The sequence below is a fragment of the Streptomyces inhibens genome (assembly GCF_022221585.1).
In the GTDB taxonomy this organism is placed as follows: Bacteria; Actinomycetota; Actinomycetes; order Streptomycetales; family Streptomycetaceae; genus Streptomyces; species Streptomyces inhibens.
Genome location: NZ_CP084681.1, coordinates 6,941,534 through 7,172,219, shown reverse-complemented (window position 1 = coordinate 7,172,219; position 230,686 = coordinate 6,941,534). Strand labels below are relative to the sequence as shown.

The 230,686-nt window shown below is 70.4% G+C and carries 187 protein-coding genes, 1 tRNA gene, 3 rRNA genes and 2 pseudogenes (1 of these 193 only partly in view); 61 read left to right on the top strand and 132 right to left on the bottom strand.

Translation table 11 applies throughout. The features are described 5' to 3' along the window. The 8 genes from KI385_RS32440 to KI385_RS32405 all read right to left on the bottom strand — a co-directional run. Nucleotides 1-208, bottom strand: partial view of a glycerol-3-phosphate dehydrogenase/oxidase gene (locus KI385_RS32440; RefSeq protein WP_238575619.1) — the 5' portion only. Its footprint begins 1,466 nt before the window's first position; the window shows 208 of its 1,674 coding nt (coding positions 1-208); it begins with the start codon at nucleotides 206-208; its stop codon lies off the left edge, out of view. 73 nt (nucleotides 209-281) lie between these two features. Next, nucleotides 282-1,844: an FGGY family carbohydrate kinase gene (locus tag KI385_RS32435; protein ID WP_238575618.1), complete on the bottom strand. Its 1,563-nt coding sequence runs from the start codon at nucleotides 1,842-1,844 to the stop codon at nucleotides 282-284. 46 nt (nucleotides 1,845-1,890) lie between these two features. Continuing rightward, on the bottom strand, nucleotides 1,891-3,339 hold the full coding sequence (locus KI385_RS32430; RefSeq protein ID WP_238577951.1) for an MFS transporter: 1,449 nt from the start codon (nucleotides 3,337-3,339) through the stop codon (nucleotides 1,891-1,893). 186 nt (nucleotides 3,340-3,525) lie between these two features. Then, a complete protein-coding gene (locus KI385_RS32425) occupies nucleotides 3,526-3,903 on the bottom strand; it encodes an XdhC family protein (RefSeq protein WP_238575617.1) in 378 nt (125 codons plus the stop codon). Between the two features lie 145 nt (nucleotides 3,904-4,048). Continuing rightward, on the bottom strand, nucleotides 4,049-5,056 hold the full coding sequence (locus tag KI385_RS32420; protein WP_238575616.1) for an amidohydrolase family protein: 1,008 nt from the start codon (nucleotides 5,054-5,056) through the stop codon (nucleotides 4,049-4,051). Between the two features lie 72 nt (nucleotides 5,057-5,128). After that, nucleotides 5,129-5,611 carry a (2Fe-2S)-binding protein gene (locus KI385_RS32415; RefSeq protein ID WP_238575615.1) on the bottom strand — a complete coding sequence of 161 codons (483 nt, stop codon included), beginning with the start codon at nucleotides 5,609-5,611 and terminating at the stop codon, nucleotides 5,129-5,131. Then, nucleotides 5,608-6,540: an FAD binding domain-containing protein gene (locus KI385_RS32410; RefSeq protein ID WP_238575614.1), complete on the bottom strand. Its 933-nt coding sequence runs from the start codon at nucleotides 6,538-6,540 to the stop codon at nucleotides 5,608-5,610. The genes KI385_RS32415 and KI385_RS32410 overlap by 4 nt, the downstream gene beginning before the upstream one ends. Further along, entirely contained in the window at nucleotides 6,537-8,822 is a 2,286-nt protein-coding gene (locus tag KI385_RS32405; RefSeq protein WP_425356998.1) for a xanthine dehydrogenase family protein molybdopterin-binding subunit, read from the bottom strand. The genes KI385_RS32410 and KI385_RS32405 overlap by 4 nt, the downstream gene beginning before the upstream one ends. A 446-nt stretch (nucleotides 8,823-9,268) precedes the next feature. On the opposite strand from KI385_RS32405, the gene KI385_RS32400 reads away from it, so the two are divergent. From KI385_RS32400 to KI385_RS32370, 7 genes and pseudogenes are all read left to right on the top strand, one after another. Beyond that, nucleotides 9,269-10,513, top strand: a complete 1,245-nt coding sequence (locus tag KI385_RS32400) for an MFS transporter (protein ID WP_238575613.1) — start codon at nucleotides 9,269-9,271, stop codon at nucleotides 10,511-10,513. A gap of 30 nt (nucleotides 10,514-10,543) precedes the next feature. After that, nucleotides 10,544-13,459, top strand: coding sequence for an AfsR/SARP family transcriptional regulator (locus KI385_RS32395; protein WP_238575612.1), 2,916 nt, complete (start codon nucleotides 10,544-10,546; stop codon nucleotides 13,457-13,459). A gap of 285 nt (nucleotides 13,460-13,744) precedes the next feature. Next, the gene (locus tag KI385_RS32390) at nucleotides 13,745-15,865 is read left to right on the top strand and encodes an AfsR/SARP family transcriptional regulator (RefSeq protein WP_238575611.1); all 2,121 of its coding nucleotides are present in this window, start codon (nucleotides 13,745-13,747) and stop codon (nucleotides 15,863-15,865) included. A gap of 289 nt (nucleotides 15,866-16,154) precedes the next feature. Continuing rightward, complete coding sequence (locus tag KI385_RS32385) at nucleotides 16,155-16,967, top strand: helix-turn-helix domain-containing protein (protein ID WP_238575610.1); 813 nt, start codon at nucleotides 16,155-16,157, stop codon at nucleotides 16,965-16,967. Nucleotides 16,968-17,057: 90 nt separating this feature from the next. Beyond that, a pseudogene (locus tag KI385_RS32380) lies at nucleotides 17,058-17,365 on the top strand (esterase); the annotation flags it as partial. A 65-nt stretch (nucleotides 17,366-17,430) separates the two neighbouring features. Beyond that, nucleotides 17,431-18,153, top strand: coding sequence for an alpha/beta fold hydrolase (locus KI385_RS32375; RefSeq protein WP_238575609.1), 723 nt, complete (start codon nucleotides 17,431-17,433; stop codon nucleotides 18,151-18,153). Between the two features lie 232 nt (nucleotides 18,154-18,385). Further along, on the top strand, nucleotides 18,386-19,255 hold the full coding sequence (locus tag KI385_RS32370) for a LysR family transcriptional regulator (RefSeq protein ID WP_238575608.1): 870 nt from the start codon (nucleotides 18,386-18,388) through the stop codon (nucleotides 19,253-19,255). Here KI385_RS32370 and KI385_RS44690 read toward each other — a convergent pair. Beyond that, entirely contained in the window at nucleotides 19,248-19,496 is a 249-nt protein-coding gene (locus tag KI385_RS44690) for a helix-turn-helix domain-containing protein (RefSeq protein ID WP_425356997.1), read from the bottom strand. The two genes, KI385_RS32370 and KI385_RS44690, sit on opposite strands and share 8 nt — an antisense overlap. Nucleotides 19,497-20,004: 508 nt before the next feature. On the opposite strand from KI385_RS44690, the gene KI385_RS32365 reads away from it, so the two are divergent. Next, a complete protein-coding gene (locus tag KI385_RS32365) occupies nucleotides 20,005-20,928 on the top strand; it encodes a hypothetical protein (RefSeq protein WP_238575607.1) in 924 nt (307 codons plus the stop codon). A 73-nt stretch (nucleotides 20,929-21,001) separates the two neighbouring features. Here KI385_RS32365 and KI385_RS32360 read toward each other — a convergent pair whose 3' ends face one another. The 3 genes from KI385_RS32360 to KI385_RS32350 all read right to left on the bottom strand — a co-directional run bounded on the left by KI385_RS32360 (nucleotide 21,002) and on the right by KI385_RS32350 (nucleotide 23,087). Next, a complete protein-coding gene (locus KI385_RS32360) occupies nucleotides 21,002-21,310 on the bottom strand; it encodes an AzlD domain-containing protein (RefSeq protein ID WP_128505511.1) in 309 nt (102 codons plus the stop codon). Then, on the bottom strand, nucleotides 21,307-22,107 hold the full coding sequence (locus KI385_RS32355) for an AzlC family ABC transporter permease (RefSeq protein ID WP_425356996.1): 801 nt from the start codon (nucleotides 22,105-22,107) through the stop codon (nucleotides 21,307-21,309). Before KI385_RS32355 ends, KI385_RS32360 begins: the two co-directional genes overlap by 4 nt. A gap of 95 nt (nucleotides 22,108-22,202) precedes the next feature. Then, on the bottom strand, nucleotides 22,203-23,087 hold the full coding sequence (locus KI385_RS32350) for an AraC family transcriptional regulator (RefSeq protein ID WP_238575606.1): 885 nt from the start codon (nucleotides 23,085-23,087) through the stop codon (nucleotides 22,203-22,205). 136 nt (nucleotides 23,088-23,223) lie between these two features. On the opposite strand from KI385_RS32350, the gene KI385_RS32345 reads away from it, so the two are divergent. Further along, on the top strand, nucleotides 23,224-28,029 hold the full coding sequence (locus tag KI385_RS32345) for an Lhr family helicase (protein WP_238575605.1): 4,806 nt from the start codon (nucleotides 23,224-23,226) through the stop codon (nucleotides 28,027-28,029). Between the two features lie 5 nt (nucleotides 28,030-28,034). Here the strand turns inward: KI385_RS32345 and KI385_RS32340 are convergent, their stop codons facing one another. After that, nucleotides 28,035-28,937: a hypothetical protein gene (locus tag KI385_RS32340; protein WP_238575604.1), complete on the bottom strand. Its 903-nt coding sequence runs from the start codon at nucleotides 28,935-28,937 to the stop codon at nucleotides 28,035-28,037. A 65-nt stretch (nucleotides 28,938-29,002) separates the two neighbouring features. Between KI385_RS32340 and KI385_RS32335 the strand changes: the two genes are divergently transcribed. Together KI385_RS32335 and KI385_RS32330 are read left to right on the top strand one after the other, a co-directional pair. Next, a complete protein-coding gene (locus KI385_RS32335) occupies nucleotides 29,003-29,848 on the top strand; it encodes an Fpg/Nei family DNA glycosylase (RefSeq protein WP_238575603.1) in 846 nt (281 codons plus the stop codon). A 58-nt stretch (nucleotides 29,849-29,906) separates the two neighbouring features. Further along, on the top strand, nucleotides 29,907-30,683 hold the full coding sequence (locus KI385_RS32330) for an SDR family NAD(P)-dependent oxidoreductase (protein WP_238575602.1): 777 nt from the start codon (nucleotides 29,907-29,909) through the stop codon (nucleotides 30,681-30,683). On the opposite strand, the gene KI385_RS32325 is transcribed toward KI385_RS32330, so the two are convergent. The 10 genes from KI385_RS32325 to KI385_RS32280 form a co-directional block, all read right to left on the bottom strand. After that, the gene (locus KI385_RS32325) at nucleotides 30,631-30,993 is read right to left on the bottom strand and encodes a hypothetical protein (RefSeq protein ID WP_342593482.1); all 363 of its coding nucleotides are present in this window, start codon (nucleotides 30,991-30,993) and stop codon (nucleotides 30,631-30,633) included. The two genes, KI385_RS32330 and KI385_RS32325, sit on opposite strands and share 53 nt — an antisense overlap. Nucleotides 30,994-31,132: 139 nt before the next feature. Continuing rightward, nucleotides 31,133-31,603, bottom strand: a complete 471-nt coding sequence (locus KI385_RS32320; RefSeq protein WP_238575601.1) for a Dps family protein — start codon at nucleotides 31,601-31,603, stop codon at nucleotides 31,133-31,135. A 169-nt stretch (nucleotides 31,604-31,772) separates the two neighbouring features. Next, entirely contained in the window at nucleotides 31,773-32,156 is a 384-nt protein-coding gene (locus tag KI385_RS32315; protein WP_046925688.1) for a helix-turn-helix domain-containing protein, read from the bottom strand. Between the two features lie 94 nt (nucleotides 32,157-32,250). After that, entirely contained in the window at nucleotides 32,251-32,787 is a 537-nt protein-coding gene (locus tag KI385_RS32310) for a CinA family protein (RefSeq protein WP_238575600.1), read from the bottom strand. Then, a complete protein-coding gene (pgsA, locus tag KI385_RS32305) occupies nucleotides 32,784-33,443 on the bottom strand; it encodes a CDP-diacylglycerol--glycerol-3-phosphate 3-phosphatidyltransferase (protein WP_238575599.1) in 660 nt (219 codons plus the stop codon). The genes KI385_RS32310 and pgsA overlap by 4 nt, the downstream gene beginning before the upstream one ends. Continuing rightward, a complete protein-coding gene (gene rimO / locus KI385_RS32300; protein ID WP_238575598.1) occupies nucleotides 33,440-34,924 on the bottom strand; it encodes a 30S ribosomal protein S12 methylthiotransferase RimO in 1,485 nt (494 codons plus the stop codon). Before rimO ends, pgsA begins: the two co-directional genes overlap by 4 nt. A gap of 104 nt (nucleotides 34,925-35,028) precedes the next feature. Further along, the gene (locus tag KI385_RS32295) at nucleotides 35,029-35,838 is read right to left on the bottom strand and encodes a helix-turn-helix domain-containing protein (RefSeq protein ID WP_238575597.1); all 810 of its coding nucleotides are present in this window, start codon (nucleotides 35,836-35,838) and stop codon (nucleotides 35,029-35,031) included. A 222-nt stretch (nucleotides 35,839-36,060) separates the two neighbouring features. Beyond that, nucleotides 36,061-38,844 carry a DNA translocase FtsK gene (locus KI385_RS32290; RefSeq protein ID WP_238575596.1) on the bottom strand — a complete coding sequence of 928 codons (2,784 nt, stop codon included), beginning with the start codon at nucleotides 38,842-38,844 and terminating at the stop codon, nucleotides 36,061-36,063. A 137-nt stretch (nucleotides 38,845-38,981) separates the two neighbouring features. Further along, entirely contained in the window at nucleotides 38,982-39,641 is a 660-nt protein-coding gene (locus tag KI385_RS32285; RefSeq protein WP_006602731.1) for a response regulator, read from the bottom strand. 255 nt (nucleotides 39,642-39,896) lie between these two features. Beyond that, entirely contained in the window at nucleotides 39,897-45,410 is a 5,514-nt protein-coding gene (locus KI385_RS32280; RefSeq protein WP_238575595.1) for a HAMP domain-containing protein, read from the bottom strand. A 301-nt stretch (nucleotides 45,411-45,711) separates the two neighbouring features. On the opposite strand from KI385_RS32280, the gene KI385_RS32275 reads away from it, so the two are divergent. Together KI385_RS32275 and KI385_RS32270 are read left to right on the top strand one after the other, a co-directional pair. Continuing rightward, a complete protein-coding gene (locus KI385_RS32275) occupies nucleotides 45,712-48,342 on the top strand; it encodes a SpoIIE family protein phosphatase (protein ID WP_238575594.1) in 2,631 nt (876 codons plus the stop codon). 146 nt (nucleotides 48,343-48,488) lie between these two features. Further along, a complete protein-coding gene (locus KI385_RS32270) occupies nucleotides 48,489-49,535 on the top strand; it encodes a YncE family protein (RefSeq protein ID WP_238575593.1) in 1,047 nt (348 codons plus the stop codon). 67 nt (nucleotides 49,536-49,602) lie between these two features. On the opposite strand, the gene KI385_RS32265 is transcribed toward KI385_RS32270, so the two are convergent. The 8 genes from KI385_RS32265 to thyX form a co-directional block, all read right to left on the bottom strand. Further along, nucleotides 49,603-49,678, bottom strand: a tRNA-Thr gene (locus KI385_RS32265). A gap of 63 nt (nucleotides 49,679-49,741) precedes the next feature. Then, nucleotides 49,742-50,419 carry a DegT/DnrJ/EryC1/StrS family aminotransferase gene (locus KI385_RS32260; RefSeq protein ID WP_238575592.1) on the bottom strand — a complete coding sequence of 226 codons (678 nt, stop codon included), beginning with the start codon at nucleotides 50,417-50,419 and terminating at the stop codon, nucleotides 49,742-49,744. A gap of 116 nt (nucleotides 50,420-50,535) precedes the next feature. Further along, nucleotides 50,536-50,652 (bottom strand): 5S ribosomal RNA (gene rrf / locus KI385_RS32255). 74 nt (nucleotides 50,653-50,726) lie between these two features. After that, a 23S ribosomal RNA gene (locus tag KI385_RS32250) occupies nucleotides 50,727-53,848 on the bottom strand. Between the two features lie 303 nt (nucleotides 53,849-54,151). Further along, nucleotides 54,152-55,678 (bottom strand): 16S ribosomal RNA (locus KI385_RS32245). Together the 16S, 23S and 5S rRNA genes form the textbook arrangement of a ribosomal RNA operon. A 638-nt stretch (nucleotides 55,679-56,316) precedes the next feature. After that, nucleotides 56,317-58,002 carry a ribonuclease J gene (locus KI385_RS32240; RefSeq protein WP_238575591.1) on the bottom strand — a complete coding sequence of 562 codons (1,686 nt, stop codon included), beginning with the start codon at nucleotides 58,000-58,002 and terminating at the stop codon, nucleotides 56,317-56,319. 113 nt (nucleotides 58,003-58,115) lie between these two features. Next, nucleotides 58,116-59,015 carry a 4-hydroxy-tetrahydrodipicolinate synthase gene (gene dapA / locus KI385_RS32235; RefSeq protein WP_238575590.1) on the bottom strand — a complete coding sequence of 300 codons (900 nt, stop codon included), beginning with the start codon at nucleotides 59,013-59,015 and terminating at the stop codon, nucleotides 58,116-58,118. A gap of 196 nt (nucleotides 59,016-59,211) precedes the next feature. Then, nucleotides 59,212-59,970 carry an FAD-dependent thymidylate synthase gene (thyX, locus tag KI385_RS32230; protein ID WP_238575589.1) on the bottom strand — a complete coding sequence of 253 codons (759 nt, stop codon included), beginning with the start codon at nucleotides 59,968-59,970 and terminating at the stop codon, nucleotides 59,212-59,214. Between the two features lie 232 nt (nucleotides 59,971-60,202). Between thyX and KI385_RS32225 the strand changes: the two genes are divergently transcribed. Continuing rightward, nucleotides 60,203-60,442: a hypothetical protein gene (locus KI385_RS32225; RefSeq protein ID WP_128511724.1), complete on the top strand. Its 240-nt coding sequence runs from the start codon at nucleotides 60,203-60,205 to the stop codon at nucleotides 60,440-60,442. Nucleotides 60,443-60,539: 97 nt separating this feature from the next. Continuing rightward, entirely contained in the window at nucleotides 60,540-61,091 is a 552-nt protein-coding gene (locus KI385_RS32220) for a PH domain-containing protein (protein ID WP_238575588.1), read from the top strand. A gap of 68 nt (nucleotides 61,092-61,159) precedes the next feature. Here KI385_RS32220 and KI385_RS32215 read toward each other — a convergent pair whose 3' ends face one another. From KI385_RS32215 to eccD, 6 genes are all read right to left on the bottom strand, one after another. Further along, entirely contained in the window at nucleotides 61,160-61,615 is a 456-nt protein-coding gene (locus tag KI385_RS32215) for a tetratricopeptide repeat protein (RefSeq protein ID WP_238575587.1), read from the bottom strand. A 4-nt stretch (nucleotides 61,616-61,619) separates the two neighbouring features. Next, nucleotides 61,620-62,372: a 4-hydroxy-tetrahydrodipicolinate reductase gene (dapB, locus tag KI385_RS32210; protein WP_128511721.1), complete on the bottom strand. Its 753-nt coding sequence runs from the start codon at nucleotides 62,370-62,372 to the stop codon at nucleotides 61,620-61,622. A gap of 46 nt (nucleotides 62,373-62,418) precedes the next feature. Next, nucleotides 62,419-63,798 carry a M16 family metallopeptidase gene (locus tag KI385_RS32205; RefSeq protein ID WP_238575586.1) on the bottom strand — a complete coding sequence of 460 codons (1,380 nt, stop codon included), beginning with the start codon at nucleotides 63,796-63,798 and terminating at the stop codon, nucleotides 62,419-62,421. Next, nucleotides 63,795-66,017, bottom strand: a complete 2,223-nt coding sequence (locus KI385_RS32200; RefSeq protein ID WP_238575585.1) for a polyribonucleotide nucleotidyltransferase — start codon at nucleotides 66,015-66,017, stop codon at nucleotides 63,795-63,797. The genes KI385_RS32205 and KI385_RS32200 overlap by 4 nt, the downstream gene beginning before the upstream one ends. 302 nt (nucleotides 66,018-66,319) lie before the next feature. After that, nucleotides 66,320-66,607, bottom strand: coding sequence for a 30S ribosomal protein S15 (rpsO, locus tag KI385_RS32195; protein ID WP_128511718.1), 288 nt, complete (start codon nucleotides 66,605-66,607; stop codon nucleotides 66,320-66,322). Nucleotides 66,608-66,761: 154 nt separating this feature from the next. Then, nucleotides 66,762-68,225: a type VII secretion integral membrane protein EccD gene (gene eccD / locus KI385_RS32190; RefSeq protein ID WP_238575584.1), complete on the bottom strand. Its 1,464-nt coding sequence runs from the start codon at nucleotides 68,223-68,225 to the stop codon at nucleotides 66,762-66,764. Between the two features lie 253 nt (nucleotides 68,226-68,478). Between eccD and eccCa the strand changes: the two genes are divergently transcribed. Further along, entirely contained in the window at nucleotides 68,479-72,435 is a 3,957-nt protein-coding gene (gene eccCa, locus KI385_RS32185; RefSeq protein WP_238575583.1) for a type VII secretion protein EccCa, read from the top strand. Nucleotides 72,436-72,543: 108 nt separating this feature from the next. On the opposite strand, the gene KI385_RS32180 is transcribed toward eccCa, so the two are convergent. Together KI385_RS32180 and KI385_RS32175 are read right to left on the bottom strand one after the other, a co-directional pair. After that, nucleotides 72,544-73,281, bottom strand: a complete 738-nt coding sequence (locus KI385_RS32180; protein ID WP_238575582.1) for a WXG100 family type VII secretion target — start codon at nucleotides 73,279-73,281, stop codon at nucleotides 72,544-72,546. Next, nucleotides 73,278-73,586 carry a hypothetical protein gene (locus KI385_RS32175; protein WP_128511211.1) on the bottom strand — a complete coding sequence of 103 codons (309 nt, stop codon included), beginning with the start codon at nucleotides 73,584-73,586 and terminating at the stop codon, nucleotides 73,278-73,280. The genes KI385_RS32180 and KI385_RS32175 overlap by 4 nt, the downstream gene beginning before the upstream one ends. Before the next feature lie 238 nt (nucleotides 73,587-73,824). On the opposite strand from KI385_RS32175, the gene KI385_RS32170 reads away from it, so the two are divergent. From KI385_RS32170 to KI385_RS32160, 3 genes are all read left to right on the top strand, one after another. After that, nucleotides 73,825-74,226, top strand: a complete 402-nt coding sequence (locus KI385_RS32170; protein WP_238575581.1) for a TEL2 family protein — start codon at nucleotides 73,825-73,827, stop codon at nucleotides 74,224-74,226. Nucleotides 74,227-74,683: 457 nt separating this feature from the next. After that, complete coding sequence (locus tag KI385_RS32165; protein WP_238575580.1) at nucleotides 74,684-76,834, top strand: ATP-binding protein; 2,151 nt, start codon at nucleotides 74,684-74,686, stop codon at nucleotides 76,832-76,834. Next, on the top strand, nucleotides 76,831-78,162 hold the full coding sequence (locus KI385_RS32160) for an SUKH-4 family immunity protein (RefSeq protein ID WP_238575579.1): 1,332 nt from the start codon (nucleotides 76,831-76,833) through the stop codon (nucleotides 78,160-78,162). Before KI385_RS32165 ends, KI385_RS32160 begins: the two co-directional genes overlap by 4 nt. Before the next feature lie 396 nt (nucleotides 78,163-78,558). On the opposite strand, the gene KI385_RS32155 is transcribed toward KI385_RS32160, so the two are convergent. After that, the gene (locus KI385_RS32155) at nucleotides 78,559-78,861 is read right to left on the bottom strand and encodes a hypothetical protein (RefSeq protein WP_238575578.1); all 303 of its coding nucleotides are present in this window, start codon (nucleotides 78,859-78,861) and stop codon (nucleotides 78,559-78,561) included. 751 nt (nucleotides 78,862-79,612) lie between these two features. Between KI385_RS32155 and KI385_RS32150 the strand changes: the two genes are divergently transcribed. Then, a complete protein-coding gene (locus tag KI385_RS32150) occupies nucleotides 79,613-79,945 on the top strand; it encodes a WXG100 family type VII secretion target (protein ID WP_128511216.1) in 333 nt (110 codons plus the stop codon). 160 nt (nucleotides 79,946-80,105) lie between these two features. Next, entirely contained in the window at nucleotides 80,106-81,098 is a 993-nt protein-coding gene (locus tag KI385_RS32145; RefSeq protein WP_238575577.1) for a WXG100-like domain-containing protein, read from the top strand. A 215-nt stretch (nucleotides 81,099-81,313) separates the two neighbouring features. On the opposite strand, the gene KI385_RS32140 is transcribed toward KI385_RS32145, so the two are convergent. The 7 genes from KI385_RS32140 to KI385_RS32110 all read right to left on the bottom strand — a co-directional run bounded on the left by KI385_RS32140 (nucleotide 81,314) and on the right by KI385_RS32110 (nucleotide 88,796). Next, nucleotides 81,314-82,645 carry a S8 family serine peptidase gene (locus KI385_RS32140; RefSeq protein ID WP_238575576.1) on the bottom strand — a complete coding sequence of 444 codons (1,332 nt, stop codon included), beginning with the start codon at nucleotides 82,643-82,645 and terminating at the stop codon, nucleotides 81,314-81,316. 90 nt (nucleotides 82,646-82,735) lie between these two features. Continuing rightward, nucleotides 82,736-84,241 carry a hypothetical protein gene (locus tag KI385_RS32135; protein ID WP_238575575.1) on the bottom strand — a complete coding sequence of 502 codons (1,506 nt, stop codon included), beginning with the start codon at nucleotides 84,239-84,241 and terminating at the stop codon, nucleotides 82,736-82,738. Nucleotides 84,242-84,281: 40 nt separating this feature from the next. Next, nucleotides 84,282-84,629 carry a hypothetical protein gene (locus tag KI385_RS32130; RefSeq protein WP_238575574.1) on the bottom strand — a complete coding sequence of 116 codons (348 nt, stop codon included), beginning with the start codon at nucleotides 84,627-84,629 and terminating at the stop codon, nucleotides 84,282-84,284. 20 nt (nucleotides 84,630-84,649) lie between these two features. Continuing rightward, nucleotides 84,650-85,774 carry a type VII secretion-associated serine protease mycosin gene (gene mycP / locus KI385_RS32125; RefSeq protein ID WP_238575573.1) on the bottom strand — a complete coding sequence of 375 codons (1,125 nt, stop codon included), beginning with the start codon at nucleotides 85,772-85,774 and terminating at the stop codon, nucleotides 84,650-84,652. 319 nt (nucleotides 85,775-86,093) lie between these two features. Further along, on the bottom strand, nucleotides 86,094-86,387 hold the full coding sequence (locus tag KI385_RS32120; RefSeq protein ID WP_128509348.1) for a WXG100 family type VII secretion target: 294 nt from the start codon (nucleotides 86,385-86,387) through the stop codon (nucleotides 86,094-86,096). Between the two features lie 119 nt (nucleotides 86,388-86,506). Continuing rightward, the gene (locus KI385_RS32115; RefSeq protein ID WP_128509347.1) at nucleotides 86,507-86,830 is read right to left on the bottom strand and encodes a WXG100 family type VII secretion target; all 324 of its coding nucleotides are present in this window, start codon (nucleotides 86,828-86,830) and stop codon (nucleotides 86,507-86,509) included. A gap of 334 nt (nucleotides 86,831-87,164) precedes the next feature. After that, nucleotides 87,165-88,796, bottom strand: coding sequence for a type VII secretion protein EccB (locus KI385_RS32110; protein ID WP_238575572.1), 1,632 nt, complete (start codon nucleotides 88,794-88,796; stop codon nucleotides 87,165-87,167). A 383-nt stretch (nucleotides 88,797-89,179) separates the two neighbouring features. Between KI385_RS32110 and eccE the strand changes: the two genes are divergently transcribed. The 3 genes from eccE to KI385_RS32095 all read left to right on the top strand — a co-directional run bounded on the left by eccE (nucleotide 89,180) and on the right by KI385_RS32095 (nucleotide 94,227). Then, the gene (eccE, locus tag KI385_RS32105; protein WP_425356995.1) at nucleotides 89,180-90,367 is read left to right on the top strand and encodes a type VII secretion protein EccE; all 1,188 of its coding nucleotides are present in this window, start codon (nucleotides 89,180-89,182) and stop codon (nucleotides 90,365-90,367) included. Then, complete coding sequence (locus KI385_RS32100) at nucleotides 90,367-91,212, top strand: hypothetical protein (protein ID WP_238575570.1); 846 nt, start codon at nucleotides 90,367-90,369, stop codon at nucleotides 91,210-91,212. Before eccE ends, KI385_RS32100 begins: the two co-directional genes overlap by 1 nt. Nucleotides 91,213-91,545: 333 nt before the next feature. Then, nucleotides 91,546-94,227 carry an SCO5717 family growth-regulating ATPase gene (locus KI385_RS32095; protein WP_238575569.1) on the top strand — a complete coding sequence of 894 codons (2,682 nt, stop codon included), beginning with the start codon at nucleotides 91,546-91,548 and terminating at the stop codon, nucleotides 94,225-94,227. A gap of 174 nt (nucleotides 94,228-94,401) precedes the next feature. Here KI385_RS32095 and KI385_RS32090 read toward each other — a convergent pair whose 3' ends face one another. The 9 genes from KI385_RS32090 to rimP all read right to left on the bottom strand — a co-directional run bounded on the left by KI385_RS32090 (nucleotide 94,402) and on the right by rimP (nucleotide 107,017). Next, on the bottom strand, nucleotides 94,402-95,349 hold the full coding sequence (locus KI385_RS32090; protein WP_238575568.1) for a bifunctional riboflavin kinase/FAD synthetase: 948 nt from the start codon (nucleotides 95,347-95,349) through the stop codon (nucleotides 94,402-94,404). 206 nt (nucleotides 95,350-95,555) lie between these two features. Beyond that, nucleotides 95,556-99,521: a serine protease gene (locus tag KI385_RS32085; protein WP_238575567.1), complete on the bottom strand. Its 3,966-nt coding sequence runs from the start codon at nucleotides 99,519-99,521 to the stop codon at nucleotides 95,556-95,558. Between the two features lie 387 nt (nucleotides 99,522-99,908). Further along, a complete protein-coding gene (gene truB / locus KI385_RS32080; RefSeq protein WP_238575566.1) occupies nucleotides 99,909-100,838 on the bottom strand; it encodes a tRNA pseudouridine(55) synthase TruB in 930 nt (309 codons plus the stop codon). Beyond that, the gene (rbfA, locus tag KI385_RS32075; protein WP_006602773.1) at nucleotides 100,835-101,290 is read right to left on the bottom strand and encodes a 30S ribosome-binding factor RbfA; all 456 of its coding nucleotides are present in this window, start codon (nucleotides 101,288-101,290) and stop codon (nucleotides 100,835-100,837) included. The genes truB and rbfA overlap by 4 nt, the downstream gene beginning before the upstream one ends. Before the next feature lie 66 nt (nucleotides 101,291-101,356). After that, nucleotides 101,357-101,650, bottom strand: a complete 294-nt coding sequence (locus KI385_RS32070) for a DUF503 domain-containing protein (protein ID WP_238575565.1) — start codon at nucleotides 101,648-101,650, stop codon at nucleotides 101,357-101,359. 149 nt (nucleotides 101,651-101,799) lie between these two features. Continuing rightward, nucleotides 101,800-104,895, bottom strand: a complete 3,096-nt coding sequence (gene infB, locus KI385_RS32065; RefSeq protein WP_238575564.1) for a translation initiation factor IF-2 — start codon at nucleotides 104,893-104,895, stop codon at nucleotides 101,800-101,802. A gap of 175 nt (nucleotides 104,896-105,070) precedes the next feature. Next, complete coding sequence (locus KI385_RS32060; RefSeq protein ID WP_128511620.1) at nucleotides 105,071-105,349, bottom strand: YlxR family protein; 279 nt, start codon at nucleotides 105,347-105,349, stop codon at nucleotides 105,071-105,073. A 139-nt stretch (nucleotides 105,350-105,488) separates the two neighbouring features. Further along, nucleotides 105,489-106,481 (bottom strand): transcription termination factor NusA, encoded by a 993-nt coding sequence (gene nusA / locus KI385_RS32055; protein WP_128511619.1) that lies wholly within the window; start codon nucleotides 106,479-106,481, stop codon nucleotides 105,489-105,491. Between the two features lie 2 nt (nucleotides 106,482-106,483). Beyond that, a complete protein-coding gene (rimP, locus tag KI385_RS32050; RefSeq protein ID WP_238575563.1) occupies nucleotides 106,484-107,017 on the bottom strand; it encodes a ribosome maturation factor RimP in 534 nt (177 codons plus the stop codon). 160 nt (nucleotides 107,018-107,177) lie between these two features. On the opposite strand from rimP, the gene KI385_RS32045 reads away from it, so the two are divergent. Genes KI385_RS32045 through KI385_RS32035 form a run of 3 tightly spaced genes read left to right on the top strand, consistent with a single transcriptional unit; the run spans nucleotide 107,178 to nucleotide 109,148 of the window. After that, nucleotides 107,178-107,690 (top strand): hypothetical protein, encoded by a 513-nt coding sequence (locus KI385_RS32045; protein ID WP_238575562.1) that lies wholly within the window; start codon nucleotides 107,178-107,180, stop codon nucleotides 107,688-107,690. Then, nucleotides 107,687-108,193 (top strand): ferritin-like domain-containing protein, encoded by a 507-nt coding sequence (locus tag KI385_RS32040; RefSeq protein WP_425356994.1) that lies wholly within the window; start codon nucleotides 107,687-107,689, stop codon nucleotides 108,191-108,193. The genes KI385_RS32045 and KI385_RS32040 overlap by 4 nt, the downstream gene beginning before the upstream one ends. Before the next feature lie 49 nt (nucleotides 108,194-108,242). Continuing rightward, entirely contained in the window at nucleotides 108,243-109,148 is a 906-nt protein-coding gene (locus KI385_RS32035) for an aminoglycoside phosphotransferase family protein (RefSeq protein ID WP_238575561.1), read from the top strand. Nucleotides 109,149-109,475: 327 nt separating this feature from the next. Here KI385_RS32035 and KI385_RS32030 read toward each other — a convergent pair whose 3' ends face one another. From KI385_RS32030 to KI385_RS31985, 10 genes are all read right to left on the bottom strand, one after another. Continuing rightward, nucleotides 109,476-111,185 (bottom strand): proline--tRNA ligase, encoded by a 1,710-nt coding sequence (locus tag KI385_RS32030; protein ID WP_238575560.1) that lies wholly within the window; start codon nucleotides 111,183-111,185, stop codon nucleotides 109,476-109,478. Between the two features lie 113 nt (nucleotides 111,186-111,298). Next, a complete protein-coding gene (locus KI385_RS32025) occupies nucleotides 111,299-111,835 on the bottom strand; it encodes a GNAT family N-acetyltransferase (protein ID WP_238575559.1) in 537 nt (178 codons plus the stop codon). Between the two features lie 40 nt (nucleotides 111,836-111,875). Beyond that, nucleotides 111,876-112,721 (bottom strand): GNAT family N-acetyltransferase, encoded by an 846-nt coding sequence (locus tag KI385_RS32020; RefSeq protein ID WP_238575558.1) that lies wholly within the window; start codon nucleotides 112,719-112,721, stop codon nucleotides 111,876-111,878. Nucleotides 112,722-112,896: 175 nt separating this feature from the next. Further along, on the bottom strand, nucleotides 112,897-114,054 hold the full coding sequence (gene ispG / locus KI385_RS32015; RefSeq protein WP_128511612.1) for a flavodoxin-dependent (E)-4-hydroxy-3-methylbut-2-enyl-diphosphate synthase: 1,158 nt from the start codon (nucleotides 114,052-114,054) through the stop codon (nucleotides 112,897-112,899). A gap of 172 nt (nucleotides 114,055-114,226) precedes the next feature. Beyond that, the gene (locus KI385_RS32010; protein WP_238575557.1) at nucleotides 114,227-115,528 is read right to left on the bottom strand and encodes a M50 family metallopeptidase; all 1,302 of its coding nucleotides are present in this window, start codon (nucleotides 115,526-115,528) and stop codon (nucleotides 114,227-114,229) included. Further along, a complete protein-coding gene (dxr, locus tag KI385_RS32005; RefSeq protein WP_238575556.1) occupies nucleotides 115,525-116,835 on the bottom strand; it encodes a 1-deoxy-D-xylulose-5-phosphate reductoisomerase in 1,311 nt (436 codons plus the stop codon). The genes KI385_RS32010 and dxr overlap by 4 nt, the downstream gene beginning before the upstream one ends. Before the next feature lie 158 nt (nucleotides 116,836-116,993). After that, on the bottom strand, nucleotides 116,994-118,913 hold the full coding sequence (locus tag KI385_RS32000; protein ID WP_238575555.1) for an acyl-CoA dehydrogenase family protein: 1,920 nt from the start codon (nucleotides 118,911-118,913) through the stop codon (nucleotides 116,994-116,996). A 611-nt stretch (nucleotides 118,914-119,524) separates the two neighbouring features. Then, nucleotides 119,525-120,985: an aldehyde dehydrogenase family protein gene (locus KI385_RS31995; RefSeq protein WP_238575554.1), complete on the bottom strand. Its 1,461-nt coding sequence runs from the start codon at nucleotides 120,983-120,985 to the stop codon at nucleotides 119,525-119,527. A 281-nt stretch (nucleotides 120,986-121,266) separates the two neighbouring features. After that, nucleotides 121,267-122,916, bottom strand: coding sequence for a PucR family transcriptional regulator (locus KI385_RS31990; protein ID WP_238575553.1), 1,650 nt, complete (start codon nucleotides 122,914-122,916; stop codon nucleotides 121,267-121,269). A gap of 323 nt (nucleotides 122,917-123,239) precedes the next feature. Next, on the bottom strand, nucleotides 123,240-125,720 hold the full coding sequence (locus tag KI385_RS31985) for a type IV secretory system conjugative DNA transfer family protein (protein ID WP_238575552.1): 2,481 nt from the start codon (nucleotides 125,718-125,720) through the stop codon (nucleotides 123,240-123,242). A gap of 277 nt (nucleotides 125,721-125,997) precedes the next feature. On the opposite strand from KI385_RS31985, the gene gabT reads away from it, so the two are divergent. Beyond that, nucleotides 125,998-127,347, top strand: coding sequence for a 4-aminobutyrate--2-oxoglutarate transaminase (gene gabT, locus KI385_RS31980; RefSeq protein ID WP_238575551.1), 1,350 nt, complete (start codon nucleotides 125,998-126,000; stop codon nucleotides 127,345-127,347). A 745-nt stretch (nucleotides 127,348-128,092) separates the two neighbouring features. Then, nucleotides 128,093-128,785: a phosphatase PAP2 family protein gene (locus KI385_RS31975; RefSeq protein ID WP_342593481.1), complete on the top strand. Its 693-nt coding sequence runs from the start codon at nucleotides 128,093-128,095 to the stop codon at nucleotides 128,783-128,785. A 198-nt stretch (nucleotides 128,786-128,983) separates the two neighbouring features. Here KI385_RS31975 and KI385_RS31970 read toward each other — a convergent pair whose 3' ends face one another. The 6 genes from KI385_RS31970 to KI385_RS31945 all read right to left on the bottom strand — a co-directional run bounded on the left by KI385_RS31970 (nucleotide 128,984) and on the right by KI385_RS31945 (nucleotide 136,349). Then, nucleotides 128,984-130,402 carry an NAD(P)/FAD-dependent oxidoreductase gene (locus KI385_RS31970; RefSeq protein WP_425356993.1) on the bottom strand — a complete coding sequence of 473 codons (1,419 nt, stop codon included), beginning with the start codon at nucleotides 130,400-130,402 and terminating at the stop codon, nucleotides 128,984-128,986. Between the two features lie 5 nt (nucleotides 130,403-130,407). Further along, nucleotides 130,408-131,265: an ABC transporter permease gene (locus KI385_RS31965; RefSeq protein WP_238575549.1), complete on the bottom strand. Its 858-nt coding sequence runs from the start codon at nucleotides 131,263-131,265 to the stop codon at nucleotides 130,408-130,410. Then, entirely contained in the window at nucleotides 131,265-132,197 is a 933-nt protein-coding gene (locus tag KI385_RS31960) for an ABC transporter permease (protein ID WP_425357110.1), read from the bottom strand. Before KI385_RS31960 ends, KI385_RS31965 begins: the two co-directional genes overlap by 1 nt. A 2-nt stretch (nucleotides 132,198-132,199) precedes the next feature. Further along, nucleotides 132,200-133,363 (bottom strand): ABC transporter ATP-binding protein, encoded by a 1,164-nt coding sequence (locus KI385_RS31955; protein ID WP_238575547.1) that lies wholly within the window; start codon nucleotides 133,361-133,363, stop codon nucleotides 132,200-132,202. A 68-nt stretch (nucleotides 133,364-133,431) separates the two neighbouring features. Beyond that, a complete protein-coding gene (locus tag KI385_RS31950; protein WP_238575546.1) occupies nucleotides 133,432-134,679 on the bottom strand; it encodes an ABC transporter substrate-binding protein in 1,248 nt (415 codons plus the stop codon). A 152-nt stretch (nucleotides 134,680-134,831) separates the two neighbouring features. Beyond that, nucleotides 134,832-136,349, bottom strand: a complete 1,518-nt coding sequence (locus KI385_RS31945; protein WP_238575545.1) for a gamma-aminobutyraldehyde dehydrogenase — start codon at nucleotides 136,347-136,349, stop codon at nucleotides 134,832-134,834. A 201-nt stretch (nucleotides 136,350-136,550) separates the two neighbouring features. Between KI385_RS31945 and KI385_RS31940 the strand changes: the two genes are divergently transcribed. From KI385_RS31940 to KI385_RS31930, 3 genes are all read left to right on the top strand, one after another. Beyond that, nucleotides 136,551-137,174, top strand: coding sequence for a riboflavin biosynthesis intermediates N-glycosidase (locus KI385_RS31940; protein ID WP_238575544.1), 624 nt, complete (start codon nucleotides 136,551-136,553; stop codon nucleotides 137,172-137,174). 97 nt (nucleotides 137,175-137,271) lie between these two features. Beyond that, a complete protein-coding gene (locus KI385_RS31935; RefSeq protein ID WP_238575543.1) occupies nucleotides 137,272-138,294 on the top strand; it encodes an adenosine deaminase in 1,023 nt (340 codons plus the stop codon). Further along, nucleotides 138,282-139,115, top strand: coding sequence for a glycerophosphodiester phosphodiesterase (locus tag KI385_RS31930; protein ID WP_425356992.1), 834 nt, complete (start codon nucleotides 138,282-138,284; stop codon nucleotides 139,113-139,115). The genes KI385_RS31935 and KI385_RS31930 overlap by 13 nt, the downstream gene beginning before the upstream one ends. Here KI385_RS31930 and KI385_RS31925 read toward each other — a convergent pair. Next, on the bottom strand, nucleotides 139,070-139,486 hold the full coding sequence (locus KI385_RS31925) for a tautomerase family protein (protein WP_238575542.1): 417 nt from the start codon (nucleotides 139,484-139,486) through the stop codon (nucleotides 139,070-139,072). The genes KI385_RS31930 and KI385_RS31925 overlap by 46 nt on opposite strands. A 119-nt stretch (nucleotides 139,487-139,605) precedes the next feature. Here KI385_RS31925 and KI385_RS31920 point away from each other — a divergent pair, with 119 nt between their 5' ends. Next, nucleotides 139,606-140,562 carry a LysR family transcriptional regulator gene (locus KI385_RS31920; protein WP_238575541.1) on the top strand — a complete coding sequence of 319 codons (957 nt, stop codon included), beginning with the start codon at nucleotides 139,606-139,608 and terminating at the stop codon, nucleotides 140,560-140,562. Between the two features lie 344 nt (nucleotides 140,563-140,906). Here the strand turns inward: KI385_RS31920 and KI385_RS31915 are convergent, their stop codons facing one another. Continuing rightward, nucleotides 140,907-142,088, bottom strand: coding sequence for a polyamine ABC transporter substrate-binding protein (locus tag KI385_RS31915; RefSeq protein WP_238575540.1), 1,182 nt, complete (start codon nucleotides 142,086-142,088; stop codon nucleotides 140,907-140,909). A 133-nt stretch (nucleotides 142,089-142,221) separates the two neighbouring features. Beyond that, a complete protein-coding gene (locus tag KI385_RS31910; protein WP_238575539.1) occupies nucleotides 142,222-143,676 on the bottom strand; it encodes a gamma-aminobutyraldehyde dehydrogenase in 1,455 nt (484 codons plus the stop codon). A gap of 178 nt (nucleotides 143,677-143,854) precedes the next feature. On the opposite strand from KI385_RS31910, the gene KI385_RS31905 reads away from it, so the two are divergent. The 4 genes from KI385_RS31905 (at nucleotide 143,855) to KI385_RS31890 (ending at nucleotide 147,798) form a co-directional block, all read left to right on the top strand. Beyond that, nucleotides 143,855-144,328, top strand: a complete 474-nt coding sequence (locus tag KI385_RS31905; RefSeq protein WP_069571649.1) for an Lrp/AsnC family transcriptional regulator — start codon at nucleotides 143,855-143,857, stop codon at nucleotides 144,326-144,328. Between the two features lie 2 nt (nucleotides 144,329-144,330). Next, complete coding sequence (locus KI385_RS31900; RefSeq protein ID WP_238575538.1) at nucleotides 144,331-145,692, top strand: aspartate aminotransferase family protein; 1,362 nt, start codon at nucleotides 144,331-144,333, stop codon at nucleotides 145,690-145,692. A 220-nt stretch (nucleotides 145,693-145,912) separates the two neighbouring features. Next, nucleotides 145,913-146,653 (top strand): ABC transporter ATP-binding protein, encoded by a 741-nt coding sequence (locus KI385_RS31895; RefSeq protein ID WP_238575537.1) that lies wholly within the window; start codon nucleotides 145,913-145,915, stop codon nucleotides 146,651-146,653. Then, nucleotides 146,635-147,798: a hypothetical protein gene (locus KI385_RS31890; protein ID WP_238575536.1), complete on the top strand. Its 1,164-nt coding sequence runs from the start codon at nucleotides 146,635-146,637 to the stop codon at nucleotides 147,796-147,798. The genes KI385_RS31895 and KI385_RS31890 overlap by 19 nt, the downstream gene beginning before the upstream one ends. 132 nt (nucleotides 147,799-147,930) lie before the next feature. Here KI385_RS31890 and KI385_RS31885 read toward each other — a convergent pair whose 3' ends face one another. Then, complete coding sequence (locus tag KI385_RS31885; RefSeq protein WP_238577945.1) at nucleotides 147,931-148,359, bottom strand: RidA family protein; 429 nt, start codon at nucleotides 148,357-148,359, stop codon at nucleotides 147,931-147,933. 122 nt (nucleotides 148,360-148,481) lie between these two features. On the opposite strand from KI385_RS31885, the gene KI385_RS31880 reads away from it, so the two are divergent. From KI385_RS31880 to KI385_RS31870, 3 genes are all read left to right on the top strand, one after another. Beyond that, nucleotides 148,482-148,889, top strand: a complete 408-nt coding sequence (locus tag KI385_RS31880) for a MarR family winged helix-turn-helix transcriptional regulator (RefSeq protein ID WP_238577944.1) — start codon at nucleotides 148,482-148,484, stop codon at nucleotides 148,887-148,889. 1 nt (nucleotide 148,890) lies between these two features. Further along, the gene (locus tag KI385_RS31875; RefSeq protein ID WP_425356991.1) at nucleotides 148,891-150,045 is read left to right on the top strand and encodes an LOG family protein; all 1,155 of its coding nucleotides are present in this window, start codon (nucleotides 148,891-148,893) and stop codon (nucleotides 150,043-150,045) included. Nucleotides 150,046-150,211: 166 nt separating this feature from the next. Then, on the top strand, nucleotides 150,212-151,237 hold the full coding sequence (locus tag KI385_RS31870; protein WP_238575534.1) for a DMT family protein: 1,026 nt from the start codon (nucleotides 150,212-150,214) through the stop codon (nucleotides 151,235-151,237). Between the two features lie 127 nt (nucleotides 151,238-151,364). Here the strand turns inward: KI385_RS31870 and KI385_RS31865 are convergent, their stop codons facing one another. The 9 genes from KI385_RS31865 to rpsB all read right to left on the bottom strand — a co-directional run bounded on the left by KI385_RS31865 (nucleotide 151,365) and on the right by rpsB (nucleotide 161,339). Next, nucleotides 151,365-152,429 (bottom strand): ABC transporter ATP-binding protein, encoded by a 1,065-nt coding sequence (locus tag KI385_RS31865; protein ID WP_238575533.1) that lies wholly within the window; start codon nucleotides 152,427-152,429, stop codon nucleotides 151,365-151,367. Further along, nucleotides 152,430-154,097 carry an ABC transporter permease gene (locus tag KI385_RS31860; protein ID WP_238575532.1) on the bottom strand — a complete coding sequence of 556 codons (1,668 nt, stop codon included), beginning with the start codon at nucleotides 154,095-154,097 and terminating at the stop codon, nucleotides 152,430-152,432. Nucleotides 154,098-154,135: 38 nt separating this feature from the next. Further along, entirely contained in the window at nucleotides 154,136-155,212 is a 1,077-nt protein-coding gene (locus tag KI385_RS31855) for a thiamine ABC transporter substrate-binding protein (RefSeq protein ID WP_238575531.1), read from the bottom strand. Nucleotides 155,213-155,469: 257 nt separating this feature from the next. Beyond that, on the bottom strand, nucleotides 155,470-156,576 hold the full coding sequence (gene rlmN, locus KI385_RS31850; protein ID WP_238575530.1) for a dual-specificity RNA methyltransferase RlmN: 1,107 nt from the start codon (nucleotides 156,574-156,576) through the stop codon (nucleotides 155,470-155,472). An 83-nt stretch (nucleotides 156,577-156,659) separates the two neighbouring features. Then, complete coding sequence (locus KI385_RS31845) at nucleotides 156,660-157,835, bottom strand: phosphatidate cytidylyltransferase (protein WP_238575529.1); 1,176 nt, start codon at nucleotides 157,833-157,835, stop codon at nucleotides 156,660-156,662. Further along, nucleotides 157,835-158,392, bottom strand: a complete 558-nt coding sequence (gene frr, locus KI385_RS31840; RefSeq protein ID WP_128508870.1) for a ribosome recycling factor — start codon at nucleotides 158,390-158,392, stop codon at nucleotides 157,835-157,837. Before frr ends, KI385_RS31845 begins: the two co-directional genes overlap by 1 nt. Before the next feature lie 175 nt (nucleotides 158,393-158,567). Continuing rightward, complete coding sequence (gene pyrH, locus KI385_RS31835) at nucleotides 158,568-159,338, bottom strand: UMP kinase (RefSeq protein ID WP_128508871.1); 771 nt, start codon at nucleotides 159,336-159,338, stop codon at nucleotides 158,568-158,570. Nucleotides 159,339-159,500: 162 nt separating this feature from the next. Further along, complete coding sequence (gene tsf / locus KI385_RS31830) at nucleotides 159,501-160,337, bottom strand: translation elongation factor Ts (RefSeq protein ID WP_128508872.1); 837 nt, start codon at nucleotides 160,335-160,337, stop codon at nucleotides 159,501-159,503. A gap of 108 nt (nucleotides 160,338-160,445) precedes the next feature. Next, complete coding sequence (gene rpsB / locus KI385_RS31825) at nucleotides 160,446-161,339, bottom strand: 30S ribosomal protein S2 (RefSeq protein WP_238575528.1); 894 nt, start codon at nucleotides 161,337-161,339, stop codon at nucleotides 160,446-160,448. Between the two features lie 340 nt (nucleotides 161,340-161,679). On the opposite strand from rpsB, the gene KI385_RS44265 reads away from it, so the two are divergent. Beyond that, entirely contained in the window at nucleotides 161,680-163,011 is a 1,332-nt protein-coding gene (locus KI385_RS44265; RefSeq protein ID WP_342593480.1) for a peptidoglycan DD-metalloendopeptidase family protein, read from the top strand. A gap of 389 nt (nucleotides 163,012-163,400) precedes the next feature. Here KI385_RS44265 and KI385_RS31815 read toward each other — a convergent pair whose 3' ends face one another. From KI385_RS31815 to KI385_RS31735, 17 genes and pseudogenes are all read right to left on the bottom strand, one after another. Beyond that, complete coding sequence (locus KI385_RS31815) at nucleotides 163,401-163,940, bottom strand: TetR/AcrR family transcriptional regulator (protein WP_238577943.1); 540 nt, start codon at nucleotides 163,938-163,940, stop codon at nucleotides 163,401-163,403. Between the two features lie 251 nt (nucleotides 163,941-164,191). Next, complete coding sequence (gene whiG / locus KI385_RS31810) at nucleotides 164,192-165,028, bottom strand: RNA polymerase sigma factor WhiG (protein ID WP_238575527.1); 837 nt, start codon at nucleotides 165,026-165,028, stop codon at nucleotides 164,192-164,194. A gap of 361 nt (nucleotides 165,029-165,389) precedes the next feature. After that, complete coding sequence (dprA, locus tag KI385_RS31805; RefSeq protein WP_238575526.1) at nucleotides 165,390-166,667, bottom strand: DNA-processing protein DprA; 1,278 nt, start codon at nucleotides 166,665-166,667, stop codon at nucleotides 165,390-165,392. Further along, on the bottom strand, nucleotides 166,664-168,346 hold the full coding sequence (locus KI385_RS31800; protein WP_238575525.1) for a YifB family Mg chelatase-like AAA ATPase: 1,683 nt from the start codon (nucleotides 168,344-168,346) through the stop codon (nucleotides 166,664-166,666). Before KI385_RS31800 ends, dprA begins: the two co-directional genes overlap by 4 nt. Further along, nucleotides 168,346-168,696 (bottom strand): annotated as a pseudogene (locus KI385_RS31795) (YraN family protein); the annotation flags it as partial. The pseudogene KI385_RS31795 and the gene KI385_RS31800, both read right to left, overlap by 1 nt. Nucleotides 168,697-169,203: 507 nt before the next feature. Then, a complete protein-coding gene (locus KI385_RS31790) occupies nucleotides 169,204-169,512 on the bottom strand; it encodes a DUF2469 domain-containing protein (RefSeq protein ID WP_003980220.1) in 309 nt (102 codons plus the stop codon). 38 nt (nucleotides 169,513-169,550) lie between these two features. Continuing rightward, entirely contained in the window at nucleotides 169,551-170,006 is a 456-nt protein-coding gene (locus KI385_RS31785; RefSeq protein ID WP_238577942.1) for an NUDIX hydrolase, read from the bottom strand. Nucleotides 170,007-170,142: 136 nt separating this feature from the next. Then, nucleotides 170,143-170,871 carry a signal peptidase I gene (gene lepB, locus KI385_RS31780; RefSeq protein WP_238575524.1) on the bottom strand — a complete coding sequence of 243 codons (729 nt, stop codon included), beginning with the start codon at nucleotides 170,869-170,871 and terminating at the stop codon, nucleotides 170,143-170,145. A 54-nt stretch (nucleotides 170,872-170,925) separates the two neighbouring features. Then, nucleotides 170,926-171,699 carry a signal peptidase I gene (gene lepB / locus KI385_RS31775; protein WP_425356990.1) on the bottom strand — a complete coding sequence of 258 codons (774 nt, stop codon included), beginning with the start codon at nucleotides 171,697-171,699 and terminating at the stop codon, nucleotides 170,926-170,928. A 151-nt stretch (nucleotides 171,700-171,850) separates the two neighbouring features. Continuing rightward, nucleotides 171,851-172,939, bottom strand: a complete 1,089-nt coding sequence (lepB, locus tag KI385_RS31770; protein ID WP_238575523.1) for a signal peptidase I — start codon at nucleotides 172,937-172,939, stop codon at nucleotides 171,851-171,853. Then, nucleotides 172,932-173,696 carry a signal peptidase I gene (gene lepB, locus KI385_RS31765; RefSeq protein WP_238575522.1) on the bottom strand — a complete coding sequence of 255 codons (765 nt, stop codon included), beginning with the start codon at nucleotides 173,694-173,696 and terminating at the stop codon, nucleotides 172,932-172,934. The genes lepB (KI385_RS31770) and lepB (KI385_RS31765) overlap by 8 nt, the downstream gene beginning before the upstream one ends. A gap of 96 nt (nucleotides 173,697-173,792) precedes the next feature. Continuing rightward, nucleotides 173,793-174,140, bottom strand: coding sequence for a 50S ribosomal protein L19 (gene rplS, locus KI385_RS31760; RefSeq protein WP_128509792.1), 348 nt, complete (start codon nucleotides 174,138-174,140; stop codon nucleotides 173,793-173,795). Nucleotides 174,141-174,273: 133 nt separating this feature from the next. Continuing rightward, the gene (gene trmD / locus KI385_RS31755; RefSeq protein ID WP_238575521.1) at nucleotides 174,274-175,083 is read right to left on the bottom strand and encodes a tRNA (guanosine(37)-N1)-methyltransferase TrmD; all 810 of its coding nucleotides are present in this window, start codon (nucleotides 175,081-175,083) and stop codon (nucleotides 174,274-174,276) included. Further along, nucleotides 175,083-175,628 (bottom strand): ribosome maturation factor RimM, encoded by a 546-nt coding sequence (gene rimM, locus KI385_RS31750; RefSeq protein WP_238575520.1) that lies wholly within the window; start codon nucleotides 175,626-175,628, stop codon nucleotides 175,083-175,085. The genes trmD and rimM overlap by 1 nt, the downstream gene beginning before the upstream one ends. 159 nt (nucleotides 175,629-175,787) lie before the next feature. Then, nucleotides 175,788-176,027: an RNA-binding protein gene (locus tag KI385_RS31745; RefSeq protein WP_003980229.1), complete on the bottom strand. Its 240-nt coding sequence runs from the start codon at nucleotides 176,025-176,027 to the stop codon at nucleotides 175,788-175,790. A gap of 2 nt (nucleotides 176,028-176,029) precedes the next feature. Next, nucleotides 176,030-176,470, bottom strand: a complete 441-nt coding sequence (rpsP, locus tag KI385_RS31740) for a 30S ribosomal protein S16 (protein ID WP_128509789.1) — start codon at nucleotides 176,468-176,470, stop codon at nucleotides 176,030-176,032. A 155-nt stretch (nucleotides 176,471-176,625) separates the two neighbouring features. Next, complete coding sequence (locus KI385_RS31735) at nucleotides 176,626-177,216, bottom strand: hypothetical protein (RefSeq protein ID WP_238575519.1); 591 nt, start codon at nucleotides 177,214-177,216, stop codon at nucleotides 176,626-176,628. 546 nt (nucleotides 177,217-177,762) lie between these two features. Between KI385_RS31735 and KI385_RS31730 the strand changes: the two genes are divergently transcribed. The 8 genes from KI385_RS31730 to KI385_RS31695 all read left to right on the top strand — a co-directional run bounded on the left by KI385_RS31730 (nucleotide 177,763) and on the right by KI385_RS31695 (nucleotide 185,641). Then, entirely contained in the window at nucleotides 177,763-178,629 is an 867-nt protein-coding gene (locus KI385_RS31730; protein ID WP_238575518.1) for a methyltransferase domain-containing protein, read from the top strand. A gap of 144 nt (nucleotides 178,630-178,773) precedes the next feature. Further along, on the top strand, nucleotides 178,774-179,757 hold the full coding sequence (yhfZ, locus tag KI385_RS31725) for a GntR family transcriptional regulator YhfZ (RefSeq protein WP_238575517.1): 984 nt from the start codon (nucleotides 178,774-178,776) through the stop codon (nucleotides 179,755-179,757). A 111-nt stretch (nucleotides 179,758-179,868) separates the two neighbouring features. Beyond that, complete coding sequence (locus KI385_RS31720; RefSeq protein WP_425356989.1) at nucleotides 179,869-180,327, top strand: PRD domain-containing protein; 459 nt, start codon at nucleotides 179,869-179,871, stop codon at nucleotides 180,325-180,327. A gap of 32 nt (nucleotides 180,328-180,359) precedes the next feature. Then, a complete protein-coding gene (locus tag KI385_RS31715; protein WP_238577940.1) occupies nucleotides 180,360-180,719 on the top strand; it encodes a DUF2620 domain-containing protein in 360 nt (119 codons plus the stop codon). Between the two features lie 3 nt (nucleotides 180,720-180,722). Further along, a complete protein-coding gene (locus KI385_RS31710; protein WP_238575516.1) occupies nucleotides 180,723-182,168 on the top strand; it encodes a YhfT family protein in 1,446 nt (481 codons plus the stop codon). A gap of 52 nt (nucleotides 182,169-182,220) precedes the next feature. Continuing rightward, a complete protein-coding gene (locus KI385_RS31705; protein WP_238575515.1) occupies nucleotides 182,221-183,207 on the top strand; it encodes a phosphotriesterase family protein in 987 nt (328 codons plus the stop codon). Then, nucleotides 183,204-184,469, top strand: a complete 1,266-nt coding sequence (locus KI385_RS31700) for an aminotransferase class V-fold PLP-dependent enzyme (protein ID WP_238575514.1) — start codon at nucleotides 183,204-183,206, stop codon at nucleotides 184,467-184,469. The genes KI385_RS31705 and KI385_RS31700 overlap by 4 nt, the downstream gene beginning before the upstream one ends. A 2-nt stretch (nucleotides 184,470-184,471) precedes the next feature. After that, nucleotides 184,472-185,641: an alanine racemase gene (locus KI385_RS31695; protein ID WP_238575513.1), complete on the top strand. Its 1,170-nt coding sequence runs from the start codon at nucleotides 184,472-184,474 to the stop codon at nucleotides 185,639-185,641. A 176-nt stretch (nucleotides 185,642-185,817) separates the two neighbouring features. On the opposite strand, the gene ffh is transcribed toward KI385_RS31695, so the two are convergent. The 4 genes from ffh to KI385_RS31675 form a co-directional block, all read right to left on the bottom strand. Then, complete coding sequence (gene ffh / locus KI385_RS31690) at nucleotides 185,818-187,368, bottom strand: signal recognition particle protein (protein WP_238575512.1); 1,551 nt, start codon at nucleotides 187,366-187,368, stop codon at nucleotides 185,818-185,820. A 96-nt stretch (nucleotides 187,369-187,464) separates the two neighbouring features. Continuing rightward, nucleotides 187,465-189,963, bottom strand: a complete 2,499-nt coding sequence (locus KI385_RS31685; protein ID WP_238575511.1) for a [protein-PII] uridylyltransferase — start codon at nucleotides 189,961-189,963, stop codon at nucleotides 187,465-187,467. A gap of 187 nt (nucleotides 189,964-190,150) precedes the next feature. Further along, nucleotides 190,151-190,489 carry a P-II family nitrogen regulator gene (locus tag KI385_RS31680; RefSeq protein ID WP_238575510.1) on the bottom strand — a complete coding sequence of 113 codons (339 nt, stop codon included), beginning with the start codon at nucleotides 190,487-190,489 and terminating at the stop codon, nucleotides 190,151-190,153. Further along, nucleotides 190,486-191,826 carry an ammonium transporter gene (locus tag KI385_RS31675; RefSeq protein ID WP_238575509.1) on the bottom strand — a complete coding sequence of 447 codons (1,341 nt, stop codon included), beginning with the start codon at nucleotides 191,824-191,826 and terminating at the stop codon, nucleotides 190,486-190,488. The genes KI385_RS31680 and KI385_RS31675 overlap by 4 nt, the downstream gene beginning before the upstream one ends. Between KI385_RS31675 and KI385_RS31670 the strand changes: the two genes are divergently transcribed. Beyond that, nucleotides 191,729-191,974, top strand: a complete 246-nt coding sequence (locus KI385_RS31670) for a hypothetical protein (RefSeq protein ID WP_238578108.1) — start codon at nucleotides 191,729-191,731, stop codon at nucleotides 191,972-191,974. The two genes, KI385_RS31675 and KI385_RS31670, sit on opposite strands and share 98 nt — an antisense overlap. A gap of 242 nt (nucleotides 191,975-192,216) precedes the next feature. Here the strand turns inward: KI385_RS31670 and nsdA are convergent, their stop codons facing one another. Next, nucleotides 192,217-193,689: a transcriptional repressor NsdA gene (gene nsdA, locus KI385_RS31665; RefSeq protein WP_238575508.1), complete on the bottom strand. Its 1,473-nt coding sequence runs from the start codon at nucleotides 193,687-193,689 to the stop codon at nucleotides 192,217-192,219. A gap of 487 nt (nucleotides 193,690-194,176) precedes the next feature. Between nsdA and KI385_RS31660 the strand changes: the two genes are divergently transcribed. Further along, nucleotides 194,177-194,872 carry a bifunctional DNA primase/polymerase gene (locus tag KI385_RS31660; protein ID WP_238575507.1) on the top strand — a complete coding sequence of 232 codons (696 nt, stop codon included), beginning with the start codon at nucleotides 194,177-194,179 and terminating at the stop codon, nucleotides 194,870-194,872. A 112-nt stretch (nucleotides 194,873-194,984) separates the two neighbouring features. On the opposite strand, the gene ftsY is transcribed toward KI385_RS31660, so the two are convergent. Further along, nucleotides 194,985-196,217 (bottom strand): signal recognition particle-docking protein FtsY, encoded by a 1,233-nt coding sequence (gene ftsY, locus KI385_RS31655; protein ID WP_128508994.1) that lies wholly within the window; start codon nucleotides 196,215-196,217, stop codon nucleotides 194,985-194,987. Nucleotides 196,218-196,361: 144 nt separating this feature from the next. On the opposite strand from ftsY, the gene KI385_RS31650 reads away from it, so the two are divergent. From KI385_RS31650 to KI385_RS31640, 3 genes are all read left to right on the top strand, one after another. Continuing rightward, complete coding sequence (locus KI385_RS31650; protein ID WP_238575506.1) at nucleotides 196,362-197,594, top strand: NAD(P)/FAD-dependent oxidoreductase; 1,233 nt, start codon at nucleotides 196,362-196,364, stop codon at nucleotides 197,592-197,594. Nucleotides 197,595-197,818: 224 nt separating this feature from the next. Next, nucleotides 197,819-199,300 carry a purine-cytosine permease family protein gene (locus KI385_RS31645; RefSeq protein WP_238575505.1) on the top strand — a complete coding sequence of 494 codons (1,482 nt, stop codon included), beginning with the start codon at nucleotides 197,819-197,821 and terminating at the stop codon, nucleotides 199,298-199,300. A gap of 100 nt (nucleotides 199,301-199,400) precedes the next feature. Further along, nucleotides 199,401-200,405, top strand: coding sequence for an LLM class flavin-dependent oxidoreductase (locus tag KI385_RS31640; protein WP_238575504.1), 1,005 nt, complete (start codon nucleotides 199,401-199,403; stop codon nucleotides 200,403-200,405). Between the two features lie 17 nt (nucleotides 200,406-200,422). Here the strand turns inward: KI385_RS31640 and KI385_RS31635 are convergent, their stop codons facing one another. Beyond that, nucleotides 200,423-200,746, bottom strand: a complete 324-nt coding sequence (locus KI385_RS31635; protein WP_238577939.1) for a cupin domain-containing protein — start codon at nucleotides 200,744-200,746, stop codon at nucleotides 200,423-200,425. A 193-nt stretch (nucleotides 200,747-200,939) separates the two neighbouring features. On the opposite strand from KI385_RS31635, the gene KI385_RS31630 reads away from it, so the two are divergent. After that, complete coding sequence (locus KI385_RS31630; RefSeq protein ID WP_238575503.1) at nucleotides 200,940-201,956, top strand: GlxA family transcriptional regulator; 1,017 nt, start codon at nucleotides 200,940-200,942, stop codon at nucleotides 201,954-201,956. A gap of 139 nt (nucleotides 201,957-202,095) precedes the next feature. Here the strand turns inward: KI385_RS31630 and KI385_RS31625 are convergent, their stop codons facing one another. The 4 genes from KI385_RS31625 to KI385_RS31610 all read right to left on the bottom strand — a co-directional run bounded on the left by KI385_RS31625 (nucleotide 202,096) and on the right by KI385_RS31610 (nucleotide 208,663). Then, a complete protein-coding gene (locus KI385_RS31625; protein WP_238575502.1) occupies nucleotides 202,096-203,514 on the bottom strand; it encodes a sugar porter family MFS transporter in 1,419 nt (472 codons plus the stop codon). Nucleotides 203,515-203,787: 273 nt separating this feature from the next. Next, complete coding sequence (locus KI385_RS31620) at nucleotides 203,788-207,495, bottom strand: chromosome segregation SMC family protein (protein WP_238575501.1); 3,708 nt, start codon at nucleotides 207,493-207,495, stop codon at nucleotides 203,788-203,790. A 300-nt stretch (nucleotides 207,496-207,795) separates the two neighbouring features. Next, the gene (locus KI385_RS31615; RefSeq protein WP_006602857.1) at nucleotides 207,796-207,999 is read right to left on the bottom strand and encodes a hypothetical protein; all 204 of its coding nucleotides are present in this window, start codon (nucleotides 207,997-207,999) and stop codon (nucleotides 207,796-207,798) included. A 382-nt stretch (nucleotides 208,000-208,381) separates the two neighbouring features. Further along, nucleotides 208,382-208,663, bottom strand: coding sequence for an acylphosphatase (locus KI385_RS31610; RefSeq protein ID WP_238575500.1), 282 nt, complete (start codon nucleotides 208,661-208,663; stop codon nucleotides 208,382-208,384). 132 nt (nucleotides 208,664-208,795) lie between these two features. Between KI385_RS31610 and KI385_RS31605 the strand changes: the two genes are divergently transcribed. Continuing rightward, nucleotides 208,796-209,719: a CAP domain-containing protein gene (locus tag KI385_RS31605; RefSeq protein WP_425356988.1), complete on the top strand. Its 924-nt coding sequence runs from the start codon at nucleotides 208,796-208,798 to the stop codon at nucleotides 209,717-209,719. A 131-nt stretch (nucleotides 209,720-209,850) separates the two neighbouring features. Here KI385_RS31605 and KI385_RS31600 read toward each other — a convergent pair whose 3' ends face one another. Then, complete coding sequence (locus KI385_RS31600) at nucleotides 209,851-210,441, bottom strand: flavodoxin family protein (RefSeq protein ID WP_238577938.1); 591 nt, start codon at nucleotides 210,439-210,441, stop codon at nucleotides 209,851-209,853. Between the two features lie 155 nt (nucleotides 210,442-210,596). Between KI385_RS31600 and KI385_RS31595 the strand changes: the two genes are divergently transcribed. Further along, nucleotides 210,597-211,022 carry a winged helix-turn-helix transcriptional regulator gene (locus KI385_RS31595; protein ID WP_238575498.1) on the top strand — a complete coding sequence of 142 codons (426 nt, stop codon included), beginning with the start codon at nucleotides 210,597-210,599 and terminating at the stop codon, nucleotides 211,020-211,022. A gap of 28 nt (nucleotides 211,023-211,050) precedes the next feature. On the opposite strand, the gene mutM is transcribed toward KI385_RS31595, so the two are convergent. The 9 genes from mutM to KI385_RS31550 form a co-directional block, all read right to left on the bottom strand. Beyond that, complete coding sequence (gene mutM, locus KI385_RS31590; RefSeq protein ID WP_238575497.1) at nucleotides 211,051-211,977, bottom strand: bifunctional DNA-formamidopyrimidine glycosylase/DNA-(apurinic or apyrimidinic site) lyase; 927 nt, start codon at nucleotides 211,975-211,977, stop codon at nucleotides 211,051-211,053. Between the two features lie 78 nt (nucleotides 211,978-212,055). Continuing rightward, nucleotides 212,056-212,910 carry a ribonuclease III gene (rnc, locus tag KI385_RS31585; protein ID WP_238575496.1) on the bottom strand — a complete coding sequence of 285 codons (855 nt, stop codon included), beginning with the start codon at nucleotides 212,908-212,910 and terminating at the stop codon, nucleotides 212,056-212,058. A gap of 19 nt (nucleotides 212,911-212,929) precedes the next feature. Then, nucleotides 212,930-213,103, bottom strand: coding sequence for a 50S ribosomal protein L32 (gene rpmF, locus KI385_RS31580; protein WP_030087884.1), 174 nt, complete (start codon nucleotides 213,101-213,103; stop codon nucleotides 212,930-212,932). A gap of 2 nt (nucleotides 213,104-213,105) precedes the next feature. Further along, nucleotides 213,106-213,738 (bottom strand): YceD family protein, encoded by a 633-nt coding sequence (locus KI385_RS31575; RefSeq protein ID WP_238577937.1) that lies wholly within the window; start codon nucleotides 213,736-213,738, stop codon nucleotides 213,106-213,108. Nucleotides 213,739-213,901: 163 nt separating this feature from the next. Then, nucleotides 213,902-215,029 carry a F0F1 ATP synthase subunit B gene (locus KI385_RS31570; protein WP_238575495.1) on the bottom strand — a complete coding sequence of 376 codons (1,128 nt, stop codon included), beginning with the start codon at nucleotides 215,027-215,029 and terminating at the stop codon, nucleotides 213,902-213,904. 128 nt (nucleotides 215,030-215,157) lie between these two features. Next, nucleotides 215,158-215,640 (bottom strand): pantetheine-phosphate adenylyltransferase, encoded by a 483-nt coding sequence (coaD, locus tag KI385_RS31565; RefSeq protein ID WP_280524995.1) that lies wholly within the window; start codon nucleotides 215,638-215,640, stop codon nucleotides 215,158-215,160. 26 nt (nucleotides 215,641-215,666) lie between these two features. Beyond that, the gene (gene rsmD / locus KI385_RS31560; protein WP_238575494.1) at nucleotides 215,667-216,266 is read right to left on the bottom strand and encodes a 16S rRNA (guanine(966)-N(2))-methyltransferase RsmD; all 600 of its coding nucleotides are present in this window, start codon (nucleotides 216,264-216,266) and stop codon (nucleotides 215,667-215,669) included. Nucleotides 216,267-216,442: 176 nt separating this feature from the next. Then, complete coding sequence (locus tag KI385_RS31555) at nucleotides 216,443-219,529, bottom strand: helicase-related protein (RefSeq protein ID WP_238575493.1); 3,087 nt, start codon at nucleotides 219,527-219,529, stop codon at nucleotides 216,443-216,445. A gap of 134 nt (nucleotides 219,530-219,663) precedes the next feature. Continuing rightward, nucleotides 219,664-221,337: a DAK2 domain-containing protein gene (locus tag KI385_RS31550; RefSeq protein ID WP_238575492.1), complete on the bottom strand. Its 1,674-nt coding sequence runs from the start codon at nucleotides 221,335-221,337 to the stop codon at nucleotides 219,664-219,666. A gap of 231 nt (nucleotides 221,338-221,568) precedes the next feature. Between KI385_RS31550 and rpmB the strand changes: the two genes are divergently transcribed. Continuing rightward, complete coding sequence (gene rpmB / locus KI385_RS31545; protein ID WP_006602870.1) at nucleotides 221,569-221,754, top strand: 50S ribosomal protein L28; 186 nt, start codon at nucleotides 221,569-221,571, stop codon at nucleotides 221,752-221,754. 182 nt (nucleotides 221,755-221,936) lie between these two features. On the opposite strand, the gene thiD is transcribed toward rpmB, so the two are convergent. Both thiD and KI385_RS31535 read right to left on the bottom strand, forming a co-directional pair. Continuing rightward, on the bottom strand, nucleotides 221,937-222,752 hold the full coding sequence (gene thiD, locus KI385_RS31540) for a bifunctional hydroxymethylpyrimidine kinase/phosphomethylpyrimidine kinase (RefSeq protein WP_238575491.1): 816 nt from the start codon (nucleotides 222,750-222,752) through the stop codon (nucleotides 221,937-221,939). A 10-nt stretch (nucleotides 222,753-222,762) separates the two neighbouring features. Continuing rightward, the gene (locus KI385_RS31535) at nucleotides 222,763-223,731 is read right to left on the bottom strand and encodes a thiamine-phosphate kinase (protein ID WP_238575490.1); all 969 of its coding nucleotides are present in this window, start codon (nucleotides 223,729-223,731) and stop codon (nucleotides 222,763-222,765) included. 158 nt (nucleotides 223,732-223,889) lie between these two features. Here KI385_RS31535 and KI385_RS31530 point away from each other — a divergent pair, with 158 nt between their 5' ends. Further along, complete coding sequence (locus tag KI385_RS31530; protein WP_238575489.1) at nucleotides 223,890-224,123, top strand: Lrp/AsnC ligand binding domain-containing protein; 234 nt, start codon at nucleotides 223,890-223,892, stop codon at nucleotides 224,121-224,123. A gap of 8 nt (nucleotides 224,124-224,131) precedes the next feature. Then, the gene (locus tag KI385_RS31525; RefSeq protein WP_128504553.1) at nucleotides 224,132-224,623 is read left to right on the top strand and encodes a DUF3515 domain-containing protein; all 492 of its coding nucleotides are present in this window, start codon (nucleotides 224,132-224,134) and stop codon (nucleotides 224,621-224,623) included. 15 nt (nucleotides 224,624-224,638) lie between these two features. Here KI385_RS31525 and KI385_RS31520 read toward each other — a convergent pair whose 3' ends face one another. From KI385_RS31520 to KI385_RS31510, 3 genes are all read right to left on the bottom strand, one after another. Then, nucleotides 224,639-225,775: a D-alanine--D-alanine ligase family protein gene (locus tag KI385_RS31520; RefSeq protein WP_238575488.1), complete on the bottom strand. Its 1,137-nt coding sequence runs from the start codon at nucleotides 225,773-225,775 to the stop codon at nucleotides 224,639-224,641. Nucleotides 225,776-225,900: 125 nt separating this feature from the next. Continuing rightward, nucleotides 225,901-226,902, bottom strand: a complete 1,002-nt coding sequence (locus tag KI385_RS31515; protein WP_281066926.1) for an NAD(P)H-dependent glycerol-3-phosphate dehydrogenase — start codon at nucleotides 226,900-226,902, stop codon at nucleotides 225,901-225,903. Then, nucleotides 226,899-227,765 carry a lysophospholipid acyltransferase family protein gene (locus tag KI385_RS31510; protein WP_238575487.1) on the bottom strand — a complete coding sequence of 289 codons (867 nt, stop codon included), beginning with the start codon at nucleotides 227,763-227,765 and terminating at the stop codon, nucleotides 226,899-226,901. Before KI385_RS31510 ends, KI385_RS31515 begins: the two co-directional genes overlap by 4 nt. Nucleotides 227,766-227,906: 141 nt before the next feature. On the opposite strand from KI385_RS31510, the gene cofC reads away from it, so the two are divergent. Continuing rightward, entirely contained in the window at nucleotides 227,907-228,632 is a 726-nt protein-coding gene (gene cofC, locus KI385_RS31505) for a 2-phospho-L-lactate guanylyltransferase (protein WP_238575486.1), read from the top strand. Here the strand turns inward: cofC and KI385_RS31500 are convergent. The 4 genes from KI385_RS31500 to leuD form a co-directional block, all read right to left on the bottom strand. Then, nucleotides 228,613-228,816 (bottom strand): hypothetical protein, encoded by a 204-nt coding sequence (locus KI385_RS31500; protein WP_238575485.1) that lies wholly within the window; start codon nucleotides 228,814-228,816, stop codon nucleotides 228,613-228,615. The genes cofC and KI385_RS31500 overlap by 20 nt on opposite strands. Nucleotides 228,817-228,913: 97 nt before the next feature. Next, nucleotides 228,914-229,570: an HU family DNA-binding protein gene (locus KI385_RS31495; RefSeq protein WP_238575484.1), complete on the bottom strand. Its 657-nt coding sequence runs from the start codon at nucleotides 229,568-229,570 to the stop codon at nucleotides 228,914-228,916. Nucleotides 229,571-229,695: 125 nt separating this feature from the next. Continuing rightward, complete coding sequence (locus KI385_RS31490; RefSeq protein ID WP_128504539.1) at nucleotides 229,696-229,941, bottom strand: SCO5555 family protein; 246 nt, start codon at nucleotides 229,939-229,941, stop codon at nucleotides 229,696-229,698. A 134-nt stretch (nucleotides 229,942-230,075) separates the two neighbouring features. Beyond that, nucleotides 230,076-230,684 carry a 3-isopropylmalate dehydratase small subunit gene (gene leuD, locus KI385_RS31485; RefSeq protein ID WP_238575483.1) on the bottom strand — a complete coding sequence of 203 codons (609 nt, stop codon included), beginning with the start codon at nucleotides 230,682-230,684 and terminating at the stop codon, nucleotides 230,076-230,078. Nucleotides 230,685-230,686 lie beyond the last annotated feature (2 nt).

Sequence of the window (230,686 nt, the reverse complement as noted above, 5' to 3'; positions counted from 1 at the left end):
AGTCGTCCTTCTCGACGAGCGCCGCGCGCAGCCCGCGCGAGGCCGCGTCGAGCACGGCGTACGCCCCGGTGATGCCACCGCCGATCACGACCACGTCGTAGGTTTCGTCGGCCAGCCGGCGCTTGGCCGCCGCGCGGTCGAGCAGCAGGGGCGTTCGGCGGGTCGCCGCGGCGCTGCGCCGCGGTTTCCGGGCGGGCATGGTGATCACAACATCAACTCCTGGTGTTCCGGCGCGACGGCCGGTGGTCGGCTCCGGGCCGTCAGCGCGACGGTGCGGGCCGTCAGTGGGGGGTGTGCGGTGTGCGGGGCGGCAGTTCGGGATCCTTGAGGTGGCTGCTCAACAGGTCGTGCCAGTCCGCCCGTTGACAGTCCCGTGCCTCCGTGCTGATCGACGGCTCGAAGATCCGGCCGTGCGGTTGCGCCTCGACGGCCTCTTCGAGCGAGGACCACAACCCCTCGGTGACCCCGGCCAGATAGGCGGTGCCGCGCAGGCTCGCGGTGGCGGAGTCGGCGATCCGCTCCAGCGGCAGGCCGGTCAGGTCGGCCTGGATCTGCACCAGCGGGTCGCTGCCGGAGACTCCACCGCCGACCCTGAGCCGGGTGAACGGCGCGCCCATGGTGTCGGAGACGCCGTCGATCAGATCGCACACCGAGTGGGCGATGCCGTCGAGGACGGCGCGTGCGAGGTCGGCGCGGGTGGTGGCGAGGGTGAGCCCGGTGAAGGCGGCGGTGGCCTCCGGGCGCCAGACCGGCGTACGGATCCCGGCGAGCGCCGGGACGAAACGCGGGGTGCGGCCGGGCCGGGTGGGCACCCGGCCCGCCTCCTCACCGAGTGCCTTCGGCGAGGGGAACAGTCCCAGGTCGTCGCAGAGCCAGCGCAGCGCCGAACCGGCCGTGGAGGTGTACGCCTCCAGGCTGTAGTGGGTGGTGCCGCCCTGCCGTCGGCCGGGCTGGGCGACGACCCCGGAGATGTCCGGCCGGGGCAGGGCGGGCGTGGTGCCGGTCGCGGCGGCGACGAAGGCGCCGGTTCCGTACATGCACATGCCCTGCCCGGCGGCGAGACCACCGAGGGCAATCAGGGCGGCATGCTGATCGCCCATGGAGGCGGCCAGCGGGACGGAGGTACCCAGGACCGCCGGGTCTGTCGTACCGAATCCGGCGTCGTCGGAGCGGAGTTCGGGCAGCAGGTCGAGGGGGAAGCCGAGCCGGCTGATCCATTCCTCGTCCCAAGCGTGCTGCTTGAGCAGATAACCGCCGCTCGATGCGGCGTTGGTGGGTGTGGTGACGTGCACGGCGCCTCCGGTGAGGCGCCAGATCAGCCAGGTGTCGACGGTGCCGAAGAGCAGCCGGCCCTCGCGGTGGGCGGCCGCCACCTCCGGGTGCGCGGCGATCTGCCGCGCGGCCCAGAGGAACGGGGAGCGGGCGCCGACCGGCCTGCCCTGCCGGGCCAGCAGGAGGGTTTCCCACTTCGCCTCGTAGGCGGCGAGTTCCTGCGCGTAGCGCCGGTCCTGCCACACCACGGCGGGCAGCAACGGCAGCCCGGTGACCCGGTCCCAGAGCATCGCGGTGGCCCGCTGGGTGGAGAGCGCGATCGCGGTGATCTCGATGCCGTCCGCGCGGGCGCGGCCGACAGCGCGACGCGACACCTCAAGGGTGGCGGTCCAGATCTCCATCGGGTCCTGCTCGACGGAGAGGTCGTCCGGATGGCTGACCTTGATCGAACGGTAGAACACCTCGTGGGCGGCACCGGAGTCGAGGACGACGCCGGCCCTGGTGCCTGTGGTGCCCTCATCGATGGCCAGCACACCGCGCCGTGGGGCGGCGCCAAGGAACGTATGTGTCATTGCAGCCCTTTCCTTGCGAGCTTGCGGCGGTACGGGGCCGGACGGTTCAGCTCGCGGTGGTGGTCGCCGCGGGGCCGGCGTGCGTGCCGCCTGCCGGTCCGTGCGCCGCGGCCGCCTCGTCGGGTGACACCTCGGCCTTCATCGGATCCCACTTGATCGCAAGGCAGGTGATCAGGCCCAGCAACGGCACGACCGAGAGCACCAGGAAGGTGTGGCCGAGCCCCAGCGAGTCCTTGATCTGCGGGAACGCATAGAGGCCGACGACACTGCCGAAGCTGCCGATCATGCCGGTGACGCCGGTCCCCAGCGCGCGCACATCACTGCTGTACGAGAGCGCGGCGATGGACTTGCCGTTGGCACCGGGGCCCGCGGAGTGGCAGAGGATGAACACGACCGGCAGCAGGAACGCCACGGCAGTGGGGATCTTCCCGAAGGTCAGGCCCATCACCAACAGGGCGACAAACACCCCGGCGAAGCCGGTGGCGGAGCTCAGCCGCAGCCCGAGCCGGCGGCCGAAGTAGGCCGACGCAAGGCCGCCCACGATGCCGAAGGCGTTGAACACCATCGAGCCGACCGTGGCCTTCTCGAAGCTGTCGCCGAAGATCGTGAGGCTGATCACCGGGAGGTACCAGCCGACCGCGAAGTACTGCATCGACTGCCCGAGCGAGATCGCCGAGGAGAGGACGGTACGCGGCAGGTAATCGCCCTTGAACAGCAGCCCTGCCTGGCGGAATCCGATGGCGGGCGCGGTGGTGGCGGCGCGGGTGACGCCATCGGGTGTACCGGCGACGGCGTTGATCCGGTAGATCCTCGCCAGATTGCGGACCGCGTCGTCGAGGCGGCCCCTGCTCGCCAGCCAGGCGGGGCTCTCCACCAGCACGACCCACTGCAGGGCGAGGAGAACCACGGCGACGACACCGGCGGAGCCAACCGACCAGCGCCAGATGTCCTCGCCGACGTCCAGGTTGAAGAACACCAGCGCGAGGACGAGGTTGCTGGTGCTGGCCATGTACCAGACGGCCTGCCACAGATTGAGCCGCCCGCCGAGCTTCGCGGGCGTGTACTCGGCGAGCAGAGCCATCGCGACGGCGAAATCGATGCCGTACGCGATACCGACGAGCACCCGGCCCAGCCAGACGGTGGTGAAGTCCCCGGCGCACGCGGCGAGTAGCGCCCCCGCGGCGGCGAACACCTTGGCGATCAGCAGCGGGGGAACGCGGCCGATCCGGGTCGCGAGCCAGCCGCCGACCGGATTGAAGACGATGGCCAGTGCCGGAGCGGTGGCCGTGAGGACCGAGATCTGGGTGCTGCTGAGATCCATCTGTGCCGTCATCGGGCCCAGGCCCGCGCTCAGAGCCGCATTCGAATAGGCGTCGAGGAACAGCCCGCCGAACACCAGAAACCACATGATGCGCGCCCGGCCGCTGATCTTTCCCAGCCTGTCGATGAGCGCAACGACATCGGCGACGCCTTTGACGCTCGGACGTTGTGCCATGAATCCGCCTTCGGGGAAGACCTGTCGGCGGTACGGCAACGAAAAAAGGCACGACGAAACCACCGACAGGTGGTCTATGTCTGTGCCTGTCACAACACCGCGGAAAGCGCCGCGGCACGAACTACGGTGCGAGATTAAGAAGGGGGCCGAGCGGCGTCAAGGGTTTGGGGAAGGTTTTCCGTGGCGTCATGCCTGGTGGACGGTGTGCGCAAGAGTCGTCGGGAGGTTGCCGAGAGTGCCCGCCCGCTGCGGCCGTCGCAGGGCGATGAGTTCCGCCGCGATCGACACGGCGGTCTCCTGTGGTTCGGTGAGGTCGCCCGGGTCGTACGCCCGCACGGTGGCGTCGTCCGTGCCGAGCATCGTGCGGGCGTGGGCCAGGACAGCGGCGTCCAGATCCACCCGGCCGGTACTTCCCAGGTGCCGGTCTTCCAGCAATGCGATCGTGCGTCCTGCCCGGCCGTCCGGACCGGACGTCACCCTCGCCACGACGACCGGTCGCTCGGCTGTCACCGCCCGGTGCGCGGCAGCGAGGACCCGAGCCGTCTCCCCCTCCACGGCCTGCACGAAGACGTCGATCGCACCTCCGCAGGTCAGCCCGACGGCGCGCTGCCTCGCACGGCCACGACGCTGGCGACGGCGAAGGGGGAACCGGAGGCCTGCCACTCGAGCAGACGTGGCGCCAGGTGTCGCACGGAAGCTCTCCGATCTGTCAGGTCCGGGCAGGCGGCTCGGCGGTGGGCGTCATGCCCAGGAACACGCGGCCGTTGGTTTCGAGCGTCGCGGCGTCGATTCCGTTGTCCAGGAGGAAGCCGGCGGGGTCCGGCTGGGCCATGTCGAAGGGGTAGTCGCTTCCGCACAGGATCCGGTCCGGCGAGGCATGGGAACGGAGCAGCCTCAGCACCTCGGGGTCATGCGTGACCGTGTCGAAGTAGAGCCGGGCGAACGATTCGGCCGGCGGACGGCTGCTTCCCTGACGTACATCGCCGCGTGAGCGCCATCCGTGTCCCCACCGCCCCACCAGGGACGGCGCGCAGCCTCCACCGTGGACGAAGCAGATCCGCAGGTTCGGCAGTTCCTCCATGACACCGCCCAGGAGCACCGAGGCCACGGCGGTCGTGGTCTCCACCGGGTTGCCGATCAGGTTGACCAGGTAGTGGTGCTCCCACTCAGGCCGCGGCGACTGCATGGGGTGGACCAGCACAGCGAGACCGAGTTCCGCGGCGACACCGAGCACCTCACGCATGACGCCCTCGCCGTAGGAGCGGCCCTGTGCGAGAGGGGGGACGGCGACGCCTGCGACACCGTCGGCCTCCGCGAGCCGCGTCAGCTCCCGTCGGGCGGCCACCACGTCGTCCAGCCGCACCAGCCCGAGTCCGACGAGCATTCCGCCGGTGGTGGACACGGCCCGGGCGAGCTGTTCGTTGTAGGACGCGACGTAGTCGTCGGCCTCGGACGGCGCGTGGACGGGGAAGGCGAAGGGAGGTGCCGAGATGACGCGGGTGCCGAGACCGGCCCGCACCGTGTCGGCGACGACGGTGTCGATGTCGGTCATCGCCGCGGTCGGAAACGACAACGGGATGTCGCCGAGGAACAGTTCGCCGTCCCGGTCGTTCATGCCTCCGAGCGGGTTCCCGGGCGGGAGGGCGAGCAGTTCGCGCGGCAGCCAGTGCGCGTGGATGTCGATGATCCCCGCGCGGATCTCACCGGTTACAGCCATGTTCTTCTCCTCGATCGTCCCCAGGGGACGGCTGATCACGCGTGCCGCGGTCCCGCGTCGCACGCGCAGCTGTCATGTGGTGGTTTCCTGCTGCTCCTTGGCGGCGCGTGTGATGGCGCGCCGGATGGGTTCGTAGCCGGTGCACCGGCAGAGGTTGGAGCCGACCAGGCCGGCGACGCGCTCGGGATCGTCACCGAGGCCCGGATCGGACTCCAGCGCCCCGGCGGCCACCATGAGAAAGCCCGGAGTGCAAAATCCGCACTGCAGAGCATGCTCGGCCGAGAAGGCCCGCTGGAGGGGGTGGGGCTCGCCGCCGGGTCCCGAGAGCCCTTCCACGGTGCGCACCGAGCTGCCCTCGCACTGCACGGCGAACATGAGGCACGAACGGACGGCCGCGCCGTCCACCAGGACGGTGCAAGCCCCGCAGATCCCGTGCTCGCACCCGAGGTGCGTACCGGTGAGGCCGCAGTCCTCCCGCAGTACGTCGGCGAGAATCCGCCGTGGTTCCACGTCGAGTGCGTAGTCCACGCCGTTCACGTTGAGGGTGATCTTCATCGGTGGTCTCCCTTGAGTGCGGCGACCCGCGACCGCTGGTCCGCCGCCGCTTCACACAGCGTCCTGCCGACCAGGACCGCGATGGCTTGGCGCTTGTACTCGACGTCGGCGTACGGCTCGGCCACGGGCGCGGCATCCTCGTCCGCGGCGATCCGGCCCGCGCGGGCGAACGGGTGGTCCTCGGGCAGCCGGTACCCGGCCCGGGGGAAGCGGGCCTCGGCGCCGATCAGCGCCTGCTCGGCGGCGTGTGCCCGTACGGGCTTGTCGGCGGAGTTGACCAGCCCGATCCGTGCCTCGCTGATCAGACCGTCCCGCACGGTCAGCGTCGCCGCGACGGCCACCTGGGCGAAGCAGAAGTGTGTGCGCCGGTGCTCGATGAAGCCCACCCCGGTGTCCTCGCCGAGCAGCGGAAGGCACACCGAAGTGATCAACTCCTGCGGGCGGCGCGCGGTGCGGTACGGACCGTGGAAGTAGTCACCGGCCGCGACCCGGCGCACCCCGTCGGGGCCTTGCAGTTCGACACCGGCATCGAGGGCGACCCCGATGGCGCACCACTCCGAGGCGGGATGCGCCCAGGCGAAGCTGCCCGCCATGGTCCCGCGGGAACGGATGGGGGGATGGGCGATGTTGACGACAGCGCGTGAGAGCAGCGTGCCGAGCGGGCCCGGCACTGCCTGCGCCGATTCGAAGACGCTGTGACGGACCAGGGCGCCGACGCGCAGCGTGTTGTCGTCGATGCTCATGTGATCGAGTTCCGCGATGCGGTTGATGTCGACCACGAGCTCCGGGCGGATGCGTTGCAGGTGCATCTCCAGGATGAGGCTCTGTCCACCGGCGAGCACCTGAGCCTTCCGCCCGGTGTCGCCGAGCGCATCGACGGCCTCGCGCACCGTGCGCGGCACGATGTAGTCGAAGGCAGCGGGCTTCACCGGCCCTCCTCCTCAAGTTCGTCGATTTTCGGAGCGCGCGCCGCTCGCCAGACGACGTCCGGGGTGAGCGGCATCTGCAGCAGGTCGGGGTCGGCGATCCGCAACGCATCGGCCACGGCGTTGACGAGGGCGGCCGGCGTGCCGATGCAGCCGGACTCGCCCGCTCCCTTCGCGCCGAGCGGCGTGCTGGGGCTGGGTGTGCAGGTGTCCTTGATCTCGATGGGCGGGATCTCGGTGGACGTCGGCAGCAGATAGTCCAGCAGGCCCTTGGCCAGCACGGGCACCCCCTGCTCGTCGAACGTCATGCCCTCGTACAGCGCTTGGCCGATGCCCTGCACGGCCGACCCGAAGGCCTGCCCGTGCACCACGGTGGGGTTGAGCACCACCCCGCAGTCGTCCACCGCCACCACTTGCAGTACATGCACGGTGCCCAGTTCCGGATCGACCTCGGTCACGGCGGCGTGGGCGCCGAACGGGAACGCCATGCCCGCCTCGAACCGGTCGTCCACGCGCAACGGCCCGGTGGTCTTCACCAGTTCGCCAAGGCTCACGGTCGCCGAGCCGTCGTGAGCGGCATGCACCGTTCCGTCCGACCACTCCACGTCGTCGACCGGCAGACCCCACAACCGCGCCGCCCGCTCCCGGGCCGCTTCCATGAGGAGGGAGGAGGCGTGCTGCAGCATCGCGCCGGCCACCTGCGCCGAACGGCTGGCGAAGGAGCCCAGGCCCTCCGGCTGTTCGTCGGTGTCCCCCTCGACGAGCCGGACCCGCGTCTCCTCCACGCCCAGGGTCTTGGCGACCAGCGCGGGAAAGACCGTCTCGTGGCCCTGGCCGCTGGGGGCCGCCCCACACCGGGCGGTGACCGTACCGTCTTCGTGAGCCTCGACACCGCCGAACTCGTGGAGTCCACCTGATTCGCCACCGGTGCGCTCCACGTAACAGGAGAGTCCGATCCCCAGCGGCAGGGCGTCCGGGTCGCTGCGGCGCCTGGCCTGTTCGGCACGCCACTTGTCGTAGTCGAGCGTCTCAAGGGCCAGATCGAGGGCGGCGGCGTAGTTCCCACTGTCGTAGCGCCGACCGGTCGGCGTCTCGTACGGGAAGTCTTCGGGTGGGATGAAGTTGCGCCGCCTCAGTTCGACCGGGTCCATCCCCAGCCGACGGGCCAGCACGTCCATCGACCGCTCGAGCGCGATCGCCGCTTCGGGCCGCCCGGCGCCCCGATAGGGGTAGGTCAGCATCGTGTTGGTCAGCACCGAACGGAGGGTGGCGTGGACCCGGGGCGTGGTGTACGGGCCCGTCGCCATCCAGGCGGTCTGCATCGGCAGGCCGACGCCGAGGTGCGGATAGGCGCCGACGTCGGCGTCGATCTTCAACTCGTAGGCGAGGAGCCGTCCTTCGGCGTCGGCTGCGAGCCGGACCTTCTGGTCCTGCCCCCTGCCCCGAGTGGCGACCATCATCGACTCCAGACGGTCCTCGATCCATCGAACGGGCCTCCCCAGCTTCACTGCCAGGAAGGCGACCACGACGAACTCCGGGAACGCCGCGCTCTTCGACCCGAACGCGCCGCCGGTGTCCGGTACCACCACCCGCACCCGGTCGGTGGACCAGCCCAACAGCGCGGCCAGTTCGCGGCGCAGCCGATGAGGCATCTGGTGCCCCGAGAAGACCGTCAGCCGGTCCCCCTCGGGCACGGCGAGGATCGTCCGGCACTCCATGGGACTGGGCATCAGCAGTTGCTGGCGGTATCGGCCCTCCACCACGGCCGCCGCTTCCCGCCAGACGGACTCCTCGATCGGCTGCCCGGTCTCGCCTCGCAGAGCGATGTTGCTCAGGCCGTCGAAGAGACGTACGGAGTCGTTCGCCGCGGCGGACGTCGTCACCGCGGCGGGCAGCGGATCGATCGCGAAAGCGACCTCGGCAGCTCCGTCCTCGGCTCGGTAGCGGTCCTCCCCCACGACGACCGCCACCGCTTCACCTGGGTACCGCACACGGTCCTTCACGAGCGCCGGCCACTCCCGGCCGGCCACGGCCTCGTTCGTGGACAGCCTGGCCAGCAGGGTGTGGGGGACCGGAGGCAGGTCCGGCAGATCCGCTGCGGACCAGGCCCCTATGACGCCGGGCACCTCACGAGCGGAGGCGCAATTCACCTCACGCAGTGCGCCATGAGCGACGTTGGATCTCACAAACGCGGCGTCCAGGGATCCCGGCACTTTCATATCGGCGACATAGCGCCCTCGGCCGGTGAGCAGCCGTTCATCCTCACGCCTTGTCCATTGCTCCACAACTACACACCTCTGCGCTCGTGTTATTGCGGGAATCGCCCGTGTGATCGCCACACGTGTGCAGAATGCGTGCCGGCGAATTCGACCCTCCCGGGCGAACCTATTGGCGAGAAAATGCGCCCGGATGCATTCAGCGGATTCGACGCTAACCGCCGTTTCAAGCGGGTACGTAGCGGCAGGTGGATACTGTGCGCTCTGAGGTCAGGTCTCATGCGCTACCGCTGTAGCCGGTACAGCTGGTCCGGCCGTTCCAGGCCGCGCTCGCGCGGGCGAGACCCATCTCCCATCGAGATGACTGATATCCCGAACCATCGCCTCAGTTGAGGAAGTACGAGGAGCAGGCGGGTGCTTCTGCCTGTGTGAAGGCAGCGAAGAGGCTGCTCGATCACCGCAAAGTGTTTCCGCCCGAGTCGGACCATCCGGCTCTCCACCTCAAGAAGGTGCCCGTGTCCACATCGCCTTCCCTCCAGACCCCGGGCCGGTCCGCCACCGCCAAGGCCGCGTCCGGCGTTCCGGGGTGGCTGGTCGCGCTCCTGGCCGTCGCCTCCGGCATGACCGTCGCCAATCTGTACTACGCGCAGCCACTGCTGTCCTCGCTGCGCGGCGTGTTCCACATCAGCACGGCCACGGCCGGCGGGCTGATCACCCTCACCCAGGTCGGCTACGTCCTGGGCATGCTCTTCCTGGTCCCGCTGGGCGACCGCCTGGAGAAGCGCCGACTGGTCACCGTCCTGCTGACGGTCACCACACTCGCCCTGGTCGCCGCCGGCCTCGCCACGAGCTTCCCCATGCTGCTGATCGCCTCCCTGCTCAGCGGCGGGACCTCGGTCGTCGCCCAGATCCTGGTTCCCTTCGCAGCGAACCTCGCCCCGGACCACGCCCGCGGCCGCATCGTCGGCCGGGTGATGAGCGGCCTGCTCGCCGGCATCCTGCTCTCCCGCACCGTCAGCAGCCTGGTCTCCGACGTCGCCGGCTGGCGCGTGGTCTACCTCGGCTCCGCGGTACTGATGGCCCTGCTGGCCCTGGCCCTGCACGCGGCCCTGCCGCAGCACGCGCCCACCACAACCCTCCCGTACGCGCACATGCTGCGCTCCACCCTCCAACTCGTGCGCACACACCCGGTGCTGCTCCGCCGAGGCCTCTACCAGGCGGCCATGTTCGGCGCGTTCAGTGCCTTCTGGACCACCGTCTCGTACGTGCTCACCGGCCCCCGCTTCCACTACTCCCCCGTCGGGGTCGGCATCTTCGCCCTCGTCGGCGCGGCCGGCGCGGCCATCGCCCCGCTCGCCGGGCGCTGGGCCGACCGCAAACTCGTACGCCCCATGACCGCAACCGCCTTCGCCGTCGCTGCCCTGGCCTTCGCCCTCGCGGGAGTCGGACAGCGCCACATCGTCCCGATCGCCCTGGCCGCCGTACTCATCGACATGGCCGTGCAGACCACCCTCATCCTCGGTCAGCACACCATCTACCAACTCGACCCGACCGCCCGCGCCCGCCTCAACAGCGCCTTCATCGCCACCTTCTTCATCGGCGGCGCCCTCGGTTCACAGCTCGGCTCCCTCGCCTTCCGTGCGGGCGGCTGGACCGGGGTCACCGTCCTCGGGTCGGCCCTGCCGCTGCTCGCCCTCCTCTACTGGGCCACTGAACGCCGGCAGCCGCAGACAGCGAGGCGGGACGCAGACGGTCTGTAACGCGGGTAATGCAAGGGGTGACATAGAGTCATGGCGAGGAATGCCAGTTCCAAGGAGGACAAGTTGCCGCTGGAGCCGCTGCAGTTCGCGGTCCTGGGTCCGGTCCGGGTCTGGCGGGCGGGGACCGAGCTGACACTCGGACGTCCCCAGGAAAGAGCGCTGCTGGCCCTGCTGTTGGTACGGGCAGGTCAACCGGTTGCTGTGAGCGAGATCGTCGACGTGCTGTGGGGCCGACGCCCACCGCACAGCGCGGTAAATGTGATCCGCCGCCATGTCGGGTCGCTGCGCCGCCTGCTGGAACCCGGACTCCCCACCCGCGCTGCGGGCCACTGGCTCATACGGGACGCCGGCGGATACCGGCTGGCGACCGACAGTGCCTCCCTGGACCTCCTGCACTTCCGCGGACTCCGTGAGGAGGCCCGGCAGGCCACCGCGGACCGGTCGCTCGCGCGAGCCGTGGAACTCCTCACCGAGGCTCTGTCCGTGTGGCGCGGGCCGGTCGCTTCCGGAATCCCCACGGAGGTTCGCGAACACGCGGCTTTCGGCTCGCTGGACCGCGAGCGCCTCGCGACCGTGCAGGAGGCGGCCGACGCGGCGCTGCGCGCCGGCATCCCGGCGGCCGCCCTGCCCGAGCTCCAGCAAGCCGCTGCCGACAACCCCTTGGACGAGCCTTTGCTGGCCAGGCTGATCCTCGCTCTGGCGGCCACCGGACGGCTGCCCGAGGCACTGAGCACCTACCGGACCGCATGCGCCCGGCTCGCCGACGAGTTGGGCATCGACCCGGGACCTGAACTGCGCCACGCCCACTGGGCCGTGCTGCACGACGCGCCCTCGACGGCCGAGTGGTCCACCGGGACTCACCCTGATCCCGATGTGCCGGCCTCGTATCTCCCCGGTCCGCAGCCGGCCTCCGTACCCACACCCGCGCAACTGCCTCACGACCTGCCGACGTTCACCGGGCGCCGTGCCGAGCTGGACGAGGTGCTCGCGCTGCTGCCGAGCGACGGGAAGCCCGCCGACACGGTGGTGATCAGCGCCATCGGCGGAATGGCGGGGATCGGCAAGACCACGCTGGCCGTGCACTGGGCCCATCAGGTCGCCGACCGGTTCCCCGACGGACAGCTCTACGTCAACCTGCGAGGCTTCGACCCGTCAGGGACGGTCATGAGCCCGGGTGAGGCGGTCCGCGGTTTCCTGGACGCACTGGGAGTGCCGCCCGAGCGCATCCCGCACGGTGTGGACGCACAAGCCGCGCTCTACCGCAGCCTGCTGGCCGGACGGCGGTTCCTCGTCCTGCTGGACAATGCGCGGGACACCGATCAGGTACGGCCGCTGCTTGCCGGCACGCCAGGCTGCCTCACCCTCGTCACCAGCCGCAACCAGCTGTCCGGGCTGGTGGCCGCCCACGGCGCCCACTCACTGGCCCTGCGTCCGCTCGACGCCGAGCAGGCACGGGCATTCCTCGGCCGCCGTCTGGGCGCAGGGCGGCTCGTGGCCGAGCCCGAGGCGGTGGCCGAGATCACGGCACTGTGCGCCGGGCTGCCTCTTGCCCTGGCCTGCGCCGCGGCCCGCGCGGCCGCCCACCCCCACTTCCCGCTGTCGGCCATCGCGGCCCAACTGCGGGAAGCCCACGGCAGCCTCGACGCCTTCACCCGGATCGACACGTCCGCGAACGTCAGCGCGGTCTTCTCCTGGTCCTCCAAGTCCGTCTCGTCCGGGGCGGCCCGCCTCTTCCGGCTGCTCGCCCTGCATCCCGGCCCGGACTTCTCCGTACCGGCCACGGCCGCCCTGGCCCAACTCCCGGTAAGGGACGCACGTCTGCTCCTGGCCGAACTTTCCGGCGTCCACCTCATCAACGAGCACGCTCCCGGCCGCTACACCTTCCACGACCTGCTGCGCGCCCACGCCGCCGAACTCGTACACACCCATCACACAGAGGCCGAGCGCCGGGCGGCCGTGGACCGACTGTTCGAGCACTATCTGCGTACCGCCCGTGCCGCAGGCCTGCTGCTCGCGCCGCACGCGGATCCCATGCCGTTGGGGCCGGCCCCAACGGGGGCCGACGCCGAACCACTCATCGACGACCGGCAGGCTCTGGCCTGGCTCACAGCCGACTACCCCGTGCTGCTCGCCGTCATCGACGCGGCGGCGAACTCCGGCCGCAACGAGCTTGCCTGCCTGCTCGCCTGGTGCCTGGAGCCGTTCTTCGACCGGCGGGGGCACTGGCACGACTGGGCGGCCACCCAGCGAACCACGCTCGACGCCGCCCTGCGGCTGGCCGATCCCGCCATGGAGGCCCACGGCCTTCGGGGGCTGGCCCGGGCAGAGGGCCGCCTGGGCCTGTTCGACCGATGCCGCGCCCGCCTCGACCGTGCCCTGGAACTCTTCACCGAGCTGGGAGACGGCATCGGGCGGGCCGGCACCCACCGGAGCCTGGGCTGGGTATGCGATCAGCAGGACGACCTCGCCGGCGCCCTCCGGCACAACCAGCTGGCCCTGGACTTGTTCCGGGCCGGCGGCCACCAGGCTGCGCAGGCCAGCGTCCTCAACTCCGTCGGCTGGTACCACGCCCTTCTCGGCCAGTACCGGCGGGCCCTGAATCGCTGCTTCCAGGCCCTGGCCATGCTGCGGGATCTGGGCGACCGTTACGGCCAGGCATCCACCTGGGACAGCATCGCCTACGCCTACCACCACCTCGGCTGCCACCCGCACGCCCTCTTCGGCTACCGCAACGCGCTCGCCCTCTACCAGGACCTGGGCGCGCCGTACCTGGAGGCCGGCACCCTCACCCGCATAGGCGACACCCATCTTGCGATGGGCAACGACGATGACGCCCGCGCCGCCTGGCAGCCGGCGCTGACCATCCTCACCGCACTCGGCCACCCCGACGTCGATCAGGTCCGCGCACGACTCCGGGGAGGGGACGAGCAGCGCCGTCTCGCATGACGACCGCACGGTTTCTCGCGACGCCCGGGTTGTTGCCGGCAGTGGTCGGACAGGGTCGGGTCGATGACCGTTTCGCGTGTGCCGTGCGGGTGGCGCCGACCGCCACGGTGGGAACCGCTGACCTGGGGCTTTGTCTGAGAGTGCCCCGGCTGTAGTCCCGTAGCGCCCCGGCCCAGGACATTCCCCGGCCCGCCCTTCTAGGCTGCCGCAAGGGGTTGGGCGGCCGGCGGCTCCGTATCACCGGGCGCCGCCCCCCGCGGAAGCAAGACGGAGTGCGATGCATTGATGCGGTTCGAGGTGCTGGGCCCCCTGCGGGTATGGCATACGGAGAGAGAACTCGATCTCGGGTTTCCCCAGCAGCGCGCCCTGCTTGGCCTGCTCCTGGTTCAGGCGGGCCGACCGGTGCAGATGAACGAGGTCGTCGACGTGCTCTGGGCCGAGCAACCGCCGGTCAGCGCGATGAATGTGGTGCACCGTTACATCGGTTCGCTGCGGCGGCTGCTCGAACCGGGGCTACCGCCCCGGGCGCCCGGACATCGGCTGCTCCGCCACGCCGGAGGTTACCTTCTGCAGGCGGATGAGCACGAGGTCGACCTGCTGCGGTTCCGCAGCCTCACCAAGCAGGGCAAGCGGGCCGTGGCCACCGGGAGACCCGAGGTGGCGGTGCGGCACTTCACCGAAGCACTGCACGAGTGGCACGGTCCGGTGGCGATGGGCCTCCCCGCGTCCGCGCGGGCACACCCCCTGTTCACCGCCCTGGAGCGCGAGCTCGTGTGCACGACGCAGATGGCAGCCGACGCCGCACTGCTGTGCGCCAGGACGGAGCTCGTCCTGCCCAGACTCCGCCAGGCCGTCGAACTCGATCCCCTGAACGAGCCGTTGCACGCCAGGCTCGTCATGGCACTGGCGGCCTCCGGGCTGCAGGCAGAGGCATTGGCGGCGTACGAGAACGTACGACAGCTGCTGGCCGAGGAGTTGGGGGTCTCTCCCGGCGCCGAGTTGTCCGCCGCCCACACCCGGGTGCTCCGTCAGGAACTGCCGCCGACCGGGCCCACACCTGGCCACGGGAAGCAGACGGTGCCGCGAGAATCGCCGGGGCCCTTTACCCGGCCCGCCCAGTTACCGCCCGATCTGACGGTCTTCTCCGGCAGGCGGGCGGAGCTCAGCAGCCTGCTGGACATCGCCGATTCGACGGCGGCCTCCGCCGGAGCACCCACGACGGTCGTGATCAGCGGGATGGCGGGCATGGGGAAGACCACACTCGCAGTCCACTGGGCCCATGAAGTCGCCGATCGGTTTCCGGATGGTCAGCTCCATGTCGAGCTACGGGGTTTCGACCCCGTCAGGAGGGCTCTCGACCCCAAGGAGGCACTGCGCGGGATGCTCGCAGCGCTCGGCATGCCTCCCCGGGGCCTCCCGAGCAGCCTGGACGCACTCGCCGGTCTGTACCGCAGTCTGCTGGCCGATCGTCGGGTCCTCGTGCTGCTCGACGACGCCACCGACGCCGGACAGGTCCGGCCGCTCCTGCCCGCCTCGCCCGGCTGCCTGGCACTGGTCACCAGCCGCAACGGACTGCCCGGCCTGATCGCCTCGGGGGCTCATCCGCTGCGCCTCGATCTGCCGTCCGCCACGGACGCCCGCGCCGCGCTGGCCCTGCGTATCGGCTACGAGCGCCTGGCCTCCGATCCCGATGCGGCCGACGAGATCATCACGCTGTGCCGGCGCCTGCCGCTGACTCTGGCCATCGTGGCCGCCCGCGTCATCAGCCGTCCGGACTTCCCGCTGGCGGCAATCGCCGCCGAACTGCGTAACTCCCACGGCAGTCTCGACGCCTTCTCCGGCTCGGGAGGGGCGGCCGACGCTCGCGCCGCCTTCACCTGTTCCTACCGGCGCCTGCAGCCTGAGAGCGCACGGCTGTTCCGGCTCCTGTCACTGCACCCTGGCCCGGACCTCACAGTGGATGCGGCCGCCACCCTCGCCGCCCTCCCTGCCAGGACGGCCCGGCTGATCCTCGGCGAACTGGCCGACGCCCACCTGGTCACCGAACACGCACCGGGTCGCTACACCGCACACGACCTTCTGCGCGTGTTCGCCGCCGAGCTCACCGAAGCGCATGATTCGCCGGCTGAACGTCATGCCGCGCGGCAGCGCCTGCTCGATCACTCCTCGGGTACCGACCACTTTGTCGGCGAGCCGTTGGGAGCCGAAGGGAATCTCCTGAAGGCGGCATCGCCACCGGACGCGGACCACTGGTGTGCCAACCACTCATCGGCACAGGTCAGGGCGCAGGTCAGGGAACAGGCCGAGTCCCAGGATCGACCGCTGTCGACGACCCCGCGCGCCACGCATGCCGACGGGGGCCCCTGTCACTCCGCGGTCACTCTTTTTGCACTTTCTCCTTCCTAGGCTCCGAGCGAAGTGGACGACGGTTTTGTTCGGCTGACCTCGGAGGCGACGGCAGATGACGTGCGACACCAGCACCATCGAGGCTGGAGGCGGTGAGAGTGGCTCGCCAACGCAGGTGTCCCGCAGGCAGAAGAGGGTCTGCCGGATGCCCATGGGCCTCGACATCGTCAGCACGGATGCGGCTCCCGCACGGTTGCCCTTGCCGGGGCAATCCCAGCCGGCCGACGTTCCTGGGCCGGCTCGCCATGCTCACCGGCTGATCGCGCGGTACAGCGGCGAGTATCTCTTCGTGGGCGTTCGAGGCGGCCACGGCGCTGCTGCCGTGCGGCACGCCCGGGACATCTTCCTCGAGCCGGGAGACATCTGCTTCTACGACGCACGCCATCCGCCGACACTGAACTCTCCCGAGCGTTTCCGTATGAAGGTCTTCCTCGTACGGCGCGAGTCGCTCGGGCTCGAGGAGTGCGACGTGCAGCAGCTCATGAAGGCCCCTGTCACCCGGACCTCCCGGCTCGCAACGCTGCTGTCGCCGTTCCTCTCCGAACTCGCGGACACAGCTTCGTCGTCCCCGCCCCCGGTCAGCGACATGCTCGCCTGGAACGCCGTGAACCTCCTGGCCACCCTCGCCGCGGAGCACCTGGGCAGGCACGTGACGGGCACGCTTGACGGCCAGTCACCGCTGATGTCCCGGATCCTGCAGTTCATCGACCTGCATCTGACCGACGCGGACCTGTCCCCCAAGGTGATCGCCAGGGCCCAGCACATCTCGGTGCGGTACCTGCACAGGCTCTTCCAGGACGAGGGCACGACGGTCGGCCGGTGGATACAGCGCCGCCGCCTCGAGGAGTGCCGACGCAACCTGCTGCTCCGGGTCCGGGGCCACCAGACCATCGCGGCGGTGGCCAACCGGTGGGGGTTCATGAGTGCCACGCACTTCAGCCGGGTGTTCCGGGCCACGTACGGCATGTCTCCCAGCGAGTGGCGGGACACGGCCGGCCGGGGTGCCGACCTCGCGGCCGCTGAGAACTGCTCCGTGCACTGTGAGGTCAACTTCGGTGCGCACATGGACGAAACGGCCGGGCTTGCGCGTTTAACGTGGTGATCGACGACATCACAGCTCTCTGTATCTGCCCGGAGTCGCCTCACCTCGCCGGAGAGACCGGCATACCGCACGACACTCCAGGAGAATCACATGTCCGATACCGCCGACCCTGTTCCACCGGTCCTGGAGCCTGCGGCAGCCGCCTTCGCGGAAGCCACCATCCGCCGTATCTGTTTGACCTGCCGCCGGCCGAGGGCCGCAAGGCGGTCGACGAGGTGCGGTCCGGTGAGATCGAGAAGGCGGAGATCGCCGAGGGGTGGATCACTGTCCCGGGCGGTCCGACGGGCGGTGTCCGCGCCCGGATGGTGAGGCCCGCCGGTGCCGAGGGGACGCTGCCGGTGATCCTCGGCGCGGACGCCGCCGTGGTCTTCCCGGCGTACGACCTCTCCCCGCTGGCCACCGGCACCCTCCGTACCGCGCTCCACGCTCACTGACCACCTCATCGACAACAAGGAACCCCACCTTGACCACAAGCGCCACACCCACGGCCGTTCTCGTCCACGGAGCCTTTGCGGACGCCGCCAGCTGGTCGGGAGTCATCGCCGAACTGCACAGCCACGGCATCCCGGTCGTCGCACCGCCGAACCCGCTGCGCGGCCTGGCGGCCGATGCCGCGTACATAGCCTCCGTGGCCTCGCAGATCGACGGCCCCGTCGTGCTGGTCGGCCACTCCTACGGCGGTGCGCTCATCACCGTGGCCGGCGCCGCGGAGAACGTCGTCGGACTGGTCTACGTGGCGGCCTATGTCCTCGACGAGGGCGAGAGCCTCGGCGAGCTGCAAGGGCGCTTCCCCGACTCACCGCTCACCAGCAACCTGAAGCAGGCGACGTATCCCGTAGCGGGTGCGGAGCCCGCGGTCGAGGTCACGATCGACCCGGATGCCTTCCCGGCCGTCTTCGCCGCCGATGTCCCCGCCGCCGTCACCAAGGTCCTGGCGGTGACACAGCGTCCGCTGGCCGCCGCGGCGTTCACGGAGACAGCCTCCGCGGCCGCGTGGAAGACCACGCCTTCCTGGGCGCTCGTGGCCGGTGCGGACCAGGCGATCAACCCCGAGGTCGAGCGTTTCGGCGCGAAGCGGGCCGGGGCGATCGTCGTCGAGATCGAGGGTGCCTCGCACGCGGTGGCGGTGTCCCGGCCCAAGGAGGTCGCCGACCTGATCCGCGACGCGGTACGGGCGACGAGCTGACGGGGCGTCACAGACAGCCGCGCGGACGGACTCCCCCGTATCGCGTCCGCGCGGCCCATCCATCGTGCACCGTGCGGCATCCGGCGGCACGTCGCGGAGATCACGTCGATTCCGCGCCTGAGAGGGCGTGAGCTTCCGGTGCTCGCACCGGAAGCCCGGCACGTACCACCCTGCGCCCGTACCCCTCGCCACCGCCGGACGCGACGGAGCGCTGCTTCACCGGGAGCGGATTATGGATCTGCGGCAGATGGAGGTCGTCGTCTCGGTGGCGGAGGCAGGCGGTTTCACGGCAGCGGCAAGACGGCTGCACGTGGTGCAGTCCGCCGTGTCGAGCACGGTCCGGGCCCTCGAACGCGAATTGGGCACCCCCTTGTTCGACCGCACCACGCACCGGGTTGCCCTGACACCGGCCGGCGAGGCATTCGTCCCCGCCGCGCGCGCGACGCTACGGGCGGCCGAACTCGCACGGGAGGCGGTCGATGCGGTACAGGGGCAGCTGCGTGGACAGGTGACGGTCGGCACGATGCAGGGAGTCTGGGCCGGGCTTCACCACGCCCTGGCCGCGCTGCGGGCGGAACATCCCGGCGTGGTGGTCCAGCTACGGCAGGCCGCGGTGGCCGACATTCGGCAGGCACTGCGCGAAGGCACCGTGGACCTGGCCGTGGTGGCACTCGACCGCCAGCAGCAGCGAGGCCTGACCACTCGGCTGCTGTCCCGCGAGGAGATGGTGCTGGTGGCCTCGCCCCGGCGGGTTCTCACCGTGACGACGCCGAACGGCGAAGTCGGGCTCGCCGACGTCGCCCGGTTGCCCCTGGTGGACTTCACGCCCGGCTGGGCGATCCGCTACGCGGTCGATCGGGCATTCCGTGCCGCCGGCGTCGACCGCAGCACGACCTTTGAGGTGAACGACATCGTCGCGGCAGCCGAACTGGTCCGCAATGACCTGGGAGTCTGCATCATGCCCAGGTCGATCGCGGACCGCTTCCCCGATCTGCCCCAGTACCGGTTCGACCGACACGCACCGAACTGGAAGATCATGGTGGTACGGCCTCCCGGCGAGGCGCCCCCGGCGGTCGCCGCGCTCCTGCGGCACATCACGTGACGGCGGCCGAGGCGCTCGACGTCGGCTTCGAGATGATGCTCGACGCCGCGCAGCGCCTGCGGCTCGGCCGGGACCTCCCGCCTGAATGGCAGGCGTCCGGGGTCCCCCGGCTGTGGCCCCGCTCCATGTCACCGATCGCGCGGGCACTGACCCCGGAGGCCTCCGCGAGTTCCTCAAGAGTCATGCCCGCGGTATGCCGGAACCCGCGCACCAGCGACCCCAGCGCTTCCGCAGAGCCCACACGTTCCTATCCCCGCATGCACAGCCCAGGGGTTGGGAGGTTGAACGCGCATGGAATGGATCATGCTGTGCGTGTACCACCCCGAACCGAGCAACTCGCCACGACAGAAGGCGGATTGATAAGTGATTCGACTCCCCGCCCGACTGGTGACCCGGACCGCCGGCAGGGGGGAACTGACCGCCGGCCGTTCGCGCAACGACAGGGCGCTGTCATCCCCGGGCGCGGCGGGTGGCCTCACCCCAGGGGGTTTCCAGGGGGTTTCCAGGGAGTTCGAGCACGGAGCGAGGGAGTTTTCCGGGAGTCTCAGCGTGGGACGGACCGGGATGCGAAGGGCTTTCACTTCCGCACAACAGTGCAGTTCATGGCACTGACTGACGAAGGTCTCCGCAGGTCGACAGCTCTTCCGCTGCCAGAAGACCGTCAACCGCATGCCTTCAGTATCCCGCCCTGGGAGGGCAGCGGTGCGCGAGCCGGTGCCGCCGGGGGAGTTCGGCCCTACGGTCGGGCCATGGCCGAAAACGCAAGCCCACCTCCGCCCCCGCTGGCGCGTGCCGAGCGATTCATCTGGCTGACCGCCCGGGTGCTTGAGCAGCGGCTCTTCGAGTACCACTTCCTCGGCGGCGGGGCGGACCCGGTCGACACCGCGCTCGCCGCGTACCGCAATGACGACGACGGCTACGGTCACGCGCTGGAGCCCGATCTGCGCGGCCCGGTCAGTCAACCGCTGCACACCGCGCACGCCCTGAAGGTCCTCGATCTGATCGGGCGCTGCGACGGCCGCCAGGTGGAGCGGATCTGCCGCTATCTGACGAAGATCTCGACCCCTGAAGGGGCGCTGCCCGCGCTGCACCCCTCGCTGCGCGGCTATCCGGCCGCGCCCTGGATCCCGGTGGTCGACGATCCGCCGAGCGCGCTGCTGGCCACCGGCCCCGTGGTGGGGGTGCTGCACCGCAACGAGGTGTGGCACGCCTGGCTGTTCCGGGCCACGGACTACTGCTGGGCGGCCGTGGAGTCACTGGAGGAGACGCATCCGTACGAGGCCGAGGCGGCGGTGGCGTTCCTGGACGGTGCGCCGGACCGGCCACGGGCCGCCGCGGCGGCGCAGCGGCTCGGCCGGATCGTACGGGAGCAGGGTCTGGTGCTGCTGGATCCGAAGGACGCCGCGGACGTCCCGGTGGCGCAGGGGTACGCCCCCGGGGAGCATCACCTGGCGTACGACTACGCGCCCGCGCCCGGCTCGCTGGCCCGCGGCTGGTTCACCGACGAGGAGATGGCCCGGGCGCTGGACCACCTCTCCGCGCTCCAGGGGGAGGACGGCGGCTGGCCGATCAACTGGCGGGCGTGGGCTCCGGGGACGGCGCTGGAGAGCCGCCCGATGGTGACGCTCAAGGCGCTGCTGACCCTCCGGGCATACGGGCGTCCGCTGTCCTGAGCGCCGGGCCGCCCTGCCGGGACCGGGCCGCCGGGCCGGCCCCGGTGGGCTCGGGCCCCTCCCCCCGGCCCGGTCACCCGCCCAGGGCCCGCACCCCGGCGGTGACGGCCACCGCACCCCCGACGACCACCAGGAACGGCGCCCGCAGGGCGAGCGCGACGGCCGCGGCGGCCACCCCCGCGGCCTTGGCGTCCAGCACCAGGTGCCGGCCGTCGCTGAAGGTCTGCTGCGCGGTGAGCGCGGCCAGCAGGGCCACCGGGAGCAACGCGGCCAGCCGCTTGACGAGCGGGCGCTCCAGTACGCCGGCGGGCGCCGACAGACCGAGGTACTTGACCAGGTAGCAGCCGACGGCGGTGACGGCGATCGCGATCCAGACGTTCATACCCGGTCCTCCTCTGCGGTGTGGCGGATCTCCGCGGTCCCGGCGGGCGCCGCCGCCGGCTCCTTCGCCCGCTCCCGTCGCCCCTGTACGAACAGGACGGCGGGTGCGGCGAGCGCCGAGAGCAGCACCGGGACACCGGTGGGCAGCACCGGCAGGGTCACCATGACCAGCACCACTCCGAGGCCGGCCGCGACCCGCTCGACGGTGGTCCTGAGCATCGGCGCGAGCAGCGCCAGGAAGACCGCGGGGCTGGCCGCGTCCAGGCCCCACGCGTCGGTGTCGCCGAGCGCCTCGGCGCCCAGGGCACCGCCGAGGGTGGTGAGGTTCCACAGGGCGTAGAGGGTCAGCCCGGTGACGGTGAAGCCGAGCCGGGCGCTGCGCCGGTCGGGCTGGGCCAGGGCGACGGCGGAGGTTTCGTCGATGACCCAGTGGGCGGCGAGGGGTTTGACCGTGGCCCGGTAGCCGAGGACGGCGGACAGCCGCAGTCCGTAGAAGGCGTTGCGGGCGCCCAGGAAGAACGCGCCGGCCGCGGCGGTGAGCGGGTTGCCGCCCGCGGCGAGCGCGCCGACCAGGGCGAACTGCGAGGCGCCGGTGAACACCAGCAGGCTCAGCGCGCAGGTCTGCAGGAGGCTGAGGCCGGCGCCGGCCGAGGTCACGCCGAAGGCGAATCCGGAGAGGCCGACGGCGACGCCGACGCCGAGCGCGTCCCGGATGACGGCCGAGTCGGGCTTCGCCGGCCGCGCCTCTCCCGGGGGCGCGGCCCGCTCCGTGGTGCGTATGTCTGTCTGTTCTGCCACGCCCCGACGTTAGGAGCCGGCGCGCCCGGTGGTCTTGTACGTTCTTGCGCCTCGCGTACCGCACGCCGCCCGTACCCCCGCACCGCGGGCCGCGCCTACGCCGACCGCTCCCTGCGGTACGCACCGGGCGGCACACCGACGATCCGGGTGAAGTGCCGGTTCAGATGCGGCTGATCGGTGAAGCCGACCGCGACGGCCGTCTCGGCGGGCGCGCTGCCCGCCTCCAGGAGCCTGCGGGCGGCGCGCACCCGGGCATCGGTGAGCCAGGTGTGCGGCGGCATGCCGTACGCGCCCTTGAAGGCCCGCAGCAGCGCGAACGGGCTGGTCCCGAGCTCCTGCGCCAGCTTCTCCAGGGAAGGCGGGTCGGTCATCCGCTCCTCCAGTACGGCGCGGGCGCGGGCGGCGGTCCGGGCGCCCGCGCTGCGCGGCGTACGCGCCGGGAGCGGGCCTCCGTAGCGGCGCAGCAGCCGGGCGACGGCGATCCGCAGCAGGCTGTCGGCGGCGAGGGCGTTGCCGGCCTCGGCGGCCTGGTGGACCTCGGTGATCAGGCGACCGAGGTGCGGGTCCTCGGCGACGGTCTGGGCGAATCCCGCGGTGCCGCGCAGCGCGGTGGTCTCCCCGGCTATCTCGGCGACGACATCGGACGAGGGGTAGAGGGTGGCGTAGGCCCAGCCTTCGGGTGCGCCGGCCCGCGCGGTGTGCGCGACCTCCGGGTTGATCATGATGATGCCGCCGTGGCCGGCCCGGACGGTGCCCTTCTGGAGCCCGACCTCCTCGATGCCGGAGGTGACCGCGCAGACGACATAGCCGTCGTGGGCGTGGCGGGGGAAGGAGTGCCGGACGTAGCGGGCGCGCAGCAGGTCGAGACCGGGCAGCCCGGCGTACCTCCAGTGGCGCGCCCACTCGCCGCGCGCCCGCGGCGTGGCGCCCGTGCCGGGCCCGCCGTCGGTGGCCGCGCCGTCCCCGCTGACCGTGACCATGCCACCATTCTGCGTCCGCCGGACGGCCGCCGACCTGCGCGTCCGAAGCGTGGACGGCCCGGGCACACCCCCGCGGCAGCGGCCGGTGCACCGCGCGGACGCCGCATTGTCAGTGGTCCGGTGCACGATGGGGGACATGGCTCAGGCAGCGCTCGAATCCTTCTCCCCCGCGACCCGCGGCTGGTTCGCCGGGGCGTTCAGCGCGCCCACCGCCGCCCAGGAAGGTGCCTGGCGGGCGATCGGCGCGGGCTCCGACGTCCTGGTGGTGGCGCCGACGGGCTCCGGCAAGACCCTCGCCGCCTTCCTCGCGTCGCTGGACGCGCTGGCGAGCACTCCCCCGCCCGCCGAGCCGAAGAAGCGCTGCCGGGTGCTGTATGTCTCGCCGCTGAAGGCGCTGGCCGTCGATGTCGAGCGCAATCTGCGCAGTCCGCTGACGGGCATCCGCCAGGAGTCGGTCCGCCTCGGGCTGCCGGAGCCGGACATCACGGTCGCCATCCGCTCCGGGGACACTCCGCCCGCCGAGCGCCGGTCGATCGCCAACCGCCCGCCGGACATCCTCATCACGACCCCCGAGTCGCTGTTCCTGATGCTGACGTCCTCGGCCCGCGAGGCGCTGGCGGGCGTCGAGACGGTGATCCTGGACGAGGTCCATGCGGTCGCCGGCACGAAGCGCGGTGCGCATCTGGCGCTGTCCCTGGAGCGGCTGGACGAGCTCCTGGACCGGCCCGCGCGCCGGATCGGGCTGTCGGCGACGGTCCGCCCGGTGGAGGAGGTGGCCCGCTATCTGTCGCCCCAGCGCCGGGTGGAGATCGTCCAGCCGCCGTCCGGGAAGCAGTTCGACCTCTCGGTGGTCGTCCCGGTGGAGGACATGGGCGAGCTGGGCGGCTCACCGGTCCAGGAGGGCGAGACCGGCGAGAAGCCGTCCATCTGGCCGCAGGTCGAGGAGAAGATCGCCGATCTCGTCCAGGCCCATCGCTCCACGATCGTCTTCGCCAACTCCCGCCGCCTGGCGGAGCGGCTGTGCAACCGGCTCAACGAGATCGCCTACGAGCGCTCCACGGGCGCTGTGCTCGATGCGCACGGCTCCGCCACGGCGCTGCCCGAGCACCACTCCCCGGCGGAGCTGATGGGCGGGTCCGGCGCCGCCAAGGGGGCGCCGCCGTTGCTGGCCCGCGCCCACCACGGCTCGGTCTCCAAGGAGCAACGCGCCCAGGTGGAGGAGGACTTGAAGGCGGGCCGGCTGCCGGCCGTGGTCGCCACCTCCAGTCTGGAGCTGGGCATCGACATGGGCGCGGTCGATCTGGTCGTCCAGGTGGAGTCGCCGCCGTCGGTCGCCTCCGGGCTGCAGCGGGTCGGCCGGGCCGGCCATCAGGTCGGCGCGGTCTCGACGGGCATCGTCTTCCCCAAGTACCGGGGCGATCTGGTGCAGGCGGCCGTGGTCACCGAACGGATGCGCTCGGGTGCCATCGAAGCGCTGCGGGTGCCCGCCAATCCGCTGGACGTCCTCGCCCAGCAGCTCGTCGCCATGACCGCGATGGAGACCTGGGACGTCGAGGAGCTGCTGGCCGTCGTCCGGCGGGCCGCCCCGTTCGCCGCGCTCCCCGAGTCGGCGTTCACGGCGGTGCTGGACATGCTCGCCGGCCGCTACCCCTCCGACGCCTTCGCCGAGCTGCGGCCGCGCCTGGTGTGGGACCGCGTCGCACAGACCGTCACCGGCCGCCCCGGCGCCCAGCGGCTGGCCGTCACCTCCGGCGGCACGATCCCCGACCGCGGTCTGTTCGGTGTGTTCCTGGCGGGCGACTCCGGCAAGGGTGGCGGGGGCCGCCGGGTGGGCGAGCTCGACGAGGAGATGGTCTACGAGTCCCGCGTCGGCGATGTCTTCACGCTCGGCACGACGTCCTGGCGCATCGAGGACATCACCCGCGACCGGGTGCTGGTCACCCCCGCCCCCGGGGTTCCCGGCCGGCTGCCGTTCTGGAAGGGCGACCAGCTGGGCCGCCCCCTCGAACTGGGCCGTGCGCTGGGCGCGTTCCTCCGGGAGATCGGCTCGCTCGCCCCGGAGGACGCCGGGGCCCGGCTGGCCGCCGCCGGGCTGGACGACTGGGCGACGTCCAATGTGCTGGGCTATCTCGCCGAACAGAAGCAGGCCTGCGGCCATGTGCCGGACGACCGCACGATCGTCGTCGAGCGGTTCCGCGACGAGCTCGGCGACTGGCGGGTGGTCATCCACTCCCCCTTCGGCGCGCAGGTCCACGCCCCCTGGGCGCTGGCCCTCGGCGCCCGCCTGGCCGAGCGCTACGGCATGGACGCCCAGGTGATGCACGCCGACGACGGCATCGTGCTGCGGCTGCCCGACGCCGACCTGATGGGCCTCGACCTCCTCGACGGGGACGGTTTCGATCCGGCCTCCGACCCGGGCCCACTCGCCCGCGGCGCGGAGTACGACCCCGAGCAGTCCCCCGTGGGGGCGTCCGATGTCGCCTTCGACCAGGGCGAGGTCGACCAACTCGTCACGGACCAGGTCGGCGGGTCCGCGCTCTTCGCCTCCCGTTTCCGCGAATGCGCCGCCCGGGCCCTGCTGCTGCCGCGGCGCAGCCCCGGCAAGCGCACCCCGCTGTGGCAGCAGCGCCAGCGCGCCGCCCAACTCCTCCAGGTGGCCAGCGAGTTCGGGTCCTTCCCGATCGTGCTGGAGGCCGTCCGCGAGTGCCTCCAGGACGTCTTCGACGTACCGGGCCTGACGGAGCTGATGGGCGATATCGAGGCCCGCCGGGTCCGCCTGGTGGAGGTCACCACCCCCGAGCCGTCCCCGTTCGCCCGCTCGCTGCTGTTCGGCTATGTCGCCCAGTTCCTGTACGAGGGCGACTCCCCGCTCGCCGAGCGCCGCGCCGCCGCCCTCTCCCTGGATTCCCGGCTGCTCGCCGAGCTGCTGGGCCAGGCCGAGCTGCGCGAGCTGCTGGACGCCGAGGTGCTGGCCGAGCTGGAGCATGAGCTCCAGTGGCGTACGGAGGACCGGCGCGTCAAGGACGCCGAGGGCGTCGCCGATGTGCTGCGGCTGCTGGGGCCGCTGACCGACGCCGAGCTGGTCGAGCGCGGCGCGGATCCGGCGTGGCCGCGGGAGCTGGCCGCCGCCCGCCGCGCCATCACGGTGCGGATCGCCGGCGCCGACCACTGGGCCGCCGTCGAGGACGCCGGCCGGCTGCGCGACGCCCTCGGCACGGCGCTGCCCGTCGGCGTCCCGGAGTCGTTCACCGAACCGGTCAAGGACCCGCTCGGCGACCTGCTGTCCCGTTACGCCCGCACGCACGGCCCGTTCACCTCCGAGCAGGCGGCCGCCCGCTTCGGCCTCGGCACGGCCGTCACCGACGGCGCCCTGCACCGCCTCGCCGCCGCCGGCCGGGTCGTCCAGGGCGAGTTCCACCCCGCGGGCATCGGCCAGGAGTGGTGCGACGCCCAGGTGCTGCGCAGGCTGCGCCGCCGCTCGCTCGCCGCGCTGCGCGAGGAGCTCGAACCGGTGCCGCCCGCCGCCCTCGCCGCCTTCCTCCCCCAGTGGCAGCACGTCGGCGCCCCGCGCCCGGCGTCGGCGAGCGGGGTGCAGGCGCCAGGTTCGTCGCACGGCCTGCGCGGCATCGACGGCCTGGTGCGCGCCATCGAGCAGCTGCAGGGCGCGCCGGTGCCGGCCTCCGCCCTGGAGAAGCTGGTACTGCCGTCCCGCGTCGGCGGCTACACCCCCGCCCTGCTGGACGAACTCACCTCCACCGGCGAGGTGTTGTGGGCCGGCGCCGGCGCGCTCCCCGGCAAGGACGGCTGGCTCTCCCTCCATCTCGCCGACACCGCCCCGCTGCTGCTCCAGCCGCCGCTCCCGCTGGAACTGACCGCGCTGCACGAGTCGTTGCTGGCCGCCCTCGCTCCCGGATACGGCCTGTTCTTCCGCCAGCTCGCCGACCAGGTGCGGGCCACCACCCACCCCGATGCCACCGACCCGCAACTGGCCGACGCCCTGTGGGATCTGGCCTGGTCGGGCCGGCTGACCAATGACACCCTCGCCCCGCTGCGCGCCCTTCTGGGCTCGGGCCGTACGGCCGGCTCGACCGCCCACCGCGCCCGGCGAGCCGTCCCCCGAGGCCGATGGGGGCACGGGGGAGGCCCACTGACCGCGGCGACGGGCCGCAGCGGCCGCCCCACCGCCTCCCGCTCCGGTCCGCCGACCGTGGGCGGCCGCTGGTCCCTGCTGCCCGCCCCGGAAACGGACGCCACCCACCGCGCCCATGCCCTGGCCCGCGCGCTCCTGGACCGGCACGGCATCGTCACCCGCGGTGCGGTCGCCGCCGAGGGGGTCGAGGGCGGGTTCTCCGCCGCGTATCGCGTACTGGCCGCCTTCGAGGAATCCGGACAGGCCCGCCGCGGCTATGTCGTCGAGGGGCTGGGCGCCGCCCAGTTCGCGATGGACGGCGCGGTGGACCGGCTGCGCGCGATCAGCACTCAGCGGGAGCGCACCGCCGACGACGCCCTCCCGGACACGGCCCCTGCGCAGTCCCGGCGCGGCGGCCCGCAGCGCGCCGTCGTGCTGGCCGCCGCCGACCCGGCCAACGCCTACGGTGCCGCCCTGCCCTGGCCCGACCCGCCCGAGGGCTCGACGCACAAGCCCGGCCGCAAGGCGGGCTCCCTGGTCGTCCTGGTCGACGGCGAGCTGACGCTCTACATGGAGCGCGGCGGCAAGACCCTGCTCCTGTGGCCGCTCGGCCACGACCCCGCGGAGGCCGCCACCGACTCCCGTCTCCAGCTCGCCGTCGAGGCGCTCACCGACGCCGCCCGCGCCGGCGCCGTGGGCACCATCACCACCGAACGCATCAACGGCTCCGCCGCCCTGACCTCCCCCTTCGCCGCCCTCCTGGAATCCGCCGGATTCCACCCGACCCCGCGGGGGCTGCGGCTGCGGGGGTGACGGGATCAGCCGACCGGTTCGCCCGTCGCCGACGGGTCGCGCAGCGCCGCCAGCCCCGCGCACAGTGCCTCGGGAAAGGCCGGCTCGGCGCGCCGGACGGCCGCGCAGCCGGCGGTCTGCGTCGTGGTGATCGCGCGCCAGGCGTCCGCCGTCGCGCGGTAGAACCACCGGGTGGTACGGACGCCGGAGACGCAGTCCGGGCCCGGGTCGCCGCACGCCGCCCCGGTCCGCGAGGAGATGTCCAGCACCAGCCATCGCCCGTCGCAGCCGCGCCGGTCCCACTGGGAGTGCTGCGGGACATCCGCGTCGGCGAGCGCCTGCTGGTACGACGCGCCCGTGCAGCCGACCGGCGCCGGATCACAGCCCTGGTCACCGCAGCGGCGCAGCGCCGGCGCCTTGGCGCCATGGGCGGTGAAGACGTCCTGGCTGTTGATGAAGACCTGCTGGTCGCCCACGGCCTTCGGCAGCCGCACCCGGGTCGTCTCCGGTCGCGACACGGTGCATCCCGACCACCGGTCCGCGGAGCGGGACTCGTAGGTGACCGTGACGTACACCGTGCCGTGCTCCACGGTGTCGACCACGCCGCGCAGCCCGCGGGCACAGCGCTCCTCCCCGTGCCCGCCGGCGGCCGCGGCCACCTGCACCGTCACGGCGAGCGTCCGCCCACCGCCCTCGGTACGTACCGCATCGATGGACGACGGCGCTCCGCGCCGCCAGGGGATCGCCGCGGCGGCCGTCGCCCGGGGCGTACCGCCGTCGTCCGGCCTCCCCGCGGCCCTCGCCTCCTCGTGCCCGCCCCTGGTGAACAGCACCGCACCGCACACCACGAGCACCACCGCCAGCAGTGCCCCCACGATCGTCAGCACCCGCGCGCCCCGCGCCGCCCCCGGCTCCCCGCTCTTCTCCATCGCTCCCCCGCGTCCCCCGAACCGCGGGCGACACCCGCGATCACCACTCCCGGCATGATGGTGGCATGCCCGAAGGTGACACCGTCTGGCGTTTGGCCCAGCGGCTGCACAATGCGCTGGCCGGCAGCCCGCTGACCCGCTGCGATCTGCGCGTCCCCCGGCTCGCGACGGTGGATCTGACCGGCCGCGGCGTGCTGGAGGTGGTCCCCCGCGGCAAGCATCTCCTCACCCGCTTCGAGGGCGGCCTCACCCTGCACTCCCATCTGCGGATGGACGGTGCCTGGAAGATCTACGCGCCGGCCGAGCGCTGGCGCGGCGGCCCCGCCCACCAGATCAGGGCGATCCTCGGCACCGCGGAACACACCGCCGTCGGCTATCGCCTGCCCGTGCTCGATCTGCTGCGCACCGCCGACGAGGCCCGGGTCGTCGGCCACCTGGGACCCGACCTCCTCGGCCCGGACTGGGACCCGGCGGAGGCACTGCGCCGGCTGCTCTCCGCCCCGGACCGGCCGCTCGGCGAGGCCCTGCTCGACCAGCGCAATCTCGCCGGCATCGGCAATGTCTACAAGTCCGAACTGTGCTTCTTGCTGCGCGCCTCGCCCTGGCTCCCCCTGGGGCAGCTGCCCACCCCGGAACGCGTGCCCGCCCTCGCCAGGAAGCTCCTCGAAGCCAACAGGCAACGCCCCGCCCGCACCACCACCCCCTGGGGGTACCGCCCACGTCCGTCTGAGGGCAGTGGGGGAGCCCGCCCCGATCGCCGGCTGTGGGTCTACGGCCGGGCCGGTCGCCCCTGCCTGCGCTGCGGTACGAAGGTCCGCACCGCCGACCAGGACCCCACCGCCGAGGAGCGCGTCACCTACTGGTGCCCCACCTGCCAGCCCGCCCCGCCGCCCGACCGGCCCGTCGGCTGACCTCTGCGCACCGTCCCACCAATTGACGACCCGTCAGATCTCTCCCTACTCTCACACCATGCCTCTCACGGCGTACGACCTCACGGGCCGCACCGCGATCGTCACCGGCGCGGCGAGAGGGATCGGCCGCGCCACCGCCGCCCTCCTCGCCGAGGCCGGCGCCACCGTGTACTGCGCGGACCTCGATGACCGGGGCATCGAGGCAACCGCCGCCGCCATCACCGCGGCGGGCGGCTCGGCACACCCCCGCCCCCTCGATGTCACCCGGCGCGACCAGGTCGCCGCCGTCGTCGATGCCGCCCTCGACGCCACCGGCCGCCTCGATGTGATGGCGAACATCGCCGGGATCATGCACTCCTCCGCCGTCCTGGAGACCGAGGACGCGGATCTGGACCGGGTCTGGAACACCAACTTCAAGGGCGTGCTGTACGGCTGCCAGGAGGCCGCCCGCGCCATGATCGCCACCGCCACCCGGGGCTCCATCGTGACCATGGCCTCCGGCGCCATCGACACCGGAGCGCCCGGCCTGCTCTGTTACGGCGCCGCCAAGGCCGCCGTCGTACAGCTCACCAAGACCCTCGCCACGGAGGTCGGCCGGCACGGCATCCGCGTCAATGCCGTCGCCCCGGGCTGGATCCGTACGGCGATGACCGACCGGCACACCGCCGAGGCACAGCAGCAGGCGGAGAAGCCGATGATCCGGATGTCACCTCTGGGGAGGGTGGGAGAGCCCGAGGACATCGCGCACGCCGTGCTCCACCTGGCGTCCGATGCCTCGTCCTTCACGACCGGCCAGATCCTCCGCCCGAACGGCGGCGTCGCCATGCCCTGGTGAGCGCCGCCCGGCAGGCCTGTCGCACCTCTCGGGCCGTGATCCGCCGGCGGGTGCCCTCGCGGCGCCCCGTCCACGGCACGCAGTGCACCGGCAGCAGACTGAGCCCCCAACCGCCCAGCACCACGGCGCCCTCGACCACGCCCGCCGTACGCGGCCACACCGCCAGCCGGACCGCGGCCCACCACCACAGTCCGCCGACGAGAGCCGCGGATATCCAGCGCCCCGGCACGGACCGCGGACGCCGGCCGGACGGCTCACCGGCCGAGCGCCGTCCGGCCGGCCCACGAGCCGCGAAGTCACGCCACGCCATGGCTGCCTCCTGCGGCCGACGCTAGACGGGGCCCGCCGCCCGGCGGGAGGGCGCACCGGGGCATTTCCGGCGCACAGGGGGCACCGCGAGCCCCGGAAGGCGCCGAGGGCCCGAGCCGCTCAGCGAGCGGCGTCGTGCGTCACTCGGACTCGGCCTGGAACATCCAGTGGTGCTTCTCCAGGTCGGCGGTGAGACCGATGAGGATGTCCTGGCTGACCGGGTCCGGTTCCGCGGTGGCGGTGATCCGCTCGCGCATCCGGCCGATGACCGCGCTCAGCCCCTTCACCATGACCTTCACCACTTCGCCGTCCTTGATCCAGCCGTCCTGCACCTCGCCGATGCCGCTGGTCTTGGCGACGGTGACGGCCCGCCCGTCGGGGGACACACCGATCGCGGACGCCCGCTCGGCCACCGTGTCGGCGTGCGTGCGCGCGCTGGCAACCACGTCGTCGAGCTGGAGGTGTACGGAGCGGAAGCGCGGACCGATGACGTTCCAGTGCACCTGCTTCGCCACGAGAGAGAGGTCCACCAGGTCCACGAGCGCTCCCTGCAGGGCGTTCCCGACGGTGGTGCGGTCTTCGTCGGACAGCGTGCTCTTGACGACAGACATCCAGATACTCCTGTTCGGGCGATCCATCCGATATATCCGATTTCGCCATCGTACAAATGAATCGCCCGTTCCGAGCTGCCCGGACGGGCCGGCCGGGCGCGCACCCGGACAGCACAAAGCCCCGGTGGGCTGCTGCCCACCGGGGCTTCGGTGCGTACGGACAGGGGTGTCAGGCCGCGACGACATCCACGACGTCTGCCGGGGACTTGATGGTCACGCGGTCCTCCGGCACACCGGCCAGGGACGTGACCGACACCGAATTGAGCTTCGGCCGCACCGGTGCGGGCACCGGGTCGCTCGCGGCCGCGGACGCTGCCAGCTCGGCGAGCGCCAGCTCGTCGCTGACCTCCCGCATGAGCTCGGACATGCGCACATCCAGCGCGTCACAGATCGCCGAGAGCAGCTCGGAGGAGGCCTCCTTCTGCCCCCTCTCGACCTCGGACAAATAGCCGAGCGATACCCGAGCGGAGGAAGAGACCTCGCGCAGGGTTCGGCCCTGGCGCTGACGCTGTCGGCGCAGCACGTCACCCAGCAGGCGACGAAGCAGAATCATCGCTGGCTCCCTCCTCGGACCTCGGATCCGGATCCTTCTCGCCCCACCGTACCGCCTCGGGCGGTACCAGTGCCGGGCGCAAGTACGTGTTCACTCAGGGCTGCAAACATCCATTCCCCCCGTGTTGTTCCGTATCCTGTGCCCGCATATTTTCTGTCAGTTCGCTCAACAACAGTGCGAGCACGGCGTCGATGGTGTCCTGGCGGATCCGGTCACGATCCCCCGCGAGCGCCAGCCGGCGCACCGCTCCGGCACCGTCCGGGCCCTGGACCGCCACGAAAACGGTGCCCACCGGCTGCCCGTCCTGCGGCCCGGGCCCGGCCACTCCCGTCGTGGCGATGCCCCAGTCGGCGCCCAGCACCCGCCGCACACCGGCCGCCATCTGCCGCGCGACCTCGCCGTCCACGGCTCCGCGCGCGGCCAGCAGGGCGCCGTCGACGCCCAGCAGCTCCTGCTTGAGCTCGGTGGCGTACGCCGTGATCGAGCCACGGAAGACCCGCGAGGCCCCGGGGACGGCGGTCAGTGCGCCCGACACCAGGCCGCCGGTCAGGGATTCGGCCACCGCCAGGCTCTGCCCACGCCCGGCGAGCAGCTCCAGCGCCCCGGCCGCGACAGAACCCGGCCCGGTCACCGGGCCGTGTCCCTCTCGGCCTGCTCGGCCCGCAGGGCCCGCTCCCGGGCCAGTCCCGCCCGGCGCAGCACCACGGCCTGCCGGACGTAGTCGAGACCGGTGGCGACCGTCAGCACGACGGCCACCGCCATCACCCACCAGCGGAAGGTGGCGAGTGGACCGGTCAGCACCAGGACGTACATGCCCACCGCGGTGCCCTGCGCCAATGTCTTGATTTTGCCGCCACGACTGGCCGGAATGACCCCATGCTTGATCACCCAGAACCGCATCAGGGTGATGCCGAGCTCACGGAAGAGGATCACGCCCGTCACCCACCAGGGCAGATCGCCCAGCACCGACAGACAGATCAGCGCGGCTCCCATGATCGCCTTGTCCGCGATCGGGTCGGCGATCTTGCCGAAGTCGGTGACCAGGTTGTAGGCGCGCGCCAGATGCCCGTCGAAGACATCGGTGATCATGGCGACGGCGAACGCGGCCCAGGCGAAGGCGCGCCAGGCCCGGTCGGTTCCGTCGTCGTGCATCAGCAGCAGGACGAAGGCCGGGACCAGCACCAGCCTCAGCATCGTCAGGACGTTGGCGATGTTCCACAGCCCGGCCTGCCGGACGACCGGCGCCGTGCGCGGCCCACCGGCTGCGGAAGCCGGGACTCCGGTCATCTGCCCGCCTCCTCGGTACACCCCGTGCCGTCCACCGACAGCACCTCCGCCACGAGGTCCACGCCCTCGCTCGCCACCACCTTTGCTTCGACCATACGACCGGGCGAAAGCTCCTGGTCGGTCGAGAGCAGGGTGACGCCGTCGGTCTCCGGCGCCTGGTGCGCGGCCCGCCCCACGACGCCGTCCTCGTCGTCGATCCGGTCCACCAGCACCCGCACCGTCTCGCCGACCCGCTCCTCGGCGCGCTGCGCGGTCAGCTCCTCGGCCAGCCGCGACACCCGCGCCAGCCGGTCGGCGACCTCGTCCGGGTCGACCTTGTTCTCGTACGAGGCGGCCTCCGTGCCGTCCTCGTCGGAGTAGCCGAAGACGCCGATGGCATCGAGCCGGGCCTCGGTGATGAAGCGCTCCAGCTCCGCCAGATCGGCCTCGCTCTCGCCGGGGAAACCGACGATGAAGTTGGAGCGGGCACCGGCCTGCGGCGCCTTCGTACGGATCTGCTCCAGCAGCTCCAGGAAGCGGTCGGTGTCGCCGAACCGCCGCATCGCCCGCAGCACACCGGGCGCCGAGTGCTGGAAGGACAGATCGAAGTACGGCGCCACCTTGTCGGTGCCGGTCAGCACCTCGACCAGGCCCGGACGCATCTCGGCGGGCTGCAGATAGCTGACCCGGATCCGCTCGATGCCGTCGACGGCCGCCAGCTCCGGCAGCAGCGTCTCCAGCAGCCGGATGTCGCCGAGGTCCTTGCCGTAGGAGGTGTTGTTCTCGGAGACCAGCATGATCTCCTTGACGCCCTGCTCGGCCAGCCAGCGCGTCTCACCGAGCACATCGGAGGGCCGGCGGGAGATGAACGAGCCGCGGAAGGACGGGATGGCGCAGAACGAGCAGCGCCGGTCGCAGCCGGACGCCAGCTTCACCGAGGCCACCGGGCTGCTGCCGAGCCGGCGGCGCAGCGGCGCCCGCGGCCCGGAGGCCGGTGCGACGCCCTCCGGCAGATCCTCGGGCGCAGTGTCCTGGGCGTGACCGGGCAGTGCGACATCGGCGGCGTCCTGGCGCTCGGCCGGGCTGATCGGCAGCAGCTTGCGGCGGTCGCGGGGGGTGTGCGAGGCGTGGATGCCGCCGTTCAGGATGGTCTGCAGACGGTCGGAGATATCGCTGTAGTCGTCGAAGCCGAGCACACCGTCGGCCTCGGGCAGCGCCTCGGCGAGCTCCTTGCCGTAGCGCTCGGCCATGCAGCCGACGGCGACCACGGCCTGGGTCCGGCCATGATCCTTCAGATCGTTGGCTTCCAGCAGGGCATCGACGGAGTCCTTCTTGGCGGCCTCGACGAAACCACAGGTGTTGACAACGGCGACATCGGCATCGGCGGCTTCCTCGACCAGCTCCCAGCCGTCCGCTGCCAGGCGGCCTGCGAGCTCCTCCGAGTCCACCTCGTTACGGGCGCAGCCAAGAGTGACAAGGGCGACGGTACGGCGTTCGGGCATAGGCCTCAGCCTACTTCGTCCCGGCCACCTCCTTGGCGCGCAGGTCTCCGCCGCCGGTCCCGGGCGCTCCGGGCCGGGCGGCGGACGCCCCCTGGCGTGCGGTCTCAGCCCGCCTGGGGGTCCCCGGGGGTGTAGCTGAGCCGCTCGACGGTGCCCTTGTCGCCGATCTCCTTGACCTCCTTGCCGTTGACGTACAGCTGTACGGCTCCGGCGTTGCCGAGGACCAGGTCGATCCGTTCCTTGTCGGTGATGGTCTTGGACTCGCCCTGCTTGAGCAGGCCGTCCTCCAGGAGCTTGCCGTTGGCGTCCTTGGCGGAGATCCAGCTCTGGCCGTCGCGGGCGGTCACCTTGATCGTGACCTTGTCCTTCGGCAGGCCGGCGACGGCGCTGTCGGAGGGCTCGGGGTTGATGGGCGGCTTGATGGTCGAGGGATGGCGGGTGGGCGCGGGCGCCGGCTTCGCATGGGTGTCGCCGCCGGCGATCGGGCCGCCGCCGCTCTTGTCACCGCCGGTGAAGAGCGTGAAGCCCACGAACCCGATCACCGCGACGATCGCCGCGACCATCGCGGCCGTCCAATTGGGGCGGCGCGGCTCGGAGCGGATCCGTTCGGCTTCGTAGATCGGCGCGGCGAGGGTGGTAGGCGCGGGCCGGCCGCCGTGCTCGGCATCGAAATGGTCGATCAGCGGCTGGGGGTCGAGGGCGACGGCGCGGGCCAGCGCTCTGATGTGTCCCCGGGCGTAGACGTCGCCGCCGCAGCGCGAGAAGTCGTCCTGCTCGATCGCGTGCACGATGGGAATGCGCACCCGTGTCGTCGTACTGACCTCTTCGACGGTCAGTCCCGCTCCGATACGGGCCTGCTGGAGGGCATGACCGACGGAAGGCCGGTCTGCTTCGGGGGAGTTGCCGATGGACACGGGGGCGCCTTTCGAGCGTGTAGCCACCTGCTGGAAGTTCAGTCTAGGGGTGGAGCGAAAGGGTCGGGCAAGCGGGAGAGCGCACTTTGTACGCCATCAGAACGCCCGCGGCGGTGCCAGGGAGCTTGATGATGAAGCATCGTTCCCTCACCTCCCTCAACTTGACGTATCGGCAGGAGAAACGGTTGCTTTCTTCTCTCGCACAGGTGACCCATGAGTGTGCTACTCGGTAGCCTCCCCCCGGATCACCGCCAGCACTCCGTCCAATTCATCCGGCTTCACCAGGACATCGCGCGCCTTGGACCCCTCGCTGGGCCCGACGATGTTGCGTGACTCCATCAGGTCCATCAGCCGCCCGGCCTTGGCGAACCCCACCCGCAGCTTGCGCTGGAGCATCGACGTCGACCCGAACTGGGTGGAAACGACCAGCTCAGCGGCCTGACACAGCAGATCGAGGTCATCGCCGATGTCCTCGTCGATCTCCTTCTTCTTCGCCGTGCCGACGGTGACGTCCTCGCGGAAGACGGGCGCCATCTGATCCTTGCAGTGCTGGACGATGGCCGCGACCTCGGCCTCGGTCACGAACGCACCCTGCATACGGACCGGCTTGTTGGCGCCCATCGGCAGGAACAGCCCGTCGCCCTTGCCGATCAGCTTCTCGGCGCCCGGCTGATCCAGGATGACCCGGCTGTCGGCGAGCGAGGAGGTGGCGAACGCGAGCCGGGAGGGCACATTGGCCTTGATCAGACCGGTGACCACATCGACGGACGGGCGCTGGGTGGCGAGCACCAGATGGATTCCGGCCGCGCGGGCGAGCTGGGTGATGCGGACGATGGAGTCCTCCACATCCCGCGGCGCGACCATCATCAGGTCCGCCAGCTCGTCGACGATGACCAGCAGATACGGGTACGGCGAGAGCTCGCGCTCGCTGCCCCCGGGCGAGCTGACCTTGCCGGCTCGCACCGCTTCGTTGAAGTCGTCGATGTGCCGGAAGCCGTAGGCCGCGAGATCGTCGTAGCGCAGATCCATCTCGCGGACCACCCACTGCAGCGCCTCAGCGGCGCGCTTGGGGTTGGTGATGATCGGCGTGATCAGATGCGGGATGCCTTCGTACGCGGTCAGCTCGACGCGCTTGGGGTCGACCAGCACCATCCGGACGTCCTCCGGGGTGGCCCGCACCATGACCGAGGTGATCAGGCAGTTGATGCAGGAGGACTTGCCGGAACCCGTGGCACCGGCGACCAGGACGTGCGGCATCTTCGTCATGTTGGCCATGACATAGCCGCCCTCGACGTCCTTGCCGAGCGCCACCAGCATCGGATGCTCGTCGCCCGCGGCGTCGGCCAGCCGCAGCACATCGCCGAGATTGACCATCTCGCGGTCGGTGTTGGGGATCTCGATGCCGACCGCGGACTTGCCGGGGATCGGGCTGATGATGCGGACGTCGGGGCTGGCCACGGCGTAGGCGATGTTCTTGGCCAGCGCGGTGATCTTCTCGACCTTGACGGCCGGGCCGAGCTCGACCTCGTAGCGGGTGACCGTCGGGCCGCGGGTGAAGCCGGTGACCGCGGCGTCGACCTTGAACTCCTGGAAGACCGTGGTCAGCGCGGTCACTATGGCGTCGTTCGCCGCACTGCGGGTCTTGCCCGGACCACCGCGCGAGAGCAGGTCCAGCGAGGGCAGCGCGTAGGTGATGTCGCCGGACAGCTGGAGCTGCTCGGCGCGCGCCGGCAGATCGCCGGACGGCTCGGGCGGGGCCTTGGTGAAGTCCGGGACGGACGGGGTGTGCGAGACCGCCGTCGGCTGCGGGTCCGCGCCGCGGGCCGGCGGCACCGTGCCGCTCTCCCCCGTGGTGTCCTCGGCGTCGCTCTCCCGGCGCTCCCCCGAGATGCTGCTGCTGAGTCCGGCGACGAGCGGTGAGGGCTGGACGCCGTGCAGCACCGCGCCGTCCAGCGCGGCGGCGGCCGCGGCGGCGACATCCACCGCGTCCATCGGCCGGTCCATGGCGGGCTGTACGGAGGCCCGGCGCGGGCGGCGCCGCTTGGCCAGGGCCGCTTCCTCTATCGCGTCCGGGTCGGTCGCGGCGGGTCCGGCGGCGGCGCCGCGGCGCGGCCTGCGGGCTGGCTGCTCACGCCACTCCTCGGCGTACTCCTCGTACTCGTCGGCCTCGTAGGCATCCGGCTCGGGCTCCGCGGGGTGCACCACGCCCAGCCGGACGCCCAGCGCCCGCAGCCGCTGCGGAATGGCGTTCACCGGCGTCGCGGTGACCACCAGCAGCCCGAAGAGGGTCAGCAGCGCCAGCAGCGCCACGGCCAGGGTCTGTCCGACGGTGAAGATCAGCGGCTTGGAGGCGACCCATCCGAGATAGCCGCCGGCGTCCTGTATGGCGGCGAGACCTTCGCCCCGGCCCGGCGATCCGCAGGCCATCGCGACCTGTCCGAGGACGCCGACGACGAGCGCGGACAGCCCGATGATGATCCGGCCGTTGGCCTCCGGCCGCTCGGGATGGCGGATGAGCCGTAGCGCGATGCCGCCCAGCAGTATCGGTACGACCAGATCGAGGCGGCCGAACGCGCCGGTCACCAGCAGCTCGACGAGCTCGCCGACCGGGCCGCTCAGGTTGGACCAGGTGCCGGCCGCGATGACCAGCGACAGGCCGAGCAGCAGCAGCGCCAGCCCGTCCTTGCGGTGCGCCGGGTCGAGGTTCTTCGCACCGCGGCCCATACCGCGGAACATCGCCCCGATGGCGTGCGCGAGCCCCAGCCAGCAGGCGCGGGCGAGGCGGTAGACACCGCCGGTGGGTGACGGCGCCGGTTTGGGCGCGGCCTTCTTGGCGGGTGACTTCTTGGCCGGGGCCTTCTTCGCGGCCGCGGCTTTCTTGGCCGGCGGCTTCGCGGGCGCCTTCTTCGCGACGACCTTCTTGGCGGCGCCCCCGGACCGTCCGGCGCGCTGCTTCGAGGGGCCCGCCGTGCTCTGGGTTCCCTTGCCGGACGTACGTGAGGCCATGGCGACGAGATTACAGGCGAACGCGGGCATGACACGAGCGCACGGCGCTTCACCCATCCGTGTCGCGCGCCCGCCTCATGAAAGGGCGTCAGTGCGTGTCCCGCGTCCCGGCCCGAGCCGATCCGTGGACACGCCCTCTACCCCGCGACGCTCCCCGCCCCCGGCTCCAGGGCGTCCAGGGCCCTGCGCAGGCCGGTCAGTTTGCGCTCCAGATGCGCCGCGGTGGCCACCGCGGCGGCGTCCGCCGTCTCGTCCAGCTGCTTGGACAGCGCCTCGGCCTGCTCCTCGACCGCGGCCAGCCGCGCGGAGAGCTCCGCGAGCAGCCCCGCGGACTCCTTCGCCTCGTCGGCGCTGGGCCGGCCGCCCTCGAGCTGCAGCCGCAGCAGGGAGGCCTGCTCCCGCAGTTGGCAGTTCTTCATGTACAGCTCGACGAAGACCGAAACCTTGGCGCGCAGCACCCACGGGTCGAACGGCTTGGAGATGTAGTCCACCGCGCCGGCCGCATACCCGCGGAAGGTGTGGTGCGGGCCGTGGTTGATGGCCGTCAGGAAGATGATCGGGATGTCACGGGTACGCTCGCGCCGCTTGATGTGCGCGGCGGTCTCGAAACCGTCCATTCCCGGCATCTGCACATCGAGCAGAATCACCGCGAAATCGTCCGTGAGCAGTGCTTTGAGCGCTTCCTCCCCGGACGATGCCCGCACCAGTGTCTGATCGAGCGCAGAGAGGATCGCCTCCAGCGCCAGCAGATTCTCCGGCCGGTCATCGACCAGGAGGATCTTGGCCTTCTGCACCATGGCCCGTCCTCCTCGCCCCGGCATGGAACCGGACGCCGCCCCAGGGGACGACTCCGTCATGCCGCCCGTCCTTGTGCCGGTCATGGTAGCTGCACCCCGCCTGTCGCCACACCCTGTCACCGCGATGTCACTGTGCACGTAGCAGAAACGCAGACAGAGACCAGAAGGTTCCCCGAATCCCGCGCTTCCACACGTGCGCGGCAACACTGAGTCAGCACGCGGTGATCCCCTTTCGGATCCATACTGGACGCCCCGTCACTCCGCGCGCATCCATTGCTCCATGACCGACAACAGATGATCGGTATCCACCGGCTTGGTCACATAGTCGGAGGCCCCGGCGTCGATGCTCTTCTCCCGGTCGCCCTTCATCGCCTTCGCGGTCAGCGCGATGATGGGCAGTCCGGCGAACTGCGGCATCCGACGGATCGCGGCCGTGGTCGCATAACCATCCATCTCCGGCATCATGATGTCCATCAGGACCAGGACGATGTCGTCGTGCTGTTCGAGCACCTCGATGCCCTCGCGGCCGTTCTCCGCGTACAACACCGACAGGCCGTGCTGCTCCAGGACGCTGGTGAGCGCGAAGACATTGCGGATGTCGTCGTCGACGATCAGCACCTTCTCACCGTGGAAGCCGCCGTCGAAGCCCGGGTCCACCAGATCCTGGCCGTTGCCGATCCAGGGCTCCTCGGCGGGCTGCTGGGGGGCCGGCTGTGACGGCGGCGGCTGCGGGGCCTGCTGGGGCGCGGCGGGCGGCTGATGGCTGGGCAGCGCGAACCGGCGCTGGGATCCCGAAATCGCCCGGCGACGGCGCCGGTTGAGGCTGCCGCCCAGCCCCTGCTCGAAGCCCTGCTGCTCCTCGGCCTCCTGCCGTCCGACCTCCGTCTCACGCGCCTCGGCGTCCATCGCGATCCCGCCGGCCACCAGCTGCGGGTAGCCCTGCGGCGGCAGCCCGCCGGGGTTGTGCGGCAGATAGAGCGTGAAGGTGGAGCCGCGGTTGGGCTCGCTCGCGGCGTGGATCTCGCCGCCCAGCAGCCGGGCGATCTCCCGGCTGATGGACAGGCCCAGGCCCGTACCGCCGTACTTGCGGCTGGTCGTGCCGTCCGCCTGCTTGAACGCCTCGAAGATGACCCGCATCTTGCTGGACGCGATCCCGATGCCGGTGTCGGTCACCGAGAAGGCGATCATGTCGGCGTCCGGGTCGCGCAGCGATCCGTGCTCCAGCAGCTGCTCGCGGATGGCCACCGGGACGTCCGCGCCGGCCGGCCGGATGACCAGCTCGACGGCGCCGCTGTCGGTGAACTTCACCGCGTTGGACAGCAGGTTGCGCAGCACCTGGAGCAGCCGCTGCTCGTCGGTGTGCAGCGTCGCGGGCAGCTCCGGGGAGACCCGTACGGAGAAGTCGAGTCCCTTCTCCGCGGTCAGCGGCCGGAACGTGGCCTCGACATAGTCGACGAGCTGGACCAGCGCGATCCGCGTCGGGCTGACGTCCATCTTGCCGGCCTCGACCTTCGACAGATCGAGGATGTCGTTGATCAGCTGGAGCAGGTCGGAACCCGCACCATGGATCGTCTCGGCGAACTCGACCTGCTTCGGGGAGAGGTTCCCCTCGGCATTGTCGGCCAGCAACTTGGCCAGAATCAGCAGCGAGTTCAGCGGTGTGCGCAGCTCGTGCGACATGTTCGCCAGGAACTCCGACTTGTAGCGCATCGAGACCGCGAGCTGCTCGGCGCGCTCCTCCAGGACCTGCCGCGCCTCCTCGATCTCGGTGTTCTTCACCTCGATGTCGCGGTTCTGCGCGCGCAGCTGCTCGGCCTTCTCCTCCAGCTCGGAGTTGGACAGCTCCAGCGCCTTCTGCCGGCTCTCCAACTCGGCCGAGCGCTCCCGCAGTTGCTCGGTCAGCTCCTGCGACTGCTTGAGCAGCACCTCGGTCTTGGTGTTGACCGAGATGGTGTTGACGCTGGTCGCGATCATCTCGGCGATCTGGCTGAGGAAGTCCTTCTGGATCTGGGTGAACGGTTGGAAGGACGCCAGCTCGATCACGCCGAGCACCTTGTCCTCGAAGAGCACCGGCAGCACGATCACATTCGCCGGCGGCGCCTCGCCCAGCCCGGAGGCGATCTTGAGATAGCCGGAGGGGACGTTCTCCACCAGGATGGTGCGCCCCTCCTCCGCGGCCGTGCCGATCAGCGTCTCGCCCGGCCGGAAGGTCGTCGGCATCCCGCCCATGGAGTAGCCGTAGGAGCCCATCAGCCGCAGCTCGTACGCGCCCGGCTCGCCGCCGTCCGCGCCGATCTCCTGGCTGTCGGGCTGCGCCGCGAGGAAGAACGCGCCGTGCTGTGCGGAGACCGCGGGCGACAGCTCGCTCATGATGAGCGTGGCGACGTCCTTGAGGTCGCGCCGGCCCTGCATCAGACCGGAGATCCGGGCCAGGTTGCCCTTGAGCCAGTCCTGTTCCTCGTTGGCGAGGGTGGTCTCACGGAGCGTGGAGATCATGGTGTTGACGTTGTCCTGGAGCTCCAGGATCTCGCCGGCCGCGTCCACATCGATGCGGACGTTGTGATCGCCGAGGGTGACCGCCGCGGCGACCGCGGCGATGGCGCGCACCTGACGGGTCAGGTTGCCGGCCATCTCGTTCACCGACTCGGTCAGGTCCCGCCAGGTGCCGGCCACGCCCCGCACCTGCGCCTGACCGCCCAGCTGGCCTTCCGTACCCACCTCGCGGGCCACCCTGGTGACCTGCTCGGCGAAGGACGACAGCTGGTCGACCATGGTGTTGATGGTGGTCTTCAGCGCGAGGATCTCGCCGCGCGCATCGATGTCGATCTTCTTGGTCAGGTCGCCCTTGGCGATGGCGGTGGTGACCATGGCGATGTTACGGACCTGGCCGGTCAGGTTGTTGGCCATGGAGTTCACGGACTCGGTGAGGTCCTTCCACGTACCGGCGACGCCGGGGACGCGGGCCTGACCGCCCAGGATGCCGTCGGTGCCCACCTCACGGGCCACTCGCGTGACCTCGTCGGCGAACGACGACAGCGTCGTGACCATCGTGTTGACCGTGTCGGCGAGTTGCGCAACCTCGCCGCGCGCCTCGACCGTGACCTTCTTCGTCAGGTCTCCGTTGGCGACCGCCGCCGAGACCTGCGAGATGTTACGCACCTGGATGGTCAGGTTGTTGGCCATCAGGTTGACGTTGTCGCTGAGGTCCTTCCAGATGCCGGTGACGCCCGGAACCCTTGCCTGGCCGCCCAGTTGGCCTTCGGTGCCCACCTCGCGGGCGACCCGGGTCACCTGCTCGGCGAACAGCGACAGCTGGTCGACCATCGTGTTCACGGTCGTGACGAGTTCGAGGATCTCGCCCTTGGCGTCGACGGTGATCTTCTTGGACAGATCACCGCGGGCGACCGCCGTCGTCACCTCGCCGATGTTGCGCACCTGCGACGTCAGGTTGTTCGCCATGAAGTTGACGGACTGGGTGAGGTCCTTCCACGTACCGCTGACGCCCTGCACCTCGGCCTGGCCGCCCAGGATGCCCTCGGTGCCCACCTCGCGGGCGACTCTGGTGACCTGCTCCGCGAAGGAGGAGAGCTGGTCGACCATCGTGTTCAGGGTGTTCTTCAGCTCGAGGATCTCGCCCCGGGCGTCCACATCGATCTTCTGCGACAGATCACCGCGCGCGACCGCCGTGGCGACCTGCGCGATATTGCGGACCTGGGCCGTCAGGTTGCCGGCCATGCCGTTCACGGAGTCGGTCAGATCGCGCCAGACACCGGCGACGCCCGGCACCTGCGCCTGGCCGCCCAGCCGGCCGTCGGTGCCGACCTCCCTGGCGACCCGGGTGACCTGCTCGGCGAACGCGGAGAGCTGGTCGACCATCGTGTTGATGGTGTTCTTCAGTTCCAGGATCTCGCCGCGGGCGTCGACGTCGATCTTCTGCGACAGATCACCGCGCGCGACCGCCGTCGTCACCTGCGCGATCTGCCGCACCTGTGAGGTCAGATTGCCCGCCATGAAGTTGACGGAGTCGGTCAGTTCCTTCCAGGTGCCGCTGACGCCGTCCACCCGGGCCTGACCGCCCAGCCGGCCCTCCGTGCCCACGTCCCTGGCCATCCGCGTGACCTGGTCCGCGAACGACGACAGCTGATCCACCATGGTGTTCACGGTGTTCTTCAGCTGCAGCATCTCGCCGGAGACATCGACGGTGACCTTCTGCGACAGATCGCCGTTGGCGACCGCCGTCGTCACCTGCGCGATGTTGCGCACCTGCCCGGTCAGGTTGCGGAACGCGGTGTTCACGGAGTCCGTGAGGTCCTTCCACGTCCCCGCGGCCCCGGGCACCGCTGCCTGGCCGCCCAGTTCACCCTCGACGCCGATCTCCCGCGCCACCCGCGTCACTTCGGCACCGAACGACGAGAGCTGACCCACCATCGTGTTGACGGTGTTCTTCAACTCCAGCATTTCACCGGCGACATCGACCGTGACCGTCTGCGACAGATCGCCGTTGGCGACCGCCGTCGTCACCTGCGCGATGTCCCGCACCTGCGCCGTGAGGTTGCGGAACGCGGTGTTGACCGAGTCGGTGAGGTCCTTCCACGTACCGGCCGCGCCCGGCACCTGCGCCTGACCGCCGAGCTGGCCCTCGGCGCCGACCTCGTTCGCCACCCGCGTCACTTCGTCCGCGAAGGTACGCAGTGTCTCGGTCATGGTGTTGATGGTGTCGGCGAGCTGCGCGACCTCGCCGCGTGCGCTGACCGTGACCTTCTGCGACAGATCACCGCTGGCCACGGCCGTGGTGACCTGGGCGATCCCGCGCACCTGCGCGGTGAGATTTCCGGCCATGAGATTGACCGAATCCGTCAGGTCCTTCCACACGCCAGCGACGCCGGGGACCTGCGCCTGACCGCCCAGCTCGCCCTCCGTACCGACCTCACGGGCGACCCTGGTCACCTCGGAGGCGAAGGAGGAGAGCTGGTCGACCATCGTGTTGACGGTGTTCTTCAGCTCCAGCATCTCGCCGGCGACATGGACCGTCACCTTCCGCGACAGATCCCCCTTGGCCACCGCGGTGGTGACGAGAGCGATGTCACGCACCTGCGCCGTCAGCCGGGACGCCATGGTGTTGACGGATTCCGTGAGGTCCTTCCACGAACCCGACATTCCGCGCACCCGCGCCTGACCGCCGAGCTTGCCCTCCGTACCGACCTCGCTGGCCACCCTGGTGACCTCGTCGGTGAACGCGGAGAGCTGGTCGACCAGCCCGTTGACCGTACGGCCGACCTTGAGGAACTCACCGCGCAGCGGATGCTCCGAGGAGCTGTCCGAACTGCGCGAACGCAGATCCATCCGCTGTTCCAGGTCGCCCTCGGACACCGCCGACAGCACCCGTCCCACCTCGGAGACGGGCCGTACGAGGTCGTCGACCAGGGCATTCGAGGCATCGATGGCCGCGGCCCAGGAGCCTTCGGCAGCACCGACCTCGAGCCGTTCCGTGAGCTTTCCCTCACGTCCGACGACCCGGCGCACCCGCGCCAGCTCGCCGGTCAGATGCAGATTGCGGTCCGCGACCTCGTTGAAGACCGCCGCGATCTCCGACATGACGCCATCGCCGGAAACCGTGAGCCGCTTGCGGAAGTTCCCGTCCCGCATGGCGACGAGAGCGACCAACAGCCGATTCAGCGCAGCCGTATCCACCTCGGTCGTCCCGTTGTTCCGGGATCGTCCGCCTTTCGCGCGCGTGCTTGCGCCCCGCGCAGCTGCGCCAGACTCCACCGTGTCCCTCCCGCAGGGTCGACCGTTCTACCCGGGCTTTCTCTTGATACTTGCCCAGTGTTTCACCATGGCTCAACCAGGCCATAACAGTTCGGCAGCATCGCACACCGTCCCGGGGCACGATTGGGGCGGAAACACACGTGACCGGCATCCTCGGGCGCGGCGAAGGTAAGTAACCTGGCATACGGCTGTCCACCTGCCCCGGCCATCGAGCGCGGGCGGTGGTGCGAGCACAACAGGTATTCGGAGGGGCGCCGCGACCATGGGGGAGCAGATCACCGACACACGCTTGAGGAGAACCGTGATCACCGCGCGGGCCGCCGCAACATTCGAGCCGGTGGGGCGCTCGGTCGCCACTGCCCGTGCGTTCGTCCGCGACACCCTCCAGGGCTGGGGCTGTGCCGACATCGTCGACGACGCGGTCGTCCTGACCAGCGAGCTGGTCACCAATGCCGTGGTGCACGCCGGCACCGCCGCCGACGTGCTGTGTCTGCGCGATGACGGCGGGGTACGGATCTCCGTCGCCGACCGCTACCCCGAACGTGAGATCCCGCTCCAGAACGCCGGCCAGGTCCTCGTCCACCCGGACCGCGAGGGCGGCCGCGGTCTGCTGCTGTGCGGCGCGCTGGCCTCCCGCTGGGGCGTCGAGTACACCGCCGCCCAAAAGCACGTCTGGTTCCAGCTCGAGCTCCCCGAGCGCCCCGCCGGCACCCGCTCCGCGGGCCCCGCCCTCCCCGTGGACGCCCTCCCGGTCACCGACGCCCGGGTACGCGTCGCGGTGATCCAGATCGACCGCGGCGGCTGCATCAGCTTCTGGAACGAGGACGCCCAGGACCTCTTCGCGTACGACCCCGAACAGGTCATCGGCAAACCGCTCACCGACTTCGCCGCCTGGCCGCACACCCCCGGCACCGGCACCGGCATCGCCGAGGCGCTCCAGCTCTCCCGCTGGGAGGGCTCCTACGGCATAAGGGGCGCCGACGGCCGGGTCATCCCCGTCTACGCCTCCCATCTGCGCGTCCGCGACGCCGACGGCGAGGCCTCCACGGTCTGCCTCCTGGTGCGCGACCACGAACGGGCGATTCTGCAGAGCCCCCAGCGCACCCCCGCGCCGGACGCCGCCTCGCAGACCGCCCCGTCCGAGGGACGCCCCTCCGACCCGTTCGAGGTCTTCATCGGCTCGCCGGCCCCCGACGACCTCGACGGACTGCTCCAGCGCACCGTCGAGCGCGCCCGCGACATGCTCGACGGCGACGCCGCCTACCTCCTGCTGGCCACCGACGACGAGACCGAGCTGGAGGTCCGCGCCTCCACGGGCCTGCCCTCCGCGCGCCAGCGGTTCGCCCGCGTCCCCGTCGAGGCCGGATCCGGACGCTACGGCTCCGCCCGAATGCCCGCCGTCCACGAAGACCTCACCGCCGTCCCTGGCGCCGTCCCGCTGCTCAGCGGGACGGGCATGCGCTCGGTCGTCACGGTCCCGCTGAAGGTCGAGGGCCGGCTGACCGGCTCCCTCGGCGTCGCCGCGGAGGGCCCCGCCCGCTACACGAACGAAGAGGCGCTGCGCCTCCAGTTCGCCGCCGACCGCATCGCCCTCGCCGTCGAGCGCGCCCGCCTCACCGAGCTCGAAAAGCTGCGCCGCGGCTCGCTGTCCTTCCTCGTCGAGGCCTCCGACCTCCTGGCCGGCACCCTCGACCGCGACCAGACCCTGGCCCTGATGGCCCAGATGACCGTCCCCACGCTCGCCACCTGGTGCGCCGTCTACACCGTCGCCGACCAGACCTCCGAGCCCGAGCTGTCCTACGTCCTGCACGAGGACGAGGACCGCATCGACGGCCTCAAGACGCTCCTGATGAAGGTCGACCCGCCCGAGCCGGTCCCCACCCCCGGCGCCCGCGTCTGGACCGCCCCCAGCGACGCCGCACAGGACGCCGCCCTGCGCACCTCCATGCGCAGCCTGGGCCTCGGCAACTCCGCCCGCCCGTCCAGCGGCCCCGGCGCCACCCTGGCCACCGCCGCGGCGGTCGGCGGCGAGACCGTCGTCCTCCCCCTCGTCGCCCGCAACCGCGTCATCGGCATGCTCACCCTCGGCAAGCCCACCGAGGAACACTTCCGCCAGGAGATCCTCGAACTCGCCGAGGACCTCTCCCGCCGGGCGGCCCTCGCCCTGGACAACGCCCGCCTCTACTCCGAGCGCACGGCCATCAGCCAGTCCCTCCAGCGCAGCCTGCTGCCCCCGGAGAAGCCCGAGATCCAAGGTGTCGAGGTCGAGGTCATCTACCGCGCGGCCGGCGAGGGCAACGAGGTCGGCGGCGACTTCTACGACCTCTTCCCCATCCGCGACGGCGTCTACGGCTTCGCCATCGGCGACGTCTGCGGTACGGGTCCCGAAGCCGCCGCCGTCACCGGCCTGGCCCGGCACGCCCTGCGCCTGCTCGCCCGCGAGGGCTTCGGCGGCCCCGCCGTCCTGGAGCGGCTGAACGCCGCCATCCTCGACGAAGGCGCCCGCAGCCGCTTCCTGACGCTCCTTTACGGCGAGCTGTGGCCCCAGCCCGACGGAGGCGCCCTCCTCAAGGTCGTCTGCGCGGGCCACCCCCTGCCGCTCCGCCTGCGCCAGGACGGCACGGTCGAACCGGCCGCCGAACCCCAGCCCCTCCTCGGCGTCATGGACGACCTCGAGCTCTACGAACAGACCGTCACCCTCGACCCCGGCGACGTCCTGCTGTGCGTCACCGACGGCGTCACCGAACGCCGCGAGGGCACCCGCATGCTCGGCGACGACGGTCTCACCGACGTTCTGACGACCTGTACGGGCCTGACAGCCGGCGCCGTCGCGGCCCGCGTACTGCGCGCCGTGGAACGCTTCGCCGCCGAACCGGCCTCGGACGACATGGCCATCCTCGCCATGCGCGTACCCGAGTTCCAGGCCGGCTGACCACCCCGGGGACAGCGGCCCGTGTGGGCCGGCTCACAGCCCACCGGCCGCTCCCCCGCCGCCATCAGCACCCTTGCACGGGACGCACGGCACCCCTGCCCGCCCTGCACTGGAGTCACCCCCAACGGGCGCCCAGGATACGGGCCATGACTCCCACCACCGCGGGTTCGCCCGGCGATCTGCTCGCCGTCGTCAGCCAGACCGGACCGACCGTCACCTTCTTCGACGCCGCGACCCACGAGCGTCTCGACGTCCTGGAGGTCCCCCCGCAACCGCACGAACTGTGCTTCGCCCCGGACAGCCGGCTGCTGTACTGCACCAACACCTACCGCTCCGGCTTCTACCAGGCCAACGAAGGCCGGGCCCACGAGCTCACCGTCATCGACGTCGACACCCGCACCGTCGTCGACATTCTCGACACCTCCCCCGATCACGCCCCGCACGGCCTGGCCCTGGACCGTGAGCGCGCCCGCCTGTACGTGAGCGTCGAGGCCACCGACACCGAGCCCGGCGGCGTCCTGATCCTCGACACCCGCACCCACGCCCGTCTCGGCCGCATCCCCACCATGGCTCCCGGCCCGCACTGGTTCGCCCTCACCCCCGACGGACGGCACGGCTACGCCACCAACAAGGAAGCCCCGTTCGTCTCCGTCGTCGACCTCGACCGCGGCCTGTGCACCGGCCGTATCCCCGTTCCCGGCAGCGAAGGCCTGGCCCTCTCCCCCGACGGGCAGCACCTCTACGTCGCGGCCCCCAAGGCCGACTTCGCCGCCCCGCCCTCGGCACCACCGGGCATCCGCGTCATCGACACCGCCACCAACGAGATCGTCCGCACCCTCCCCACCCGCGGAACGGTCATGCCCGTCCATGTCACCGCCACCGGGACGCTGCTCGCCGGCGAACTGCGCCCGGACACCGCCCCCGGCGGCCCGCTCGGCTCCCAGCTCCCGGGCGTCCTGAGCGTCTTCGCCGCCGGCACCCTCGACCTGATCGGAGAAGTCAGGGTCGGCCGCTTCCCGCTCACCATCACCTCCTCCCCCGACGGCCGCCTCGGCTATGTCTCCGGCAACCTCTCCAGCACCGTGACGGTCGTCGACCTCACCGCGCTGCGCCCCATAGCCACCCTGGAAGTCGACCGCGCCGACATTTCCGGCGCGCACGGCCTGGCATATATCGAATCCCCGCAAAACTGACGCACGCCGTACCACCACACCCGAATACGACAAAGGCCCCCGCCATGTGGCGGGGGCCTTTGCCTTCTGGAGCCCCAATACGGAATCGAACCGTAGACCTTCTCCTTACCATGGAGACGCTCTGCCGACTGAGCTATTGGGGCGCGGCAACGGAATAGATATTACCCCAACTCCACGGCAGTTCCGAACCGTCCACCGCCACTCGCCTAAAAAGCCGGCTGCAGCAATCCCCCCAGCGCATTGCACGCGCTGACCATCTTCTGCAGGTCCCGCCGCGACATCCCCTCGTGCACGGGCAGCGCCAGCGTCTCGTCCACCGCCCGCTCGGTCTGCGGCAGAAAGACATCCCGCCGCAGCCCCGGCATCCGGTACACCGGCGCCTGTACGGGCACCTTGCACGGCACGCCCTTGGCCCGCAACGTCCGCGCGAACGCGTCCCGGTCGGGCCGCCCGTTGCCCGGCACCCGCACCACATACTGCTCGTACGTGTGCCCCACGGCCGGCGTCGGCGTCCGGACCCCGCTGAGCCTGGCGTCCAGGTACGACGCATGCGCCCGGCGCAGCTCCGCCCCCGCCGGGTCCGCCCCGGGCTCCTCCTGCGTCAGCACCAACAGCCCGTGCCGCTGTCCCACTTCACGGATCCATCCGACGTCCGCCCGCCGCCCGAACCGGTGGATCGCCACCACCGCGGCGGTCTGACTGGTCACCACGTCCGATACCGCGGCCGGGTCGAGGCAGTAGCTGTCGCCCTCCAGATCGGCGAACACCGGCACCGCGCCCAACTCCACCACGGCCCGTGCCACTTCGGCGTTGCCGTACGCCGGCACCACGACCTCGTCACCTGCACGCACACCGGCCGACTTGAGCGTCTCCACTGTCCCCATGACGCGGATCCTGGTCAGATGAGGTGAACGTCGCGTTACACCCACCACCCGAAAATCAGAACAAAAAAGCTCCGGTCCCTGAACCACGAGGGTTCAGAGACCGGAGCTGAAGAATTGTTCGGCGGCGTCCTACTCTCCCACAGGGTCCCCCCTGCAGTACCATCGGCGCTGAAAGGCTTAGCTTCCGGGTTCGAAATGTAACCGGGCGTTTCCCTAACGCTATGACCACCGAAACACTATGAAGTTAACCAACCCGGCAAAGACACAGGTCATTACTTCAGAACCTACACAGTGGACGCGAGCAACTGAGGACAAGCCCTCGGCCTATTAGTACCAGTCAACTCCACACCTTACGGCGCTTCCATATCTGGCCTATCAACCCAGTCGTCTACTGGGAGCCTTAACCCCTCAAGGGGGTGGGAGCCCTCATCTCGAAGCAGGCTTCCCGCTTAGATGCTTTCAGCGGTTATCCTTTCCGAACGTAGCCAACCAGCCATGCCCTTGGCAGGACAACTGGCACACCAGAGGTTCGTCCGTCCCGGTCCTCTCGTACTAGGGACAGCCCTTCTCAAGACTCCTACGCGCACAGCGGATAGGGACCGAACTGTCTCACGACGTTCTAAACCCAGCTCGCGTACCGCTTTAATGGGCGAACAGCCCAACCCTTGGGACCGACTCCAGCCCCAGGATGCGACGAGCCGACATCGAGGTGCCAAACCATCCCGTCGATATGGACTCTTGGGGAAGATCAGCCTGTTATCCCCGGGGTACCTTTTATCCGTTGAGCGACGGCGCTTCCACAAGCCACCGCCGGATCACTAGTCCCTACTTTCGTACCTGCTCGACCCGTCAGTCTCACAGTCAAGCTCCCTTGTGCACTTACACTCAACACCTGATTGCCAACCAGGCTGAGGGAACCTTTGGGCGCCTCCGTTACTCTTTAGGAGGCAACCGCCCCAGTTAAACTACCCACCAGACACTGTCCCTGATCCGGATCACGGACCCAGGTTAGACATCCAGCACGACCAGAGTGGTATTTCAACAATGACTCCCCCTGAACTGGCGTCCAGAGTTCACAGTCTCCCACCTATCCTACACAAGCCGAACCGAACACCAATATCAAGCTATAGTAAAGGTCCCGGGGTCTTTCCGTCCTGCTGCGCGAAACGAGCATCTTTACTCGTAATGCAATTTCACCGGGCCTATGGTTGAGACAGTCGAGAAGTCGTTACGCCATTCGTGCAGGTCGGAACTTACCCGACAAGGAATTTCGCTACCTTAGGATGGTTATAGTTACCACCGCCGTTTACTGGCGCTTAAGTTCTCAGCTTCGCCAACCCGAAGATTGACTAACCGGTCCCCTTAACGTTCCAGCACCGGGCAGGCGTCAGTCCGTATACATCGCCTTACGGCTTCGCACGGACCTGTGTTTTTAGTAAACAGTCGCTTCTCGCTGGTCTCTGCGGCCACCCCCAGCTCAGAGAGCAAGTCTCATCACCGGAAATGGCCCCCCTTCTCCCGAAGTTACGGGGGCATTTTGCCGAGTTCCTTAACCATAGTTCACCCGAACGCCTCGGTATTCTCTACCTGACCACCTGAGTCGGTTTAGGGTACGGGCCGCCATGAAACTCGCTAGAGGCTTTTCTCGACAGCATAGGATCATCCACTTCACCACAATCGGCTCGGCATCAGGTCTCACCCTTAACGAGAGACGGATTTGCCTATCTCTCGGGCTACACCCTTACCCCGGGACAACCACCGCCCGGGCTGGACTACCTTCCTGCGTCACCCCATCGCTTACCTACTACAGATCCGGGTCACCGGCTCCACCACGTCCCTTTGTCCGAAGACTCCAGGCCGGCTTCACGGGCTTAGCATCGTCTGATTCGATATTGGGCGTTTCAAAGCGGGTACCGGAATATCAACCGGTTGTCCATCGACTACGCCTGTCGGCCTCGCCTTAGGTCCCGACTTACCCTGGGCAGATCAGCTTGACCCAGGAACCCTTAGTCAATCGGCGCACACGTTTCCCACGTGTGTATCGCTACTCATGCCTGCATTCTCACTCGTGAACCGTCCACAACTCGTTTCCACGGCTGCTTCACCCGGCACACGACGCTCCCCTACCCATCACAGCCTCCGTTAGGAGTATTGCTGCAATGACACGACTTCGGCGGTGTGCTTGAGCCCCGCTACATTGTCGGCGCGGAATCACTTGACCAGTGAGCTATTACGCACTCTTTCAAGGGTGGCTGCTTCTAAGCCAACCTCCTGGTTGTCTCTGCGACTCCACATCCTTTCCCACTTAGCACACGCTTAGGGGCCTTAGTCGATGCTCTGGGCTGTTTCCCTCTCGACCATGGAGCTTATCCCCCACAGTCTCACTGCCGCGCTCTCACTTACCGGCATTCGGAGTTTGGCTAAGGTCAGTAACCCGGTAGGGCCCATCGCCTATCCAGTGCTCTACCTCCGGCAAGAAACACACGACGCTGCACCTAAATGCATTTCGGGGAGAACCAGCTATCACGGAGTTTGATTGGCCTTTCACCCCTAACCACAGGTCATCCCCCAGGTTTTCAACCCTGGTGGGTTCGGTCCTCCACGAAGTCTTACCTCCGCTTCAACCTGCCCATGGCTAGATCACTCCGCTTCGGGTCTTGGGCACGCTACTCAACGCCCTATTCGGACTCGCTTTCGCTACGGCTTCCCCACACGGGTTAACCTCGCAACATACCGCAAACTCGCAGGCTCATTCTTCAAAAGGCACGCAGTCACGACGCACCGAGTAAACTCGATGCGCGACGCTCCCACGGCTTGTAGGCACACGGTTTCAGGTACTATTTCACTCCGCTCCCGCGGTACTTTTCACCATTCCCTCACGGTACTATCCGCTATCGGTCACCAGGGAATATTTAGGCTTAACGGGTGGTCCCGCCAGATTCACACGGGATTTCTCGGGCCCCGTGCTACTTGGGTGATTCTCAAACGAGCCGTCAATGTTTCAGCTACGGGGGTCTTACCCTCTACGCCGGACCTTTCGCATGTCCTTCGCCTACATCAACGGTTTCTGACTCGTCTCATCGCCGGCAGACGATGAAAGAGAACTCCCACGACCCCGCACTGGCAACCCCTGCCGGGTATCACACCAATACGGTTTAGCCTCATCCGGTTTCGCTCGCCACTACTCCCGGAATCACGGTTGTTTTCTCTTCCTGCGGGTACTGAGATGTTTCACTTCCCCGCGTTCCCTCCACACTGCCTATGTGTTCAGCAGCGGGTGACAGCCCATGACGACTGCCGGGTTTCCCCATTCGGACACCCCCGGATCAAAGCTTGGTTGACAGCTCCCCGGGGCCTATCGTGGCCTCCCACGTCCTTCATCGGTTCCTGGTGCCAAGGCATCCACCGTGCGCCCTTAAAAACTTGGCCACAGATGCTCGCGTCCACTGTGCAGTTCTCAAGCAACGACCAGCCACCCGTCACAACCCACCGAAGCAGATTTTCACCGGGGCCGGCATCGCGAAGGTTCAGACTCGAAAGCCCGCACCCTCAGATACCCAACAGCGTGCCCGACCCACTCCATCAATCCCCACGTTCCACGCCGAAGCAGTACTAGTGACAACCAACCAAGTGCGCCGAATAGTCAACGTTCCACCCATGAGCAACCAGCATCAGACATTCGCTGATGTACTGGCCTCTGACCAACCGAAGTCGGTAAGAAGTGCTCCTTAGAAAGGAGGTGATCCAGCCGCACCTTCCGGTACGGCTACCTTGTTACGACTTCGTCCCAATCGCCAGTCCCACCTTCGACGATTCCCTCCCACAAGGGGTTGGGCCACCGGCTTCGGGTGTTACCGACTTTCGTGACGTGACGGGCGGTGTGTACAAGGCCCGGGAACGTATTCACCGCAGCAATGCTGATCTGCGATTACTAGCAACTCCGACTTCATGGGGTCGAGTTGCAGACCCCAATCCGAACTGAGACCGGCTTTTTGAGATTCGCTCCACCTCGCGGTATCGCAGCTCATTGTACCGGCCATTGTAGCACGTGTGCAGCCCAAGACATAAGGGGCATGATGACTTGACGTCGTCCCCACCTTCCTCCGAGTTGACCCCGGCAGTCTCCTGTGAGTCCCCATCACCCCGAAGGGCATGCTGGCAACACAGAACAAGGGTTGCGCTCGTTGCGGGACTTAACCCAACATCTCACGACACGAGCTGACGACAGCCATGCACCACCTGTACACCGACCACAAGGGGGACCCTGTCTCCAGGGTTTTCCGGTGTATGTCAAGCCTTGGTAAGGTTCTTCGCGTTGCGTCGAATTAAGCCACATGCTCCGCTGCTTGTGCGGGCCCCCGTCAATTCCTTTGAGTTTTAGCCTTGCGGCCGTACTCCCCAGGCGGGGAACTTAATGCGTTAGCTGCGGCACGGACGACGTGGAATGTCGCCCACACCTAGTTCCCAACGTTTACGGCGTGGACTACCAGGGTATCTAATCCTGTTCGCTCCCCACGCTTTCGCTCCTCAGCGTCAGTATCGGCCCAGAGATCCGCCTTCGCCACCGGTGTTCCTCCTGATATCTGCGCATTTCACCGCTACACCAGGAATTCCGATCTCCCCTACCGAACTCTAGCCTGCCCGTATCGAATGCAGACCCGGGGTTAAGCCCCGGGCTTTCACATCCGACGTGACAAGCCGCCTACGAGCTCTTTACGCCCAATAATTCCGGACAACGCTTGCGCCCTACGTATTACCGCGGCTGCTGGCACGTAGTTAGCCGGCGCTTCTTCTGCAGGTACCGTCACTCTCGCTTCTTCCCTGCTGAAAGAGGTTTACAACCCGAAGGCCGTCATCCCTCACGCGGCGTCGCTGCATCAGGCTTTCGCCCATTGTGCAATATTCCCCACTGCTGCCTCCCGTAGGAGTCTGGGCCGTGTCTCAGTCCCAGTGTGGCCGGTCGCCCTCTCAGGCCGGCTACCCGTCGTCGCCTTGGTAGGCCATCACCCCACCAACAAGCTGATAGGCCGCGGGCTCATCCTTCACCGCCGGAGCTTTCCACACACAGACCATGCGGTCGTGTGTCATATCCGGTATTAGACCCCGTTTCCAGGGCTTGTCCCAGAGTGAAGGGCAGATTGCCCACGTGTTACTCACCCGTTCGCCACTAATCCACCCCGAAAGGCTTCATCGTTCGACTTGCATGTGTTAAGCACGCCGCCAGCGTTCGTCCTGAGCCAGGATCAAACTCTCCGTGAATGTTTTCCCGGCTGCGTTTAATTAAAAACTGCGGGTGACACTCGCGTTGAGCGGAACGAGTGGGCGGAATAAGCCCTCTCGTTCACAGCGTCCTCGCTGTGTGTTGCCTACCGGCACATAGTGTCGATAGGACTTTCAAAGGAACCTCATCCGCCGGATGCTTCCGGCTGGACGGGGTATCAACATATCTGGCGTTGACTTTTGGCACGCTGTTGAGTTCTCAAGGAACGGACGCTTCCTTTGTGCCTGTCTCACCAGGCTCTCCGGGCGCTTCCCTTCGGTCTTGCGTTTCCGACTCTATCAGATCCTTGCGGCTCCGATTTTCGCCGGTGCGATTCGGCCTTTCGGCTTCTTCGCGATTCCGACTCTATCAGACCCTTTTCGTTCCCTGCTTCTCGAAAGTCGCAGTCGGTTCGAATTCGGTCCGATTTCCCGTCGGAGGGGGTTTGCCTTTCGGCTGATCCGACTTTATCAGATTGCTCTGGGTCGGAATTCCGCCGGTTTCGGGAGGCGCTCCGTACGCACAAGCGTGTGGGGCTTCCCGTTCTGGCGGAGACGTAAACGTACTGGAGCGGGGCGCCCGGATGCAAATCCGGGCGCCCCGCTCCGACTTGAGTGCCTTCGTACGGCTCTGTGCGTCAGACCTCGACGACCACAGGGAGGATCATCGGGCGGCGGCGGTAGTTGTCCGACACCCACTTGCCGACCGAGCGGCGGACCAGCTGCTGGAGCTGGTGCGGCTCCGTGATGCCGTCCTGCGCCGACTTGGCCAGCGCCTCGTCGATCTTGGGGATCACGCCGGAGAAGGCCGCGTCATCGATACCCGAGCCACGAGCGTGGATGTTCGGGCCGCTGACGATCTTGCCGGTGCTGCTGTCCACGACCACATAGACCGAGATGATGCCCTCGTCGCCCAGGATGCGGCGGTCCTTGAGGTGGGCCTCGGTGACATCGCCGACCGAGAGGCCGTCGACGTAGACGTAGCCGGCCTGGACCTTGCCGACGATCCTTGCGACGCCGTTGACGAGGTCGACCACGACGCCGTCCTCGGCGATGACGATCCGGTCCTTCGGTACGCCGGTCAGTGCGCCCAGTTCGGCGTTGGCGCGCAGATGGCGCCATTCGCCATGTACCGGCATCAGGTTCTTCGGCTTGCAGATGTTGTAGAAGTACAGCAGCTCGCCGGCCGAGGCGTGGCCCGAGACATGGACCTTGGCGTTGCCCTTGTGGACGACGTCCGCGCCCCACCTGGTGAGGCCGTTGATCACGCGGTAGACCGCGTTCTCGTTGCCCGGGATGAGGGACGACGCCAGGATCACCGTGTCGCCCTGGACGATCCGGATCTGGTGGTCGCGGTTGGCCATCCGGGAGAGGGCCGCCATCGGCTCGCCCTGGGAGCCGGTGCAGACCAGCACGACCTCGTCGTCGGGGAGATCGTCGAGGGTCTTGACGTCGACGACCAGGCCGGCCGGGACCTTCAGATAGCCCAGCTCGCGGGCGATGCCCATGTTGCGGACCATCGAGCGGCCGACGAAGGCGACCCGGCGGCCGTACTCATGGGCCGCATCGAGGATCTGCTGGATGCGGTGCACATGGCTGGCGAAGCTGGCGACGATGATGCGCTTCTGGGCGTTCGCGAACACCGTGCGCAGGACGTTGGAGATGTCCCGCTCGGGCGGGACGAATCCCGGGACCTCGGCGTTCGTGGAGTCGGAGAGGAGAAGGTCGATGCCTTCCTCGCCGAGCCGCGCGAAGGCGGGGAGGTCGGTGAGGCGCCGGTCCAGCGGGAGCTGGTCCATCTTGAAGTCGCCGGTGTGCACCACCATGCCCGCGGGGGTGCGGATGGCGACGGCCAGCGCGTCGGGGATGGAGTGGTTGACCGCGACGAACTCGCAGTCGAAGACACCGATCTTCTCGGTGTGCCCCTCCTTCACCTCAAGGGTGTAGGGGCGGATGCGGTGCTCCTGGAGCTTGGCCTCGATCAGGGCGAGGGTCAGCTTGGAGCCGATGAGCGGGATGTCCGGCTTCTCGCGCAGGAGGTAGGGGACACCGCCGATGTGGTCCTCGTGGCCGTGCGTGAGCACGATGCCGTCGATGTCGTCGAGGCGATCCCTGATGGACGAGAAGTCCGGCAGGATCAGGTCGATTCCGGGCTGCTCCTCCTCGGGGAAAAGCACTCCGCAGTCGACGATCAGCAGCCGGCCGCCGTATTCGAAGACCGTCATGTTGCGGCCGATTTCGCCCAGGCCGCCGAGGGGGGTGACGCGCAGGCCGCCCTTGGGAAGCTTCGGCGGAGCGCCGAGCTCGGGATGCGGATGACTCAAAAGACTCTCCTCACCACACGCGCCACGCTGCCTTCGAGGCACGTGGCGCGCATGACATTCGTGCACTTGCTATGTGGCGGTTGTTGGTCCGTATTCAGTTATGAAGTCTGTGTTCAGAGCTGTACCCCGCCGGCGGCGAGATCGCGCGTGAGCTGTTCGGTCTCCTCGGGGGAGAGCTCGACGAGCGGCAGGCGCAGCGGACCCGCGGGCAGGCCCTGGAGGCCGAGCGCGGCCTTGGTGGTGATCACGCCCTGGGTGCGGAACATGCCGGTGAAGACGGGCAGCAGCTTCTGGTGGATCTCGGTGGCCTTGGTGACATCGCCGTTGAGGTGGGCGTCCAGGAGGGCGCGCAGCTCGGGGGTGACGACATGGCCGACCACGGAGACGAAACCGACGGCGCCGACCGAGAGCAGCGGGAGGTTGAGCATGTCGTCGCCGCTGTACCAGGCGAGGCCGGAGCGGGCGATGGCCCAGCTGGCGCGGCCGAGGTCGCCCTTGGCGTCCTTGTTGGCGACGATCCGGGGGTGCTCGGCCAGCCGGACGATGGTCTCGGTGTTGATCGGGACACCGCTGCGGCCGGGGATGTCATAGAGCATGACCGGCAGGTCGGTGGCGTCCGCGATGGCCGTGAAGTGCCGCAGCAGGCCCTCCTGGGGCGGCTTGCTGTAGTACGGCGTCACGGCGAGCAGGCCATGGGCGCCGGCGTCCTGGGCGGCGCGGGCGAGCTCAAGGCTGTGGTGGGTGTCGTTGGTGCCGGCTCCGGCTACGACAAAGGCGCGGTCGCCGACCGCATCGACCACCGCGCGGACCAGCTGGGCTTTCTCCGCATCGCTGGTGGTCGGAGACTCTCCGGTGGTGCCGTTGACGACGAGGCCGTCATTGCCGGCGTCCACCAGATGGGCGGCGAGCCGCTGCGCGCCGTCGAGGTCGAGAGCGCCATCCGCCGTGAACGGCGTGACCATGGCGGTCAGCACCCGCCCGAAGGGGGTCTGCGGTGTGGAAGTCGGAGCCATGGGTCCCACGCTACTCGTAGCTCACCGCGGGATGCGCCCCTGGGGAGCAGGGATGTGGACTCCGGCACTGCCTGCTCGGGGGTTCAAGCAGTGCCGGGTCCGTCTGTTCAGCGTAGATGAACTTCTCAAAATGCCGCAATCCGGACACTTCGCACTTCTGTCCTGCGCGCTCCGGGATCCGGCCTGCCGCCTGGCCTTACGGAGCGATCCGGCCGTTCGCATTGAATGCGCCGTACGTGAGCGGCATGAGCTTGGCCCAATGGGCCTCCATCTGCTCGCCGACCATCTCGATCTCGCGCTGCGGGAAGGAGGGGACCGCGGCGAGCTCGTGCTGCGTACGCAGACCGAGGAAGTGCATCAGGGAGCGTGCGTTGCACGTCGCGTACATGGAGGAGAACAGGCCGACGGGGAGCACCGCGCGGGCGACCTCGCGGGCGACGCCGGCGGCGAGCATCTCCTGGTAGGCCTCGTACGCCCGGTGGTAGGAGTCCTCCATGACACGGCCGGTGAGCTCGTGCTGCGCCTGGGTGCCCTCGACGAATTCGTACTTCCCGGGGCGGCCCTGCTGGACGAGCTTGCGGGACTCACCGGGGACGTAGAAGACCGGGTCCAGCTGGCGGTAGCGGCCGGACTCCTCGTTGTAGGACCAGCCGACGCGGTGCCGCATGAACTCGCGGAAGACGAAGATCGGTGCGCTGATGAAGAACGTCATGGAGTTGTGCTCGAAGGGGCTGCCGTGACGGTCCCGCATGAGGTAGTTGATCAAGCCCTTGGAGCGCTCCGGGTCCTTCTGGAGCTCCTCGAGGGACTGCTCGCCGGCCGTGGAGACACGGGCCGCCCAGAGCACGTCGCTGTCCGCGGCGCTGTGCTTGACCAGCTCGACCGTCACCTCGCTCCGGAAGCTGACGGCTGCACTGTCAGGGCTCTCAGTGCTCTCGGCGGGGGTGTGGGACACCGGCGGTTCCTTCCAATCGATCCTCGTGCGCGACCAGCCTACGGCCCGCCACCGACAGTCCGGGAAATGCGTCGTGATGCCGCGTTAGCCGCAAAAGGGACGCTCTATAGCAGGGCGCGGAACGGCGGTTGATATTTTTCACAGAAGTGCCGGAAAACGGGCACCAATCGGGCGCCGCAGACGTCTACCCCTGTGACAGTGCCCACTTCGAGGTTCCTAGGAGAGCCCGCTCATGTTCCGCCGGCGAGAGCCCGTCCCGTTCGCCTTCGTTGCCGAGGCAGACCGGTTCCGCAGCAATGTCACTCCCCCGCCGCGCCAGCGCGCGTCCCGCGCGCAGCTCGTAGGCCAGTCACTGATCACGCTGACAGTCGTGGGCGGCCTGGCCGGCGCCCTGCTGTTCGGCGTTCCCGCACTGCAGCAGGACAGTTCCACCTCGAGTCGGGTGCATCAGTCAGAGGCCGCCCACCGCTGAACGGGCGGGCGGGGCGTGCCGCAAAGTGGTTCCGTCCCGCCGGTCCCGATAACCTCACCGGTCACAGCTCCAGTGTGCCCATGAGTGAGGATCAGCCGTGCCCCTGCCCTTTCTGACGGCCGACCGCGACCTCGAGACCCATGACGCGGAATCGGCCGCGCTCCCGCACGACGAGCCCGACCACTGGCGCCGTCCCTACCGCCCCGGACCGTGGCGCGTAGGGGCGGCGGCGGTGCTTTTGCTGCTCGCCTCGTTCGTGCTGCTCTCCGCGATGATCACCGCGATGGCCGGCTCGCTGCCCGGCGCCGCGGCCTGTTCCGTGGTGGCGGCGCTGATGATCGCCCTCGCGGTACGGCTGCTGAGGGTGGGCGTATGGGTCAGCGCGCAAGGACTACGGCAGGTGAATCTGCTGCGTACGGCGACGGAGCCGTGGAGCGCCATCGCCTCCGTCCGTACGGTGCAGCAGCCGGTGCGCTGGCTGGGGCTGCCTCGGACGGTGCAGGGGCAGGCGCTGATCATCGAGCGCAGGCAGGGCGAGCCGCTGCGGGCGCTGCTCACGGACCACAACGGCGATTTTCTGTCCCGCCCGGAGGCGTTCGAGCGGGCCGCGGATGTGCTGGAGGCGTGGGAGGCGGAGTACCGCCACTGAGCCCCGGTGCCCGGCGCTCGCCTCTCGCGTGCACCGGGCGTCGTACCGAGCCCGTACGGACAGGCCTGCTAGGCGGTCCGTACGGGCTTCTTGTCGTGCAGGGCGATGGCGCGCTGCATGGCCTTGCGGGCGCGCGGGGTGTCCCGGGCGTCGTGGTAGGCGACGGCGAGCCGGAACCATGTGCGCCAGTCGCCGGGCGCGTCCTCCGTCTCGGCCTGCCGCTTGGCGAACACCGCGTCGGCCGCGTCCCGGTCGATCCGGCCGCCGGGGGTCCGCGCCGGCTCGTCGGCCGGCAGCCCGCCCTCGACCTCCAGCGCATGCGCCAGCCGGTGGGCGTCGCGCGCGAAGCGGGTGTTGTGCCAGAGGAACCAGGCGCCGATGCACGGCAGCAGGAACGCCACCGCCCCCATGCCCATGGCCGCCGGCTCACCGGTCAGCAGAAGCAGCACGCCCTCCAGTCCCACCACGCCGAAGACGATCACCAGCACGGTGGCGAGGAAGAAGTACGTGATCTTTCCGCCCATGCCGTCAGCCCAGGTCGAGGAAGTTTTCCAGGCCCACGGTCAGGCCCGGAGTGGTCACCACGCGGCGCACACCGAGCAGGATGCCCGGCATGAAGCTGCTGTGGTGGAGGGAGTCATGGCGGATGGTGAGGGTCTCGCCCTCCCCGCCGAACAGCACCTCCTGGTGCGCCAGCAGACCGCGCAGCCGTACCGAGTGCACGGGAACGCCGTCCACGTCCGCGCCGCGGGCACCCTCCAGGGCGGTGCTGGTGGCGTCCGGCTGCGGGGCGCAGCCGGCCTCCTCGCGGGCCTTGGCGATCAGCTGGGCGGTGCGGGCCGCGGTGCCGGACGGGGCGTCCGCCTTCTTCGGGTGGTGCAGCTCGACGACCTCGACCGACTCGAAGAAACGGGCCGCCTGCTGCGCGAACTGCATGGTCAGCACCGCGCCGATGGAGAAGTTCGGGGCGATGAGCACGCCCGCCCCGGGCGAGGCGGCGAGCGAGGTGCGCAGCTGCGCGAGGCGCTCATCGGTCCAGCCGGTGGTGCCGACCACCGCATGGATGCCGTGACGCACACAGAAGTCGAGGTTGCCCATCACCGCGCCGGGGTTGGTCAGCTCGACGACGACCTGGGCGCCGGCCTCGACCAGCGTCTCCAGCTTGTCCCCCCGGCCGAGTCCGGCGACCAGCTCCATGTCCTCGGCGGCCTCGACGGCCCGTACGGCCTCGGAGCCGATGCGCCCCTGGGCTCCGAGTACGGCCACACGCAGCTTGCTCATCGTTTCCAGTCTCTCTCTCGGTGGTACGGCGGCAGGCCCTGCGGCCCTACGCGACGACCTCGTCCAGCCGGGCCGCCTGCCGGTCCTTCAGGGGGCCGATGACGGCCAGCGAGGGGCGCTGGCCCAGTACATCGCGGGCCACCTCGCGCACCTCGTCCGGGGTGACGGCCGCTATCCGGGCGAGCATCTCGTCGACCGACATCTGCTCGCCCCAGCACAGCTCGCTCTTGCCGATGCGGTGCATCAGCGCGCCGGTGTCCTCCAGACCGAGGACGGTCGATCCGCGCAATTGGCCGATCGCCCGGTGGATCTCGTCGTCGCTGAGGCCATGGGTCGCGACCTGGTCGAGTTCGTCGCGGCAGATCTTGAGTACGTCGTGCACCTGGTTCGGGCGGCAGCCGGCGTAGACGCCGAACAGGCCGCAGTCGGCGAAGCCCGAGGTGTACGAGTACACGCTGTAGGCCAGGCCGCGCTTCTCGCGGACCTCCTGGAAGAGACGGGAGCTCATCCCGCCGCCCAGGGCGGTGTTCAGCACGCCCATCGCCCAGCGCCGGTCGTCGGTACGCGCCATACCGGGCATTCCGAGGATCACATGGGCCTGCTCGGTCTTGCGGTTGAGCTGCTCGACGCGGCCGGCGGTGCGGATGGCGCGCGTGCCGGAGCGCGGCGCGATCGGGGTGGCGTCGACGCGGTCCAGGGCCCCGGCCTGCTCGAAGGCGCGGCGGACCATGCGGACGACCTTGGCGTGGTCGATGTTGCCGGCGGCCGTGACGACGAGGTGGGTGGGGTCGTAGTGCTTCTTGTAGAAGCGGCGGATGCGCTCGGGGGTGAGGGCGTTGACCGTGTCGACGGTGCCCAGGACGGGGCGGCCGAGCGGGGTGTCACCGAGCATGGTGTGCGCGAACAGGTCGTGCACACAGTCGCCCGGGTCGTCCTCGGTCATCGCGATCTCTTCGAGGATGACGCCGCGCTCGGCGTCCACGTCCTCGGCCTCGATCAGCGAGCCGGTGAGCATGTCGCACACCACGTCTATGGCGAGCGGCAGATCGGTGTCCAGCACCCGCGCGTAGTAGCAGGTGTACTCCTTCGCGGTGAAGGCGTTCATCTCGCCGCCGACCGCGTCGATCGCGGCGGAGATGTCCAGGGCGCTGCGCCGCTCGGTGCCCTTGAAGAGCAGGTGCTCAAGGTAGTGCGTGGCGCCGTTGAGGGACGGGGTCTCGTCGCGGGAGCCGACGTGCGCCCAGATCCCGAAGGTGACCGAGCGGACCGTCGGCAGCGTCTCGGTGACGATACGCAGGCCGCCGGGGAGGGTGGTCCGGCGGACCGTGCCGGCGCCCGCGGTGCCCTTGAGAAGCGTTTGGGTACGGGCGACGGCCCGCCCCTCCGAAGAGGTGCGGGCCGTCGTCCTGTGCGTACGGGACGTCACTTGTCGGTGTCGTCCTTCGTGTCGGCCTTGGCGGCCTCCTCGTCCTCGATCACGGGGATCAGGGAGAGCTTGCCGCGCTGGTCGATCTCGGCGATCTCGACCTGGACCTTGGCGCCCACCGCGAGCACGTCCTCGACGTTCTCCACGCGCTTGCCACCGGCGAGCTTGCGGATCTGCGAGATGTGCAGCAGGCCGTCCTTGCCCGGGAGCAGGGAGACGAACGCACCGAAGGTGGTGGTCTTGACGACCGTGCCCAGGTAGCGCTCGCCGACCTCCGGCATGGTCGGGTTGGCGATGCCGTTGATCGTGGCGCGGGCGGCCTCGGCGGCCGGGCCGTCGGCGGCACCGATGTAGATGGTGCCGTCGTCCTCGATCGTGATGTCGGCGCCGGTGTCCTCCTGGATCTGGTTGATCATCTTGCCCTTGGGGCCGATGACCTCACCGATCTTGTCCACCGGGATCTTGACGGTGATGATCCGCGGGGCGTTCGGGGACATCTCGTCCGGGACGTCGATGGCCTCGTTCATCACATCGAGGATGTGGAGGCGGGCGTCGCGGGCCTGCTTCAGCGCGGCGGCCAGGACCGAGGCGGGGATGCCGTCGAGCTTGGTGTCGAGCTGCAGCGCGGTGACGAACTCCTTGGTACCGGCGACCTTGAAGTCCATGTCACCGAAGGCGTCCTCCGCACCGAGGATGTCGGTGAGGGCGACGTAGTGCGTCTGGCCGTCGATCTCCTGGGAGATCAGACCCATGGCGATACCGGCGACAGCGGCCTTGAGGGGCACACCGGCGTTCAGCAGCGACATGGTCGAGGCGCAGACCGAGCCCATGGACGTCGAGCCGTTGGAGCCCAGCGCCTCGGAGACCTGACGGATCGCGTACGGGAACTCCTCGCGGGTCGGCAGCACCGGCACGATGGCGCGCTCGGCCAGCGCGCCGTGGCCGATCTCGCGGCGCTTGGGCGAGCCCACGCGGCCGGTCTCACCGACGGAGTACGGCGGGAAGTTGTAGTTGTGCATGTAGCGCTTGCGGGTCACCGGGGAGAGGGTGTCCAGCTGCTGCTCCATGCGGAGCATGTTGAGGGTGGTGACGCCCAGGATCTGGGTCTCGCCACGCTCGAACAGGGCCGAGCCGTGCACCCGCGGGATCGCCTCGACCTCGGCGGCGAGCGTACGGATGTCCGTGACGCCACGGCCGTCGATGCGGACCTTGTCCTTGATGACGCGCTCGCGCACCAGGGACTTGGTCAGCGACCGGTAGGCGGCGGAGATCTCCCGCTCGCGGCCCTCGAACTGCGGCAGCAGCTTCTCGGCGGCCAGACCCTTGACGCGGTCCAGCTCGGCCTCGCGGTCCTGCTTGCCCGCGATGGTCAGCGCCTGGGCCAGCTCGTCCTTGACGGCGGCGGTCAGCGCCTCCAGGACGTCGTCCTGGTAGTCGAGGAAGACCGGGAACTCGCCGGTCGGCTTGGCGGCCTTGGCGGCGAGGTCCGACTGGGCCTTGCACAGCACCTTGATGAAGGGCTTGGCGGCCTCGAGACCGGCGGCGACGACCTCCTCGGTCGGCGCCTCGGCACCGTCCTTGACCAGCTGGATGGTCTTCTCGGTGGCCTCGGCCTCGACCATCATGATCGCGACGTCGCCGTCCGGCAGGACACGGCCGGCCACGACCATGTCGAAGACGGCGTTCTCCAGCTCGGTGTGGGTCGGGAACGCGACCCACTGGCCGTTGATCAGCGCGACACGGGTGCCGCCGATCGGGCCGGAGAAGGGCAGACCGGCCAGCTGCGTGGAGCAGGAGGCGGCGTTGATGGCGACCACGTCGTAGAGGTGGTCGGGGTTGAGCGCCATGATCGTCTCAACGATCTGGATCTCGTTGCGCAGGCCCTTCTTGAAGGAGGGGCGCAGCGGCCGGTCGATCAGCCGGCAGGTGAGGACGGCGTCCTCGGAGGGACGGCCCTCACGGCGGAAGAAGGAACCGGGGATCTTCCCGGCTGCGTACATCCGCTCCTCGACGTCGACGGTCAGCGGGAAGAAGTCCAGCTGGTCCTTCGGCGTCTTGGAAGCGGAGGTGGCCGACAGCACCATGGTGTCGTCGTCCAGGTACGCCACGGCGGAACCGGCGGCCTGCTTGGCCAGGCGGCCCGTCTCGAAGCGGATGGTGCGGGTGCCGAAGGAACCGTTGTCGATAACGGCCTCGGCGTAGTGGGTCTCGTTCTCCACCAGGAATATCTCCTCGTCTGCGTCTGCTGCCCGTGTGGCGGCAGACCGTCTTCGGTGGAGCGCCGGTGCGGGCCGGTCTTCGATCGAAGCACCCGGAGTGGTGACGCATGGTGTCCATGGATCATCCGGGGGCCACTACCGAGGACCGGCGGCCAGGAGGCGCTCCTACCGCGTTCGCTTTTGCGATATGGCACCAGACTACAAAGCTTCCGTCCACTATGAGGTGGCGTAGGCATCCGGTGCGTACGGCAAAGGGAGCGGCCCCCGGTGGGAACCGCTCCCTCTGCGGCGCTTTTTTTGGACTACTTGGCGCCCGCCGCGCCGCGGCGGATGCCCAGGCGCTCGACCAGCGCGCGGAAGCGCGTGATGTCCTTCTTCGCCAGGTACTGCAGCAGGCGACGGCGCTGGCCGACGAGCAGCAGCAGACCACGGCGGGAGTGGTGGTCGTGCTTGTGGGTCTTGAGGTGCTCGGTCAGGTCCGAGATGCGGCGGGTGAGCATCGCAACCTGAACCTCGGGGGAGCCGGTGTCACCCTCCTTGGTGGCGAACTCGGCCATGATCTGCTTCTTCGTAGCGGCGTCGAGCGACACGCGGTACTCCTCAGTGGTTTCGGCCCGTGAGCGCCCCTGGTTTGCTTCACAGGGAATCTTGGATGACTCGACCGGACCGTCACACAGCGTACCAGTTGGAAAACGGCCCCCCGACCGGGTGGTCGGGGGGCCGTATCCGGGGACGGTGGGCGTACTAGCTGCTGGTGAGGCCGCGCACCTTGCCGTAGACGTCCAGGACCGCCAGGCACAGCGGCACCAGGGACAGCAGGACCAGACCGTCGAAGATGTCGAAGATCCGTCCCCAGAAGGGGGTGACACCCTTGCGGGGGACGACCAGACCGACGCCCACCAGGAGGGCGGCGCCCGCCGCGATGCTGCTGGAGAACCAGACGGTGCGGATGTTCAGCGGACCGGAGTCCTGGTACTGCAGGAGGTCGACGAAGATGTTCTGCGGCGGGTGCAGCGTGATACCCAGGATCAGCAGGACGATCGTCAGGATGCCGGCGATGGTCAGACAGGCGACCTGCGCCGTGTAGTCGAAGAGCCGGGCCCGAAGCATGATCGTGATGCCCGCGGCCAGCGCGAGCAGCTGGGCCCACATGTTGTCGGAGAAGCCGAGGACGATACCGGCCGAGCCGACGACCAGGGCGGCGCAGCCGGCGACGAGGCCGAGCAGCAGCTCGTGGCCGCGCTTGGCCTGGTTGCCGATCTTGACGAAGTCGACGGACTCGGTCTCGCCGCCGTTGTCGAAGGAGCCCTTGGCGATCTGGTCGGGCGACTTGTAGCCGATGGGCAGACGGGCGAAGCGGGCGGAGAGTCCGGGCAGCCAGGCGACCAGCGCGATGGAGACGACGGCGGTGACGGCGGCGACCTCGCGGGGCGCGGCGTCGGTGAGGATCGCGGCGAAGACGGCGAGGGTGCCGATGGCGGCCAGGAAGGCGGCCGCGACGAAGGGGGCGTCACCGCGCGGCAGCAGGACCACCAGAAGCACGGAGGCGATGAGTACGGTCACACAGCCGACGAGGAGGTGCAGCCGACCGGGGCCGCCACCGCCCTCGACGGGGAAGATGCCGGAGCCGGCGAGCAGCAGATGCGGCAGGGCGGAAAGGCCCAGCGCGATGGAGGAGCCGTGGTCGTCGTAGACCCGGGCGCGGACGCCGGCCAGTGCGACCAGGACGATGCCGACGACGCCGGCGATGATGCCGGGCAGGCGGTGCATGTCGCGGTCGACGGGGTTCGAGAACCACAGGGCGAACGCCATCATGACGAGCAGCAGCACACCGGCGGTGAGGCCGACGACATGCATGAGGTCGTCGCTCCAGCGGCTGCGGTTGCGCTTGACCGCGGAGGCGACGGCGTCGGAGACATCGTCGAAGACCGGGAGCGGCAGCGACTCGGCGAACGGCTTCAGGAGAAGCAGGTCGCCGTCGAGGATCTGCTGCTGCGCGAGCGACTGTCCGGCGTCGAGAACCGTGCCGTCGCGGCGTACGAGGTGATAGCCGGTGGGTGCACCCTCGGCCTGGGACTGCCCGGAGAGCCGCAGGATCTCCGGATAAATGTCGACGAGTGCGACGTCCTCCGGCAGAGCCACATCGATCCGTGCATCCGGCGCGGCGACTGTGACCCGGCAAAAGCCGGTGCCAGTGCTCGTGCTCACCTGGCGGTTCCCCCTATCCGTTGGGCGTTTTGTCGCTTCGCGCGCCGTATATATAGAGCCGTCTCTGCGGGGCCGTGGCGCGCTCGCGGTGCGTCAGCGTACCGTCCGATTCGGCGACCGCCCCACCCACCCCGAGACTTGACGCTTAACAGTAGGATCAACGCCTGCGTCGGGCCAAGGACTTGGCTCGGGGGACCGTCGAACCAACGGGGGCGGTCCGAGTCTGCGACATGCATGAAGGACTGATGCCTCGGTGAGCGTTGTCATCGTCAAGCGCCCGCCCCGCGCGCTGCCACCCGAAGTCCCCTCGGAGGAGGTGACACTCGAGGCGCCTCCGGAGCTTCCGCGTGAGGGCGAATCAGAGAACATGCTGATGACCCTGATGCCCATGATGGGTATGGCGTCCTCGGCGGGTTTCTTGTTCATGGGGAACCAGCCGTTCATGAAAATCATGGGCGGCTTTATGGTGGCGTCCACCCTGGCAATGGCGATCGTACAGATCGTCAAGGCTCGGCAAGGGCCTTCCGGGCAAATGGTTCAGGAGCGCCAGGATTACCTCAAGTACCTTACGCAGAAGCGGAAAGAGGTACGGCGCACCGCGCGCAAGCAGCGGGACGCGCAGCTGTTCACCCATCCCGACCCGAGCCAGCTGTGGTCCATCGTGGCCGAGGGCAAACGGGTATGGGAACGCCGGGCGACCGATCCGGACTTCGGACAGGTACGTCTGGGGCTCGGGCCGCAGCAGCTGTCCACTCCGCTCAGGGCTCCGGAGACCGCTCCGGTCGACGAGCTGGAGCCGCTCACCGCGCATGCGATGAAGGAATTCCTCGACAAGCACGGCCATTTGGACAACCTGCCGCTGGCGGTTTCGCTGCGCGCCTTCTACCACCTGACCGTCTCCGGTGACCCGGACACGGTCTACGGCGCCTCCCGCGCCATCATCGCCCAGCTCTGCACCCTGCATTCGCCCGAGGACCTGGTGGTGGCGGTCGTCGCCGCGCCCGGTGCGCAGGCGGAGTGGGAGTGGACGAAGTGGCTGCCGCAGGTGCAGGACAAGACCACCGACGGTGCGGGTTCGCGCCGGCTGGTGGTCGGCGACCTCGGTGAGATCGAGGAACTGCTGGCGGACGACCTGGAGGGCCGTGGGCGGTTCAACCCGCAGGGCACTCCGGTGACCGACACCCCGCATGTGGTGCTCGTGCTGGACGGCGGCGAGGTGCCGATGGACTCGGTGATCGCCGGGGCCGAGGGCCTGCAGGGCGTCACCATCCTGGAGGTCGTACCGGGCGATCTGGACGAGATCCGCGGCGGTCTGGCCGTACAAGTGTGGCCGGGCAAGCTGGTGCTGGAGTCGGCCAGCGGCGCGGTCTACCACGGTGTCTGCGACACCCTGTCGATCCCCGAGGCGGAGGCGCTGGCGCGTCAGCTGGCCCCGCTGCGGGCGGGTTCCGGTGCGGACGGCGAGGAGCCGCTGCTGTCGAACCTGGACTTCACCGACCTGATGAACATCGGTGACGCCGGTTCCGTCGATGTGTCGCGTACGTGGCGGCCGCGGACGCTGCACGAGCGGCTGCGGGTGCCGATCGGTGTCGACAAGGACGGCCAGCCCGTCATGCTCGACATCAAGGAGGCCTCGCAGGAGGGCATGGGCCCGCACGGACTGTGTGTCGGTGCGACCGGTTCCGGTAAGTCCGAGGTGCTGCGCACCCTGGTGCTCGCGCTCGCGGTCACGCACTCCTCGGAGACCCTCAACTTCATCCTCGCGGACTTCAAGGGTGGCGCCACCTTCACCGGTATGTCGGAGATGCCGCACGTCGCGGCGGTCATCACCAACCTCGGTGAGGACGTCACACTGATCGACCGCATGCGCGACTCGATCACCGGTGAACTCCAGCGCCGTCAGGAGCTGCTGCGCTCGGCGGGCAACTACGCCAACATCACCGACTACGAGAAGGCGCGTGCCGCGGGTGCCCCGCTGGACCCGCTGCCGTCGCTGGTGATGGTGCTCGACGAGTTCTCCGAGCTGCTGACCGCCAAGCCCGACTTCATCGACATGTTCATCCAGATCGGCCGTATCGGCCGTTCGATGGGTGTGCACATGCTGCTCGCCTCGCAGCGTCTGGAAGAGGGCAAGCTGCGCGGTCTGGACACCTTCCTGTCCTACCGGCTGGGTCTGCGGACGTTCTCCGCGGCCGAGTCGCGGACCGCGATCGGTGTGCCGGACGCCTACCACCTGCCGAACGTTCCCGGTTCCGGCATCCTGAAGTACGACACCGAGACGATGGTCCAGTTCAAGGCCGCGTATGTCTCCGGTCCGTACCGCGGCCCGGGTGCCGGCGGTGGCCCCGGCGGCCGCCGTACGACGCGGATGCCGGTGCCGTTCACGGCAGCCCCGGTCATCGAGCAGATCATCGAGGACCCCACCCCCATCGAGCCGGTCGAGCCGGAGCAGGACGACGCGCTCGCCGACACCGTGCTGGACGTCATCGTCCAGCGCATGCAGGGCCAGGGCCCGCCGGCGCACCAGGTGTGGCTGCCGCCGCTGGACGAGCCGCCGACGGTCAACCAGCTGCTGCCGGCGCTCGCGGTCACGCCCGAACGGGGTGTGCACGCGCCGGAGTACACCGCGCTCGGCAAGCTCGTGGTGCCGGTCGCGCTGGTGGACAAGCCGTTCGAGCAGCGTCGTGACGTGATGTACCTGGACTTCTCCGCCGGTGCCGGTCACGGTCTGGTCGTGGGTGGTCCGCAGTCCGGCAAGTCCACGCTGATCCGGTCCGCGATCGCCTCGTTCGCGCTCACCCACACCCCGTCCGAAGTGCAGTTCTACTGCCTCGACTTCGGCGGCGGCGGCATGCTGACCATGGAGGGGCTGCCGCACGTCGGCGGTGTCGCCTCGCGTCTGGACGCGGAGAAGGTGCGCCGTACGGTCTCCGAGGTCGTCGGGATCCTCAACGAGCGCGAGGAGTTCTTCCGGGCCAACAGCATCGACTCGATCGGGACCTACCGCCAGCGGCGGGCCTCGGGCGCCTTCCCCGACCAGAAGTGGGGCGACGTCTTCCTGGTCATCGACGGCTGGGCGACGTTCAAGACCGACTACGAGCAGATGGACCCGGTGATCCTGGACATCGCCGCCCGGGGTCTCGGTTTCGGTGTCCACCTGATCATCGCCGGCGCGCGCTACACCGAGGTGCGGCCCGCGCTGCGCGACCAGCTCCTCAACCGCGTCGAGCTGCGCCTGGGTGACCCGATGGAGTCGGAGTTCGACCGCAAGCGCGCGGAGAACGTCCCGATGGGCAAGCCGGGTCGCGGTATGTCCCCCGAGAAGCTCGACTTCCTGGCGGCGCTGCCGCGTCTGGACGGGATGAGCGACCCGGAGACGCTCAGCGACGGCATTGCGAACCTGGTGTCGACGGTCAGCGAGCACTGGCAGCACGAGCCCGCCCCCAAGGTGCGGATGCTGCCGACGATGCTGCACGTCAACGAGCTGCCCAAGGGCAGCGACTACCCGGAGCACGGCATCGCGATCGGTGTCGACGAGACCACGCTGTCGCCGGCGTTCATCGACTTCGAGACCGACCCGCTGCTGGTCATCTACGGCGAGAGCGAGTCGGGCAAGTCGTCGCTGCTGCGTCTGCTGACCAAGCAGATCGCCGAGCGGTACCCCTCCGACAAGGCGCTGATGGTGGTCTCCGACTACCGCCGTGCGCTGCTCGGCGAGGTCCCCGAGAGCCATCTGTACAAGTACTGCGCCGCGGGACCGCAGCTGCAGGAGGTCATCAGCGGTCTGGCCGGTTCGCTGGGCCGACGGATGCCCGGGCCGGACGTCACGCCGGAGCAGCTGCGCAACCGCAGCTGGTACGACCTGCCGGACGCGTTCGTGATCGTGGACGACTACGACCTGGTGGCGACCAGCAGCGGCAACCCGCTGCAGCCGCTGCTGGAGTACCTGCCGTTCGCCCGTGACCTGGGTCTGCGCCTGATCATCGCGCGCAGCTCCTCGGGTGCCGGACGGTCCTCGTTCGAGCCCGTGATGCAGCGCACCAAGGAGCTCGGTGCGCAGGGTCTGATCCTCTCGGCCGACCCGGCCGAGGGCCCGCTGATGGGCAACATCAAGGGCCAGAGCCTGACGCCCGGACGGGCGACGTTCATCACGCGTAAGCGCGGTGCGCAGCTGGTCCAGACGGGCTGGCTGCCGGCGAACGGCCGCTGACCGGCCACACGCACAACGGCGGTGGGGCGTCCCTCCTGGGAGGGGCGCCCCACCGCCGTTTCGTCTGTGCGCCCGGTACGTCCGCGTCGGCGTGCCGGCCTGTGTGCGTCAGCCGAAGGCGCCGTGCTGGGTGGTGTCGGGCCCGGCCTCGCCCCCGGACGCCGGGGCGCCCTTGGGCTCGGCCGCGGCGGCAGGGGCGGCAAGGACGGCGGGATTGGAGTCCGCGCCCTTCTTCTCCGGTTTGGCCTTCGGGTCCCGCTCGTCGCCCGGGGCCGGCTCCGCGCCGGCCGGCTGGGTCCGTACGCCCTTGGCGAGGCCCTCGCCGCCGCGGGTCTTGGCCTCGCCGGCCTGCGCCGGTCCGAACGGGTCGGGCCCGTGCGCCGCCGTGGAGGTCTCCCACTGGTGCCGTACGACCGGTCCCTGGCGCTGGCCGCCGCCTCCGCCGCGCTTGCCGAACGCGCCGCCGAGGCCGTTGGCGAGCTGGCCGAGCGCCATGAAGCCGTAGGCGAGCTCGGGGCCGGAGGACGACTGCGAGCCTCTGGAGGAGCTGTTGGCGGACGACGCCTCGTGCTGCTCGCCGTGCGCGTCGTTGTCGTCCGGCTGCGCCGCGGCGGTCTCCAGGTCCGCCGCGGCCAGTTCGAAGGCCGGCAGCGAGTCGTCGACGGACCGCTTGAGGCGGTGCCACTCCCCCGCGAACGCCTCGCCCGCCGGGCCGTGCCAGTTGGCCGCGGCGGCGGTGCCGACGTGCCGGTCCAGGTCGCGTACGAGGCCGTCGAGGTGCTTGCCCATCTCCCGCCAGCCGGCCGCCGCTTCGTGCAGTGCCTCGGGGTTGCGTCGCTCGCTCACTTGACGCTCCGCATCATCTCGACCATCTCGTCCTCGGCCGCCTGCGTGTTCGCGACGGTCTCCTTGATGCCGCTGCCGACCTCGGCGAGCCGCTGTTGCAGCTGCACGAGGGCGTGTTCGGCCTGCTCGTACAGCTCACGGTACGGACGGGCCGCCTCGTGGCTGCCGAATCCGTCCCGCAGGGCCTCGGCATCCGCCCGCCGTCTGAATGCGGCCAGCTGCCGGCTCAGTTCTTCCGCGCGAATCTCGAAGGTCGCACCTAGCTTGTGCAACTCCTCCGTACTGAGCCGGACTTCGTCGGACATCATTTCTCCCCGAATTGAATGACAGCTGCCTGCCAACATCGCCTCAGGTCTAGCACACCCGCAATAGGCCCGAAGCCCTCAGTGGAGCGGCCGGCCGGCGGACCATGGAATGCATACGGAGCAATATGCGGCAATACCGACAACCCCCGCCTTGACGACCTGTTCACATCCGTCATTAGACTCAGGACGCCGGTGCAGCACATGCGGTTGCTGTGCCACCACGTTCAAGGGGGCAGACATGAGCAATGAGCGGCAGATCCAGGACGAGGACCTGATGGACGTCGCCCAGGATCCGGAGCAGGCGCACCGGCTGCGGAAGGCACTGAAGGTCCTGGCGGAGAACCCCAATGTCGGCGGCAAGCTCCAGGAGATGGCCCAGGAGGTGCTCTCCGGCCGCATCGGCATGAAGGACGCCATCGAGACGCCGGGGTACATGGACGCGCTGGGCGACCGGATGAACCAGATCCGGCGGGCCGCGGAGGACCAGACGATGGCCGAGCGCGAGGAGTCGCGCGAGAAGTTCGCCGCCTGGCAGAAGGAGCAGGAAGAGAAGGAAGACCAGGAGCGCGCCGAGCGCGACGGTCCGTCGGGCAACATCGTGACCGCCCCGCGGCGCGGTGGCCGCAGCCACCGGGGCTGACCGGATCACGGGCGGGCGGTCCGGGGTGATCGCCCCGGCCACCCGGCGCCCAGTGGACCGACGGCTCGGCGGCTGGACGTAATTCCTCTCCTCTTACGCCGGCTTACGGTCGCCGAAATCAGTTCAAAGAGTTCATAGCGTTCAGAGAGTTCAAAGAGCCGATACGGAAGAAAGCAGATCCGCCGCCGGAGTAAATCGGGCAGAGGGTAGATCTGCTTCCTTTCCGCACAAGGCGATCTCGTTTTCTCCACAACGGGCCACGGGGACAACCGTCATCACGCTCGCCCCACGAGTCACCGACGCGACAGCCCGCACACCCGCCCCGGCCTGCGTGTTCCAGTTCCGGAACAGCCGGCCCCGCGCCGTCCCGTGCGCGCGGCCCGGATCATAAGATCGAGCCGGTACACGCACGAATCCACGAAGGTGGAGAGCGGGATTGATGGGGGACGAGGAAGCCATGAGCGCCTCAGACGAAAGAACCGCCGCAACGGCCGGATATGCACCGCATCCGTACATCGGCGGCCGCACCGCCGCGCTCCGCGCGCTCGCGGCCTGGCGTATGCGGTGGCCCGGTGCGCCGCGCGTCATCGTGCTCACCGGAAACCCGGGCAGCGGGTGTTCGCGCCTGGTCACCGGCTTCCTGATGATGTGCGACCCCGACTACCGCAAGCGGCTGCCGCTGGACGACCTGGACCCGGCGACGGTGCCTCCGGAGCTTCCGGCGCCCGCCGTGCCGAGCCCCACGGGACTCACCGCGGCCCAGGTGCTGTGGCTGCTCGCCGATCACTTCGACCTGAGCGCCGACCGCAGCGAGGACATCTTCACCGAACTCGCCGCTCGTGAAGAGCCGGTGACGATCGTGGTGCCGGACGTCGACCAGGCCGGTCCGGTACGCGCCGCGCACGAGCCGGCGCGCCTCGTACGGGACGTGCTCAAGCCGCTCGCCGCCACCGAAACGGTTCAGCTGCTCGCCGATGTGCCGCGCGAACTGGCGGCGGAGCTGGCCGAGGCGCTGCCGCACGGGCAGGTCCGGATCATCGACCTCGACGCGCCCGAGTGGGCCGACCCCAAGGGCCTGGTACGGCACGCCGACACCGCGCTCAACCCCGAGTTCGGGGCGCCCCAACTCCCGTACACCACCGACCCGTCCGGGCGCCGGGCGCTCGCCGAGGCGATGGCACAGCGCGCGGACGGCAGTCGGCTGACCCTCCAGCTCGCCGTGCAGTCGGTGCTCATGCAGCCCGACGGCTTCGACCCGGCGGACGCTTCCCTGCTGCCCGGCAGCGTCGGCGAGGCACTCGATCTGCACGCCCGCCGGCTGGGCGCCGATCCGCAGACCCTGCGGCTGATGCTGGCTCCGCTCGCGTTCGCCGAGGGCGAGGGCCTGCCCGTCCAGCTGTGGGGCGCGCTGGCGAACGCGGTCGCCGGACGGGACCTGAGCCAGGACATCGCCGACGGCATGCTGCTGGCCGCGCCGTTCATCGAGCCGGTCGGGGCTTCCCAGGACGAGGACGGCGACGGCGACGGCGACAGCGGTGACGCCGACGAGGACGGGGCCGACGGCCCCGGCGACGGCCGTACGCTGCTGCGCCTGATGCACCCCGGTATCGCCGAGGAGATCCGCTCCGGCCTGCCCGACGTCCGCGACGCGCAGACCAAGCTCGCCATGGCGCTGCTCGAAGCCGTGCCCCAGCAGGACTGGTCCCAGGCCGATCCGTACATCCGCGACCATCTCGCGGCACACACCCTCGAAGCCGGTCTGCTCCCCCAACTCCTCACCGACCCGGGCCTGTTCGCACACGCCGACCCGGTGACGCTGCGGACCGCCATCGAAGCCGTACCGCTCGAACAGCTCGGCGCACCGGCCCGTACGTACCTGCGCATCGCCCCGCTGCTCACCCGCTCCCAGGCGCCGGCCGACCTGCGGGCGGCGCTCCTGGAGAGCGCCTTCGTCGAGGACGGGCTGGCGCCGTACGCGGAGGCGCTGCACACGCTCGGCTTCGCCCTGCCGTGGCGCACGCTCTGGAGCGTGCCACTGACCGGTGTCCGCGCCGTGACGACCGGCTCGCTGCCTCTGGAGGGCGCGGACGGCGCCGCAGCGGATGCGACCGAGGGCGGCGAGAGCCCGGCCCCGGCACCCGGTGGCACCGCCGCCACACGCCCCGTCGCCGCCCTCGTCGTCCCCGTGGGCACCCCCGGATCGCGTCCGGTGCCCGGCCCGGACGGCGAGGCGCCCGAGAACGGCGGACCGGCCCTCCTCCTCCACGATCTGCTGGCCCCCGGCTATCTCGACGCCGACCCGTCGCAGGTGCTGCGCCCCTCGGAGGAGGCAGTGGCGGCGGCGCCCTTCGGGCTCAGCCACGGCGCCGACTATCTGCGGATCTGGGCCCGCACGAGCCAGAAGGTGGTGGCCGCGCTGCTCTCCGACTCCCCGATCACCGGCGCCGATCTCTCGCCGGACGGTGTGCTCGTCGTCGCCACCGAGCGCGGCGTGACCGCCCGGCAGATCATCGCGGCCGTCCCCGCCACCACCCCCACCGTGCCGGCCCAGCGCGCCGGCACCGCTGATGCCGACGCTTCCCACGGCCTCGAAGGAGACCACTCGTGATCACCCAGGCGCAGGCACAGGCCACCGCCGCCCGCTGGCTCAACCCCGAAGGTCATCAGGGCCCGCCGCGTGAGGTGGCCATGGAGGAGTTCGACCTCGGCTGGGTGGTGTGGGCCGTACCGCCGCCCCCGGAGGTCGACCCGGAGACCGGGCAGCGCCGCCCGCCCGCCGAGGTCGGCGCCGCATGCGGTGTCGTCGACCGGGCATCCGGCGATCTGACGGTATGGCCGTCCGTACCCGTCGACGAGGTCGTACGGATGTACCAGCAAAAGCACGGCGCCGGGACGGACGCGGCCCCCGCTGAACCCGCCGGGCCGCCGGTCACCGGACCCGGCAACACCGCCGTCGCCACCTACAACGACCCCTCGACCGGCGAGGAGACCAGCCTCGCCCGCGTCTCGGCGCCCGGACAGCCGCCCGTCGAGTACCAGCTGTACGACGAGCTGCGGCGGCTGGGCGTGAACGCCGCGGACGTCCGCGCGGTCCACACCGACCTGCGGCCGGCCCTGCTGCCCGGCGGCTACCCGGGCGACTTCATCCTCCGCACCTTCCCGAACGCCACCTTCTCCTGCACCGAGGGCTACGGCATGCGGCCCGAGGAGCGCGCCGAGGGCATCGCCGGGCTGCTGCGGCACGTCGCGATGATGCACCAAGTGGCGGGCCAGCAGCCGCCGCCGCAGCCGCACCGGCTGCCGGTTCCGCAGGGCGTCGAGGCCGCGCCGCAGATGCGGGATGTGGCGCTCGGCAAGCACCTCGTGGAGGTCTTCGGCCCCGAGGGCGTACGCCGCCCGGACGCCGACGACCTCGCCCCGACGCAGCTGCCCGAGGCCACCAAGAGCACGCTGATCTGGTCCGGGCTGCCGGCCCAGGTGCCGTACTTCTTCACCGCGGACCAGCCCGGCACCCCGCCGGCCGGTGGGATGTTCACCGACGTGGCGACATATCTGCGCGGGATCGGCACCGAGGCCCAGGAGCAGACCCTGGCAACCCTCGCCGGCTACGTCCGGATCGGCACGGACGGCCTCTACACCGTCGCCGTCCAGTGCACCGCTCCGGAGCAGAACCAGAGCCTGATCGGCACCGTCTGGGCGGTCCAGCCGTCCTCCGGCGGCGGCCGGTTCGTCAACCGCACCCTCTCCGCGTACCTGCGCTCACTCGCGCTGCTCACCACCACGCGCCGTCAGATGCAGGGCATGGACCCCCACGCGGCGGGCACCGCGGTCGCCACCTTCCAGGAACAGATCGCGGCGATCGACTCGTGGGCCCTGGATGACGCCGGCAACTGGTGGTCGCTGGTCATCGAGCAGATGTGGCACGGGTTGTTCTGAGGTCGGGCGGTTGGGGTTGTTCTGAGGTCGGGCGGTTGTTCGGTCCGGGCCGAGGGGGTCGCCTTGGTCCGGGCTGACAGTCGTCGCTCCGGTCCGGGCTGGGGTGGGGGCCCGGCGCCGCCACGGTCCGGACTGAGGTGGGGGCCCGGCGCCGCCACGGTCCGGACTGAGAATGGCGGACTACTTCGGGCGGCTGGGCTTCGGGGCGTGCGCGCGGGGCGTCTCCGGGCCGGGGCCGGATTCGGGGCTGAGGCCGGATTCGGGGCTGAGGCCAAGGCCTCAAAGCTGTGACGGGTCGGGCCCCGTTCAGGGGCCTGGCCTCTGTCCGTCATGAACGAGGCACGATGCCTGCACCAAGCCAGGCCGTCCGTCGCCCTCCTGGACCACCGGCCGACGTCAGGGCAACAGCAACCAGTCGGCGGCCAGCGCGGCCGCCAGACCTATACCCAGCAGCCAGGTGCCGAGCCGGGTACGCCCGTTCCGGCTGAGTTCGATCACTACGCCGCAGAGCACCAGCGCGGCTCCGTACACCCCGACCACCAGCACCGACGTACGTGACGCCAGACGCACCACGAGCACCACCGCCATCGCGGCCATCAGCACCGAGGCCAGGACGATGCGTATCTTCCGTGCCTGTCGTGGCGTCAGCCCCTCACCACTCTCGGGGTCGGGCTGCTCTTCGTTGCCGGGTGCGTCCATGAGCGGGAATGCTACGGGACGGATGATCGTCCGCGCGCGCCGCTCCCCTGCGCAGCGCCTCCAACTAGCCCCGCCCCTGGGCCGGTTCTTTCACCCGCCCCGCCACATCGAGCCCGCCACCCACCGCTCGACGAAATCCAAAACGATCACCACGCCGCTCGAGATCGGCACCAGCTCGATGAACAACCGAGCACATACTGCGCGCAATTACGCCGCCCGCCGGCCTGCGCACCCGATCAAATTCCCGGCCGCCGCCATACACGCCCGTCAACGTGCCACGCCCACCCCCACGGATCATTTCTCCACCCACGCGGTTGACGGCAAAGCCGCACGTCATTGACCGTGCATCCACCCCTCGGCAATGAACCGAGGCCGATCAACAACAAACCCGAGGTCCCGCCCGAACTCCCCCTCTCGAACTCCCTGTCGACCGGTCCGCCACCCCCTACGCCCCACACCCCCCGCACTCCAAACGATTGACCAACGCCCTACCAATACTTAACCTGCCCTTTCAGTACGCCGCCGGGGCGCCCACACCTTCCCCGCCCCGCCTCTCCCCTCCCCGCATCCACAAGATTCGCCAACGCCTCAGCTGGGTCAATTCCCCAGATTCTCACCAGAGTTACGGCATCAAGATGCCCACGTTCCCTCCACACCCGTCGCCTTGACATGCCTGTGTTCAGATCGCCTAATGTGGGATCGTTAGGATCGCGCCAAGAAACAGCGCGGGACACACCGGAAATCGGGGGCAATGGTGGCAGGTAAGGCGTTTGACGTCGATCCGGATGTTCTGCGCACACAGGGCAATGCGTTCGTCCACATCGGCGATGATTTCTCCAAGGCATCGAAGAAGCTGCAGGACGACCTCGAGGGCCTCGGTAGCCCCTGGGAAAACTGCGACTTCGGCGACGCCTTCGAAATGATCTACACGCCCATCAGGGACGGCATGTTTAAGTCGATGGACTCCCTCGGCGAGCGCCTCGAAGGTATCGGCGACAAGCTCGAGAACATGGCGCGCTCGTACACCGAATCCGACGAGCAGGGCATCCACACCATCAGCGCCGTCGGCCGCCCGGCCATCTGACGCACACCCTGCCCCGCATGAGTCCGGGCCGACTTCCTGAGCCCCACTCCACGCTCTTCATTCCTGTTCCTGCCTTCTCCATTGCACTCCGCAATCGGCTACAACTGCACGGGGGACGATCGCTGTGTCATTGATGCTGCCAAGCGAGGTAGCTTGGATCTTGGATCTGCTCGGCTACAACTGGCCGGATGCCGACGAGGACAAGCTCCACGAATGCGCTCAGGCCTGGCGCAACTTCGCCGAGTCCGTCAACCAAGCGTCCTCCCAGGGCTCTTCGGCAGCCAATGAAGTCGTCTCCGCCAACTCCGGCGAAGCGATCGAGGGCTTTTCCAACGAATGGGGCTCCTTCGCCGGCAGCGGGGACAGCGGGGACAACTACCTCCGCGATGCCGCAGCCGCGGCTGAAGTAATCGCCGTCGCCTTCGACGCGGCCGCCATCGCCGTTCTCGCCGGCAAGGTCGCGGTCATCGTCCAACTCGTGATGCTGGCTGCCGAGATCATCGCCGCACAGGCCGCCGCACCCTTCACCCTCGGCCTGTCCGAAATCGGCGCGGCCGGCGCCACCCAGGCGACCCGCGTGATGGTCCGCCAGATCCTCGACAAGATCAAACGCGAGGTCATGGAAGCGGCCACCAAAGCCATGGAGCACGCCACCATGGACGCCATCAAGAAGATGGCGAAGAAGGCCGTTTCCAAGGAAGCCCGCAAGATGGCGGCGGACTACGTCAAGACGACCGTCAAGGAAACCGTCAAGGAAAAGGTCGTCCAGGGCGCCAAGGACTTCGCCCGGGAAACGGTCGTCGAAGGCGCCAAGGAAAAGGCCAAAGAAGCCGGCACGGAGATGGCCCAGAACGTCGCCGAGCAGAGCATCGAGAGCCACTTCGGCGAGCGCGACGGAATCGACTGGGGCGAAACCGCCGACATCGGCAAGGAGAAGGCCGGCGAATACGTCAGCGACGTCAAGGACGGCGCCAAGGAGTACGTCGACGGCGTCACCAGCCTGGCCGACCCCAGCACCTACGTCGACCACGCCAAGGAAGACCTCACCAACCGAGGCCTGGACGCCGGCCAGCGCCACGTCGACCGCCGCACAGGTGGCGCGGCCACCCGCCACCAGGACGTAACGGACGAGGTCCGCTCGGTCTTCGGCTGATCCGGCATCCCACGGTCACACCAAAAATGGGCCCACAGCCTCCTCGGCTGTGGGCCCCTTCCGATTGCCCCGACCGGGGCTGCACCACGCTCTGACAACGAGGCGCGGGGCCGCAGTCGTCGACTGCGGCCCCGCGCCTGATACAACCCTTGTCTCACACAGAGACCGTTGACCGCGGCCCTGACACGAGCGACCGGGAAGATCTCAGTGCCACCTCAGTGCCCCGGAGGCTGAGTGGGCGGTGCCGGCGGGTAAGCACCGGGGCCTCCCGACTGCGGGTAAGCACCAGGGCCTCCCGACTGCGGGTAGGCACCGAACTGCTGCTGAGGAGGAACTCCAGCACCGCCACCCGGACCGCCAAAGCCCGTGCCACCAGGAGGCGGACCATTGCGGCGCTTCTTATTGGCGACGATCACACCGATGACAATTCCCAGAACGACGATCACGCCGACACCGATGCCGATGACCATGATGGGGCTCAGGCCGCTCTTCTCTTCGCTCGCGCTCCCCTGAGCTTCGTTCCCTGGAGCATCCGCACCCGCACCGGCAGAAGGCTCAGAATCCTTCGGCATGGTGAGCGGCCCGTTCTTCGACCCGGCAGGAATGTTCTCCGAGAGGGCCCGGTACGGGCGAATCACGCCGTAGCCGTACTTGGGGTCGGGAGACTTGATGCCCGTCTTGCCGTCCGGGGTGATCGCGGTCTTCGTGAGGCGATTGGCCACCTGGCCCGCGGTGAGGTCCGGGAACTTCGAGCGGACGAGGGCTGCGGCGGCCGATACATAGGCTGTTGCGTCGGACGTACCCGAGGCCTGCCGATACTTCAGGGAAGTGCCAGCGGAATAAATCTTCTCGCCAGGAGCAATCAAACGGATGTGGGGGCCATAGTTTGACAGACCAAGGACCTTGCCGTCCTTCGCCACCGCCCCTACTGCCAGCACGCCGGGCGCCGCAGCAGGGTAAAGAGGCTTGTTGGTGCCATTGTTACCGGAACCAGCAACCAGCAGCACGTCCTTCTTGAGAGCGTAGCTGACAGCACTCTTTTCCAGGTCGTTCAGAGAGGAACCGGCAAAGGACATGTTGATGACCTTTGCGCCGTGATCAACCGCGTACCGAATGGGGCCATCGATGCCATTATCGCCGCCGATTTCCCTGGTCTTGATAGGGAGAATTTTCGCATCCGGCGCCAGCCCCATGATTCCATCGGCGCGATTAGGCCCGTGTCCATGGCCCGCGATCAAAGCAGCCATGGCAGTACCGTGATCATCACCGGTTTCATGATCTGCCGTACCGCCATCGCCAGCAAAGCTCTTCCCGGGAAGCACATTGCCCTTGAGATCAACGTGATCCCCGTTGACACCCGAGTCAATGACCGCCACGGTGACGTTTTTACCGGTCGACTCTTTCCACACCTTTTGCGGATTGAACGCGTCAAGCGCCCACTGTCCGTCCCGGATGTAGTCCGCCGAAGCAGTCGGCGCGGCGGTGAAGAGCAGCGCTCCTGCCGCTGCCACGCCACCCACCGCACGCAGCGTCCGCGTGAAGCTCATGCTGTAACACCTCTCCTCAACAGGTTGCGGCCCGCAGCCCGAAGACTGCGGGCCCAACTCGTTTCCGCCGCTGTCACACCCGAAGGCTAACTACTCAATCACCTTCGGAGCCACATTGCGCTCGGTTGTCCAGGTCTCCTCGTCCTCAACCAGGTAGTCCGGCCGCTCGCCGTTCTGCCCCTTGTCATCCTTGCCCTTGGCGCCATGGGCACCATGCGCCCCCGGCATCCCGGCCGGACGCCGGCTACCGGAAGCCCCGGCACCCGACTGGGCGCCTCCACGGCTGCGGTGCAGACCCGAGCCGCCTTGTGAGCCACCAGCTCCCTTACCTCCGGCAGCGCCGCCGATGAGGCCACCCTTCTGGCGGGCGAGGGCGCCACCGCGACCCGCTGCCCCAGCGCCCTTGGCACCGCCCTTTGCACCTGCAGCACCGGCACCACCCATACCGGGCATGCCTGGACGTCCGGTACCACGGCCGGCTGCTCCGGCGCCGGCACCAGCAGCGCCGGCACGGCCACCGGGAACCCCACCGGTACGGCCACCCTTAGCACCACCGGCCATACCGCCGGCACCGATGCCGCCCGGCACGCCCACGCCGCCGCCGCCACCACCGCTCAAGCCGCCGGTACCAGCGCCTCCACCGATGCCACCAGGGACACCGACACCGCCACCGGTACCACCACCGGTACCTCCACCGACACCCTGCGGCGGAGTGAAGCTGTCAAGCCCCGTACCCACACTCGGCGTGAAGGAGCCCTTGCCCGGCATCGGCGTCGTGTTGCCGATGCCGCCATTGATCCCCGGCGTCTTCAGGCCGTCGCTGGAGAACCCCGGACCCTGCCCCATGGGCTTCATCGAACCCTTGGGCATTCCCTTGGGCTTGGTGACGCTCCCCGGCAGAGGGTAATGAACCGGCGGAATACCCGGGTTGTCCGGCGGCGGAATGCTGGACGGGTCCTCGTCAACCCTCCCGCGCGGCTTTCCCATAGCTACCGCATTGGTCTTGTAGGCGGCGCCCAGGTACTCCATGGTCGCCGCAGCCTTCAGCTGGGTTTCCTTCTGCGCTGACAGGTCGTCTTCGTTGTCCTCGACAACCTGAGTCGCGCTCTTGCCGCCGGCCAGCTGGGCGTCAGCGTTCTTGTCCTGGCGGTCGACGTGGTCGGTCGCCCAGTCCCAGGCCCGGTCGCCCCAGTCAGGCATCTCCATGCCGTCGAGGTGCTGCTTGTACGCGCTCAGAGCCTCATGCGCACGGCCCATGCCTTCGCTCACGCGCTTGGCGTACAGAGCACCGTTCCCGATGCTCTCGCTGAGCTTCTTGGCGCGCTCACGAAACGCCTTCGCTGCGTCGCCCTCCCAGTGCTCCAAGACCTCGTCGATGGCTTTGTCGAAGTACGCGCGGATGCCACCGCCGTTGTCGACCACCATCGTGTTGTGCACCTGTTCCCAGGCGTGGGCAACGCCGGCGACCGTCTCCGGCTTCGCATCGGCCACCATGGCCTTCAGCGACGTGAAGTCGATCTTGTAGAACTTCGTGGTGTTCTCGATGGCGTAGCACTGGTCCTGTGGTGCGTACTTGTTGTCCGCGTAACTACCCACGCCCCTGCCCCCTCTTCCTCTGCGAGCTCATCACTGTCGCTCAGGAGTACTTGTTGTGCGACGAAGACTGGCCGCTCTTCATCGCGTTGCTCGTGTCCTGCTCCTGGTCCTGGTAGGCGCCATGAGTCTTCGTAGTCTTCTTCTGGAGATCATCAATCAGACGCTCAAGTTTATGAAGAACGTCATTCTCAATGAAGGTCTTCATCTCGGAATGCGTCTGCCGAAGCTCGCCCTCTTCCGCGAAGCCCTTGCCCAGCGCGCCTTCCGGCAGATGGGTCCCGCTCTTCGCCTTGCCCGAGGCGCTCTGCATGTCCTTGAGCACGTTGTTGAGCTTCTTGACGACCTCATCGAGTCTGTCGAGATCAACGCGATAGGATTCGTTAGCCATACCTGGCCTCCCCGTGTTTGCTATGCGTTCTTCCGTCGCCAGTCGCGAAGCGCGATGGCGCACCCTACAACCGTACCGACGGCGAGAAGCCCGCCACCGACAATGTAGATGGAAATGCGGGCACGTTGGTCTTCCGGGCTCTCGCCGAGGGTGACCGCGACCGGATGGATGTTGGAGCCGTCGGCCACGCTGGAGGGCTGGTCCGGCTTCGGCTCGCCGGTGGGCTTGGTGTCGTCGTTGAGGGCCGCGACCGGATCGATGACACCCCAGCCGATGAAGTCGTCCCGGCCCCTCTTGACGCGCTCAGCGGTCTGTTCGAGGTGCCAGATCAGTTCCTGCGGCTTCCAGTCCGGGTGCTTGGCCTTGAGGAGGGCCGCGGCTCCGGCGGCGTAGGGAGCGGCGAAGCTCGTGCCCTGGTCCACGCAGTTGCCGCCGTCAGGGACCGTGGAGACCATCTCCACGCCGGGTGCGGCGATATTGACGAACTTCCCGGACTGCGAGAAGGGCGCGCGCTCGTTGTTACGGTCCGAGGCGGCCACGGCCAGGACGTTGGAGTACCGGTCCGAGTAGGCAGCGGGGTAGGTGTTCTTCTCCCCGCCGTCGGCTCCGCCGTTGCCCGCGGAAGCGACGATGAGGACACCGTTCCGCTCGGCGTTGCTGACCGCGTCCTCGAGGGGGCGCAGAAGGGCCGGGCTGGCGTCGGTTCCCTGGGAGATGTTGATGATCTTTATGTGCTGAGCAACGGCCAGGTTGATGGCCTGGGCGAGGCTCTTCGAGTCGCCGGCCTTCTCCTGCGTAGTCTGCTGGAAGGGGATGACCGTCGCCTTGGGCGCGATTCCGTAGAAACCTGAGCCGGACATGGGCCGGGCGGCGATGATGCCGGCCACCTTGGTGCCGTGGCCCACCGTGTCCTGGGTCTTGCTGGCGCCCTTGACCTTGACCAGGCTCGCTCCGCCGCTGCCGATCGCGCCCGCGAGCTGCTTGTTGCCCGCGTCGATACCGGTGTCGATGACGGCGACCTTGATGCCCTGCCCCATCATCCGACCGTTCGCCCACAGCTGGTTGGTCAGCAGACGCTGCAACGACCAGGGGGTCTCTTTGATGTAGTCGGCGCCGAATTTGCACTCACCGCTGTTGAGCGGCACATTCTCGTCCGCGACCGCCGGTGCGGCGATGACGCCCGAAAGGCCGACAATGCACGCCGCCGTAACCAGTGCGCCCGCCGCTCGGCGACGGTGCCCGGCTCGATGACCAATGGCGCGAGATCCCACGGGTTGTCTGCTCTCCATGTGTGGCGAAAGGGGCGGGAACGAGGGGTGAGGAAAACCGGAGGTACAGGGGCTAGGCCGGTATGGACGGCAGAAGGGCGAGCGCACTGTTGCAGCGCGCTCGCCCTCATTGACCACTGTGCGAGCCGTCGGGGCTGCTCAGCCGATCGCCGTCCGTACCTGTGCTGACGCGAGGTCAGCCTGCCCAGATACCGGAGTTCTTGTGCTCGGTGGCCTGGTAGTTCTGGGCGGCGGTGTCCAGCGCCTTGGCGATGGCCTCGAGCGTCGAGTGCAGGGATGCCGCGCGCTGGTCCCACTCGCGCTGGCGGGCCTGGTAGCCCTCCTGCGCCGCACCTTCCCAGCTGGCGGCGATCTTCTTGACGCCCGCCTCGAGGTCGTCGAGCTGCTGGCGGATGTTGTTGGCCGTACCGCGCACGTCGGAACTGGCCTGCGAGATCGTCGCGAAATTAACGAGGATCTGGCCTGACATGGTGTCTCCTCAGGAGTTGATGATGCCTGGTCGATTCATGCCGCAGCGGGCCGGCGGACTGGCCGGCTGGCCCGGGCTGCGGCGGTGGGCCATGCGCCGCGGTCAGCGACGCGGCCCCATCATCCGAACGGCGAAGCCGAGGAGGCGACGTGCGAAATCGACTGGGCCTGCTCCTCTTCGGAGGCGGAGTAGTTCTTCGTGGTCTCGTCGATCGCTTCCTTGATCTCACCCAGGAGCTGGTTGAGACGGTTGGCGTCTTCGTTCACCTGCGACTGGAGCTGGTTGTACGAGGTGGCCGCAGCACCCTTCCACCCAGACGTGATGGTGTCGACGACCGTGTTCAGGCGCGAGATCTCGCCCTGGATCGACTGGTTGACCGAGGAGATCTTGCCGCTGAACGCGACCATCTCCTCCTCGGTGGTTGTGTACTGCTGACCAGCCATAGTCAACGTCCCCCATGAGACTCGTACGTTGTTCCGCGCCGTACCGGCTAGCCGGCTTGCGTGGTCGGCGTCTCCTGCTGACGCCTCCGACCACTTTAACCACTCCGCACGCCTGCCCCCAACAGGGGGCGGGGACTTGTGACGGGATCACAACATTGTCAACTACCCGTCTGGAAAGCGCTGTTCATGGAATTCGGGCAGATGCGTCGCTATCGGTCAGAATTCGAAAGTCACAGCGGCAGGAAAAGACCACCGGGCACCGGGAGATCAGTGGTCGCGATGCGGCAGGGGGCCGCACCGGCAAGCGCAGGGGCTGTCGGCGCGGCCTTTGTCCTCAAGAAGCCTGTGGCTTCTTGGCGCTGTTGGCATCCAGCGACGGACCCGCGGAGAGCAGTTCGGACCACGCCTTCAGGACCAGCGGCGGATGCGCTCCCTTGTAGCCGAGGCGCAGCTGCGACTGACCCTGCTCCTGGTCCGCCTTGCCGGCCTTGTTGCCGCCGTCGTTGTTCTCGGGAATCGAGTAGCGCAGACCGGTGTCGGTGACCAGGAACAGGCTGCCGGAGGTCGAGGCGGGTGTGGACACCTGGCGGTAGAGCAGGCCGCTGCCGGGAGTGACGTACGCGGTCGCACCAGGCGCGATCTTGGCCGGGTAGTCCTTGCCGACCCAGGTCGTCATGTCCGGCACGCCGTTGGGGTAGCCCAGCTTGTCGGTGCCGGGGTATTTGGTGCTGGTGCCCTTGTAGACGCTGCAGGACACGCCGTTGCCCGTGGGCGTGGTCAGGCCGCCGGCCTGGGAGCGTTGTCCGTTCGCCACGCTGACGTCCTCGGTCGGCCACGGCGAGGGGAAGCCCATGATCTTCCCGTACCAGACCTCCGGGTGCTCAGCCTCGTCCTTCTTGGCCTGGATACCGGTGGAGACCGACACGGGAGTCAGCGCCTCGTGGTCCGAGGACAGGCGGCTCGCGTTCTCGCCCTGTTCCAGGAGGTTGGCGACGAAGTTCGACACCTGCTCGACGCCGTCCTTGAGGACGACGTACTTCTGGCCGTCGCTGTCCACAAGAAGCGAGCCGACCTTCTTGGCCTTCTCCGGGACCTGGCTGTCCGTGGTCATGGTGCCCACACCAGGGACGATGGGCATGGTGATCGGGACTTTGTCGACCTTGATGAGGGTGCCCATGAACTGGTCGGTGACCTTCTGCGGCTCGGCCTTCGCCCCGAAGACGATCTGGCGCAGGACCTCGTCGCCCGCCTCTTTCCCTCCCTGCGGAGTCCATCCTCCGCGCGTGGAGTCGAACGGGAAGGCCATCCCGTTGTGGTCGACCAGCCACTTCTTGCCCTGCTCGTCCTCGACGTACAGGGCTTGGTGGAAGTCGAGCTTGCCCTTGTTGTTGTCGTCGACGATCTGCTTGTCCTTGCCGTCCAGGACGAACACGGACTGCTGGGGCTTGCTGTTGGCGCCGCTGCCGGGACGGTTGCACACCGCCCAGACCTTGGGCTTGTCCGCGATCTTGGCGTTGGGCAGCCGGTCGGGCGCATACGGGATGCCGACGGCCGGGCCGTGCGACAGCTTGCCGTCCAGCTCGGATTCCTTGACCTTGACGACCTGGAACTTGTCGGGGTCGAGAAGGAGCCTTGCCGAGGCGAGATTCAGGACGGGGTGCAGAAGCTTCTGCTTGTGGCCGTTTGCATCCGTATTGGGCAGAACGACATAGCGCGTGGTCGATTCGTCACCGACGAGGACATTTGCCCCCACGGTGTCCCACCCCTGCGGCGCAACCGGCTTGATAATGCCGCAGGCGCCGAATCCCACGAGAATCAGGACGCCCACCACGATGCCTGGCACCACCGCCTTGAGTGGCTTGGGGGCGCTCTCGATCGAACCGTTCGGCAGCGGCTTCAGAAATGCCGCATTCGTGCGCTTTCGAGCGAACGAATACGCATTCAGCTCGTCCCGACGTGATGCCATTGTTGCTTTCTCTCCCCGCCTGTTGGATCCACATCGACCGCCCCCGGCACTCACGCCGTAGCGCCCTCTACTATGCCGTGTATCGATCGACCCGTACGGTACGGGTGCCACCTTCCAACGCACCAGTCTCGGCGGCGGTCGATACGCCTAGAGGCCACACCACCAGTAGAGGAGCAGGCCGGGGGATGTCCAGCGCCACCAGGGCTCGACGCCGCAATGGGCGGCAACAGCAGCAACAGCCTTCCGCTGCACCGCAATACGCGGGAAATGCTGGCCAAAACGGTACAGCGCCGGGCAACAGAGGAAATGGCGGCCGGGCTGCGGCCCGCCCGGCCGGTCCGGTGTCGCCGCGGCTGCGCCAACAGGCCGGAACCATCGGCGGGGTGCGCGTACAGCAGCTGGCCATCATCGAACTCGCCGCGGCGCTGGTGCTGGTGGGCCTGTCGATCCATCACCCCGTCGCGCTGATCGCGGCCATCGTGGTGGCGGCCGTTCTGGTCGTCTTCGCGCTCGGCCGGCGGCGCCGGATCCCGCTGCCGGAGTGGATCACGACCGTGCGCGCGATGAAGCGCCGCGGGAAGGACAGCGCCTCCGCGGTCGCGGCCACGCAGGGCGTCGACCCCGCGTTCGCCCCCGTCGTGGAGTGCGAACCGGCACTGCGGACCTACGAGTTCACGACCGAGTCGGACCAGCGCGCCATCGGGTTCGTCGGTGACGGTACGTTCCTGACGGCCATCGTCCAGGTGGACGCCCGGGACGAGCCGCTGCGGCCGCAGCGCGGCAGCCACATGCTGCCGCTCGAGGTGCTGCACACCGCGCTCGACATCGAGGACATCCACCTGGAGTCCGTGCAGTTCGTGCAGTACACCCAGCCCGCGCCTGCACCGCATCTGCCCGAACAGGCCGTCGCGGCCCGTTCGTACGCGCCCCTGCAGGCCCAGGCGCAGACGCCGGCCCTGCAGCTGACCTGGATCGCGCTCAAGCTCGACCCGGAGCTGTGCTCGGAGGCGATCGAGGCCCGCGGCGGCGGGATGGAGGGCACCAAGCGTTCGCTGCTGCGCGCCGCCGACCAGCTCGTCAGCCGGCTGACCGCGCACGGCGTACGTGCCAGGGTGCTCTCCGAGCGCGAGGTCGTGGCCGCGATCGGTACCGCGGTGTGTGTCAGCCCCCGGGCCGCGAACGGTGCGATGGGGCGTGACGGCCGGGCGGCCCGGCGCACCCAGGAGACGACCCGAGCCATGCGCTGTGACGACCGCTGGCACTCCACGTACTGGATCGGCCGGTGGCCCCAACTGGGCCAGGGCGGCGCGCCGTTGGCGGCCGTCACGCAGCTGCTGACCAGCACCAGGGCGATGGCCAGCACCTTCGCGCTGACCGCCACGCACGGCGGCGGCCGCGCCCCGGCCATCTCGGGTTACGTCCGTCTTTCCACCCGCAGTGAGAACGAACTCTCCGCCGCCCAGAGCGAGTTGGAGCTTCGTTCCGGTTCCGTGAAGGTCGGGCTCGTACGACTCGACCGTGAACAGCTGCCCGGCCTGCTGGCCACGCTTCCCCTCGGAGGTACCCGCTGATGGCCTCTCCCACCTATCAGCCCCGCGTCAACACCACCGGCAACGGCTGGCGCAATCCCCCGATCGGTGGCACCGGCGGTGGCGGCCGCCGGCTCTCGCACCAGCCGCGCCCGGACGAGGAGCAGTCGGGTCCGACCGGTCCGAAGCCGCGGCCCGGTTTCGGCCTGCGCGGCCCGCGGCGCAGCCCGCACGTCCTGACGGCGGAGTCGCTCGCCGCGCTGACCCTGCCGGTCGGCGACGACGGCGTGATCATCGGCATCGACCCGCAGAACCAGCCCGCCGTGCTGAGCCTGTTGCGGCCGGCGCCGCTGGAGATCGCGCTGGTCGGCAGCATGTGGATGGCGCAGGTGCTGGCGCTGCGTACGGTCGCCACCGGCGCCCGGGTCGCGGTCGAGACGGCGCGGCCGCCGGCCTGGGCCCAGATGGCGCAGTCAGCGGGCGGCGGCCAGCAGTGTGTCTCGATCCACGACGTACGCCAGATCGCGCCCCAGGGACCGTCGGTTTCCAGCCCCGTGCTGGTCGTACGGGACATGGGCGCGCGACCGCCGCGCAATCAGCTCGCCCCGAGCCCCTGGCAGTCGGTGCTGACCGTGCTGCCGTTCCTCGGGCCGCGGTCGCCGCAGATGCTCGGCCGCGCCGATCTGGTCGGTCTGCAGCGGCTTTCGCCCGAGGAGGCGGAGGTTGTGACGCGAATCATGCGGCTGCCGGAGCAGGTCGGTGCGGTGCTGCCGACGCTCAGCGACAACGCCATGCTGTGGTGCTCGCGTGAGGGCCATCAGTTCGTCATGACCCAGCCCACGGAGGCGGAGACCAACCTGCTCGGCGGGCCGCGCCGTATGGACTGACCGTAGTTGCGGGCCGGTTGGCCGCGAGGCGCTGAGCGCAGCGAGCAGACAACCGGCCGCGGGCACGACTTACGGGCGCATCCTCGGATGCGCCCGTAAGTGTGCCGAAGGGGCTTGAAGACGACATGACATCGACTGCCGTTATGGGCCGACTCTTGATTAGGCTGTGTGGGAGAGCCGCAGGAGCACAGCACGACGGCAGTAGATACGGGGATGGAGACAGTTAGTGTTGGCGCAACCCCGGGTGGTGTGTTCCGACTTCCGCTACATCCGATCGATCCGCCTGTATCCGGTCCTGCCGTTCAGGTGCGTTGCAGTACACCAGGAGGCACAGTGAACGAGCAGGAGGCTTTCCGTCCGGACGGAAACGATCCTGACGACGACCAGTCCGAGTTCGACCTGACCGGCGAGTTCAAGATCGACTTTGCCGCGCCGGCCTGGTACGCGAGCAACGACACCAGTGGTGGCGGCACAAGTGCCGCACCCGGTCCCTCGGCTCCTCCTGCGTCTTCGCCCACCACTCCGCCTCCCGGACCTCCCACAGGCCAGCCGCTGCCGGGGCCCGCTCAGGGCGCGCCGGTGCCCGGAGTTCCGCAGCAGGGTGTGCCGACGGCCCCGCCGCCCGTGGAGGCCGCACCGCCCGGGTTCCCGACGCTGCGCCCGCAGGACGCGGGCCATGCCGCGCCGGCCGCCGTCGCTCCCCCGGCGGCGGAGGCTCCCGCCGAGGCCGCGCCGGCCGCGAACGACGGTGCCGGCAATCAGCGCTCGGGCACGGGTGTCGACCCCTCGGCCTCGCTCTGGGACGACGACGATGACGCGGAGCCGGAGACGGCGAGCGCGTCCGAGCCGGAGGCCGCACCCACTGCCCCGGCGCCCCAGCCGGAGGCCGCACCCGCGGCCGACTCCCCCGCCGAGGGCGGTGCGCCGGCCCCTGAGGCCGCTGTACCCGCCCAGCCTGCCCCCGAAGCCGCCACGCAGGGCGGGCCGCCCGCTCAGCCCGTTCAGAGCCAGCCCCAGCCGCAGCAGGTGCCCCAGCAGGGCGTTCCGCAGCAGCAGGCGGCCCCGCAGGGTGTTCCCCAGCAGCAGGCTCCGCAGCAGGGGGCTCCGCAGCAGGGGATGCCTCAGCAGGGCGCTCCTTGGGGTGCCGCGGCGGACGGTCAGCAGCAGGGTGTCCCGGGACAGGGCGCGCTGCCACCGCTGCCGCCGGAGTTCCAGCCCGCGGACCCGCGGGTGGCGCAGGCACAGGCCGGTCAGCAGCCGCAGCAGGGCCAGCAGCAGGCACCGGTCCAGCAGCAGCAGCCGCAGGCACAGCAGCAGCCGCAGGCCGGTTACTCGCAGAGCCAGCCCCAGCAGCAGGCCGGCTACCCGCAACAGCAGCAGGGTGCGCCCGCGCAGCCGCAGCCTGCGTACGGCTATCCGCAGCCCGCTTACGGCTACCCCCAGCAGGGCCAACAGCAGGCGCAGCACCACCCCAACGTGCCCGCGCAGCAGCCCGCTTACGGCTATCCGCAGACCGGAGCGCAGGGCTACCCGCAGCAGGGTCAGCAGGCGCAGCCCGGCTACGACCAGCAGCAGGCGGCTCAGCAGGCCCAACAGGCAGCGCAGGCCCAACAGGCAGCCCAGGCACAGCAGGCCCAACAGGCAGCCCAGGCCCAACAGGCTCAGCAAGCGCAGCAGGCACAGCAGGCACAGCAGACCCCGTACCAGCCGCTCCCCGGGCAGCAGGTCGGTGACCCGAACGCGGCGGCGAACTACGCCTCGTACTCGCAGCCGGGTCAGCAGCAGCCACAGCAGCGGGCCGCTCCGGGCGCGCCGCTGGGCTACAGCGCCGCGGTCGAGCTGACCTCCGACCGGCTGCTGCGCAACCAGCCCAAGAAGCGCAAGCCGGGCGCCAATGCCCAGCCGTCCAAGTTCAAGCTGGGCGCGAAGAAGGAAGAGGCGGAGCGGCAGCGCAAGCTGGAGCTGATCCGTACGCCGGTGATGTCCTGCTACCGGATCGCGGTGATCAGCCTCAAGGGCGGTGTCGGCAAGACCACCACGACCACCGCGCTGGGCTCCACGCTCGCCTCCGAGCGGCAGGACAAGATCCTGGCGATCGACGCCAACCCGGACGCCGGCACACTCGGCCGACGGGTGCGCCGGGAGACCGGTGCGACCATCCGTGACCTGGTGCACGCGATTCCGCATCTGCACAGCTACATGGACATCCGCCGGTTCACCTCACAGGCCCCCTCGGGCCTGGAGATCCTCGCCAACGACGTGGACCCCGCGGTCTCCACGACGTTCAACGACGAGGACTATCGGCGGGCGATCGACATCCTCGGCAAGCAGTACCCGATCATCCTCACCGACTCGGGTACCGGTCTGCTCTACAGCGCGATGCGTGGAGTCCTCGACCTCGCCGACCAGTTGATCATCATCTCCACCCCGTCCGTGGACGGTGCGAGCAGTGCGAGCACCACCCTGGACTGGCTGTCCGCGCACGGCTACGCCGACCTGGTGCAGCGCGGTATCACGGTGATCTCCGGTGTCCGTGAGACCGGCAAGATGATCAAGATCGATGACATCGTGTCGCACTTCGAGACCCGTTGCCGCGGTGTGGTGGTCGTCCCCTTCGACGAGCATCTCGCCGCCGGTGCCGAGGTCGACCTCGACATGATGCGGCCCAAGACCCGCGAGGCGTACTTCAACCTCTCCGCCCTGGTGGCCGAGGACTTCTCGCGGGCGCAGCAGGCGCAGGGGATGTACCCGCAGCAGCAGATGGGCGGGGACCCGTACGCCCAGCAGCAGTACGCCCAGCAGGGCCAGCCCCAGCAACAGGGTCAGCCCCAGCAGGCGCAGCAGCCCCAGCAGGGCCAGCCGCCGGCTGGCTACCCGCCGCAGCAGGGCGGCTGGACCCAGCAGCCCGCCCAGCCGCCGGCGCACTGGCAGCAGCAACAGCCCGCTCCGGACGCGCCGCAGCCGGAACAGCCGGGTCTGGCGCCGGGCTGGCAGCAGCAGCCGCCCCCGCAGTGAGGCGGGGCGGAAGGCCGTAGGGCAATACGGGGCGGGGCCCGGCACCAGTAAGGTGCCGGGCCCCGCCCCGTATCACGTCGTCCTCCGGACGAGTGAACCGATTCCGGTCGAACTCCGCCTGGTTCCGGCCGAGTTGGCGTCGGCCGGTCCCCTCGCGCAGACGCGCGCCGCGGGTCAGCGCGCCGCGGCGATCAGCCCCCGTGCCAGCTTCACATCGACCGCCATCCGCTCCAACAGGGCGTCGAGGGTGTCGAACTTCTCCTGGCCGCGGATGTAGGCGAGGAAGTCCACCCCGACGTGCAGGCCGTACAGATCCAGGCCGACGCGGTCGATGGCGTACGCCTCGACCGTGCGCGTCTTGCCGTCGAACTGCGGGTTGGTGCCGACCGAGATGGCCGCCGGCATCGCCTCGCCCTCGACCTGCAGCAGGCCCGCGTAGACGCCGTCGGCCGGGATCGCGGTGTGCGGCAGGGTCTCCACATTGGCCGTCGGGAAGCCCAGTTCGCGGCCGCGCTGGGCACCGCGTACGACGACGCCCTCGACGCGGTGCGGCCGCCCCAGGACCTCCATCCCGCCGGCCACATCGCCCTCGGCGACCAGGCGCCGGACGAGCGTGGAGGAGAACGGCTCGCCGTCGCCCGCCGTGCCGCGCTCGAAGAGGTCGATGACCTCCACGGTGTAGTCGTAGGTGGCGCCGAGCTCGCCGAGGGTGGCGACATTGCCGGTCGCCTTGTGCCCGAAGCGGAAGTTGGGGCCTTCGACGACCACCTGCGCATGCAGCTTGTCGACCAGCACCTTGACCACGAAGTCGGCCGGCGCCAGCTTCGAGAACTCCTTGGTGAACGGGAGCACCAGCACCGCGTCCACCCCCAGCTCGGCCATCAGCTCCGCACGCCGGTGGTGCGGCGCCAGCAGCGGCGGGTGGGTGCCGGGGCGTACGACCTCGCTCGGGTGCGGGTCGAAGGTGACGACCACGGCGGGGATCCCCAGCTCGCGGGCGCGCTCGACGGCCTTCCCGATGATCAATTGGTGGCCGCGGTGCACTCCGTCGTACGAGCCGATGGTGACGACGCTGCGTCCCCAGCCCTCGGGGATGTCCTCCAAGCCACGCCAGCGCTGCACTGTGCCCGCTCCTCGCCCGAACCCTTGTCCGTTCCTTGCGCCAATTCGGCATGACGCAGGTCTAAGACTGCCATGCCGCGAGGGGTGCTTCGCGCGAAGGGTGCCCTAGGGGCCGTCCGACCCTGATCCGCCGGACAGGTCCGGGGCCCCGGCAGTGGATCTTCGTGGGCGGGAACGCGGTGGCGGGTGCCCTGGTCGGGTCGCGGTCAGCCACGGCAGCCGGCGAGTGTGGCGCGGGCGCTGGGGCCCACCACCGCCGCCCATTCCCCCGGCTCGGCCGCCACCCAGTCCTGCACCCGCCGCGCGAAGCCGGGCACCCGCCGCCCCAGTTCCACCAGCCGCCGGTCGAAGCAGGCCGCGCCCTCCGGCGTACGGACCAGCAGCATGCCGGTGCGGTGCACCAGCTCCCGGGTACGGTCCGCAGGACGCCGCTCCGCGCCCTCGGCGGCCGCCCGCAGCAGCGCCTCCAGAACGCGGGTGTCACGGCCGGCTCCCCCGTACGCGCCGTGCGGCGCCGGGTACGACGCCTCCTGTGCCAGCAGCACATCGAGCAGTTCGCGGCGCAACGGGGCCGAGTCGCCGGAGCCCGGCTCGGCCAGTACTGCGGCGAGCGCGCAGCGGACCGGCGCGGGGTAGCGCGTCAACAGCTCCTCGGCGAGCGGGCGGAGCGCGGCGCGGGCGGCCGGACCGCGCTCCAGGCGATGGGCGAGGAACTCGGCGACCGGCCGTGCCGCGCGGTCCGGGCAGTCCCGCGCATAGCCGCGGACGAGATCGGCGGCGCGCGCGGCGAGGTCCGGCAGGTCGATACCGGCGAGCATCCGCAGCAGCGCGGCCGCCACCGGCGGGCCCCCACCGCCGACCAGCCGGGCCCGGAAGGCGTCCAGCACCGGCCCGGGGTGGTCGGTCAGGGCGTCCGCGAACACGGTGGGCGGCAGCTGCGGATCCCCGGCGACGAAGCGGGCCAGCGCGCGGTCCAGAAAGTGGGAGCGGGTGGCCGGGTCGCCCATCAGCAGGGCGAGCGCGGAGCCGTGCTGGGCGCCGTCGGCGGTCCGGGAGAGCAGGCGGTGCGCGGCCTGGCTCAGTACGGCGCGGTCGGCCTCGGCGGTGGCGTACGGGGCGACCCGCAGCCCGTAGGACGCCGCGGCGAGCCGGCGCTCGGCACGCGGGTCGTGCGCCCAGCGGTCCACGGCCCGGCACAGCGCCTCCGGCTCGTCCTCGGCGAGCGCGTCCAGCAGCTCGTCGCCCTTGGGGTGCGCGGCCGCCACCAGCGCCTCCGTGAGCGCGTCGGGCGCCCGTCGGCGATGGGTGTGCAGCAGGGCCTGCGCGGCGGCGGCGACGGTGATCTCACGCGGCACGGCGCCTGCGCGGCGAGCCGGGCCCTCGGTGTCCGCGCCGGGGCGTTGCAGGGGGCGGGTGTCGTCGAACCAGGCGCACAGCAGCGGCTGCATCCGCTCGGGGTCGGCGCGCAGCAGCTCGGCCGCCGCGTCGAGGAACCGCGCCGGGCGTGCCGCGGCAGGCGCGGACATGGCTGGTGCGGCGGCCGCTTCGGGCGTCTCGCCGTCGGCGACGGCGTCGGCCCCTGGGGACGTGGGCGCGGGGCGCGGGCCGGTGGTGGCATCCGTCCGGCCGTCGCCCTCGCGCGCGGACGCGGGGGCGTCGGCGGGGTGCACCCGCACCTGTGGTGGCCGGGCGAAGGGGTGGTCGGGGCGCGCGCCGGCGGAGTCCGGGCCGCGGGTGTCGGCGGCGTCTGCGGTGCCGGAAGTGTGAGAGGTATCAGAGGTGGCAGAGGTGCCGGCAGTGGCAGAGGTGCCGGAAGCGCCGGCCGTGGCGCCCCGCCCGCCACCGCGCCGCACGCCGTCCCGCACGCCGCTCCGCCCCCTGTCCCGCACCCCGCTCCGCCGCCCTCCCCCCACGGCCGGTGGCCCGTCCGCCGGCAGCAGGCGGCGCAGCAGATCCATCCGGTCCTCGTCCGCCAGCGCCAGCCGCTCCCAGAACCAGGGCCCGAACGTCTCCAGGCCCGTATGCGCGAAGCCGCCCGCCCGGAGGGACCGTTCGGTGATCCGGTCGGCGAGCAGCCGCAGCACACCGGCGTACGGCGTGGCGTCGGGGACCCGCAGCAGCACACCGGCCAGGAGACGACCGGCCCACCGGCGGCCGTCCGGCGACTGCGCGGTCGCCGGGGTGCCGGCGGGAGCCGTCGCCATCGGCACCAACTCCGCCAGCCGGAAGGTCAGTTGCACCGTTCCCTCCCGCCGGGCGAGCCGCAGCAGCGCCTGCACGACCGGCCCGACGCGGGGTCCGGGAACGGGCAGGAAGTCGAGGTCGGCATGGGCGCCCTCCAGCCACTCCGCGAACTCCTCGTGTACGAAGCGGTATCCGGGGCCGGCCGGGGCCAGCAGCCCCTCGGCGAGCACCGCGGCGGCCCAGCCCGCCTCCGGCGGAAAGACCTCCTCGAAGGACGTACGGTCCAGCGCGCCCTGCCCGGCGGCCAGGCAGCGGCGAGCCGCCTCGTGCACCTGGCCGGCGACCTGGGCGGCCAGCCGGCGCACGGCGGTGCCACGCAGCGGGGGCCGGTGCGCGGCCGCGATGCGTACGGCGGTCCGCAGGCACACCAGGTCCAGGTAGGCGTCGAAGATCTGGTGCCGGTCGGGCGTGCCGATGCCCACCGGCCCGTCGGCGCACCGCCCGGCCTCGTCCCCCTTGGGGAGCGCCGCCCGGACCTCCGCGAGCAGTCGCAGGGCCAGCGGATGGCGGGCGTCCGGTGCGGCCGGTGCGCCGGGCGGCAGCCCGTAGTGGACGCGGGCCCGCTCCGCCGCCCCGTAGGGGAGATCGCCGATCCCCACGCAGGAGGGCAGTGCGGGCACCGGCCGGCGCGGGCGGTACAGCAGGCCGGGCGGGAAGAGCGCACCGGCCCGCTCCCAGTATTCGGGGCGGCAGGCGATGACCAGCCGCACACCGGCCGTACGCAGCCAGGCGGCCGTCGCCTCGGCCCATGCGGCCAGCCGCTGCCGCCCCAGCGCCGGCGGCATCTCCTCCGGCCCGTCGAGCAGCACCAGCAGCGGGCGCCCGGCCGCGGCCGCGAGCCGGGCCACGGCCTCGGGGGTGGCGTCCGCCGGGTCACCGGCCGTACGCCCCTCCGCGGCGACGGTCCGGCCCGCAGCGCACAGCGCGCGCCCGACGGCGGTGCGTACGCCGTCGTCGTCGGCCCGCAGCTCGGCGCCGCGCAGCCAGACGGTCGGAGCGGGGGCCGCGCCCCCCGACCGTCGTGCGGCAAGCCCGGCCAGCTCCGTGCTCCGCCCGGTCCCCGGCTCCCCCACCAGCCCCAGAACCCGCGCCCCCACCGCCCCCTCGCCCGCCGTGAAGCGCGCGAACTCCCCCGCCACATCCGGCCGTTCGACCGGCTCCCGCCACAGCCGTGGCCGCTCGGCCGAGCTCACGGACGCCGCGGCCAGCCGTAGTGCGCCGGCCGGATTGAGCTCGCTGCCGTAGGCGGGGACGGTTGCCGCATTGCGCTTCAGGAGCGCGGCCAACGGGCCCCGTGGCGCGGCCTCGGCGACCGCGCGCAGCGGAACGGCGAAGCCGCCCGCCCGGCGCCCGGAGTGCAGCGCGGTGCCCAGGACGCCGAGCACCGCGCCGGTCCGCGCGTCCAGCACCGGCCCGCCGACCGCCGGCCCGCCCAGCCGCAGCGCCTCGCGGCCGCCCGCGCACAGTCCCAACTCCAGAGTCTCGTCGAGGGGATGGACCCGGTCCGTCGCCGTGTAGGCCACGCCGGAGCCCGGTCCGACGACCGTGCCGTCCAGCCAGCCGGCGGCCCAGAGCCGTGCGCCGGTGCCGGGCGCCGGCCGACCCGCGGCGATCGGCAGCGGCGAGAGCCGGTGCGGGCCGAGGCCCCCGGCCCGTACGAGGGCGAGCCCGGCCTCCGGGAGGGGCGTGATGGCGTCCGGCTCCACCCGGCAGGTCCATCCGACGGCGCCCCCGGACGCGCCTCCGCCCGCGTCCGCCACGGGCTGCAGCATGGTCTGCAGTACCAGCCGTTCCGCCCCGTCCACCGCTTCATGGCTGGTGACCACGGTGCCGTCGTGGTCCGCGAGGAACCCCGTGCCGCGCGTCCGACCTGCCAGATCGCGGATACGCACCAGTGCCATGTCCGCATCGGCATCCAGCAACGCCATTGCCGATCCTCCCCGCCCGGTCCCGAAACCCCGACGGTAGGCAGGCGGTGATCGTCTCGACAGGACACTCGTCGAAAGCGCCCCCGTCCACTCCTTGATTCACTCCGAGCGCCTCACCGAATGAGTGAATGGCCGACGCCGGCTGGATAGAGACACAGAGGAGGGGGATGGTGGAGCGCGGGCCGACGCTCCGGCCGGTCCGGGCGGCCCGCGTTCCACCACCGTCCCCCGGCAGCCGCCGGCGCCCCCGTACACACAGCGCAATGGCCGGGGCCGGAGCGTATGTGCACGCTCCGGCCCCGGCCATCAGCTCTCAGCGGTCGGGACCAGCCCCACCGGCCCGTCCGCAGACGCCCCCTGGACGCCCGTAGGCACCCCGAGACGCCCCTAGATCGCGAACACCGCCAGGCTCTTCGCCTTCCCGCCCTGGTTCTCCACCAGCGCCAGGAACGTGCCGTCCGGCCCGAACGTCGCGACCGGTCCGTCGCCCTCGAAGCGCGGCATCGCGATCCGCGCGCCGTTGAGCAGCAGCCGCGCCTGTGCCTCGGTGACGTCCCAGCGGGTGAACGCCGCGGCGGCCGCGTCACCGACCGGCATGATCGGCAGCCCCTCCCCCTCGGGATCGTCGACCGCGGCCTGGAGCTGTTCGAGGGTGCGCGCCCGGTCCAGCTTGTACGGGCCGACGCGAGTACGCCGCAGGGCGGTCAGATGGCCGCCGACACCGAGCCCGGCGCCCAGATCGCGGGCCAGGGCGCGGATGTACGTCCCCGACGAGCACTCGACGGAGACCAGCAGATCGGTCACCGGGGTGCCGTCCTCGGCCTCGGCCTCGTGCGCGGAGTGCACCACGAACGAGGAGACGGTGACCGGACGGGCCGGGATCTCCACCTCCTCGCCGTCGCGGACCCGCGAGTACGACCGCTTGCCGTTGATCTTGATGGCGCTGACCTTCGACGGCACCTGCATGATCGCGCCGGACAGCCGGGCGACACCGGCGTCGATGTCCTCACGGGCGATGCCGTGCGCCGCCTTGGACGCGGTGATCTCGCCCTCGGCGTCATCGGTGACCGTGGTCTGCCCCAGCCGGATCGTGCCGACGTACTCCTTCTCCGTCAGCGCGAGATGGCCGAGCAGCTTGGTCGCCCGTTCGAGGCCCAGGACGAGCACGCCCGTCGCCATCGGGTCCAGGGTGCCGGCGTGCCCGACCCGGCGGGTGCGGGCCATGCCGCGCATCTTCGCCACGACGTCGTGCGAAGTGAAGCCGGCCGGCTTGTCGACGATGACAAGACCGCCCGGCTTGTTGCTCTCACGCTTCATTCTGCCGCGGTGCCCTCGTCGTCCTCGTCCTCGCCCGGCTTGCGGTACGGGTCGGCCTCACCGGCGTACTGGGCGCCCGAGGACACCTCGCGCACCTTGGCGTCCTCGGCCCGTGCCTTGGCGAGCAGGTCATCGATCGTCTTGGCGTTCTCCGGCAGGGCGTCCGCCACGAATGCCAGGGTCGGCGTGAACTTCGTGCCGGCCGCGGCCCCGACCGCCGAGCGCAGGATGCCCTTGGCGCTCTCCAGCCCGGCAGCGGCGCTGGCGCGGTCCTCGTCGTCTCCGTAGACCGTGTAGAAGACCGTAGCCTCCCGCAGGTCGCCGGTGACCCGGGTGTCCGTGATGGTCACATGCGAGCCGAGCCGCGGGTCCTTGATACCGCGCTGCAGCTTCTGGGCGACCACCTCCCGGATGAGGTCCGCCAGCTTCTTCGCCCGCGCATTGTCGGCCACTGGTCCGTCTCCTTCTTGTCTTCCACAATTGTGCTTCCACCGGCAGCGACGTGTCCGGTCATGAGGTCAGTCGTCGTCGCCGTGCAGCCGCCGGTGTACCGACAGCAGCTCCACTTCGGGCCGTGCGGCGACCAGGCGCTCGCAGCGGTCCATGACATCGGTGAGATGCCCGGCGTCCCCGGAAACCACCGCCAGGCCGATCGTGGCCCTACGGTGCAGATCCTGGTCCCCGACCTCCGCGACGCTCACCGCGTACTTGCGGTGCAGCTCGGCGACGATCGGGCGGACGACGGAGCGCTTCTCCTTCAGCGACCGTATGTCGCCGAGAAGCAGGTCAAAGGACAGCGTCCCTACGTACATGCAAAACGGGTAAAGCCACCCGTGGGGCCTTCGGGGCACCGCCCAGCGTCAGCCGGGGGCGTACGTGTCTTTTCGAACCGTACACGCAACGGCCGGGGCCGATCGACGGAGTTTTCGCTCCGCCGACCGGCCCCAGTACAGCTACGCGATCAGCCGCGCGGCTTCTCCCGCATCTCGTACGTCGCGATGACGTCGTCGACCTTGATGTCGTTGAAGTTTCCGAGGTTGATACCGCCCTCGAAGCCTTCGCGGATCTCGGTGACGTCGTCCTTGAAGCGACGCAGACCCTGGATGTTGAGGTCCTCCGCGACCACCTTGCCGTCGCGGATGAGGCGCGCCTTGGTGTTGCGCTTGACCTCGCCGGAGCGGATGAGCACACCCGCGATGTTGCCGAGCTTGGACGAGCGGAAGATCTCGCGGATCTCCGCGGTACCGAGCTCGACCTCCTCGTACTCCGGCTTGAGCATGCCCTTGAGGGCCGCCTCGATCTCCTCGATCGCCTGGTAGATGACCGAGTAGTACCGGACGTCGACGCCCTCGCGCTCGGCCATCTGCGTCGCACGGCCTTCGGCGCGGACGTTGAAGCCGATCACGATCGCGTCGGAGCCGGTCGCCAGGTTGATGTCCGACTCGGTGACCGCACCCACACCGCGGTGCAGGATGCGGATCTCGACCTCTTCGCCGACGTCGAGCTGGAGCAGCGAGGACTCGAGAGCCTCCACCGAACCGGACGCGTCGCCCTTGATGATGATGTTGAGGTCCTGCACCAGGCCGGCCTTGAGCACCTTGTCGAGGTCCTCGAGGGACACCCGGCGGGTGCGCTTGGCGAAGGCGGCGTTGCGCTCGCGCGCCGCGCGCTTCTCGGCGATCTGACGGGCCGTACGGTCCTCGTCGACCACCAGGAAGTTGTCGCCGGCACCCGGGACGTTGGTCAGACCCAGGACCAGGACGGGGGTCGACGGACCCGCTTCCTCGACATTGTTGCCGTTGTCGTCGAGCATCGCGCGGACTCGGCCGTAGGCGTCACCGGCGACCATCGTGTCGCCGACGCGGAGGGTACCGCGCTGGACGAGGACGGTGGCGACGGCGCCGCGACCGCGGTCGAGGTGGGCCTCGATCGCGATACCCTGCGCGTCCATCTCCGCGTTGGCGCGCAGATCGAGCGAGGCGTCCGCGGTCAGGACGACGGCCTCGAGCAGCTGGTCGATGTTCAGACCCTGGCGGGCGGAGATGTCGACGAACATGGTGTCGCCGCCGTACTCCTCGGCCACCAGACCGAACTCGGTGAGCTGGCCGCGCACCTTGGTCGGGTCGGCGCCCTCGACGTCGATCTTGTTGACCGCGACCACGATCGGCACATCGGCCGCCTTGGCGTGGTTCAGGGCCTCGATCGTCTGCGGCATGACACCGTCGTTGGCCGCCACCACGAGGATCGCGATGTCGGTCGACTTGGCACCACGGGCACGCATGGCGGTGAACGCCTCGTGACCCGGGGTGTCGATGAAGGTGATCCGACGCTCTTCGTCGTTGACCTCGGTCGCGACCTGGTAGGCACCGATGTGCTGGGTGATGCCGCCGGCCTCGCCCGCGATGACGTTCGTCTTGCGGATCGCGTCGAGCAGTCGGGTCTTACCGTGGTCGACGTGACCCATGACGGTCACCACCGGCGGACGGGAGACGAGCATCTCCTCGCCGCCCTCGTTCTCGCCGAACTCGATGTCGAAGGACTCGAGCAGCTCGCGGTCCTCCTCCTCCGGGCTGACGATCTCGACGACGTAGTTCATCTCGTCGGCGAGCAGCTGCAGCGTCTCGTCGGAGACCGACTGCGTCGCGGTGACCATCTCGCCCAGGTTCAGCATGACCTGGACCAGCGACGCCGGGTTGGCGTTGATCTTCTCGGCGAAGTCCGTCAGCGAGGCACCGCGCGACAGGCGAACCGTCGCACCGTTGCCGCGCGGCAGCATGATGCCGCCGACCGACGGGGCCTGCATGGCCTCGTACTCCTGACGCCTCTGCCGCTTCGACTTACGGCCACGACGCGCCGGACCGCCGGGACGGCCGAACGCACCCTGCGTGCCACCACGGCCACCGGGACCACCCGGACGACCGGCGAAGCCGGGACGACCGCCGAAGCCGCCGCCACCACCGGGGGCGCCGCCACCGGGACGACCGGCGAAACCGCCGCCGCCACCCGGACGACCGCCGCCACCGCCACCGGGACGACCGGCGAAGCCGCCGCCACCACCGGGACGACCGCCGCCGCCACCGGGACGACCGGCACCCGCGGGACCGCGACCGCCGCCGCCACCGGGGCCCGGACGCGGGCCGGCAGCGGGACGCTGCGGCATCATGCCCGGGTTCGGACGGTTACCGCCGCCGCCGGGACGCGGAGCGCCACCGGGAGCGGCACCCTGCGGACGAGGCATGCCACCGGGAGTCGGACGGGCGCCGCCCTGACCCTGCGGACGGGGGCCACCCTGGCCGCCCTGCGGACGCGGGGCGCCGGGGCCACCCTGGCCGCCGGGACGCGGGGCGCCACCGGGACGGGGGGCCTGCGGACGGGCCATGCCCGTGGAGCCACCAGAGGTGAAGGGATTGTTGCCCGGACGGGGACCGGACGGACGCGCACCACCGGGACGGCCGCCCTGGCGGTCGCCACCGGGACGCGGCGCGCCGCCGCGGCCCTGACCACCCTGCGCGGGCGCCGGACGGGCCGGACGCGGGCCGGGGGTGGCACCGGGACGGGGAGCCGACGAGCCGGCGGCGGGAGCGGCCGGCGCGGACGGCGGAGCCTGGAACTCGGGCTGCGCGGGCGCAGCCGGAGCGGGCTTGGGTGCCGCGGCCTTCGGGGCCGGCGCGGGGCGCGGGCCCGGCGTCGGGCCGGCGGCGGGGGTCGTGCTCTTGGGCGCCACGGGGGTCACCGGCGCCTCGGGGGCGGCCGGAGCCGGAGCCGCGGGGCCCGGCTTGGGGGCGCCCGGCTTCGGGGCAGCAGGACGTGCCGCCTGCGCCGGGGACGGCGCGGACGGCTTCGCGGGGGCCGACTTGCGCGGCGCCGCGGGCTTACCGGCGGCGCGGCCATTGCCGCTGCCTGCCTGGAAAGCGTCGGTCAACTTGCGAACAACCGGCGCCTCGATCGTCGAGGACGCCGAACGGACGAATTCACCAAGTTCTTGGAGCTTGGCCATGACGACCTTGCTCTCAACGCCGAACTCCTTGGCGAGTTCGTATACCCGGACCTTAGCCACTTCGCTCCTTCTAGGTCCGGGTTGTCCACCGGACCGTCGCTACTTCATGGGCGTACTCATCGCGTACTCATCGAGTGCTCATCGCAATCTCGACCTACTTCCGACTCGCGAGGTACCTGACCGCACGGTTTTCCGTGCGCTGTTCGTCTTGCTGTGCGTTATTGCAATGGCGGCTTCAACCGGCGCCCCGCTCGAGGGACCGACGCAACGCCGCCGTGTCGAACGGTCCCCGGCCCCGAAAGGCCCGGGGGAACGCCCGGCGGCGAACCGCCAGGTCGAGGCAGACCAATGTCGGGTGCACGTAAGCACCCCGGCCGGGCAGCGTACCGCGAGGATCGGGGACACACTCACCCTCGATCTCCACGATGCGCAGCAAATCGCCCTTGGCCGCTCGCTCCCGGCATCCCAGACACGTGCGCTCAGGGCATGCGCGGGCATGCGTCCGGCCAGACACTGCTTAAGTCTACCTCCCCGCGCCAGCCCTACCCCGATGGGGTAAAGGCCGGAGCGCTGCTCAGAATTCCCGGCGGACGGCCGCGGCACCACCGAATTTCCCGGAGGGCCGCGGCGCGCGCCGGCTACCGCAGGTGATTTCAGCCCTGCGGTGCGTGCTGCTCGGTGTCCGGCCGGATGTCGATCCGCCAGCCCGTGAGGCGGGCGGCGAGCCGGGCATTCTGCCCTTCCTTGCCGATGGCCAGCGACAGCTGGTAGTCGGGGACGGTGACCCGGGCGGAGCGCGCCGCCAGGTCCACGACCTCGACCTTGCTGACCCGGGCCGGCGACAGCGCGTTCGCCACCAGCTCGGCCGGGTCGTCCGACCAGTCCACGATGTCGATCTTCTCGCCGTGCAGCTCGGCCATCACGGCGCGCACCCGGCCGCCCATCGGGCCGATGCAGGCACCCTTGGGGTTCAGCCCCGAGCGCGTGGACCGCACCGCGATCTTCGTACGGTGCCCGGCCTCCCGCGCGATGGCGGCGATCTCCACCGACCCGTCGGCGATCTCCGGCACCTCCATGGCGAACAGTTTCTTCACCAGATTGGGATGGGTGCGCGACAGCGTCACCGAGGGACCGCGTACGCCCTTGACCACCCGTACGACGTACGAGCGCAGTCGCGTGCCGTGCGTGTAGTCCTCACCGGGGACCTGCTCCTGCACCGGCAGCATGGCCTCCATCCGGCCGATGTCGACCAGGACGTTCTTGGGGTCCTTGCCCTGCTGGACGACGCCGGTGATGACATCGCCCTCACGTCCGGCGAACTCGCCGAAGGTGATCTCCTCCTCGGCGTCCCGCAGCCGCTGCAGGATGACCTGCTTGGCGGTGGTCGCCGCGATGCGCCCGAAGCCGGACGGGGTGTCGTCGAACTCGCGCGGTTCGGCACCCTCCTCCAGATCCTCCGGGTCTTCCTTCGCCCACACCGTCACATGGCCGGTGCTGCGGTCCAGCTCCACCCGCGCCCGCCGGCGGCTGCCTTCGGTGCGGTGGTAGGCGATGAGGAGGGCCGACTCGATCGCCTCGACCAGCAGGTCGAACGAGATCTCCTTCTCCCGCACCAGACCCCGCAGGGCACTCATGTCGATATCCACGGCTACGCCTCCTCCTTGTTCTCGTCGATCTTCTCGTCGTGCTGCGCGTCGCGCTTGTCGGACTTGCGGTTGAACTCCAGCTCGACACGCGCCTTGGCGATCTCGTCGAACAAGACCCGGCGTGCGCTCGGCTTGCGCCCCTTGACACCCGGCACCTCAAGATCAAGTCCGGCGTCGTCGACGGCGATGATCCGGGCCACCAGCTCCCCACCCTCGTGGAGTTGGGCCTTGATGAGCCGGCCGACGGCGCGGCGGTAGTGCCGCAGCTCGGTCAGCGGCCGGTCGGCGCCCGGCGACGTCACCTCGAGGGTGTACGGCGCGCCGCCCATCACCTCGGAGTCGTCCAGGACCTGGGAGGCCTCGCGGCTCAGCTCGGCACACTCGTCCAGCTGGACGCCCTCGTCGGAGTCGACCACGATCCTCAGTACCCGCCGCTTGCCTGCCGGTGTCACCTCGATCTCTTCCAGATCCAGGTCTCGCGCGGCGACGAGCGGTTCAAGCAATCCGCGCAGCCTCTCGCTCTGGGTGGTGCTCATCCGGGTGACTCCTCGGCCGCGTGTGCTGTTGTGGGTAGGTCGCGTGTCGGGTCAAAGCCTATCGGTTCCGGCGGGGTACTGACGATTCGGTGGGTGGTCACGGATACTCTCGCCTGCGGTGATCACTACGAAAGACCCCGGGAAGTGCAACGTGCCGAAAGTGGCGCTCACGCGCAGAAGGACCCTGCTGGCCGGTGCCGCCCTCGGGGGCGCCGCCCTGCTCACGGGCTGCTCCGAGGACTCCGGCCCCGACCGGGCCGAGCACTCCTCCGCCGCCGACCGACTGCGCGAGCGCTCGGCCCGCGACAGTACGACCCTGCTGACCCACTATGACGCGACGCTCGCCGCACACCCGGCGCTGGAGTCGCGGCTGCGCCCGCTGCGCACCGAAGTCGCCCGGCACGCCGAGGCGTTCACCGACGACCGCACCCCCGCGCACGACGCCGGCGCCTCCGCATCCGGCCGGCCGTCGCACGCCGCGCGGCCGTCCGGCCCCCCGGTTTCCCAGGACGAACGGGCCGCCCGCACGGCGCTCGCCGACGCGGAGCGCAAGCTCGCCGACGCCCGTACCCAGGCACTGACCACCGCACCCCCCGAGCTGGCCCGGCTGCTCGCCTCGGTCGCCGCGTCCGGCGCGGTCCACGCCTACCTGCTGACGGAGCCGACCGCATGAGCGAGACGAGGGGCGTGCACACGATGGCGAACAGGCACGAGGACGAGCTGACGGCGGTGCAGGCAGCGCTGGCCGCCGAGCACGCAGCCGTGTACGGCTACGGCGTGGTCGGCGGCCGCATCGCCCGCAACCGGCGCACCGAGGCCCAGACGGCGTACGACGGACATCGCGCCCGCCGGGACGCACTGCACCGCGAGGTACGCGATCTGGGCGGCACCCCGCAGGCCGCGGCCGCCGCCTACGAACTGCCCTTCCCGGTCCCCGACGCGGCCGCCGCGGCCCGGCTGGCGGCGGAGCTGGAGGACCGCCTGGCCGCCGTCTACGCGGATCTCGTACGGGCCGGCGGCAAGGCCAGGCGCCGGGAGGCGGCGGCCGCGCTGCGCGAGGCGGCAGTGCGGGCGGTGCGCTGGCGCGGCAGCGGCGTAGCCTTCCCTGGGCTCGTGGAGCGGGCCACGGCCGCCGCTCCGTCCGGCTCCGCGAGCGCCTCCGCCGACGCGCTCTGAACGACCGGCCGCCCCGCGGTCTCCGCCCCAGGAAAAGGACAGCTCAAGCATGGCAACGGCACCCATCGAACCACCGCAGCGGTTGGTGAGTTCGCTGAGCGGCGATCAGGACGGGCGGGAGTGGCTCACAGCGCTGCCGACACTGGTTCAGCACCAGCTGGACGCCTGGGACCTGACGCTGGAACGGGTGCACGCCCCCGGTGGCCGCAGCAGCCTGCTCGCACTCGTACACCAGCAGGACGGGACCCCCGCGGCGCTCAAATTCCCGGTACCCGGCCGGGCGTCCGCACACGAGGCGGCAGCACTGGAGATATGGGACGGCTGGGGCGCCGTACGACTCCTGCGCTCCGACGACACGACCGGCGCACTGCTGCTGGAGCGCCTCCAGGCCGGGGTGTCGCTCCGCTCGCTCCCCGAGGCCAAGGCCCTCCTGGAGGCAGCCGGCACGGTACGCCGCCTCTGGGTAGCGCCAAGCGCACCCCACCCCTTCGAGACCCTGTCCGGCCGTACCGCACAAGCCACCGAAGCACTACGCACGGCCGAAGAACTGCCCCCCACAGCAGCCCCCTTGGTGGACGAGGCACTGGAACTACGCCGCACCCTCCCCACCACATCCGACGAAGAGTTCCTCCTGCACGGCGCATTCCGCCAGGGCAAGGTCCTGGCCGGCGACCGCTCGCCCTGGCTGGCGATCGGCCCGTCCCCCGTGGTCGGCGAGCGCGCATACGACCTCGCCGCACTGGTACTGGACCGCTTCGAAGACCTGATGGCCGGCTCCGGCGCGTCCGCCGCGGCCCGCCGCCGAGTGACCAAGCTGGCCGACTCCCTGGACGTGGACCGGGACCGCCTCCGCGACTGGACCCTCTACCGCGCGGTGGACACGGCCGTACGAGAGCTCGCAACGGGCGACCGCCAACGCGGCGAACTACTACTGGAGTTCGCCGCCTGGCTTTAGCCCCACGAGGCGCCCCACCGACCGGTCGGCCGCGTACGGACCGGAGGGGCCGTACCGGGGTGTCCACGCAGCGGGACCTGCGCCAACAGCGGGCTCATTCTGCGCACGCACCCGAGGGCGCATGCCCCGTGGGGGTGCCCCCGGCCGGAGGCTGGGGGAGAGATACCCCGGTGCGGCACCGACCTCACCCACGTACAACAGGCGCACCCCACGGACACCAGCTCGGCAACGGCGAAATGGCGACACCCAGCGCCGAAATCGGTTCGGCACCAAAAGCACGACGCTGCCGGCCACAGACCGACAGCGCCGCATCACACATCACTCACATCACGCGCTGAGACGAGCAACAGCCTCCTCGACCGTCATCTCCTCACGCTCACCCGTCCGCCGGTCCTTGACCTCGACGACCCCCTCCGCGGCCCGCCGCCCGGCGACCACGATGGTCGGCACACCCAGCAGCTCCGCGTCGGTGAACTTCACACCCGGCGAGACACCCGCCCGGTCGTCGACCAGCACCCGCAGCCCCGCCGCGCCGAGCCGCTCCCCGACCTCCAGCGCGAGCTCGGTCTGCTTGGCCTTGCCGGCCGCGACGACATGCACATCGGCCGGCGCGACCTCACGCGGCCAGCACAGCCCCGACTCGTCGTGGGTCTGCTCGGCGAGCGCGGCCACCGCACGGGACACACCGATGCCGTACGAGCCCATGGTGACCCGGGCCGGCTTGCCGTTCTGCCCGAGCACATCGAGCTCGAAGGCGTCCGCGTACTTGCGCCCGAGCTGGAAGATGTGGCCGATCTCGATGGCACGGTCGATCTTCAGGCCGGTGCCGCACTTGGGGCAGGGGTCGCCGGGCTCGACGACCACCACGTCGAGGTAGTCGTCGACCTCGAAGTCACGGCCGACGACGACGTTCTTGGCGTGCCTGCCCTCCTTGTTGGCGCCGGTGATCCAGGCGGTGCCGGGGGCGATGCGCGGGTCGGCGATGTAGCGGAACGCCTTGCCGGCCAGGCCCTGCGGGCCGACGTAGCCGCGGACCAGGTCGGGGCGGTCGACGAAGTCCTCGGCGGTGACCAGCTCGACGGTGGCCGGCGCAAGGTGCTCGCCGAGCTTGCCGAGGTCGACCTCGCGGTTGCCGGGGACACCGACCGCGACGATCTCGCCGTCGACCTTGACCAGGAGGTTCTTCAGGGTCGCGGACGCCGGCACACCGAGGTGCTCGGCGAGCGCCTCGATGGTCGGGGTGTCGGGGGTGTCCAGCTCCTCGACGGGGCCGTGCGCGCCGCCGTCGACCGGCGCGACCTTGACCGTCACGGCCTCGGTGTTGGCGGCGTAGTCGCAGGACGGGCAGTCCACGAAGGTGTCCTCACCGGCCGAAGCGGGCGCCAGGAACTCCTCGGAGGCGGAGCCGCCCATCGCGCCGGAGACGGCGGAGACGATGCGGTAGTCCAGACCCAGACGCTGGAAGATCTTCTGGTACGCCTCGCGGTGCAGCGCGTAGGACTGCGCCAGCCCCTCGTCGGTGGTGTCGAAGCTGTACGAGTCCTTCATCTGGAACTCGCGGCCACGCAGCACACCGGAGCGGGGGCGGGCCTCGTCGCGGTACTTGGTCTGGATCTGGTAGAGGATCACCGGCAGGTCCTTGTAGGACGTGCACTGATCCTTGACCGTGAGGGTGAAGATCTCTTCGTGGGTGGGGCCGAGGAGGTAGTCGGTGCCCTTGCGGTCCTTGAGGCGGAAGAGCAGGTCGCCGTACTCCTCCCAGCGGCCGCTGGCCTGGTAGGGCTCCTTGGGCAGCAGCGCCGGCAGCAGGACTTCCTGGCCGCCGATGGCGTCCATCTCTTCGCGCACGATGCGGGAGACGTTCTCCAGGACCTTCTTGCCCAGCGGCAGCCACGTCCAGATGCCGGCGGAGGAGCGGCGGACGTACCCGGCGCGGACGAGCAGCTTGTGGCTGGCGGTCTCGGCGTCGGCCGGGTCGTCGCGCAGTGTCTTGATCATCAAGCGGGACATGCGCTGGACCTGTGCGGCGTTGGCCATGGGAGTTTCTCCTGCGTAAGAAAGGTGACTCCCAGGAGGTTAGCCGCAGGGGTGTGGCGCAAGGAAATGCGTTCCACCACAGGCGGCCGGCCGGGCCGGGCGGAACGGCGCCTTCAGGGCCGCAGCAGCGGCAATGTCGCCCCCATCACGGCATACGGCGTGGGCGCGCTGGGGAACAGCACCCGCCGCGCGATATCGCGGTAGCCGAGCGAGCGGTACAGCCCCCGGGCCGGACTTTCGATGTCGATCGCGGACAGGATGGAGCGCGGTTCGCTCGCCTCGTCCGTGATGCGGGTGATCAGCGCCCGGCCGATGCCGCGGTGCTGGTAGGCGGGGTGGACATGCAGCTCGGTGATGGTGAAGGAGTCGTCGAGCCAGTGGTCCAGGCCCTCACTGCGCAGATAGGGCTCGACGACGGTGGACCACCAGTGGGCGCGGTCGTTGGGCATGCCGTAGACGAAGCCGACGAGCCGGCCGGCGGAGGTGGTGGCGCCGAGGGCGCGGGCGCCGGTGCAGCCGAGATGGCGCAGCACGATGTGCCGGCGGACGGCGATCTCCTCGTTGCTCAGGCCGAAGGCGAGCGCTTGGACGGCGAGCGCGTCGTCCACCCGGGCAGCGAGATCGAGGGGGCCGACCGCGACGTCATCCATGGTCGGAGCGTACAAGGCGGCGGCTCGGAACGGCGCCGGGTCAGAACAGTACGCTCATGAACGCGCCGACTTCCTCGAAGCCCACCCGGCGGTAGGAGGCGCGGGCGGCGGTGTTGAAGTCGTTGACGTACAGACTGACCACGGGCGCGACATCGCTGAGCGCATAGCGCAGCACGGCCGCCATGCCCGTCTCGGACAGTCCCTTGCCGCGGTAGGCGGGGTCGACCCAGACGCCCTGGATCTGGCAGGCTCGGTGGGTGGCGGCGCCGATCTCGGCCTTGAAGATGACCTTGCCGTCCTCGATGCGGGCGAAGGAGCGGCCGGAGCCGACGAGTTCGGCGACCCGGGCCTGGTAGAGCAGCCCGCCGTCGCCCGCCATCGGGGAGATGCCGACCTCCTCGGTGAACATGGCCACGCACGCGGGCATGATCAGGTCCATCTCGTCCTTGCGGATCCGCCGGACGTACGGGTCGGGGGCGATCTCGGCGGACGGCGAGGTGGTGACCATCAGGGGCTGGTGGGCGCGGATCTCGCGGGCCGGGCCCCAGTACGGTTCCAGGAGCGACCACAGCTCGGCGGTGGGGCCTGCGGGCCCGACGATGGAGGAGCAGCGGCGGCCCTGGCGGCGGGCGCGTTCGGCGAAGCCGCGGATGGCTTCGGAGGTGGCGCAGACGGGGACGAGGTTGGCGCCGGCGTAGCACAGCGATTCCAGCCGGCCGTCGACGTACCAGCCCCACATCTCGCCGCCCAGCCGCCAGGGGTCGAGGCCGGCGATCTGTACGCGGGCGGCGACAAAGGCATTGGCGACCGGATCGCGGTCCAGGACCGCGAGAGCGTCGTCGAGCTCTCCGGGCTCGAGGACCTTGATGGTGGTGGTCGTCAGCACGTGTCGGAATGCCTCACCGTTACGGGCCTGGGAGGCCAGGCGGGAGCAGGTCTTGGCACTTTACCTCCACCTGCACGGGAGCACCCGGCCGCTGCGGTGGCAAGTGCCCCGGGCAGCCGTGAGCCCCGCGGCCCGGGGCGGGCGGCGGGGCTCGGCGGCTGTACGGCGGGGTGGGTCAGCCCGCGGCGGAGACGACCGGGCTGCCGGAGGCGACGCCGTCCTTCTCCATCTGCTCGGCGATCTTCATGGCCTCTTCGATCAGGGTCTCGACGATCTTCGACTCGGGGACGGTCTTGATGACCTCGCCCTTGACGAAGATCTGGCCCTTGCCGTTGCCGGAGGCGACACCGAGGTCGGCCTCGCGAGCCTCGCCGGGGCCGTTGACGACGCAGCCCATGACGGCGACGCGCAGCGGCACCTCCATGCCCTCCAGGCCCGCGGTGACCTCGTCGGCGAGCTTGTAGACATCGACCTGGGCGCGGCCGCAGGACGGGCAGGAGACGATCTCCAGACGGCGCTGGCGGAGGTTGAGCGACTCCAGGATGGAGATGCCGACCTTGACCTCTTCGGCGGGCGGCGCGGACAGCGAGACCCGGATGGTGTCGCCGATGCCCTCGCTGAGCAGCGCGCCGAAGGCGACGGCGGACTTGATGGTGCCCTGGAAGGCGGGACCGGCCTCCGTGACGCCGAGGTGGAGCGGGTAGTCGCACTGGGCGGCGAGCTGGCGGTAGGCGTTGACCATCACGACCGGGTCGTTGTGCTTGACCGAGATCTTGATGTCGCGGAAGCCGTGCTCCTCGAAGAGGGACGCCTCCCACAGCGCGGACTCGACCAGCGCCTCGGGGGTGGCCTTGCCGTACTTCTGCAGCAGGCGGCGGTCCAGGGAGCCGGCGTTCACGCCGATACGGATGGGGGTCCCGGCATCGGAGGCCGCCTTGGCGATCTCCTTGACCTTGTCGTCGAACTGCTTGATGTTGCCGGGGTTCACCCGGACCGCGGCGCAGCCGGCGTCGATGGCGGCGAAGACGTACTTCGGCTGGAAGTGGATGTCCGCGATGACCGGAATCTGCGACTTCCTGGCAATGATGGGCAGCGCGTCGGCATCGTCCTGCGTCGGGCAGGCGACCCGGACGATCTGGCATCCGGAGGCCGTCAGCTCGGCGATCTGCTGCAGCGTCGCGCCGATGTCGGACGTCCGCGTCGTCGTCATCGACTGCACCGAGACCGGTGCGTCTCCGCCCACGGCGACCGTACCGACCTGGATCTTGCGGCTGACCCGGCGGTCGGCGAGCTTGGTCGGTACGTCCGGCATTCCCAGTGAAATGGCAGTCATCTGGCGAGCAACCCCAAGGTATGGATCAAGGTCCCGAATCGGCGGGCTCCGGTCTTCGAGATTACGGCACAGGGGTTGCCGTAAGCACATCGCTCCCCTGTGCCCCCTCGAAAGGGGGCGGCCGGACACCCCCAAACGCCTCGGGTGTGCCCGGCCGCCGCCAAACGTGCTTTCAGGTCAGTTTCACCGGGTTCACCACATCGGCGACCAGCACCAGCAGCGTGAAGCAGATGAAGATCCCGGCGACGACGTACGCGACCGGCATCAACTTGGCGACGTCGAAGGGGCCGGGGTCGGGCCGCCGGACGATCTTGGCGAAGGCCCGCCGGACGGACTCCCACACGGCGCCGGCGATGTGCCCGCCGTCCAGCGGGAGCAGCGGCAGCATGTTGAACAGGAACAGCGACAGGTTGAAGCCGGCGACCAGGAAGAGCATCGTCGCCACCCGCTGCTCCGGCGGGATGTTCAGGGAGAAGACCTCGCCGCCGACCCGGGCCGCGCCGACCACGCCCATCGGGGAGTCCTGCTTGCGTTCGCCGCCGTTGAAGGCCGCGTCCCACAGGTCCGGGACCTTGGCGGGCAGATGGACCAGCGAGGAGACGCCCTGCTCGACCATGTTGCCCATGCGGTCCACGGACTGGCCGAAGGACTGCTGGACGACGCCACTGGCCGGGGTGAAGCCGAGGAATCCGGCGGTGACGAACTCGCCGGGGACATAGCCGCCGTGTCCGTCGGTCTTGGCGACCTTGTTCTCGATGAGGTCGGCGTGCAGCGTCTTGCGGGCGCCGTGCCGCTCGACGACGAGCGTGGCGGGCCCGGTGGTGTCGCGGATCTGCCGCTGGAGGGCGCCCCAGTCCGGGACGGCGTGGCCGTTGAACGAGACGATCTTGTCGCCGGCCCGCAGACCCGCAGCCTTGGCCGGGGAGTCCTTGGCGCCGGAGGGGCACTTGTCGGTCTTGGCGGCGGCCGAGATCACACAGTCCGAGACGGAGCCGACCTGGGTGGTCTGGGTGTTGATACCGAAGCCCATCAGCACGCTCATGAAGATCACGACCGCCAGGATCAGATTCATGAACGGCCCGGCGAACATCACGATGATGCGCTTCCAGGGCTTGCGCGTGTAGAACAGCCGCTTCTCGTCGCCGGGCTGCAGCTCCTCGAAGGCCGCCGAGCGGGCGTCCTCGATCATGCCGCGGAACGGCGAGGTGGAGCGGGCCTGCAGCTTTCCGTCGTCCCCGGGCGGGAACATCCCGATCATGCGGATATAGCCGCCGAGCGGGATGGCCTTGATGCCGTACTCGGTGTCGCCCTTCTTACGGGAGAAGATCGTCGGTCCGAAGCCCACCATGTACTGCGGCACGCGGATACCGAACATCTTGGCCGTGGAGAGATGGCCGAGCTCGTGCCAGGCGATGGAGAACAGCAGGCCGACGACGAAGACGACTATGCCGAGGATGGTCATCCAGGTCGTCATGCGCGAGCCTCCGAAGGTGTCCGTGCCGCACGGGCGGCCAGTTCGCGGGCGCGGGCGCGCGCCCAGGTCTCCGCCTCCAGGACGTCCGCGACGGTCAGGGAGGTTCCCTGCGCGGGCGTGCCGCTCCGCTGCGCTCCGCCTTGGCTCATTACTATCCCGGAAGCCAAGCCCTCGGCGACCACTTCGGCGACCGTATCCACAATCCCGGTGAACGGCAGCCCGCCCTTGAGGAACGCCTCCACGCATTCCTCGTTCGCCGCGTTGAACACGGCCGGGGCCGTGCCGCCCAGATCACCGACGTGGCGGGCCAGCGGGACGGACGGGAAGGCGTTCTCGTCGAGCGGGAAGAACTCCCAGGTCTGCGCCTTCGTCCAGTCCACGCCCGGTGCGGCGTCCGGAACCCGCTCCGGCCAGCCCAGGCCCAGCGCGATCGGCATCCGCATGTCGGGCGGGCTGGCCTGGGCGAGCGTCGAGCCGTCGGTGAACTCCACCATCGAGTGGATGTAGGACTGCGGATGGACGACGACCTCGATGCGGTCGAACGGGACGTCGAAGAGCAGATGCGCCTCGATGACCTCCAGGCCCTTGTTGACGAGCGTCGCGGAGTTGATGGTGACGACCGGCCCCATGGACCAGGTGGGGTGGGCCAGCGCCTGCTCGGGCGTGACATCGGCCAGCTCGCTCTTCGTACGGCCGCGGAACGGGCCACCGGAGGCGGTGACGACGAGCTTGCGCACCTCGGCGCGGTCGCCGCCGGTGAGCGCCTGGAACAGCGCGGAGTGCTCGGAGTCGACGGGGACGATCTGGCCGGGCTTGGCGATGGCCTTGACCAGCGGGCCGCCGACGATCAGCGACTCCTTGTTGGCCAGGGCGAGCACCCGGCCGGCCCGGAGGGCGGCCAGGGTCGGGGCGAGGCCGATGGAGCCGGTGATGCCGTTGAGGACGGTGTGGCAGTCGGAGGCGGCCAGGTCCGTGGCCGCGTCGGGGCCGGCCAGCACCTCGGGCAGCGGCTCACCCGCGCCGTACCGGTCGGCCAGCGCTGCGCGCAGCGCGGGCACCGCGTCCTCGCGCGCCACCGCGACGGCGGCCACCCGCAGCTGGTGCGCCTGCTCGGCGAGCAGCTCGACCCGGCCGCCGGCCGCGGAGAGCGCGGTCACCCGGAAGCGGTCGGGGTTGCGGAGCACGATGTCGATCGCCTGGGTGCCGATCGAGCCGGTCGAGCCGAGGATCACGATGCGGCGCGGGCCGTCGGGGTCGCCGGAGGCCGGCTCGAAACGCAGGTGCGGATGGGCGAGGGAGTCCGTCATGTGGTCCATTGTGGCCGGTCGGCGAGGCGGCGTGGACACCTAGGGCGTCTTTCGGATCATGCCGGGCCCACGGGGCCGCCCCGATCCGAAAGACACGCGCCGGGGCCGGTCCGGCGGATCTTCGCCGGACCGGCCCCAGGTGTCGAGGCGGTGGCCGCTCAGCGGATGGGGCGGCGCACGGTGTCCTTCAGGCTCTGGCCCGGGGTGGCGTCGGCGATCCAGGGGCCTTCGCCGCTGGGGTCGATGACACCCTCCTCCAGCCAGGTGTAGTCGCCGTCGAGGACGCCGGAGACGACCTTGCGGTCGAGCTCGTCGGTGTTGGTCCACAGCCGGCCGAACAGCTCCTCGACGCGGATCCGCGCCTGCCTGCAGAACACATCCGCCAGCTGCTGTGCCTCACGGCCGTGGTCGTCCGTCTCCCGCAGATACTCGGCCCGTACACAGGCCGCGCTCATCGCGAAGAGTTCGGCGCCGATGTCGACGATCCGGCCGAGGAAGCCCTGTTTGGTCTCCATCCGGCCCTGCCAGCGGGACATCGCGTAGAAGGTGGAGCGGGCGAGCTTGCGGGCGGCCCGCTCGACAAACCGCAGATGGCCCGCGAGCTGACCGAACTCCTGGTACGTACGCGGGAGTTGGCCCGGTCCGGCGACGAGCTTGGGCAGCCAGCGGGCGTAGAACCCGCCGGCCTTGGCCGCCGCCCGGCCCTTGTCGGCGAGCGATTTGTCGGGGTCGATGAGGTCGCCGGCGACGGACAGATGCGCGTCCACCGCCTCCCGGGCGATCAGCAGATGCATGATCTCCGTGGAGCCCTCGAAGATCCGGTTGATGCGCATATCGCGCAGCATCTGCTCGGCCGGGACGGCGCGTTCGCCGCGGGCGGCGAGCGAGTCGGCGGTCTCGAAGCCGCGGCCGCCGCGGATCTGGACCAGCTCGTCCGCCATCAGCCAGCCCATCTCGGAGCCGTAGAGCTTGGCGAGGGCGGCCTCGATGCGGATGTCGTTGCGGTTCTCGTCGGCCATCTGGGAGGAGAGGTCGACGACCGCTTCGAGGGCGAAGGTGGTCGCGGCGATGAAGGAGATCTTGGCGCCGACGGCCTCGTGCTTGGCGATCGGCCGGCCCCACTGCTCACGGGCCGCGGACCATTCACGGGCGACCTTCAGGCACCACTTGCCGGAGCCCACGCACATCGCGGGCAGCGAGAGCCGGCCGGTGTTGAGGGTGGTCAGCGCGATCTTCAGGCCGGCGCCCTCGGGGCCGATGCGGTGGGCGGCGGGGACCCGTACCCGGTGGAAGCGGGTCACCCCGTTCTCCAGGCCGCGCAGGCCCATGAAGGCGTTGCGGTTCTCGACGGTGATGCCGGGCGAGTCCGCCTCGACGACGAAGGCGGTGATGCCGCCCTTGTGTCCCTCGGACGCGGGCACCCGCGCCATCACCACCAGCAGATCGGCGACCACACCGTTGGTGGTCCACAGCTTGACGCCGTCGAGCACATAGTCGTCGCCGTCCGGGACAGCCAGCGTCGCCAGCCGGGCCGGGTCCGAGCCGACATCCGGCTCGGTCAGCAGGAACGCCGAAATGTCCGTACGGGCACAGCGCGGCAGGAAGGTCTCCTTCTGCTCCTTGGTGCCGAACAGCTTCAGCGGCTGCGGTACGCCGATCGACTGATGCGCGGAGAGCAGTGCGCCGATCGCGGGGCTGGCGGTGCCGACCAGGGACAGGGCCCGGTTGTAGTAGACCTGGGTGAGTCCGAGGCCGCCGTACTTCGGGTCGATCTTCATGCCGAGCGCGCCGAGCTCCTTGAGCCCATTGACCGTCTCGTCCGGGATCTTCGCCTCGCGCTCGATGCGGGCGGCGTCGATCTGCGTCTCGCAGAACTCCCGCAGTGTGGCGAGAAACTTCTCGCCACGGCGTACGTCGTCGACCGCGGGGGTCGGGTGCGGATGGATGAGGTCGAGCCGGAAGCGCCCCAGGAACAGTTCCTTGGCGAAGCTGGGCTTGCGCCAGTCCTGCTCGCGGGCCGCCTCGGCGACCTGGCGTGCTTCGCGCTCGGAAACGTTGCGGATGGATGGAGCGGTCATCAGGAGCTCACCTCGCCGCGGAATCGGGAGTTCTGCGCCGGCGGGCCGGTCGGCCGCTGGAACAGCGCTACTTGTGAGAGTTACCCGATCCACGCGGGTTGCACCACTGGAGCTACGGGGAGGGGAGGGCCCGGACGGCGCCTCTTGGCCAACGGCGGCATACGCCTGGGCATGAGCCCGAGTGGGCTCCGCCGTATCGGCCCTTCGGGGGGTACGGCGTACCGCGCTGGTTGTACGTACGGCCGCGGCTCCTCCTTGCGGCACGGCCGCCGCTCCACCTCAGACAGGAGGAATCGGGGGGTGCGCGCGCCGTACCGTCAAGATCCGGCATGACGGGGGATCCGATGCCGGGGGGAGAAACGGGGGACGCGGCGCGCTCCGGAAACAGGGTGCCGGAGCGCGCCGCGTCAGGGGCCGGCGCCGGGGGGTGCGCCGGCCGGGGCCCGGACGGTGATACGGCCCAAGGCATGGCCGTCGCTGTCCACCGGTCCAGGCCGGGTCGGGTGTGACGTCGGGTGTTACATAACGCCAGGTGTTGCATGACGTCGGGTGTTGCGTGACGCCGGGTATTGCATGGCGCCGGGTATTGCGTGACGTCGGGTGTTACAGCGTTACAGCGCCAGTCCGGTGAGGACCAGCACCCGCTCGTAGGTGTAGTCGTCCATCGCGAAGCGCACACCCTCGCGGCCCACACCGGACTGCTTGACGCCGCCGTAGGGCATCTGGTCGGCGCGGTAGGACGGCACATCGCCGACGATCACGCCACCGACCTCCAGCGCGCGGTGGGCACGGAAGGCGGTCTGCACATCGTGCGTGAACACGCCCGCCTGCAGACCGAACTTGGAGTCGTTGACGGCTGCGAACGCCTCGTCGACACCGTCGACCTTCTTGATGGTGAGCACCGGGCCGAAGACCTCTTCGCAGGCGAGCGTCGCGTCGGCGGGCACGTCCGCCAGCACGGTCGGCGCGTAGGAGGCACCGTCGCGCTTACCGCCCGCGAGCAGCTTCGCGCCACGCTCGACGGCCTCGTCCACCCAGGACTCGACACGCTTGGCCGCGTCCTCGTTCACCAGCGGGCCGACCTCGGTCGCGTCGTCGGAGGGGTCACCGGTGACCTGCGCCCCGACGGCCGCGACGATCTTGGGCACCAGGCGGTCGTAGACGGACGCGTCCGCGATCACCCGCTGCACCGAGATGCAGGACTGGCCGCCCTGGTAGTTGGAGAAGGTGGCGATGCGCTGCGCCGCCCAGTCCAGGTCCGCCTCGGAGGACCAGTCGGGCAGGACGACGGCCGCGCCGTTGCCGCCGAGCTCCAGGGTGCAGTGCTTGCGCGGCACCGAGTCCAGGATGGCGTAGCCGACCTTCTCGGAGCCGGTGAAGGAGACGACCGGCAGCCGCTCGTCCTGGACCAGCGCCTCCATCCGCTCGTTGGGCACCGGGAGGATCGACCAGGAACCGGCCGGCAGCTCGGTCTCGGCCAGCAGCTCGCCGATGATCAGGCCGGAGAGCGGGGTGGCGGGGGCCGGCTTGAGGATGATCGGGGCGCCGGCGGCGATGGCCGGGGCGACCTTGTGGGCGCAGAGGTTCAGCGGGAAGTTGAACGGGGCGATGCCCAGGACCGTGCCGCGCGGGAAGCGGCGGGTCAGCGCGAGCCGGCCGGCGCCGCCCGCGTCGGTGTCCAGGCGCTGCGCCTCGCCACCGTTGAAGCGGCGGGCCTCCTCGGCCGCGAAGCGGAACACGGACACGGCCCGGCCGACCTCGCCGCGCGCCCACTTCATGGGCTTGCCGTTCTCCGCGGAGATCAGCTGGGCGATCTCCTCCGTACGCTCCACCAGCCGGCGCTGCACATGGTCCAGGGCCGCGGCCCGTACATGCGCGGGGGTGGCGGCGAGCTCGTCCTGGACGGCGACGGAGGCGGCGATGGCCTCCTCGACCTGGGCCTCGGTGGGAACGCTCACCGTGCCGACGAGACGTCCGTCCCAGGGGGAGGTGACATCGAAGGTGGCCTCGCCGGTGGCCTTGCGGCCGGCGAGCCAAAAGGCGGTGGGGGCTGCATCAGTGGGGATCGGCACAGTGGAACCCGGCCCTTCAGAAGTGGTGGGTGGTGCGCATGGCTCAGGGAGCGGCTCTGCGGTTTCGACTCTGACCCACCGTAGGGGCGCGGCGCCGTCATGGCGTTTGTCCGAAGCGGCGTAATCAGCGGGCGGGTCTCTCCGTGGTGGAGGGGGCGGGTGGGGGGATCCGGGGGGGGAAGCGCGCCCTGCTTGCGCTACTCGCCCTACTCGCCCTGGGACCTCGCGCCCCTCCCCTCACACCCCGCCCCTCACATTCCCTGCTCCTCCCCCGCTTCTCCCTACTCCCCCTGCGACGCCGACGTCGCCTTGAGGGCCAGCCACAGCTCCATCCGGACATCCGCATCGTCCAGCGAGCGTCCCAGGATCTCCTCCACCCTCCGCATCCGATAGCGCAGAGTGTGGCGGTGTACGCCCAGGTCGGCGGCGGCCGCGTCCCACTGGCCGTGCCGGGCGAGCCAGGCGCGCAGCGACGCCACCAGATCGCCGCGGCCGGTCGCATCGTGCTCCCGCAGCGCCCGCAGCAGCCCGTCGGCGAAGGCCCGGACCGCGTCGTCGGCGAGCAGCGGCAGCACCGACCCGGCCGCCACGTCCTCGTGCTCGACCAGCGTCCGGCCGCGCCGGCGGGCCACCGACAGCGCCTGCTCGGCCTGGCGATAGGCGTTCGCGGCGGCCATCGGCCCGGTCGGCGCGGACAGCCCGACCGCCACGCCCGGGCCGCCGTGGCCCGTCTCGCTCCGGGCCGCCCGGCCGCGCGGGCGGGCCTGTGCACCGGCCCGGGCCTCGACCTCGGCGGCGTACGCGGCACAGGCGTCCGCGGCCGCCCCGCCGTCCGCGACCAGCACGATCAGCCGGCCACCGTCCGGCACGACGAGCACCGCCTCACCGGTCCTGGCGGCCGCCGCGTCCATCGCGTCGGCAAGCGCGTCCAGTACCCCCTGCGCCCCGGCGTCCGCGGCCCCTCCGGCCGACGGGTCGTCGGCGGCCACCGGCTCGGCCACCACCATCCGGAACGGCGCGTCCAGCAGCCCTCCGTAAAGCCGCCCGGCCACCGCCCGGGCGTGGTCCGGCTCCCCCGCGAGCAGCATCTTCAGCACCGCGGCGCCCAGCCGCTGCTCGGCGTCCTGCAGCGCCCGGGACCGCTCGGTGGTCAGTGTGAGCAGCGCGACGGCGGAGTGCACGGCGTAGCGTTCGGCGGTGCCGAGCGGCGCGCCGGTCCCGACCGCGAGCACCCCGCGCGCCCGGCGGCCCGTACCCAGCGACTGCAGCTCGACCCGGTCGTCGCCGTCCGTGTCACTGACCACCGAGCTGGCAGGGGCGGGTCGCTCGCGCAGCCGCCCCACGTCGTCCGCGAGCCGGGCCGCCCGCCGGGCCGCCCAGTCGGGGGCCGCGGCCACCACCGCACCCGACGCGTCGTAGAGCGCGGCCCAGCCGTCCAGATGCGCGGCGAGCCTGGCCAGCAGCTCGGCCGGCCCCTCCGCGCTGAGCGCCGCCCGGGTCAGCTCCCGCTGCGCCTCGAAGCCGGCGGTCACCGCGCGGTACTGGTCCGCGGCGACGGCGGCCGAGACCGCCTTGCTGATCGCGATGAACGGCGTCCTGCGGGGCACCCCGAGCAGCGGCAGCCCCTGCTCCCTGGCCGCCGCGACCAGCGCATCCGGAATGTCCTCGTAGTTGACCCCGACCGCGAAGCCCAGCCCGACGACCCCGGCCTCGGCGACCCGCCGCACATACCTGCGGGTCGCCTCCGGATCCTCCGCGTCCAGCTTCAGCGCGGTGATCAGCAGCAGCTCGCCGCCCTCCATGTACGGCACCGGGTCGATCAGCTCACTGGCGTGTGCCCAGCGCACCGGGACGTCCAGCCGCTCCTCGCCCGCAAGCACGGTCAGCTTGAGCGCGGTGTGGTTGACCAGGGAAGCGAGGGTGTGCGGCATGGGACCTTCGATGACTTCGACGACGTTGGCGTGGGTGACCAGGGTGACCAGGGTGGCCAGGGCATGGAGCCGACGGCCCTACCGGCACGGGGCATCACGGCCGGTGGGCCATCGAGCGCCGGCGCCCGATCGAACACCACCGCCCAGCTGTTTGCGCCGCCCCGTATGAACGACCCGTGTCGATTCTGCCTCAGCGGAGGAATCCGGGGGACCTCCACGACGGACAAATCCGCCGGGCACTCGCCAACCTCACCTCCAGCTCGCGGCGGCCGGCGCCTCTCTGGGGGACGTGATGGCCAGGTGCGACGACTTCCGGCCGCCGGTCAGGAGCGCAGGTCGACGAGTACCGGCGGTGCCGACTCCCCGGTCACGGACGTCACGGAGAGCACCGCGTGCCCGGGCGGCACCGAATTGGCGAGATCGGAAGCCGACCAGCGCTCCCGCTCCACCGTCCGCACCGTCACCGCCTTGGCGGTCACGTTCTTCCCCGTGACCAGCCGCCGGATGGAGTGCATGACCTTGGTGAACGGCTCGTCGGAGACGATCTGCCGGTCGGTGACGTCCCGCGTCTCCACCCACGCTTTGCCCCACACCTCCGCGAACCGCGCCCCGTCCCAGGTCGTCACGCCGGCGAACGCCATCCGGCAGCCGACCGAACCCAGCAGCGCACCGCGCAGTGACTCCGGGACGTCGTCCAGCGCCCGCAGGGTCAACACCGCCCCCGCGTTCGCCGACCGCAGCCGCTGCAGCCCACGCAGCGCCTCCTGCGTGATCACGTGTGACGCGTCGTCAAGTACCAGGCACGCGAAGACCGAACGGTCCGACCGCGCCACCGCACACTCCGTGAATTGCGCGAGCACCAGCCGCGCCAGAATCCGCGAGGCATCCGCGTGCCCGCGCTCGGGCAGGTCGATCCTCACCCGCAACGGATGGTCCAGGGAGCGCAGCGACACCTGCCGCGAACGCCCGGTCGGATCGAAGAACTTGGCAAAGGCCGGCCGGTCCAGCAGCGCGATCCGGTCGGCGAGCAGAGCCCCGGCATCCCCGGGCCGCTCCGCCTGCCGCTCCCGCGCGTCCAGCTCCCTCAGCGCGCTGTTCTCCCCGGCTGTCTCCAGCGCGGCCCGCAGCCCTGCCATCGCCTCCCGCGAACCGTCCAGCAACTCCCGTAGCTCCGGCACCCCGGGGAACCGCCCGTGTGCCACCCGGAACGGCCCCAACAACTGCCCCAGCACGGTCGTCGCCCGTCGCCCGTCTCCCCCGGGCAAGTCCCCCACCAGCGCCTCAGCAAGAATCCCGGCCGCCTCATCGGCGTCGGTCGTTCCGCCGTACAGGTCCAGGTCGCACTCCGAATCGCGATGACCGACCCTGATCACGGCGTCAAAGGCGTCATCGGCCGCGGGCGCCGTCGTGGCCGTCCCGATGGACACGACAGCGGCGCGCCCGGAGAGGGCCAGAAGGCACAAGGACTCGACCAACGGGCGCACCAGGCGAGTTGTCTTTCCTGAGCCGGGCGGGCCGACCGCGAGCAGCGAGGTGCCGAGCACGTCCGGCTCGAGCGCGAACCCCGTGCCGCGGCGGTCATAGGGATTGCGTACGTCTTCGGACGCCGTGCCGATGCGTACCTGTGAGGTGAGAAGGTCATGCCGTGCGGTCCGCGTCGTCAGATCGCGTGCCCCGGACGGATGCAGACACGCGGCGGCGCCATGTTTCTGGACGCTGTCGATGAATGCCGCAAGACGGCTCGGCTGCGCACGGACGGATTGCCACGCCCTGGTGATCCGCGCGTGATCGACGTCGTTCATGAGTCCGGACCGGGCTTCGTACGCCAAGCGGTCGGCGGCCGCCGGAGCACCGGCACCACGCAGATCGGTCCACTCGGCCTGGTCGACCTGAAGAACCCGGGCGGTACTCTCGCCCGACTTCCCAGCATCGGACCTGTCCCGTCGCTCCGAGGAGACATAGCGGCGCCGCAGTTCGGACAGGCATGCAAACCTGCTGAAGACAGCCAGCAGCACACCGAGGTCTATCAGCGAATAGCTGGTGGCGTAGTAGAAATAGGATTCTTGCTGTCCCGATACCGGCGTCAGATTCTCCAACTGCAGCATCAGGACGGACGAATCGGTTGTCTTGTCGGTGCACCACTGCCAGAGAAACCAGACGAGCACCAAGGTCAGGACCGCACGCGCGATCAGCTGCCCGCCCGGGAGCGAACCCGTGTCCTTGGGGGCCAGCCATGACGGGAGCCTGCCCCATACGCGATTCGCCAAGGGGGCGAGCAACCGGCGGAAGAGCGCAGGCCATCGGCCCACCCGGCCGAAGACGATGACGATCGCGCCGAGAACGAGCGCCATGTACACGAACGACGAGACGATGTTGGCATTTCCCGTCTTCCATGAATCGGGCAACATCACCTCGCGCGGCCATTTCCAGTAGGGCCCGAGGTAATCGTTCATCAGCAGCGACCAGATCAGCCATGCGCAGAGAAACGAAATCACCGCCCCGGCGATGAGCTGCGGCACCGCAATCTCTTGCGGCTCGTCCTTCGGTTTGGGTTTGTGCTCGAAGGCCCAGACACCCGGCCCTGCCAGGACACGCGGAGCGCTCAGCCAGGCCATGAACGGGGACTGCGGAGCCTCGCCCGCTCGTGCGGATACGCCGGGCGCCGCGGCTCCACCGCCTGCCACGGGGGCGTCGGTGAACCGCGGAGGCGCACTGGGCCGCGGTGGCACGTCCGGGGGTGCCGCCGGCCGCGGGACATGATCGGAGCGGGTGTTGCGTGCGTCGTGCGTGCCCTCGGTGTCCATCCGGTGCCCCTTGTCCCCCTTGAGCCGTGGCCTGTTGCATGGTGGGCCGGCCGCCGTGTCGGTCGGCGGCCCTGCCTATTGTCATGCCCGCGCTCGTGCCCTCCGCTGCCGGGCACGCCGTCGCTCAATCTACTGGCCGCGGGCCGTCGCTATGTCCGGTGCGGACAACGCAACACGCGCACTTCTCCCGAACGGAACATGCCAGACCCGCCCGCGCGCCCCTAGCCTGCGAGAACAACACTTCTGTACGTCCCCGTTCCACCCCCAGGAGACTGCCATGACCGAACTGTCCGGAGGCCCCGCCCTCGCCCAGGAGCGTCGCGTCGTCACCGCGATCCCCGGCCCGAAGTCGCAGGAGCTGTGGGCCCGTAAGCAGGCCACGGTGGCCAGTGGTGTCGGCGCCGTGCTGCCTGTCTTCGTGAAGCGCGCGGGCGGCGGTGTCCTGGAGGACGTGGACGGCAACTCTCTGATCGACTTCGGCTCCGGCATCGCGGTGACCTCGGTCGGCAACAGCGCGGAGGCGGTCGTCCGCCGGGCCACCGCGCAGCTCGCCGACTTCACCCACACCTGTGTGATGGTGACGCCGTACGAGCCGTACATCGAGGTCTGTGAGCAGCTGGCCGAGCTGACGCCGGGCGACCACGCCAAGAAGTCGGCGCTGTTCAACTCCGGCGCGGAGGCCGTCGAGAACGCCGTCAAGATCGCCCGTGCGTACACCAAGCGCCAGGCGGTCGTCGTCTTCGACCACGGTTACCACGGCCGGACGAACCTGACGATGGCGCTCACCGCCAAGAACATGCCGTACAAGCACGGCTTCGGCCCGTTCGCGCCCGAGGTCTACCGCGTCCCGCTGGCCTACCCCTACCGCTGGCTGACCGGCCCGGAGAACTGCGCGCAGGAGGCCGCCGACCAGGCCATCTCGCAGATCACCAAGCAGGTCGGCGCGGAGAACGTCGCGGCGATCATCATCGAGCCGGTGCTCGGTGAGGGCGGCTTCATCGAGCCGGCCAAGGGCTTCCTGCCCGCCATCGCGAACTTCGCGAAGGAGAACGGCATCGTCTTCGTCGCCGACGAGATCCAGTCCGGCTTCTGCCGTACGGGCCAGTGGTTCGCGTGCGAGGACGAGGGCATCGTGCCGGACCTGATCACCACGGCCAAGGGCATTGCCGGTGGTCTGCCCCTGGCTGCCGTCACCGGCCGTGCGGAGATCATGGACGCCGCGCACGCGGGTGGCCTCGGCGGCACCTACGGCGGTAACCCGGTGGCCTGCGCCGCGGCGCTCGGCTCGATCGAGACCATGCGCGAGCAGGACCTGAACGCCAAGGCGCTGCGCATCGGCGAGATCATGAAGGCGCGCCTGAGCGCGATGGCGGAGAAGTACGACATCATCGGCGAGGTCCGCGGCCGCGGCGCGATGATCGCGATCGAGCTGGTGAAGTCCGGCTCCAAGGACCCGAACCCGGAGGCCACCGGCGCGCTCGCCAAGGGCTGCCACCAGGAGGGCCTGCTGGTGCTGACGACCGGTACGTACGGCAATGTGCTGCGCTTCCTGCCGCCGCTGGTGATCGGCGAGGACCTGCTCAACGAGGGTCTGGACATCCTTGAGGCGGTGTTCGCCAAGCTCTGATCCGGTCCGGTCCGGTCCGGTCTGAGCTGGTCCGATCCGGCCTGACCTGGTCCGATCCGGTCTGAGCTGGTCCGGTCCGGCCCGGGGCACGGCTTCATGTCGTGCCCCGGGCCGGACCCGTTTGTGTGCGGGGGCGGCGCCGGGGTCGCTCTGCCGGGCGGCGCGGCTTCGTGTGCCGGGGCGGCGCCTGTTCGTGTGCCGGGGCCGTACCGGTGTGTGTGCCGGCTCGCCGCGCCCTTGGGTGCGCCACCCCGCGTCCCTTTCTGTGCCCCTTCCGTGTCCCTTTCTGTATGCATTTCTGTGTGCATTTCTGTGTGCATTTCTGGGCGGACGCGCGTAGCTGGAGGCATGGAGTGAAGAAGATGTGCGGGGCCAATGGCGGCCAGGTGATGCGCCTGTCAGGTGCGCTCCCCGTGCCGTACGGTTTCTGCAGATGAGAGAAACACCCCGCTCGCAGGGGACTGCGAGCGACGCCCGGTCGGCGCTTCCCCGGCTCCGATCAGGCCGTGCCCTCGCGCACAACACCGGAGCTTCTGGTTCCGGGAATCCTCACCGATCGGATGTCCGCCCGCCCCACACCCCCCGGGGCGCGCGGGACACCGGTCAGCGCGGCCGCCTCGGAACCACCCCCCCTGTTCCGAGGCGGCCGACCCTTTTCCCGGGTTCTGTCCCCGGCCCCCGCCGTTTCTCGCCCCTGTCGGTCGGCCTGCTCTGCGCGCTGTTCTTCGCCGCGATCACCTGGCAGGTGGCGGACCACGGCCCGCTGCGCACCCTCGACGAACGGCTCGGCCGCACGGTCGCCGCCGGCGGCATCGGCATCCCCTCCGGGCTCGCCGAGTTCTTCGCCGATCTCGGCAATACGGTCGTCGCGCTGCCGGTGCTGGCGGTCGTCCTGGTGTGGGCCGGGTGGCGGGGATGGCGGGGGCGGCAGGGATGGCACGGACGGCAGGGACAGCGCGGCGAGAAGGGGGATCGGGGGGCCGACGACGGTGGCACCTCCGTGCGGTGGTGGGTGCCGTCGCTCGCCGCCGGGCTCGCGCTCGCCGTGGTGCCCGCGTTGGTCGTCCCGCTGAAGCTGTGGCTCGCCCGGCCGGGCCCGCCGCAGATGGCCGGCGGGGCGCACGACGGCTTCTATCCGTCGGGGCATGGCGCCACGGCGGCCGTCGCGTACGGCGTGGCCGCGCTGTTGCTGACCCGCGGCCGGCGGGGCACGCGGGCGGACCGCCCGGCCACCGGCGCGCTCACGCTCACGGTCGCTGCCGGGGTCGTCCTGCTCAACGTCGGCGTCGGCATCGGGCTGGTACGCAGGGGCTATCACTGGCCGCTGGATGTGCTCGGCAGCTGGTGCCTGGCCGGGGTGCTGCTCGCGGTGTGGTGCGCGGTGTGCGACGGGTGGTCGGGCGCCCGCGGCAGCAGGGGCGGGAATCGCAGGCAGTAGGAGCGGGAATCACAGCAGGGACGGGAATCGCGGCAGGGACGGGAATCGCGGCAGGGACGGGAATCGCGGCAGGAATGATGCGGGACGGGTCGCGTCCAGCGGGGTGAGTAGATTCCCGGATGGCTGGGCGGGCGGACGACGGCTTATTGCTGCATGTGGGGGCGTGCGGCGCCAGGCCGCCCGCCCCCTCATGGTGCGTCAGCTGTCGAAGCCCAGCCCCACCTTGTCCATGGCCTTCAGCCACAGATTGCGGCGGCCGCCGTGGTTGTCGGCGCGGGTCATCGACCACTGGGTGATGCCGATGCCGGCCCAGCGCAGCGGCTCGGGCGGGAACGGCAGCGGCTTGCTGCGGACCATCTCCAGCTCCGTACGCTCGGTGCGCTCACCGGAGAGCAGGTCGAGCATCACCTCGGCGCCGAAGCGGGTGGACCCCACGCCGAGCCCGGTGTAGCCGGCGGCGTAGGCGACCCGGCCGGCGTGTGCGGTGCCGAAGAAGGCGGAGAAGCGGGAACAGGTGTCGATGGCGCCGCCCCAGGTGTGGCTGAAGCGCAGCCCCTCCAGCTGCGGGAAGCAGCGGAAGAAGTGCCGGGCGAGCTTCTCGTAGGTGGCCGGGTGGTGGTCGTATTCGGCGCGTACGCCGCCGCGGTAGCGGTAGACGATGTCGTAGCCGCCCCACAGGATGCGGTTGTCGGCGGTGATGCGGAAGTAGTGGAAGTGGTTGTTGCTGTCGGCGAGACCCTGGCGGTTCTTCCAGCCGATGGCGGCGAGCTGCTCGTCGGTCAGCGGCTCGGTCATCAGGGCGTGGTCGTAGACCGGGACGATGTACGGGCGTACCCGGCGGACCAGCGACGGGAACGCGTTGGTGCCGAGCGCGACATGGCGGGCGAAGACCCGGCCGTAGGGGGTGCGGACGGCCATGCCCGTGCCTTCGGAGGCGAGGGCGGTGGCGCGGGTGCGCTCGTAGATGCGGACGCCGAGGCCGAGGCACGCCTTCTTCAGGCCCCAGGCGAGGCGGGCCGGGTTGAGCATGGCGACGCCGTCGCGGTCCCACAGGCCGGCGCGGAAGGTCGGTGAGTCGACCTGGGCGCGCAGTTCGTCCTCGTCGAGGAAGGTGTGCCGGTCGAGGCCGAGCTTGGCGGCGTCCTCAGCGGCTTCCTTGAGTTCGGCGATCTGGTGGGGCTCGGTGGCGATGTCGATCTCGCCGGTGCGCTCGAAGGCGCAGTCGATGTCGTAGCGGGCGACGGCTTCCCCGATGGCGTCGAGGTTGCGGATGCCGAGCTCTTCGAGCTTGGTGAGTTCGCCGGGCCAGCGGGCCATTCCGTTGCCGAGGCCGTGGGTGAGGGAGGCGGCGCAGAAGCCGCCGTTGCGCCCGGAGGCGGCCCAGCCGATCTCGGCGCCCTCGATGAGGACGACATCGCGCTCCGGGTCGCGTTCCTTGGCGATCAGCGCGGTCCACAGCCCCGAGTAGCCGCCGCCGACGACCAGCAGATCGCAGGTCTCGTCGCCGACGAGGGCGGGCCGGGCGTCGGGGCGGTCGGGGTCGTCGAGCCAGAAGGGGGTGGGGGCGGCGTCCGCGAGCGCGTGGACGGGGGACGGGTTCATGGCAGCTCGTGCCATGGTTCTCAGCTCCTCTTGCGGCGTTTGCCGGCCAACTGGCCGACGACTACGCACAACACGGCGACCAGGAACATCGCCGTACCGATGACATTGATCTGAACGGGTGTGCCCCGCTGTGCCGATCCCCAGACGAACATGGGGAAGGTCACGGTGGAGCCGGCGTTGAAGTTGGTGATGATGAAGTCGTCGAAGGAGAGGGCGAAGGACAGCAGCGCGCCGGAGGCGATACCGGGGGCCGCGATCGGCAGCGTCACCCGCAGGAACGTCTGAACGGGTGAGGCGTAGAGGTCCTGGGCGGCCTGTTCCAGACGCGGGTCCATGCTCATCACGCGCGCCTTGACGGCGGTGACGACAAAGCTCAGGCAGAACATGATGTGCGCGATGAGGATCGTCCAGAAGCCGAACTGGATGCCCATGTTGAGGAAGAGGGTCGCCAGCGAGGCGGCCATCACGACCTCGGGCATCGCCATCGGCAGGAAGATCAGGGTGTTGACGCCGGAGCGGGCGCGGAAGCGGTAGCGGGCCAGCGCGAACGCGATCATGGTGCCGAGTACGGTCGCGCCGATGGTGGCCCACAGGGCGATCTGCAGGCTCAGCCCGAGCGAACCGCACAGGTCGGCGACGCCGCACGGATCGCTCCAGGCGTCCGTGGAGAAGCGCTGCCACTGGTAGTTGAAGCGGCCGTTGGGCTTGTTGAAGGAGAAGACCATCACGACGATGTTGGGCAGGATCAGATAGCCCAGCGTGCACAGGCCCGCGATCGTGATGATGTGGCGGCGCAGCCAGCGCAGGCCCCGGTTGGGGGTGCGGGCCGCGGTGGCCGCGGTGGTCTTGGTGTTCTCGGTGGTCTCGTGGACGGCCATCAGACCAGATCCTCCGTCCCGGACTTGCGGATGTAGATCGTGACCATGGCGAGGATGGCCGCCATGAGGATGAAGGAGAGCGCGGCGGCGGTCGGGTAGTCCAGGACCCTCAGGAACTGCGACTGGATGACGTTGCCGATCATCTTCTGGTCGGTGGAGCCCAGCAGTTCGGCGTTGATGTAGTCACCGGCGGCCGGGATGAAGGTGAGCAGGGTGCCCGCGACGACTCCGGGCATGGACAGCGGGAAGGTCACCCGGCGGAAGGTGGTGGACGGGCGGGCGTAGAGGTCGCCGGCGGCCTCGTGCAGGCGCGGGTCGATGCGCTCCAGCGAGGTGTAGAGCGGCAGGACCATGAACGGCAGGAAGTTGTACGTCAGTCCGCAGACCACCGCGAGCGGGGTGGCCAGCACGCGCTGTCCTTCGGTGATGCCCAGCCAGCTGGTGACATCGAGGATGTGCAGCGAGTTCAGGACGCCGACGACCGGTCCGCCGTCGGCCAGGATCGTCTTCCAGGCAAGCGTACGAATCAGGAAGCTGGTGAAGAACGGGGCGATGACCAGGATCATCACGATGTTGCGCCAGCGGCCGGCCTTGAAAGCGATGAGATACGCCAGCGGGTAGCCCAGGAGCAGGCAGAGCAGGGTGGCGGTGGCGGCGAAGAGCACCGAGCGGAGGAACTGCGGCCAGTATTCGCCGATCGCGTCCCAGTAGGTGGCGAAGTGCCAGGTGACCTTGAAGCCCTCTTCGAGGGAGCCGGTCTGGATCGAGGTCGACGCCTGGTAGACGAGCGGGGCGGCGAAGAAGACGATCAGCCACAGGATGCCGGGCAGCAGCAGCCAGTAGGGGACGAGGCGTTTGCGGGCGGGGGTCTTGCGTACTTCGAGGGGCGCGGGCTCGGCCTGCTCGTCCGGTGGCGCGGGTGTCTCGGTGATGCTCACGCGGCCTCCTCGTCGAGGTCCGCGCCGGCCTGGATGTCCTGGGCGGCGTCCAGGCCGAAGGTGTGCGCCGGGTTCCAGTGCAGCACGATCTCGGCGCCGGGGACGAGACGGCCGTCGCGCTCGATGTTCTGCTCGTAGACGGCGAGTTCACCCAGGCCCGGCACCTCGATGACGTACTGCGTGGAGACGCCGATGAAGCTGGCGTCCTTGATGCGGCCGGGCAGCCGGTTGTGGCCTTCGGTGATGGTGCCGGCGTCGTCGGTGTGCTTCAGCGCGACCTTCTCGGGCCGTACGCCGGCCAGCACCTTCTCGCCCGTACGGGCCGAGGCGCTACATCGGCCGGCGGGCAGCCGCAGCTTGGCGTCGCCGGCCTTGAGGAGCAGCTCCTCGCCGCCGGCCTCGACGACCTCGGCCTCGATGAGGTTGGAGGTGCCCAGGAAGTTGGCGACGAAGGTGGTGGCGGGGTTCTCGTAGAGGTCGGCGGGGGCGCCGAGCTGTTCGACCCGGCCGCCGTTCATCACGGCCACGGTGTCGGCCATCGTCATGGCCTCCTCCTGGTCGTGGGTGACATGGACGAAGGTGATGCCGACCTCGGTCTGGATGCGCTTGAGCTCCAGCTGCATCTGGCGGCGCAGCTTGAGGTCGAGGGCGCCGAGCGGTTCGTCGAGCAGCAGCACCTGGGGGTGGTTGATCAGCGCGCGGGCGACCGCGACGCGCTGCTGCTGGCCGCCGGACAGCTGCTGCGGCTTGCGGCGCGCCATCGGCCCGAGCTGGACGAGGTCGAGCATCTCCTCGACCTGCTTCTTGACGGACTTGATGCCGCGCCGGCGCAGCCCGAAGGCGACGTTCTCGTAGATGTCCAGGTGCGGGAAGAGCGCGTAGTTCTGGAAGACGGTGTTGACCTGGCGCTTGTAGGGCGGCAGGACGGTGACGTCCTGGCCCGACAGTTCGACGGTCCCGGTGGTGGGCTCCTCCAGCCCGGCGATCATCCGCAGGGTGGTGGTCTTGCCGCAGCCCGAGGCGCCGAGCAGCGCGAAGAACGAGCCCGCGGGGACGGTGAGGTCGAGCGGATGGACGGCGGTGAAGGAGCCGTAGGTTTTGCTTATCCCGTGGAGGCGGACATCGCCGCCGCTGCTCTGGGGGGTCGCGGTCTTGGTCATGTCGGTCGTCCCGTGGGTCGGAGGGCGAAACGGCTCGGGCGGGCCTGGGCGTGGGCGTGGGGGGGGGATCAGGCGCCGGTGAGGTCGGAGAACTTCTGGCTGAACGCCTTGTTCTCCTTGGCGGTCAGGGCGCGGAAGGAGTGGGACCGGGCGGCCATCTCCTTGTCCGGGATGATCAGCGGGTTGTCCGCCGCCTCCTTGTCGATCTTGGCAAGTTCCTCACGTACGCCGTCGACGGGGCAGACGTAGTTGATGTACGCGGCGAGCCGGGCCGCCACCTTCGGCTCGTAGAAGTAGTCGATGAGCCGTTCGGCGTTCTGCTTGTGGCGTGCCTTGTTCGGCACCATGAGGTTGTCGGTGGACGTCATGTAGCCGGACTTGGGGATGGCGTAGGCGATGTCCGGGTTGTCGTTCTGCAGCTGAACGATGTCGCCCGCCCAGGCCACACAGGCGGCGAGGTCGCCCTTGTCGAGATCGGTGGTGTAGTCGTTGCCGGTGAAGCGGCGGATCTGCTTGGAGTCGACGCCCTTCTGGAGCCGGGCTATCGCCGCGTCGTAGTCGTCAGCGGTGACGTCCTCGGGGCGCTTGCCCATGTCCAGCAGGGTCAGACCGACGCTGTCGCGCATCTCGGAGAGGAAGCCGACCCGGCCCTTGAGCTTCGGGTCCTCCAGCAGCTGGCTGACCGAGTCGACCTTTCTGCCGCCGGTGGCCTTCTTGTTGTACGCGATGATCGCGGGGATGCCCTGCCAGACGTAGGAGTGCGCCCGGCCCGGGTCCCAGGCGGGGGTGCGGAACTGCGCCGAGAGGTTGGCGTAGGCGTGCGGCAGATTGGCCGGGTCCAGCTCCTGGATCCAGCCGAGCGAGATCATCCGGGCGCACATCCAGTCGGTGAGCACGATCAGATCGCGGCCGGTGTCCTGGCCGGCGGCGAGCTGCGCCTGGATCTTGCCGAAGAACTCGTCGTTGTCGTTGATGTCCTCGGTGTATTTGACGGCGATGCCGGTGCGCCGGGTGAAGTGGTCCAGCGTCGGCCGGTGTTTGCCGTCCTCGCTGACGTCCATGTACTCGGTCCAGTTGGAGAAGTTGATCCGCTTCTCCGCCTTGGAGTGGTCCTCGGAACGGGCGGCGTCGTTGCGGCCCGCGGGCGGGATGCCACAGGCCGCCAGGGCGCCCAGGCCGCCGGTCGCGGCCGCCATGGAGGCGCTCGCCCGCAGCAGCGAGCGGCGGGTCATGGCCAGCCGCCCGTGGGTGGCGCTACGGCGCATGGCGGCGAGTTCCACCGGGGACAAGGGTTCGGGCTGCTCGTGGTGCTCCATGCGCAATGCCCTTTCAGGGGATGAGCCCGGCGCTCGGCCGGTGGTGACAGTGCCGCGCGGCGCTGGCCGCAGGGGTGCGACGGGGGCGGGTCCCGCCGCGTCGGGTGGGGCATCCCTTACGGGGGAGCCCCACCGTGAACGGGGGCAGGCCCTTACGGGCGGTCCCCGAAGATCGTGCGGTGCCAGTCCTTCCTGGCGACCGCGGTGTTGTCGTACATGACGTGCTTGACCTGGGTGTACTCCTCGAAGGAGTAGGCCGACATGTCCTTGCCGAAGCCGGAGGCCTTGGCGCCGCCGTGCGGCATCTCGCTGATGATCGGGATGTGGTCGTTGACCCAGACGCAGCCCGCGTTGATCTCACGGGTGGCGCGGCCGGTGCGGTAGACGTCCCGGCTCCAGGCGGAGGCGGCCAGCCCGTAGGGGGTGTCATTGGCGAGCGCGATGCCCTCGTCGTCGCTGTCGAAGGGCAGCACGACCAGCACCGGACCGAAGATCTCGGACTGCACGATCTCGCTGTCCTGCGCGGCCCCGGCGACCAGGGTGGGCCGGTAGTACGCGCCCTTGGCCAGCTCTCCCTGGGGCGCCTCACCGCCGGTGACGACGGTGGCGTACCCGCGCGCCCGGTCGACGAAGGCGGCCACCCGGTCGCGCTGGGCGTGCGAGATCAGCGGGCCCAGGTCGGTGGACGGGTCGAAGGGGTCGCCGAGCCGTACGGTCGCCATCAGGTCGGCGACGCCGCTGACGAACGCGTCGTAGAGCGGGCGCTGGACGTAGGCACGGGTGGCGGCGGTGCAGTCCTGGCCGGTGTTGATCAACGCTCCGGCGACCGCTCCGTGGACGGCGGCCTCCAGGTCCGCGTCGTCGAAGACGACGAAGGGGGCCTTGCCGCCGAGTTCGAGGTGCAGCCGCTTGACGGTACCGGTGGCGATCTCGGCGACGCGCTTGCCCACTGCGGTCGAGCCGGTGAAGGAGGTCATCGCGACGGAGCGGTGGCCGACGAGGCGCTCACCGGCGTCCCGGCCCGCCCCGGAGACGATGTTGAGCACGCCGTCCGGCAGCCCCGCGCGCTGTGCGGCCTGCGCGAACAGCAGCGAGGTGAGCGGGGTGATCTCGGCGGGCTTGAGGACGATGGTGTTGCCCGCCGCGATGGCCGGCAGCACCTTCCAGGCGGCCATCTGCAGCGGATAGTTCCACGGTGCGATGGAGCCGACGACGCCAATGGGTTCGCGGCGGATGACCGAGGTGTGGTCGGCGCTGTATTCGCCGGCCGCCTTGCCCTCCAGATGGCGGGCTGCGCCGGCGAAGAACGCGGCGTTGTCGATCGTGCCCGGTACGTCGAACTCCTTGCTGAGCTTGATCGGCTTTCCGCAGTTCAGCGATTCGGCGTAGGCGAGATCGGCGGCGTCCTCGGCGAGCGCCGCGGCGAAGCGGTGCAGGGTGTCGGAGCGCTCGCCGGGCGTGGCGCCGCCCCATTCCACGAACGCCCGCTCCGCGGCCTCCACGGCCGCGTCCACATCCGCCGCACCTGCGAGTTCGTAGGTGTGGACCGTCTCGCCGGTCGCCGGGTCCACGACGGCCTGGGTACGTCCGGAACTGCCGCTGCGGAGGCTGCCCGCGATGAATTGCGCGCCCTCGGCGAATCGCTCGTTGACATCGAACCGGTGATCCATGGTGCTCTCCTCCGCCGGGCGCCGGGGCCGCTCAGCGGCACTGCCTGGCGTAGCTGCTTCCGGAATTGATGGCCGATCTTGACAGAGGAAGGCATCCTCAACAAGGGATTCCGTTGTTGCCTTTTGGTTACGCGACGAATTCTGTGATTTTCGCGGTTCGGGCCCCGACACGTTGTCAGTGCCCGCTGACAGAATCCCGGCATGATGCACGACACGGGGATCAACACGGGGATCATGGCCGGCCGGGCCGCGGACGGGCCGCGCTCGGTCGAGGAACTTCTCTCGGCGACGGCCGCCGGCGAGCGCGTCAGATACGTCCACTTCTGGGGTCACAGCCCGCGGCGCGACGGCAGCCTCGGCGCGAGCTGCTTCAGCCAGTGGTGGCCCTCCCCCTTCACGGTCGACGGGGCCGAGTACGCCACCGCGGAGCACTGGATGATGGCCGGCAAGGCCCGGCTGTTCGACGACGCGGAGGCCGAGCGCCGGGCCATGGCCGCGGTCCACCCCAAACAGGCCAAGGACGCCGGGCGTACGGTCCGCGGCTTCGACGAGGAGATCTGGCGGCAGCGCCGCTTCGACCTGGTCATCGAGGGCAGCATCCACAAATTCGGACAGCATCCCGCGCTCCGGGAGTTTCTGCTGGGCACGAACTCCCGGGTGCTGGTCGAGGCCAGCCCGCTGGACCGTATATGGGGCATCGGCCTCGCCGCCGACGACGAGCGCGCCCTGAACCCGGCCCGCTGGCGGGGGCTCAATCTCCTGGGCTTCGCACTGATGGAGGCCCGCCAGCGACTGCGGGAGGGGGCCGCGGCGGAGCAGGGGTGACCGATTGCGGACCTTGGTCCGTGGCCGCTCCACCGCCCCGCATAGCATGGCCAGGCCGTTCCGTGCGCCCTGCACACACCTTGACCAGGAGGAACCGTTGTCCGATCTCGATGCCTTCATCGCGGGCCTGCCCAAGGCGGAGCTGCACGTCCACCACGTCGGATCGGCCTCGCCGCGTATCGTCGCCGAGCTCGCCGCCCGGCACCCCGACTCCGCCGTCCCCACCGACCCCGAAGCGCTGGTCGACTACTTCACCTTCCGCGACTTCGCGCACTTCATCGAGGTCTACCTCTCCGTCGTGGACCTGATCCGTGACGCCGAGGACGTCCGGCTGCTGACGTACGAGGTCGCCTGGGACATGGCGCGGCAGAACATCCGCTACGCCGAGCTGACCATCACCCCCTTCAGCTCGACCAGGCGCGGCATCCCCGACGCCGCGTTCGTCGAGGCCATCGAGGACGCCCGCAAGGCGGCGGAGTCCGAGCTGGGCGTGGTGCTGCGCTGGTGCTTCGACATCCCCGGCGAGGCGGGCCTGGAGGCCGCGGAGGAGACCACGAGGATCGCCTGTGACCTGCAGCCCGAGGGCTTGGTCTCGTTCGGTCTCGGCGGCCCGGAGATCGGCGTGCCGCGCCCGCAGTTCAAGCCATACTTCGACCGCGCCCTCGCGGCCGGTCTGCATTCGGTACCGCATGCCGGAGAGACCACCGGCCCCGGCACGATCTGGGACGCGCTCACCGAGCTCCGTGCCGAGCGCATCGGCCACGGCACCAGCGCCACCCAGGACCCCAAGCTGCTGGCCCATCTCGCCGAGCACCGCATCCCGCTGGAGGTCTGCCCCACCTCCAACATCGCCACCCGCGCGGTGCGCACCCTGGACGAGCACCCCCTCAAGGAGATGGTCGACGCGGGCGTGCTGGTCACCATCAACAGCGACGACCCGCCGATGTTCGGCACGGATCTCAACACCGAATACGGCGTCGCCGCCCGGCTGTTGGGCCTGGACACCGCCGGGCTGGCCGGCCTCGCCAAGAACGCCGTCGCGGCCTCCTTCATGGACGCGCCGGCCAAGGCGCGGCTGGCGGCCGAGATCGACACCTACACGGCGACGTGGCGCGGGTAGCGAGGGCGACGCCCGCCCGGGAGGCGGCGCCCGCATCGGAGGCTGCGGGCGCCCGGCGCCCGGCGCTCATCGGCCACCGCGGCGACCCGTACGCCTACCGCGAGAACACCCTCGCCTCGCTGCGCAGCGCGCTGGCGGCGGGGGCGGACGCCGTCGAGATCGATGTCCGCCGCACCGCCGACGGCACCCCGGTCCTGCTGCACGACGCCACGCTCAAGCGGCTGTGGGGCCACGACCGCCCGCTGTCGTCCCTGACCTTCACCGAGGTCGGCGATGTGACGGCGGGCGGTGTGCCCACGCTGCGGGACGCCCTCGCGCTGACCGCCGGCTACCCCGCGGCCCGCGCGCTGATCGATCTCCCCGACCCCTCGGCCGCGTACGCCGCGGTCGCCGAGGTCCATGAATCGGGCGCCGCGGACCGCGTGTACTACTGCGGCGGCGGGCTCGCCATGCTCGCCGTACGCGCCGAGGACCCGGACGCCGAGCTCGCCCTGTCCTGGTCCCGTGCGGCTCCGCCCCGCCCGGCGCTGCTGGACCGGATCCGGCCGCGCTGGCTGAACTACCACTTCGGCCTGGTGACGGCGGATCTGGTCCGCCGTGCACACGACGACGGGTACGCCTGCGCGGCCTGGACCGTCGACACTCCGCGCGCGGTCCGCCGCCTGCTGCGCGCCGGGGTCGATGCGGTCACCACCAACCGTGTCGCCGCCCTGCGGCCTCTGGTGCAGGGCACGGCCGGTGCCCGGTCGGCGCAGCTCGGCCGACGACAGGCAGCTCAGCGAGCAGCGGCGGCAGCCGGCACGTCCCCCGCCCGGCGGTAGTAGTCGAATTGGGTCACCCCGTTGTAGCCGTAGCTCTCGGGGTGCAGTTCGTGCAGCGCGACGCCGCACCGTGGGAGCGGGCCGAGGGTGTCCGACAGCAGCGCACCGGCCTTGGCGATGAAGGAGGCCTTCTCCGCGGCGCTGTTCGTGCCCACGGTGATGCTGGCCTCGATGTGCGCATCGCGGCCGCCGGTCAGGGGCTTGCCATCGACGTAGTAGCTGCCGGCCGGAACGAGGTTGATGTGGACGATGGTTCGCGCGCTGGACTTGTGCAGGACCGAGACCGCCAGCCGGGTCAGCCCCTCGGCAAGGGTGCGCTGGACGTCGGTGGGGAGGTCGGGATCGGTGACGGTGACCCGGAGGTACGGCATGCCTCTCCTCGGTACGTAGTGGGTGTGTTTCCGCCGGAGTTGGCGGCACGGAGCAAGCGTCACCGAACCTGGCACCATAGATCCAACGCATACGTGTCATAGGTATATGAGGCCGCTGCATGACCGTGAACCTTCCCCAGCTGAGGGCCTTCCTCGCCGTCGTCGATGCGGGCGGCTTCAGCGCCGCCGCCGCCGAGCTGGGCATGAGTCAATCGGCGGTGTCGCACGCCGTCGCCTCCCTGGAACGCGAGTTGACCGCCCCGCTGCTGGTCCGCGCCACCCCGGTGCGGACCACGGCGCTCGGGGACCGGGTCCTGCCGCACGCCCGTATCGCGCTGTCGGCGGCCCGGTCGGTGGAGCAGATCGCGGCCGATGCCACCGAGACCATGACCGGCACCGTGCGGCTGGCCTCCACACCAACGGTCTGCCAGGGGCTGATCCCCGGCCTGCTCCGGCACTGGCGCGAGGACCAGCCACGGATCACCGTGCGGGTCTTCGAGGGCGACAGCGCCGAGGTCTCGGCCTGGCTGGAGGACGGAACGGCCGATGTCGCCGTACTGATCGACCCTCCCCCGGCTACCGCTGGGAGGTGCCCCCAGCCCGGCCCCGGCATCCAGCTCGCCACGGACTACTACCGGGCCGTGCTGCCCCGCGACCACCCCTTGGCGGACGAGCCGTTCATCGACATCCGCGATCTGGAGGACGACCAGTTCCTGATCTCGCCCAACGGCTGCGAAGCCCGCATCCGCGCGATCCACAGCCTGGCCGGGCTGCGCTTCACACCCGCTCACCGGGTCCGGGACCTGGCCACCCTGATCAGCATGGTGCAGGCTGGCATCGGCGTGACCGTCCTGTCCGAGGTCTCCCGCTCGCTGATCCCTCCTGACCTGATCCTGCTGCCGCTGAGGCCCCAGACCTCGCGCCGCCTCGTACTGACCGGCCCGCACGCCCGCCCCTGGCACCCGGCCATCCGCACCTTGGCAGAGTCGGCCGCTGGCCATCTGGCCCGCGCCGCTTCCCGGTCGCCCCTGCCGGCGGAAGGACCGGCACCACCTTCGCCCCGGCGCACGCCATGAACCGCAGCCCGCCCACCGGTCGTCGCCTCCGACGATCGGGCCGGTTCCTCGAACCACACCACCGCCGGCCGGTCACCGTGCCGGCCGTGGGCCCGTTCGATCGGCGCCAGTTCCACCCCGCGGTCCCCGCCCACCGTCACGGCGACCGGTTCGTCCACCCGCTCCAGCGCCGCACGGGCCGCGCTCGGATTCGCCTCCGATCCCTGCCACTGCGGGACCTCCACCACGGCCGGACCTGACATCGCGATCGCCCCTCGCGCATCACATCGCACATCGCACATCGGGAACCATCAGCGCGGACTGCAGCGAGCACGGTCACCGAGCTCCGCCCGGGGCGTCCGCCCCTATAGCCCCACGATCCCGTTCCACTCCTTGGCGAATGCGGTCCGCTCCTTGGCGGTGATGTCACGGGCGATGGCCAGCCGCTTGCGCATCGCGTCATCGGGGAAGATCAGCGGGTCCTCGGCGAGCGCGGCGCGTTCCTTGTCCTTGGAGGAGGCGAGGACCTCACGCGCGGCCGGCACGGGGCACACGTAGTTGACCCAGGCCGCCAGATCCGCGGCGACCTCCGGCCGGTAGTAGTAGTCGATCAGCCGCTCGGCGTCGCGCTTGTGGTCCGCGAGGTTGGGGATCATCAGGCTCTCCGCCCACAGCTCGGCGCCCTCCTGCGGCACCACGAACTCGATGTCCGGGTTGTCCGCCTGGAGTTGGATCACATCGCCGGAGTAGGCCTGCGCGGCGAGCACGTCCCCGGAGTCCAGGTCCTTGATGTAGTCGTTGCCGGTGAACCGCCTGATGTGGCCCTTGCTCACCAGGCCGCGTACCTGGTCGGTCATCCGGTGGAAGTCGTCGGCCGTCCAGCGGGTGATGTCGACGCCATTGCCCTGCATGAGCATCGCGAACGATTCATCGAGCCCGGAGAGCAGGGTGACCCGGCCGCGCAGATCGTCCTTCCACAGGTCGGAGGTGTGCTTGATCTCCCGGCCGAGCTTCTTGCGGTTGTAGGCGATCCCGGTGATCCCGGACTGCCAGGGCACGGAGTGCGTACGGCCCTCGTCGAAGTGCGGGGTGCGCAGCAGCGGATCGAGGTACTTGGCGACATGCGGCTGGGCGGCCCGGTCCATCTTCTGGACCCATCCCAGGCGGACGAACCGGGCGCACATCCAGTCGCTGATGACGATCAGGTCGCGGCCGGTGCTCTGGTGGTTCATCAGGGCGGGGCTGATCTTGCCGAAGAACTCGTCGTTGTCGTTGATCTCCTCGGTGTAGGTCACGGAGATCCCGCTGCGCCGCTCGAACGCGTCAAGGGTGGGCCGGCGCTGCTTGTCGTGGTCGTCGACGTCGATGTAGAGCGGCCAGTTGGCGAAGACGATCTTGCGGTCCCGCGCCGAGCGGTCCGTGCTCCCCCGGTCCGCCGCCTCGACGTACGCGGGCGGCACCCCGCATCCGGTCATGGCGGCCAGCGCCCCCGTCACACCCATTGCGCCCGCACCTCGGAGCAGCGCACGCCGCGAAAGATCAGCCATGGCGAGCACTCTCACGTGCCACGGGCGGAGGCGGCAAGAGACAGAGCGTCAGTTGCCGGGCCTCCGCCCGCGACGGTGTGTCGAGCGTTCCGTGCCGCTCGACGGTGTGGATCCCGCGGATCCGCCGGCCGGCTCAGCCGTCCAGCGAGGTCATCACGTGCTTGATGCGGGTGTAGTCCTCGAAGCCGTAGGACGAAAGGTCCTTGCCGTAACCGGACTTCTTGAATCCGCCGTGCGGCATCTCGGCGACCAGCGGGATGTGGGTGTTGATCCACACACAGCCGAAGTCGAGGCTCTTGGACATCCGCATGGCGCGGCCGTGGTCCTTGGTCCACACCGAGGACGCCAGCGCGTACTCGACGCCGTTGGCCCACTCCACCGCCTGCTTCTCGTCGGAGAAGGACTGGACGGTGATGACCGGGCCGAAGACCTCCTGCTGGACGATCTCGTCGCCCTGCTTGAGGCCCGAGACGACGGTCGGGGCGAAGAAGTAGCCCTTCTCGCCGACCTGCTCGCCGCCGGCCTCGATCTTGGCGTGCGCGGGCAGCCGCTCGATGAAGCCCTTGACCTGCTTGAGCTGGTTGGCGTTGTTCAGCGGGCCGTAGAGCACGTCCTCGTCGTCGACCGCACCGGTCTTGGTCTCGGAGGCGGCCTTGGCCAGCGCGGCGACGAACTCGTCGTGGATGGAGTCCTGGACGAGCACGCGGGTGGCGGCCGTACAGTCCTGGCCGGCGTTGAAGTAGCCGGCGACCGTGATGTCCTCGACGGCCTTGGCGATGTCGGTGTCCTCGAAGACGACGACCGGCGCCTTGCCGCCCAGCTCCAGGTGGACCCGCTTGAGGTCCTTCGACGCGGACTCGGCGACCTGCATACCGGCGCGCACCGAGCCGGTGATCGAGGCCATCGCCGGGACCTTGTGCTCGACCATCAGGCGGCCGGTCTCACGGTCACCGCAGATGACGTTGAACACGCCGCGGGAGTGGCCCAGTTCGTCCAGCACGCTGCCGATGATGTCGGCGATCAGCACCGTCGAGGCGGGGGTGGTGTCGGACGGCTTGATGACGACGGTGTTGCCCGCGGCCAGCGCCGGGGCGAACTTCCACACGGCCATCATCATCGGGTAGTTCCACGGCGCGACCTGGGCGCAGACGCCGACCGGCTCGCGGCGGATGATGGAGGTGAAGCCCTCCATGTACTCGCCGGCCGAGCGGCCCTCGAGCATCCGGGCGGCACCCGCGAAGAAGCGGATCTGGTCCACCATCGGGGGGATTTCCTCGGAGCGTACGAGCGCGATCGGCTTGCCGCAGTTCTCGGACTCGGCGGCGATCAGCTCCTCCGCCCGCTCCTCGAAGCGGTCGGCGATCTTGAGCAGGACCTTCTGGCGCTCGGCCGGGACGAGGTCACGCCAGGCGGGGAAAGCAGCCTCGGCGGCAGCCATCGCCGCGTCCACGTCAGCGGCGCCCGAGAGAGGGGCGGTGGCGTACGCCTCACCCGTCGCGGGATTGACCACCTCCGTGGTCCGCCCGTCGGCGGCGTCCCGGAACTCCCCGTCGATGTAGTTGCGCAGACGACGCAGTGCGGTGGTCACTGTGCGCCCCCTTCAGTCAGATGTCCGGTGGTTGGACACCCACCCTAGCCTCGGAACCCACGCTTTCAACACACCCGCCACCCGGAAACAACGGAATCAGTGAAATTCTGATCGCGACACGACTAATTTCATCGATTTAGGGTTGCAAGACCGACGAGGCTCGTGCACAGTGAGGGACGTGGCCACTCGTGACAGAAACGGCACCCCGTCGATCGACTCCGTCTCCCTGGCGATCATCGAGCAGCTCCAGGAGGACGGGCGCCGTCCGTACGCCGCGATCGGCAAGGCCGTCGGCCTGTCCGAGGCGGCGGTACGTCAACGCGTACAGAAACTGCTCGACCAAGGCGTGATGCAGATCGTCGCGGTCACCGACCCCCTCACGGTCGGTTTCCGTCGGCAGGCAATGGTCGGCATCAACGTCGAGGGTGACCTCGACCCCGTGGCCGACGCCCTGACGACCATGGAGGAGGTCGAGTACGTCGTCATGACGGCAGGCTCCTTCGATCTCATCATCGAGATCGTCTGTGAGGACGACGACCACCTTCTGGAAATGATCAACAAGCGGATCCGCACGCTTCCCGGCGTCCGGACCACCGAGAGCTTCGTGTACCTCAAGCTCCGGAAGCAGACCTACACCTGGGGAACGAGATAGCAATGAGCGGCGACCTCTCCAAGACGGCATACGACCACCTGTGGATGCACTTCACCCGCATGTCGTCGTACGAGAATGCCCCCGTGCCCACGATCGTGCGCGGTGAAGGCACCAACATCTACGACGACAAGGGCAAGCGCTACATCGACGGCCTCGCCGGCCTCTTTGTGGTCAACGCCGGCCACGGCCGGGTCGAGCTCGCCGAGACCGCCTACAAGCAGGCCCAGGAGCTGGCCTTCTTCCCCGTGTGGTCCTACGCCCACCCCAAGGCGGTGGAGCTCGCCGAGCGTCTGGCCCACCACGCCCCCGGCGACCTCAACAAGGTCTTCTTCACCACCGGTGGCGGCGAGGCCGTCGAGACCGCCTGGAAGCTGGCCAAGCAGTACTTCAAGCTCGTCGGCAAGCCGATGAAGCACAAGGTGATATCCCGCGCGGTGGCCTACCACGGCACGCCGCAGGGCGCCCTGTCCATCACCGGTCTGCCCGGTCTGAAGGCCCCCTTCGAGCCGCTGGTCCCCGGCGCGCACAAGGTCCCGAACACCAACATCTACCGCGCCCCGCTCCACGGCGACGACCCCGAGGCCTTCGGCCGCTGGGCCGCCGACCAGATCGAGCAGCAGATCCTCTTCGAGGGCCCCGAGACCGTTGCCGCGGTCTTCCTCGAGCCCGTGCAGAACGCCGGTGGCTGCTTCCCGCCGCCGCCCGGCTACTTCCAGCGGGTCCGCGAGATCTGCGACCAGTACGACGTGCTGCTCGTCTCCGACGAGGTCATCTGCGCCTTCGGCCGTCTGGGCACGATGTTCGGCTGCGACAAGTTCGGCTACATCCCGGACATGATCACCTGTGCCAAGGGCATGACCTCGGGCTACTCCCCGATCGGCGCCTGCATCATCTCCGACCGCCTGGCCGAGCCGTTCTACCAGGGCGATAACACCTTCCTGCACGGCTACACCTTCGGTGGCCACCCGGTCTCCGCGGCCGTCGGTATCGCCAACCTCGACATCTTCGAGCGTGAGGGTCTCAACCAGCACGTCCTCGACAACGAGGGCAACTTCCTGAGCACCCTGCAGAAGCTGCACGACCTGCCGATCGTCGGCGACGTCCGCGGCAACGGCTTCTTCTACGGCATCGAGCTCGTCAAGGACAAGGTCACCAAGGAGTCCTTCTCCGACGAGGAGACCGAGCGCGTCCTGTACGGCTTCCTGTCCAAGGCGCTGTACGACAACGGTCTCTACTGCCGCGCCGACGACCGTGGCGACCCGGTCATCCAGCTCGCCCCGCCGCTGATCGCCGACCAGCCGGTCTTCGACGAGATCGAGCAGATTCTGCGCTCGGTCCTCACCGAGGCCTGGACCAAGCTCTGAGCATCACGTCACCTCCTGGCGCGCTGAGCTGATACACAACTGAACATCCACCGGCTCAGATTCACTCACTTCAAGCCATACGAGTGAATCTGGGCCGTTGTGCTGCCAAGCGACGAATACCGGGGGTCACCAGTACTTACCGTGCTAGTGACCGATACCCTCCATGGTCGTTCACCCGGTCGGGGGAACGAATCGACGCGAACAAGCAAGAGGTGCGCAGATGGTGGCCCCGCCTGACAACGACGTTCTCTGGGCCCGCGGCCTGCACCACACGCTCGGCGGCACCACCGCCCTCGCCGGAGTCTCCGTCGGCGTCCGCGAGGGCGAGATCCTCGCCGTCACCGGCCCGCGCGGCAGCGGCAAGACCACCCTCCTGAAGTGCCTCTCCGGTCAATTCGTCCCGACCGAGGGCGAAGTCTGGTTCAACAGCGCCCCCGTGCACACCCTCTCCTCCCCCAGCCGCGAACGGCTGCGCCTGGACCGGTTCGGCTGGATCGACACCGAACCGCACCTCGTCCCCGAACTCACCACCTGGGAGAACGCCGCCCTCCCGCTGCTGCTGCGCGGCACCGGCACCCGCTCCGCCAAGCACACCGCCCTCGAATGGCTGGACCGCCTCGACGTCGGCATGTGCGCCCGCCGCCGCCCCGCGCAACTCGACCAGCCGCAGCGCCAGCGTGTCGCCATCGCCCGCGCGCTCGCCACCACCCCCCAGGTGCTGTTCGCCGACGAGCCGACCGCCCCGCTGCACAGCGCCGACGGCACCCAGGTGCTGCGCACCCTCACCACCGCGGCCCGCTCGCACCAGATCACCGTGGTCCTGGCGACCCATGCCCCCGACGTCGCCACGCTCGCCGACCGGTCCATCGCGCTCCTCGACGGCCGGCAGTCGAACGGTGCGTCCGCCACCACCGGCTCCTCCGATGAGGAAAGCAGGGCAGCGTGCTCGCTCTCCGTCTAGCCCGCGGCTCTCACCCCCTCGTTCTGCTGCGCCGTCTCTTCGTCGCCATCGCAGCGGCCGGCACCGGCTTCCTCCTGCTGTCCGCCGTCGGCCACGCCGCCGGCCACCCGGCAACGGCCGACGATTCCTTGGTACGCCTGCTGTGGTGCGCCGCCCCGCTCGCCGCCACCGCCCAGTTCGCGGTGTCCACGGCCCGCACGGACCCCGCCGCCCGCCTCCAGCGCGGTATGACCGCCGCCGGCCTGGGCCCGCTCCGTCTCACCCTGCTCGCCGCCACCTCCACCGCGCTGACCTGCATCCTCGGTGTCCTCCTCGCGCTGCTCGTCTTCCTGCACCTCCGTGGCGATCTCGGCGGTTCGTCGTCCGCCGGCGTCGACTCCGACCTGCTCGGCGCCGGCCACCCCGTACCGCTCGTCGGTGCGTTGATGCTGCTGGCGACCGTGCCGGTGACCGCCGCCGCCGCGACCGCCGTCTCGCTGCGCCCCCGCGACGAGACCGGCTCGACCGAGCCCGAGGTCCGCCTCCGGACCACCCCGCCCTCCGGCCTCCCCTGGGGCATCGCCCTGGCCGCGGCGGGCTTGGCGATCGAGGCGTACACCAGCCCCGGCACCGACGCCCCCGGCGGACTGCTGCCACTCCCCGGCCGGATGATCGGCAGCCCCCCGGGCGTGCTGGCCGGTTGGGCACTGTCCGCCTTCGGCCTCGTCCTGGCCGGCCCCGGCCTGGTGCATCTGTGCGGCCGTCTCCTGTGCGCCGGCCGTCCCGGCGCGCTGCGCCTGCTGTCCGGGCGCGTACTCCAGGAGGAGTCGCACCGCCTCGGCCGCCCGCTCGGCGTTCTGTGCGCGGTCGCCTCCGCCGCGTACGCCGCCGTGAAGGTGTACGAAGCCTCTCCCTCCCGTCCGTTCGGACCGCTCACCGCCCTCGGCGCCGCGGTCGTCCTCGCCTGTGTCACCGCCAGCGCGCTCACCGCCGCACTCGAATCCCGCTCGGCACGCGCCCACACCACCGCCGCCCTGCGCCGCCTGGGCGCCTCCGCCTCCGTCCTCCACCGCGCCGCGGCCCTGCGCACCCTGACGCTGCTCCTCGTGCTGGCTCCCCTGACTTGGACCGTGGCCGAGATGGCGACACTTCCGCTGGTGCATTGAGGGGTGAACAGGCCGGGGCCGAGGCCGAGATGAGGGATGGGGATCAGGAGGTGGCGCGGGTGGCACCCCTCGCTCGGCCTGGAGAGAGTGCCCCGGACGGAGGCGACCCCCGCCGCCCGGGAGCCGATGCGCTCAGCGGGCCAGCGCCGTGACCTCCACCTCTATCTGCCAGTCCGGCTGGGCCAGTGACGACACTTCCAGCAGCGTGTCCGCGGGGTAGGGCTCGGACAGGAACTCCCCGCGCAGCGCGATGACATGGTCGAGGTGGGCGGCCATGTCCGTGACGAAGATGCCCACCTTCACCACATCGGCGAGCGAGGCGCCCGCCGCGGCGAGGACCCGCTCGACATTGGCGAACGCTTGCCGCCCTTGGGTCAGGAAGTCGTCCGAGACCGTCCGTCCCTGCTCGTCGATTCCCGCCTGCCCCGAGACATGGATCCATCCGCCCGCCTTGACGGCCTGCGAGATCTTGTACGGCTCGTACCAGTCCGGTGTGGTGGCGATCCGCTCGATCTCCCGGACGCCCTGATTCTCCGCAACTCCGTCCACCGACGTCGTCATCGTCACGCTCTCCCCCTCAGCTCCATGCACATACATTCCTTGCATGCACATACATAAGTTTCCGCTGCATGTACGCTGCTGTCAAGAGCCCGGCGGAACACGGCAGAAGAAGGCAGATGGCGATGGACGCGGAGCACTGGGACCGGCTCGGAGCACTGCACACGCGCGTCGAACAGGAGCTGGCAAAAGCCCTCCAGCAGCACCACAGCATCGGACTCTCCGAGTACCGCGCGCTGGCCCGACTTGCCGAGGCGGACGACGGTGAGCTGCGCATGCAGGAGCTCGCCGACCTCATCGGCCTCAACCAGAGCTCGGTGAGCCGGCTGGCCTCCCGCCTGGAGTCGTCCGGTCTGACCCGCCGCGACCTGTGCCACGACGACCGGCGCGGCGTATACAGCGTGATCACCGACGACGGCCGGGACCTGCAGAAGAAGGCGCGCCCCACCTACGACGGCGCGCTGCGCGCCGCACTCGACGCGGCGGCCGCGGACGGGCACCTCAGGCCCCTGGTCGAGTCGCTGCGGACCTAACATGGCGGGCGTGCAGCCGAATTCAGAGCCCCCAGCGTCCCACCACCATCGCGACCACGACCGTGAGATCGAATCCCTCCAGGAGTTCGACCGCGTCATCGCCTCGGGCAGTCTCGCCGGACACCGCGTCCAGTCGGTCGATCTGACGGACCGTACATTCGCGCTGCTCAGTACGGACACCACGGAATCGGTGTTCCTCGGCTGCCCCATGGAACCGGACGCCGCCGCCAAGGTGCGTGCCGGTGGCGCCCTGGTCTTCCCGCCCATACCGGACCTGCCGTTCGATCCGTACCGGGGCAGCCTGTACGGACCGGACGAGCTCTTCGAGGGGCTGGTCGACGCCGGCTACGACGCCACCCCGGACGCCCGCACGTACCACTGGTACCAGGAGACCAAGTCGGACGGCGACATCTTCGCCTCGATGCTCCGCAGCATCCACGACGACGCCGTCTCCGATGCCCTGGACGAACACCTCGCCGGTGCGCAGGTGGTGGGCATCATGGGCGGCCACGCCCTGGAGCGCGGTTCGGCTGCCTATGCGGGCGCGGCACGGCTCGGCCGCCGGCTCACCCGTGACGGCCTGACCGTCGCGACCGGCGGCGGCCCCGGCGCGATGGAGGCGGCCAACCTCGGTGCGTACGCCGCGCCCTTCGAGGACGACATGCTCGACTCGGCCCTGGAACTCCTCTCCAAGGCGCCGCGCTTCACGCCCTCGATCACGGACTGGGCGCGGGCCGCCTTCGACGTACGCCGCAGCCGGCCGGCCGGCGGCGCCTCGGTCGGCATCCCCACCTGGTTCTACGGACATGAGCCGCCCAACGCCTTCGCTTCCCACATCGCGAAGTACTTCGTCAATGCGCTGCGCGAGGACGGCTTGCTGGCGCGCTGCAACGCCGGCGTCGTCTTCCTTCCGGGCGCGGCCGGGACCGTGCAGGAGATATTCGACAACGCGACCCCGAACTACTACGAGTCGCGGGGCGGGCCGACCCCGATGGTGCTGGTGAACCGCGAGCACTGGACCGAGAAGCTGCCCACCTGGCCGCTGCTCCAGGCGCTCGCGGCGGACCGCCCCATGGCGGCCCGGATCGCCCTGGTCGATTCGGTGGACGAAGCCCCGGAGGCGCTGGCCCGCCTCAAGGCCGAGGTGCCATCCTGAGCCGGCCCCGGCCCTCTCAGCTCTCCCGCCGAAGGCTTCGTCGCCGCCCTCCCCGGCCGGCCGCACGATCTGTTTGCCCGTCCGAGGCAACTCACGTCCCGAATTGCACGTCTGCCAAGCCAGGTAATGAACAGGTAATGCAGGCAGCACGCGAACGGAGCTCTTGGTGATCATCGGCCTTCTGACGGCCGTGGCGGCGTCGGCCTGCTACGGCACGGGTTCGGTCCTACAGGCGGTGGGTTCGCGCAAATCCGCCCGCCAGGAGGCGGCCAAGGCTTCCACCGCCGGTGTCACCCAGCACGGCGGCCCCAGCCTCTCCTCCACCGCGAAGGCCGCTGTGACCTGGGAGTTCATGGTCGGCACGGTGCTGGACTTCATTGGTTTCGGGCTCGGCGCGCTGGCCGCCCGGCTGCTGCCGCTGTTCCTGTCCCAGACCGTGATCAGCGCCAACCTCGTGATCACCGCCGTATTGAGCGTCAAGCTCCTCGGCATCCGGCTCACCCGCGCCGAGTGGGCCTCCATCGCGGTGGTCTGTTCTGCATTGGTGCTGCTGGCGACGGCCGCCGGGCCGGAGGGCACCGGCCACACACCGATCGCCACGCACTGGTGGCTGCTTGTCGCATCGATCGTGCTCATCGGCGGCGGCACCGTGATCGTGCGGATGCTCGGCGGACGGGCCGCGATCCTCGCCGGCCTGCTCTCCGGCCTGGGCTTCGGCGCACTCGGCGTCGGCGTCCGGGTCCTGAACGGCGCGGCCCCCTTCCACCTGCCGTCGCTGCTCAGCGACCCCGCCTTGTACGCGATTCTGGTCGCGGGCATCGGCGGGATGTATCTGCACACCGTCGCCCTGCAGATCGGTTCGGTGAACGGCGCCACGGCGGCTCTGGTGGTGGGCGAGACCGTGGTCCCCGGCCTCCTCGGCGTGCTGTGGCTGGGCGACGCCTCCCGTCCTGGCTTCGCCTGGGTGGCCATCCTCGGTTTTGTGTTGGCCGTGGCCGGAGCCGTGGCGGTGGCCTGGTTCGGCGAGCCGGAGTCGGGGTCGGAGACGGAACCCGGCTCACCGGCAGCGCGCTCCACGGATGCGGAGGCCGAGGCCGCGCCTACGGGCGACTCGGCGCCGGATGGCGGCCAACAGGCCGATGGCAGGCCCGCGCCCGACGAGCAGCCCGCCACCCCCGCCGGCCGGCCATAGCGCCGGCTCCTCCCAGGACGGTTCCCTCCGCCTGGGAACGGCCCCTCCGCACGCAACATCGAGAGCGTCACCCGAAGCCCCTACGAGAACCAGCGGACCCAGGGTTGTCGCCGCTCCAACGACGAAGTCAGGCCGAAGCCTCCAGCACCACCACATCCCGCGCGGCGAAAGCGATGCCCACCCGCTGACCGACCTCGGGCGCGTCCCGCAGTGCGCAGGCCGCCTCCACCTGCGGCCCGCCGGTGGGCTGGAGCAGCAGGGCGACATGGGTGCCACGGAACGTCCGGGCCGCGACCGTACAGGGCAGGCCCTCCGGGACGGGCGTCAGCCGTACGCCTGCCGGGCGGACCAGCAGGCGGCACGGCCCGTCCAAAGTCCCGTCCGGGACCGGCACCTTGCCCCATGGGGTGACGGCGGCGTCGCCCTGCACCGTCGCCTCGACGACATTGTCGAAGCCGAGGAAGCGGGCGACGAATTCGGTGGCCGGCCGCTGCCAGACCTCCAACGGGGTGCCCATCTGCGCGATCTTGCCGTCCTGCATCACCACGACCCGGTCGGCGAGCGCGAAGGCCTCGCCCTGGTCGTGGGTGACGGCGAGCACGGTGGTGCCCAGCTCGTGGAAGAGGCGGCGGAGTTCGACGACCAGTCGTTCGCGCAGACCACGGTCGAGCTGGCCGAGCGGCTCGTCCAGCATCAGCAGGCGGGGGCGCGGGGCCAGCGCGCGGGCCAGCGCGACCCGCTGCTGTTCGCCGCCGGACAGGGAGGCCACCGCGCGCCGCTGGGCGCCCGGCAGTCCTACGAGGTCCAGCAGTTCGGCGACCGTACGCTCCTGGTCGGCACGCGAGGAACGCCGCATCCGCAGCCCGAAGGCGACATTTCCGGCGACATCGCGCTGGGGGAAGAGCTGGTGGTCCTGGAACATCAGCCCGACCCCGCGCCGGTGCGTGGGCACTCCCGACTGGTCCCGTCCCTCCAGCAACACCTGCCCCGCGTCCGCCTGTTGGAGACCGGCGACCACGCGCAGCAGTGTGGACTTGCCGCTGCCGCTCGGCCCCAGTACGCAGACGATCTCGTGTGCGGTGACGTCCAGATCCACCGCATCGAGGGCGGGACGCCCGGAGGTGCCGAAGCGGACGGTCACCCCGCCCAGCCGCAGCAGCTCCCGCGCGGTGGTGTCGGCCCGTGCGGTCATCTAGAACTCCCCGGACTGGTCGATGGGACGGATGCGCTCCAGGACCAGCAGGGCGCCGGCGCACACCACCATCAAGATGGTCGACAGGGCCATCGCCTGCCCGTAGTTGAGCTCGCCCGCCCGGCCCAGCAGTCGTGCCACGGCCACCGGCAGCGTCGGACGGTCCGGCCGTGCGATGAAGACGGTCGCGCCGAACTCACCGAGCGACACGGCGAAGGCGAAGCCCACGGCGATCAGCAGCGCCCGCCGCACCATCGGCAGGTCCACCTCGCGCCACACCCGCCACGGTGAGGCGCCGAGCACGGCGGCCGCCTCCCGTAGCCGTCCGTCGACCGCCCGCAGGACGGGCAGCATCGTCCGGACCACGAACGGGACGCCCACCAGTGCCTGGGCGAGCGGGACCAGCCACCAGGAGGACCGCAGGTCGAGGGGTGGTTTGTCGAGGGTGATCAGAAAGCCGAAGCCGACGGTCACCGCGGAGACCCCGAGGGGCAGCATCAGCAGCACGTCGAAGCCGCGGACGAAGCGGCTGATCACGGGAGTCCGCCCGGACGGCCCCCTGCGCAGCTGAGGGAGGGTCAGGGCGGCGGCCGCCAGCCCGCCCACCACCAACGCGATCACCGTGGCCGCGGCCCCGTAGGCGAGGGAGTTCCACAGCGCGTCCAGGGGTGCGACGGCGAAAGTGCTGTCGGCGGCCGCGGCGGACCGCAGCGTGTCGTAGAAGACGGGTCCATAGCCGTCCGGCCCGGCGAAGGACCGTTCCACGAGCACGACCAGGGGCACGATGAGCAGGACGGTGATGACGGCGAGCGTCCCCCACAGCAGCGCCCACTGGCCACCACCGCGCGGTCTGCGGGCGGTCTGCGCGGCGTCCACCAGCCGCAGCGCGGATTCCCTGCGGCGCACGGTCCAGGCGTGCAGCGCCAGCACTCCCAGCACCGCCACGAATTGGATCATGGTGAGGACCGCGGCCGTCGGCAGGTCCAGGAAGTCCGCGGTCTGCCGGTAGATCTCCACCTCCAGTGTCGAGAAGGTGGGCCCGCCCAGAATCTGCACCACCCCGAAGGAGGTGAACGTGAAGAGAAAGACCATCAGGGCGGCTGCCGCAACGGCCGGCCCCAGGGCGGGCAGCGTCACTCGCCGCCAGGCGGCGAACCGTCCGGCGCCCAGCACCCGCGCCGCCTCCTCCTGACGCGGATCGAGCTGCCCCCACAGGCCGCCGACGGTCCGTACGACCACCGCGTAGTTGAAGAAGACATGCGCCAGCAGGATCGCCCACACCGAGGTGTCCAGGCGCACGCCCCACAGGTCGTCCAGCAGCCCGCCGCGCCCCACCAGCGCCAGGAAGGCCGAGCCGACAACAACGGTCGGCAGCACGAACGGCACCGCCACCACGGCCCGCAGCAGCTGCTTGCCCGGGAAGTCGAAGCGTGCGAAGACATACGCCCCGGGCAGCGCGATCAGCAGCGTCAGCCCGGTGGAGGCCGCCGCCTGCCAGACGGTGAACCACAGCACATGCACGACGTCCGGATCGCTCAGCACCGCACCGAACCGGCCCAGCTGCCACTGCCCGCCGTCCTTGAGCCCCCGCCCGACGATCGCGACGACCGGATAGGCGAAGAACAGCGCGAAGAAGGCGAGCGGCACCGCCATCAGGCCGAGCCGCACCGCCGTTCCCCGTGCGGGCCGCCGGCGCCGGCCGCCGACTACTTCAGAACGAGCGAGGACCACTGCTTGATCCACTGATCACGGTTCTTGGTGATCGTCTCCGGGGCAAGCGTCGCCGGCTGGCCGATCGTCGCGCCGTACTTGGTGAACAGCTCCGGCACCTTGGCGTCCTTGCGTGCCGGGTTGACGAACATCTGCAGCGGCACGTCCTCCTGGAACTTCTTGCTGAGCAGGAAGTCCAGCAGCGCCTTGCCGCCCTTCTCGTTCTTCGCGCCCTTGAGCAGGCCGCCGAATTCGATCTGCCGGAAGCAGGTGCCGGTCGCGACGCCGGTCGGGGCCTCCTTGGGCGCGGGCTTCTTGCCGAGCACCTCTGCGGGCGGGCTGGAGGCGTAGGAGACCACCAGCGGCTTGTCACCCTTGCCCTTGCTCGCCGCGGAGCCCGAGAACCGGTCGTTGTAGGCCTGCTCCCAGCCGTCGACGACCTCGAGACCGTTGGCCTTGAGCTTCTTCCAGTAGTTCTGCCAGCCGGCGTCCCCGTACTTGGCGATGGTGGCGAGCTGGAAGGCGAGGCCCGGGGAGGAGGTCGCGGAGTTCTCCGTGACGAGCAGCCCCTTGTACTGCGGCTTGGTCAGATCGTCGAAGCTCTTCGGCGGCGCGATCTTGTGCCGGGTGAAGTAGCCGCGGTCGTAGTTGACGCAGATGTCGCCGTAGTCGAGCGGGGTGACGCGGTGCTCGCCCTTGTCGAGCTGCAGCGCGGCCGGGACGCTGTCCAGCCCCTTGGCCCGGTACGGGCTGAAGAGGCCCGCGTTCAGGCCGCGCGAGAGCAGGGTGTTGTCGATGCCGAAGAAGACATCGCCCTGGGGATTGTCCTTGGACAGGATCGCCTGGTTGACGGCCTTGCCGGCGTCCCCGCCCATGAGGACCTTGACCTTGTAGCCGCTCTCCTTCTCGAAAGCGGCGATGACGGACTTCGAGGCGCTGAACGAGTCATGGCTGACGAGCGTGACGGTCTTGGCGTCCGCGCTGTCACCGCCCGAGGAACCACACGCGGCGAGTGCGGTCATACCGACCGCGGCGGCAAGCGCTGTCGCGGTGATCCTGCTGGTGGTGCTCACTGATTTCCTCCTGGCTGGCCAGGAAGAGACGCGGCCCCGCCCGGTGTCCGCGGCTCTCGACGTCCGATGACGTACGGAGGGGACTCCGGGCAGGGCGCAACAGCATGAGTGACGACCGAACTTCCTACCCGGAATGACCCGGGCGAGGTTCAAGGGTCTGCGGGCACCGTATGGCTACGACGCTTCCGCACTCTCAGCGCTGTGGCGCTCCCCTGTCGGAATGTGCATTTGTTCGATCACACGGTACCAGCGGGCTCTCAGCGTTCCGAGGCCGCGAGCTGCCCGCAGGCGCCGTCGATCTCCTGGCCGCGGGTGTCCCGGACGGTCACGGGCACGCCGTGCGCCTCGATGGCCTGGACGAACGCCCGCTCGTCCTCAGGACGCGACGCGGTCCACTTCGACCCCGGCGTCGGGTTCAGCGGAATCAGGTTCACATGGACCCGCTTGCCCTTCAGCAGCCGTCCCAGCAGGTCACCGCGCCACGCCTGGTCGTTGATGTCCCGGATCAGGGCGTACTCGATCGAGATGCGCCGCCCGGACTTCTCGGCGTACTCCCACGCCGCGTCCAGCACCTCGCGCACCTTCCAGCGGGTGTTGACGGGCACGAGCGTGTCGCGCAGCTCGTCGTCCGGTGCGTGCAGCGACACCGCGAGCCGGCACTTGAAGCCCTCGTCGGCGAACCGCACCATCGCCGGGACCAGGCCGACCGTGGAGACGGTGATGCCGCGCTGGGACAGGCCCAGCCCGTCCGGCTCGGGGTCGGTCAGCCGCCGGATGGCGCCGACCACACGGTTGTAGTTGGCGAGCGGCTCGCCCATTCCCATGAAAACGATGTTCGACAGCCGCGCCGGTCCGCCCGGCACCTCGCCGTCGCGCAGCGCACGCATCCCGTCCACGATCTGGTGCACGATCTCGGCGGTGGACAGATTCCGGTCCAGCCCCGCCTGCCCGGTGGCACAGAACGGGCAGTTCATACCGCAGCCGGCCTGTGAGGAGATGCACATGGTGACCCGGTCCGGGTAGCGCATCAGCACGGACTCGACGAGCGTGCCGTCGTGCAGCTTCCACAGGGTCTTACGGGTGGTGTCGTTGTCGCACGAGATATGCCGTACGACGTTCATCAGGTCCGGCAGCAGCGCCGCCGCCAGCTTCTCGCGCGCCGCCGCCGGGATGTCGGTCCACTGCGCCGGGTCGTGCGCGTAACGGGCGAAGTAGTGCTGCGACAGCTGCTTGGCACGAAACGGCTTCTCACCGATCGCGGCCACCGCTTCGCGGCGCTCCACAGGAGTGAGATCGGCAAGGTGCCGCGGGGGCTTCTTGGCCCCGCGCGGCGCAACGAAAGTGAGTTCTCCGGGTGCAGGCATGGTGCATCCAGTGTCGCAGATGCGCGAAGAGGGGCCTGCCACGTACTGCGGCAGGCCCCTCCCGGGCGGCGGAGAGCCGTGATTCAGCCGGATCCCACGAAGATCACGAACAGCAGCCAGACGATTGGGGCGGTCGGCAGCAGGGAGTCGAGGCGGTCCATGATGCCGCCGTGGCCGGGGAGCAAGGTGCCCATGTCCTTGATGCCCAGGTCCCGCTTGATCATGGATTCGCCGAGGTCGCCGAGGGTGGCGCTGGCCGCGACCGCGAGGCCGAGCAGCAGGCCCTGCCACCAGGCGCCGTGCTTGATCAGGAATTCCATGCACAGCGCGCCGGCCACCATCGCGAAGAGCACCGCGCCGACGAGTCCCTCACGGGTCTTGCCGGGGCTGATGCGCGGCGCGAGCTTGTGCTTGCCGAACCGCCAGCCGACCGCGTACGCACCGGTGTCGCTGACGACCGTCAGCAGCAGGAACGTCATCACCCGCTGCGGCCCGTCGGGCTCGGCCGCGAGCATCAGCGCCACGAACGTCGCGAGGAAGGGCACATAGATCGCCGCGAAGACACCGGCGGTGACGTCCCGCAGATAGTTCTCGGGCGCCTCGGTCATCCGCCAGACGAGGACGGCCAGCGCGGTGAGCGCCATCGCCACCCATGCGCCCTCGGCGCCGCGCACATATCCGGCGACGACCATGGCGGTGCCGCCGACCGCGAGCGGCACCAGCGGCACCTTGATGTCCTTGCGCTCCGCCAGCCGCGAGGTCAGCTCCCACAGCCCCACGACGACGGCGATCGCGACCACGCCGATGAAGACGGGCTTGTAGACGAAGAGCGACGCGATGATGATCACGCCGAGACCGACGCCGACCCCTATCGCGGCACGCAGGTTGCGGCCTGCGCTCTTCTTCTTCGGCTTCTCTGAGTCCTGCGGGCTGTGGTGCCCGGAGGAACCGGGGAAAGCAGTGGGCATGGGCTCCTGCGGCTTTTCGTCGCGGAACAGGGGGCCGCTCAGTCGAGCAGCCCCCCGGTCGTCCGGGTGGTCCCGGTTATTCCGGATGTCCCGATGTTCCCGGTCGTCGTCCTGGTGTCCGCCTGGCTCGGGCACGATGGGCATGGGCCGAGTCTGCGCCGCGTCGCCCCAGTCGTGCACGGGACCCGCCGAGGCGGGGGGCGCCACCCCGCGAAGCGAGGAGGCCGGTCCGTTGTGGGGCGGTCCCCATTGACCGGCGCCGGGCGGGGCCCCCCAGGATGACTCGTTCATCAGACCTCGAGGAGCTCGGATTCCTTGTGCTTGAGCAGCTCGTCCACCTGCGCGACGTACTTCGCGGTGGTGTCGTCGAGCTCCTTCTCGGCGCGGCGCACCTCGTCCTCGCCGGACTCCTTGTCCTTGACGAGCTTGTCGAGGGTCTCCTTGGCCTTGCGGCGCACGCTGCGGATCGAGATCTTCGCGTCCTCGCCCTTGCTCCGGGCGACCTTGATGTACTCCTTGCGACGTTCCTCGGTCAGCTCAGGGAAGGTCACTCGGATGATGTTGCCATCGTTGCTCGGGTTGACGCCGAGGTCCGAGTCCCGGATCGCCTGCTCGATGTTGCGCAGGGCGCTCTTGTCGAACGGGGTCACCACGGCCATCCGCGGCTCGGGAACCGCGAACGACGCCAGCTGGTTGATCGGCGTCATGGCGCCGTAGTAGTCCGCCACGATCTTGTTGAACATCGCCGGGTGCGCACGCCCGGTGCGAATCGCGGCGAAGTCCTCCTTGGCGACCACGACGGCCTTCTCCATCTTCTCCTCGGCCTCGAGGAGGATCTCTTCGATCACCACTTGCTCCTGGTCTTTTCGGTAAGAAGCAGAGCCTCGCCCCTGCCGCGCGTCTTCTCCTGCACGGTGTCCGACCGGCAGGCAGTTGTCCATCCCCGCGCCGAGGTCTTCCCCCGGCCGGGAGTTGCCGCCCGTACAGGCCGATGCCCGTACGGAATCACGGCAGTTGGGGCCGTCAGGCCCGGGTGCCCTGATCGCTGACGAGCGTGCCGATCTTCTCACCCTTCACCGCACGCGCGATGTTGCCCTCGGCGAGCAGCTCGAACACGAGGATCGGGAGCTTGTTGTCCCGGCACAGCGTGATGGCGGTGGCATCGGCGATCTTCAGGTCGCGGGTGATGACCTCACCGTATTCGAGCGCGTCGAACTTGACCGCGTCCGGGTTCTTCTTGGGGTCGGAGTCATAGACCCCGTCCACACCGTTCTTGCCCATCAGCATGGCCTCGGCGTCGATCTCCAGGGCACGCTGGGCGGCGGTGGTGTCGGTGGAGAAGTACGGCATACCCATACCGGCGCCGAAGATGACGACCCGGCCCTTCTCCAGGTGGCGCACCGCGCGCAGCGGAATGTACGGCTCCGCGACCTGGCCCATCGTGATCGCTGTCTGGACGCGGGAGTCGATGCCCTCCTTCTCCAGGAAGTCCTGGAGGGCCAGACAGTTCATGACCGTACCGAGCATGCCCATGTAGTCGGAGCGTGCCCGGTCCATGCCGCGCTGCTGGAGTTCGGCCCCGCGGAAGAAGTTGCCGCCGCCGATCACGATGGCGATCTCGTAGCCGTCGCGGACCACGGCGGCGATCTCGCGGGCCATCGCGTGCACCACATCGGGGTCGACACCGAGTCCGCCGCCGCCGGCGAACGCCTCGCCCGACAGCTTCAACAGGAAGCGCCGCCTGCCGCCGTTACCGGCATGGTCTGTGTGCGCGCCGTCGGCACCGTGATTCATTGAGCTCTCCTCGTGCACATACGAAGAAGGCCATTGCCGTGGGTCTGGTTCAGATCCCCTTGCGGCAATGGCCTCCTCGTCACATCTGCGGCCGGCCGTTGAGCGGCCGACTGCGTACGACCCTAGCGGGGTCGCAGGTCATTCGCTGCCTTCGCGGCAGGCTCAGATGCCGACCTTGATGCGCGAGAAGCGCTTCAGGGTGACACCGGCCTCCTGCAGGACCTTCTCGACGGACTTCTTGTTGTCGAGCGCGTACGGCTGGCCGAGCAGCGTCGCGTCCTTGAAGAAGCCGTTGAGGCGGCCTTCGACGATCTTCGGCAGGGCGGCCTCGGGCTTGCCCTCGGCACGGGTGGTCTCCTCGGCGACGCGCCGCTCGGCCTCGACGACCTCGGCCGGGACGTCGTCCTTGGAGAGGTACTTCGGGGCGAAGGCGGCGATGTGCTGCGCAACGCCCTTGGCGACCTCGGCGTTCTCCTTGTCGAGCTCGACAAGGACACCGATCTGCGGCGGCAGGTCAGGCATGGTGCGGTGCATGTACGCCGACACGTAGCCGTCGGAGAACTGCGCGAAGCGGTCCAGGACGATCTTCTCGCCCAGGTTGGCGTTGGCCTCGTCGACGAACGCCTGGACGGTCTTGCCGGCCACGATCTCGGAGGCGAGCAGGGCCTCGATGTCGGCCGGAGAGGTCTTCGCGACGTGCGCGGCGATCTCGTTGGCGACGGCCTGGAACTTCTCGCCCTTGGCGACGAAGTCCGTCTCGCACTTCAGCTCGACGATGACGCCGGAGGTGTTGTCGCCGGCGATCACGGAGACCACCGCGCCGTTCTCGGCGGAGCGGCCCTCGCGCTTGGCGACGCCCTTCTGGCCCTTGATGCGCAGCGCCTCGACGGCCTTGTCGACGATGCCCTCGGCCTCGTCCAGGGCCTTCTTGCAGTCCATCATGCCTGCGCCGGTGAGCTCGCGGAGCTTCTTGACGTCGGCGGCGGTGTAGTTCGCCATGGTCTGTGAATCTCTTCTCGAAATCTCGAAGTCGAAAGATCTACGGGTGGACGGCGGGGGCGGCGCGTGTTGCGCCCTCCCCCGCCGTCATCAACCGGATGCTGCGGGTCAGGCCTGCTCGGCGTCCGCGGCCGGCTTCTCAGCCTCGGCCTCGGCCTCGGCCTCGGCAGCCGGAGCCTCGGCGGCGGGGGCCTCGGCGGGCTTCTCGGAGTCGGCCTTCTTCTCGCCCTCGAGCAGGTCGCGCTCCCACTCGGCCAGCGGCTCGGCGGCGGCAGCCTTCTCGCCGGGCTTCTGGTCGCCGGTGGCGGCACCGGAGCGGGCGATGAGGCCCTCGGCGACGGCGTCGGCGATCACGCGGGTGAGCAGGGTGACGGAGCGGATCGCGTCGTCGTTGCCCGGGATCTTGTAGTCGACCTCGTCCGGGTCGCAGTTGGTGTCGAGGATCGCGACGACCGGGATGTTGAGCTTGCGCGCCTCACCGACGGCAATGTGCTCCTTCTTGGTGTCCACGATCCAGACGGCGCTGGGCACCTTCTGCATCTCGCGGATACCACCGAGGGTCTTCTCCAGCTTGGCCTTCTCGCGGGAGAGAACCAGGAGCTCCTTCTTGGTGAGGCCGGAGGCGGCCACATCCTCGAAGTCGATCTGCTCGAGCTCCTTCAGGCGCTGCAGGCGCTTGTAGACGGTCGAGAAGTTGGTCAGCATGCCGCCGAGCCAGCGCTGGTTCACGTAGGGCATGCCCACGCGGGTCGCCTGCTCGGCAATGGCCTCCTGGGCCTGCTTCTTCGTGCCGACGAACATGACCGAGCCACCGTGGGCGACGGTCTCCTTGACGAACTCGTAGGCGCGGTCGATGTACGACAGCGACTGGAGCAGGTCGATGATGTAGATGCCGTTGCGCTCCGTGAAGATGAAACGCTTCATCTTCGGGTTCCAGCGGCGGGTCTGGTGCCCGAAGTGGACGCCGCTTTCCAGCAGCTCCCGCATCGTAACGACGGCCATGGCCGTACTCCTTGTTGTTCTCGGTTCCACTGCGGCCGGTCGGCCGCAGTGCCTGACGCCCCGACGCGCCTGCCGGGGAAGGCACCTTGCGGAGCCGTCCGAGGACCGAGGAGCGCGGCCGTCGTGCTGCCCGAATGGGACTGGTGCACTGACGGCGGGGCGTGCGAAGTCGACCCGGTGACCCGGATCGCCACCAGAAGTGTACGGGACTGCCGATGCACCGGGCGACACACACCATTTCGAACCCCGCGCGAGTGACGCCGTTATCCACAACCGGCCGGTCGTCCACAGCTATGGACCAAGATCCCCACGCCGCGGGCGCCTGCGTCACCGTCGAGAAATGCGACGAAAGATGCGACGAGAGACGCGACCGGAAACGCGACGAAATTCGGGCGGGGGCCGGGGCGGGGACTTGCCCGGCTTCCAGGACTTGGAGGCCGTGCAGGGCGTACAGGGCCAGCACGGCCGCCTTGGATTCCCTGGGCTCCGCAACTTCCGTGGAGGCTCCTCAGACCGGTTCAGCCGCCGGCGGAGCCGAGCCCACAGCCGACCGCGCCGCGCGCCGGTGCCCCTCCCCACCCTCCCCGTTTCCCTTCCCTTCCCCCGGCACCGGTCCCGCTTCCGGCCGCCTGCGCCGTTACCGCCGGCGCCGAGCCGGAAGCCGAACGGACACGGGACGAGCTGCTTCTTTCCGGCCCGCGTGGCGTGCGCGCTCCTGGCTCCGACGCTGGCAGCGGTGCTCTCCCTGCCGGGGATGATCCTGGTCCCCCCGCTCATACACGCTGTCGCTCCGTCCCTGGCCACGCTGGCAGGGCACGGGGTGGAGCTCGTAGCGGCTCGGCCTGCGGACGCGGAAAGCCCTGACACGACGGGACGGCCCCACACAGCGGGACGACCTGGAGCTGCGGAGCGTCCCGAGCCACCGGCTTCCGCTGGGGACCGTGCCTGGCCTGTTGTGGGAACGGCCGGCATACGTCCCGCGGTGTCACGTGGCTGGGAACCGCCCCCTTCCCCCTGGGCGGCCGGCCACCGCGGCGTGGACCTGGCCGCATCCGCCGGCGCGACGGTGCGGGCGGCCGCGCCCGGCCGGGTTGCGTACGCGGGGACCGTCGCCGGCCGTGGCGTCCTCACCATCGAGCTGTCCCGCTCGGGTCGACCTCCCCTACGCACCACCTACGAGCCCGTACGCTCCACGGCCCGGAAGGGCCAGCGCGTCACGGCCGGCCAGCCGGTCGGCGTACTGCAACGCGGCCCGTTCCACTGCCGCGGGCCCTGCCTTCACTGGGGCCTGCGCCGCGGGAAGACGTATCTGGACCCGCTGTCACTGCTGCCCGAGAGCATGCTCGGCGGCGGTCCGTCGCGGCTCCTGCCGGTCTTCGGGGTTCCCTTGCCCGCTGGCGGCCGCACGGATCCTCGGCGACCGGAACCAGCAGCTCAGGAGACACGGTCGAGGCCGACCGGCGCCGCCCTCCTGGGGACGGTCGGGCTCGCGGCCGCGGCCCTCTGGGCACTGGGCCGTCTGCCGCCTGGCCGGTCGGCGGGGAGGGGCGGGCATGCGGGGGCGCGGGTGACGGGTGCCGGGAGTGCGGTCGGCTCGGCCAGTGGCGAGATGAGGGGTGATCGCGAGCGAGGTGGTGGTGATCGGGGGGAGGTGAGGGTGCGCAGGGGGTAGCGGCGATCGCCCGGTAGCGACAGAGGCACGCGGGGAGGTGAGGGGCGCGCAGAGGTAGCGGCGGCCGCGCGGTAGCGACAGAGGAGCGCGGGGCGGAGAGACCGGCCCGATCTGATGGCACCGCGCCGTAGACCAACGTCCAGGCCATGGGTCCGGCCGGGCTGCGGGCTGCGGGCTGCGGGCTGCGGGCTGCGGGCTGCGGGCTGCGGGCTGCGGGCTGCGGGCTGCGGGCTGCGGGCTGCGGGCTGCGGGCTGCGGGCTGCGGGCTGCGGGCTGCGGGCTGCGGGCTGCGGGCTGCGGGCTGCGGGCTGCGGGCTGCGGGGCCAACGAGCGTTGGGGTGGTGGAGGAGGGGTGGGGGCCGGGGGCGGGGGGGAGGCCCCCCCCGGGGTCAGCCGCGGACGCCGCGGAGGGCCATGGCGACCGCTGCCTCCGTGATCTCGCCCGGGTCTTCGGCGGCGCCTAGTTCGATGCGGCGGACCGCGGCGTCGACGACGCCCTGGAGGAGCATGGCGGCGAGTCGGGGCTGTTCGTGGCCGAGGGCAGCGAGCGCTTCGATGATCATGGCGATGAGTCCGCCGTGCGCCGCGCGGATCTTCTCGCGGGCGCCGGCGTCCAGCTCACCGGCCGAGATGGCGACGACGGCACGGTGGCGCCGGTCGCCGACCAGCGCCAGCTGCCGGCGCACGTACGCCTCGACCTTCTCCTCGGGCGTGTCGACGCGCTCCATCGCCGCTTCGACCTCGGCGGCCCAGACGGGGAAATCGACGGCGCACAGCTCTTCGACAACGGCTGCGCGCGAGCGGAAGTACTCGTATACGGAGGAGCGCGCGAGTCCGGTGCGCTCGGCGAGGGCGGGGAAGGTCAGCGCTTCCGTTCCGCCTTCGGACAGCAGGGAGCGGGCGGCGTCCAAGAGGGCGCCGCGCTGCATCGTCCGGTGCTCGGCCACAGAGGCCGCTCGAATCCTGGGCACGTCACCACTCTACGGATGGCGCGCCGGTCGCGGCACTCCGCATGGCGACACGGCTCAGGGAGACTCGATGGTTGTGGGGAGGCTCGACGTGTGCACGGAGGTTCGGTCCGGGAGGTGACTCGGTCCCCGATCGGAGTCGGGTCCGGGAGGCGATGCGGCTTCCCCGACGAGACTCGGCGGCCGAGAGGTAGCTCAGGCCGGGCAGTGGCTCAGCGCCCGACGTCGGCGAGCTTGGCTCTGAGTTGCAGCACGGACTTGGTGTGGATCTGGCTGACCCTGCTCTCCGTGACGCCGAGGACGTTGCCGATCTCGGCGAGCGTGAGGCCCTCGTAGTAGTAGAGCGTGACCACGGTCTTCTCGCGGTCGGGGAGGGTGTTGATGGCGCGCGCGAGCAGGCGCCGCAGTTCGCGGTCCTCGGCGATCTCGACGGGGTTCTCGGCCGCCGTGTCCTCGAGGGTGTCCATCAGGCTGAGCCGTTCACCGCCCTCGCCGCCGACGTGCAGCAGCTCTTCCAGGGCCACCACGTTCGCCAGGGACAGCTGGCTGAACACACTGTGGAGTTCCTCCAGCGCGATGCCCATCTCCGCCGCGACCTCCGCCTCGGACGGGGTGCGGCGCAGTTGCGCTTCGAGGGTGGCGTATGCCCGTTCGACGGCGCGGGCCTTCTGCCTCACGGAGCGCGGGATCCAGTCCAGCGCACGCAGTTCGTCGATCATCGCGCCGCGGATGCGGGTGATGGCGTAGGTCTCGAACTTGATGGAGCGTTCGGGGTCGAACTTCTCGATGGCGTCGATCAGTCCGAAGACTCCGGAGGAAACGAAGTCGGCCTGTTCGACATTGGGTGGCAGTCCGACGCTGACGCGGCCGGCGACGTATTTGACCAGCGGCGAGTAGTGCAGGATCAGCTGCTCCCGCAGCCGGCCGTCGCCTGATGCCTTGTAGGCGCGCCACAATTCGTCGAGCGAAGTGGGCGGGGCGGGGCGCACGCTGCCGCGCGCGGCGGGTGGTACTGCCGCACGGTCAGACCCGGAGGTGTGCTGGGGCATTCGTCGCCTTGAGCCGTTCTGCCGAGACGCGGGTGGGTGGATGTGTGAGGGCTGAATTGTCTGTGAGCGTAGCGTGACCGGAGTGTCGCGGTGCGCGATGGCGGCAGGTTCGGGGGTGCGCAGATACGTTCCGCTGCCCGCACCTCAGGGTTACCTCGTACGGCGTGGCGATACCCGGACACGGTGCCGGGTACCGGTCTCCGGCGGGCCGTGTGGGCGGACGCCGTGACGCGTCGGGTGCGACCCCGTGCGTCCGTTGCGCCACATCGCCGTCTCCCCACGGGTCGGGCCCGTGCGCCGAAGCACGGCAAACCTGGATTCTGCGGTCATTCCCCTCACCCTTTCACCCGTTCGCCCCAGGTCAAGTACCGCCTCGCCGGGAACCGTCGGTCGCCTCGGCGCGTCGCGCCAACTCCCAGCGATCACCGCACCTTTGAACGAATCCGAGGGACTGGAGCTCGAAGAGTTTGCCCTGGGTGACATCGCGGGGCGTGCCCGCTTCCTGCGCAAGGTGGGTGGTGTCCGTGCTGCCGCGCGCGGGCAGTGCCTCCAGCACGCGGGTCGCGACGGGGTCGAGGAGGTCGCGGATGCGGGTGGAGCCTGGGCGCTCGGGGGCGAGGTCGCCGATGCTGCCGACGAGTTCAATGACCTCGTCGGCGTCGGTGACCACCGCGGCCTCGCCGCGCAGGAGTTGGTGCACACCGGCGGACAGACCGCTGGTGACCGGGCCGGGCATGCCCATCGTGAATCGCCCGAGGGCCAGCGCCCGTCGGGCGGTGACGAGTGAGCCGCTGCGGAGTTCGGCCTCCACGACGACGGTGCCTCTGGTGAGCGCGGCGATCACGCGGTTGCGCTGGACGAAGCGGGTGCGGGTGGGGTGGTCGCCCGGTGGTAATTCGGCGACCACCAGGCCCTGTTCGGAGATGCGGCCGATCAACTCGGTGTGGCCGCGCGGGTAGGCGTAGTCGACGCCGGATGCGAGTACGGCGATGGTCGCGCCGTCGGCGGCCAAGGCGCCGCGGTGAGCTGCGCCGTCGACGCCGTACGCGGCTCCGGATACGACGGCCCAGCCGCGCTCGGCGAGTCCGGCGCTGAGGGTGGCGGCGAGGTGGGCGCCGTATTCGGTGCAGGCGCGGGCGCCGACGACGGCGACCGAGCGCAGCGCCCACAGCCGGAGGTTGGCCGTTCCGCGCACCCATAGGCCGACGGGGCGGGCATCGCCGAGGTCGTTGAGCTGGCCCGGCCATTCGTCGTCCCCGGGGCAGATGAACCGGCCGCCGAGAGTCGCGACGGCGGCGAGGTCGGCGGCGGGGCGTGCCCGTGCGGCCCGTAGCCTCAGGCCCGCGATCTTGGCGGGGCTTGCGCCCTTGGGTGGGGCCGCGTCCTCGTCGGACAGCATGTGCCACAGGGCCACCGGGCCCATTTCGCGCAGCCAGCGGCCGGCGATTTCGTCACCCGGTTCGAGGATCCGGGTGAGGGCCGCGCGGGCCATGTGCTGCGGTTCGTACGCTGCCCGGGGAGCCGGCGGTCGGGCGGCCGTCGGGGGCGAGGCAGGGGCCGCGTCGGGCGGGTGGCGCCGGTCGTCCGCGGCGGTCTGCGGGGCGCTCGTCGCGAAGCCCCATTCGTCGGTGCGGTTCATTGCTCACCCCTTTTCTTGCGGAGGCCGCTCTCTTGCGGGGGCCGCGCGGCCGCGGTCTCGCGATTGCTTTCGCCGCCGCCCACCGCCGTGAGCGTGCCGCGGCGTACGCCTGTGCGGAGTTCCAGGGCCCAGTTGACGTCTTCTCTGCTGGGGCGGTCGCGGCCGGAGAGGTCGGCGGCTGTCCAGGCGACGCGGAGGACCCGGTCGAGGCCGCGGGCCGTGAGGAGGCCGCATTCCAGGTCGCGTTCCGCTTGGGCCAGTGCGCCGGGGTGGACCTGCCAGCGGGTTCTCAGTTCATGGCCGGGTACCTCGCTGTTGGTGTTCCAGGGGGTGCCGGCGAGGCGGTCAGCGGCGCGTTCGCGGGCGGCCTGTACGCGGGCGGCCACGGTCGCGGTGGATTCGGCGCAGCGACCGAACGCGATCAGTTCGGAGCGGGCGACCGGCTCCACGGCGATCCGTAGGTCCACCCGGTCCATCAGCGGCCCGGAGAGGCGGGCACGGTAGCGGCGGATGGAGGACGGGCGGCATTCGCAGCCACCGCTGGTGGTGCCGTGCCGTCCGCAGGGACAGGGGTTGGCGGCGAGGGCGAGGAGGAATCGGGCGGGCATGCGCATCATGCCGGCGGCGCGGGCGACGACGACATGCCCGGATTCGAGGGGCTGGCGCAGGGCGTCCAGGACGCGTGGGCTGCATTCGGCGGCCTCGTCCACGAACAGCACGCCGTGGTGGGCAAGGGATACGGCTCCGGGGCGGGGCAGTCCGGTGCCGCCGCCGACGAGGGATGCCATCGTCGCGGAGTGGTGCGGGGCGCAGTAGGGCGGCCGGTGGACCAGTGGCTGTCCTGGCGGGAGGGTGCCGGCCACCGAGTGGACGGCGGTGACCTCCAGGGATTCCTTGGGCGACAGGGGTGGCAGCAGCCCGGGGAGCCGTTCGGCGAGCATGGTTTTGCCGGCGCCGGGCGGGCCTTTGAAGAAGATGTGGTGGCGCCCGGCGGCTGCCACCTCCAGGGCGCGGCGGGCGCTGTGCTGGCCTGCGACGTCGGTGAGGTCGGGAGCGTGTTCTCCGCGGGGCAGGCCGGCGCTGATGCCGGTGCCGGGGACGATCAGGCCGGCCAGCAGCGGGTCGGGGCGGCCTTCTTCCTGGGGTTCTTCTTCGTCGGGCACCGGTTCGTCGGCGAGGACGGCGATGAGTTGGCGCAGGCTGCGGACGCCGAGGACGGAGATGCCGGGGACGAGGGAGGCCTCGGCGACGGTCCGTTCCGGGACGACGACCTGGCGGTATCCGGCGTCGGCGGCGGCCAGCACGGCCGGCAGCACTCCGCGTACGGGGCGGACGCGGCCGTCCAGGCCCAGTTCGCCGATCATCATCAGGTCGGTGAGTTCACGGGGGTCGAGGCGTTCGGCGGCGCCGAGGACCGCGCAGGCCACGGCCAGGTCGAATCCGCTGCCGCTCTTGGGTACGGACGCCGGGCTGAGGCCGACGGTGAGTTTCTTCTGCGGCCATTCGGCGCCGGAGTTCACGACGGCGGCGCGCACCCGGTCCCTGGACTCGATCAGGCTTTTGTCGGGCAGCCCGACGAGGGTGAATGCCGCGACGCCTGGTTCCAGGTCGGCCTGGACCTCGACGACGACGCCTTCGACGCCGACCAGGGCGACGGAGCAGGTCCGGGCGAATCCCATTACGCCACCCCTCGTGCGTGCTGGACGACCGGGGCGCCTCGGGCCGGCAGCAGGACGCCGATGACGTCGATCCGTACGCCGCCGGGTGGCGGGCCGCCGTGGCGCTCCAGCCAGCGTTCTGCCAGCAGGCGCAGTCGGGCGGTCTTCTCGGGGCGTACGGCCGCCATGGGGTGTTCGTACCAGCCGGCGCGGCGGGTTTTGACCTCGCAGACCACGAGGGCGTCGCCGTCGGCGGCGACGATGTCGATCTCTCCGTCGCGGCAGCGCCAGTTGCGATCCAGGATCCGCATCCCGGCCTCGATGAGCCGCCGGGCGGCCAGGTCTTCGCCGTAGCGGCCGAGAGCGCGTCGTCGGGTGTCGGTCGGTTTGGTCGCCGTCGGCGCGGTGGTGCCGGGGGTCGCTTCGGCAGGGCTGCCAGCGCTACCGGCGGCAGCGTTCCGGGAGCCCGTACGCGGCCTGGCCCGGCGCCCGGGCCCTCGGCGATCACTCGCTCGCCCGCCACGCTCCGGGCCCTTACGGGGCTCTGAGAACGCCCCCCGCACCCGGTCCCTGGCCTGCGTGTCCCTGGCCTGCGTGTCCCTGACCTGTGGATCCCTGACCTGCGTGCCGTCCGCTGTGTCGTCCGCGGTCGGCCGGCCGTGCTGCATGCCGTTCGTGGCGTTCATGCGGTACCACCTCCGGCACCGACTCTGACGCCCTCACGCAGATCTATTGGATCTTGGTGGACAACGAGCCGGTTGTGGATAACCCGCTCACCCGTCCGGGGCGGCCCGCGTCACGGAGGGCATACCGGGCAGCCCGAAGCAGGCCCGGCCGTCGCCCCGCAGGCGCCGGCCGGCAAGCAGTATCCGGCCGCCTCAGCTCCCCGGAAGATCCAGATCGCTCTTGTTGAGCTCCTCGATATTCACGTCCTTGAACGTGAGCACTCGCACCTGCTTGACGAAGCGAGCCGGACGGTACATGTCCCAGACCCAGGCGTCGGCCATCGAGACCTCGAAAAAGACTTCGCCCTGGACCGAGTGCACCTGCATCTCGTAATCGTTGGTGAGGTAGAAGCGTCGCTCGGTCTCGATCACATATTTGAACAGCCCGACGACGTCGCGGTACTCCCGGTAGAGCTTCAGCTCCATCTCGGTCTCGTACTTCTCGAGGTCCTCGGCGCTCATGGCAGATCCCCTTCAGCCGTGCGTCCCCCTATTGTGCGTCAGACCCGCTCGGTCTCCAGGAGCACCGGCGCACTCGGGGGCCCTTCGTCGAGCAGTGTGCGCAGCAGCTCGGCGAGTCTGGTCGGATACACCGTCTCACGTGATGCTGACAGTTCTTCCGAAGTCCACCACCTCAGTCCCGAGACGCTGCGTCGCTCCAGGTCCGTATGCCCGCCGGTGTCGGTGACAGTCCGCTCGGTTCGCCCCAGGTAGTACCACTCGTCCTGCTCCCAGCGCCGCCCGTCGAACGGGAAGGCGCAGTGGCGTTTCCACAGGACGGGGCCGAGGACCGCGTCGGTGATGCCGGTCTCCTCGGCGAGTTCGCGGCGGGCGGCCTCCTCGTGCGTCTCGGCTCCTTCGAGGCCGCCGCCGGGGGTGAACCACCAGGTGTCGGCGGGGCGGTCCGGTTCGAAGCCGTGGAGCAGCAGGATCCGGTCGTCGGGGTCGAGCAGCACGACGCGGGAGACCTGGCGTACGCCGGCCGGCTCGGGCTCGTCGGCGACCGCGGAAGCCTCACGGCCCTCGGCCGCCCCCTCGGCGGGCGCTACCCCAGGGCCCGGGCCCTTGCCCGGCTCCTCGGCCGCCAGTCCCTCACGCACGCCGCCGCCCCTTGCGCCGGGCGATGGGCCCGTAGGCGGAGCCGCCGAGGATGAGGACCGCGCCGGCGATCACGGCGAGGGTGATGGGCTGCAGCGGGCCCGGCTGCGAGGTGCCGCCGGGGAAGGCGGAGAAGCTGGTCGGGCGCTGCATCATGCCGATGCTGCCGAGCGGCCAGGCGCGGGCGTCGACCCGGGCGTTGACGGCGCTGCGCGGGACGGAGCCGTGGTCGCTGTCGGTGAGGTGGACGCGGGAGTCGAGGGAGTCGCTTCGGTGGTCGCCGAGCAGGAAGAGCTGGCCGGTGGGGACCTTGGCCTTGAAGCCGACGGGTGAGGCGGGGCCGCTGCCTTGCAGATACGGTTCCTCGACGGGGATTCCGTTCACGGTCAGCCGGCCTTGCTTGGTGCAGCAGGAGACCTTGTCGCCGCCGACGCCGACGACGCGCTTGACCATCGGCAGGTCGCCCCACACGGAGTCCTTGAAGACGACGATGTCGCCGCGGCGCACCTCGGATCCGTTCACCTTCTCGGCGATGACCCGGGCCCCGGCCGCGATCGTCGGCGACATCGAATCGGTCGGCACCGTATACGGGCGGTAGATCAGCGCCGCCCATACGAAGCCGCCCAGGAACAGCACACAGCCGAGGGCCACGGTCAGACCGGACAGCACACTGCCCGTGGTCCGGCCGCGGCCGTCGGTCCTGCTTTCCGTACTGCTGCTCATCCCAGCGCTCCCACCCCGCGGACCGGGCCCGCGTCGAAGATCCGGGACGGCACCTTACCTGGGGTTACGCTCTCCGGTCAGCCTCCGGCGGCGCCACATCACGATCGGTACCGCGCCGGCCAGGCCGAGGGCGGCCGGAGCCGCCGCCATTGCCTTGTTGATCCCGGGCTGGTCGAAGGTGTCCGGTACGGGCAGAGTCGCCCAGCGGTTGATGGGCCAGGCGATGGTGAACGCGCGGCCGACGACCTCGTCCTCCGAGACCGTGCCGTGGCCCTTGAGGTTCTGGTGGTAGCGGGAGTCGAGTGAGTCGTCTCGGTGGTCGCCCATCACCCAGATCCGGCCCTTGGGGACGTGGATCGGGCCGAACGCCCGGTCCCCGCAGGGGGTGACGCCGGGGAAGATGTACGAGTCTTCCTTCAGCGCCTTGCCATTGACCTTGACCGGGCCGCTGCCGTGGCACTCGACGGTGTCGCCGCCGACCGCGATGACCCGCTTGATCAGGTCCTTCTCCTCGGCCGAGGGCATCAGACCGATGAAGCTGAGGACGTTCTGGACGGGGTTGGGCTCGGGGGTCGGCGTCTCGTTCAGCCAGCCGCCCGGGTCGTGGAAGACGACGACCTCACCGCGCTCCGGCTTGGACCCGAACCACGGCGTCAGCTTGTCCACCAGGACCCGGTCCCCGCGCTGCAGGGTGTCCTGCATCGAGTCGGACGGGATGGAGAACGCCTGCACCAGGAACGTCTTGATCAGCAGCGCGAGGAGCAGGGCGATACCGATGAGGATCGGCAGCTCTTTCCAGAAGGCACGAGGCTTCTTGGCCTTCCTCATACTGCCGCTCGCCTCCTCGCCCGCAGGTGTGTCCAACGTATCCGACCCACCCGGCCGGTCCGACGACGCCGAACGCGGCGCGCGCGCCGATGACTCCGGCTGTGACTGTGCTGGTGACTGATGTACGGAACTCGTCACCGGCTGCGGGGTCTCACCGCCCCCTGCCGGCTCCTCGGGCTCTTCGGTTCCGGACCGCGCGCCGACCGCCAAGTCCCCCACATCTGCTCCTCACTCCACGCACTCGCCCGCCCGTCAACCGGCGCAGGCCCACCACTCCCATAACGAGCGGGAGTTCCGCAGGGGTCGGGAGTACGGTCAAACTCTCGGGTGACACCCTATGCGGCGCACCCGCTGCGGACGCCCTGGCGCCCGGCGCGTCGTGCACCGTCGCAAAGGTGTCCGGCTCTTCGAGGCGTCGCCAGTGGCTGAACGGCCAGGCGATCACCACGGCCCGGCCCACGACGCTGTCCTCCGAGACCGTGCCACGGTACGGCTCGTCCAGATGGAAGCGCGAATCCGCGGAGTTGGAGCGGTGGTCGCCCATCACGAAGATCCGTCCGGTGGGGACGTTCACCGTGAATTTCAGCTGGGAGGGCGGGTTGCCCGGGTGGACGTACGGTTCGGTCAGCGGGGTGCCGTTGACGGTGACCCGGCCCTGCTTGTCGCAGCATTTGACGGTGTCGCCGCCGACCGCCACGACCCGCTTGATCAGGTCTTGTTCATCGGCGGACGGCAGCAGCCCGATGGAGGTCATGGCGTCCTTGACCGGCTGGAAGGCGCCCCCGTCGTCGGCGGGCTGATGCTGTTCGTCCTTGAGCCACTTGCCGGGGTCCTTGAAGACGACGACATCGCCGCGCTCCGGCTTGGAGCCGAACCAGGGCGTGAGCTTGTCGACCAGCACCCGGTCGCCGATCTTGATCGTCTGCTCCATGGAGCCGGACGGGATGACGAACGCCTGGACCAAGAAGGTCTTCAGGACGAGGGCGATGGCCAGCGCCACGCCGATGAGGATGGGGATTTCCTTGATGTAGGAGCGGCGCCTGCGGCGTTTGATGCGCCGGGCCTGGCGCCGCCGCTCGGCCCGTCCGCCGGTCGCGGGCCGGCCGGCCCGTGTGCCGTCGCCGCCGCGGGGCTCCTGGGTGTCGCCGGTCGGCGCGGAGGCGCCGTACGAGCCGTCGGCAGCGCTTCCGGTCCCCTTGGCGCTCTGGCGCCCGTGGCGGGGGCGTCCGCGGTTACCCATGGGGGCCCGCCGCGGTGGGTATCCGGTCGAAGGACCCTGGTGCGTCGATGGTGCGCCAGCGGCTCACCGGCCAGGTGATCAGGTCCGCGCGGCCGATGACCTTGTCGACGGGGACCGTGCCGCCGCCCGGGTCACCTAGGTGGTCGCGGGAATCGCTGGATCTGGCGCGGTGGTCCCCCATGACCCACAGCTTCCCCTCCGGCACCACGATGTCGAACTCCACCGAGGACGGCGCGTCCCCGGGGTGCAGATAGCCCTCGCTCACGGGCTCACCGTTCACTTCGATCCGCCCCCGTTTGTCGCAGCAGGTCACATGGTCACCGCCGATACCGATCACGCGCTTGACGTAGTCCGTCTCGGCGGGCCGGGCCAGGCCCAGCGCCGCGCCGGCTCCGCGCAGCAGCCCCGGGACGGGATTCTCCCCCTGCTCCCTGTGAACAAAGGAGCCCGTGCCGTCGAACACCACCACATCGCCCCGTGCCGGCTCGCTGCCGAAACGGTACGCCAGCTTGTTGACCAGCACCCGGTCCCCGATCTGCAGGGTGTTCTCCATGGAGGAGCTGGGAATCAGAAAAGGCTGCGCGATGAACGCGCTGAGCAGCAGTACGAACGCCAGGCAGAGGACCAGCAGAGTCACCGGCCGTCGGCGCAGGCGAGCCGTACGCGAGAGAAAACGCGCGGAGCGCGACCCCTGCTCCGGCCCCTGGTCGGGGGTGGGAGAGGGGTCGCGCTCCGTGAGCTGTGCGTCGGTGTCCATCGGGCCCTGAGCCTATCCGGCCGGATCCGGACACCGGACGCGAGCGTGGCTTTGCGTTGCCGGGGCGCAAAAAATCGCGCTCCGGGGCGGCGCGGCTCAGCTGTCGCGCTTCTCCTTGATCTTCGCGGCCTTGCCGCGGAGGTCACGCAGGAAGTACAGCTTGGCGCGACGGACGTCACCGCGGGTCACGACCTCGATCTTCTCGACGATCGGGGTGTGCACCGGGAAGGTGCGCTCCACGCCGACGGAGAAGCTGACCTTGCGGACCGTGAAGGTCTCGCGCACGCCGGCGCCCTGACGGCGGATGACAACGCCCTTGAACTGCTGCACACGGGAGCGGTTGCCCTCGATGACGCGGACGTGGACGTTGACGGTGTCACCCGGGCGGAAGGCCGGGACGTCGGTGCGCAGCGACGCGGCGTCGACGGAGTCGAGAAGGTGCATGACCTACTGCTTTCTTCGCTGATGCCACAGGTCATCAACGGGATATCGGAAAGGATGTTTCGGATGCCGTTCCGTCGGGCGGGCGTCGTTCCCCCTGTGGCAGGGGCGCGCGCCGGACGCACACAGCAGCGGCCTATTCTTCCACGGCCTCGGCCGTCCGCCCAAATCGGCCGTCGTCGCCCTCCGACCAGCCAAGGGCGGCGAGTATCGCGCGGTCGTGCTTGTCGAACGCGGCGGGGTCGGCGCGGTTGATCAGATCGGGGCGGTTGCGGTCGGTGCGGCGGAAGGCCTCGTCGCGGCGCCAGCGGGCGATCTTGCCGTGATGGCCGCTGAGCAGGACCTCGGGGATGCCGCGTCCGCGCCACTCGGGGGGCTTGGTGTAGACGGGGCCCTCCAGGAGGTCGGCCATCGCGCCGGGGGCGAAGGAGTCGTCCTGGTGGGAGGCGGCGTTGCCGAGGACGCCGGGCAGCAGCCGGGCCACCGCCTCGACCATGACCAGGACCGGGGCCTCGCCGCCGGCCAGGACGTAGTCGCCGATGGAGACCTCGCGGACGTCGAGGCGGTCGCCGTACTCCTCGATGACGCGGCGGTCGATGCCTTCGTAGCGGGCCGGGGTGAACACCAGCCAGGGCTTGGCGGAGAGTTCGACGGCGAGCTGCTGGGTGAAGGGGGCGCCGCTCGGGGTGGGGACGACGATGACGGGTTCACCGTCACCGGACGCCAGGATCTCGTCGAGCGCCTCGCCCCACGGCTCGGGCTTCATGACCATGCCGGGGCCGCCGCCGTAGGGGGTGTCGTCGACGGTGTTGTGCTTGTCGTGCGCCCATTCCCGCAGGTCATGGATGCGCACATCGAGCTGTCCGCGGGCCCGGGCCTTACCGACCAGCGAGACGTTCAGCGGCTCGAGGTATTCGGGGAAGATCGTGACGACGTCGAGCCGCATCAGCTGTCCTCGCGGCTGGAGGCCACCTCGGCCCGGCTGTCGTCGAGGAGGCCGGGCGGCGGGTCGATGACCGCGCGCTGCTCCTCCAGGTCGATCTCCGGGACGATCTCGGTGACGAACGGGATCATGACCTCGCTGCCGTCGGGCCGCCGGACGATCAGCAGGTCCTGGTAGGGCAGGTGGGAGACCTCGGAGATCCGGCCGACGGCGGTGCCGTCACGGGTGACGACATCGAGGTCGATCAGCTGGTGGTCGTAGTACTCCTCGGGGTCCTCGGGGACTTCCTCCGGGTCGACCTCGGCGATCAGCAGGGTGTTGCGCAGCGCCTCGGCGGCCGTACGGTCGGCGACGCCCTCGAAGCGCAGCAGCAGCCGGCCGCTGTGCACCCGGCCGGTCGCGATGGTCAGCGGGCCGACGGAGGACGGATCGGTGGCGAGGACGGCGCCCGGGGCGAGCCGCAGCTCGGGCTCGTCGGTGCGCACCTCTACGGTGACCTCGCCCTTGATGCCGTGGGCCCGGCCGATCCGCGCGACTACCAGTTGCACTGCTGCTCCTTGCGGCAGAACCGCCGCCGCCTTCGCGGAGGTGGTCACTCGCCTCGTGGTTCCTCGATTGATGGTTGCGGCCGGCAAGCCATCGCCGCAAACGGGTACGGGCCGGGGCGGGCCACAGGCCCTCCCCGGCCCGAGCCGGTGTTCAACTTGTCAGCGGACCTGGTCCACGTCGACGAGGTCGACGCGGATGCCTCGGCCGCCGATGGCGCCCACGACGGTCCGCAGCGCGCGGGCGGTACGGCCGTTGCGGCCGATCACCTTGCCGAGGTCGTCGGGGTGGACCCGGACCTCGAGCACGCGCCCGCGGCGCAGGGTGCGCGAGGCTACCTGCACGTCATCGGGGTTGTCGACGATGCCCTTGACGAGGTGCTCGAGGGCTTCCTCGAGCATGCTCAGGCCTCGGTCGACTCGGAGGTGGACTCGGCCGCAGCCTCGTCCGCCTTCTTGTCAGCCTTCTTCGCCTTCGGGGTGATGGCCTCACCCTTCGGCTCGTCGCCGGAAGCCTTGGCGGCGGCCTCGAAGAGGGCGCGCTTGTCGACCTTCGGCTCGGCGACCTTCATCGGCGCCGGGGCCGGCAGGCCCTTGAACTTCTGCCAGTCGCCGGTGACCTTGAGGATGGCCATGACGGGCTCGGTCGGCTGCGCGCCGACACCCAGCCAGTACTGGACACGCTCGGAGTCGACCTCGATGCGCGAGGGGTTCTGCACCGGGTGGTACAGGCCGATCTCCTCGATGGCCCGGCCGTCACGGCGGGTACGGGAGTCGGCAACGACGATGCGGTAGTGAGGCGCGCGGATCTTGCCCAGACGCTTCAGCTTGATCTTGACTGCCACGGAAGTGGTGTCTCCTGGTCTTGACGTGGTTGGGCACAACAAGATGCCACGTGGGGTTGCGGTACTCGGGTGCCCGATGGACGCGTCAGCCGGAGGAGAGAGGGGTCCTGTGCGACTGTCGAGTACAGCTAGCCATTGTGCCACACGCCTTTGGGTCAGCCGACCGCGGCCACCTCGGGGATCCGGAAGGGCTTGCCACAGCCGCCGCAGACGATCGGCGCCTGGGCGAGCACGGAGGGTACGACCCGGACATTGCGGCCGCAGTCGCAGACGGCCTTGACGCGGACGCCGCCTCCGGAGGAGCCGTGCCGGGCGGCCGGGCCGCGGAAACTGCGGGCGGTGTCGGTGGCGGTCGCGGCGCTGTGCGCCTTGAGGGCTCTGGCCAGTCGTTCGATGGTGGGGCGGTAGCGCCTCCTGGCTTCGGGATTGAGCGTGACCAGGGAGAAGCCGCTGCTGGGGTGCGGCTCGTCGGCGTGGTCCAGGCCCAGTTCCTCGGCGATCGCCAGGAATCGGCGGTTGTGGTAGCGGCCTGCGCGGGAGGTGTCGCGGATGCCGCGGGCGGCGGCGATGCCGTGGACTGCCTCATGGAGCAGCCGTTCGAAGGAGAGTTCGGCGCCACAGGCGGACGAGGACTCTCCGATCAGGGACTCGGGCGCGGCCAGGTCCGGCAGCTCGGGGTGGTGCCGTTGAATATCGGCCCACGCGAGCGCCAGCTCGGCGGCGAGAACAGGCGGTGTCGTGCTCACGTCGTGACAACGAGCCGGGGTCGCCCAGTGTTCCGATTCCGGGCCATCCCAAATAATTTGCACGTACCAGTCAGTTTCCGGTCATGGGCCGTGCCGAGTGCGTGGTGCGCCGATCTGTGGAGAAGACGCCCAGTGACCCGCAAGCCGGTACGTAACCCCGCGTACGCCGCATGGCGTAAGCCGGTTGGCCGCCGGCGCGACGATCACCGCGGCGATGGTACGGGGGCAACCTGTGCCCGCAGGCACCGGCCCGTATCCCACCGTAGGGGCATCGGACACGGCCGGCCGACGTGGCCCGGGGGGCGCGTGGAGCGTTCGGGCGGCGGGCGTTGCCGTGGCGGAACCACGCGCGCCGGGGCACCCTGGAACGGCGCTCCAGGGAGCGGGCCCGGCGCATACGGGGGCGCGCGGGAGACAACCCCGGCGCATCCCCTGGACGCCCGGACGGATGCGCAGTTGTCTGGATTGCGGGGGCGCACAACGCGCGATCACGGGGGCGATCGGTACCGAACAGCTTCTGGTTCTCGGCGAATAGGGGCGCTATCGATGTCACCCACGCTTGTGCGGCACCAGCTTCCGCACTCCGGATCCATGCGCTGCGACGGCCCACACGCTCCGGCCCGGTCACGGGAGCGCACCCGTGACTGGGCCGAGATCCAGGAGCGGATGCTGGTGCCCCTTTACGAAGCCACCTACGACCGCCTGGGGGTCGGCCCCGGCACCCGGCTGCTGGGGCTCGGCTGCGGGTCCGGTCTGGCGCTGTTGCTCGCGGCGGCGCGCGGGGCGCAGGTCAGCGGTGTGGACGCGGACGAGACCCGGCTGGAGCTGGCGCGCGAGCGGCTCACGCCGGACGGTATGCCGGAGCACACCCGGGTGGTCAGTGGCGGCCTGGAGGCCGCGGCGCCCGGGGATGCGCCCTTCAACGTGGTCACCGCGTTCCATCCGGTGGGCTGTGTGAGCACGATCGAGGGGCTGACGACGTCGCTGACCGCGGCGGCCGGGCTGGCGGAGCGCGGCAGCGCGGTGGTGCTGGGCGGCTGGGGCCCGGTGGAACGGTGTGCCACGGCCGGGGTGCTGCGGGTGGCGCAGCGGCTGGCCGATCCTCCGAGCGACTACGTCGTCGGCTCCACCGGGTGGCTGCCCAGCGGCCGGGACGATCTGGAGGACCTGGCGGACCGGGCCGGGTTGCGGCCCGATGGTTCGGGGCGGGTGGCCTGCCCGTTCGGGTACGCGGACATGGCGAGCGCGGTGCGCGGGCTGCTGTCGACGGGGCTGTTCGATGCGGCGCTGGAGGTGGCCGAGCAGCGTCAGGTGGAGAAGGAGCTGGCGGAGGCGCTGCATCCGCATCAGCGGGCGGACGGGACGGTCTGGATGCCGAATGTGTTCCGGTATCTGATCGCGCGGACACGATAGGGCGGTAGGGGCGGCAGGGCGGGCCGTCAGGAGGAGGCTGCGGGCGGCTCGCCGGCGGACCGGCAGGGCGTGGGGAGCATGGGGTGGGAGGTGCCTTTCGGAGCGCATTTGGCAGTATCCAGGATCCTGTTTACTGTCATTTGTGTGAACGGCAGCCATGGCAGCACCGCCCTCAGCGGCATCGACGCACGCTTTCTGACCCGCAACGGGCACGCCGCCCGGCAGCTGGCGGCCCTGCTGGTCCGGCAGGGCGCCGACGGCGTGGGCGGGCGGCTGCCGCGGGTCCGGGACTTCGCCGAGCGGCTCGGGGTCGGCAACGGCACGGTGCAGGCGGGGCTCCGGCTGCTGGAGGAGGCGGGCGCGATCAAGACCGTGGCCCGGGGCCATCTCGGCACCTTCCTCGTCGCCGCCGACCGGGCGGCCCTGTGGCGACTGTCCGGCCTCGGCACGCTCCTGGCCGCGATGCCACTGCCGTACTCCCGGCGCTACGAGGGGCTGGCGACGGGGCTGCGGGTCGCCTTCGAGGAGGCCGGCGCGCCGTTCGCGATGACCTTCCGGCGGGGCGCGGCCGCCCGGGTCGCCGCGCTGGTCGAGGGCAAGGTCGAGCTGGCGGTGCTGTCCCGCTTCGCGGCCGACCGGATGGTCGAGCGGCAGCCCGTCGAGCTGATCGCGGACCTCGGCCCCGCCACGTACGCCGGCGCGCACGGTGTGCTGCTGCGGCCCGGTGCCACGCTCGGGTCTCCCAGGTTGCGGGTCGCCGTGGACGACAGCTCGGAGGATCAGCGGATGCTCGCCGAGCGGTTCTTCGCGCATCGCACGGCGGTGGAGTGGGTGCCGTGCTCTCCTGTGCAGCTGCGGGAGGTGTTCGCGCAGGGCCGAGCCGATGCGACGGTGTGGAATCTGGACGAGGTGCCGGGGCAACTGGGCTCGGAGGTACAGGTGTTGCCGCTGGGCGACGAGCTGACCCGTGATCTGGCGGTGCGCCATGCGAGCGCCGCGCTGATAGGCCGTGCGCAGGAAGAGGAGGGGGCCGGGGCGCTGGCGGCGGTGCGGGACGTGCTGGATCTGTCGACGGTCACGGCCGTACAGGGCGAGGTGCTGCGGGGCGAGCGCGTCCCGGCGTACTGACGGAGCGGCAGCCACCCACGGACCCTGCCGCCGGCAAAAAGTGACGGCACGTTAAGGAACAGAATCCAGAATCCTGGTTACTGTTTAACTTCGAGGGAAGGACGGCCGCCCATGGAATCCCGGCTCGCCCGGCGCATCCGCCTCTTCCGTGACAGCGGCCAGGTACGGCCGGAGGTCGCCGCGTTCGTGACGGACGAGCTGGCGGCGCTGGCCGCCGAGGGCCGGCCGGTCACCGAGGACAGTGCCGGGATGCTCACCAGTCATCTGCTGATGGCGCTGACCCGGCTGCTGGACGGCGCGCCCCTGGAGGCGTTCCCCACGGACGCGGCGGTGGCCGAGGAGCTCGCGGGCCGTCCCGAGGCGCTCGCCCGCGCCCGCGCCGTCGCCGTACGCGCCGACCGCGAGCTGGGCACCACGCTCCCCGAATCGGAGATCAACTTCCTGGCACTGCATCTGGCCGTCCTGGACAAGGGCAGGGCGGTGCATCCGGCCCCGGTGCCGCCCACGGCGCCGCCGTCGCCGCCGGCCCCGCCCCTGCCCACGGCCGCACCGCGAAGGGAGACCCCATGACCGAGATGATCGACATGACCGAGATGACAAGGATGACCAAGATCCTCACCGGCGGCGTCGGCAAGTCCGAGGTCGCCGGCACGGTGACCGGGCTCGGGCTGCCCGGCGTCGAGATCGTGCTCAGCAACGACATGGACGCGGCGGTGCAGCTGCGCGCCGGGCGGGCCGACTACTTTCTCGGCACCTGCCACACCGGGGCCGGAGCCTCGCTCGGCGTATTGGTCGGGCTGCTGGGCGCGGCCGCCTGCCACACCTTCGGCCGCTCGGTGCCCACCGCGGAACAGATCGACGCACTGCTCGACGAGGGCAAGAAGGTCTTCGGTTTCGCCGTCGACCAGATCGACGCGGTCACCCCCGCGCTCGCCCGCGCCATCGCGGCCCGTACGGCCTGACCCGTGGGCAGCCTCCCCGGAGCGGGCCCCCAACTGGCCACCGCGGCCGGCGGTCTCGACTTCTCGCCGGCCGAGCAGCTGACGGTCATCGGACTGTGTGCGCTGACCGCGTTCCTGGCGCATCTGGCGCTGGCGGTCTTCAACGACGGCGTACGGCCCTTCATGCTGGACTTCCTACAGGGGCGGACCACCCGCGGCGCGACCACCGCGGTCTCCTTCGGGCTGTCGGCCGGGTTCATCTTCGGTCTGGGCGCGCCGATGGCGCTGTCGTCGGGTGTGCTCAACCCGTGGCTGGTGTTCTTGCCGACCGATCTGCTGGGGCTGCTCGCGCCGAAGAAGTGGCTGGCGCCGGTCCTGGGCGGCGCCTGGGGCGCGGTGGTGGTCTTCGGCCTCAAGGGCGCCGACAAGGTGGCGCACGAGCTGCCGGTCGACTTCCTGACGGCCATGCAGCAGATGTCGACGCCGATCCTGTTCCTGTTCACGCTGTTCCCGGTGCTGGCGATCAGCAAGCAGTTCGGCAGGCTGCGCGGCGCGCTCGCGGGCGCGGTGGAGCTGGTCCTCGTCGTGCTGACGATGAAGCTGTGGCCGAAGGTGTTCGCCGGGGCGCTCGCGATGGCGGTCGGGGTGCTGCTGCTGATCGGCTTCGCGGTCGTCAGGGATCTGCGGCAGCGGCGTACGGACCCGGCGACGACCCGGGCGGAAGAGGCGGGGGCCGGAGGCGAGCGGGCGGGGGCCGGAAGCGAGCGGGCGGCGACCGGAAGCGAGCGGGCGGCGACCGGAGGGGGCCGGGCGGAGCTGCCCGCCGACGACCCCATGGCCTCGCTGTTCGGCGCGAGCGCGGCCCGGCTGCGGCGCCATCTGCCGCTGTTCATGGTGCTGGGCGCCGGGGTCTGTCTGCTGGCGCAGCTGCACATATTCGGCGGCGGTGAGGCGACGAGTTTCCTGATCGCCAAGGGGCGGACCACGGAGGCGGCGCAGGTCGACTTCTACCGTGCCTTCGGCTTCCTGCCGCTGATCGCCACCACCGCGCTGGCCTCCGGCGCGTACGGCATCGCCGGCTTCACCTTCGTCTACCCGATCGGCTATCTGCTGCCGAGCCCCTGGCTGGCGCTGGTGTGCGGGGCGCTGGTGCTCGCCGTCGAGGTGCTGGCGCTCAGCGGGATCGGCCGGGTGCTCGGCGGGCTGCCGTCCGTACGCGACTCCTCCGAGCAGCTGCGCGCGGCGATCGGTGCGACCCTCCAACTGGCCATCCTGTTCGGCTCGTTGATGGCCGCGAACGCGATGGGCGGCGGGCTGGGGATCCTGATCGTCGGCGGGCTGTATCTGCTGAACGAGGCGATGGGGCGGGTCGTGGTCCGGATGGCCGCGGGCCCCGCCGCGGTCGTCGTCGGCGGCGTCCTGCTCAACGTCCTGTATGGGCTGGACCTGTTCACCCCTCTGACCTCCTGACGGAGTTCGCTCCTGACGGGTTCGGCCGCCCCATACGGCCGGGAAGGCAGGCATGAACGATCTGCTGCACACCGTCACGGGCCCGCTGCCCGCCTCCGCCGTGCGCGGACCGGTGCTCGCGCATGAGCATCTGGCGCTCGATCTCACCCGGGGCGCCGACAGCGGTGCCCGTCTGACAGCCGGGCACCGGGCCGCCATCACCGAGGAACTGGCGTCGCTGCGCGCCGAGTTCGGGCTCTCGCTGGTCGTCGAGCTGACCTGCCGGGGCATGGGGCGTGATGTGGACGGGATGGCCCGGATCGCCGCGGATTCCAAGGTCGCGGTCGTCGCGGGGACCGGCTGGTACTACGAGCCGTTCCACCCCCGTGAGTTGAGCCGTACCAGCGCCGAGCAGCTGGCCGGGACACTGGTCGGGGAGATCGAGCGCGGCTGCGGCGGCTCGGGCATCCGCCCCGGGGTGATCGGCGAGGTCGGCAGCCATGGCGACCTGCCGAGCGAGGCGGAGGCGCGGACCCTGACCGCGGCGGCGCTCGCCGCCACCGCGACCGGTCTCTCGGTGGCCACCCACGCCCGGCTCGGCCGCGGTGGCCTCGCCCAGTTGGAGCTGCTGACGGCGGCCGGGCTGCCGCCGCACCGCGTCAGCATCGGCCATCAGGACCTGCTGGACGATCCGGCCGCGCACCGGGAGCTGGCGGCGGCCGGCGCGTATGTCGCGTTCGACACCGTCGGCAAGGAGGGCTACCAGAGCGACCGGGTGCGGCTGCGGCTGCTGCTGGCGCTGCTGGAATCCGGCTACGCCGACCGGGCGCTGCTCAGCTGCGATGTCTCCCGGCACGGCTATCTGGTCAGCGAGGGCGGCACGGGCTACGGGCATCTGTTCCGGTCCTTTGTGCCGAAGCTGCGGGCGGCCGGGGTGGACGAGACGCTGATCGACACCCTGACGCGGCGCAATCCGCTGCGGTTCCTCACCGGGCGGGACGGGGCGGACGGCGCGTCGTCCGTCGCCGGCGGGTGCCTGCCGGGGCGTGAGCCGGAATGAGCGTGCGTCTGCCACGGACCAGCCCGCTGCCGGCCGTTGGTGTGCCCGACGCGCTGGCCCGGCAGTTCCGGCTGCTGGAGTGCACCGCCCGGCACTTCGAAGGCCCCCAGCTCTTCGCGGCGGACGCCGGGGTGGTGCCGGGCCTCGGTCGTCCGCGGACGACCGCACGGGTCGAGGCGGTGCTCGCCGACTTCTTCGGGGCCGAGGCCGCGGCGCTGGTGCAGGGCGCGGGCACCGGCGCGATCCGAGCCGCACTCGGCGCCGTCCTGGAGGCGGGCGATCCGCTGCTGATCCACCGTGCGCCGGTCTACCGCACCACCGCCCACACCCTGCGCGGCCTGGGCGCGGCCACCGTCGAGGCGGACTTCAACGATCCGCGGGAGCCGGCCCGCGCGCTCGCGTCGGGGGACTTCCGCTGGGCGTACGTCCAGCACACCCGGCAGCGGCTCGCCGACTCCTACGACCTGGGCGCGGTGCTGGCGGCGTGCCGGGCCGCGGGCGTACGCACCGTGGTGGACGACAACTACGCGGCGCTGCGGGTGCCGGCGTGCGGGGTCGAGCTGGGCGCCGACGCGTCCTGCTTCTCGCTGTTCAAGCTGCACGGCCCGGAGGGCGTCGGCGTCGTCGTGGGCGCCGCGGACCTGGTGGCGCGGGTGCACGAGGACAACTATTCGGGCGGCGGTCAGGTCCAGGGCCATCAGGCGCTGGACGCGCTGCGGGCGCTGACGCATGTGCCGGTGATGTGGGCGGTGCAGTCGCAGGTGGCGGCCGAGGTCGCCGGGCGGCTGGCGGCCGGTGAGGTGCCGGGCGTCGCGGAGGCCGCGCTGGCCAATGCGCAGGACCGCTGTGTGCTGGTGCGCCTGGCCCGGCCGGTCGCCCGTGGGCTGCCGGCCGCCGCGGCGCGGCACGGCGCGGCCCCCTACCCGGTCGGCGCCAACTCCCGCTATGAGATCGCCCCGCTCTTCTACCGCCTGTCCGGCTCCGCGCTGGCCGACGCCCCCGAGCTCGCCGACTGGACCGTACGGATCAATCCCATGCGGGCCGGCGCCGACCTGGTGCTGGACATCCTGCGGCGGGCGCTGGCGGAACCGCGCGACGGGGCGGAACCGCGCGACAGGGCGCAACGGCGCGACGGGGCGCAACGGCGCGATGTGGACGGGGGCCTGAGTCTGGGCCCCAGTCGCCCCGCCCCCGAAGGCCGCGCAACGCCCGGCGCCCCCGGCACCCCCGGCCCGGCCGTCGCGCCCGAGCCCAAGGACTGACCGTGTTCCTGGACACCGTCCTCGCCCGCAATCCCCGGCTGGTCGCCTGCGCGACCGAGCTGCACCGAAGCGGCGCCATCGGGCCCGATACATACGTCATGGATCTGGACGCGGTGGCCGCCAACGCCGCGCTGCTGGCCGAGGAGGCCGACCGGCTGGGGCTCTCGCTCTGGTTCGTGGTCAAGCAGCTCGGCCGCAATCCGGAGCTGATCCGGGCCATCGCCCGGCACATCCCGCGCTTCGCCGCCATCGACCCGCCCGAGGCCAGGGCGCTGTACGCGGCGGGCGCGCGGGCCGGGAACCTCGGCCATCTGGTGCAGATCCCGCACCGTGCGCTGCCCGGGATGCTGGCCCGGCGCCCCGAGGCGGTCACCGTCTACGACCTCGCCAACGCCCGCGCCGTGTCGGAAGCGGCCGGCCGACTCGGCCTCGTCCAGGACATCCTGGTCCGTATCGAGGCGGCGCCCGGCGCGGGGTATCCGGGGCAGGAGGGCGGGGTGCCGCCGGCCGGGCTGGAGGCGTTCGCGGCCGGGGCGGAGCGGCTGCCGGGCGTACGGATCGCGGGCGTCACGGCGTTCCCGTGCCTGCAGTGCGCTCCCGGTACGGGCCGGCCGCTGCCCACCCCGAACCTCCCGCTCGCCCTCCGCGCTCGGGAGATGCTCGCCGCGCGCGCCGGGGCGGACCCGGCGGAGCTGCTGCTGAGCGCGCCGGGCGCCACGTCGATGGCGAGCCTGCCGCTGCTGGCCCGGCTCGGCGCCACGCACGGGGAGCCGGGGCATGCGCTCACCGGCACCACTCCCCTGCACGCCGTCGACCCGGGGCAGCCGGAGGCCCCCGGCTATGTGTACGTCAGCGAGGTGGCGCATGTCCTGGCCGACGGCCGGCCGGCGCTGTTCGGTGGCGGCTTCTACCCCCGGTCCGGGGTCGGCTCGGCGCTGATCCCGCGCACCGGCGCCCGCCTGGCGGTACAGCACGCCCCGGCGGAGCACATCGACTACTACCGGCTGCTCTCGCCCGGCGACGCCCGGCCCGGGGACACCGCCGTACTGGCCTTCCGCACCCAGGTGTTCGTCACCCGCAGCACGGTCGCCGTCGTGTCCGGACTGTCGGGCGGCACACCGGAATTGACGGGGTGTTACGACCCGTGGGGGCGGCCGGTCGCGGAGCCGTAGCAGCGGGCGTCCAAGAGGCGCGCGGGGCCCATGGGCGTGCCCCCTACCCGCCGCCCACCCGTGCCTTTGTTTTTTCCCCGCCGCCCACCCCCCTTCGGGGGGTGGGCGGGTGTAGACGGCAGGAGCCCCCGGCCACACCGTGGTGGCCAGGGGCTCACGAACCGGAGCTCGGTGGCTCAGCCCATGAACTTCTTGAATTCCTCGGGGAGTTCGAAGTTCTGCGGGGCCTCGTTGCCCTGCGGCAGGCCCAGCGGGTTGCCGGCCTGGGCGGCCTCGCGGCGGGCCGCCGCGGCCTCTTCCTCGGCCTTGCGCTTCATCGGGTTGCCGCTCTTGCGCTTGCCCTTGGCCTGCTTGACCTGCTTCTTCTTCCGGGCGGCGCCGCCACCCATGCCCGGCATCCCGGGCATGCCCGGCATCCCGCCGCCCTGAGCCATCTTCGACATCATCTTGCGGGCCTCGAAGAACCGCTCGACGAGGTTCTTGACCATGGAGACATCGACGCCGGAGCCCTTGGCGATACGGGCACGGCGCGAGCCGTTGATGATCGTCGGCTCCTGGCGCTCGGCCGGGGTCATCGACTTGATGATGGCGGCGGTGCGGTCCACCTCGCGCTCGTCGAGGTTGTTGATCTGCTCCTTCATCTGCCCCATGCCGGGCAGCATGCCGAGCAGCTTGGAGATGGAGCCCATCTTGCGGACCTGCTCCATCTGGGCCAGGAAGTCGTCGAGCGTGAACTCCTTGGGGCCCTTCGCCAGCTTGGCCGCCATCTTCTCGGCCTCGGCCTGGCTGAAGGTCTGCTCGGCCTTCTCGATGAGCGACAGCATGTCGCCCATGCCCAGGATGCGGGACGCCATGCGGTCCGGGTGGAACGCGTCGAAGTCGTCCAGCTTCTCGCCGTTGGAGGCGAACATGATCTGCTTGCCGGTGACATGCGCGATGGAGAGCGCGGCACCACCGCGGGCGTCACCGTCGAGCTTGGAGAGCACCACACCGTCGAAGCCGACGCCGTCGCGGAACGCCTCGGCCGTGTTGACCGCGTCCTGACCGATCATCGCGTCGACGATGAAGAGGATCTCGTCGGGGCTGACCGCGTCGCGGATGTCCGCGGCCTGCTGCATCAGCTCCTGGTCGATGCCCAGGCGGCCGGCGGTGTCGACGATGACGACGTCGTGCTGCTTGCTGCGGGCGTACTCGATGGAGCCCTTGGCGACCTGGACCGGGTCACCGGTGCCGTTGCCCGGCTCCGGCGCGTAGATCGCCACGCCGGCGCGGTCGGCGACGACGGCGAGCTGGTTGACGGCGTTGGGGCGCTGGAGGTCACAGGCGACCAGCAGCGGGGCGTGGCCCTGCGCCTTGAGCCAGCGGCCGAGCTTTCCGGCGAGGGTGGTCTTACCGGCACCCTGGAGACCGGCCAGCATGATCACGGTCGGCGGGGTCTTGGCGAACCGCAGACGGCGGGTCTCGCCGCCGAGGATGCCGACGAGCTCCTCGTTGACGATCTTGATGACCTGCTGGGCGGGGTTCAGCGCCTGCGAGACCTCGCTGCCGCTCGCGCGCTCCTTGACCTGCTTGATGAAGGCGCGGACGACGGGCAGGGCGACATCCGCTTCGAGCAGCGCGATGCGGATCTCGCGCGCCGTGGCGTCGATGTCCGCCTCGCTCAGGCGGCCCTTGCCCCGGAGGTTTTTGAAAGTACTCGCCAAGCGGTCGGAAAGCGTATCGAACACGGCGGTCGTCGATCCTCGGGGTCGGGGGCGGGGTCCAGTCGGCTTCTAGGGTATCCGGCCACGCAAGCGAACCGTTCCTGGCCTGTTCCCGGGCGTCTACTGAAGCGCGGCCTGCACGGCCGCCGCAACCCCCTGGGCCACCCCGTCCGCCAGGGGCGCACCGTCCGTCCCCGTGACATAGAACGCATCCACCGCGTTCGCGCCCAGCGTGCTGATGTGCGCGCTGCGGACGGCGACGCCGGCGGCCTCCAGGGCCCGGCCGATGCGGTGCAGCAGGCCGTGTGCGTCCTGGGCGCGGACCTCGATGACGGTGGCGGTGCGGGAGCTGCCGCCGGCGACGGTGACACGCGGTGGCGGGGCCAGTACGACGCGGGAGCGGCGGGCGTAGGCGCGTTCCCGCTCGGCGAGCCGGGCCGGGATGTCGAGGGAGCCGTCCAGGGCGCGGACCAGGTCGACGCGGAGCCGGTCGGCGTCCGGCAGCGAGCCGTATTCGGCGGCCACCCGCCAGCTCAGCAGCAGGACCGGACCGTCGCCGATCGGATCGAGGAGCAGCAGGTCGGCGGCGCGGACGGTGAGCCGGTGCAGGGCCAGCACGCCGGCCGCGGCGGGCAGCACGCCCGGCTGGTCGGGGACGGCGATGAGCAGCTCGACACCGACCGGCTCCTGGGCGGGCGCTTCGTCGGCGTCCTCGGTGGCGGGTTCGGTGCGGGCGCGCAGGGCCAGGACCGGGCCGCCGGTGCGCCCGGCCTCGATCGCCAGCCGCTCCTGCTCCGCGGTCGGCTCGTCCGCGCCGCGTACGTCCTCCTCGGGCTCGCCGGCGAGCCGCGCGGCGACCCGTTTGACCAGGTCGGCGACGAGCCCGCCGCGCCAGGCGCTCCATGCTGCGGGCCCGGTGGCCAGCGCGTCGGCCTCGGTCAGGGCGTGCAGCAGCTCCAGGGTGCCGGTGCCGCCGACCGCGTCGGCGACCGCCCCGACGGTCGCGGGGTCGTCCAGATCGCGCCGGGTGGCGGTCTCGATGAGCAGCAGGTGGTGGCGTACGAGGGTGGCGATCACCGTGGTGTCGCGGGCGTCGAAGCCGAGTTTGCCCGCCACGTCGCGGGCGATGGTCTCGCCGGCCACCGAGTGGTCGCCGGGCCAGCCCTTGCCGATGTCGTGCAGCAGGGCGGCGACCAGCAGCAGGTCGGGGCGGTGCACCCGGCGGGTCAGCGCGGAGGCCCGGACGGCGGTCTCGACGAGGTGGCGGTCGACGGTCCAGGTGTGGACGGGGTTGCGCTGCGGGCGGCAGCGGACGCGCTCCCAGTCGGGCAGCAGCCGCGTGATGATGCCTTCGGCCTCCAGCGCCTCCCATACGGGCACGGTGTGCGCGCCCGCGCCCAGGAGCGTCACCAGCTGCTCGCGGGCCTCGGCGGGCCACGGCACGGGCAGCGGCCGGGTGGCGTACGCGGTGGCGCAGCGGCGGATCGCGTGGGTGGCCAGCGGCAGTCCGGCCTGGGCGGCGGCAGCCGCGGCGCGCAGCACCAGGACCGGGTCCCGCTCGGGGCGTGCGGTGCGGGCCAGTACCGCCTCTCCGTCGAGCTCGACGACGCCCTCGGCGAGCGGTGAGCGCTCCCCCCTGCCTGCCGCACGGCCGTTCAGCAGTCCGCGCAGCATGGGTTTGACGGAGCGGGCGCGCAGCACCCGGCCGACCTCGCGCCAGGTGGCATCGGCCGCGTAGGAGATGGTGCGGGCGGATTCGTAGGTCTGCCGCAGCAGTGCGTCCGCGTCCAGCATGCCGAGGGCCTCGGCGACCTGGTCCTGCTCCTGGAGGGAGAGCCGGTCGGTGGCGCGGCCGGTGGTCAGGTGGAGCGCGTCGCGGGTGTCGAGCAGTCGGCTGCGGGCGGCTTCCAGGCCGCCGCGCGGGGCGTCGGCGAGCCAGGAGGCGGCGACCGCCCGGAGCGCGGTGGCGTCCCGCAGTCCGCCCCTGGCCTCCTTGAGGTCGGGTTCGAGGAGGTATTGCAGTTCGCCCTGCCGCTCGGCGCGCTCCTGGCACATGTCGTGGAGTTCGGGCAGCCGCTTGGGGGCGGTCTCGCGCCAGTCGGCGTACACGGTGGTGCGCAGCGCGGCGGTCAGTTCGGGGTCCCCGGCCAGGTGGCGGGCGTCGAGCAGGCCGAGCTGCACCTTGAGGTCCTCGCGGGCCGCCTTGCGGGCCTGGGCCGGGGTGCGTACGGAGTGGTCGAGGTCCAGGCCGAGGTCCCAGACGGGGTACCAGAGGTGGTCGGCGAGCGCGGCGAGGGCGCCGGCGTCGGCGCGGCCGTCGTGCAGCAGCAGGAGGTCGAGGTCGCTGCGCGGGGAGAGCTCTCCGCGGCCGTAGCCGCCGACGGCGACCAGCGCGGTGCCGGACAGTCCGGCGGCGCCGGCGTGCCGCTTCAGCAGGCCGGCCAGCCAGTCGTCGGTCAGCCGGGCGAGGGCGGCGCGGCGGTCGGGTCCGGAGGGCGCCTCGTCCTGGAGGAGCCGCAGCCGGGCCGCGGGGTAGCCGCCTTCGAGGGCGGGCCCGGACGCGCTCGCTGGGCCCGGTGTTCCGGCCGGTCCTGCCGTTTCCTCGACGCTCTCGGTCAACTCGCGCGCTCCTTGGTCGTGTTGTCCCCCGCCGTCACCTTCGTCCTCGTACGACCCGTCCCCCTGCGGGCCGTCCCCCGCGCCGCGGGCCGCACGATCAGTCTGTGCCGCCGCGGGGCGTGCGGCTATCCGCCGCTCGGGCGGCGGCTCCGGCCCGGCGGGGACCGGAGCCGGAACCGCCGGCCGGCTACAGGGCGTCCGGGCCCCGCTCGCCGGTCCGCACCCGTACCGCGTCGTCGACGGGGATGCTCCACACCTTCCCGTCGCCGATCTTGCCGGTGCGGGCCGCCTTGACGACGACGTCCATCAGCTCTTCGGCGTCCGCGTCCTCGACGAGCACCTCGATGCGGATCTTCGGCACCAGGTCGACGGTGTACTCGGCGCCGCGGTACACCTCCGTGTGCCCGCGCTGCCTGCCGTAGCCGCTGGCTTCGGTGATGGTCAGTCCGTGCACACCGAAGGCCTGCAGGGCGTCCTTCACCTCGTCCAGCCGGTGCGGCTTGATTACTGCCGTGATGAGCTTCACGCGTCCACCTTCTTTGTCAGGGCCTCGCCGAGTGCCGGTCCCTTGCGGGCCGCGGTGCCGCCGCCCGCGCCGGTGAAGTCGTAGGCGGTCTCCGCGTGCGCGGCCTGGTCGATTCCGGAGATCTCCTCGTCCTCGCTGACCCGGAAGCCCATCACCAGGTCGATGACCTTGGCAAGGACGTAGCTGACGACCAGGGAGTACAGCAGCACACAGACCACACCGACGGCCTGCTTGCCGAGCTGGTCCCAGCCGCCCCCGTAGAACAGGCCCTTGGCCTTGCTCTGCACACCGCCGGTGGCGAACAGGCCGATCAGCAGCGACCCGGCGACACCGCCGACGAGGTGGACTCCGATCACATCGAGGGAGTCGTCGTAGCCGAGCTTGTACTTCAGGTTGACGGCCATGGCGCACAGCACACCGGCGATCACGCCGACCGCGATGGCGCCGAGCGGGCTGACGCAGCCGCAGGCCGGGGTGATCGCGACGAGTCCGGCGACCGCGCCGGAGGCCGCGCCGAGCGTGGTGAACGAACCGTGCCGGAGCTTTTCGTACGCCAGCCAGCCGAGCATCGCGGCGGCGGTGGCGACCTGGGTGTTGACGAAGGCGACCGCGCCGATGCCGTCGTCGTTGCCGAGCCAGGAGCCGGCGTTGAAGCCGAACCAGCCGAACCACAGCAGTCCGGCGCCGAGCATCACCAGCGGCAGGCTGTGCGGCCGCATCGGGTCCTTCTTGAAGCCGATGCGCTTGCCGACGACCAGGATCACGCCGAGGGCCGCGGCACCGGCGTTGATGTGCACGGCCGTGCCGCCCGCGAAGTCGATGACGCCCAGCTTGAAGAGCCAGCCTCCGTCGGCCCACACCCAGTGGGCGACGGGGAAGTAGACGACGGTGACCCACAGGGCGATGAACAGCGCCCAGGCGGTGAACTTCACCCGGTCGGCGAGCGCACCGCTGATCAGCGCGGGCGTGATGATCGCGAACATCAGCTGGAAGACCGCGAAGACATAGATCGGGATGGTGGTGGCGCCCCACAGCTCGGTCAGGCCGATACCGCTGAGGCCGGCGAAGCTGCCGTTCCAGCCGATGAAGCCGCCCTTGTCGGTGCCGAACGCGAGCCCGAATCCGTACAGGACCCACAGGATCGTGACGATGCCGAGGCTGATGAAGCTCATCATCAGCATGTTGAGCACGCTCTTGACCCGGACCATGCCGCCGTAGAAGAAGGCGAGCCCGGGGGTCATGACCATCACCAGTGCGGAGCAGATCAGTATGAACCCGGTGTTCGCCGGGCTCAGTGTCACTTTGTCTGCTGCAAGCGTCAGGATGCCTGGGGGCATCGGCGTCTCCTCGTCGTCGATGCGGCCCGTGCGGGCGTGTTTCTGGTGGGCCGACTTCGCGATGAGGTTGTCGCAGCGTGGTTTCGGCCAAACCTTGCCGGTGTTTCACCGCAGTGACGAAGACCCCATGAGTGTTACGCCCTGGTGAACTCCGAGATCAGCGGACACCCCACCCGTTCAGCCCACGAAAACCCCCACCGCCCGTCCACCGCCCGCCCACCGCAACCATCAATTGAGCAACCCCCACGGCGACCAGCCACCTCCGCGAAAGCGGCGCCGGTTCAGGCGCAAAGGGGGGCCCGACCACGGCCGCCGTCCGCATGACCTGGCAGGGGGGAGCCGAGTCGGGCTGTACGGGGCGGCGGGCCGTGGCCGGTGTTCTTGGGGCCGTCAGACGGCCTCCGCGGATTCCGGCAGCTGCCGGGCGAGCTCGTCGCTGAGCCGGATGACCTCGGCGACACCGCCGAATTCCCGGGCGGCGGAGTCCACGGTCTTGCGCAGCCGGGTGTTGACCCGCTCCGAGCGGACCTGCCGGGCGAACGGGATGGCCTGCCGTGCCATCTCCGCGCAGGCCTCCGGCTCCTTCTGGAGCAGCCGTACGGTGGCCATCCCGATCAGGTTGAGCGCATACGAACGCTGATGCTCGGGGTCCTTGCGGAACAGCTCCACGGCGCGCTCCATGACGGGCTCGGCGAGCGAGGCGTAGGTGGGGCTGCGGCCGGCGACATAGGCCAGGTCGCGGTAGGAGTGGGCGTTCTCGGCGTTCAGCTCGGCCTCGGAGAAGAAACGGATCCAGTCCGGTTCGGGCTCGCCGGGCGTGACGTCGGAGAAGGTGTCCTCGGCCATCCGGACGGCCCGCTTGACCTTGCTGGGCTGGCCCATCCCGGCGTAGGCGCGGGCCTCCATCGCATACAACATGGCCTGGGTGCGCGGGGTGGACGTGTCCCGGCTGCCGTACTGGGCGAGATGGATCAGCTCCAGCGCGTCGTCCGGCCGGCTGAGGTGGATCATCTGCCGGCTCATGCTGGAGAGGATGTACGAGCCCAGGGGACGGTCGCCGGCCTCCTTGGAGGCGTGCAGCGCCAGCACGAAGTACTTCTGCGCGGTGGGCTGCAGTCCGATGTCGTAGCTCATCCAGCCGGCGAGCTCGGCGAGCTCGGCGGCGACCTTGAAGAGCCGCTTGGCGACCGGTGCGGGCTGTGGCTCCTGGAGGAGGTCGGTGACCTCGTGGAGCTGGCCGACCACCGCCTTGCGCCGGAGTCCGCCGCCGCACTGCGCGTCCCACTGGCGGAACATCGCGGTCGTCGCCTCCAGGAGGTCCAGCTCGGGCTTGGACAGCCGCGCGTGCCGCTTGGTGCGGTCGGGCTCCTCGGGGCCGGCGGTGCCCGCGGGCACCGGCACCAGCCAGCGCTGCATCGGTTCGATGAGGCTGGGTCCGGCGGCGAGTGCGAGGGAGGTGCCGAGGAATCCGCGGCGGGCCAGCATCAGGTCGCTGCGGGAGAACTCACTGATGAGGCCGACGGTTTGGGCCCCCGCCCAGGGCAGGTCGACGCCGGAGACGGACGGGGACTGGTGGGCGGAGCGCAGCCCCAGTTCCTCGATGCCGACGACACAGCCGAAGCGTTCGGAGAACAGCTCGGACAGGATCCGGGGAATGGGCTCGCGCGGCTGCTCGCCGTCGAGCCACCGGCGTACGCGGGAGGTGTCGGTGCTGATGTGATGCGCGCCCATCTGGCGCGCCCGGCGGTTGACCTGTCGCGCCAGCTCGCCCTTGGACCAGCCGCTGCGCATGAACCACGAACCCAGTTGTGCGTTGGGTTGTTTGACAGCGTCGGTGCCGCCCGTGCCGCCATTGCCGCCCACTGGAAGCTCCCATCCCGATAGCTGCCTTGGTGCCTGGTGCCTCGTGCTTGGTGCGAACCACCCACAGGTTGCAGCACGTTGCGACGCCTGTCCGGGGTACATCTACCCGATCACGGATTCCGCCCACACCTTTTGGCCTGTGGTCAACCGGTGCGTTGCCATCGGCATACCCGTGCGAAGGGTGCCTCTCCGGGGTTCGTGCACTGAAAGTAATCCTACGATCACGCCCCTCGCGAGGGCGATCGGGGAAACGCCACCATTCGCCACCCCTTCGAATGAACTCCCCGGCCGGCTCTCGCGATTGACTTGACACAGGTCGAGCAGGAGCGGGCGGAGCGAAGCACGCGAGGGCTCGCACGGCCCACCGCACCACCCGGCACACCACGTCGCACCACCGGCGCCGCGGGTCGTGGACGGAGCGTGAAGAAGACCCGTCGTCAACCCGCCGACTCGTAACCACTGACACGCACCACCCGTTGGAGGGGGCATGGGCTTCACGATCGGCGGCATCCGGGAGATGCGTTCCGGCTCCCGGCGCCGCGCCCGCTCGACCGAGATCACGGCGGTGGCGGAGTACACGGGGCTGTGGGGCTGGGATGTCACCCCCGGCGCCCGGGCGGTGCGCACCGGCAGCCGTACGGACTGCTCGTGCGGCGTCGCCGACTGCCCCTCCCCCGGCGCGCACCCCCTGGCGTTAGGCGAGGAGCTGGCGGCCGGCGCCACACTGGAGAAGGCCGCCGCGGCCTGGGCGGAGACCCCGGGCGCCGCCCTCCTGCTCCCGGTGGGCCGGTCGTTCGACATCCTCGACGTGCCGGAGGCGGCGGGCCGCAACGCCCTGGCGCGGCTGGAGCGGATGGGGCTGCCGCTCGGCCCGGTCGCGGTGACCCCGACCGGCCGTGCGCTGTTCTTCGTCGCCCCGGGCGCCGCCGCCGGACTCCCCGATCTGCTCTACCGGATGGGCTGGGACGACGCCGCACTCGACCTGCGCCCCCTGGGCGCCGGCGACCACATCACCGCGCCCCCCTCCGACTTCGGCGGCCACGGCCCGATGCGCTGGCTGCGCCCCCCGACGCTGGACACCGCCGACCGCCCGCCGCAGGCCCGGCTGCTGCTGGGCACCCTGGCGTACACCTCGTTGCGGCTGAACCGCCGCCGCTCCGGCGGAGGGAACCACTCCCTGTAGAGGTGGCCCGATCGATGGCCGCCGGGTACGAGAAGGGCCCCACCGCAGGCGAGCGGAGGGGCCCTTCCGTGATCGTGCTCCGGCGCCGGTTCCGGCGCAGGGGGGCGCGCGGTCAGTCGCCGATCAGCGCGTCGACGAACGCCTCAGGCTCGAACGGCGCCAGGTCGTCCGCGCCCTCGCCCAGCCCGACCAGCTTGACCGGTACGCCGAGCTCGCGCTGGACGGCGACGATGATGCCGCCCTTGGCGGTGCCGTCGAGCTTGGTGAGCACCACGCCGGTGATGTCCACGACCTCGGCGAACACCCGCGCCTGCACCAGACCGTTCTGGCCGGTGGTGGCGTCCAGGACGAGGAGCACCTCGCCGACCGGGCCGTGCTTCTCGACGACCCGCTTGACCTTGCCGAGCTCGTCCATCAGACCGGTCTTGGTGTGCAGCCGGCCGGCGGTGTCGATCAGGACGACATCGGCGGACTCGGCGATACCTTCCTTCACCGCGTCGAAGGCGATCGAGGCCGGGTCGCCGCCCTCGGGCCCGCGGACCGTACGGGCGCCGACCCGCTCGCCCCAGGTCTGGAGCTGGTCGGCGGCCGCGGCGCGGAAGGTGTCGGCGGCGCCGAGGACCACGGACTTGCCGTCGGCGACCAGGACACGGGCGAGCTTGCCGGTGGTGGTGGTCTTGCCGGTGCCGTTGACGCCGACGACCAGGACGACGCCGGGGATCTCGTCGCCGCCGTTGCCGATGCCGTTGGCGGTGTGCACGGTGCGGTCGGCTTCCGTGCCGATCAGCGCGAGGAGCTCCTCGCGCAGCAGCGCGCGCAGATCCTCGGGGGTACGGGTGCCGAGGACCCGGACCCGCTCGCGCAGCCGGTCGACCAGCTCCTGGGTGGGGGCGACGCCGACGTCTGCGGTCAGCAGGGTGTCCTCGATCTCCTCCCAGGTCTCCTCGTCGAGGCGTTCGCGGGAGAGCAGGGTCAGCAGGCCCTTGCCGAGGGTGTTCTGCGAGCGGGAGAGCCGAGCGCGCAGTCGGACGAGCCGTCCGGCGGTGGGCTCGGGGACCTCGATCGCGGGCGCGACCGGTGCCTCGGGCTCGGCTGCCGGTGCCTCGGCCTCGGGGGCCTCGGCGGTGGGCAGCGTGACTTCTTCGATGGTGCGACGCTCTTCGTCGCGGGGGGTCTCGGCCTCCTCGCCGACATGGGGTTCGGCAGGGGGCGCGGTGACGGAGGGCTTGGGGGCAGCCGGCGGGGACGGCGGCAGCTGCTTCTTCTTGCGGCCGCTGACGACGAGCCCGCTGATCGCGCCGAGCACGACCACGGCGATGAGTACAGCAAGGATGACGATTTCCATAACCCCTCCAGTATCAGCCACGCCCCACCCGTGGGGACTGCACGCGCCGATTCTGGATTGACCGTATCCAGAATCAATCTGGATGTGTAGCATCCGGATTCACTCCCCGGGGCCGGCCCGTGGGGCACTGTGAAGGGAATCCGGATGTTTGATGTCCTGGTTTTGGGCGGCGGTTTCGCCGGACTGTGGAGCGCCGCCGCGGCGACCCGGCTGCTGCGCGCGCACAAGACCGGACCCGCCGCGCACTCCGTGGCGCTGCTCACCCCGCACCCGGATCTGGCCCTGCGGCCACGCCTCTACCAGGCCGACCCGGCCCGGCTGCGGGTGCCGCTCGACCGGGTGCTGGGCCCCGTCGGCGTACGGCGGATCGCCGCCACCGCGACCGCCGTGGACACCGCCCGGCGCCGGGTGACCGCCACCGCGGCCGACGGCAGCCGCACCGAGGTGGCGTACCGGCGCCTGGTGCTCGCCACCGGGAGCGCGGTGATGCGCCCCGAGCTGCCCGGCGCCGCGCTGCTGCACGACATCGACACCCTGCCGGCCGCGGTGCGGCTGGAGGAGCATCTGCGGTCGCTGCCCGAGGCGCCGGACGGGCCCGGCCGCTGGACCGCGGTGGTGGTCGGCGCCGGGTTCACCGGGCTGGAGATCGCCACCGAGCTGGTCGGGCGGCTGCGCGCGAAGGCGGCCCCGTACGGCGCCGCGGACGAGGTGCGGGTGGTGCTGGTCGAGCGCGCGCAGGTGATCGGCGAGGGACTGGGCGCGGCGGCCCGCCCCGTGATCACCGAGGCGCTGGACGAGCTGGACATCGAGCGCCGCCCCGGCACCACCGTCACCGGCCTGGACGAGCACACGGTGCGCCTCTCCGACGGCAGCGCCCTGCCCGCCCGTACGGCCGTGTGGACCGCGGGGATGCGGGCGAGCGCGCTGACCGCGCAGATCCCCGCGCCCCGGGACGCGCTGGGGCGGCTCGCCGTGGACGCCGGACTGCGGGTGCGCGGCGTCGCGGGCGTCTACGCGGCCGGGGACACCGCGGCGGCCGGGGCCGAGGGCGGCCGCACCGTGCTGCAGAGCTGTCAGCACGCCACCCCGCTCGGCAAGGTGGCCGGCCACAACGCGGCCGCCGATCTGCTCGGTCTGCCGCCGGTGGACTTCGCACCCGATCCGTACTCGACCTGTCTCGATCTCGGCGCGGCCGGCGCGGTGGCCACGAGCGGCTGGGACCGGACGCTGCGGGAGGGGCCGGAGGGCTTCGCCAAGGAGCTCAAGCGGGCCATCAACGAGACATGGATCTCCCCGCCGCTCGACGACCCGTGCGAGCTGCTGCGGCAGGCCGACCACCGCGTCAGCCAGCGCCGGCCCGCACCCTCCCCGGCCTGATCAGAGACGTACGACTGGACCCTTCGACGAGTGTGGGTGACACTCGCCCTCGTCGAGGGTTCCAACGGTGCGTAAAGGCAGAAGTTGGATCAAAGTACGATGGTGGGCGGCCGCGCAACGCGCGTAGAGTCCTGGCAGCAAAATCCAGGCCAGGCACCACAGCCGCTGCCTGCACCTCCTCCCCCGGGGGTGCCTCCAGATCCCCGCACGGAGATACCTGCACCATGGGCACCACGTCCCCTTCCACGCCCGAAACCGAAGGCGCCGTCGAGACCCGCGGCATCGAACCCGTTCCCGACAACGAACGGCAGGGCCGCGTCCGCGAGCTCTTCCCGACCTGGGTCGCCGCCAACATCAGCGTGCTGTTGCTCACCATGGGCGCCTCGCTCGTGGTCAACAACGGACTGAACTTCTGGCAGGTCCTGCTGGTGGCCGCGATCGCCGCGGCCGTCGCCTTCGGCATGGTGGGTGTGCTGTCGGTCTCCGGCAAGTGGGGCGGCGCGCCCGGCGCGATGCTCTCCCGGGCCGCCTTCGGCGTCCGCGGCAACTACTTCCCCGGCGCGATCCTGTGGGTCGCCCGCTTCGGCTGGGAGACGATCAACGCGGTCACCGGCGCGTATGCGGTGCTGACCGTGCTGCATCTGCTGTTCGGCATCGAGAGCAACAACGTCCTGATCGTGGTCACCCTGCTCGCGTTCGTGGCCGTCACGTACCTGGTGAGCGGCCTGGGCCGCAAGGCGCTGAACATCTGCAACAAGTACTCGACGTATCTGTTCGGGCTGTTCAGCATCATGGTGCTGATCTACCTGGTCGCCACGATGGACTGGCACGCGATCTTCGCCAAGAAGGCCGGCACCACCGCGATGGTCATCGCGGGTATCGGCACCATCGCGGCCGGCGGCATCAGCTGGGTGCCCACCGGCCCCGACTTCGCGCGCTACCTCCCGCACTCCGCGTCCGGCAAGAAGATCGTCGGTACGACCGTCTCCGGTGCGGCCCTGGTGCTGCTGCCGATGGTGCTGATGGGCGGCGTGATGGCCGTCTCCGACCCGAAGCTGGCCGGCCAGAACACCGACCCGATGTCGTTCCTCGGCAACAGCCTGCCGGGCTGGCTCGCGGTGCCGTACCTGATCACGGCGCTGGTCGGCATGGTGCTGATCAACAGCCTGTCGATGTACTCCGCGGGCTTCACCGCCCAGACCATGGGCGTCAAGCTCCCGCGCGCCCTGGCGGTCAGCATCAACGCCGTCATCAGCCTGGTCGGCGGTCTGTTCATGATGCTGGTGGCCAAGGACTTCATCGGCCAGTTCATCGCCTTCCTGACGCTGCTCGCGGTCTCCTTCTCCGCCTGGATCGGCGTCTACGGCATCGACATGGCGCGACGGCGCAAGCTGGCGGTGCGCTACGACGCCGACGGCCTGATGAACACCGGCCGCACCAGCCGCTACTGGTACGTCGGCGGCTTCTGCTGGCAGGCCATGACCGCCTGGGGCGTCGCGCTCGCCGCGGGCCTGTGCTTCACCAAGGTCCAGTGGTTCACCGGTCCGCTGGCCACCACCTGGATCGGCGAGAACGGCCTGGGCTGGGCGGCCACGATCGCGATCGCCGCGGTGGTCTTCGCCGTACTGCCGACGCCCAAGGAGTCCGTCCCGGCGGCCGGGGCCGAGCGGGCGGCCGAGGACCGGCAGCCCGTCGAGGTGGGCTGAGCCGGCACCGGTCCGGGGGCCCGGTTCCCCCTCTAGCGACCTGACGCAACGTCAGCTAACGTCCCCTTCGCCAACCACCTTGGCGAAGGGGACGTTTGCCATGTCTGCCCTGCCCGCCCTGCCTGTCACGGTCGTGCGCTTCAACCTCGTCGACCCCGCGCCCACACCCGCCACGCTGTCCGCGCGCTACCGTGCCGCCGTCGAGATGGCGGCGTTCGCCGACGACCGCGGCCTCACCATGGTCCAGACCGAGGAGCACCACGCCACCACCAACGGCTGGATCCCCTCCCCGCTCACCTTCGCGGGCGCCGTCTTCGGCGCCACCCGCCGCATCGGCGTCACCGTCTCCGCACTGATCACCCCGCTGCACGACCCGCTGCGGCTGGCCGAGGACATCGCCTCGCTCGATCTCCTCAGCGGCGGCCGGCTGGTGACCGTCGCGGGCATCGGCTACCGGCCCGAGGAGTACGCGGCACACGGCAAGGACTGGCCGGGCCGCGGCGCGCTCCAGGACGAGGTGCTGGAAACCCTGCTGTCCGCCTGGACCGGCGAACCGTTCACCTACCGGGGCCGTACGGTCCAGGTCACCCCGCGCCCGTACACCCGACCGCACCCGCTGCTGCTGATCGGCGGCAGCTCACGGGCCGCGGCCCGGCGCGCCGCCCGCCTGGGGCTCCCCCTCTTCCCCAGCGCCCACCTCCCCGAGCTGGAGGCCTACTACCACGAACGGCGCGCCGCCTTCGGCACCGAGGGCTGGGTGATGCAGCCGCCCGGGCGGACCTCCTTGCTCCACGTCTCCGAGGACCCGGACCGCACCTGGGCCGAGTGCGGCGGCCATCTGCTGTACGAGGCCCGGACGTACGCCTCCTGGCAGTCCGCCGGCATCCGCTCCGCGGTGCGCTCGACGGCGCGGGACGTCGAGGCGCTGCGCGCCGAGGGCGTCTACCGCATCATCACCCCCGACGAGTGCCTCCGGATCGCCCAGGAGGCGGGCGCCCAGGGCTCGTTGATCCTGCATCCGCTGTGCGGCGGGATGCCCGTCGACGAGGGCTGGCGCTCGCTGCATCTGTTCGCCGAGCGGGTGCTGCCCCGCCTCAAGGACTGACGCCCGGCGGGCGGGGCTCAGCCTTCGGGATAGAAGACGAACAGGTTGCAGCCCTCCGCCGACCGGGGTACGTGCCAGGAGCCGGCCGGCGCATGGATGAAGGACCCCGCCGGATGGTCACGCTCCCCGTCGTTGAAGGTGCCCGATACCACGAAGACCTCCTCGGGCCCCGGTTCGTGCACATCGATGCCTTCCCAGCAGCTGCCCGGGTCCATCTCCAGGACCTGGGCCTTGGCTCCGTTGTCACCGGTCCACAGCGGCCGGCTCCGGATCCCGGGGAACAGTTCCTTGACCGGTGCGTCGGCCACCGCGATCCCTACATAGCCCGGGGTGCCGCCCACGCCCCCGGCGGTCCGTCCGCCCGGCGCCTGCCGTCCGTCCCTCGTCGTGTCCGTGTCCGTGTCCGCGGTCGTGCCGGTGCTTGTGTCCGTGCTCACGCTTCTGGTCGTGTCCGTCTCGCTCATGCCTCCACCCTGGCCGAGCGCGGCACACTCCCCCAGTGTCAGAAATAACGTCCTGAGGTACTTTTCTGCCATGGCCGGACCGCCGCGGCAGGCACCGCCGCAGGACCCCGTGCACCGCGTGGTGGCGCTGGTGCGCCCACCCCAGTCGACCTTCGAACTCGGCTGCGTCGCCGAGGTCTTCGGCACCCGGCGCCCCGGCCTGCCGGTCCGCTACGACTTCCGGGTGTGTACGCCGCACCCCGGGCCCGTACGGACGACGGCGGGCTACGACATGCTGGTGACCGCGGGCCTGTCCGCACTGGAGAGCGCGGACACCGTCGTCATCCCGGGCTGGACGCCGGTCGATGAACCGCTCGCGCCCGCCGCCCGTCAGGCGCTGCGGCGGGCGCACGCCCGGGGCGCCCGGCTGGTGAGCATCTGTTCCGGCGCCTTCGCCCTGGCACAGACCGGGCTGCTCGACGGCCGCCGGGCGACCACCCACTGGAATCTGGCCGCCACCCTGGCGGAGCGCTTCCCCCGCATCGAGGTGGACCCCGCGGTGCTGTACCTCGACCACGGCGACCTCGCGACCAGCGCCGGGGCGGCGGCCGGTGTCGATCTGTGTCTGCACCTCGTACGCAGCGACCACGGCGCGGCCCATGCCGCGCGGATCGCCCGCCACATGGTCATGCCGCCGCACCGCGAAGGGGGGCAGACCCAGTACGCGGCCCCGCCCCCGGCGGACCGGATCGACCGCGCGCCCGCCATGGACCGCTCGCTGGCCCCGCTGCTGGAGTGGGTGACCGGGCGGCTGCCCGAGCCGGTCTCCGTCGAGGACATGGCAGGCCGGCTGGGGATCTCCGCGCGCACCCTCGCCCGCCGGTTCGCCGACCAGCTCGGCACCAGCCCCGGCCGGTGGCTGCTGGACCGCCGAATCACCGCGGCCCGGACCCTGCTGGAGGAGACCGATCTGACCGTCGAGGCGATCGCGCTGCGCGTCGGCCTGTCCTCGGCGACCAACTTCCGCCGGCGCTTCCAGCAGGCGCTGCACACCACACCGGCCGCGTACCGGCGGGCGTTCCGTACGACGGGCGCGCGGTCCCGGTAGAGCGACAACAGCGCGGGCACAAAGGACGGCACCGCAGGCACAGAAGCAGGCACAGAAGCAGGCACAAAAAGGGGTACTGCCCGGGGTCCCTTATGACCCGGGGCAGTACCCAGTAGCGAGGAGAAGGACTGGCGGGGGGTTAGCCCATCTCCTCCAACGCCTTGCCCTTCGTCTCCTTCACGAACTTCAGCACGAAGGGGATCGAGAGCAGGGCGAAGAATGTGTAGATGACGTACGTACCCGAGAGGTTCCAGTCGGACAGGCTCGGGAAGCTCGCCGTGATGGCCCAGTTGGCGATCCACTGCGCACAGGCGGCGACGCCCAGCGCGGCGGCGCGGATCTTGTTCGGGAACATCTCACCGAGGAAGACCCAGACCACGACGCCCCAGGAGAGGGCGAAGAAGAGCACGAAGACGTGGGCGGCGATCAGGGCCACGGTGCCTTCGGTGGTCGGCAGGGTGCCGGCCGCGGTCTTGGCGGAGAAGGCCCAGGCCTCCAGCGCGAGGGCGATGGCCATACCGGCCGAGCCGATCAGCGCCAGCGGACGGCGGCCGATCCGGTCGACGAAGATCATCGCGATCACGGTACCGATGATGTTGATGATCGAGGTCGTGAAGCTGTAGAAGAACGAGCTGCTCGGGTCGACGCCGACGGACTGCCACAGCGCCGACGAGTAGTAGAACGCGACGTTGATGCCGACCAGCTGCTGGAAGACCGACAGCCCGATACCGACCCAGACGATCGGCAGGAAGCCCATCTTGCTGCCGAGCAGGTCCTTGAACCTCGGCTTGTGCTCGCGGCGCATCCCCTCCTGGATCTCGGTGATCCGGGTGTCGAGGTTGACGGTGTGACCCTCGACCTCGGTGAGCACCTCCTTGGCACGGGTGATCTTGCCGATGGAGATGAGGTAGCGCGGCGACTCGGGAATCGCGAAGGAGAGCAGACCGTAGAGGACGGCCGGGATGACCATCACGCCGAGCATCCACTGCCAGGCCTCCAGGCCGGCGATCGTGCCCCGCTGCTTGCCGTCCGCGAGGTTGAGGATGCCCCAGTTGACGAGCTGGGAGACGGCGATGCCGACCACGATCGCGGCCTGCTGGAACGAGCCGAGCCGGCCACGGTAGGCGGACGGCGAGACCTCGGCGATGTAGGCCGGGCCGATGACCGAGGCCATACCGATCGCGAAGCCGCCGATGATCCGCCAGAAGGCGAGGTCCCACAGGGCGAACGGCAGTGCGGAGCCGACGGCGCTGATGGTGAACAGCACCGAGGCGATCTGCATCACGCGGATACGGCCTATGCGGTCCGCGATCCGGCCGGCGGTGGCGGCGCCGATGGCGCAGCCGATCAGCGCGACGGCGATCACCTGGGCAAGGAGTGCTGATCCGACGTCGTAGCGGCTACGGATCGCCTCGACGGCACCGTTGATCACGGAACTGTCATAGCCGAAGAGAAAGCCGCCCATTGCGGCAGCCGCGGTGATGAAGATGACATGGCCGAGGTGGTCGGGATGGGCCTTGCGGCCTTCCGGAACCGTCGGCTGCGCGGTGCTGGTCAACGTGAACTCCAGTGGCCCGGCTGCGCTGCCGGGCGTCGGGGGCTGGCCCTTCTAGTGGTGCATAGGTTGGGGGTACCCACCACTTGAAGGTAAAAGCAACGTTGCAGAGACTATGCCTTCAAGTTTCGAAGTCAATAGGGCGTAATGATTTTGTTTCCCGGCCACCCCGAGGGGCGTTCGTTCAAGTTGTGAACTGATGGGGTGTCGGGCACTCCGGGCGATCATGCGCGCGATCAAGGCGGTGACCCAGGTCACCGCACGCGCCGGCGACGCTCAGTGCAGCCGCTGGCTGATGACCTTCGAGACGCCGTCACCCTGCATCGATACGCCGTAGAGCGCGTCCGCGACCTCCATCGTGCGCTTCTGATGCGTGATCACGATCAGCTGGGAGCTCTCCTGCAACTCCTCCATGATCCGGATCAGCCGCTGCAGATTGGTGTCGTCCAGCGCCGCCTCGACCTCGTCCATCACATAGAACGGACTGGGCCGTGCCTTGAAAATCGAGACCAGCAGCGCCACCGCGGTCAGCGAACGCTCACCGCCCGACAGCAGCGAGAGCCGCTTGACCTTCTTGCCCGGCGGGCGCGCCTCCACATCCACCCCGGTCGCCAGCATGTCGTCCGGGTCGGTCAGCACCAGCCGCCCCTCGCCGCCCGGGAAGAGCCGCGAGAAGACGCCCTCGAACTCCCGCGCGGTGTCGTGGTACGCCTCGGTGAAGACCTGCTCCACCCGCTCGTCGACCTCCTTGACCACCTGCATCAGATCGGCCCGGGTCTTCTTCAAGTCTTCAAGCTGCTCACTGAGGAACTGGTGGCGCTCCTCCAGCGCGGCGAACTCTTCCAGCGCCAGCGGGTTCACCTTCCCGAGCTGCTGATACGCCCGCTCGGCGGCCTTGAGCCGCTTCTCCTGCTCGGCCCGTACATAGGGCACCGGCTGATTGCGCGGATGCTCCGGATCGTCGGGCAGCACCTCGCCGTCGGCGGGCGGTGAGGGCGGTACGAGCTGATCGGGGCCGTACTCGGACATCAGCCCGGCCGGCTCCACCCCCAGCTCCTCCAGCGCCTTGGTCTCCAGCTGCTCGATCCGCAGCCGCTTCTCCGCGCCCAGCACCTCGCCCCGGTGCACCGAGTCCGTCAGCTTGTCCAGCTCGGACTTCAGCTCCCGGCCCTGGTTGCGCGCGGCCACCAGCGCCTGCTCCCGCTCGGCCTTGGCCCGCTCCGCGGCGCCCCGCTCCTCCTCGGCCCGTACGACCGACACCTCGACATGCGCCAGCAGCTGCCGCGCACCGGAGGCCACCGCCCCGGCGACCGCCGCCTCGTGCCGCAGCCGGGCGCGCCGCCGCTCGGCCCGCGCCCGCGCCTCGCGTTCGGCGCGCGCCCCCCGGTCCAGCGCATCCGCCCGTCCGGCCAGCGCCTTGACCCGCTCCTCGTGCGTACGCGCCTGGAGCCTGGCCTCCATCTCGGTCTGCCGCGCATTCGCGCCGTCGGCCGCCAGCCGGTCCCGTACGGATGTATCGGGCTCCTCCTCGCCGACGCCCGGGTCCTCCTCCGCCACGGCCAGCCGCTCGGCCAGCTCCTCGGCCTCCTCGGTGGCCCGCACCAGCGCCTCCTCGGCCTTGGCCGCCGCCGCGTCACCACGTTCCGCCTCGCCCGCAGCCGCCCGTGCCTGCCCGCCGAGCCGCCCCAGATCCCCGGCGACCTTCGACTTCTCCCGGTCCGCGGCCCGCCGCCGTTCGGTCAACTCCTCGACCAGCGCGGCACACTCCGTACGCCGTTCGGCCGCCGCCCGCTGCGCCTCGGCCAGCTCCGCACAGCGTGCCGCCAGCTCCTCCAGCTCGGCCGCCGCCTCGTCGACCGACGCCTGTACCTCCAGCAGACTCGGCGCACCGGCGGAACCGCCCTGCGCGAAATGCGTCCCCAGCAGATCGCCCTCGCCGGTCACGGCCATCAGCTCCGGCCGCGCGGCCACCAGATCCTCGGCGTCCTCCAGCGTCCCGACCACCACGACGTCCCGCAGCAGCCGGGCCACGGCAGCCGTCAACTCCGCCGGACCCTGCACCAGTTCCCCGGCCGGTACGGGCTCGGAACGGGGGCCGGGGACGCGATGCGCGGCAGCCTCGGGCTCAGGGGCACCCGGCGCACCGGCCACACCGCCGGCCACGGCAGCCGCGGCCGGTTCGGCCACCCCGCCGGCTGTCGCCGGGGCCTCCACCGGCCGCGCAGGCCCCGGCACCCGCCCCGTACCGCTCGGACTCCCGCTCCCGCTTCCGCCCAGCACCATCGCCGCCCGCCCCGCGTCCTGCTTGCGCAGCAGGCGGATGGCGTCGGCGGCGGTGGCCGGATCGGTGACCGCGACGGCATCCGCGGCCGCGCCGAGGGCGGCCGCCACCGGGATCTCGAAGCCCGGGGTGACGGTCAGCAGCTCCGCAGCCGGGCCGAGCAGCCCGCCGAGATGGTCGGCCGCGGCCAGCAGGGCCCCCGTACCGTCCTTGCGGCGCAGCCCGAGCGCCAGCGCATCGTGCCGCGCGGCGGTCGCGGCGCGGCGGCGCTCGGCCGCGGTCAGCGCCTCGCGCGCGGCGGTCAGCGCGGCCTCCGCCCCGGCCAGTTCCCGGCGGGCGGCGTCATGCCGCCCCTCGGTCTCCTCGTCGTCCGCGTCCAGCCCGTCGACCTCGGCCTTGAGCTGCTCGTACTCCTCCTGCGCGTCGGCCGCCCGGCGCCGGGCGGCATCCCGCGCCTCGGCGAGCCGGCCGATCTCCGCCTGCGCCGAGGCGGCCCGGCCGCGGGCGGCGGTGACCTGCCCGCTCAGCCGGGCGAGGCCCTCACGCCGGTCGGCGATGGCCCGGGCCACGTCCCGCAGCCGCCGCTCCTCGTCCGCCAACTGCCGCTCCAGCCCGGCGCGGTGTTCGACGGTGTCCTCCAGCGCCCGGCTCGCCGCCTCCAGCGCGGCCGTCAACTCCGCTTCCTGTTCGCGGATCCGGGCCGCCTCCCGCTCCATGTCCTCGGGATCGCGCCCGGACCGTTCCTCCGGCGGGGCCGCCGAGGCGCTCTTGACCCGGGCCTCGGCCAGCGAGATCGTGCCGCGCACCCGCTCCGCGAGCTGCGACAGCTCGTACCAGGTCTGCTGTGCGCGCTGCACCCGCGGCGTCAGCGTACGTACCTCCTCCTCCAGCGCCGCCTCCCGCTGCTGGGCGGTGCGCAGCAGCGCCTCGGCGGTCTGCTTGCGTTCCTTGAGCGCCGCCTCGTCCGCGATCTCGGCGCGCAGCGCCCGGCGCAGGGTGACCAGATCGTCGGCGAGCAGCCGCAGCCGGGCGTCGCGCAGATCGGCCTGGATGACGGCGGCCCGCCGGGCGACCGCGGCCTGCCGCCCCAGCGGCTTGAGCTGGCGCCGCAGCTCATCGGTCAGATCCTGGACGCGGGCGAGGTTGGCCTTCATCGCGTCCAGCTTCCGCAGCGCCTTCTCCTTGCGCTTACGGTGCTTGAGGACGCCGGCCGCCTCCTCGATGAAGGCCCGGCGCCCCATCGGGTCGGCATGCAGCACGGAGTCGAGCTGGCCCTGCCCGACGATGACATGCATCTCCCGGCCGATACCGGAATCGGAGAGCAATTCCTGGATGTCCAGCAGCCGGCAGGTGTCCCCATTGATCTGGTACTCACTGCCGCCATTGCGGAACATGATCCGGGTGATGGTGACTTCGGCGTACTCGATCGGCAGTGCACCGTCGGAGTTGTCGATGGTGAGCGAGACCTCGGCGCGCCCGAGCGGCGGCCGCCCGGTCGTCCCGGCGAAGATGACGTCCTCCATCTTCCCGCCGCGCAGCGACTTGGCACCCTGCTCGCCCATGACCCAGGACAGCGCGTCCACGACATTGGACTTGCCGGAGCCGTTGGGGCCCACGACACAGGTGATGCCCGGTTCGAACCGCAGCGTCGTGGCGGACGCGAAGGACTTGAAACCTCGCAGGGTCAGACTCTTGAGATGCACGCCGTTGGACTCTACCGGCCGCCTCTCGACGGGTGACCCCAACATTCCGGCTCCGGGCACCACCCCGTACGCCCCCGGGTATACCGCGCCGTTCATTTTCGGTTTCACCGAGGAAAGTGCAGGGCACATCATGCGGTAAGGGAGGCGCGGCACGGCTGAAGTGGCCGCATTGTTCGCATTAAATGCGGGAAACGACGAACCGGGAAACGACGAAGGGACGCCGAAGCGTCCCTTGCAGATCTTGAAGAGAGCGGTGCCTCAAGCGGCTCGCGAGCAGCTCTACCGGCCCTCGGGTTGGGGTCAGGTGAGCGCGGGCTCCGCCTGGGGTACGTCGATGTCGAGCATCGAGTCGTCGCGACGTGCGGCAGCGGACAGCATGTCGTTTTCGGCCTGCATCCGAATAAGCTCGGATTCAAGGTCTTGGACGCGCTGCTGAAGCCGTCGCATCTCGGAGAGGACTCGGGGGTCGGAGCCGCCGACGTAACCGAGAAGCGCCTTTGCCATGATGGATGGTCCTCCACAATGAGTGACCGACCGAAGCGGTGTGGGTCGTGAGGGATTCGCACCCGCGGTGCTTGTCATTCTCTGGTGTACTCAATGCCAAACAGCTAAGGTGCGCGGGGATTCCAGAGTCTCACCAAACGGTTTGACGGTCAACACGATCACGCCCCGTATCCTCGGGCACCTGAGAGTGCGCGGCCGCGAGGGCGCTGCGCCGACTCCCCAGAAAGGTCCCGCGGGGGCGTGGAGATCATCCGTACAGCGGCAGCCTTGCACGGGTCGGCCGAGTTGGCAACCACCAGGCCTTATCTCCCGTAAGCAGCTGACAAAGACGCACCGGCAAGATCGCCCGTGACGGCCGTACGGACGGTTTCGGCGGGCCGTTTCAGCGGATCTCGAAGCCGTCGTAACCACCGCGGGGCGTGGCCCAGATCTCAGTGACTCCGTCGACCCGCCCGGGCGTGTCTCCGGTACGCAGCCAGTCCAGAAGCTGATCGCAGTGATCCTTCGGCCCCTCGGCGACCACCTGGACGCGGCCGTCGCCGAGATTCACTGCAAATCCCGCGAGTTCGCCGATGCGAAGAGCATTGGCTCGGGTGAACCAGCGGAAGCCGACGCCCTGGACCTGACCCCGTACCCACGCGGTCACACGAACATCCTCATTCATGTGTGCACGTTAACTGGCCAATTGCTCAGCAGGCACTTCTGCCCCTTGCGTCATGGCGTACAGTCCCCCGACAGCGAGGCTCACCCATACGGGTGAGTCGCTTTGACGCTGAGGACGGAAGGAAGACAGCGGATGGGCCGCCATCGACGCTCTGCTCCCCACACGCCCGAAGCCCCCGGTGCAGGGCATGTTGACGCACCGACGGCAACGCTGCCCGAAGGCCGGGTGCGGCACCGCGCCCCTCGCGCGCCGCGCGCCCGCGGCATGGCTCCGGTACGCACCGGACTGCTCGGCGCCTCCGCCGCGATGGCGATGGGAGCGGTGGCCGTAGCCTCCGGACTGATCCCCGGCAGCGGCCAGTTCGACGGGGGTACGAGCGGCGGCGACCGGGTCCGTGCCGACGCGCTGCCGGAGGCCACCGCGCCGATGGGCAGCCTCTCCGAGGCCCCGTCCGACCGCACCACGGCCCCGGCGAGCCGCGGCGGCATCCGCCCCACCACCGCCCCGGACACCGGCCGCCCGTCCTCCGCGGCCACCCCCTCCACCTCGCCCTCCCCCCACCGGCCGTCCAAATCCCCCGTCGAAGAGTCCGGTTCACAGCGCACCGCCACGCCCACCGACGCCCCCTCCTCCGCGGCGCCCCGCCGCTCCGCGACCCCGTCGAAGACCCCCGACGCCCAGTCGTCAGCCGAGGCCCAGGTGCTGTCGCTGGTCAATCAGGAGCGCACCCAGGCCGGCTGCTCCCCCGTGACGGCGGACAAGGAATTGGCCGGTCTCGCACAGCAGTTCAGTGACGACATGGCCCGGCGCGGCTTCTTCGACCACACGGACCCCGATGGCAACACCCCCTGGGACCGGGCCCGCACCCAGGGCATCACCGACCTGGGCGGCGAGAACATCGCCCGCGGCCAGGCCAACGCCCAGTCCGTCATGGATTCCTGGATGAACAGCCCCGGCCACCGCGCCAACATCCTCAACTGCGAGTACAAGACCCTCGGCGTCGGCGCCCACTTCGGCCCGGGTGGCCCGTGGTGGACGCAGGACTTCGGCTTCTGAGGCGGCCTCCCCGGCCCGCGTGACACGGCCGCGCTCACACCGGACGCCCGCGCCGCCCCGCGAGAGATCACGGGGCGGCGCGGGCGTCTGCGTACCGGGGCCCTGGGGGGGAACGGACCGTGGTGCGCCGGTCAGGCGGCGAGGGCGGCCCGTCCCGCGGTGAAGACGCGGGCCTGCTCGACGATCCGCCGGCCGAGGTGCTCGGCGGTGGCGATATCCGCCTTGTGGACCGCCTCGGCGCCCTGGTCGTTGTCGGACTGGGCGGCGGCCCCCAGGAAGAAGCCCAGCCGGTTCAGGTCGTTCTCGGAGGCGGTGGAGGAGTTCCAGCCGGGGAGCAGGTTGAGGCTGACCCAGCTCATGCCGTGCTGGGCGGCGAGCACCGTGAAGAACTGCAGCGTGTGCAGCTTGTCCCCGCTCTTGGAGGCGGAGTTGGTGAAGCCGGCCGCGAGCTTGTCCTGCCAGGCGCGGGTCGCCCAGCGCTTGGCGGTCGCCTCGGCGAAGGTGTGGAAGGCGCCGGAGGCGGTGCCCATGTAGGTCGGCGAGCCGAAGACGATCGCGTCGGAAGCGTCGAGCTGCTCCCACTGGGCTTCGGTGATCTCGTCGACCTTGATCAGGTGGACGGTGGCGCCCGCCTCGGTGGCGGCGGCCCGGACGGCCTCGGCCAGTACGGCGGTGTGGCCGAAGCCGGAGTGGTACGCGATGGAGACGACGGGGGCGGGCAGGGCAGCGGTGGTCACGGCGGATTTTCTCCTTGAGGTCACGGCATCCCGGGGCGGTCGGTGCCCGGGAACGGTGGGCTGCGATGAGAGAAAGAGAAACACTAACTATTAGAAAGCGCAACCCAACAGTTAGCGCTGCGCAGGAGTATGGTGTCGCCATGGCGACCGAATCCCGTGCCGAGACGACCGAGGAGCCCGGCTCCGGCTGTACGGACGATCTGGCCTTCGACGTTTTTGCGCGCGACTGCCCGTCCCGTGACGCGCTCAAGCACGTCACCGACCGATGGGGCAGCCTGACGCTGGGCGCGCTGCTCGACGGGACCTTCCGCTTCAACGAACTGCGGCGCCGGGTCGAAGGGGTGAGCGAGAAAATGCTGGCCCAGACCCTGCACGCACTGGAGCGGGACGGACTCGTGCACCGCGAGGCACAGCAGACCAACCCGCCTCGGGTGGATTACGCGCTGACGCCGCTGGGGGACCAGGTCGCCCGTCAACTACGGACGCTGATCGCCCTGGTGGAGGACCGGATGCCGCAGGTGCTCCAGGCACGGGAGCGCTACGACGCCCGGCACACCGCGCGATGAGCCGCTCGGCCGCGCCGGGGCGCCCCGCTCAGGGGCGCGGCGGCCGCTGGCAGCGGGGGCAGAAGTAGCTGGAGCGGTTCATCCAGGGGCGGCGGCGGATGGGGGTGCCGCAACGGCGGCAGGGTTCGTCCTCGCGGCCGTAGGCGTCCAGGGACCGCTCGAAGTACCCGGACTCACCGTTGACGTTGACGTAGAGGCTGTCGAAGCTGGTGCCGCCGACGGCGAGCGCGGCGTTCATCACGTCCCGTACGTGACCGAGCAGCTCGGCGGTGCGCGGGCGGGTGAAGGTGGCGGTCGGCCGCTCGTAGTGGAGCCTGGCGCGCCACAGCGCCTCGTCGGCGTAGATGTTGCCGACGCCGCTGATCAGCGTCTGATCGAGCAGCGCCCGCTTGATGGTGGTCCGGCGGCGGCGCAGCGCGTCGTGGAAGGCGGCGTCGTCGAAGGCCGGATCGAGCGGATCGCGAGCGATGTGGGCGATGACGTCGGGGAGATGGTCGACGTCGCCGGGGACGGTGTCGTGCAGCGAGAGGCCGCCGAAGGTGCGCTGGTCGACGAAGCGGAGTTCGGTGCCGAGCGCGTCGGCGAAGCGGACCCGTATCCGCAGATGCTTCTCGTCGGGGGCGTCCTGCGGCTGGACCAGCAGCTGGCCGCTCATGCCGAGGTGGGCGAGGATCGCCAGACCGTGGGTGACGGACGGCGTGATCATCGGGCCGATGCCCTCCGCGGCGGTCTGCGCGGCCGGGCCGCCGCCGGTCACCGGGAGCCAGAGGTACTTGCCGCGTCGGCACGCCACACCGATCCGCAGGCCCTTGAGCCGGGCCGCGAAGTCGGCCGCGCCGGCCGTGTGCCGGCGGATCGCGCGCGGATGCCGCACCTCGACGGCGTCGATCGTGCGGCCGCTGACCCAGCGCTCCAGTCCGCGGCGTACGACCTCGACCTCGGGCAGCTCGGGCACGGCAGGGCTCCTTGAGAAAGACTTCTGACCCCGTCCGGAGCGGCGCGGGGCCGCCCGGAAGGGGTCAGAAACGGTGATTCAGTGTGCCGACGACGGGCTGTCGCCCGAGGCCGGAGCCGAGTCGTCAGCAGCCGGCGCCGCACTGTCGCCGGAAGCCGCCGCCTTGGCCGCTTCGTCCGCCGCGGCGCGAATCGCACGCCACGCGGCCTCCGCCGCCTGCTGCTCGGCTTCCTTCTTGCTGCGGCCGGTGCCGGTGCCGTACGAGACACCACCGACGCGGGCGGCAGCAGTAAAGGTCTTCTCGTGGTCCGGGCCGGTCTCCGTGACCAGGTACTCCGGGACGCCGAGACCTTCGGTCGCGGTGAGTTCCTGGAGGCTGGTCTTCCAGTCCAGGCCCGCGCCCAGGCTGGAGGACTTTTCGATGAGCGGGTCGAAGAGCCGGTGCACCAGCTCGCCGGCCGCGTCGAGGCCCTGGTCGAGATAGACCGCGCCGATCACCGCTTCAAGGGTGTCGGCGAGGATGGACGCCTTGTCCCGGCCGCCCGTGCCTTCTTCGCCCCGTCCGAGGCGGATGAAGGCGCCGAGGTCGAGCCCGCGGCCCACCTCGGCGAGTGCACGCGAGTTGACCACCGCGGCCCGCAGTTTGGCCAGCTGGCCTTCCGGCAGGTCGGGGTGGATGCGGTACAGCGTGTCGGTGACCACCAGGCCGAGCACCGAATCCCCGAGGAATTCGAGCCGTTCGTTGGTGGGCAGACCGCCGTTCTCGTATGCGTACGAGCGGTGCGTCAGCGCACGCACCAGAAGGGCGGACTCGAGCTTGTACCCGAGCCGCCCTTCCAGAAGCGTGTGGGACGAGGCTGTGTCTGCCGTTGTCGGTTCACCGCCGCGCGGTTCACCTCCGCGGTTGCGGAGAGACGAATTGGCATCTGACATGGAGCCTGTCACCAGCCGCTCAGACCTCGAGGACCTGGCGCTTGTTGTAGGTGCCGCAGCTCGGGCACGCGATGTGCTGCAGCTTCGGCTCGTGGCAGCTTGCGCATGCCACCAGGGTGGGGACCGCAGCCTTCCACTGCGACCGGCGGTGGCGCGTGTTGCTGCGCGACATCTTCCGCTTCGGAACAGCCACGGCTACTTCTCCTGCTTCTCGTCGACGCCCGCTTCGGCGCCGCCCATGTTGTCCTTCTCGCCGTCCTGGGTGGTCTCGGCGAGTCCCTGCAGTGCCGCCCAACGGATGTCGACGGCGTCGTGGTGGTGGTCCGGGTCGTCCGCCAGCCGCACTCCGCAGTCGGAGCACAGGCCCGGGCAGTCGTCCTGGCACACCGGCTGCATCGGCAGTGCAAGCACCACCGCGTCACGCAGCACGGGCTCGAGGTCGAACATGTCGTCCTCGAGGAAGAGGGTGTCCTCCTCGTCCTCGGCGTCGTCGCCGGCGTCCGTCTTAGGGACCCGGGCATCGGCGTCGGGGTAGGAGAACATCTCCTGGAAGTCCGCGTCGAGCTCTCGCTCCAGCGGCTCCAGACACCTTACGCACTCCCCCGTGACGGTTGCACGGCCGGTGCCTGTGACAAGCACCCCGTCCATGACCGATTCCAGGCGGAGCTTGAGCTCGATCGATGCGCCCTCGGGAACTCCGATGACCTCGTTGCCGAGGTCCCGGGGGGCCTCGACGGAGCGGGAGACCCTCTTGAGCGCACCGGGACGCCGGCCCAGCTCGCGTGTGTCGAACACGAGAGGGGAGCGGTGGTCGAGGCGGGCGTTGATGGCTTCCTGCTTTCTACGGGGTTTTCGCGCCGCCCGAATCCCAGCTGTGAAATTCGGGCAGCAGAGATCGCAGACATACGCGCGACCGAAGAGCCAGGATACTGGACGGGCCCCGATAGGCCCAATCCGCTCCCGGGCGGCCACCGGTCCGTGGCCGGGTCGCCTACTGGCGCCCCTCTTCGTACTGCCGCAGCTGATCCAGGTTGATCATGCTGGTGTCGAACAGGCTGGTCTCGTCGAGCGCACCGGGCTGCGCGGCATGGTCGTGCGGGGCGTGCTGGGGCTGCTGGGGCACCTGCTGCTGGTACCCGGTGTTCGGGTCGTAGCCCTGCTGCTGGGCCTGCTGCTGCCAGTCGTAGCCGTACGGATCCTGATGCTGGGCGTACGCCACCTGCTGCGGCTGCTGATAGCCGTAGACGTCCTGCTGCTGGTAGGCCGCCGGGTCGTAGTACTCCTGCTGCTGGACCTGGGGCTGAAGTGGCTGCTGGAGCTCCTGGGGCTTGGGCTGCACCTGGGGCATCGGGGGCGCCGGGGGCGCCTGGGGTGTCTGCAGGTCCTGGTCGGCGCTGATGCCCGCCAGCCCGGCGAGATACTCGGCGTCGGCCTGCGGCTGCCCGGACTGCAGATCGCCCTGTGCCGCCAGGTGGGCACCGAGCTCGTCGATCGCCCGGGCGCCCTGCAGCTTGTCGCGGCCCCGGCCGACCGCCTCCAGCGTCTTGGTCAACACGGCCTGGAACGCCCCGAACTTGGCGTCCACGTACGCGTCGGCGCGCTGCCTGAGGGTCTCCGGGTCGGCACTGCGCTCGGGGGCCTCGGTGTCCTCGTAACCCTGTTCGTCGAGCCCGGGTCCGCGGCCGAGCAGCTTCTCGCGGCCGCGGTCGACGGATCCGATGGTCTTGGTGAGGACGACCTCGAAGTTGGCGAGCTTGCTGTCGACGTAGTCGTCGGCCTCGGCGCGGATCTCCTCCGCCTCCCGGCGGGCCTCCGCGAGGATCCGGTCCGCCTCGTCCTGCGACTGCCGGGCGACCTCGGTGTCGGAGACCAGCGAACCGCGCTGGGCGTGCGCGGACTCGATGATCCGCTCCGCCTCGGCCCGCGCCTCCTCGACCACCAGCTCCCGCCCGCCGAGCAGCTCCTGCGCCTGCGCGAGGGAGCCGGGCAGCGCCGCGCGCACCTCCTCCAGCATGGCGAGCAGCTCGGCGCGGTTGATCACGCACGATGCCGACATGGGCATGGACCGGGCGCTGCCGACGGTCGCGACGATGTCGTCGAGCTTCTTCTGCACGTCCACCTTGGACTCGCCACTCTCTGAGGGGTTGGAACGACGGAACGGGACGACTGTACGTCCACGGGCCCTTTGCCCGACACCAACTGACGCCCCGTCAGTCAGGCATCGCGCTCAGTGCGCCACGGACGGGGTCAGCCCTTCTTGCGCAGGCGCTCGGTGAGGGCTTCGAGGACGAACGGCGGGACCAGGTGGGAGACGTCGCCGCCCCAGGCGGCGACCTCCTTCACGAGGCTGGAGGACAGGAAGCTGTAGGTGGGGTTGGTGGGGACGAAGAGGGTCTCCACGCCGGACAGGCCGTTGTTCATCTGGGCCATCTGCAGCTCGTAGTCGAAGTCGCTGACGGCCCGCAGACCCTTGACGATCGCGGGGATGTCGCGCTGCTTGCAGAAGTCGACGAGCAGGCCGTGGAAGGACTCGACCTCGACATTTCCGTACTCGGCGGTGGCCCTGCGGATCAGGTCGATCCGCTCCTCGACCGTGAACAGCCCCTGCTTGGACTGGTTGATCATCACGGCGACATGGACGACGTCGTACAGCTTGGAGGCACGGGCGATGATGTCCAGGTGCCCGTTGGTGATGGGGTCGAACGACCCCGGACAGACGGCGCGGCGCAACTCGGGTTCCTCGCTCTCCGATCCGGTCATGACACGCTTGTTGACGTCGATTCGGCGGACGTCGAAGCGGCGCGACCGTACCAAAGCGTCCCCTCGCCGTAGCGACGGGCCTTGATCGCTTCAAATCCGTCCGGCCATGGGAACGTGCCGCCTCTGGTGCTGCGCTCCACGGTGACGAGTGCCTCGTCCGCAAGCCACCCCTGACCACGGAGTGTGAGCAGGATCTCGCACAATTCCTCGTCGGTGACCACGTAGGGCGGGTCGAGGAAGACGACGTCGTAGGGCTCGCCCGGGGCAGGTACGGCGGCGGTCTGCTCGGCCTTGCCGGCCCGGACCTCGACGCCCGGGAGGCCGACCGCGCGGACGTTGTCCCGGATGGTGCGCACGGCGCGGGCATCGGCCTCCACCAGCAGGACATGGGCGGCCCCGCGGGAGAGCGCCTCCAGGCCGACCGCGCCGGAACCGCCGTACAGATCGAGGACCCGGGCGCCGGCCAGCGGTCCGTCGAGCGACTCCCAGGTGGAGAACATGCCCTCGCGCGCCCGGTCGGAGGTCGGGCGGGTGCCGTTTCCCGGCGGTACGGCCAGGCGGCGGCCGCCGGCCGCACCGGCGATCACGCGGGTCATGGGCCCGTCCTTACGTTGCGCGTGGTGGTGTGCTGTGGGGTGGGAGCCGGGCGGGCTCCGCCCCTCCACGATATTCCGTCAGGAGGCCGCGGGCGCCCGGCCGGGGCGCCCCGAAGGCACCCGGGCCCGTGATCGATCTCACGCGGCGGCGGGCGGCTCCGGTCCGTAGGCACCCCTCAGCCCTTGTCCAGATACTGCTCCCGTTCCTCGTCCAGCAGGGCGGACAGGGCGATCCGCAGCTCCGGACAGCCGGTCAGCTCGGGGTCGGCGGTGACCAGCTCGGTGGCCTCCTCGCGGGCGGCCGCGATGATCTCCTCGTCGTCGATGACCGTGAGCATCCGCAGCGAGGAGCGGACGCCGGACTGCGCCTGCCCGAGGACATCGCCCTCGCGCCGCTGTTCCAGGTCGATACGGGAGAGCTCGAAGCCGTCGAGGGTGCCGGCCACGGCGGCGAGCCGGGCACGGGCCGGGCTGGCCTCGGGCATCTCGCTGACCAGCAGGCACAGGCCGGGCGCCGAGCCACGGCCGACCCGGCCGCGCAGCTGGTGCAGCTGGGAGACGCCGAAGCGGTCCGCGTCCATGATCACCATGGCGGTGGCGTTCGGGACGTTCACCCCCACCTCGATGACCGTCGTCGCGACCAGCACATCCAGTTCGCCGGCGGCGAAGGACCGCATCACCGCGTCCTTGTCGTCCGGCGCCATCCGGCCGTGCAGCACCGCCACCCGCAGGCCGTCGAGCGGCCCCTTGGAGAGCTGGTCGGCGATGTCGAGCACCGCGAGCGGCGGCCGCTTCTCCACCACGTCCTCCGGTGAACTCGCCTTGGCCGCCGCGCCCTTGGAGCCCGCCGCGCCCTTCTTCGGCCCCTTGGGCGTCTCCTCCTCGTCGTCGCCGATCCGGGGGCACACCACATAGCCCTGATGCCCGGCCGCCACTTCTTCGCGGACCCGCTCCCAGGCGCGCGCGAGGAAGTGCGGCTTGTCCTTGGCGGGCACCACATGGCTGGCGATCGGCGAGCGTCCGGCGGGGAGTTGGTCCAGGACGGAGGTCTCCAGATCACCGAACACGGTCATGGCGACCGTGCGCGGAATGGGGGTTGCCGTCATCACCAGGAGGTGCGGCGTCTGCTTTTCCCTCTGGGAGTGCCCCTTGCCGCGCAGCGCGTCCCGCTGCTCGACGCCGAAGCGGTGCTGTTCGTCGACGACGACCAGTCCCAGGTCGTGGAACTGCACCTTGTCCTCGATCAGGGCATGGGTGCCGACGACGATTCCGGCCTCGCCGGTGACCAGATCGAGCAGCGCCTGCCGGCGGGCCGCGGTGCCCATGGACCCGGTCAGCAGCACCACCTTGGTGCCCTGTTCGGCCCCGCCCAGCAAGCCGCCCTCGGCCAGCTCCCCCATCATCTCGGTGATCGAGCGGTGGTGCTGCTGGGCCAGGACCTCGGTCGGCGCCAGCATGGCGGCCTGGCCGCCGCTGTCGACCACGCCGAGCATGGCGCGCAGCGCGACCATGGTGTTGTGCGTGACGGTGAAGTGGTCGGTCACATAGGCGTGAGCGGGGTGCGCGACGCTGATGCACTGGACGGGCTTGCGGCCGACGTACTCGATGGCGTCGATGGTGCGCCGGAAGCCGTCGTCGCCCGCGGACGCCCGCACGGCGCCCCCGTCCGCCGCCTCGCGGAAGGACGGGTACGCCTCGGGAAGCGCCACGGACACGTCGTACGCGCCGTCCCCTACGGGCCGAAGCCGGACGCGGCCGCCCAGGGAGCGCACGAGCCAGGCGAGATCGTCGGCGAGGGGGGCGGGCGCCGCACGGAACGCCGCGCCGGGCCCTGAGGGCTCACCCCCGGCGTCCATCAGCCCCTGCAGCACGGCCAGCCGGTCCTTGAGCGGTGCGTTCCGGTAGGCGTCCGGCACCCGGCGCGCGCACAGCGCCCGGCCCGTCGCCCCGTCGAGGTCCTCGCCGGCGCCCGGAGCCCGGCCGTCGCCCAGCATCCGCCCCACCCGATACGGATCGAGCACCCGCTCCGCACCGCCGTCGAGGTCCACGGGGGTGGCCGGCGCGATGGACCACCGGGCCCGGCCGTCGCCGTCAAGGAGCGCGGCCCGCAGCTCGCGCGTCGTCAGCACCCGCTCCCCCGCGCCGCCGGCCCCGACGATCCACAGATGCTCGTCATCGCACTCGACGGCGCTCCCGTCGGACAGCACGAGCCGCCACACCTCCCGCTCCCCCTGCGGGAAGACGCCGTCCACCACGGCGATCTCGCCGCTCGGCACCACCACCTCGGTGCCGACGGCCATCTCCCCCATGGGACGGAAGCCGCGGGGTGTCAGCACCAGCGCATCCAGCGGCTGCGCCTTGCCGGAGCCGACCTCGCCCTGGAGGAGACGGTGCATGGGGTGCTCGGTCGCCAGGTCGTCGAAGATCTCCCGGCTGACCTTCTGCTGGCCGTCGGTGAGCGTGAAGGGCAGCTTGGCGTCGAAGGCGTCGAGGATTCCGCCCTCGACCAACGTCCTCGGTACGGCGGGGAGTTGGGTGTCGGCGAGGCGGCGCCTGGCGAGCGCGACCTGCATGACGAACGCCTCGTCCCACTTCAGCCGGGCCCGCGCATCGGCGATATCGGCCTTGCTGCCCGGCCGGTGGATCTTGAGCAGCGCCTCGGTCAGCGGGACCAGCGCCCGGCCCTCGCGCAGCGCCTCCGGCAGCGGATCGACGGCGTCCTGTGCGCTGGGCAGCACCGCGTCGACCGCCTTGGCGAGCTTCCAGGACGCCATCTGCTGGCAGGCCGGGTAGATCGGCATGAGCTGATTGGCGAAGGCGCTGACCGCGTCGGCCCCGCTGTCGGCGTCACGGTCGAGGAGTTCGTATTCGGGGTGGGCGAGCTGCAGTTTGCGGTTGAAGAGCGACACCTTGCCGGCGAACATCGCGCGGCGCCCCGGGAGCAGGTCTTTGTGCGGCTTGTGGATGCCCTTGCCGAAAAAGACCAGCTGGAGCCGGCCGCTGCCGTCGGTGAGCGTCACTTCCAGACGCTGTCCCCGGCCACTGTTGAATTTCAGCACCCGGGAATCCGCGACCTGCGCGACGACCGTGACATGTTCGTCGAGCGGGAGATCGGCGAGACGGGTCAGCTCGCCGCGCTCGGCATAGCGCCGCGGATAGTGATGCAACAGGTCGCCGACCGTATGCAGGTCGAGATGCTCGGCCAACACCTTCGCGGTGGTGCCGCCGAGGGTTTTCTTCAGGGGTTCGTCGAGCGCTGCCACGCGTCTATTGCACACCACGCCTCTGACAATCGCGGTGTGCCCGGCGGCCCGGCGCTCTCACCGCACGCTCGTTCCGGGCCCATTCCGTGCCCGTCCCGGCTCATTCCCGGCGTGCTGTCCGGCCCGCTCCGCGCTCATTCCACGCCGATGAGCAGCGGTGCCGCGTACTGGCCGCCGTCGTAGACGACGGTGTCCACGGCGAGATGCCGCTCGCGCACATGCCGCTCCAGCCGCTCGGCGAGGGAGTCGGGCGCCTTCGCGCCCAGGACCAGGGTCACCATTTCCCCGCCCGCGGACAGCATCCGGTCGAGCACGGTCATCGCGGTGCCGGTGAGGTCGGAGCCGATCACCGCGACATCGCCGTCGATCAGGCCGAGGACGTCCCCGGCCTGGCAGACGCCGGCCATCGTCCACGACTGCCGCTCGGCGACCGCCAGCTCGGCGTAGCGGGTGGCGCCGGCGGCCGAGGTCATCGCGACCACGTCCTCGTCGAAGCTGCGGCCCGGCTCGTGCACGGCCAGCGCCGCGAGGCCCTGGACGGCGGAGCGGGTGGGGATCAGCGCGACGCGTACGCCTTCGGTGCGGGCCTGTTCCGCGGCGGCCGCCGCGGTGTGCCGCAGTTCGGGGTCGTTGGGCAGCAGCATCACCTCGCGGGCGTGCGCCTGCCGGATCGCCTGCACCAGTTCGCCGCTGGCCGGCGGCTCCCCGGGGCGTACGGAGACGGCGGTCGCGCCGGCCTCCGCGCACAGTCCGGCGAGCCCGTCTCCCGGCACCACCGCGACCACGGCCCGCGCCGCCATCGCCGGCTCCTTGGCGCGGGTGGCGCCGCCGAAGTGCGTGATACGGATCCGGTACGGACGGCCCGCCTCGATGCCGGCCTCCACCGCCGCGCCCGCGTCGTCGACATGGACATGGACGTTCCACAGGCCGTCGCCGCCGACCACCACCAGGGAGTCGCCGAGCCCGTCGAGCCGGGTCCGCAGCCGCGCCACGGCCGCGTCACCGGCCTCCAGCAGGTAGATCACCTCGAAGGCGGGCCCTTCGCCGTCCGGGTCGCAGCCGTCCGCCGCCACCCGGCCCGCGACCTCGCAGCCGGCCGCTTCGGGGAGCGGGGCATCGGCCCGTACGGCGACCGGCGTCACCGAGACCTCACCGGACAGCGCGTCGGCGAGCGCGCCCAGCAGCGCGACGAGCCCGCAGCCGCCGGCGTCCACCACGCCCGCCCGGCCGAGGACCGCGAGCTGCCCGGGGGTCGCCTGTAGGGCGGTACGGGCGCCGTCGTGGGCGGCGCGGGCGACCTCGGCGGCGTCGCCGGTCTCGTGCCCGGCGCGCTCGGCGGCGTCGGCGGCGGCGGTGGCCACCGTCAGGACGGTGCCCTCCACGGGGTGGGCGACGGCTTCGTAGGCGGAGGCGGCGGCCCGGCGCAGCGACCGCCGCAGCGCGTCGGCCGCGCCGGCCGTGGCGCCGTCGGCGGCTCCGTCGGCCGTCACCAGGACCTCGGTCATACCGCGCAGCAGCTGCGCCACGATGGTGCCGGAGTTGCCGCGGGCTCCTATGAGGGCGCCGTGCGCCATGGCGCCGATGGCGTCGGCAAGACGGAGCGAGGTGCCGGCCGAGGCGTGCCCGTCGAAGGCGGCCTCGACCGCGCGGGCGGCCGATTCGACCGTCAGATACAGGTTGGTGCCGGTGTCTCCGTCGGCCACGGGATAGACGTTGATCGCATCGATCCGCTCGCGTTCCCGGCCGAGCGCCTCCAGCGCCAGTCCGCACCAGGAGCGGACCGCGGTGGCGTCGAACGGGTACGGCACGTCGTCCTCCTGGGTCGCGGGATGCACCGCACAGTAGCCGCGCTGCGGCGGGGAGGCCGGAGCGGGGGCCCGGGGCTGCGTGGTAGTTTCGTTCTACGGGAGCGGTCGTTGTATGCTGCTCCGGTTGCCCGATGAAGATCGGGCCATTCCTCTCCTGACGGTGCCGGTCGGGTAATGCACTCGGCTCGTCAGGATTCACCGTAAGTGCATCTGAAGTCTTTGGAGTGACCCGTGGCTGCCAACTGCGACGTCTGCGGCAAGGGGCCGGGCTTCGGCAAGAGTGTCTCGCACTCGCATCGCCGTACCAACCGTCGTTGGAACCCCAACATCCAGACGGTGCGTGCAGTGATCGGGCGCACGCCGAAGAAGCTGAACGCCTGCACCTCGTGCATCAAGGCCGGCAAGGTCTCGCGCTGACGACTTAGCCGTAGCGCAGCCCCAACCGGTTGCTTGTGAAGCCGGTCCACCTCTCAGGTGGGCCGGCTTTCGCCTTTTCCTGAGAAATCAGGCCTGAGAAATCAGGCCTGAGAACTCCGGCCTGAGAACTCCGTCCGGGCGCTGCCGATGCCATACCCGGCCTGTCGCCGCTCGGAACGCGGTCAGTGCTCGCCGCGCAAGCGCCAGCCGTGGTCCACGGGGCCGATGCCACCACCCAGCCGGAAGCCGGCCGCGATCGCGCCGGTGACATAGTCCTTCGCCACCGTGGCGGCCCGCGGGACGGTGTCCCCCTTGGCGAGCTGCGCGGCGATCGCGCTGGCGAGGGTGCAGCCGGTGCCGTGGGTGTGCCGGTTGTCGTGGCGCGGGGCGCGCAGCCAGTGTTCCTCGGTGCCGTCGGTCAGCAGATCGACGGCCTGCTCACCGTCCCCGTGCCCGGCCGTCAGATGGCCGCCCTTGATCAGCGCCCAGCGGGGCCCGAAGTCCAGGATCGCGGCGGCCGCCCGTCGCATATCGGCCTCCTCCTCGACGCGTACGCCGGTCAGCTGGGCGACCTCGTCCAGGTTGGGGGTGGCGACCGTGGCCGTCGGCAGGAGTTTGGTGCGGACCGCGTCCAGGGCGCCGGCGGCGAGCAGCGCATCGCCGTGCTTGGAAACCCCCACGGGGTCGATGACGACCGGGACCCGCAGATCGGCGAGCAGCTCCGCGACGGTCTCGACGAGCACCGCCGAGGAGAGCATCCCGGTCTTCACGGCCTGGACGCCGATATCGTCGACGACGCTGCGGAACTGGGCGCGTACGGCCTCGGCGGGCAGTTCCCACGCGCCCTGCACACCCAGGGAGTTCTGGGCGGTGACGGCGGTGAGCACGCTCATGCCATGGGTGCCGAGCGCGAGCATCGTCTTCAGGTCGGCCTGAATACCCGCGCCGCCGCCGGAGTCGGACCCGGCGACGGTCAGGACGCGTGGAGGTATGTGCATACGGCCGAATCTACTCGGCGTCGCCGTTGTCCCCGAAGTGGTCCCAGCCGGCCTTCGCCCAGGGGGCGCCGTCCACCGTCACCTGCGGCAGCGCGGACGGATGGAGCACCTCTCCGATGACCTTCCAGCGGGCGGGCAGCTTCACATCCGGCGGGAAGGTGGCCACGATCGCATGGTCCTCGCCACCGTTGAGCACCCACTGCATCGGGTCCACGCCGACCGCGGTGCCGATGTCGGACATCTGCGAGGGGATGTCGATCGCGGCGGACCGCAGATCGATCCGGACCTTGCTGGCCTCGGCGATGTGCCCGAGGTCGGCGACGAGTCCGTCGCTGACGTCCGTCATGGCGGTGGCGCCGAGTCCGGCGGCCGCCGGGCCCGCGTGGTACGGCGGCTCGGGGCGGCGGTGGGCCTCCACGAAGGCGCGCGGCGAGCGGAAGCCGCGGGAGAGCACGGCGTGCCCGGCGGCGGACCAGCCGAGCCAGCCGGTCACCGCGACGACATCGCCGGGCTGGGCGCCGGCCCGGGTGACCGGCTCCTGGTTGCGCAGATCGCCGAGCGCGGTGATCGCGACGGTGATGGTGTCGCCCCGTACGACGTCGCCGCCGACGACCGCGGCGCCGGCCACCTGGCACTCGTCACGCAGCCCGTCCATCAGCTCGGTCGGCCAGGTGGCGGGGAGTTCGGCGGGAACGACCAGGCCGAGCAGGATCGCGGTGGGCACCGCGCCCATCGCCGCGATGTCGGCGAGGTTCTGTGCGGCGGCCTTGCGGCCGACGTCGTAGGCAGTGGACCAGTCGCGGCGGAAGTGCCGTCCCTCCAGGAGGATGTCGGTGCTGGCGACCACCCTCCGGTCCGGCGCGGTGACCACCGCGGCGTCGTCCCCCGGCCCGATGCGTACCGCCGGGGTGGAGGTGATCCGGGAGGTGAGCTCCCTGATCAGCCCGAACTCCCCCAGCTCGCCCACGGTGCCCTTCATGCTGTTGCCCTTCCCATGTGTACGGACGGTCCGTACGTGGCTGACGACTGTGCCGCACTTGCCGTGTTCACCGCGCGGGTCTCCCCGCTCCGCACGGTGACGCGGTACCGTGGCGTCCCTTCTTCCCACATGATCCTCGTAGCCGCCCTGGAGGTTCCGTGGTACAGGCCTACATCCTGATCCAGACCGAGGTCGGCAAGGCCTCGGCGGTAGCCGAAGTGATTTCGACGATCGAAGGTGTGCTGCAGGCCGAGGACGTGACGGGCCCCTATGACGTCATCGTGCGCGCGCAGGCCGACACCGTCGACGAGCTGGGCCGCATGGTGGTCGCGAAGGTCCAGCAAGTGGAGGGCATCACCCGCACCCTTACCTGCCCGGTCGTTCATCTCTAGCTCCCCGTATGCTCGGCCGGGTGATCAGTGCGCGACGCCGGTACCTGGCCCTGCCCTTGGTCGCCGTGCTGTTCGCCGCGGTGAGCTGTTCCTCTTCCGAAGACGTGGCCGTCCCCTCCCCCAAGGGCGAGGCCGCAAGGCACTGCCGGGCGCTCCACAAGGAATTGCCGCGGACGGTGAACGGGCTGGAGCGGCGTACCGCCGAGCCCGTCTCCGACTTCACTGCCATATGGGGCGATCCTGCCGTGAAACTGCGCTGCGGGGTGCCGAAGCCCGGCGTCCTGATGTACGGGAGTGAACATTACAACCCCAACCCCGACGCGGCGGAAGTCAACGGCGTCAGATGGCTCTTCGAGAAGCAGGACGACGGCTACCGCTTCACGACCGTGCTGCGCAAGGTCTATGTCGAGGTGACCGTGCCCGGGAAGTACGCCCCCGAGGTCGATGTGCTCATCGACCTCGCGGGCGCCGTGAAGAAGACCGTTCCCCAAGGGGTGTAGGGGCCGGCGGGAGGCTCAGCGCAGGCCCGTGGAGCGGTTCAGCGCCGCCTGGAGGAGCCGGTCGATCAGCTCCGGGTAGCTCACTCCGCTCTCCTGCCACATCCGCGGGTACATCGAGATGGGCGTGAATCCGGGGAGCGTGTTGATCTCGTTGATCACGAACTCGCCGTTGTCCTGGAGGAAGAAGTCCGCGCGCACCAGGCCCTCGCAGGACGCCGCCTCGAAGGCCGCGACGGCCAGCTCCTGGACCGCGGCGGTCTGCTCGGCGGTCAGCGGCGCCGGCACGATCCCGTCGGCCGAGTCGATGTACTTGGCCTCGAAGTCGTAGAAGTCGTGCGCGGTGACCGGCGGGATCTCGGCCGGCACGCTGGCCCGCGGGCCGTCCTCGAACTCCAGCACCCCGCACTCGATCTCGCGGCCGCTCAGCAGCGACTCCACAAGGATCTTGGGGTCGTGCGCCCGGGCCTCCTCGATCGCCTCGTCCAGGCCTCCGAGGTCGTTGACCTTGGTGATGCCCATGGACGAGCCGGCCCGGGCGGGCTTCACGAAGAGCGGCCAGCCGTGCTCCCCCGCGAAGTCCACGATCTTCTTACGGGCGGCGGCCGGGTCCTTTTCCCACTCCCGCGGGCGGATGACCTCGTACGGGCCGACCGGCAGCCCGAAGGAGGAAAACACCCGCTTCATGTAGTCCTTGTCCTGGCCGACGGCGGAGGCGAGCACGCCCGAGCCGACGTAGGGCACACCGGACAGCTCCAGCAGGCCCTGCAGGGTGCCGTCCTCGCCGTAGGGGCCGTGCAGGACGGGGAAGACGACATCGACCTCGCCGAGCGCCTTGGGCACCGAGCCGGGCTCGGTGTAGACGACCTCGCGGTTGGTCGGGTCGACGGGGAGCACCACGCCGCCCTCGGTGGACTCGGCGAGCGCGGCCACGCTGGGCAGCTGCCGGTCCGCGATGGCCATCCGCTCGGGGTCGTCGGCGGTCAGCGCCCAGCGGCCGTCGGTGGTGATGCCGATGGGCAGCACGTCGTACTTCTCGCGGTCGATGGCGCGCAGCACGGCTCCGGCGGTGAGTACGGAGATGGCGTGCTCGGAGCTGCGCCCGCCGAACACGACGGCGACGCGGGGCTTGTGGGAGGAGGTCTCGCTGCTCATATCGGCTTGAGGGTACCTGCTGGTAGTCGCGGAGTCAGTGCCCCGGCGGCCGTTGGTGGCATCGCGTCGCCGCGGCACCGGTGGCGCTGCGGCGGGGCGGGGGACGGACGGGGGGAAATCGGCGGTCAGTGCCGCTCGGACTTGGCGCTGCGCGACATCAGCTCCTTGAGGGCCACCATCGGCGGCTTGCCCTCGTGGACGATGTCCACGACCGTCTCGGTGAGCGGCATGTCGACGCCGTGCCTGCGGGCCAGATCCAGCACGGATTCGCAGGACTTGACGCCCTCGGCGGTCTGCTTGGTGACCGCGATGGTCTCCTCCAGCGTCATCCCGCGGCCGAGGTTGGTGCCGAAGGTGTTGTTGCGGGACAGCGGTGAGGAGCAGGTGGCGACGAGGTCGCCCATGCCGGCGAGGCCCGCGAAGGTGTGCGCGTCGGCGCCCATGGCGAGACCGAGCCGGGTGGTCTCGGCGAGGCCGCGGGTGATCAGGGACGCCTTGGCGTTGTCGCCCAGGCCCATGCCGGTGGCGATGCCGACGGCGAGCGCGATGACGTTCTTGACCGCGCCGCCGAGTTCGCAGCCCACCACGTCGGTGTTGGTGTACGGCCGGAAGTACGAGGTGTGGCAGGCGGCCTGCAGCCGCCGGGCGACCGACTCGTCGGCGCAGGCCACGACCGCGGCGGCGGGCTGCCTCGCTGCGACCTCCTTGGCGAGGTTGGGGCCGGTCAGCACCGCGACCCGCTCCGCCGGCGCCTTGGCGACCTCCTCGATGACCTCGCTCATGCGCTTGGCCGTGCCCAGTTCGACGCCCTTCATCAGGGAGACCAGGATCGTGTCGGCGGGCAGCAGGGGCGCCCATTCGGCGAGATTGCCGCGCAGCGTCTGGGAGGGGACGGCCAGGACGGTGAACTCCGCGCCCTGGGCCGCTTCCGCGGGGTCGGTGGTGGCCCGTACGGACGCGGGGAGCTCGACCCCCGGCAGATAGTCGGGGTTCGTACGGCCGTTGTTGATGGCGTCGACGAGGGCCGCGCGGCGCCCCCACAGGGTCACCTCGCATCCCGCGTCGGCGAGCACCATCGCGAAGGTGGTGCCCCAGGACCCCGTGCCGTAGACGGCGCAGCGCGTCACTTGCCTTCATCCTCCTGTGCCTGCTGGGTGCTTCGGGCCTGCTGCGGGGCGACGGCCGGTTCGGCGGCGACGGCCGGCTCGGCGGGGGTTTCGGCCGCTGCGTCGCCCTGGGTGGCCTTGGCGGCCTCGCGGGCGGCGCGGCGCTCCCGGGCGATCGCCTTGCGCCAGTCGTACGGTTCGGCCGGCACGGGCTCACCGCGGAGCTGGGCCAGCTGCTCGGTGATCGCGGCCATGATGGCGTCGGTCACGGCGCGCAGCACCTCGGCGGTCGGCTCCTGGTCGTAGTACGCGCTCAGGTCGACCGGCGGTCCCGCCTTCACCCGCAGCGTCTTGCGCGGGAGGAGGCGGAGCTTCTTCTCCTTGGCGTACGGCGGCATCGCGTCGTTGGCGCCCCACTGCGCGACCGGGATGACCGGCGCCTTCGTCAGCAGCGCGACCCGCGCGGCACCGGTCTTGCCCTGCATGGGCCACAGATCGGGGTCACGGGTGAGGGTGCCCTCGGGGTAGAAGGCGACGCATTCGCCCTTGTGGATGGCGCTGACGGCGGCGCGGAAGGCGGTGGCGGCGTCGGTGGTTTCCCGGTAGACGGGGATCTGTCCGGTACCGCGCATCATCAGGCCGACAAAGCCGCTCTTGAAGAGTCCGGCCTTGGCGAGGAATCGGGGGACCCGCCCGGTGTTGTACTGATAGTGCGCATAGGAGAGCGGATCAAGATACGAGTTGTGGTTGACCGCGGTGATAAATCCGCCGTCGGCCGGAATGTGCTCCATTCCCTGCCAGTCCCGCTTGAACAGAACCAAGAGCGGCGGTTTGCAGATGACCGCGGCCAAGCGGTACCAGAAGCCGATTCTGCGGCGGGACACTGGGACACCCTCCTTGTGGGGACCTGTGAAGCTGCTGCGGGCCGGCAGCCGCACAAGTGTCGCCCCAGGTACCCGCTATGTCGAGAACACCGTAACCCCGGCGCTCCGGGAGAGCGGCGGCAGCAGGTGAGAATGGCGCGGATGCGAAGAGACGGAGCGGATGTGGGCTGGAGCCTGGTGGTGCCGCTGAAACCGCTGGTGCGGGCCAAGAGCAGGCTCTCCCGGGCCGCCGGTGAGGAGTTTCGGCCCAAGTTGGCCCTCGCCTTCGCCCTGGACACCGTGACAGCGGCGCTGGCCTGCGCGGACGTGCGGGATGTGGCGGTTGTCACGGACGATCAACTGGCCGGGGAGCGTCTGGCGGCCCTGGGGGCGCTCATCCTGCCCGACACACCGGCCCGTGGGCTCAACGCGGCGCTGGCCCATGGCGCCGCGGCGATCCGGGCGCACCGCCCGGGTGCGGCCGTCGCCGCGCTGAACGCCGACCTTCCCGCACTGCGCCCGGCCGAGCTGGAACTGGTGCTCCATTCCGCTTCGCTATTTCCCCGTGCATTTCTCGCGGATGCGGCGGATATCGGGACAACACTTCTGACCGCGACTTCCGGAGTGGAATTGGAACCGGCATTCGGAGGTGCGTCACGGGCCCGTCACCTGGCATCCGGAGCGCAGGAGATCACCGCACCGGATGCGCCCTCGGTACGCCGGGACGTGGACACCGGCGAGGATCTGCTCGCCGCGCTGGCACTGGGCGTGGGCCCGCACACGGCGCTCCAGGCGCCGCATCTCGCGGGTGGGGCGGCAAGGGGCGCAAAGACTCGGGGCGGGCCGGAGCGGCAGCTGCCGCCGCAGGTCAGAGCGTCTGGAGCGTGATCAGGGCGATGTGCCGCTCGGCACCGTCGCCGGTGACCTCGATACGGACCCGCTGACCGGGCCGCAGCAGCAGCAGACCACCGGCGTCGAAGGCCGCCGCGTCGAAGGGCAGCGGGGTGCCGTCGTCCAGCAGCACACTGCCGGAGCGGGTCTCGGAGTCGTACGTATACGCGGTGGCCTGCATGGGAGAGAGCCTAGACGGCGGCCGGGGCCGGAAAGCACCGCGGGCCGGGCTCCCCGGAGGGAGACCGGCCCGACGCATGGCGTCGCCGCTGCTTGGTTCACCGCTTGCGGGCGGTGGTCTTCTTCGCGGTGGTCTTGCGGGCGGTGGCCTTCTTCGCGGGGGCCTTCTTCGCCGTCGCCTTCTTGGCGGGGGCGGTCTTCTTCGCCGTCGCCTTCGCCGGTGCCGCCTTCTTCGCGGCGGCCTTCTTGGCGGTGACCTTCTTGGCCGTGGTCGCCTTCTTCACGGCGGCCTTCTTGGCGGTGACCTTCTTCGCCGCTGCGGTCTTCTTCACCGCGGCCTTCTTCGCCGGTGCCGCCTTCTTCGCGGCGGCCTTCTTGGCGGTGGCCTTCTTGGCGGCGGCCTTCTTGATGGCAACACCACCGGTAAGGCTGCCCTTGGGAGCCTTCTTGACGGCGACCTCGCCGCCCTTGGGGAGCTTCTTCGAGCCGCTCACCAGGTCCTTGAAACCCTGACCGGCGCGGAAACGCGGAACCGAGGTCTTCTTGACCCGTACGCGCTCACCCGTCTGCGGGTTGCGGGCGTAGCGGGCGGGGCGGTCAACCTTCTCGAACGAGCCGAATCCGGTGACCGAAACACGGTCGCCGGAGACAGTTGCACGGACGATTGCATCCAGTACGGCGTCGACCGCCTCCGCGGCGTTCTGGCGGCCGCCGAGCTTGTCGGCAATGGCTTCTACGAGCTGCGCCTTGTTCACGTCTTCCCCTTCGGAGACATTGCTGGAACGAAAGTTTCCAAGCTTTTTCGCACGTTAGGCAGATATATACCGCAAATCAAACACGAAACGGGCTAATCACCCTTGTGCCGCAACGAACTCGACCTTCACGGACTTCCGTCGGCGTGCACATCTTCGGGATAACGACCTTCGTCGAGGTCTTCCATGAACCACTCCAGACGCCTTGCCGCGTCCGCAAGATCGTGTTTAGCCGCGGCCGTGATGACGAGCAGCTTCCGGGTCAGCGCCATCCGTACGCCCTCCGGGACTTGCAGTGTCCGCACTCTTGCGTGTGCGACCTTGAGCCGGTCGGCGACGAGACCGTAGAGCTTGAGTTGGTCGTCGCGTTCCATGCGCTAATTGTGCCATCTGCGGCGAGTTGTCGCTTCACGGGCCCTCAACAGCCGCCTTCACAAGCGGATGCGCCCCCTGCCAACTGCACAGGGGGCGCATAGTACGCAATAACTCTTTGAGCCAAAACCCGAGGTCAGACCTCGATGGTACGCGGCTTGAACGACGGGCGGTTCGCCTCGTACTCCACGATGGACGACTCCTCCCGAAGGGTGAGGCTGATGTCGTCCAGTCCCTCCAGCAGCCGCCAACGAGCGTTCTCGTCCAGCTCGAAGTCCGCCGTCAGCTTGGATTGTCCGGGGGCCTCCGCACGGACCTGCCGGTCGACCAGGTCGACGGTCACCTCGGCGGCCGGGTCCGCCTCCACCAGCTGCTGGAGCCGGTCGACGGTCTCCTGCGGCAGGACCACCGTCAGCAGCCCGTTCTTGAGGGAGTTGCCACGGAAGATGTCCGCGAAACGCGAGGAGATGACGGCCTTGAAGCCGTAGTTCTGCAGCGCCCAGACGGCGTGCTCACGCGAGGAGCCGGTGCCGAAGTCGGGGCCGGCGACCAGCACCGTGGCGCCCTTGTAGCGCTCCTGGTTGAGGACGAACTGCGAGTCCTTGCGCCAGGCCTCGAACAGCCCGTCCTCGAAGCCGTCGCGGGTGACCTTCTTCAGCCAGTGGGCCGGGATGATCTGGTCGGTGTCGACATTGCTGCGGCGCAGCGGGACGGCCCGGCCGGTGTGTGTGGTGAAAGCTTCCATGG

What these genes read in the sequence shown, in the direction of transcription:
- KI385_RS32435 (WP_238575618.1), bottom strand. Translation starts at nt 1,844, where the DNA reads ATGACACATACGTTCCTTGGCGCCGCCCCACGGCGCGGTGTGCTGGCC.
- KI385_RS32430 (WP_238577951.1), bottom strand. Translation starts at nt 3,339, where the DNA reads ATGGCACAACGTCCGAGCGTCAAAGGCGTCGCCGATGTCGTTGCGCTC.
- KI385_RS32420 (WP_238575616.1), bottom strand. Translation starts at nt 5,056, where the DNA reads ATGGCTGTAACCGGTGAGATCCGCGCGGGGATCATCGACATCCACGCG.
- KI385_RS32415 (WP_238575615.1), bottom strand. Translation starts at nt 5,611, where the DNA reads ATGAAGATCACCCTCAACGTGAACGGCGTGGACTACGCACTCGACGTG.
- KI385_RS32395 (WP_238575612.1), top strand. Translation starts at nt 10,544, where the DNA reads ATGGCGAGGAATGCCAGTTCCAAGGAGGACAAGTTGCCGCTGGAGCCG.
- KI385_RS32390 (WP_238575611.1), top strand. Translation starts at nt 13,745, where the DNA reads ATGCGGTTCGAGGTGCTGGGCCCCCTGCGGGTATGGCATACGGAGAGA.
- KI385_RS32370 (WP_238575608.1), top strand. Translation starts at nt 18,386, where the DNA reads ATGGATCTGCGGCAGATGGAGGTCGTCGTCTCGGTGGCGGAGGCAGGC.
- KI385_RS32365 (WP_238575607.1), top strand. Translation starts at nt 20,005, where the DNA reads ATGGCCGAAAACGCAAGCCCACCTCCGCCCCCGCTGGCGCGTGCCGAG.
- KI385_RS32360 (WP_128505511.1), bottom strand. Translation starts at nt 21,310, where the DNA reads ATGAACGTCTGGATCGCGATCGCCGTCACCGCCGTCGGCTGCTACCTG.
- KI385_RS32350 (WP_238575606.1), bottom strand. Translation starts at nt 23,087, where the DNA reads ATGGTCACGGTCAGCGGGGACGGCGCGGCCACCGACGGCGGGCCCGGC.
- KI385_RS32345 (WP_238575605.1), top strand. Translation starts at nt 23,224, where the DNA reads ATGGCTCAGGCAGCGCTCGAATCCTTCTCCCCCGCGACCCGCGGCTGG.
- KI385_RS32340 (WP_238575604.1), bottom strand. Translation starts at nt 28,937, where the DNA reads ATGGAGAAGAGCGGGGAGCCGGGGGCGGCGCGGGGCGCGCGGGTGCTG.
- KI385_RS32335 (WP_238575603.1), top strand. Translation starts at nt 29,003, where the DNA reads ATGCCCGAAGGTGACACCGTCTGGCGTTTGGCCCAGCGGCTGCACAAT.
- KI385_RS32330 (WP_238575602.1), top strand. Translation starts at nt 29,907, where the DNA reads ATGCCTCTCACGGCGTACGACCTCACGGGCCGCACCGCGATCGTCACC.
- KI385_RS32325 (WP_342593482.1), bottom strand. Translation starts at nt 30,993, where the DNA reads ATGGCGTGGCGTGACTTCGCGGCTCGTGGGCCGGCCGGACGGCGCTCG.
- KI385_RS32320 (WP_238575601.1), bottom strand. Translation starts at nt 31,603, where the DNA reads ATGTCTGTCGTCAAGAGCACGCTGTCCGACGAAGACCGCACCACCGTC.
- KI385_RS32315 (WP_046925688.1), bottom strand. Translation starts at nt 32,156, where the DNA reads ATGATTCTGCTTCGTCGCCTGCTGGGTGACGTGCTGCGCCGACAGCGT.
- pgsA (WP_238575599.1), bottom strand. Translation starts at nt 33,443, where the DNA reads ATGACCGGAGTCCCGGCTTCCGCAGCCGGTGGGCCGCGCACGGCGCCG.
- rimO (WP_238575598.1), bottom strand. Translation starts at nt 34,924, where the DNA reads ATGCCCGAACGCCGTACCGTCGCCCTTGTCACTCTTGGCTGCGCCCGT.
- KI385_RS32290 (WP_238575596.1), bottom strand. Translation starts at nt 38,844, where the DNA reads ATGGCCTCACGTACGTCCGGCAAGGGAACCCAGAGCACGGCGGGCCCC.
- KI385_RS32285 (WP_006602731.1), bottom strand. Translation starts at nt 39,641, where the DNA reads ATGGTGCAGAAGGCCAAGATCCTCCTGGTCGATGACCGGCCGGAGAAT.
- KI385_RS32270 (WP_238575593.1), top strand. Translation starts at nt 48,489, where the DNA reads ATGACTCCCACCACCGCGGGTTCGCCCGGCGATCTGCTCGCCGTCGTC.
- KI385_RS32260 (WP_238575592.1), bottom strand. Translation starts at nt 50,419, where the DNA reads ATGGGGACAGTGGAGACGCTCAAGTCGGCCGGTGTGCGTGCAGGTGAC.
- dapA (WP_238575590.1), bottom strand. Translation starts at nt 59,015, where the DNA reads ATGGCTCCGACTTCCACACCGCAGACCCCCTTCGGGCGGGTGCTGACC.
- KI385_RS32225 (WP_128511724.1), top strand. Translation starts at nt 60,203, where the DNA reads ATGTTCCGCCGGCGAGAGCCCGTCCCGTTCGCCTTCGTTGCCGAGGCA.
- KI385_RS32215 (WP_238575587.1), bottom strand. Translation starts at nt 61,615, where the DNA reads ATGGGCGGAAAGATCACGTACTTCTTCCTCGCCACCGTGCTGGTGATC.
- dapB (WP_128511721.1), bottom strand. Translation starts at nt 62,372, where the DNA reads ATGAGCAAGCTGCGTGTGGCCGTACTCGGAGCCCAGGGGCGCATCGGC.
- KI385_RS32175 (WP_128511211.1), bottom strand. Translation starts at nt 73,586, where the DNA reads ATGTCCGACGAAGTCCGGCTCAGTACGGAGGAGTTGCACAAGCTAGGT.
- KI385_RS32170 (WP_238575581.1), top strand. Translation starts at nt 73,825, where the DNA reads ATGAGCAATGAGCGGCAGATCCAGGACGAGGACCTGATGGACGTCGCC.
- KI385_RS32165 (WP_238575580.1), top strand. Translation starts at nt 74,684, where the DNA reads ATGAGCGCCTCAGACGAAAGAACCGCCGCAACGGCCGGATATGCACCG.
- KI385_RS32155 (WP_238575578.1), bottom strand. Translation starts at nt 78,861, where the DNA reads ATGGACGCACCCGGCAACGAAGAGCAGCCCGACCCCGAGAGTGGTGAG.
- KI385_RS32150 (WP_128511216.1), top strand. Translation starts at nt 79,613, where the DNA reads ATGGTGGCAGGTAAGGCGTTTGACGTCGATCCGGATGTTCTGCGCACA.
- KI385_RS32140 (WP_238575576.1), bottom strand. Translation starts at nt 82,645, where the DNA reads ATGAGCTTCACGCGGACGCTGCGTGCGGTGGGTGGCGTGGCAGCGGCA.
- KI385_RS32130 (WP_238575574.1), bottom strand. Translation starts at nt 84,629, where the DNA reads ATGGCTAACGAATCCTATCGCGTTGATCTCGACAGACTCGATGAGGTC.
- KI385_RS32120 (WP_128509348.1), bottom strand. Translation starts at nt 86,387, where the DNA reads ATGTCAGGCCAGATCCTCGTTAATTTCGCGACGATCTCGCAGGCCAGT.
- KI385_RS32115 (WP_128509347.1), bottom strand. Translation starts at nt 86,830, where the DNA reads ATGGCTGGTCAGCAGTACACAACCACCGAGGAGGAGATGGTCGCGTTC.
- KI385_RS32110 (WP_238575572.1), bottom strand. Translation starts at nt 88,796, where the DNA reads ATGGCATCACGTCGGGACGAGCTGAATGCGTATTCGTTCGCTCGAAAG.
- KI385_RS32100 (WP_238575570.1), top strand. Translation starts at nt 90,367, where the DNA reads ATGGCCTCTCCCACCTATCAGCCCCGCGTCAACACCACCGGCAACGGC.
- KI385_RS32085 (WP_238575567.1), bottom strand. Translation starts at nt 99,521, where the DNA reads ATGGCGTTGCTGGATGCCGATGCGGACATGGCACTGGTGCGTATCCGC.
- truB (WP_238575566.1), bottom strand. Translation starts at nt 100,838, where the DNA reads ATGAAGCGTGAGAGCAACAAGCCGGGCGGTCTTGTCATCGTCGACAAG.
- KI385_RS32070 (WP_238575565.1), bottom strand. Translation starts at nt 101,650, where the DNA reads ATGTACGTAGGGACGCTGTCCTTTGACCTGCTTCTCGGCGACATACGG.
- rimP (WP_238575563.1), bottom strand. Translation starts at nt 107,017, where the DNA reads ATGAGCACCACCCAGAGCGAGAGGCTGCGCGGATTGCTTGAACCGCTC.
- KI385_RS32040 (WP_425356994.1), top strand. Translation starts at nt 107,687, where the DNA reads ATGAGCGAGACGAGGGGCGTGCACACGATGGCGAACAGGCACGAGGAC.
- KI385_RS32035 (WP_238575561.1), top strand. Translation starts at nt 108,243, where the DNA reads ATGGCAACGGCACCCATCGAACCACCGCAGCGGTTGGTGAGTTCGCTG.
- KI385_RS32030 (WP_238575560.1), bottom strand. Translation starts at nt 111,185, where the DNA reads ATGGCCAACGCCGCACAGGTCCAGCGCATGTCCCGCTTGATGATCAAG.
- KI385_RS32025 (WP_238575559.1), bottom strand. Translation starts at nt 111,835, where the DNA reads ATGGATGACGTCGCGGTCGGCCCCCTCGATCTCGCTGCCCGGGTGGAC.
- ispG (WP_128511612.1), bottom strand. Translation starts at nt 114,054, where the DNA reads ATGACTGCCATTTCACTGGGAATGCCGGACGTACCGACCAAGCTCGCC.
- KI385_RS32010 (WP_238575557.1), bottom strand. Translation starts at nt 115,528, where the DNA reads ATGACGACCTGGATGACCATCCTCGGCATAGTCGTCTTCGTCGTCGGC.
- dxr (WP_238575556.1), bottom strand. Translation starts at nt 116,835, where the DNA reads ATGACGGACTCCCTCGCCCATCCGCACCTGCGTTTCGAGCCGGCCTCC.
- KI385_RS32000 (WP_238575555.1), bottom strand. Translation starts at nt 118,913, where the DNA reads ATGACCGCTCCATCCATCCGCAACGTTTCCGAGCGCGAAGCACGCCAG.
- KI385_RS31990 (WP_238575553.1), bottom strand. Translation starts at nt 122,916, where the DNA reads ATGCCGCACACCCTCGCTTCCCTGGTCAACCACACCGCGCTCAAGCTG.
- KI385_RS31985 (WP_238575552.1), bottom strand. Translation starts at nt 125,720, where the DNA reads ATGGACACCGAGGGCACGCACGACGCACGCAACACCCGCTCCGATCAT.
- gabT (WP_238575551.1), top strand. Translation starts at nt 125,998, where the DNA reads ATGACCGAACTGTCCGGAGGCCCCGCCCTCGCCCAGGAGCGTCGCGTC.
- KI385_RS31970 (WP_425356993.1), bottom strand. Translation starts at nt 130,402, where the DNA reads ATGGCACGAGCTGCCATGAACCCGTCCCCCGTCCACGCGCTCGCGGAC.
- KI385_RS31965 (WP_238575549.1), bottom strand. Translation starts at nt 131,265, where the DNA reads ATGGCCGTCCACGAGACCACCGAGAACACCAAGACCACCGCGGCCACC.
- KI385_RS31955 (WP_238575547.1), bottom strand. Translation starts at nt 133,363, where the DNA reads ATGACCAAGACCGCGACCCCCCAGAGCAGCGGCGGCGATGTCCGCCTC.
- KI385_RS31950 (WP_238575546.1), bottom strand. Translation starts at nt 134,679, where the DNA reads ATGGAGCACCACGAGCAGCCCGAACCCTTGTCCCCGGTGGAACTCGCC.
- KI385_RS31945 (WP_238575545.1), bottom strand. Translation starts at nt 136,349, where the DNA reads ATGGATCACCGGTTCGATGTCAACGAGCGATTCGCCGAGGGCGCGCAA.
- KI385_RS31940 (WP_238575544.1), top strand. Translation starts at nt 136,551, where the DNA reads ATGATGCACGACACGGGGATCAACACGGGGATCATGGCCGGCCGGGCC.
- KI385_RS31925 (WP_238575542.1), bottom strand. Translation starts at nt 139,486, where the DNA reads ATGCCGTACCTCCGGGTCACCGTCACCGATCCCGACCTCCCCACCGAC.
- KI385_RS31920 (WP_238575541.1), top strand. Translation starts at nt 139,606, where the DNA reads ATGACCGTGAACCTTCCCCAGCTGAGGGCCTTCCTCGCCGTCGTCGAT.
- KI385_RS31915 (WP_238575540.1), bottom strand. Translation starts at nt 142,088, where the DNA reads ATGGCTGATCTTTCGCGGCGTGCGCTGCTCCGAGGTGCGGGCGCAATG.
- KI385_RS31900 (WP_238575538.1), top strand. Translation starts at nt 144,331, where the DNA reads ATGAGCGGCGACCTCTCCAAGACGGCATACGACCACCTGTGGATGCAC.
- KI385_RS31895 (WP_238575537.1), top strand. Translation starts at nt 145,913, where the DNA reads ATGGTGGCCCCGCCTGACAACGACGTTCTCTGGGCCCGCGGCCTGCAC.
- KI385_RS31885 (WP_238577945.1), bottom strand. Translation starts at nt 148,359, where the DNA reads ATGACGACGTCGGTGGACGGAGTTGCGGAGAATCAGGGCGTCCGGGAG.
- KI385_RS31880 (WP_238577944.1), top strand. Translation starts at nt 148,482, where the DNA reads ATGGACGCGGAGCACTGGGACCGGCTCGGAGCACTGCACACGCGCGTC.
- KI385_RS31875 (WP_425356991.1), top strand. Translation starts at nt 148,891, where the DNA reads ATGGCGGGCGTGCAGCCGAATTCAGAGCCCCCAGCGTCCCACCACCAT.
- KI385_RS31865 (WP_238575533.1), bottom strand. Translation starts at nt 152,429, where the DNA reads ATGACCGCACGGGCCGACACCACCGCGCGGGAGCTGCTGCGGCTGGGC.
- rlmN (WP_238575530.1), bottom strand. Translation starts at nt 156,576, where the DNA reads ATGCCTGCACCCGGAGAACTCACTTTCGTTGCGCCGCGCGGGGCCAAG.
- KI385_RS31845 (WP_238575529.1), bottom strand. Translation starts at nt 157,835, where the DNA reads ATGAACGAGTCATCCTGGGGGGCCCCGCCCGGCGCCGGTCAATGGGGA.
- pyrH (WP_128508871.1), bottom strand. Translation starts at nt 159,338, where the DNA reads ATGAATCACGGTGCCGACGGCGCGCACACAGACCATGCCGGTAACGGC.
- tsf (WP_128508872.1), bottom strand. Translation starts at nt 160,337, where the DNA reads ATGGCGAACTACACCGCCGCCGACGTCAAGAAGCTCCGCGAGCTCACC.
- rpsB (WP_238575528.1), bottom strand. Translation starts at nt 161,339, where the DNA reads ATGGCCGTCGTTACGATGCGGGAGCTGCTGGAAAGCGGCGTCCACTTC.
- KI385_RS44265 (WP_342593480.1), top strand. Translation starts at nt 161,680, where the DNA reads ATGCGACGAAAGATGCGACGAGAGACGCGACCGGAAACGCGACGAAAT.
- KI385_RS31815 (WP_238577943.1), bottom strand. Translation starts at nt 163,940, where the DNA reads ATGCAGCGCGGCGCCCTCTTGGACGCCGCCCGCTCCCTGCTGTCCGAA.
- whiG (WP_238575527.1), bottom strand. Translation starts at nt 165,028, where the DNA reads ATGCCCCAGCACACCTCCGGGTCTGACCGTGCGGCAGTACCACCCGCC.
- dprA (WP_238575526.1), bottom strand. Translation starts at nt 166,667, where the DNA reads ATGAACCGCACCGACGAATGGGGCTTCGCGACGAGCGCCCCGCAGACC.
- KI385_RS31800 (WP_238575525.1), bottom strand. Translation starts at nt 168,346, where the DNA reads ATGGGATTCGCCCGGACCTGCTCCGTCGCCCTGGTCGGCGTCGAAGGC.
- KI385_RS31790 (WP_003980220.1), bottom strand. Translation starts at nt 169,512, where the DNA reads ATGAGCGCCGAGGACCTCGAGAAGTACGAGACCGAGATGGAGCTGAAG.
- lepB (WP_238575524.1), bottom strand. Translation starts at nt 170,871, where the DNA reads ATGAGCAGCAGTACGGAAAGCAGGACCGACGGCCGCGGCCGGACCACG.
- lepB (WP_425356990.1), bottom strand. Translation starts at nt 171,699, where the DNA reads ATGAGGAAGGCCAAGAAGCCTCGTGCCTTCTGGAAAGAGCTGCCGATC.
- lepB (WP_238575523.1), bottom strand. Translation starts at nt 172,939, where the DNA reads ATGGGTAACCGCGGACGCCCCCGCCACGGGCGCCAGAGCGCCAAGGGG.
- lepB (WP_238575522.1), bottom strand. Translation starts at nt 173,696, where the DNA reads ATGGACACCGACGCACAGCTCACGGAGCGCGACCCCTCTCCCACCCCC.
- rplS (WP_128509792.1), bottom strand. Translation starts at nt 174,140, where the DNA reads ATGCACCTTCTCGACTCCGTCGACGCCGCGTCGCTGCGCACCGACGTC.
- trmD (WP_238575521.1), bottom strand. Translation starts at nt 175,083, where the DNA reads ATGCGGCTCGACGTCGTCACGATCTTCCCCGAATACCTCGAGCCGCTG.
- KI385_RS31745 (WP_003980229.1), bottom strand. Translation starts at nt 176,027, where the DNA reads ATGCTCGAGGAAGCCCTCGAGCACCTCGTCAAGGGCATCGTCGACAAC.
- KI385_RS31730 (WP_238575518.1), top strand. Translation starts at nt 177,763, where the DNA reads ATGTCACCCACGCTTGTGCGGCACCAGCTTCCGCACTCCGGATCCATG.
- KI385_RS31720 (WP_425356989.1), top strand. Translation starts at nt 179,869, where the DNA reads ATGGAATCCCGGCTCGCCCGGCGCATCCGCCTCTTCCGTGACAGCGGC.
- KI385_RS31715 (WP_238577940.1), top strand. Translation starts at nt 180,360, where the DNA reads ATGACCAAGATCCTCACCGGCGGCGTCGGCAAGTCCGAGGTCGCCGGC.
- KI385_RS31705 (WP_238575515.1), top strand. Translation starts at nt 182,221, where the DNA reads ATGAACGATCTGCTGCACACCGTCACGGGCCCGCTGCCCGCCTCCGCC.
- KI385_RS31700 (WP_238575514.1), top strand. Translation starts at nt 183,204, where the DNA reads ATGAGCGTGCGTCTGCCACGGACCAGCCCGCTGCCGGCCGTTGGTGTG.
- KI385_RS31670 (WP_238578108.1), top strand. Translation starts at nt 191,729, where the DNA reads ATGACCATCACCAGTGCGGAGCAGATCAGTATGAACCCGGTGTTCGCC.
- KI385_RS31675 (WP_238575509.1), bottom strand. Translation starts at nt 191,826, where the DNA reads ATGCCCCCAGGCATCCTGACGCTTGCAGCAGACAAAGTGACACTGAGC.
- KI385_RS31660 (WP_238575507.1), top strand. Translation starts at nt 194,177, where the DNA reads ATGGGCTTCACGATCGGCGGCATCCGGGAGATGCGTTCCGGCTCCCGG.
- ftsY (WP_128508994.1), bottom strand. Translation starts at nt 196,217, where the DNA reads ATGGAAATCGTCATCCTTGCTGTACTCATCGCCGTGGTCGTGCTCGGC.
- KI385_RS31650 (WP_238575506.1), top strand. Translation starts at nt 196,362, where the DNA reads ATGTTTGATGTCCTGGTTTTGGGCGGCGGTTTCGCCGGACTGTGGAGC.
- KI385_RS31645 (WP_238575505.1), top strand. Translation starts at nt 197,819, where the DNA reads ATGGGCACCACGTCCCCTTCCACGCCCGAAACCGAAGGCGCCGTCGAG.
- KI385_RS31640 (WP_238575504.1), top strand. Translation starts at nt 199,401, where the DNA reads ATGTCTGCCCTGCCCGCCCTGCCTGTCACGGTCGTGCGCTTCAACCTC.
- KI385_RS31630 (WP_238575503.1), top strand. Translation starts at nt 200,940, where the DNA reads ATGGCCGGACCGCCGCGGCAGGCACCGCCGCAGGACCCCGTGCACCGC.
- KI385_RS31615 (WP_006602857.1), bottom strand. Translation starts at nt 207,999, where the DNA reads ATGGCAAAGGCGCTTCTCGGTTACGTCGGCGGCTCCGACCCCCGAGTC.
- KI385_RS31610 (WP_238575500.1), bottom strand. Translation starts at nt 208,663, where the DNA reads ATGAATGAGGATGTTCGTGTGACCGCGTGGGTACGGGGTCAGGTCCAG.
- KI385_RS31605 (WP_425356988.1), top strand. Translation starts at nt 208,796, where the DNA reads ATGGGCCGCCATCGACGCTCTGCTCCCCACACGCCCGAAGCCCCCGGT.
- KI385_RS31595 (WP_238575498.1), top strand. Translation starts at nt 210,597, where the DNA reads ATGGCGACCGAATCCCGTGCCGAGACGACCGAGGAGCCCGGCTCCGGC.
- rnc (WP_238575496.1), bottom strand. Translation starts at nt 212,910, where the DNA reads ATGTCAGATGCCAATTCGTCTCTCCGCAACCGCGGAGGTGAACCGCGC.
- rsmD (WP_238575494.1), bottom strand. Translation starts at nt 216,266, where the DNA reads ATGACCCGCGTGATCGCCGGTGCGGCCGGCGGCCGCCGCCTGGCCGTA.
- thiD (WP_238575491.1), bottom strand. Translation starts at nt 222,752, where the DNA reads ATGCACATACCTCCACGCGTCCTGACCGTCGCCGGGTCCGACTCCGGC.
- KI385_RS31535 (WP_238575490.1), bottom strand. Translation starts at nt 223,731, where the DNA reads ATGAAGGGCACCGTGGGCGAGCTGGGGGAGTTCGGGCTGATCAGGGAG.
- KI385_RS31525 (WP_128504553.1), top strand. Translation starts at nt 224,132, where the DNA reads ATGCTCGGCCGGGTGATCAGTGCGCGACGCCGGTACCTGGCCCTGCCC.
- KI385_RS31520 (WP_238575488.1), bottom strand. Translation starts at nt 225,775, where the DNA reads ATGAGCAGCGAGACCTCCTCCCACAAGCCCCGCGTCGCCGTCGTGTTC.
- cofC (WP_238575486.1), top strand. Translation starts at nt 227,907, where the DNA reads ATGCGAAGAGACGGAGCGGATGTGGGCTGGAGCCTGGTGGTGCCGCTG.
- KI385_RS31500 (WP_238575485.1), bottom strand. Translation starts at nt 228,816, where the DNA reads ATGCAGGCCACCGCGTATACGTACGACTCCGAGACCCGCTCCGGCAGT.
- KI385_RS31490 (WP_128504539.1), bottom strand. Translation starts at nt 229,941, where the DNA reads ATGGAACGCGACGACCAACTCAAGCTCTACGGTCTCGTCGCCGACCGG.
- leuD (WP_238575483.1), bottom strand. Translation starts at nt 230,684, where the DNA reads ATGGAAGCTTTCACCACACACACCGGCCGGGCCGTCCCGCTGCGCCGC.